Source organism: Kocuria turfanensis, assembly GCF_001580365.1.
GTDB lineage: Bacteria > Actinomycetota > Actinomycetes > Actinomycetales > Micrococcaceae > Kocuria > Kocuria turfanensis.
The window spans coordinates 399,648-624,491 of sequence record NZ_CP014480.1 but is presented as its reverse complement, the minus strand read 5'-3'; the positions used below and the strand labels follow the sequence as shown (position 1 = coordinate 624,491).

217 protein-coding genes and 2 pseudogenes (1 of these 219 cut by a window edge) are annotated in these 224,844 nt (G+C 73.2%); 131 read left to right on the top strand and 88 right to left on the bottom strand.

Annotated features, from left to right (window positions below; translation table 11 throughout):
• Positions 1-400: the 3' end of a replication-associated recombination protein A gene (locus tag AYX06_RS02855; RefSeq protein ID WP_371860063.1), read on the top strand. Its footprint begins 923 nt before the window's first position; only the last 400 of its 1,323 coding nucleotides appear in the window; its start codon lies beyond the left edge, outside the window; the stop codon is at positions 398-400.
• A gap of 18 nt (positions 401-418) precedes the next feature.
• Here AYX06_RS02855 and AYX06_RS02850 read toward each other — a convergent pair whose 3' ends face one another.
• On the bottom strand, positions 419-1,375 hold the full coding sequence (locus tag AYX06_RS02850; RefSeq protein WP_084271414.1) for a sugar-binding transcriptional regulator: 957 nt from the start codon (positions 1,373-1,375) through the stop codon (positions 419-421).
• Between the two features lie 116 nt (positions 1,376-1,491).
• Here AYX06_RS02850 and AYX06_RS02845 point away from each other — a divergent pair, with 116 nt between their 5' ends.
• From AYX06_RS02845 to AYX06_RS02700, 30 genes are all read left to right on the top strand, one after another.
• The gene (locus AYX06_RS02845; protein ID WP_062734273.1) at positions 1,492-3,240 is read left to right on the top strand and encodes a glycerol-3-phosphate dehydrogenase/oxidase; all 1,749 of its coding nucleotides are present in this window, start codon (positions 1,492-1,494) and stop codon (positions 3,238-3,240) included.
• A gap of 90 nt (positions 3,241-3,330) precedes the next feature.
• On the top strand, positions 3,331-4,125 hold the full coding sequence (locus tag AYX06_RS02840) for an MIP/aquaporin family protein (protein ID WP_062736841.1): 795 nt from the start codon (positions 3,331-3,333) through the stop codon (positions 4,123-4,125).
• A 57-nt stretch (positions 4,126-4,182) separates the two neighbouring features.
• The gene (gene glpK / locus AYX06_RS02835; RefSeq protein WP_261775409.1) at positions 4,183-5,706 is read left to right on the top strand and encodes a glycerol kinase GlpK; all 1,524 of its coding nucleotides are present in this window, start codon (positions 4,183-4,185) and stop codon (positions 5,704-5,706) included.
• Positions 5,707-6,030: 324 nt separating this feature from the next.
• Complete coding sequence (gene rpsD, locus AYX06_RS02830) at positions 6,031-6,663, top strand: 30S ribosomal protein S4 (protein ID WP_047803317.1); 633 nt, start codon at positions 6,031-6,033, stop codon at positions 6,661-6,663.
• A 194-nt stretch (positions 6,664-6,857) separates the two neighbouring features.
• Positions 6,858-7,298 (top strand): DUF948 domain-containing protein, encoded by a 441-nt coding sequence (locus tag AYX06_RS02825; RefSeq protein ID WP_062734271.1) that lies wholly within the window; start codon positions 6,858-6,860, stop codon positions 7,296-7,298.
• Positions 7,295-7,690 carry a hypothetical protein gene (locus AYX06_RS02820; RefSeq protein WP_062734268.1) on the top strand — a complete coding sequence of 132 codons (396 nt, stop codon included), beginning with the start codon at positions 7,295-7,297 and terminating at the stop codon, positions 7,688-7,690. The genes AYX06_RS02825 and AYX06_RS02820 overlap by 4 nt, the downstream gene beginning before the upstream one ends.
• The gene (alaS, locus tag AYX06_RS02815) at positions 7,690-10,386 is read left to right on the top strand and encodes an alanine--tRNA ligase (protein ID WP_062734266.1); all 2,697 of its coding nucleotides are present in this window, start codon (positions 7,690-7,692) and stop codon (positions 10,384-10,386) included. The genes AYX06_RS02820 and alaS overlap by 1 nt, the downstream gene beginning before the upstream one ends.
• Entirely contained in the window at positions 10,383-11,069 is a 687-nt protein-coding gene (gene ruvX, locus AYX06_RS02810; protein ID WP_084271413.1) for a Holliday junction resolvase RuvX, read from the top strand. Before alaS ends, ruvX begins: the two co-directional genes overlap by 4 nt.
• On the top strand, positions 11,066-12,292 hold the full coding sequence (gene mltG, locus AYX06_RS02805) for an endolytic transglycosylase MltG (protein WP_062734264.1): 1,227 nt from the start codon (positions 11,066-11,068) through the stop codon (positions 12,290-12,292). Before ruvX ends, mltG begins: the two co-directional genes overlap by 4 nt.
• The gene (locus AYX06_RS02800) at positions 12,262-13,176 is read left to right on the top strand and encodes a shikimate dehydrogenase (protein WP_232319378.1); all 915 of its coding nucleotides are present in this window, start codon (positions 12,262-12,264) and stop codon (positions 13,174-13,176) included. Before mltG ends, AYX06_RS02800 begins: the two co-directional genes overlap by 31 nt.
• Positions 13,177-13,243: 67 nt before the next feature.
• Complete coding sequence (aroC, locus tag AYX06_RS02795) at positions 13,244-14,560, top strand: chorismate synthase (protein WP_062734260.1); 1,317 nt, start codon at positions 13,244-13,246, stop codon at positions 14,558-14,560.
• Positions 14,557-15,204 (top strand): shikimate kinase, encoded by a 648-nt coding sequence (locus tag AYX06_RS02790; protein ID WP_084271412.1) that lies wholly within the window; start codon positions 14,557-14,559, stop codon positions 15,202-15,204. The genes aroC and AYX06_RS02790 overlap by 4 nt, the downstream gene beginning before the upstream one ends.
• Entirely contained in the window at positions 15,201-16,316 is a 1,116-nt protein-coding gene (gene aroB / locus AYX06_RS02785; RefSeq protein ID WP_062734258.1) for a 3-dehydroquinate synthase, read from the top strand. Before AYX06_RS02790 ends, aroB begins: the two co-directional genes overlap by 4 nt.
• A gap of 190 nt (positions 16,317-16,506) precedes the next feature.
• Positions 16,507-17,070 (top strand): elongation factor P, encoded by a 564-nt coding sequence (gene efp, locus AYX06_RS02780; RefSeq protein ID WP_062734255.1) that lies wholly within the window; start codon positions 16,507-16,509, stop codon positions 17,068-17,070.
• Complete coding sequence (gene nusB, locus AYX06_RS02775; RefSeq protein ID WP_062734253.1) at positions 17,067-17,477, top strand: transcription antitermination factor NusB; 411 nt, start codon at positions 17,067-17,069, stop codon at positions 17,475-17,477. Before efp ends, nusB begins: the two co-directional genes overlap by 4 nt.
• Positions 17,478-17,611: 134 nt before the next feature.
• Positions 17,612-18,556 (top strand): ABC transporter ATP-binding protein, encoded by a 945-nt coding sequence (locus AYX06_RS02770; RefSeq protein WP_062734250.1) that lies wholly within the window; start codon positions 17,612-17,614, stop codon positions 18,554-18,556.
• Positions 18,546-19,334 carry an ABC transporter permease gene (locus tag AYX06_RS02765; protein WP_198161414.1) on the top strand — a complete coding sequence of 263 codons (789 nt, stop codon included), beginning with the start codon at positions 18,546-18,548 and terminating at the stop codon, positions 19,332-19,334. Before AYX06_RS02770 ends, AYX06_RS02765 begins: the two co-directional genes overlap by 11 nt.
• 169 nt (positions 19,335-19,503) lie before the next feature.
• Positions 19,504-20,127, top strand: a complete 624-nt coding sequence (gene pyrR, locus AYX06_RS02760) for a bifunctional pyr operon transcriptional regulator/uracil phosphoribosyltransferase PyrR (RefSeq protein WP_062734248.1) — start codon at positions 19,504-19,506, stop codon at positions 20,125-20,127.
• Complete coding sequence (locus AYX06_RS02755) at positions 20,124-21,131, top strand: aspartate carbamoyltransferase catalytic subunit (protein WP_062734246.1); 1,008 nt, start codon at positions 20,124-20,126, stop codon at positions 21,129-21,131. The genes pyrR and AYX06_RS02755 overlap by 4 nt, the downstream gene beginning before the upstream one ends.
• On the top strand, positions 21,128-22,435 hold the full coding sequence (locus tag AYX06_RS02750; RefSeq protein WP_062734243.1) for a dihydroorotase: 1,308 nt from the start codon (positions 21,128-21,130) through the stop codon (positions 22,433-22,435). Before AYX06_RS02755 ends, AYX06_RS02750 begins: the two co-directional genes overlap by 4 nt.
• A gap of 53 nt (positions 22,436-22,488) precedes the next feature.
• Positions 22,489-22,992 (top strand): PH-like domain-containing protein, encoded by a 504-nt coding sequence (locus tag AYX06_RS02745; protein ID WP_062734240.1) that lies wholly within the window; start codon positions 22,489-22,491, stop codon positions 22,990-22,992.
• Positions 22,993-23,058: 66 nt separating this feature from the next.
• Positions 23,059-24,306, top strand: coding sequence for a glutamine-hydrolyzing carbamoyl-phosphate synthase small subunit (gene carA / locus AYX06_RS02740; protein WP_062734238.1), 1,248 nt, complete (start codon positions 23,059-23,061; stop codon positions 24,304-24,306).
• Between the two features lies 1 nt (position 24,307).
• Entirely contained in the window at positions 24,308-27,628 is a 3,321-nt protein-coding gene (gene carB / locus AYX06_RS02735; protein ID WP_062734235.1) for a carbamoyl-phosphate synthase large subunit, read from the top strand.
• Positions 27,621-28,550 carry an orotidine-5'-phosphate decarboxylase gene (gene pyrF / locus AYX06_RS02730; protein ID WP_062734233.1) on the top strand — a complete coding sequence of 310 codons (930 nt, stop codon included), beginning with the start codon at positions 27,621-27,623 and terminating at the stop codon, positions 28,548-28,550. The genes carB and pyrF overlap by 8 nt, the downstream gene beginning before the upstream one ends.
• 184 nt (positions 28,551-28,734) lie before the next feature.
• The gene (gene mihF, locus AYX06_RS02725; RefSeq protein WP_062734231.1) at positions 28,735-29,049 is read left to right on the top strand and encodes an integration host factor, actinobacterial type; all 315 of its coding nucleotides are present in this window, start codon (positions 28,735-28,737) and stop codon (positions 29,047-29,049) included.
• 94 nt (positions 29,050-29,143) lie between these two features.
• Entirely contained in the window at positions 29,144-29,737 is a 594-nt protein-coding gene (gene gmk, locus AYX06_RS02720; RefSeq protein WP_062734229.1) for a guanylate kinase, read from the top strand.
• 29 nt (positions 29,738-29,766) lie between these two features.
• Positions 29,767-30,306 (top strand): DNA-directed RNA polymerase subunit omega, encoded by a 540-nt coding sequence (rpoZ, locus tag AYX06_RS19120; protein WP_084271411.1) that lies wholly within the window; start codon positions 29,767-29,769, stop codon positions 30,304-30,306.
• A 34-nt stretch (positions 30,307-30,340) separates the two neighbouring features.
• Positions 30,341-31,567, top strand: a complete 1,227-nt coding sequence (coaBC, locus tag AYX06_RS02710; protein ID WP_062734227.1) for a bifunctional phosphopantothenoylcysteine decarboxylase/phosphopantothenate--cysteine ligase CoaBC — start codon at positions 30,341-30,343, stop codon at positions 31,565-31,567.
• Between the two features lie 91 nt (positions 31,568-31,658).
• Positions 31,659-32,864 (top strand): methionine adenosyltransferase, encoded by a 1,206-nt coding sequence (gene metK, locus AYX06_RS02705; protein ID WP_062734225.1) that lies wholly within the window; start codon positions 31,659-31,661, stop codon positions 32,862-32,864.
• 2 nt (positions 32,865-32,866) lie between these two features.
• Complete coding sequence (locus tag AYX06_RS02700) at positions 32,867-34,981, top strand: primosomal protein N' (protein WP_062734222.1); 2,115 nt, start codon at positions 32,867-32,869, stop codon at positions 34,979-34,981.
• 131 nt (positions 34,982-35,112) lie between these two features.
• Here AYX06_RS02700 and AYX06_RS02695 read toward each other — a convergent pair whose 3' ends face one another.
• Together AYX06_RS02695 and AYX06_RS02690 are read right to left on the bottom strand one after the other, a co-directional pair.
• A complete protein-coding gene (locus AYX06_RS02695) occupies positions 35,113-36,297 on the bottom strand; it encodes a thiolase family protein (protein ID WP_232319377.1) in 1,185 nt (394 codons plus the stop codon).
• Positions 36,278-37,675: a class I adenylate-forming enzyme family protein gene (locus AYX06_RS02690; RefSeq protein WP_062734220.1), complete on the bottom strand. Its 1,398-nt coding sequence runs from the start codon at positions 37,673-37,675 to the stop codon at positions 36,278-36,280. The genes AYX06_RS02695 and AYX06_RS02690 overlap by 20 nt, the downstream gene beginning before the upstream one ends.
• A 114-nt stretch (positions 37,676-37,789) precedes the next feature.
• Here AYX06_RS02690 and AYX06_RS02685 point away from each other — a divergent pair, with 114 nt between their 5' ends.
• On the top strand, positions 37,790-39,271 hold the full coding sequence (locus tag AYX06_RS02685) for a glutamate-cysteine ligase family protein (RefSeq protein ID WP_062734217.1): 1,482 nt from the start codon (positions 37,790-37,792) through the stop codon (positions 39,269-39,271).
• 40 nt (positions 39,272-39,311) lie between these two features.
• Here the strand turns inward: AYX06_RS02685 and AYX06_RS02680 are convergent, their stop codons facing one another.
• A complete protein-coding gene (locus tag AYX06_RS02680; protein WP_062734215.1) occupies positions 39,312-40,427 on the bottom strand; it encodes a glycosyltransferase in 1,116 nt (371 codons plus the stop codon).
• The gene (locus AYX06_RS02675; RefSeq protein ID WP_062734213.1) at positions 40,424-41,500 is read right to left on the bottom strand and encodes an alpha/beta fold hydrolase; all 1,077 of its coding nucleotides are present in this window, start codon (positions 41,498-41,500) and stop codon (positions 40,424-40,426) included. The genes AYX06_RS02680 and AYX06_RS02675 overlap by 4 nt, the downstream gene beginning before the upstream one ends.
• Before the next feature lie 232 nt (positions 41,501-41,732).
• On the opposite strand from AYX06_RS02675, the gene leuS reads away from it, so the two are divergent.
• From leuS to AYX06_RS02655, 4 genes are all read left to right on the top strand, one after another.
• The gene (leuS, locus tag AYX06_RS02670) at positions 41,733-44,225 is read left to right on the top strand and encodes a leucine--tRNA ligase (RefSeq protein WP_062736835.1); all 2,493 of its coding nucleotides are present in this window, start codon (positions 41,733-41,735) and stop codon (positions 44,223-44,225) included.
• 13 nt (positions 44,226-44,238) lie between these two features.
• Complete coding sequence (locus tag AYX06_RS02665) at positions 44,239-45,132, top strand: DegV family protein (RefSeq protein ID WP_062734211.1); 894 nt, start codon at positions 44,239-44,241, stop codon at positions 45,130-45,132.
• A 99-nt stretch (positions 45,133-45,231) separates the two neighbouring features.
• Positions 45,232-46,341, top strand: coding sequence for a ComEA family DNA-binding protein (locus AYX06_RS02660; protein ID WP_062734209.1), 1,110 nt, complete (start codon positions 45,232-45,234; stop codon positions 46,339-46,341).
• On the top strand, positions 46,338-48,935 hold the full coding sequence (locus tag AYX06_RS02655) for a ComEC/Rec2 family competence protein (protein WP_062734207.1): 2,598 nt from the start codon (positions 46,338-46,340) through the stop codon (positions 48,933-48,935). Before AYX06_RS02660 ends, AYX06_RS02655 begins: the two co-directional genes overlap by 4 nt.
• 88 nt (positions 48,936-49,023) lie before the next feature.
• On the opposite strand, the gene AYX06_RS02650 is transcribed toward AYX06_RS02655, so the two are convergent.
• Positions 49,024-49,818, bottom strand: coding sequence for an SDR family oxidoreductase (locus tag AYX06_RS02650; RefSeq protein WP_062734205.1), 795 nt, complete (start codon positions 49,816-49,818; stop codon positions 49,024-49,026).
• Between the two features lie 195 nt (positions 49,819-50,013).
• On the opposite strand from AYX06_RS02650, the gene holA reads away from it, so the two are divergent.
• The gene (gene holA, locus AYX06_RS02645) at positions 50,014-51,015 is read left to right on the top strand and encodes a DNA polymerase III subunit delta (RefSeq protein WP_062734203.1); all 1,002 of its coding nucleotides are present in this window, start codon (positions 50,014-50,016) and stop codon (positions 51,013-51,015) included.
• A 114-nt stretch (positions 51,016-51,129) separates the two neighbouring features.
• Here holA and rpsT read toward each other — a convergent pair whose 3' ends face one another.
• Both rpsT and AYX06_RS02635 read right to left on the bottom strand, forming a co-directional pair.
• Positions 51,130-51,390, bottom strand: coding sequence for a 30S ribosomal protein S20 (rpsT, locus tag AYX06_RS02640; RefSeq protein ID WP_062734200.1), 261 nt, complete (start codon positions 51,388-51,390; stop codon positions 51,130-51,132).
• Positions 51,391-51,594: 204 nt separating this feature from the next.
• Entirely contained in the window at positions 51,595-52,116 is a 522-nt protein-coding gene (locus AYX06_RS02635) for a type II toxin-antitoxin system PemK/MazF family toxin (protein WP_062734198.1), read from the bottom strand.
• Positions 52,117-52,311: 195 nt separating this feature from the next.
• Between AYX06_RS02635 and lepA the strand changes: the two genes are divergently transcribed.
• Positions 52,312-54,168, top strand: coding sequence for a translation elongation factor 4 (gene lepA / locus AYX06_RS02630; protein WP_062734196.1), 1,857 nt, complete (start codon positions 52,312-52,314; stop codon positions 54,166-54,168).
• Positions 54,168-55,412, top strand: a complete 1,245-nt coding sequence (hemW, locus tag AYX06_RS02625; RefSeq protein WP_062734194.1) for a radical SAM family heme chaperone HemW — start codon at positions 54,168-54,170, stop codon at positions 55,410-55,412. The genes lepA and hemW overlap by 1 nt, the downstream gene beginning before the upstream one ends.
• A gap of 39 nt (positions 55,413-55,451) precedes the next feature.
• On the opposite strand, the gene AYX06_RS02620 is transcribed toward hemW, so the two are convergent.
• Both AYX06_RS02620 and AYX06_RS02615 read right to left on the bottom strand, forming a co-directional pair.
• The gene (locus AYX06_RS02620; protein WP_062734191.1) at positions 55,452-55,916 is read right to left on the bottom strand and encodes a DUF4870 domain-containing protein; all 465 of its coding nucleotides are present in this window, start codon (positions 55,914-55,916) and stop codon (positions 55,452-55,454) included.
• 149 nt (positions 55,917-56,065) lie between these two features.
• Positions 56,066-56,929, bottom strand: coding sequence for a DUF3097 domain-containing protein (locus AYX06_RS02615; protein WP_062734190.1), 864 nt, complete (start codon positions 56,927-56,929; stop codon positions 56,066-56,068).
• Positions 56,930-57,103: 174 nt separating this feature from the next.
• Between AYX06_RS02615 and hrcA the strand changes: the two genes are divergently transcribed.
• From hrcA to AYX06_RS02600, 3 genes are all read left to right on the top strand, one after another.
• Entirely contained in the window at positions 57,104-58,111 is a 1,008-nt protein-coding gene (gene hrcA, locus AYX06_RS02610; RefSeq protein WP_062734189.1) for a heat-inducible transcriptional repressor HrcA, read from the top strand.
• 71 nt (positions 58,112-58,182) lie between these two features.
• Positions 58,183-59,331, top strand: coding sequence for a molecular chaperone DnaJ (gene dnaJ, locus AYX06_RS02605; protein ID WP_062734188.1), 1,149 nt, complete (start codon positions 58,183-58,185; stop codon positions 59,329-59,331).
• Entirely contained in the window at positions 59,328-60,107 is a 780-nt protein-coding gene (locus AYX06_RS02600; protein WP_062734185.1) for a 16S rRNA (uracil(1498)-N(3))-methyltransferase, read from the top strand. The genes dnaJ and AYX06_RS02600 overlap by 4 nt, the downstream gene beginning before the upstream one ends.
• A 39-nt stretch (positions 60,108-60,146) precedes the next feature.
• Here AYX06_RS02600 and AYX06_RS02595 read toward each other — a convergent pair whose 3' ends face one another.
• Complete coding sequence (locus AYX06_RS02595; RefSeq protein WP_062734183.1) at positions 60,147-61,109, bottom strand: GerMN domain-containing protein; 963 nt, start codon at positions 61,107-61,109, stop codon at positions 60,147-60,149.
• Between the two features lie 339 nt (positions 61,110-61,448).
• Between AYX06_RS02595 and AYX06_RS02590 the strand changes: the two genes are divergently transcribed.
• The 8 genes from AYX06_RS02590 to AYX06_RS02555 all read left to right on the top strand — a co-directional run bounded on the left by AYX06_RS02590 (position 61,449) and on the right by AYX06_RS02555 (position 70,656).
• Positions 61,449-62,534: a PhoH family protein gene (locus AYX06_RS02590; protein ID WP_062734181.1), complete on the top strand. Its 1,086-nt coding sequence runs from the start codon at positions 61,449-61,451 to the stop codon at positions 62,532-62,534.
• Positions 62,534-63,040: an rRNA maturation RNase YbeY gene (ybeY, locus tag AYX06_RS02585; protein WP_062734179.1), complete on the top strand. Its 507-nt coding sequence runs from the start codon at positions 62,534-62,536 to the stop codon at positions 63,038-63,040. Before AYX06_RS02590 ends, ybeY begins: the two co-directional genes overlap by 1 nt.
• A 6-nt stretch (positions 63,041-63,046) precedes the next feature.
• Positions 63,047-64,375 carry a hemolysin family protein gene (locus AYX06_RS02580; protein WP_062734177.1) on the top strand — a complete coding sequence of 443 codons (1,329 nt, stop codon included), beginning with the start codon at positions 63,047-63,049 and terminating at the stop codon, positions 64,373-64,375.
• Positions 64,368-65,447, top strand: a complete 1,080-nt coding sequence (locus AYX06_RS02575; RefSeq protein ID WP_062734175.1) for a GTPase Era — start codon at positions 64,368-64,370, stop codon at positions 65,445-65,447. The genes AYX06_RS02580 and AYX06_RS02575 overlap by 8 nt, the downstream gene beginning before the upstream one ends.
• A gap of 175 nt (positions 65,448-65,622) precedes the next feature.
• The gene (locus tag AYX06_RS02570) at positions 65,623-67,080 is read left to right on the top strand and encodes an LCP family protein (RefSeq protein WP_062734173.1); all 1,458 of its coding nucleotides are present in this window, start codon (positions 65,623-65,625) and stop codon (positions 67,078-67,080) included.
• A gap of 174 nt (positions 67,081-67,254) precedes the next feature.
• Positions 67,255-69,000 (top strand): 2-isopropylmalate synthase, encoded by a 1,746-nt coding sequence (leuA, locus tag AYX06_RS02565; RefSeq protein ID WP_062734171.1) that lies wholly within the window; start codon positions 67,255-67,257, stop codon positions 68,998-69,000.
• A gap of 106 nt (positions 69,001-69,106) precedes the next feature.
• Positions 69,107-69,859, top strand: a complete 753-nt coding sequence (recO, locus tag AYX06_RS02560) for a DNA repair protein RecO (RefSeq protein ID WP_062734168.1) — start codon at positions 69,107-69,109, stop codon at positions 69,857-69,859.
• A gap of 2 nt (positions 69,860-69,861) precedes the next feature.
• Positions 69,862-70,656, top strand: coding sequence for an isoprenyl transferase (locus tag AYX06_RS02555; protein ID WP_062734165.1), 795 nt, complete (start codon positions 69,862-69,864; stop codon positions 70,654-70,656).
• On the opposite strand, the gene AYX06_RS02550 is transcribed toward AYX06_RS02555, so the two are convergent.
• Entirely contained in the window at positions 70,587-71,669 is a 1,083-nt protein-coding gene (locus AYX06_RS02550) for an alpha/beta hydrolase (RefSeq protein WP_062734164.1), read from the bottom strand. The genes AYX06_RS02555 and AYX06_RS02550 overlap by 70 nt on opposite strands.
• 89 nt (positions 71,670-71,758) lie before the next feature.
• Here AYX06_RS02550 and AYX06_RS02545 point away from each other — a divergent pair, with 89 nt between their 5' ends.
• Positions 71,759-72,838: a quinone-dependent dihydroorotate dehydrogenase gene (locus tag AYX06_RS02545; RefSeq protein ID WP_062734163.1), complete on the top strand. Its 1,080-nt coding sequence runs from the start codon at positions 71,759-71,761 to the stop codon at positions 72,836-72,838.
• A gap of 103 nt (positions 72,839-72,941) precedes the next feature.
• Here AYX06_RS02545 and AYX06_RS02540 read toward each other — a convergent pair whose 3' ends face one another.
• Positions 72,942-73,499 (bottom strand): DUF3043 domain-containing protein, encoded by a 558-nt coding sequence (locus tag AYX06_RS02540; RefSeq protein ID WP_062734162.1) that lies wholly within the window; start codon positions 73,497-73,499, stop codon positions 72,942-72,944.
• Positions 73,500-73,606: 107 nt separating this feature from the next.
• Between AYX06_RS02540 and AYX06_RS02535 the strand changes: the two genes are divergently transcribed.
• The 6 genes and pseudogenes from AYX06_RS02535 to AYX06_RS02510 form a co-directional block, all read left to right on the top strand.
• Positions 73,607-75,028, top strand: coding sequence for a dipeptidase (locus AYX06_RS02535; protein WP_062734160.1), 1,422 nt, complete (start codon positions 73,607-73,609; stop codon positions 75,026-75,028).
• 84 nt (positions 75,029-75,112) lie between these two features.
• Positions 75,113-75,484, top strand: a complete 372-nt coding sequence (locus AYX06_RS02530; RefSeq protein ID WP_047802655.1) for a HesB/IscA family protein — start codon at positions 75,113-75,115, stop codon at positions 75,482-75,484.
• Positions 75,485-75,736: 252 nt separating this feature from the next.
• Entirely contained in the window at positions 75,737-76,672 is a 936-nt protein-coding gene (gene ctaC, locus AYX06_RS02525) for an aa3-type cytochrome oxidase subunit II (protein WP_232319376.1), read from the top strand.
• 9 nt (positions 76,673-76,681) lie between these two features.
• Positions 76,682-78,394, top strand: a complete 1,713-nt coding sequence (gene ctaD / locus AYX06_RS02520) for an aa3-type cytochrome oxidase subunit I (protein ID WP_062734158.1) — start codon at positions 76,682-76,684, stop codon at positions 78,392-78,394.
• Between the two features lie 2 nt (positions 78,395-78,396).
• Positions 78,397-78,801, top strand: coding sequence for a cytochrome c oxidase subunit 4 (locus AYX06_RS02515; RefSeq protein ID WP_062734157.1), 405 nt, complete (start codon positions 78,397-78,399; stop codon positions 78,799-78,801).
• A gap of 584 nt (positions 78,802-79,385) precedes the next feature.
• A pseudogene (locus AYX06_RS02510) lies at positions 79,386-79,523 on the top strand (transcription initiation protein); the annotation flags it as partial.
• 103 nt (positions 79,524-79,626) lie between these two features.
• Here the strand turns inward: AYX06_RS02510 and istB are convergent.
• The 6 genes from istB to ctaE all read right to left on the bottom strand — a co-directional run bounded on the left by istB (position 79,627) and on the right by ctaE (position 87,850).
• Complete coding sequence (istB, locus tag AYX06_RS02505) at positions 79,627-80,409, bottom strand: IS21-like element helper ATPase IstB (RefSeq protein WP_062733518.1); 783 nt, start codon at positions 80,407-80,409, stop codon at positions 79,627-79,629.
• Positions 80,406-82,004 carry an IS21 family transposase gene (gene istA / locus AYX06_RS02500; RefSeq protein ID WP_198161393.1) on the bottom strand — a complete coding sequence of 533 codons (1,599 nt, stop codon included), beginning with the start codon at positions 82,002-82,004 and terminating at the stop codon, positions 80,406-80,408. The genes istB and istA overlap by 4 nt, the downstream gene beginning before the upstream one ends.
• Positions 82,005-83,524: 1,520 nt before the next feature.
• Complete coding sequence (qcrB, locus tag AYX06_RS02495; RefSeq protein WP_062734155.1) at positions 83,525-85,186, bottom strand: cytochrome bc1 complex cytochrome b subunit; 1,662 nt, start codon at positions 85,184-85,186, stop codon at positions 83,525-83,527.
• A complete protein-coding gene (gene qcrA, locus AYX06_RS02490; protein WP_062734152.1) occupies positions 85,186-86,280 on the bottom strand; it encodes a cytochrome bc1 complex Rieske iron-sulfur subunit in 1,095 nt (364 codons plus the stop codon). Before qcrA ends, qcrB begins: the two co-directional genes overlap by 1 nt.
• 75 nt (positions 86,281-86,355) lie before the next feature.
• Positions 86,356-87,147, bottom strand: coding sequence for a cytochrome bc1 complex diheme cytochrome c subunit (gene qcrC, locus AYX06_RS02485; RefSeq protein WP_062734150.1), 792 nt, complete (start codon positions 87,145-87,147; stop codon positions 86,356-86,358).
• A gap of 64 nt (positions 87,148-87,211) precedes the next feature.
• Positions 87,212-87,850 (bottom strand): aa3-type cytochrome oxidase subunit III, encoded by a 639-nt coding sequence (ctaE, locus tag AYX06_RS02480; RefSeq protein WP_084271409.1) that lies wholly within the window; start codon positions 87,848-87,850, stop codon positions 87,212-87,214.
• A 251-nt stretch (positions 87,851-88,101) separates the two neighbouring features.
• On the opposite strand from ctaE, the gene trpD reads away from it, so the two are divergent.
• Complete coding sequence (gene trpD / locus AYX06_RS02475; RefSeq protein WP_062734148.1) at positions 88,102-89,160, top strand: anthranilate phosphoribosyltransferase; 1,059 nt, start codon at positions 88,102-88,104, stop codon at positions 89,158-89,160.
• A 157-nt stretch (positions 89,161-89,317) separates the two neighbouring features.
• Here trpD and AYX06_RS02470 read toward each other — a convergent pair whose 3' ends face one another.
• Together AYX06_RS02470 and AYX06_RS02465 are read right to left on the bottom strand one after the other, a co-directional pair.
• On the bottom strand, positions 89,318-89,596 hold the full coding sequence (locus AYX06_RS02470) for an Lrp/AsnC family transcriptional regulator (RefSeq protein ID WP_047802665.1): 279 nt from the start codon (positions 89,594-89,596) through the stop codon (positions 89,318-89,320).
• A gap of 51 nt (positions 89,597-89,647) precedes the next feature.
• Positions 89,648-90,055: a DUF3054 domain-containing protein gene (locus AYX06_RS02465; protein WP_062734145.1), complete on the bottom strand. Its 408-nt coding sequence runs from the start codon at positions 90,053-90,055 to the stop codon at positions 89,648-89,650.
• A 574-nt stretch (positions 90,056-90,629) separates the two neighbouring features.
• Here AYX06_RS02465 and AYX06_RS02460 point away from each other — a divergent pair.
• The 5 genes from AYX06_RS02460 (at position 90,630) to AYX06_RS02435 (ending at position 95,336) form a co-directional block, all read left to right on the top strand.
• Positions 90,630-91,757 carry a tyrosine-type recombinase/integrase gene (locus AYX06_RS02460; RefSeq protein ID WP_062734142.1) on the top strand — a complete coding sequence of 376 codons (1,128 nt, stop codon included), beginning with the start codon at positions 90,630-90,632 and terminating at the stop codon, positions 91,755-91,757.
• Positions 91,750-92,109: a helix-turn-helix domain-containing protein gene (locus tag AYX06_RS02455; protein WP_062734140.1), complete on the top strand. Its 360-nt coding sequence runs from the start codon at positions 91,750-91,752 to the stop codon at positions 92,107-92,109. The genes AYX06_RS02460 and AYX06_RS02455 overlap by 8 nt, the downstream gene beginning before the upstream one ends.
• Positions 92,106-93,560: a site-specific integrase gene (locus AYX06_RS02450; RefSeq protein WP_062734138.1), complete on the top strand. Its 1,455-nt coding sequence runs from the start codon at positions 92,106-92,108 to the stop codon at positions 93,558-93,560. The genes AYX06_RS02455 and AYX06_RS02450 overlap by 4 nt, the downstream gene beginning before the upstream one ends.
• Positions 93,561-93,670: 110 nt before the next feature.
• Positions 93,671-94,926 (top strand): IS3 family transposase gene (locus AYX06_RS02440; protein WP_147018050.1). Its coding sequence is split into 2 segments (ribosomal slippage): positions 93,671-93,944 and positions 93,944-94,926, totalling 1,257 coding nucleotides; the frame shifts between segments, so codons are not numbered across the junction.
• A gap of 89 nt (positions 94,927-95,015) precedes the next feature.
• Positions 95,016-95,336, top strand: coding sequence for a hypothetical protein (locus tag AYX06_RS02435; protein WP_062736833.1), 321 nt, complete (start codon positions 95,016-95,018; stop codon positions 95,334-95,336).
• Between the two features lie 947 nt (positions 95,337-96,283).
• Here the strand turns inward: AYX06_RS02435 and AYX06_RS02430 are convergent.
• Entirely contained in the window at positions 96,284-98,677 is a 2,394-nt protein-coding gene (locus AYX06_RS02430) for an ATP-binding cassette domain-containing protein (RefSeq protein ID WP_062734136.1), read from the bottom strand.
• 395 nt (positions 98,678-99,072) lie between these two features.
• On the opposite strand from AYX06_RS02430, the gene AYX06_RS02425 reads away from it, so the two are divergent.
• Positions 99,073-100,506 (top strand): alanine racemase, encoded by a 1,434-nt coding sequence (locus tag AYX06_RS02425; RefSeq protein ID WP_062734134.1) that lies wholly within the window; start codon positions 99,073-99,075, stop codon positions 100,504-100,506.
• A 9-nt stretch (positions 100,507-100,515) separates the two neighbouring features.
• On the opposite strand, the gene AYX06_RS02420 is transcribed toward AYX06_RS02425, so the two are convergent.
• Complete coding sequence (locus AYX06_RS02420) at positions 100,516-100,938, bottom strand: hypothetical protein (RefSeq protein ID WP_062734132.1); 423 nt, start codon at positions 100,936-100,938, stop codon at positions 100,516-100,518.
• Positions 100,939-101,168: 230 nt separating this feature from the next.
• On the opposite strand from AYX06_RS02420, the gene AYX06_RS02415 reads away from it, so the two are divergent.
• The 3 genes from AYX06_RS02415 to AYX06_RS02405 all read left to right on the top strand — a co-directional run bounded on the left by AYX06_RS02415 (position 101,169) and on the right by AYX06_RS02405 (position 103,411).
• Positions 101,169-101,714 (top strand): NfeD family protein, encoded by a 546-nt coding sequence (locus tag AYX06_RS02415; RefSeq protein WP_232319375.1) that lies wholly within the window; start codon positions 101,169-101,171, stop codon positions 101,712-101,714.
• Positions 101,715-101,790: 76 nt separating this feature from the next.
• Positions 101,791-102,921, top strand: coding sequence for an SPFH domain-containing protein (locus AYX06_RS02410; protein WP_062734128.1), 1,131 nt, complete (start codon positions 101,791-101,793; stop codon positions 102,919-102,921).
• Between the two features lie 154 nt (positions 102,922-103,075).
• A complete protein-coding gene (locus AYX06_RS02405; RefSeq protein WP_062734126.1) occupies positions 103,076-103,411 on the top strand; it encodes an RNA polymerase-binding protein RbpA in 336 nt (111 codons plus the stop codon).
• A gap of 66 nt (positions 103,412-103,477) precedes the next feature.
• On the opposite strand, the gene AYX06_RS02400 is transcribed toward AYX06_RS02405, so the two are convergent.
• The 16 genes and pseudogenes from AYX06_RS02400 to AYX06_RS02325 form a co-directional block, all read right to left on the bottom strand.
• Positions 103,478-104,221 carry a polyprenol monophosphomannose synthase gene (locus AYX06_RS02400; RefSeq protein WP_062734124.1) on the bottom strand — a complete coding sequence of 248 codons (744 nt, stop codon included), beginning with the start codon at positions 104,219-104,221 and terminating at the stop codon, positions 103,478-103,480.
• A gap of 207 nt (positions 104,222-104,428) precedes the next feature.
• The gene (locus tag AYX06_RS02395) at positions 104,429-106,120 is read right to left on the bottom strand and encodes an amidohydrolase (RefSeq protein WP_062734121.1); all 1,692 of its coding nucleotides are present in this window, start codon (positions 106,118-106,120) and stop codon (positions 104,429-104,431) included.
• A 55-nt stretch (positions 106,121-106,175) separates the two neighbouring features.
• Positions 106,176-108,954: pseudogene (locus AYX06_RS02390) on the bottom strand (DEAD/DEAH box helicase).
• Between the two features lie 9 nt (positions 108,955-108,963).
• Positions 108,964-109,875, bottom strand: coding sequence for a twin-arginine translocase subunit TatC (gene tatC / locus AYX06_RS02385; protein WP_232319374.1), 912 nt, complete (start codon positions 109,873-109,875; stop codon positions 108,964-108,966).
• A 130-nt stretch (positions 109,876-110,005) separates the two neighbouring features.
• Positions 110,006-110,311, bottom strand: a complete 306-nt coding sequence (tatA, locus tag AYX06_RS02380) for a Sec-independent protein translocase subunit TatA (protein ID WP_062734119.1) — start codon at positions 110,309-110,311, stop codon at positions 110,006-110,008.
• Complete coding sequence (locus tag AYX06_RS02375; RefSeq protein WP_062734117.1) at positions 110,304-110,672, bottom strand: hypothetical protein; 369 nt, start codon at positions 110,670-110,672, stop codon at positions 110,304-110,306. The genes tatA and AYX06_RS02375 overlap by 8 nt, the downstream gene beginning before the upstream one ends.
• Positions 110,673-110,695: 23 nt before the next feature.
• Entirely contained in the window at positions 110,696-112,759 is a 2,064-nt protein-coding gene (locus AYX06_RS02370) for a WYL domain-containing transcriptional regulator (protein WP_062734115.1), read from the bottom strand.
• A gap of 11 nt (positions 112,760-112,770) precedes the next feature.
• Positions 112,771-113,166, bottom strand: coding sequence for an FKBP-type peptidyl-prolyl cis-trans isomerase (locus AYX06_RS02365; protein ID WP_062734113.1), 396 nt, complete (start codon positions 113,164-113,166; stop codon positions 112,771-112,773).
• A gap of 110 nt (positions 113,167-113,276) precedes the next feature.
• Positions 113,277-114,242 carry an FKBP-type peptidyl-prolyl cis-trans isomerase gene (locus AYX06_RS02360; RefSeq protein WP_062734110.1) on the bottom strand — a complete coding sequence of 322 codons (966 nt, stop codon included), beginning with the start codon at positions 114,240-114,242 and terminating at the stop codon, positions 113,277-113,279.
• A 157-nt stretch (positions 114,243-114,399) separates the two neighbouring features.
• A complete protein-coding gene (gene pafA / locus AYX06_RS02355; protein WP_062734106.1) occupies positions 114,400-115,845 on the bottom strand; it encodes a Pup--protein ligase in 1,446 nt (481 codons plus the stop codon).
• A 5-nt stretch (positions 115,846-115,850) separates the two neighbouring features.
• Positions 115,851-116,060 (bottom strand): ubiquitin-like protein Pup, encoded by a 210-nt coding sequence (locus tag AYX06_RS02350; RefSeq protein ID WP_062734104.1) that lies wholly within the window; start codon positions 116,058-116,060, stop codon positions 115,851-115,853.
• 32 nt (positions 116,061-116,092) lie between these two features.
• Entirely contained in the window at positions 116,093-117,730 is a 1,638-nt protein-coding gene (dop, locus tag AYX06_RS02345) for a depupylase/deamidase Dop (RefSeq protein ID WP_062734101.1), read from the bottom strand.
• Positions 117,727-119,490: a proteasome ATPase gene (gene arc, locus AYX06_RS02340; protein ID WP_062734098.1), complete on the bottom strand. Its 1,764-nt coding sequence runs from the start codon at positions 119,488-119,490 to the stop codon at positions 117,727-117,729. The genes dop and arc overlap by 4 nt, the downstream gene beginning before the upstream one ends.
• Positions 119,487-120,629, bottom strand: coding sequence for a tRNA (adenine-N1)-methyltransferase (locus tag AYX06_RS02335; RefSeq protein WP_062734088.1), 1,143 nt, complete (start codon positions 120,627-120,629; stop codon positions 119,487-119,489). The genes arc and AYX06_RS02335 overlap by 4 nt, the downstream gene beginning before the upstream one ends.
• 132 nt (positions 120,630-120,761) lie before the next feature.
• Positions 120,762-121,898: a site-2 protease family protein gene (locus AYX06_RS02330; RefSeq protein WP_062734085.1), complete on the bottom strand. Its 1,137-nt coding sequence runs from the start codon at positions 121,896-121,898 to the stop codon at positions 120,762-120,764.
• Positions 121,895-122,605: an HAD family hydrolase gene (locus tag AYX06_RS02325; RefSeq protein ID WP_062736832.1), complete on the bottom strand. Its 711-nt coding sequence runs from the start codon at positions 122,603-122,605 to the stop codon at positions 121,895-121,897. Before AYX06_RS02325 ends, AYX06_RS02330 begins: the two co-directional genes overlap by 4 nt.
• Before the next feature lie 83 nt (positions 122,606-122,688).
• On the opposite strand from AYX06_RS02325, the gene AYX06_RS02320 reads away from it, so the two are divergent.
• Positions 122,689-123,585, top strand: a complete 897-nt coding sequence (locus AYX06_RS02320) for a PAC2 family protein (RefSeq protein WP_062734083.1) — start codon at positions 122,689-122,691, stop codon at positions 123,583-123,585.
• A gap of 164 nt (positions 123,586-123,749) precedes the next feature.
• Here AYX06_RS02320 and mshC read toward each other — a convergent pair whose 3' ends face one another.
• The 4 genes from mshC to AYX06_RS19660 form a co-directional block, all read right to left on the bottom strand.
• Complete coding sequence (gene mshC, locus AYX06_RS02315; protein WP_062734081.1) at positions 123,750-125,024, bottom strand: cysteine--1-D-myo-inosityl 2-amino-2-deoxy-alpha-D-glucopyranoside ligase; 1,275 nt, start codon at positions 125,022-125,024, stop codon at positions 123,750-123,752.
• A 97-nt stretch (positions 125,025-125,121) separates the two neighbouring features.
• Complete coding sequence (locus AYX06_RS02310) at positions 125,122-125,952, bottom strand: undecaprenyl-diphosphate phosphatase (RefSeq protein WP_062734078.1); 831 nt, start codon at positions 125,950-125,952, stop codon at positions 125,122-125,124.
• 131 nt (positions 125,953-126,083) lie between these two features.
• Positions 126,084-127,310 (bottom strand): IS110 family RNA-guided transposase, encoded by a 1,227-nt coding sequence (locus tag AYX06_RS02305; protein WP_062734075.1) that lies wholly within the window; start codon positions 127,308-127,310, stop codon positions 126,084-126,086.
• A 252-nt stretch (positions 127,311-127,562) separates the two neighbouring features.
• Positions 127,563-127,910, bottom strand: coding sequence for a hypothetical protein (locus AYX06_RS19660; protein WP_062734073.1), 348 nt, complete (start codon positions 127,908-127,910; stop codon positions 127,563-127,565).
• A gap of 40 nt (positions 127,911-127,950) precedes the next feature.
• Here AYX06_RS19660 and AYX06_RS02295 point away from each other — a divergent pair, with 40 nt between their 5' ends.
• Positions 127,951-128,184: a DUF5703 family protein gene (locus tag AYX06_RS02295; RefSeq protein ID WP_062734070.1), complete on the top strand. Its 234-nt coding sequence runs from the start codon at positions 127,951-127,953 to the stop codon at positions 128,182-128,184.
• A gap of 28 nt (positions 128,185-128,212) precedes the next feature.
• On the opposite strand, the gene AYX06_RS02290 is transcribed toward AYX06_RS02295, so the two are convergent.
• From AYX06_RS02290 to AYX06_RS02280, 3 genes are read right to left on the bottom strand one after another with little or no spacing between them, the layout of a single operon-like run.
• Complete coding sequence (locus AYX06_RS02290; protein ID WP_062734067.1) at positions 128,213-129,424, bottom strand: acyl-CoA dehydrogenase family protein; 1,212 nt, start codon at positions 129,422-129,424, stop codon at positions 128,213-128,215.
• Positions 129,425-129,476: 52 nt separating this feature from the next.
• Positions 129,477-130,811: a M20/M25/M40 family metallo-hydrolase gene (locus tag AYX06_RS02285; protein ID WP_062734066.1), complete on the bottom strand. Its 1,335-nt coding sequence runs from the start codon at positions 130,809-130,811 to the stop codon at positions 129,477-129,479.
• A 52-nt stretch (positions 130,812-130,863) separates the two neighbouring features.
• Entirely contained in the window at positions 130,864-131,298 is a 435-nt protein-coding gene (locus AYX06_RS02280; protein WP_062734064.1) for a hypothetical protein, read from the bottom strand.
• Positions 131,299-131,632: 334 nt separating this feature from the next.
• Between AYX06_RS02280 and AYX06_RS02275 the strand changes: the two genes are divergently transcribed.
• Positions 131,633-132,820, top strand: coding sequence for a CAP domain-containing protein (locus AYX06_RS02275; RefSeq protein ID WP_062734062.1), 1,188 nt, complete (start codon positions 131,633-131,635; stop codon positions 132,818-132,820).
• Positions 132,821-132,857: 37 nt separating this feature from the next.
• On the opposite strand, the gene AYX06_RS02270 is transcribed toward AYX06_RS02275, so the two are convergent.
• Positions 132,858-133,865 carry a zinc-dependent alcohol dehydrogenase family protein gene (locus AYX06_RS02270; RefSeq protein WP_062734060.1) on the bottom strand — a complete coding sequence of 336 codons (1,008 nt, stop codon included), beginning with the start codon at positions 133,863-133,865 and terminating at the stop codon, positions 132,858-132,860.
• 192 nt (positions 133,866-134,057) lie between these two features.
• Between AYX06_RS02270 and AYX06_RS02265 the strand changes: the two genes are divergently transcribed.
• Positions 134,058-134,939, top strand: a complete 882-nt coding sequence (locus AYX06_RS02265) for a manganese catalase family protein (protein ID WP_062734058.1) — start codon at positions 134,058-134,060, stop codon at positions 134,937-134,939.
• Positions 134,940-135,088: 149 nt separating this feature from the next.
• Here the strand turns inward: AYX06_RS02265 and AYX06_RS02260 are convergent, their stop codons facing one another.
• From AYX06_RS02260 to AYX06_RS02245, 4 genes are all read right to left on the bottom strand, one after another.
• On the bottom strand, positions 135,089-135,832 hold the full coding sequence (locus tag AYX06_RS02260; RefSeq protein WP_062734055.1) for an MBL fold metallo-hydrolase: 744 nt from the start codon (positions 135,830-135,832) through the stop codon (positions 135,089-135,091).
• A 141-nt stretch (positions 135,833-135,973) separates the two neighbouring features.
• Positions 135,974-137,182, bottom strand: coding sequence for a glycosyltransferase (locus tag AYX06_RS02255; RefSeq protein WP_186815666.1), 1,209 nt, complete (start codon positions 137,180-137,182; stop codon positions 135,974-135,976).
• 169 nt (positions 137,183-137,351) lie between these two features.
• Positions 137,352-138,050 carry a type 1 glutamine amidotransferase domain-containing protein gene (locus AYX06_RS02250; protein ID WP_062734053.1) on the bottom strand — a complete coding sequence of 233 codons (699 nt, stop codon included), beginning with the start codon at positions 138,048-138,050 and terminating at the stop codon, positions 137,352-137,354.
• 60 nt (positions 138,051-138,110) lie between these two features.
• Positions 138,111-138,971, bottom strand: a complete 861-nt coding sequence (locus AYX06_RS02245; RefSeq protein ID WP_062734051.1) for an aldo/keto reductase — start codon at positions 138,969-138,971, stop codon at positions 138,111-138,113.
• Positions 138,972-139,077: 106 nt separating this feature from the next.
• On the opposite strand from AYX06_RS02245, the gene AYX06_RS02240 reads away from it, so the two are divergent.
• Positions 139,078-139,932, top strand: a complete 855-nt coding sequence (locus AYX06_RS02240) for an SDR family NAD(P)-dependent oxidoreductase (protein WP_062734049.1) — start codon at positions 139,078-139,080, stop codon at positions 139,930-139,932.
• On the opposite strand, the gene AYX06_RS02235 is transcribed toward AYX06_RS02240, so the two are convergent.
• Complete coding sequence (locus tag AYX06_RS02235) at positions 139,907-140,518, bottom strand: deoxynucleotide monophosphate kinase family protein (protein WP_062734047.1); 612 nt, start codon at positions 140,516-140,518, stop codon at positions 139,907-139,909. The two genes, AYX06_RS02240 and AYX06_RS02235, sit on opposite strands and share 26 nt — an antisense overlap.
• Positions 140,519-140,655: 137 nt before the next feature.
• Here AYX06_RS02235 and AYX06_RS20145 point away from each other — a divergent pair, with 137 nt between their 5' ends.
• Together AYX06_RS20145 and AYX06_RS02225 are read left to right on the top strand one after the other, a co-directional pair.
• The gene (locus AYX06_RS20145) at positions 140,656-141,396 is read left to right on the top strand and encodes a TetR/AcrR family transcriptional regulator (protein WP_084271406.1); all 741 of its coding nucleotides are present in this window, start codon (positions 140,656-140,658) and stop codon (positions 141,394-141,396) included.
• The gene (locus AYX06_RS02225) at positions 141,393-143,048 is read left to right on the top strand and encodes an MDR family MFS transporter (RefSeq protein ID WP_062734040.1); all 1,656 of its coding nucleotides are present in this window, start codon (positions 141,393-141,395) and stop codon (positions 143,046-143,048) included. The genes AYX06_RS20145 and AYX06_RS02225 overlap by 4 nt, the downstream gene beginning before the upstream one ends.
• A 413-nt stretch (positions 143,049-143,461) precedes the next feature.
• Here the strand turns inward: AYX06_RS02225 and AYX06_RS02220 are convergent, their stop codons facing one another.
• Entirely contained in the window at positions 143,462-144,679 is a 1,218-nt protein-coding gene (locus AYX06_RS02220) for an MFS transporter (protein WP_062736831.1), read from the bottom strand.
• 286 nt (positions 144,680-144,965) lie between these two features.
• Here AYX06_RS02220 and AYX06_RS02215 point away from each other — a divergent pair, with 286 nt between their 5' ends.
• The 3 genes from AYX06_RS02215 (at position 144,966) to AYX06_RS02205 (ending at position 148,094) form a co-directional block, all read left to right on the top strand.
• Positions 144,966-145,457 carry a hypothetical protein gene (locus AYX06_RS02215; RefSeq protein ID WP_062734036.1) on the top strand — a complete coding sequence of 164 codons (492 nt, stop codon included), beginning with the start codon at positions 144,966-144,968 and terminating at the stop codon, positions 145,455-145,457.
• 465 nt (positions 145,458-145,922) lie between these two features.
• Positions 145,923-146,753, top strand: a complete 831-nt coding sequence (locus AYX06_RS02210; RefSeq protein WP_062734033.1) for a hypothetical protein — start codon at positions 145,923-145,925, stop codon at positions 146,751-146,753.
• 207 nt (positions 146,754-146,960) lie between these two features.
• Positions 146,961-148,094: a glycoside hydrolase family 26 protein gene (locus AYX06_RS02205; protein WP_062734030.1), complete on the top strand. Its 1,134-nt coding sequence runs from the start codon at positions 146,961-146,963 to the stop codon at positions 148,092-148,094.
• Here the strand turns inward: AYX06_RS02205 and AYX06_RS02200 are convergent.
• Positions 148,030-150,063, bottom strand: coding sequence for an ABC transporter ATP-binding protein (locus AYX06_RS02200; RefSeq protein WP_084271405.1), 2,034 nt, complete (start codon positions 150,061-150,063; stop codon positions 148,030-148,032). The genes AYX06_RS02205 and AYX06_RS02200 overlap by 65 nt on opposite strands.
• Positions 150,064-150,136: 73 nt before the next feature.
• Here AYX06_RS02200 and AYX06_RS19105 point away from each other — a divergent pair, with 73 nt between their 5' ends.
• Positions 150,137-150,880 (top strand): MarR family winged helix-turn-helix transcriptional regulator, encoded by a 744-nt coding sequence (locus AYX06_RS19105; protein ID WP_084271404.1) that lies wholly within the window; start codon positions 150,137-150,139, stop codon positions 150,878-150,880.
• Positions 150,881-150,952: 72 nt separating this feature from the next.
• Positions 150,953-151,489 (top strand): hypothetical protein, encoded by a 537-nt coding sequence (locus AYX06_RS02190; RefSeq protein WP_062734028.1) that lies wholly within the window; start codon positions 150,953-150,955, stop codon positions 151,487-151,489.
• A gap of 73 nt (positions 151,490-151,562) precedes the next feature.
• Here the strand turns inward: AYX06_RS02190 and AYX06_RS02185 are convergent, their stop codons facing one another.
• Positions 151,563-151,961 carry a phage holin family protein gene (locus AYX06_RS02185; RefSeq protein ID WP_062734025.1) on the bottom strand — a complete coding sequence of 133 codons (399 nt, stop codon included), beginning with the start codon at positions 151,959-151,961 and terminating at the stop codon, positions 151,563-151,565.
• A 158-nt stretch (positions 151,962-152,119) separates the two neighbouring features.
• Between AYX06_RS02185 and AYX06_RS02180 the strand changes: the two genes are divergently transcribed.
• A complete protein-coding gene (locus AYX06_RS02180; RefSeq protein ID WP_062734023.1) occupies positions 152,120-152,545 on the top strand; it encodes an SHOCT domain-containing protein in 426 nt (141 codons plus the stop codon).
• Between the two features lie 31 nt (positions 152,546-152,576).
• On the opposite strand, the gene AYX06_RS02175 is transcribed toward AYX06_RS02180, so the two are convergent.
• The 3 genes from AYX06_RS02175 to AYX06_RS02165 form a co-directional block, all read right to left on the bottom strand.
• Positions 152,577-153,539 (bottom strand): NAD(P)/FAD-dependent oxidoreductase, encoded by a 963-nt coding sequence (locus tag AYX06_RS02175; protein WP_062734021.1) that lies wholly within the window; start codon positions 153,537-153,539, stop codon positions 152,577-152,579.
• A gap of 138 nt (positions 153,540-153,677) precedes the next feature.
• Positions 153,678-153,956, bottom strand: a complete 279-nt coding sequence (locus AYX06_RS02170; protein ID WP_062734018.1) for a peptidase associated/transthyretin-like domain-containing protein — start codon at positions 153,954-153,956, stop codon at positions 153,678-153,680.
• 238 nt (positions 153,957-154,194) lie between these two features.
• Entirely contained in the window at positions 154,195-154,542 is a 348-nt protein-coding gene (locus AYX06_RS02165) for a hypothetical protein (RefSeq protein WP_062734016.1), read from the bottom strand.
• A gap of 779 nt (positions 154,543-155,321) precedes the next feature.
• On the opposite strand from AYX06_RS02165, the gene AYX06_RS02160 reads away from it, so the two are divergent.
• The 4 genes from AYX06_RS02160 (at position 155,322) to AYX06_RS20835 (ending at position 158,459) form a co-directional block, all read left to right on the top strand.
• The gene (locus tag AYX06_RS02160; protein WP_062734014.1) at positions 155,322-156,155 is read left to right on the top strand and encodes a hypothetical protein; all 834 of its coding nucleotides are present in this window, start codon (positions 155,322-155,324) and stop codon (positions 156,153-156,155) included.
• 116 nt (positions 156,156-156,271) lie between these two features.
• The gene (locus AYX06_RS02155) at positions 156,272-156,658 is read left to right on the top strand and encodes a hypothetical protein (protein WP_062734011.1); all 387 of its coding nucleotides are present in this window, start codon (positions 156,272-156,274) and stop codon (positions 156,656-156,658) included.
• Positions 156,659-156,856: 198 nt separating this feature from the next.
• Entirely contained in the window at positions 156,857-157,720 is an 864-nt protein-coding gene (locus tag AYX06_RS02150) for a calcium/sodium antiporter (protein ID WP_232319373.1), read from the top strand.
• The gene (locus AYX06_RS20835) at positions 157,632-158,459 is read left to right on the top strand and encodes an alkyl sulfatase C-terminal domain-containing protein (protein WP_330999247.1); all 828 of its coding nucleotides are present in this window, start codon (positions 157,632-157,634) and stop codon (positions 158,457-158,459) included. The genes AYX06_RS02150 and AYX06_RS20835 overlap by 89 nt, the downstream gene beginning before the upstream one ends.
• A 122-nt stretch (positions 158,460-158,581) precedes the next feature.
• On the opposite strand, the gene AYX06_RS02145 is transcribed toward AYX06_RS20835, so the two are convergent.
• A complete protein-coding gene (locus AYX06_RS02145; protein WP_062736830.1) occupies positions 158,582-159,250 on the bottom strand; it encodes a GAP family protein in 669 nt (222 codons plus the stop codon).
• A 221-nt stretch (positions 159,251-159,471) separates the two neighbouring features.
• On the opposite strand from AYX06_RS02145, the gene AYX06_RS02140 reads away from it, so the two are divergent.
• A complete protein-coding gene (locus AYX06_RS02140) occupies positions 159,472-159,873 on the top strand; it encodes a hypothetical protein (RefSeq protein WP_147017722.1) in 402 nt (133 codons plus the stop codon).
• 51 nt (positions 159,874-159,924) lie between these two features.
• Here the strand turns inward: AYX06_RS02140 and AYX06_RS02135 are convergent, their stop codons facing one another.
• Entirely contained in the window at positions 159,925-161,106 is a 1,182-nt protein-coding gene (locus AYX06_RS02135) for an MFS transporter (RefSeq protein ID WP_062734007.1), read from the bottom strand.
• A gap of 143 nt (positions 161,107-161,249) precedes the next feature.
• Between AYX06_RS02135 and AYX06_RS20705 the strand changes: the two genes are divergently transcribed.
• From AYX06_RS20705 to AYX06_RS02115, 4 genes are all read left to right on the top strand, one after another.
• Positions 161,250-161,774: a TetR/AcrR family transcriptional regulator gene (locus AYX06_RS20705; protein WP_269148885.1), complete on the top strand. Its 525-nt coding sequence runs from the start codon at positions 161,250-161,252 to the stop codon at positions 161,772-161,774.
• Positions 161,775-161,832: 58 nt separating this feature from the next.
• Positions 161,833-162,291, top strand: a complete 459-nt coding sequence (locus AYX06_RS02125) for an OsmC family protein (protein WP_062734003.1) — start codon at positions 161,833-161,835, stop codon at positions 162,289-162,291.
• A 155-nt stretch (positions 162,292-162,446) separates the two neighbouring features.
• Positions 162,447-163,103, top strand: coding sequence for an arsenate-mycothiol transferase ArsC (locus tag AYX06_RS02120; protein ID WP_062734001.1), 657 nt, complete (start codon positions 162,447-162,449; stop codon positions 163,101-163,103).
• A 279-nt stretch (positions 163,104-163,382) separates the two neighbouring features.
• On the top strand, positions 163,383-164,204 hold the full coding sequence (locus AYX06_RS02115; RefSeq protein WP_186815667.1) for a carbonic anhydrase: 822 nt from the start codon (positions 163,383-163,385) through the stop codon (positions 164,202-164,204).
• A 35-nt stretch (positions 164,205-164,239) separates the two neighbouring features.
• Here the strand turns inward: AYX06_RS02115 and AYX06_RS02110 are convergent, their stop codons facing one another.
• The 3 genes from AYX06_RS02110 to AYX06_RS20140 are packed head-to-tail and all read right to left on the bottom strand — an operon-like array spanning position 164,240 to position 166,497.
• Positions 164,240-165,136 (bottom strand): sucrase ferredoxin, encoded by an 897-nt coding sequence (locus AYX06_RS02110; protein ID WP_062733997.1) that lies wholly within the window; start codon positions 165,134-165,136, stop codon positions 164,240-164,242.
• Between the two features lie 10 nt (positions 165,137-165,146).
• Positions 165,147-166,352: a cupin domain-containing protein gene (locus tag AYX06_RS02105; RefSeq protein WP_062733995.1), complete on the bottom strand. Its 1,206-nt coding sequence runs from the start codon at positions 166,350-166,352 to the stop codon at positions 165,147-165,149.
• Entirely contained in the window at positions 166,333-166,497 is a 165-nt protein-coding gene (locus tag AYX06_RS20140; protein ID WP_186815668.1) for a hypothetical protein, read from the bottom strand. The genes AYX06_RS02105 and AYX06_RS20140 overlap by 20 nt, the downstream gene beginning before the upstream one ends.
• Positions 166,498-166,504: 7 nt before the next feature.
• Here AYX06_RS20140 and AYX06_RS20135 point away from each other — a divergent pair, with 7 nt between their 5' ends.
• The 6 genes from AYX06_RS20135 to AYX06_RS02075 all read left to right on the top strand — a co-directional run bounded on the left by AYX06_RS20135 (position 166,505) and on the right by AYX06_RS02075 (position 171,070).
• Positions 166,505-166,831 (top strand): hypothetical protein, encoded by a 327-nt coding sequence (locus AYX06_RS20135; protein WP_198161413.1) that lies wholly within the window; start codon positions 166,505-166,507, stop codon positions 166,829-166,831.
• A 240-nt stretch (positions 166,832-167,071) separates the two neighbouring features.
• Positions 167,072-167,305 (top strand): helix-turn-helix domain-containing protein, encoded by a 234-nt coding sequence (locus tag AYX06_RS02095; RefSeq protein WP_443093567.1) that lies wholly within the window; start codon positions 167,072-167,074, stop codon positions 167,303-167,305.
• A complete protein-coding gene (locus tag AYX06_RS02090; RefSeq protein WP_062733990.1) occupies positions 167,298-169,091 on the top strand; it encodes an ABC transporter ATP-binding protein in 1,794 nt (597 codons plus the stop codon). The genes AYX06_RS02095 and AYX06_RS02090 overlap by 8 nt, the downstream gene beginning before the upstream one ends.
• Before the next feature lie 103 nt (positions 169,092-169,194).
• Entirely contained in the window at positions 169,195-169,596 is a 402-nt protein-coding gene (locus AYX06_RS02085) for an MmcQ/YjbR family DNA-binding protein (protein WP_062733988.1), read from the top strand.
• Between the two features lie 139 nt (positions 169,597-169,735).
• Positions 169,736-170,311: a dihydrofolate reductase family protein gene (locus tag AYX06_RS02080; protein ID WP_062733986.1), complete on the top strand. Its 576-nt coding sequence runs from the start codon at positions 169,736-169,738 to the stop codon at positions 170,309-170,311.
• Between the two features lie 180 nt (positions 170,312-170,491).
• Positions 170,492-171,070 (top strand): hypothetical protein, encoded by a 579-nt coding sequence (locus tag AYX06_RS02075; RefSeq protein WP_232319371.1) that lies wholly within the window; start codon positions 170,492-170,494, stop codon positions 171,068-171,070.
• Positions 171,071-171,108: 38 nt separating this feature from the next.
• Here AYX06_RS02075 and AYX06_RS02070 read toward each other — a convergent pair whose 3' ends face one another.
• Positions 171,109-172,665, bottom strand: a complete 1,557-nt coding sequence (locus AYX06_RS02070) for an LTA synthase family protein (RefSeq protein WP_062733983.1) — start codon at positions 172,663-172,665, stop codon at positions 171,109-171,111.
• Between the two features lie 279 nt (positions 172,666-172,944).
• On the opposite strand from AYX06_RS02070, the gene AYX06_RS02065 reads away from it, so the two are divergent.
• The 5 genes from AYX06_RS02065 (at position 172,945) to AYX06_RS02045 (ending at position 178,596) form a co-directional block, all read left to right on the top strand.
• Positions 172,945-173,544: a hypothetical protein gene (locus AYX06_RS02065; RefSeq protein WP_147017728.1), complete on the top strand. Its 600-nt coding sequence runs from the start codon at positions 172,945-172,947 to the stop codon at positions 173,542-173,544.
• Positions 173,545-173,767: 223 nt separating this feature from the next.
• The gene (locus AYX06_RS02060; RefSeq protein ID WP_062733977.1) at positions 173,768-174,676 is read left to right on the top strand and encodes an SPFH domain-containing protein; all 909 of its coding nucleotides are present in this window, start codon (positions 173,768-173,770) and stop codon (positions 174,674-174,676) included.
• 59 nt (positions 174,677-174,735) lie between these two features.
• Positions 174,736-175,383, top strand: coding sequence for a dihydrofolate reductase family protein (locus AYX06_RS02055; protein WP_062733974.1), 648 nt, complete (start codon positions 174,736-174,738; stop codon positions 175,381-175,383).
• A gap of 71 nt (positions 175,384-175,454) precedes the next feature.
• Complete coding sequence (locus AYX06_RS02050) at positions 175,455-175,895, top strand: VOC family protein (RefSeq protein ID WP_062733972.1); 441 nt, start codon at positions 175,455-175,457, stop codon at positions 175,893-175,895.
• A 211-nt stretch (positions 175,896-176,106) separates the two neighbouring features.
• The gene (locus AYX06_RS02045; RefSeq protein ID WP_062733970.1) at positions 176,107-178,596 is read left to right on the top strand and encodes a PEP/pyruvate-binding domain-containing protein; all 2,490 of its coding nucleotides are present in this window, start codon (positions 176,107-176,109) and stop codon (positions 178,594-178,596) included.
• Positions 178,597-178,776: 180 nt separating this feature from the next.
• Here AYX06_RS02045 and AYX06_RS02040 read toward each other — a convergent pair whose 3' ends face one another.
• On the bottom strand, positions 178,777-179,958 hold the full coding sequence (locus AYX06_RS02040) for an alpha/beta fold hydrolase (RefSeq protein WP_147017730.1): 1,182 nt from the start codon (positions 179,956-179,958) through the stop codon (positions 178,777-178,779).
• A gap of 87 nt (positions 179,959-180,045) precedes the next feature.
• Positions 180,046-180,360: a hypothetical protein gene (locus AYX06_RS02035; protein WP_147017732.1), complete on the bottom strand. Its 315-nt coding sequence runs from the start codon at positions 180,358-180,360 to the stop codon at positions 180,046-180,048.
• A 421-nt stretch (positions 180,361-180,781) separates the two neighbouring features.
• On the opposite strand from AYX06_RS02035, the gene AYX06_RS02030 reads away from it, so the two are divergent.
• Positions 180,782-181,147 (top strand): SdpI family protein, encoded by a 366-nt coding sequence (locus AYX06_RS02030; RefSeq protein WP_062733962.1) that lies wholly within the window; start codon positions 180,782-180,784, stop codon positions 181,145-181,147.
• Positions 181,148-181,296: 149 nt separating this feature from the next.
• Here AYX06_RS02030 and AYX06_RS02025 read toward each other — a convergent pair whose 3' ends face one another.
• A complete protein-coding gene (locus AYX06_RS02025) occupies positions 181,297-181,614 on the bottom strand; it encodes a hypothetical protein (protein WP_147017733.1) in 318 nt (105 codons plus the stop codon).
• 676 nt (positions 181,615-182,290) lie between these two features.
• Between AYX06_RS02025 and AYX06_RS02020 the strand changes: the two genes are divergently transcribed.
• The 5 genes from AYX06_RS02020 to AYX06_RS02000 all read left to right on the top strand — a co-directional run bounded on the left by AYX06_RS02020 (position 182,291) and on the right by AYX06_RS02000 (position 184,592).
• Positions 182,291-182,476, top strand: coding sequence for a hypothetical protein (locus AYX06_RS02020; RefSeq protein ID WP_062733958.1), 186 nt, complete (start codon positions 182,291-182,293; stop codon positions 182,474-182,476).
• 1 nt (position 182,477) lies between these two features.
• Positions 182,478-183,032, top strand: a complete 555-nt coding sequence (locus AYX06_RS02015; RefSeq protein ID WP_062733956.1) for a hypothetical protein — start codon at positions 182,478-182,480, stop codon at positions 183,030-183,032.
• A gap of 356 nt (positions 183,033-183,388) precedes the next feature.
• A complete protein-coding gene (locus tag AYX06_RS02010) occupies positions 183,389-183,787 on the top strand; it encodes a hypothetical protein (RefSeq protein WP_062733955.1) in 399 nt (132 codons plus the stop codon).
• 57 nt (positions 183,788-183,844) lie between these two features.
• Complete coding sequence (locus AYX06_RS02005) at positions 183,845-184,252, top strand: serine O-acetyltransferase (protein ID WP_084271398.1); 408 nt, start codon at positions 183,845-183,847, stop codon at positions 184,250-184,252.
• 10 nt (positions 184,253-184,262) lie between these two features.
• Positions 184,263-184,592: an antibiotic biosynthesis monooxygenase family protein gene (locus AYX06_RS02000; RefSeq protein WP_062733952.1), complete on the top strand. Its 330-nt coding sequence runs from the start codon at positions 184,263-184,265 to the stop codon at positions 184,590-184,592.
• A gap of 617 nt (positions 184,593-185,209) precedes the next feature.
• On the opposite strand, the gene AYX06_RS01990 is transcribed toward AYX06_RS02000, so the two are convergent.
• From AYX06_RS01990 to AYX06_RS01980, 3 genes are all read right to left on the bottom strand, one after another.
• The gene (locus AYX06_RS01990) at positions 185,210-186,838 is read right to left on the bottom strand and encodes a PhnE/PtxC family ABC transporter permease (protein WP_062733947.1); all 1,629 of its coding nucleotides are present in this window, start codon (positions 186,836-186,838) and stop codon (positions 185,210-185,212) included.
• Between the two features lie 11 nt (positions 186,839-186,849).
• Positions 186,850-187,578 (bottom strand): phosphonate ABC transporter ATP-binding protein, encoded by a 729-nt coding sequence (locus AYX06_RS01985; RefSeq protein WP_232319370.1) that lies wholly within the window; start codon positions 187,576-187,578, stop codon positions 186,850-186,852.
• An 80-nt stretch (positions 187,579-187,658) separates the two neighbouring features.
• On the bottom strand, positions 187,659-188,582 hold the full coding sequence (locus AYX06_RS01980) for a putative selenate ABC transporter substrate-binding protein (RefSeq protein ID WP_186815671.1): 924 nt from the start codon (positions 188,580-188,582) through the stop codon (positions 187,659-187,661).
• A gap of 206 nt (positions 188,583-188,788) precedes the next feature.
• Here AYX06_RS01980 and AYX06_RS01975 point away from each other — a divergent pair, with 206 nt between their 5' ends.
• Positions 188,789-189,016 carry a hypothetical protein gene (locus tag AYX06_RS01975; RefSeq protein ID WP_062733945.1) on the top strand — a complete coding sequence of 76 codons (228 nt, stop codon included), beginning with the start codon at positions 188,789-188,791 and terminating at the stop codon, positions 189,014-189,016.
• Between the two features lie 179 nt (positions 189,017-189,195).
• Here the strand turns inward: AYX06_RS01975 and AYX06_RS01970 are convergent, their stop codons facing one another.
• Complete coding sequence (locus tag AYX06_RS01970) at positions 189,196-189,576, bottom strand: helix-turn-helix domain-containing protein (RefSeq protein ID WP_307725506.1); 381 nt, start codon at positions 189,574-189,576, stop codon at positions 189,196-189,198.
• A gap of 267 nt (positions 189,577-189,843) precedes the next feature.
• Between AYX06_RS01970 and AYX06_RS19650 the strand changes: the two genes are divergently transcribed.
• Positions 189,844-189,990, top strand: a complete 147-nt coding sequence (locus tag AYX06_RS19650; RefSeq protein ID WP_157093447.1) for a hypothetical protein — start codon at positions 189,844-189,846, stop codon at positions 189,988-189,990.
• 237 nt (positions 189,991-190,227) lie between these two features.
• Entirely contained in the window at positions 190,228-190,977 is a 750-nt protein-coding gene (locus AYX06_RS01965; RefSeq protein ID WP_062733941.1) for a YwaF family protein, read from the top strand.
• Positions 190,978-191,164: 187 nt separating this feature from the next.
• On the opposite strand, the gene AYX06_RS01960 is transcribed toward AYX06_RS01965, so the two are convergent.
• Complete coding sequence (locus tag AYX06_RS01960) at positions 191,165-191,881, bottom strand: hemerythrin domain-containing protein (protein WP_062733938.1); 717 nt, start codon at positions 191,879-191,881, stop codon at positions 191,165-191,167.
• Positions 191,882-192,077: 196 nt separating this feature from the next.
• On the opposite strand from AYX06_RS01960, the gene AYX06_RS01955 reads away from it, so the two are divergent.
• On the top strand, positions 192,078-193,412 hold the full coding sequence (locus AYX06_RS01955) for a DUF2254 domain-containing protein (protein ID WP_062733936.1): 1,335 nt from the start codon (positions 192,078-192,080) through the stop codon (positions 193,410-193,412).
• Between the two features lie 146 nt (positions 193,413-193,558).
• Here the strand turns inward: AYX06_RS01955 and AYX06_RS01950 are convergent, their stop codons facing one another.
• Positions 193,559-194,308 carry a YqjF family protein gene (locus AYX06_RS01950; RefSeq protein ID WP_084271394.1) on the bottom strand — a complete coding sequence of 250 codons (750 nt, stop codon included), beginning with the start codon at positions 194,306-194,308 and terminating at the stop codon, positions 193,559-193,561.
• Positions 194,309-195,043: 735 nt separating this feature from the next.
• On the opposite strand from AYX06_RS01950, the gene AYX06_RS01940 reads away from it, so the two are divergent.
• Together AYX06_RS01940 and AYX06_RS01935 are read left to right on the top strand one after the other, a co-directional pair.
• On the top strand, positions 195,044-196,126 hold the full coding sequence (locus AYX06_RS01940; RefSeq protein ID WP_062733932.1) for a glutamate--cysteine ligase: 1,083 nt from the start codon (positions 195,044-195,046) through the stop codon (positions 196,124-196,126).
• A gap of 47 nt (positions 196,127-196,173) precedes the next feature.
• A complete protein-coding gene (locus AYX06_RS01935; protein ID WP_062733930.1) occupies positions 196,174-196,557 on the top strand; it encodes a low affinity iron permease family protein in 384 nt (127 codons plus the stop codon).
• Between the two features lie 31 nt (positions 196,558-196,588).
• Here AYX06_RS01935 and AYX06_RS19645 read toward each other — a convergent pair whose 3' ends face one another.
• Positions 196,589-197,485, bottom strand: coding sequence for a DoxX family protein (locus AYX06_RS19645; RefSeq protein ID WP_147017735.1), 897 nt, complete (start codon positions 197,483-197,485; stop codon positions 196,589-196,591).
• Positions 197,486-197,575: 90 nt separating this feature from the next.
• Between AYX06_RS19645 and AYX06_RS01925 the strand changes: the two genes are divergently transcribed.
• Both AYX06_RS01925 and srmL read left to right on the top strand, forming a co-directional pair.
• Positions 197,576-198,157, top strand: coding sequence for a TetR/AcrR family transcriptional regulator (locus tag AYX06_RS01925; protein ID WP_062733928.1), 582 nt, complete (start codon positions 197,576-197,578; stop codon positions 198,155-198,157).
• 261 nt (positions 198,158-198,418) lie between these two features.
• Positions 198,419-199,558: a PheS-related mystery ligase SrmL gene (gene srmL, locus AYX06_RS01920; RefSeq protein WP_062733926.1), complete on the top strand. Its 1,140-nt coding sequence runs from the start codon at positions 198,419-198,421 to the stop codon at positions 199,556-199,558.
• Positions 199,559-199,701: 143 nt separating this feature from the next.
• Here srmL and AYX06_RS01915 read toward each other — a convergent pair whose 3' ends face one another.
• Positions 199,702-200,175: a GNAT family N-acetyltransferase gene (locus tag AYX06_RS01915; protein WP_062733924.1), complete on the bottom strand. Its 474-nt coding sequence runs from the start codon at positions 200,173-200,175 to the stop codon at positions 199,702-199,704.
• Between the two features lie 521 nt (positions 200,176-200,696).
• On the opposite strand from AYX06_RS01915, the gene AYX06_RS01910 reads away from it, so the two are divergent.
• Complete coding sequence (locus tag AYX06_RS01910) at positions 200,697-201,176, top strand: GNAT family N-acetyltransferase (protein ID WP_062733922.1); 480 nt, start codon at positions 200,697-200,699, stop codon at positions 201,174-201,176.
• Between the two features lie 208 nt (positions 201,177-201,384).
• Complete coding sequence (locus AYX06_RS01905; RefSeq protein WP_062733921.1) at positions 201,385-201,573, top strand: hypothetical protein; 189 nt, start codon at positions 201,385-201,387, stop codon at positions 201,571-201,573.
• Positions 201,574-201,936: 363 nt separating this feature from the next.
• Here AYX06_RS01905 and AYX06_RS01900 read toward each other — a convergent pair.
• Positions 201,937-203,192 (bottom strand): IS3 family transposase gene (locus tag AYX06_RS01900; protein WP_147018050.1). Its coding sequence is split into 2 segments (ribosomal slippage): positions 201,937-202,919 and positions 202,919-203,192, totalling 1,257 coding nucleotides; the frame shifts between segments, so codons are not numbered across the junction.
• Positions 203,193-203,374: 182 nt separating this feature from the next.
• Positions 203,375-203,740, bottom strand: coding sequence for a hypothetical protein (locus AYX06_RS01890; RefSeq protein WP_147017839.1), 366 nt, complete (start codon positions 203,738-203,740; stop codon positions 203,375-203,377).
• Positions 203,741-204,239: 499 nt separating this feature from the next.
• Between AYX06_RS01890 and AYX06_RS01885 the strand changes: the two genes are divergently transcribed.
• From AYX06_RS01885 to AYX06_RS01875, 3 genes are all read left to right on the top strand, one after another.
• The gene (locus AYX06_RS01885) at positions 204,240-204,977 is read left to right on the top strand and encodes a GAF and ANTAR domain-containing protein (RefSeq protein WP_062733915.1); all 738 of its coding nucleotides are present in this window, start codon (positions 204,240-204,242) and stop codon (positions 204,975-204,977) included.
• Positions 204,977-205,363: a hypothetical protein gene (locus AYX06_RS01880; RefSeq protein WP_186815686.1), complete on the top strand. Its 387-nt coding sequence runs from the start codon at positions 204,977-204,979 to the stop codon at positions 205,361-205,363. The genes AYX06_RS01885 and AYX06_RS01880 overlap by 1 nt, the downstream gene beginning before the upstream one ends.
• A 73-nt stretch (positions 205,364-205,436) precedes the next feature.
• A complete protein-coding gene (locus tag AYX06_RS01875) occupies positions 205,437-206,171 on the top strand; it encodes a GAF and ANTAR domain-containing protein (protein ID WP_062733912.1) in 735 nt (244 codons plus the stop codon).
• Between the two features lie 229 nt (positions 206,172-206,400).
• On the opposite strand, the gene AYX06_RS01870 is transcribed toward AYX06_RS01875, so the two are convergent.
• Positions 206,401-206,889, bottom strand: a complete 489-nt coding sequence (locus AYX06_RS01870) for an alpha/beta hydrolase (RefSeq protein WP_147017837.1) — start codon at positions 206,887-206,889, stop codon at positions 206,401-206,403.
• A gap of 978 nt (positions 206,890-207,867) precedes the next feature.
• Between AYX06_RS01870 and AYX06_RS01865 the strand changes: the two genes are divergently transcribed.
• The gene (locus AYX06_RS01865) at positions 207,868-208,242 is read left to right on the top strand and encodes a hypothetical protein (protein WP_157093446.1); all 375 of its coding nucleotides are present in this window, start codon (positions 207,868-207,870) and stop codon (positions 208,240-208,242) included.
• A 124-nt stretch (positions 208,243-208,366) separates the two neighbouring features.
• On the opposite strand, the gene AYX06_RS20130 is transcribed toward AYX06_RS01865, so the two are convergent.
• Positions 208,367-208,507 (bottom strand): alcohol dehydrogenase catalytic domain-containing protein, encoded by a 141-nt coding sequence (locus AYX06_RS20130; protein WP_186815685.1) that lies wholly within the window; start codon positions 208,505-208,507, stop codon positions 208,367-208,369.
• 202 nt (positions 208,508-208,709) lie between these two features.
• Entirely contained in the window at positions 208,710-208,877 is a 168-nt protein-coding gene (locus AYX06_RS20125; RefSeq protein WP_186815684.1) for a hypothetical protein, read from the bottom strand.
• A gap of 931 nt (positions 208,878-209,808) precedes the next feature.
• Between AYX06_RS20125 and AYX06_RS19640 the strand changes: the two genes are divergently transcribed.
• From AYX06_RS19640 to AYX06_RS01855, 3 genes are all read left to right on the top strand, one after another.
• A complete protein-coding gene (locus AYX06_RS19640; RefSeq protein WP_147017836.1) occupies positions 209,809-210,117 on the top strand; it encodes a hypothetical protein in 309 nt (102 codons plus the stop codon).
• A 917-nt stretch (positions 210,118-211,034) separates the two neighbouring features.
• On the top strand, positions 211,035-212,360 hold the full coding sequence (locus AYX06_RS01860; protein ID WP_147017834.1) for an ISL3 family transposase: 1,326 nt from the start codon (positions 211,035-211,037) through the stop codon (positions 212,358-212,360).
• 108 nt (positions 212,361-212,468) lie between these two features.
• The gene (locus tag AYX06_RS01855) at positions 212,469-212,771 is read left to right on the top strand and encodes a hypothetical protein (protein WP_147017833.1); all 303 of its coding nucleotides are present in this window, start codon (positions 212,469-212,471) and stop codon (positions 212,769-212,771) included.
• A gap of 440 nt (positions 212,772-213,211) precedes the next feature.
• Here the strand turns inward: AYX06_RS01855 and AYX06_RS01850 are convergent, their stop codons facing one another.
• Positions 213,212-214,285: a hypothetical protein gene (locus AYX06_RS01850; RefSeq protein ID WP_062733906.1), complete on the bottom strand. Its 1,074-nt coding sequence runs from the start codon at positions 214,283-214,285 to the stop codon at positions 213,212-213,214.
• 193 nt (positions 214,286-214,478) lie between these two features.
• Here AYX06_RS01850 and AYX06_RS01845 point away from each other — a divergent pair, with 193 nt between their 5' ends.
• A complete protein-coding gene (locus tag AYX06_RS01845; RefSeq protein WP_147017831.1) occupies positions 214,479-215,471 on the top strand; it encodes a hypothetical protein in 993 nt (330 codons plus the stop codon).
• A gap of 125 nt (positions 215,472-215,596) precedes the next feature.
• The gene (locus AYX06_RS01840) at positions 215,597-215,914 is read left to right on the top strand and encodes a hypothetical protein (RefSeq protein ID WP_062733902.1); all 318 of its coding nucleotides are present in this window, start codon (positions 215,597-215,599) and stop codon (positions 215,912-215,914) included.
• 184 nt (positions 215,915-216,098) lie between these two features.
• On the opposite strand, the gene AYX06_RS01835 is transcribed toward AYX06_RS01840, so the two are convergent.
• Both AYX06_RS01835 and AYX06_RS01830 read right to left on the bottom strand, forming a co-directional pair.
• Complete coding sequence (locus AYX06_RS01835) at positions 216,099-216,605, bottom strand: hypothetical protein (protein ID WP_157093445.1); 507 nt, start codon at positions 216,603-216,605, stop codon at positions 216,099-216,101.
• Between the two features lie 273 nt (positions 216,606-216,878).
• Positions 216,879-217,457: a hypothetical protein gene (locus AYX06_RS01830; protein ID WP_157093444.1), complete on the bottom strand. Its 579-nt coding sequence runs from the start codon at positions 217,455-217,457 to the stop codon at positions 216,879-216,881.
• A 344-nt stretch (positions 217,458-217,801) separates the two neighbouring features.
• Between AYX06_RS01830 and AYX06_RS01825 the strand changes: the two genes are divergently transcribed.
• Both AYX06_RS01825 and AYX06_RS01820 read left to right on the top strand, forming a co-directional pair.
• Positions 217,802-218,416, top strand: a complete 615-nt coding sequence (locus tag AYX06_RS01825; RefSeq protein ID WP_062733893.1) for a hypothetical protein — start codon at positions 217,802-217,804, stop codon at positions 218,414-218,416.
• 184 nt (positions 218,417-218,600) lie between these two features.
• A complete protein-coding gene (locus tag AYX06_RS01820) occupies positions 218,601-219,464 on the top strand; it encodes a hypothetical protein (protein ID WP_062733890.1) in 864 nt (287 codons plus the stop codon).
• A 410-nt stretch (positions 219,465-219,874) separates the two neighbouring features.
• On the opposite strand, the gene AYX06_RS20700 is transcribed toward AYX06_RS01820, so the two are convergent.
• Positions 219,875-220,006, bottom strand: a complete 132-nt coding sequence (locus AYX06_RS20700) for a hypothetical protein (RefSeq protein WP_261775446.1) — start codon at positions 220,004-220,006, stop codon at positions 219,875-219,877.
• A 64-nt stretch (positions 220,007-220,070) separates the two neighbouring features.
• Between AYX06_RS20700 and AYX06_RS01815 the strand changes: the two genes are divergently transcribed.
• Positions 220,071-220,664, top strand: coding sequence for a hypothetical protein (locus AYX06_RS01815; protein WP_062733888.1), 594 nt, complete (start codon positions 220,071-220,073; stop codon positions 220,662-220,664).
• Positions 220,665-220,706: 42 nt separating this feature from the next.
• On the opposite strand, the gene AYX06_RS01810 is transcribed toward AYX06_RS01815, so the two are convergent.
• Complete coding sequence (locus AYX06_RS01810; protein ID WP_062733886.1) at positions 220,707-221,417, bottom strand: hypothetical protein; 711 nt, start codon at positions 221,415-221,417, stop codon at positions 220,707-220,709.
• Between the two features lie 20 nt (positions 221,418-221,437).
• On the bottom strand, positions 221,438-222,469 hold the full coding sequence (locus tag AYX06_RS01805) for a YwqG family protein (protein WP_062733884.1): 1,032 nt from the start codon (positions 222,467-222,469) through the stop codon (positions 221,438-221,440).
• 301 nt (positions 222,470-222,770) lie between these two features.
• On the opposite strand from AYX06_RS01805, the gene AYX06_RS01800 reads away from it, so the two are divergent.
• Both AYX06_RS01800 and AYX06_RS20910 read left to right on the top strand, forming a co-directional pair.
• The gene (locus AYX06_RS01800; RefSeq protein WP_062733882.1) at positions 222,771-223,076 is read left to right on the top strand and encodes a DUF4193 domain-containing protein; all 306 of its coding nucleotides are present in this window, start codon (positions 222,771-222,773) and stop codon (positions 223,074-223,076) included.
• On the top strand, positions 222,989-223,306 hold the full coding sequence (locus AYX06_RS20910) for a DUF4193 family protein (RefSeq protein ID WP_407927992.1): 318 nt from the start codon (positions 222,989-222,991) through the stop codon (positions 223,304-223,306). The genes AYX06_RS01800 and AYX06_RS20910 overlap by 88 nt, the downstream gene beginning before the upstream one ends.
• 49 nt (positions 223,307-223,355) lie before the next feature.
• Here the strand turns inward: AYX06_RS20910 and AYX06_RS19085 are convergent, their stop codons facing one another.
• Positions 223,356-223,763, bottom strand: coding sequence for an excalibur calcium-binding domain-containing protein (locus AYX06_RS19085; protein WP_084271392.1), 408 nt, complete (start codon positions 223,761-223,763; stop codon positions 223,356-223,358).
• A gap of 305 nt (positions 223,764-224,068) precedes the next feature.
• Here AYX06_RS19085 and AYX06_RS01790 point away from each other — a divergent pair, with 305 nt between their 5' ends.
• Positions 224,069-224,470 carry a hypothetical protein gene (locus AYX06_RS01790; RefSeq protein WP_147017827.1) on the top strand — a complete coding sequence of 134 codons (402 nt, stop codon included), beginning with the start codon at positions 224,069-224,071 and terminating at the stop codon, positions 224,468-224,470.
• 34 nt (positions 224,471-224,504) lie between these two features.
• On the opposite strand, the gene AYX06_RS01785 is transcribed toward AYX06_RS01790, so the two are convergent.
• Positions 224,505-224,843 (bottom strand): hypothetical protein, encoded by a 339-nt coding sequence (locus tag AYX06_RS01785; RefSeq protein WP_198161411.1) that lies wholly within the window; start codon positions 224,841-224,843, stop codon positions 224,505-224,507.
• Position 224,844 lies beyond the last annotated feature (1 nt).

Sequence of the window (224,844 nt, the reverse complement as noted above, 5' to 3'; positions counted from 1 at the left end):
CACCGCGCTGCAGACCGCGGTGGCCGCCGCCGACGCCGTCCAGCTCATCGGGATGCCGGAGGGACGGATCCCGCTGGCCCAGGCCGTCGCCCACCTCGCCACGGCGCCGAAGTCCAACGCCGCCTACACCGCGCTCAACGAGGCGGTCGCCGACGTCCGGGCCGGCCGGGCCGGACCCGTGCCGCTGCACCTGCGCGACGCCCACTACCCGGGAGCCGGCCAGCTCGGCCACGGCCGGGACTACGTGTACTCCCACGACGAGCCCAACGGCGTGGCCGCCCAGCAGTACCCGCCCGACGAGCTCGTCGGCACCGACTACTACCGGCCCGTCGACCGGGGGCGGGAGCGCCAGATCGCCCAGCAGCTGGAGGTGCTGCGCGGCATCGTCCGGGGCCGGTGACCGCCCACCGGCCGCACCTCACCGGCCGAACAGGTGGCGCACCACCGAGGCCGCCGTGCGCTCGTCGATCACCAGGTCGGTGACCACGCCGGCCCGCAGGGCCCCCACCACGCCCGGCACCTTGTGGTCCCCGGCCACCACGCACAGCCGGCGCGGGATCCGCCGCAGCTCCATCGGCGTGGGACCGCTCGCCCGGCGGTTGAGGTCCAGGTCGGCGTAGGTCCCGTCCTCGCGCAGGAAGACCGTGCACACGTCCCCGACCACCCGCTGCGCCGCCAGCTCCCGGAAGTCCTCGTCCGAGAGATAGCCGTTGCTGTAGACCTGGGAGATCATCGGCCCGCGGAACGCCCCCACGCTGAACACCGCCAGGTCCGCGCCGTTGCGCGCGGCCAGGACCCGGCGCACCGAGGACTCCTGCCACATCAGCATGCGGGTCTGCACGTTGTCGAAGAACGCGGGAGTGGGGAAGGGCAGCAGCGCCGCCCCGAACGCCGTCGACATCCGGCCCAGCAGCGCCGAGGACTGCGCCGCCCCCGGGGAGCGGGCGCTGAACGCGCCGTTCATCTGCACCACCAGGGTGTCGCGCGTCGTCTTGGGGTGCAGGTGCCCGGCGATCGCGGAGGTCGTCGTGCCCCACGCGACCGCCAGCGTCATCCCGTCCCCGAACCACTCCCCGAGCAGCCCCGCGGCCGAGCGCGCCACCGACTCCAGCCGCTGCGGGTCCGTGGCCCCCCGCGGGGTGCCCGTCACGTGCACCGTGACCCCGAAGGCCTCCCGCAGCCGGTGGGACAGGTCGTGTCCGGCGTCCGGGGGAGCGGAGAGGCTGATCCGCACGATGCCCCGGTCCCGCGCCGCCTGCAGCATCCGCGAGACCGTGGGACGGGAGACGCCGAAGCGGTCCGCGACCGCCTCCATCGTCATGCCCTGCACGTAGTACAGCTCCGCCGCGTGGTGGAGCTCGGCATCACCGTGCACTGTTACGCCCCTTCCCTGCACGTCCGTTCATTCCATTTGAGCATAGGTGCACTACCCCGCAGAGTGTGAAGCAGACCACAGCACAGCCCCACGACCCGTCCGAAAGGCTCTCCACCATGGCCCATCCCACCCTGTCCCCCGCCGCACGGGACCACGCGCTCGCCGAGTTCGCGGACGGCCCCGAGCTGGACGTCCTGGTGGTGGGCGGCGGCATCACCGGCGCCGGCATCGCCCTCGACGCCGTCACCCGCGGCCTGCGCACCGGCATCGTCGAGGCGCAGGACTGGGCCGGCGGCACGTCCCAGTGGTCCTCCAAGCTCGTCCACGGCGGACTGCGCTATCTCCAGCAGCTCGACTTCAAGCTGGTCTCCGAGGCGCTGCGGGAGCGCGAGCTGCTGCTGGACTTCCTCGCGCCCCACCTCGTGAAGCCCGTGCCCTTCCTGTACCCGCTGACCCACCGCTTCTGGGAGCGGCCCTACGTGACCGCCGGGATCGGCCTCTACGACGCCCTGGCCCACATCGGCGCCAAGGTCGCGACCCTGCCCTACCAGCGGCACTACGGCTTCAAGGGCGTCCAGCGGGTCTTCCCCGACGTGAAGCCCGGGTCCATGGTCGGCGCCGTGAAGTACTGGGACGGCCAGGTGGACGACGCCCGCCTCGTCGTGACCATCGTGCGCACCGCCGTGCGCTACGGCGCGCTGGCCGCCAACCGGACCCGGGCGGTGGCCTTCCCGAAGGACGAGTCCGGCCGCGTGGTCGGGGCCACCGTCCAGGACCTCGAGACGGGGGAGGAGCGCACCGTCCGGGCGAGGACCGTCATCGCCGCCACGGGGGTGTGGACGGAGCAGACCCAGGACCTGGCCCACGCCGAGGGCGGGCTGAAGGTGCTCGCCTCCAAGGGCATCCACATCATCGTGCCGCGGGAGCGGATCCGCGGCGAGAGCGGGCTGATCCTGCAGACCGAGAAGTCCGTGCTGTTCATCATCCCGTGGGCGCGCTACTGGGTCATCGGCACCACCGACACGCCCTACCACCAGGACCTCGTGAACCCGGTGGCCACCGCGGAGGACATCGACTACGTCATCGACCACGCCAACGTGGTCCTGGACCGCCCGCTCACCCGCGAGGACGTCATCGGCACCTATGCCGGGCTGCGGCCGCTGCTGCAGCCGGGCACGAAGAAGGGCGGCGGGGACGCCCAGTCCACGAAGATCTCCCGCGAGCACACCGTCACGGAGGTCGCCCCCGGACTGATCACGATCGCCGGAGGCAAGCTCACCACCTACCGGGTGATGGCCGAGGACGCCGTGGACCTCGCCCTGGGCGAGGAGCGGGCCAGGGCCGTGCCCTCGGTCACGGACCGCACGCCGCTGCTCGGCGCGGAGGGGTACCTGGCGCTGAGCCGCCAGGCCGCGTCCCTGGGCGCCCGGTACGACTGGAACGAGGAACGGGTGCAGCACCTGCTCGGCCGCTACGGGTCGGCGATCACCGAGATCACCGAGCTCGTGGAGGACCGCCCCGACCTGGGCCGCCCCCTGGAGGGCGCCCCGGCCTACCTGCGGGCGGAGGTCGTCCACGCCTGCACCCACGAGGGCGCGCTGCACCTGGAGGACCTCTACGACACCCGCACCCGGCTCACCTGGGAGCGGGCGCGCCACGGGCTGGACGCGGTCGAGGAGATCGCCGACCTGGCCGCCGAGGCCCTCGGCTGGGACGCGCGCCGGCGCGCGGCGGAGGTCGAGGCCTACCGGGCCCGCTGCCAGGCGGAGGACGCGGCCGCGGCCGCCCCCGACGAGACCACGGCCGCGGCGGCCCGGGCCGCCGCACCCGACGTGCTCGACCTCGTGCGCCCGTCCGGCGGCTGAGACCGCTCCACCAGACACCACCTCTCCACCCCGGCCCGCCCGACGGGCGGGCCGGTCCGTCCCACCCACCGAGGAGTCGCAGTGCTGTCCATGTCCAACGTCCTGGCCCAGACCGTGGTGCCATCCGTTCCCATCCCGCTCTCCACCGTCTTCTGGTCCGAGGTCGCCGGCACCGCGATGCTGCTGCTGCTCGGCTGCGGTGTCGTCGCCAACGCCGTGCTGCCCAGGACCAAGGGCCTCGGCGGCGGGTTCCTGATGATCAACTTCGGCTGGGGCCTGGCCGTGTTCGCCGGCGTGTTCGTGGCCTACCAGTCCGGGGCCCACATCAACCCCGCCGTGACCGTGGGCCTGTGGGCCAGCGGCGCCGAGGAGTACGCCCCCGGCGTGGCCATCACCCCGGTCAGCACCATCGTCTACTTCGCCGGTGAGATCCTCGGGGCCATCCTGGGCGCCGTCCTGGCGTTCCTGGCCTACAAGAAGCACTTCGACGAGGACATCGAGGAGGAGGTCCTCGGGGAGACCAAGCTCGCCGTGTTCTCCACCGGGCCGGCGGTGCGCTCCTACGGCTGGAACCTGGTCACCGAGATCATCGGCACCTTCGTCCTCGTCGCGGTGATCCTGCTCTTCGGCAACACCCCGTCCGAGCTGGGCCCGCTGGCCGTGGCCCTGCTCGTGGTCGGCATCGGCGCCAGCCTCGGCGGGCCCACGGGCTACGCCATCAACCCCGCCCGTGACCTCGGCCCGCGCATCGCCCACGCCCTCCTGCCGATCCGCGGCAAGGGCGGCAGCGACTGGGGCTACGCCTGGGTCCCGGTCCTGGGACCGATCCTCGGCGCCCTGCTCGCCGGCGGCTTCTACCAGCTCTACGCGAATCCGCCGGCCTGATCCGGCCACCGCACCCGTCCGACCCGCAGCACACCACAACGAAGTGAGGTACTACCCGTGAGCACCGAACCGCAGCACGTCATGGCCATCGACCAGGGCACCACCAGCACCCGGGCGATCATCTTCGACCACCGGGGCACCATCGTCAGCACCGGCCAGCTCGAGCACGAGCAGATCTTCCCGCGGGCCGGCTGGGTGGAGCACGACCCGATGGAGATCTGGCGCAACGTCCGCAAGGTCGTCGCCGACGCCGAGGCCTCCGCCGAGATCGGCGCCCGGGACCTGGCCGCCGTGGGGATCACCAACCAGCGCGAGACCACCGTGGTCTGGGACCGCACCACCGGCGAGCCCGTCTACAACGCCATCGTCTGGCAGGACACCCGGACCCAGAAGATCGTCGAGGAGCTCGGCGGGGACGCCGGCCCCGACCGCTACAAGGACCGGGTGGGGCTGCCGCTGGCCAGCTACTTCTCGGGCCCGAAGGTCAAGTGGATCCTGGACAACGTGGACGGCGCCCGGGAGCGCGCCGAGCGCGGGGACCTGCTGATGGGCAACACCGACGCCTGGCTGGTGTGGAACATGACCGGCGGCGTGGACGGCGGGGTGCACGTCACCGACGTCACCAACGCCTCGCGCACCATGCTGATGAACCTGGAGACCCTCGACTGGAACGAGGAGATCTGCGCCGACATGGGCATCCCCCTGTCGATGCTGCCCCAGATCCGCTCCTCCTCCGAGGTCTACGGCAAGGGCCGCACCCGCGGCTTCCTCAAGGACGTGCCCATCGCCGGCATCCTGGGCGACCAGCAGGCCGCGATGTTCGGGCAGGCCTGCTTCGAGAAGGGCATGGGCAAGAACACCTACGGCACGGGCAGCTTCGTGCTGATGAACGTGGGCACCGAGGTGGTGCACTCCCAGAACGGCCTGCTCAGCACCGTGTGCTACAAGATCGGCGACCAGGACGCCGTCTACGCCCTGGAGGGCTCGATCGCGGTGACCGGGTCCCTGGTCCAGTGGCTGCGCGACAACCTGGGGATCATCTCCTCCGCCCCGCAGGTCGAGTCCCTGGCCGCCTCGGTCGAGGACAACGGCGGGGCCTACTTCGTCCCGGCCTTCAGCGGGCTGTTCGCCCCGTACTGGCGCCCGGACGCCCGCGGCGCCCTCGTGGGGCTGACCCGCTACGTGAACAAGGGCCACATCGCCCGGGCCGCCCTGGAGGCCACGGCCTACCAGTCCCGCGAGGTGGTGGAGGCGATGAACGCCGACGCCGGGGTGGACATCACCGAGCTCAAGGTGGACGGCGGGATGACCGCCAACGAGCTGCTCATGCAGTTCCAGGCGGACCAGCTCGGAGTGCCCGTGATCCGCCCGCAGGTCACCGAGACCACGGCCCTCGGCGCCGCCTACGCCGCCGGCATCGCGGTGGGCTTCTGGTCAGGGACGGAGGAGGTCACCGCGAACTGGGCCGAGGACAAGCGCTGGGAGCCGCAGGTGGACGACGCCGAGCGCGGGCGACTGTTCCGCAACTGGCAGAAGGCCGTGACCAAGACGTTCGACTGGGTGGACGAGGACGTCGACTGAGCCCCGCCGCCACGGCGGGCTCGCAGCGGGCCGCCACCCGGCACGTCCGGGTGGCGCCCCGCCGCGTTCCCGGGGCGCGCCGCGGGCCCGTGCACGCTATACTGGACCGTCGGCCGGCAAGGCCCGTGCTCCCGCACGTCCGGCGCACCGCCTCAACCACGGTGCGCGGCGCGCGGCCACGGCGCTTGTAGGACCGGAGGATTGCGGCTGATCCTCACCTCTCCGGCGGGACCGATCCCGTCCTCGGAGGCCGGACCGAACAGAACACGCTTCCCCCGCACCGCACCCCGGACGGGGGAGAGCACCGCATTGTGAAAGGTAAACGTGGCTAACAACACGCGTGCGCGCCGTCAGGTGCGCAAGTCCCGCGCCCTCGGGATCGCCCTGACCCCGAAGGCCGAGAAGTACTTCGAGCGCCGTCCCTACGGCCCCGGTGAGCACGGCCGTGCCCGCCGCAAGGCCGACTCGGACTACGCCGTCCGTCTGCGCGAGAAGCAGCGTCTCCGCGCGCAGTACAACATCCGCGAGAAGCAGATGCACATCGCCTACGTGGAGGCCAAGCGCCAGGAGGGGCAGACCGGTGAGAACCTGGTCGCCCTGCTGGAGTCCCGCCTCGACGCCCTGGTGCTGCGCTCCGGCTTCGCCCGGACCATGGCCCAGGCCCGCCAGATGGTCGTGCACCGCCACATCATGGTGGACGGCCAGCGGGTGGACCGCCCCTCCTACAGCGTGAAGGAGGGTCAGCTCATCCACGTGCACCCCAAGTCCGAGAAGATGGCGCCCTTCCAGGTCGCCGCCGCCGGCGCGCACCAGGCCGTGCTGCCCGACACCCCGGGCTACCTCGACGTGTCGATCGAGAAGCTGCAGGCCAAGCTGGTGCGCAAGCCCAAGCGCGCCGAGGTCCCCGTGACCTGCGAGGAGCAGCTCGTGGTGGAGTACTACGCCCGCATGGCCTGATCCCTGCGGGCTCCCGTCCCGGCACCGCCGGGACGGGGCCTCACCGGCGGAGAGCCCGCGGCGCCAGCGCCGCGGGCTCTCCCGTTCGGTACAGTTGATCCCCGGGCACCGCACCGGTGCCCGCGCCGCACGCCCGGGGCGGTCCCGCCGCCCCGTCCCCCCTCGGACCCGACCAGCAAGGAGCGCGCCGCCCCATGACCGGTGGAGAAATCGCAGGACTGCTCGCCGCGGGGGTGTTCGCCGTGCTGGTGCTCCTGCTGGCCGTGCCGATCCTCAAGCTCGGCAGGGTCTTCGACGAGCTGCGGCTGACGATCCGCTCGCTCAACAACGAGACCGTCCCGCTGATCGACGAGGTCACCCGCACCGTGTCGACCACGAACTCCCAGCTCGAGAAGGTCGACGGCATCACGACCAACGTCTCCGACGCCTCCGCGAACGTCTCGGCGCTGTCCTCCCTGGTGGCCTCCACCGTGGGCCAGCCCCTGATCAAGGTCGCGGCGTTCTCCCACGGGGTCCGCCGCGCGTTCACCGGCGACACCGCCCCCCAGGGCGCCCACCGGGCAGAGCGCTTCGGTCCCGCCGACGGGACCGGCCGCGCCGAGGGGACCGAGAGCCCGGGGGAGGACCGACCATGAGCTTCTGGGGCAAGATCGCCCTCGTGGCCGCCGGTGGCCTGCTCGGGGCCGCCGCCACGCGGATCCCCCGCACCCCGGGCCGGGACCTCTCGGTGCCCGGCGCGGCCGGGACGGGACGCACCCCGCGGGCCGGCGACTGGCGCTCCCGGCTCTACCGCTTCGCCGCCACCGTCAGGGCGGGGATGGACGAGCGGGAGGCCGAGCTGCGCGAGTCCTTCGGCGTGCGCGCCCCCGGGGCCGGGTCCGCCCGCCTGGCCGGCGGCACGGCGACCCGGCAGGTGCTCGACGGCACCGCGACCCCGCAGGAGGGCCGCCCCCCGGCGGAGCCCACCGACCCCTCGACACCCCCGTCGACACCCCCCTCGACCCACCGCGAAGGAAAGCACCGGTAATGCTGTCTCAGGAAATCACCAAGCGCTGGCTGGACTACTTCGAAGGCCAGGGCCACACCGTGGTGCCCTCCGCCTCGCTGATCTCCGGCCAGCCCGGTGCCATGTTCACGATCGCCGGCATGGTGCCGTTCATCCCGTACTTCCTCGGTCAGGAGACCGCCCCCTACCGACGGGCCACGTCCATCCAGAAGTGCATCCGCACCCTCGACATCGACGAGGTCGGCAAGACCGCCCGCCACGGCACGTTCTTCCAGATGGCCGGCAACTTCTCCTTCGGCGACTACTTCAAGGAGCGCGCCATCCCCATGGCGTGGGAGCTGCTCACCAGCCCGCTCGAGAAGGGCGGCTTCGGCCTGGACCCCGAGCGGCTGTGGGTGACCGTCTACGAGGGCGACGAGGAGTCCTACGCCCTGTGGAAGGACACCGTGGGCGTGCCCGCCGAGCGGATCCAGCGGATGGGCCGCGACGAGAACTACTGGGACACCGGCCAGCCCGGCCCCGCGGGCCCGGACTCCGAGATCTTCTACGACCGCGGCCCCCGCTACGGCCGGGAGGGCGGCCCGGCGGTCGACGACGACCGCTACATCGAGATCTGGAACCTCGTGTTCATGCAGTACCAGCGCGGCGAGGGCTCCGGCAAGGACTACGAGATCCTCGGCGACCTGCCGGAGCAGAACATCGACACCGGACTGGGCGTCGAGCGCCTGGCCATGCTGCTGCAGGGCGTGGAGAACTTCTACGAGACCGACCAGGTCCGGCCCGTGCTCGACAAGGCGGCCGAGCTGTCCGGGAAGCAGTACCACGGGTCCGAGAAGCCGGGGGAGGAGGGCTACGACGACGACGTGCGGATGCGCGTGGTCGCCGACCACGTCCGGTCCTCCCTGATGCTCATCGCCGACGGCGTCACCCCGTCCAACGAGGGCCGCGGCTACATCCTGCGCCGCCTGCTGCGCCGGGCGATCCGCGCGATGCGCCTGATGGGCGTCACCGAGCCCTGCCTGCCCGTGCTGCTGCCCGCCTCCCGCGACGCCATGCAGGGCGTGTACCCCTACGTGGGCGAGGACTTCGAGCGCATCTCCCGGATCGCCTACGCCGAGGAGAAGGCGTTCCTGAAGACCATCGAGTCTGGCACCACGCGGCTGAACGAGGCCGTGGCCGGGGCCAAGCGGCAGGGCCAGGCGGTCTCCGGGGCCGAGGCCTTCGCCCTGCACGACACCTACGGCTTCCCGATCGACCTGACCCTCGAGATGGCCGCCGAGGCCGGCGTCGCCGTCGACGAGACCGCCTTCCGCGGGCTCATGGAGGAGCAGCGCCGCCGCGCCCAGCAGGACGCGCGCGCCAAGAAGGGCGCCCACGCCGACCTCTCGGTGTTCCGCCGGCTGGTCGACGAGGGCGGCTCCGTCTTCACCGGCTACGACCGGCTGCGCGGCGAGACGGTCCTGCGCGCCCTCCTGCAGGACGGGGTGACCGTGCCCGCCGCCTCGGCGGGGGCCGCCGTCGAGGTCGTCCTCGACGAGACCCCGTTCTACGCGGAGGCGGGCGGCCAGGCCGCCGACCGCGGCACGATCACCGGCGACGGGTTCGTCCTCGAGGTCACCGACGTGCAGCAGCCGGTGAAGGGCCTGTCCGTGCACAAGGCCGTCGTGCGCGAGGGCGAGGTGGTCTCCGGCAGCACGGTGCTCGCGCAGGTGGACGTGGCCCGGCGGCGCGCCGCCGAGGCGGCCCACTCCGGCACCCACATCGTCCACGCCGCCCTGCACGACATCCTCGGCCCGGAGGCCGTGCAGCGCGGGTCCTTCAACAAGGAGGGCTACCTGCGCTTCGACTTCGCCTGGGGCGAGGGCCTGCAGGAGGCCCAGCGCCAGGAGATCGAGGAGGTGTCCAACGCCGCGATCCACGAGAACTACGAGGTCGTGACCCAGGAGATGGCCCTCGCCGAGGCCAAGGCCATGGGCGCCACGTCCCTGTTCGGGGAGAAGTACGGGGACCGCGTGCGGGTGGTCGAGATGAACGGGCCGTGGTCGCGCGAGCTCTGCGGCGGCACCCACGTGGGCAGCACCGCCCAGATCGGCTCGCTCACCCTGCTCACCGAGCAGTCGGTGGGCTCGGGCAACCGCCGCGTGGAGGCGCTGGTGGGCCTGGACTCCTTCCGGCACCTGGCCGCCGAGCGCACCCTGGTGCACCAGCTCACCGACATGCTGAAGGTGCAGAGCTCCGCCGAGCTGCCCGAGCGGCTCGCCGCCACCCTCGACAAGCTCAAGTCCGCGGAGAAGGAGCTCGCCGGCCTGCGCCGCGAGAAGCTCCAGGCCCAGGCCGGCGCGCTGCTGGACGACGCCCGGCGGATCGGCCCGGTCACCGCGCTCGTGCACGACGCCGGTGACGTGGCCGGCGCCGACGACGTCCGCGCCCTCGCCCTGGACCTGCGCGGCCGCCTCGGTCAGACCGCCGCGGTCGTCGCCGTGGCCGGTGTGGCCAAGGGCCGCCCGCTGGTCCTGGTCGCCACCACCGAGGGTGCCCGCGAGGCCGGGGTCAAGGCCGGCCGTCTGGTGCGCACCGCCGCGCAGGTCCTCGGCGGCGGCGGCGGCGGCAAGGACGACATCGCCCAGGGCGGCGGGCAGGACGCCTCGCAGATCGGGGCGGCGCTCGACGCGGTGCTGGCCGAGGTCACCCGCGCGACAGGCGGCGCCGCCGCGTGAGCGACGACTACGTGCGGGGCCGCAGGATCGGGGTCGACGTCGGCCTGGTCCGCGTCGGGGTCGCCCTCAGCGACCCCGACGGCATCCTCGCGACCCCGCTGACCACCCTGCAGCGGGACCCCCGGAAGGGCTTCGACGTGAAGCTGCTGGCCGGGCTGGTGCAGGAGCACGGCGCCGTGGGCGTCTACGTGGGCCTGCCGCGCAGCCTGGACGGCGGGGAGAACGCCTCGACCGCGATGGCCCGGGACTACGCCGCCGCGCTCGTGCGGCGCCTGCGGGCCAAGGGCTGGGAGGTGCCGGTGCGGCTGGTCGACGAGCGGCTGAGCACCGTGGACGCCCACCGGGCCCTGCTCGAGGCCGGGGTCTCGCGCCGGGAGCACAAGGACAAGGTCGACCAGGTGGCCGCGGCCACCATCCTGCAGAGCGCCGTGGACCGGGCCCGGTCCACCGGCGTGGAGCCCGGCGTGCCGGTGGATCCGGCCGGGCCCGGCCCGGTGCGGGCCACCGTGGCGGAAGACGTCGCGCATAATGGGGGAGACCTCGACGCGGACGGTCCCGTCGCGGAGCACCCCGGGCACGCCTCCACCCACCCCCGGGGCACCGCCGAGGACACCGCCGGACCGCCCGACCGGGCGCGGACGGAACCGTTGACGACCACCGATCCGGACGGAGAGCATTCGTGAGCGACGACCCGTACGACCAGTCGGCGCCCCGCCGCCCCGAGACCGCCCGCGAGTCCTCCGGCTCGGGCGGCCTGGGCAGCCTGTTGGACGCCCCGTCGTCGCGGGAGCCCTCCACGGGCCTGCGCGGCGTCTTCGAGCACGAGGAGCTGACCCCCGAGCAGGTCAAGCGCCGGCGCCGCCGCGGCCGGGTCTCCCTGACCACCGCCATCGCCCTGTTCCTGCTGGCCGGGCTGATCACCGTGTCCGTGCTGGCCTCCACCTTCGGCTGGTTCGAGGTGCGCGACTACCGCGGCGACGGCAAGGACCCGGTGACCTTCGCGGTCAGCGAGGGCGCCACCACGGGCCAGGTCGCCGTGGCCCTCGAGCAGCAGGGCATCGTCGCCGACGCCGAGACCTTCCTGGAGAGCTTCCAGGAGGAGCACTCCGGGAAGTTCATCCAGCCGGGCGAGTACGAGCTGCGCACCGAGATGAGCTCGGAGGCCGCCGTCGGCGCGCTCATGGAGGAGGACGAGGCCACCCACTACGCGGCCATCAACCAGACCCTGCGCATGTCCGACGTCTTCGGCGTCCTCAGCGAGTCCACCGGCATCCCGGTCGAGGAGTTCGAGGCCTACGAGGAGGACACCGAGACCTTCGGCATCCCCGCCCGCTTCCCGACCCTCGAGGGCTGGCTGCACCCGGGCGAGTACCGGTTCCCGCTCGACGCCACCGCCGAGGAGGTCCTGCGGTCCATGGTCGACCGCACCCGCACGACGCTCGACGACAACGGGATCACCGGGGACGACGAGATCTTCGAGGTGCTCACCATCGGCTCGATCATCGAGTTCGAGGTCCAGCCCGAGCACTACGACGTCGTGGCCGGGGCCATCGAGAACCGGCTGGAGAACCCCGACGGGGAGACCTCCGGGTTCATCCAGTCCGACGCCTCCGTGACCTACGGCCTCGGCCGGAAGAGCTACGACTTCTCCGAGGAGGAGCGCCGCGACGAGTCCAACCGGTACAACACCTTCGCCAACCCGGGGCTGCCGGTCGGACCGATCGGCTCCCCGGGCGACGCCGCGATCAAGGCGGCCGCCGACCCCGAGGAGACCGACTACTACTTCTGGGTGACCGTCGACCTGGAGACGGGCGAGACCAAGTTCGCCGAGACCTACGCGGAGCACCTGGAGAACGTCGAGGAGTACAACCAGTGGTGCAGCGAGAACGAGGGCCGGTGCGGGTGAGCCCCGCCCGCGCCGCCGTGGTGGGCCACCCCATCGGGCACTCGCGCTCCCCGGACCTGCACCGGGCCGCGTACGCGGTGCTCGGCGAGGCCGTCGACTACGGCGCCCACGACCTCGTCGAGGAGCAGCTGCCGGCGTTCGTCGACGCCCGCCGGGGCGACCCCGCCTGGCGCGGGCTGTCGGTGACGATGCCGCTGAAGTCGGTGGCCGCCGCGTGCGCCGACGAGCTCACCCAGCTGGGCGACGCCGTCGGCGCGGTCAACACCCTGGTCTTCCGCCCCGACGGCACGGTCCTGGGGCACAACACGGACGTCGCCGGGATCGTGGGCGCGGTCCGGTCCGCCGGGCCCGTGCCCGCGGCGCCACGGGCCGCGGTCCTCGGCGGGGGCGGGACCGCCACGGCCGCCGTGGCCGCCGCCGGACGCCTGGGCGCCCGCGCCGTCGACGTCTTCGTGCGCTCCGCCGCCCGCGCCGGGCGCGCGGTGGAGGCCGGACGCCGGCTGGGGGTCCCGGTGCGCCTGCGGGCGTGGGACGAGGCCCCCGCGGCCCTGCCCGGCTACGACGTCGTCGTCTCCACCCTGCCCCCGCACGGGGCCGACGAGCTCGCCCGGGCCACGGCCCGGCTGTCCCCGGTCACCACGGGCGTCCTCCTGGACGCCGCCTACGACCCGTGGCCGTCGACGATCGCACGGACCTGGGCGCAGGCCGGGGGAGCGGTGGCCCCGGGGATCGATATGCTGATCTTCCAGGCGGTGGACCAGATCCGCCTGTTCACCGGCCGCGGCCCGGGCGCACCCCTGCCCCGCGAGCAGGACGTGATCGCGGCGCTGTGCACGGCGGTGGGCCGGCCCGTGCGCGGCGTCCCGCCCCTGCCGGCCTCCTGACCCCTGGCGGCAGGACGCGCCCCCGGGCAGCGTCCGCCGCCGAGACCACGAACGGAAAAGAGTTGCTATGTTGCGTTGGCTCACGGCCGGCGAGTCCCACGGCGAGGCGCTCGTCGGGATCATCGAGGGCGTGCCGGCGGGGGTGCCCCTGACCAGTCAGGACATCCGCGACGCCCTGGCCCGGCGCCGGCTCGGCTACGGGCGCGGGGCCCGGATGAAGTTCGAGCAGGACGAGGTGCGCCTGCTGGGCGGGGTGCGCCACGGCGTGACCCAGGGCGGGCCGGTGGCGATCGAGATCGCCAACACCGAGTGGCCCAAGTGGCGCGAGGTCATGTCGGCCGACCCGGTGGACCCGGCGGTGCTGGACGGGCGGGCCCGCAACGCCCCCCTGACCCGGCCCCGTCCCGGCCACGCCGACCTCACCGGGATGCAGAAGTACGGCTTCGACGAGGCCCGCCCCGTCCTGGAGCGGGCCAGCGCCCGCGAGACCGCCACCCGGGTGGCCCTGGGCGCGGTGGCCGCGAAGCTGCTCGAGGCCCTCGGGGTGCGTCTGGTCTCCCACACGACCGCGGTCGGGGCGGTGAGCGCCCCGGTGGACGCCCCCCGCCCGCTGCCCGCGGACGTGGCCGCCCTCGACGCCGATCCGCTGCGCTGCCACGACCCCGCCACCGCGGAGGCGATGGTGGCGGCCGTGGACGCCGCGCACAAGCAGGGCGAGACCCTCGGCGGCGTCGTGGAGGTCCTCGCCTACGGCCTGCCGCCGGGACTGGGCTCCTACGTGCACTGGGACCGCCGGCTGGACTCGCGCCTGGCCGGGGCGCTCATGGGCATCCAGGCCATCAAGGGCGTGGAGGTCGGGGACGGCTTCCTGACCGCCGCGCGGCCCGGCTCCGCGGCCCACGACGAGATCGCCCGCGGCGACGACGGCCTCGTGCGCCGGGTGAGCAACCGGGCGGGCGGGATCGAGGGCGGCATGTCGATCGGCGACGTGCTGCGGGTGCGGGCGGCCATGAAGCCCATCGCCACCGTCCCCAAGGCCCTGCGCACCGTCGACGTCGCCACCGGCGAGGCGGCCCGCGCCCACCACCAGCGCTCCGACGTCTGCGCGGTGCCCGCCGCCGGCGTCGTGGCCGAGGCGATGGTCGCCCTCGTCCTCGCCGACGCCGTGACGGAGAAGTTCGGCGGGGACTCCGTCGCCGAGCTGGCCCGCAACAAGGACGCCTACCTCGCGGCGATCCCCGAGTCCCTCGCCTCCGCGGGCGAGCTCGGCGTCCTCGACGACGACGTGGCCGCGGCCGCCGGGGACCACATGGGCGACCCCCTGGTCGCCCCGGCCGAGACGCCCGCCGATCCCCCGGCGGGCGCCGAGGGAGGCCGCGCGTGAACGCGCAGTTCCCCGCCCCCGCCCCCGCCGACGCCGCGCCGGCGCCGCAGCGGCCCGTGGTCCTGATCGGGCCCATGGCCGCCGGCAAGTCGTTCCTGGCGCTGCACATGTCCAAGTTCTACGGCTACGACTTCGTGGACGCGGACCAGCTGATCGTCTCCCGCCACGGGGTGATCTCGACGATCTTCCGCGAGCACGGCGAGAAGTACTTCCGCGACCTCGAGGCGGACACCGTCGCGGAGGTCCTGCGCGACCCCGACCACGCCAACGCGATCTTCTCCGTGGGCGGCGGCGCCCCCATGACCCCGTCGGTGCGGCGGATGCTGCGCGACGAGCTGGTGGCCTACCTCGAGGTGGACGCCGAGACGGTGCTGCCCCGGATCAGCGGCAACCGCACCCGCCCCATGCTCCAGCCCGACCCGGAGCGGCGCTGGCAGGAGCTCTACGAGTCCCGGCGGGCCTGCTACGAGGAGCTGGCCGACATCCGGCTCGACGGGACCCGCAACCGCCCCGTCGCCGAGATCGGCGCCGACCTCGAGGAGGCCCTCGTCCGGCTGCGCGCCCCGCGCGCCGGCCGGGGCGCCCCCGCGGCCGACCGATCCGCGACCGACCGATCCGCGACCGACCAGGAGGCCCAGGCATGAGCGAGCCCGCTCCCGGCACCGTCACGACCATTCCCGTCACCGGCACCGGCCCGGCCGACCACTACGACGTCCTCGTGGGCCACGGCCTGCTCGGGGAGGTCCCCCGGGTGCTGGGGGACCGCGTCCAGCGGGTGCTCGTCATCCACCCGCGGGCCCTGCGCAGCACCGGCGACGTGGTGATGGAGGAGCTGCGCGCCCAGGGGTACCAGGCCTTCACCGCCGAGATCCCCGACGCCGAGGAGGGCAAGCACATCCAGGTGGCGTCCTTCTGCTGGCAGGTCCTGGGCCAGAACGACTTCACCCGCTCCGACGCGATCGTCTCCGTGGGCGGGGGAGCGGTCTCCGACCTCGCCGGCTTCGTGGCCGCGACCTGGCTGCGCGGCGTGCGCGTGGTGCACGTGCCCACGACCCTGCTGGGCATGGTCGACGCGGCCGTCGGGGGCAAGACCGGCATCAACACCGCCGAGGGCAAGAACCTCGTGGGCGCCTTCCACCCGCCCGCGGCCGTGCTGTGCGACCTCGACACGCTCCGCACGCTGCCGGAGAACGAGCTGCTCACGGGCATGGCCGAGGTGGTCAAGTGCGGCTTCATCGCCGACGAGCGGATCCTGGAGCTGATCGAGGCGAACCCGGAGGCGGTGCGCGACTCGCAGTCCGCGGTGGTCCGCGAGCTCGTGGAGCGCGCCATCCGGGTGAAGGCGGAGGTCGTCTCCGGGGACCTGCGGGAGGCCGGACGCCGCGAGATGCTCAACTACGGGCACACCCTCGGCCACGCCATCGAGCACAACGAGCGCTACCAGTGGCGCCACGGCGCCGCCGTGGCGGTCGGGATGGTCTTCGCCGCCGAGCTCGCCCGCACCGCCGGCACCCTCGCCGACGACGTCGTCGAGCGCCACCGCAGCGTCCTGACCGCCCTGGGCCTGCCCACCACCTACCGGTGGGACCAGTGGCCGCGGCTGCTGGAGGTCATGAAGCGGGACAAGAAGACCCGGGGCAGCCTGCTGCGGTTCGTGGTGCTGGACGCCGTGGCCCGGCCGCGGATCCTCGAGGTCCCGGACCAGGCGATCCTCTTCGCGACGTACCAGGAGATCGCCGAGGGCGCGCCCAGCTAGACTGGTCGGCGGTCCGGGGGCGACGCCCTCCGGCCCCACCGACCTGCCGACCGCGCCGACGGACCGACGCGGACCCACCGGCGCAGACCGAACCGCGCAGACCGAACGACCCAGACAGAACGACGCAGACAGAACGACGCCGACCGAACGGCGCCGACCGAACGGCGCGGACTGACCAGAGAGAGAACCTGTGGCTACCACCAACGACATCAAGAACGGCACCGTGCTCAAGCTCGAGGGCAACCTGTGGAACGTCATCGAGTTCCAGCACGTCAAGCCGGGCAAGGGCGGGGCGTTCGTGCGCACCAAGCTGCGCAACGTGACCTCCGGCAAGGTGGTCGACAAGACCTTCAACGCCGGCGCCAAGGTCGAGACGGCCACCGTGGACCGCAGCGAGTACCAGTACCTGTACCAGGACGGCGCCGACTACGTCTTCATGGACAACAAGACCTACGACCAGATCACCGTCCCCGGTGAGGTCGTGGGCGACGCCGCCAACTTCATGCTCGAGAACCTCAACGCGACGATCGCCATGTACGAGGGCGCCCCGCTGTACATCGAGCTGCCCGCGTCCGTGGTCCTGGAGATCACCTACACCGAGCCGGGCCTGCAGGGCGACCGCTCCACCGGCGGCACCAAGCCCGCCACCGTGGAGACCGGCTACCAGATCCAGGTGCCCCTGTTCCTCGAGCAGGGCACGAAGGTCAAGGTCGACACCCGCACGGGTGACTACCTGGGCCGCGTCAACGAGTGAGCGCCCGGGGCAAGGCGCGCCGCCGCGCCGTGGAGATCCTCTTCGAGGCCGAGCAGCGCGGGGAGAACGCCCGTGAGGTCATGGAGCGGCGCCGGCTGCACAGCGACGCGCTCGTCTCCCCGTACGCCGAGGAGCTGGTGCTCGGGGTGACCATGCGCCGCGGCGAGCTCGACGAGTACCTCGAGACCTACTCCCAGGGCTGGACGCTGGAGCGGATGCCCGCCGTGGACCGCAACGTCCTGCGCGTGGGGGCCTGGGAGCTGCTGTTCAACGACGACGTCCCCGACGGCGTCGCCGTGGCCGAGTCCGTGAGCCTGGCCAAGGACCTCGGCGGGGACGACTCCCCGCGCTTCGTCAACGGCCTGCTCGGCCGGCTGCAGAAGATGAAGCCGACGCTGCTCGGCTGAGGCCGGCCCCGCCGCCGGCCGGCACCCCGTCCCGCCCGGACCCCCGGGCGGGACGGGGTGTCCGTCGTCGCGGGCCCTGACCGGCCCGCCCCGGGCGCGCTACGATCCTGGCAGGACGAGCACGGGAGGCTGCCATGACGGCTCCGGCGCTCCGCCTGCGGAGCCTGTCGAAGCACTACGGTCCCGTGCCGGCCGTGCAGGGCGTCGACCTCGAGGTGCGGGCGGGGGAGATCTACGCGCTGCTGGGGCTCAACGGCGCCGGGAAGACCACGCTGATGCGGATGGTCCTGGGCATGGTCCGCCCCGGTGCCGGTTCGGTCACCGTCCTGGGCCGCGGGCCCCGCGAGCGCTCGGCCCGGGCGGGGGTGGGCTATCTGGTGGAGGCCGCCACCGCCTACCCGGAGCTGACCGTGCGCGAGAACCTGGAGGTCGCCCGGCGCCTGCACCGGGTGCGCGCCCCGCACGCGGTCGGGGACGCGGTGGAGCTCTTCGGCCTCGGCGAGCACGCCGACCGCCGCGCCCGCGAGCTCTCCCAGGGCAACCGGCAGCGACTGGCCCTGGCCCGGGCGGTGCTGCACCGGCCGTCCGTGCTGGTGCTCGACGAGCCGGTCAACGGCCTGGACCCGGCCGGCGTGGTGGAGGTCCGCACTCTCCTGACGGACCTGGCCCGCCGGCACGGGACCACGGTCCTGCTCTCCAGCCACCTGCTGGGCGAGGTCGCCCGCCTGGCCACCCGGGTCGGGGTGCTGCACCGGGGCCGGCTGCTGGAGGAGTTCCCCACCCGCTGCCTGCCCGAGCGGGTGCACCGTCACCTCGAGCTCACCACGCGCGACGACGACCGCGCCGTGGAGGTCCTGGCCGCCGCGGGCTTCCCCGCCCGCCGCCGGGCGGGAGTCGTGGTGCTCGCCGGGGACCGGGCGACGAGCCGGCCGGAGGACGTGGCGGCCGCGCTCGTGCACGCCGGGGTGGCCCTCACCGGGCTCACGGAGGTCCGGGAGGACCTCGAGAGCCACTTCCTGCGCTTGGTGCAGGCGCCCCCCGGGGCGCCCGGAGCCGGGGAGGGACCCCGTGCGCGGTGACCTGGCCGCGGCCCTGCACGCGGAGGCCCTCAAGCTGCGCCGCTCCCGGGTGCCCTGGGCCACCGCGGGGGCCACGGTCCTGGCCGGGCTGGTCGGCGCCTTCTTCATGTTCGTGCTCCAGGACCCGGACCGGGCCCGGACCCTGGGACTGCTCGGCGCCAAGGTTCAGCTCGCCGGCGGCACCGCCGACTGGCCCGGGTACTTCTCCCTGGCCGCCCAGACGGCCGCCGTGGGCGGGCTGCTGATCTTCGGCACCGCGGCCATCTGGCTCTTCGGCCGGGAGTTCTCCGACCGCACCGTCACCGACCTGCTGGCCGTGCCCACCTCCCGCACGGCCGTGGTGCTGGCCAAGCTGCTCCTGGGCCTCGTGTGGTGCGCGCTGCTCACGCTGCTCCTCGTCGCGCTCGTGCTGGGGCTGGGCGCGCTGCTCGGGCTGCCCGGCTGGTCCGCGGCGACGGCCGCCCGCGGCGCCGGGACGGTCCTGGGCGCCGGCCTGCTGACCGCCGGGCTGGCGGCCGGCTACGGTCTGGCCGCCAGCGTGGGACGCGGCTACCTGCCCGCCGTCGGCGTGCTGTTCCTGACCGTCCTGCTGGCCCAGGTGCTGGCGGCCGTCGGTCACGGCGGGTGGTTCCCGTGGGCGGTGCCGGCCCTGCTGGCCGGGGCGGCCGGGCCCGACCGGTCCGGGGTCGGCTGGGCCGGCCTCCTGGGCGTCGTGCTCGTGGCCCTCGGCTCGGCCGCCGCCACCGCGCTCTGGTGGGAGCGGGCCGACCACCGGTAGCACCGGGACGCGGGACGGGCCCCGGGGGGCGGCGCCGCCTGTGAGACTGCCCACGTCAGGGCCGGTGCGCGGAGGCCGGCGGCCCTCCGGCTCCGGCGCGCTGTGCTAGTTTGGGGCGAGCAAGCAACCTTTAAGTCCGTCCTGTGAGGCGGGGAAGGAGGCGGCACCCATGATCGACGACACCTCCGCGGACGGTCCCTCGACGGGACCCGCACCCGCGCGCGTCATCCTCTCGGCAGCCGACATCGACCGCGCGCTCACGCGCATCGCCCACGAGATCCTCGAGGCCAACAAGGGCAGCTCGGACCTCGTCCTGCTCGGCATCCCGCGCCGCGGCTATCCGCTGGCCCAGCGGATCGCCGCCAAGATCGCCGCGACCGACCCCGGCTTCGACGCCGCCGCGAGCCTCGGCCAGCTCGACGTGACGATGTTCCGCGACGACCTGCGCAAGAACCCCGCCCGCGCCCCGCAGCCCACCCGCATCCCGGTCCAGGGCATCGACGGGCGCACCGTGGTGCTCGTCGACGACGTGCTCTACTCCGGGCGCACCGTGCGCGCCGCCCTCGACGCCCTCGTCGACGTCGGCCGGCCCCGCGTGGTCCGCCTCGCCGTGCTGGTGGACCGCGGCCACCGGGAGCTGCCCATCCGCGCCGACCACGTGGGCAAGAACCTGCCCACCTCCTCCCAGGAGAAGGTCCGGGTCCGCCTCGCCGAGACCGACCCCGACCCGCGCCCGGCCGAGCACGCCGACTGCGTGGTCATCGAGACCCCCGTGCCGGCGGTCCGCGCATGAGGCACCTGCTGTCCACCCGGGACCTCTCCCACGCCGCCGCCCTGACCGTGCTCGACACCGCCGACCAGATGGCGGAGGTGGGCCACCGGTCGGTGAAGAAGCTGCCGGCGCTGCGCGGGCGCACCGTGGTCAACCTCTTCTTCGAGGACTCGACCCGCACCCGGATCTCCTTCGAGACGGCCGCCAAGCGGCTCTCCGCGGACGTCATCAACTTCTCCGCCAAGGGCTCCTCCGTCTCCAAGGGCGAGTCGCTGAAGGACACGGCCCAGACGCTGGCGGCGATGAGCGCCGACGCGGTGGTCATCCGGCACTCGGCCTCGGGCTCCCCGCAGCAGCTGGCCGCCTCGGACTGGATCGACGCCGCGGTGGTCAACGCCGGCGACGGCACGCACGAGCACCCCACCCAGGCCCTGCTCGACGCCATGACGCTGCGCCAGCACCGGGCCCGCACCGAGGGCCGGGAGAGCACCCGCGGGCTCGACCTCGAGGGCATGCACGTGGTGATCGTCGGTGACGTCCTGCACTCCCGCGTCGCCCGCTCCGACCTGTGGCTGTTCACCACCCTCGGCGCCCGGGTCACGTTCGTGGCCCCGCCCACGCTGCTGCCGGTGGGCATCACCGACTGGCCGTGCGAGGTCGTCTACTCCCTCGACCAGGCGCTGGACCCGGCCCCGGACGCGGTGATGATGCTGCGCGTGCAGCGCGAGCGGATGCACGCGGCCTTCTTCCCCACCGCCCAGGAGTACGCCCGCGAGTGGGGCCTGACCCCCGAGCGCGTCGCGGCCCTGGACGCCGCCGGGGCGCCCACGGCGATCATGCACCCGGGGCCGATGAACCGCGGCCTGGAGATCTCCTCCGCCGCGGCCGACTCCCCGCGCTCCACGGTCCTGGACCAGGTCCGCAACGGCGTCTCCGTGCGGATGTCGGTGCTCTACCTGCTGCTGGCCGGCGACGACCTCGACGCCCCCTCCACCCCCGCATCCCCAGGAGTTCTCATCCCATGACCTCGTACCTCATCCAGGGCGCCCGGCCGTACGGCGAGCAGCCGGCCGACCTCCTCGTCGAGGACGGCCTGATCCGGCGCGTGGGACCCGGCTCCGCCGCCCCGGAGGGCGTGCAGGTCGTCGACGGCACCGGGCTGGTGGCCCTGCCCGGGCTCGTGGACATCCACACCCACCTGCGCGAGCCCGGCCGCGAGGACGCCGAGACGGTGCAGACGGGCACCCGGGCCGCCGCGCTGGGGGGCTACACCGCCGTGTTCGCCATGGCCAACTCCGACCCCGTGGCCGACACCGCCGGGGTCGTCGAGCAGGTCCACGAACTGGGCCGGGCCGCCGGCTGGGTGGACGTCCGCCCGGTCGGGGCCGTGACCGTGGGCCTGCAGGGCGAGCGGCTGTCGGAGATCAAGGCGATGGCCGACTCCCGCGCCGCGGTGCGGGTCTTCTCCGACGACGGCATGTGCGTGCACGACCCGGTGCTGATGCGCCGGGCCCTGGAGTACGTCAAGGGCTTCGACGGCGTCGTGGCCCAGCACGCGCAGGAGCCGCGGCTCACGGAGGGCGCCCAGATGAACGAGGGCGCCGTCTCCGCCGAGCTGGGGCTGACCGGCTGGCCGGCGGTGGCCGAGGAGGCGATCATCGCCCGCGACGTGCTGCTCGCCGAGCACGTGGGCTCCCGGGTGCACATCTGCCACCTCTCCACCCGCGGCTCGGTGGACATCGTGCGCTGGGCCAAGCAGCGCGGCATCGACGTCACCGCCGAGGCCACTCCCCACCACCTGCTGCTCACCGACGAGCGGGTCCGCAGCTTCGACCCCGTCTTCAAGGTCAACCCGCCGCTGCGCACCGACGAGGACGTGCACGCGCTGCGGGCGGCCGTGGCCGACGGCACCATCGACGTCATCGGCACCGACCACGCCCCGCACCCGGCCGAGGACAAGGAGTGCGAGTGGTCGTGCGCGGCCAACGGGATGACCGGGCTGGAGACCGCCCTGTCCGTGGTGCAGCACACCCTCGTGGACACCGGCCTGCTGACCTGGCGCGACGTCGCCCGGATCACCTCCGCGACCCCGGCCCGGATCGGGCGCCTGTCCGGTCAGGGCCGGCCCCTCGCGGAGGGCGAGCCGGCGAACATCGTGCTGTGGGACCCGGCGGCGACCACCGTGGTCGATCCGGCCCGGCACGCCTCGAAGGGCCGCAACAGCCCCTACCGCGGGATGGAGCTGCCCGGCGCGGTGCGCGCCACCTTCTTCCGCGGCCATCCCACGGTCCTGGACGGCGCGCTGAACAGCCCCTCGCCGCGCGCCTGAGCCACCGCACCCCGCCCCGTCCACCCCTTCCACCGCCCGGAGGCCCCCGCCCCATGGACCAGCTCACCACCGTGCTCGGCACGCTGCTCCTGCTCGCCGTGCTCTTCGCCCTGATCCGCCGGGGCTGGGCCGGGCGCGTGCGACGCCAGTCCGGGATCCCGGCGCCGCCGGCCCCGCCGGCCGGCGCCGAGGAGCGCGAGCCGCGGCTGGCCGTGCCGGGCATGTACGTGGCCACCACCGAGACCGGCGCCCCGCTCGAGCGGATCGCCGCCCACGGGCTGGGCGTCCGCGCCCGGGCGCGGGCCCTCGTCCTGGACGAGGGCGTGCTCTTCGAGCGGCAGGGCGCGGCCCCGCTGTTCGTGCCGGCCGCCGACGTCGTGGCCGTGGGCACCTCCTCCGGCATGGTCGGGAAGTTCGTCGAGAAGGACGGACTGGCCGTGCTGACCTGGTCCCTGGGCGGCACCGTGGTGGACACCGGGTTCCGCACCCAGCGCGCCGAGGACAAGCGGCGCCTGCTCGCCGAGGTGGAGGCGATCGCCCCCGCAGCGCGCTCCTGACCTCCCCGCGGCTGCCCGCAGCCGCCCGCAACTTCCCGACCCGCAGACACGAACGTGAGGACGACCTTGAGCTCGATCACCACCGAACCCGCCGTGCTGGTGCTGGAGGACGGCCGCGTCTTCCGCGGCCGCGCCTACGGCGCCCTCGGCACCGCCCTCGGCGAGGCGGTCTTCTCCACCGGCATGACCGGCTACCAGGAGACCATCACCGACCCCTCCTACGCCGGCCAGCTGGTCGTGCAGACCGCCCCGCACATCGGCAACACCGGCGTCAACGCCGCCGACGCCGAGTCCCGCCGGATCTGGGTGTCCGGCTACGTGGTGCGCGACGCCGCCCGCCGCCCGTCCAACTGGCGCTCCGAGGGCTCCCTCGACGAGCAGCTGCGCGCCCAGGGCGTCGTCGGCATCCAGGACGTCGACACCCGGGCGGTCACCCGCCACCTGCGCGACCGCGGCGCGATGCGCGGCGGCATCTTCTCCGGGGACGCCGCCCTCCGGCCCGAGCCGGAGCTCGTGGCCGCGGTGGCCGCGGCCGAGCGGATGGAGGGCCGCAGGCTCGCCGAGACGGTCTCGGTGACCGAGGCCTACGTGGTGGAGCCCGCCGAGCACGGCTGGGAGGGGGAGGTCCGGCACGAGCTCGTGGCCGTGGACCTCGGCATCAAGTCCATGACCCCGCACCGGTTCGCCGAGCGCGGCGTGCGGGTGCACGTGGTGCCGGCGGACACGACCTTCGAGCAGATCCGGGCCCTGCGCCCGCGCGGAGTGTTCTTCTCCAACGGCCCCGGCGACCCGGCCACCGCCGAACGCCAGGTGGAGACCCTGCGCCAGGTGCTGCGCGCCGGGATCCCGTTCTTCGGCATCTGCTTCGGCAACCAGCTGCTGGGCCGGGCCCTGGGCTTCGGCACCTACAAGCTGGTCTTCGGCCACCGCGGGATCAACCAGCCGGTGCTCGACCGCCGGACCGGGCGCGTGGAGATCACCGCGCACAACCACGGCTTCGCCGTGGACGCCCCGCTCGAGGGCCCGGTCACGGCGCCGCTGGAGGAGTTCGGGCGCGTGGAGGTCAGCCACGTGTGCCTCAACGACGACGTGGTCGAGGGCCTCAACTGCCGCGACCTGCCGGCGTTCTCGGTGCAGTACCACCCCGAGGCCGCCGCCGGCCCGCACGACGCCTCCTACCTCTTCGGCCGGTTCATCGAGCTCATGGACAGCCACCGGGACGGCAGCGCCGACCCGACCATCGACAACGCCGTCCCCGGCGGCGCGCAGGGCGCGCGGCCGGACCGGGACGCCAGCACGGAAGGGCAGCACTGACATGCCGCGCAGGACAGATCTGAACAGCGTTCTGGTCATCGGCTCGGGGCCGATCGTCATCGGCCAGGCCGCGGAGTTCGACTACTCGGGCACGCAGGCGCTGCGGGTGCTCCGGGAGGAGGGGCTGCGGGTCATCCTCGTCAACTCCAACCCGGCGACGATCATGACCGACCCCGAGTTCGCCGACGCGACCTACGTGGAGCCCATCACCCCGGAGGTGGTCGAGAAGATCATCGCCAAGGAGCGCCCGGACGCGCTGCTGCCCACCCTGGGCGGGCAGACGGCGCTGAACACCGCGATCGCCCTCGACGCCAACGGCGTGCTCGAGAAGTACGGGGTCGAGCTGATCGGCGCCAACGTCGAGGCGATCAACCTCGGTGAGGACCGGGAGAAGTTCAAGGGCGTCGTGGAGCGCTGCGGCGCCGAGTCCGCCCGCTCGGTCATCGTGCACTCCATGGCCGAGGCCCTCGCCGCGGCCGACGAGCTCGGCTACCCCATGGTCGTGCGCCCGTCCTTCACCATGGGCGGGCTCGGCTCGGGCATGGCCTACGACGAGGAGGACCTGCACCGCATCGCCGGCGCCGGCATCCAGTACAGCCCGACCTCCGAGGTGCTCCTGGAGGAGTCCATCCTCGGCTGGAAGGAGTACGAGCTGGAGATGATGCGCGACAAGCACGACAACGTGGTGGTCGTGTGCTCCATCGAGAACTTCGACCCGGTGGGCGTGCACACCGGCGACTCCATCACCGTGGCCCCGGCCATGACGCTGACCGACCGCGAGTACCAGAACCTGCGCGACATCGCGATCGCCGTGATCCGCGAGGTCGGGGTGGACACCGGCGGGTGCAACATCCAGTTCGCGATCGAGCCGGACACCGGCCGCGTGGTGGTCATCGAGATGAACCCGCGGGTCTCCCGCTCCTCCGCCCTGGCCTCCAAGGCCACCGGTTTCCCGATCGCCAAGATCGCCACGAAGCTGTCGCTGGGCTACACCCTGGACGAGATCCCCAACGACATCACCCGCAAGACCCCGGCCTCCTTCGAGCCGACGCTGGACTACGTCGTCGTGAAGGTCCCGCGCTTCGCGTTCGAGAAGTTCCCCGCGGCGGACCCCACGCTGACGACCACCATGAAGTCGGTGGGGGAGGCCATGGCGATCGGGCGCAACTTCACCGAGGCCCTGCAGAAGGCCATGCGCTCCCTGGAGCAGAAGGGCTCCTCCTTCTCCTTCGTGCGCCCCGAGCTCGACGCCGCCGCCCTGGACCGCCTGGTCGAGGCCACCCGCACCCCGACCACGGAGCGGATCCGGCAGGTCCAGCAGGCCCTGCTGGCCGGGGCGTCCGCGGAGCGGCTCTACGAGGCCACCGGCATCGACCCGTGGTTCCTCGACCAGCTGGTGCTGCTCAACGAGGTCGCCGCCGCGGTGGTCGAGGACGGCGACCTGAGCGAGCGCACCCTGCGCCTGGCCAAGCGGCACGGCTTCTCCGACCGGCAGATCGGCGAGCTGGCCCACCTGGACGAGGCCGTGGTCCGCGGGGTGCGCCACGCCCTGGGCATCCGCCCGGTGTTCAAGACCGTGGACACCTGCGCGGCGGAGTTCGAGGCCTTCACCCCGTACCACTACTCCTCCTACGACGAGGAGTCGGAGGTCGGCCGGCACGAGCAGCCCTCCATCATGATCCTCGGCTCGGGCCCGAACCGGATCGGGCAGGGCATCGAGTTCGACTACTCCTGCGTGCACGCCTCGATGGCCCTGCGCGCCGCCGGCCACGAGACGGTGATGGTCAACTGCAACCCGGAGACCGTCTCCACCGACTACGACGTCTCCACCCGGCTGTACTTCGAGCCGCTCACCTTCGAGGACGTCATGGAGGTCGTGGAGACCGAGCGGCGCACCGGCGGACTGCTCGGGGTGTTCGTGCAGCTGGGCGGGCAGACCCCGCTCAAGCTGGCCGCCCAGCTCAAGGCCGCGGGCGTGCCGATCCTGGGCACCACCCCGGAGGCCATCGACCTGGCCGAGGACCGCGGCGAGTTCGCCCGGGTGCTCGGGGAGGCCGGGCTGCGCCAGCCCAAGAACGGCACCGCCTCGACCTTCGAGGACGCCAAGCGGATCGCCGACGAGATCGGCTACCCGGTGCTCGTGCGCCCCTCCTACGTGCTCGGCGGGCGCGGCATGGAGATCGTCTACGACGAGCCGGCCCTGGCCCGGTACCTGCAGAACGCCACGGAGGTCTCCTCCTCCCGGCCGGCGCTGATCGACAAGTTCCTCGAGGACGCGATCGAGATCGACGTGGACGCCCTCTACGACGGCGAGGAGCTCTACGTCGGCGGCGTCATGGAGCACATCGAGGAGGCCGGGATCCACTCCGGGGACTCCGCGTGCACCCTGCCCTCGATCACGCTGGGCCCGGACGTCGTCGCGCGGGTGCGCGAGGCCACCCTGGCGATCGCCCGGGGCGTGGGCGTGCGCGGGCTCATCAACATCCAGTTCGCCGTGGCCTCCGACGTCCTCTACGTCATCGAGGCCAACCCGCGCGCCTCCCGCACGGTCCCGTTCGTCTCCAAGGCCACGGGCGTGCAGCTGGCCAAGGCCGCCGCCCTGATCGGCACCGGCACGACCATCGCCGAGCTGCGCGCCCACGGGCACCTGCCGGAGCGGCTGGACGGGTCCACCCTGCCGGCCTCGGCCCCGGTGGCCGTGAAGGAGGCCGTGCTGCCCTTCGCCCGGTTCCGCACCGCCGAGGGCGCCGTGGTGGACTCCCTGCTCGGTCCGGAGATGCGCTCCACCGGCGAGGTCATGGGCCTGGACAAGTACTTCGACACGGCCTTCGCCAAGGCCCAGGCCGCGGCCAACGTGTCCCTGCCGACGTCGGGGCGGATGTTCGTCTCCGTGGCGAACAAGGACAAGCGCTCCTCGATCGCCTACGTCCGGATGTTCCGCGACCTCGGCTTCGAGATCCTGGCCACCAGCGGCACGGCGCAGGTGCTGCGGCGCAACGGCATCGAGTCCACCGTGGTCCGCAAGATCAGCGAGACGGCCCCCGGGGAGCGGACCATCGTGGACCTCATCGGCGACGGGGAGATCGACCTGATCTTCAACACCCCCGCCGGCGGCGCCGCGCGCGGGGACGGCTACGAGATCCGGGCGGCGGCCACGAGCGTGGGCGTGCCGCTGATGACGACCGTCTCCGTGCTCGGGGCCGCCCTCCAGGCGGTCACCGCGCTGCGGGCCTACACCTGGGACGTGACCAGCCTGCAGGAGCACGAGCAGCGGCTGCACGCCCTCACCGCCCCGGCCGAGCCCGAGGTCGTCGGTGCCTGAGCACCCGGGCGCGCAGCTCCCGGCACCCGGCCGCGCCCCCTTCGGGGCGCGGCTGGCCCGGGCGATGGACGCCCACGGCCCGCTGTGCGTGGGCATCGACCCGCACCCGGGGCTGCTCGAGGCGTGGGGGCTGCCCCGCACCGCGGAGGGGCTGCGCCGCTTCTCCCTGACGGTGCTCGAGGCCGCCGCCGGCCGGGCCGCGGCCGTGAAGCCGCAGGTGGCCCTCTACGAGTCCTACGGGGCCGCGGGCTTCGCCGTGCTCGAGGAGCTGCTCGGCCGGGCCCGCGCCGCGGGGCTGCTCACGGTGGCCGACGCCAAGCGCGGGGACATCGGCTCCACGATGGAGGCCTACGCCGCCGCGTGGCTGGAGGAGGGGTCCCCGCTCGCGGCGGACGCCGTGACCCTGAGCCCCTACCTCGGCTTCGAGTCGCTGCGCCCGGCCCTGGACCTGGCCGCGCGCACGGGCCGCGGCACGTTCGTGCTCGCGCTCACCTCCAACCCGGAGGGGCGCTCCGTGCAGCACGTCGGGGGCGCCGGGTCGGTGGCCCGGGCCGTGTGCTCGGCGGCCGCGGCGGAGAACGCCCGGGTGCTCGCCGGCGCGGGCGGTGCCGAGCCCCCTGCCGGCACCGCCGCCGCGCCCCGCACCGGCCTGGGCCCGTGCGGGCTGGTGGTCGGCGCCACGGTCGGCGACGCCCTGGCGCAGCTGGGCATCGACCTGGCCGGGGTCCGCGGGCCGTTGCTGGCTCCCGGCTACGGGGCCCAGGGCGCCCGCGCCGAGGACCTCCCGGCCGTGTTCGGTGCCGCTGCCGGGCAGGTGCTGGCCACCTCGAGCCGGGCGATCCTGCGCCGCGGCCCGTCCGTGCCCGCCCTGCGGGAGGCCATCGAGCGCTCCGCGGGGGAGCTGGCGGCGGCCCTGGGCTGAGCGGCAGCGGTCCCTCCGGCTCCCGGCGGACTCCCGACGGGGGCCGGAGGCGACGACACCCCTGGTCACGCCCCGGTCGTGTCGCCTTGCGGTGGATTGTTAATCATGTAGTTTCTTTAGCAAACGGGCTGGCCGTCCTGCTGCGGGACGGAGGCTGCAGTCCGTGGCGACGAGGAGGAACCACATGGCACTGCGTCCGCTGACCGACGACGAGCGAGCCGCCGCGCGGGAGAAGGCCACCCGGGCACGGACGGCGCGCGCCGACGTGAAGAAGGGGCTGCGCGAACGCCGGATGACGGTGGCCCAGATCCTCGAGCGCGCCGACCAGGAGGAGGCCGTGAGCCGGCTGAAGGTCTCCGACCTGCTCGAGTCCACCCCGGGGATCGGGAAGGTCCGCTCGGCCGCCATCATGGAGGAGATCGGCATCGCCCGCACGCGGCGGCTGCGCGGGCTCGGCGTGCACCAGCGCAAGGCCCTCATCGAGTACCTCGACCGCTGAGCCCGCCCGGCGGGCGCCGGGGGAGCGGGCGCCGGGGGACGGGCTCGATCCGGTAGATTGGGGTGTTCCCCACCCCGTTCCCAGGAGGTTGCCCGTGACTCCCGACGCGCCCCGCCCCGCGCGCCCGTCCCTGACCGTGCTCGCCGGACCCACGGCCGTGGGCAAGGGCACGGTCTCGACCTACGTCCGGGACCACTATCCGCAGGTGTGGCTGTCCGTGTCGGCGACCACCCGCGCCCCGCGCCCGGGAGAGGTCGACGGGGTGCACTACTTCTTCGTCTCCGACGAGCAGTTCGACGCCCTGGCCCGGGACGGGCAGCTGCTGGAGTGGGCGGTGGTGCACAACTCCCACCGCTACGGCACGCTGCGCTCCACCGTGGAGCAGGCGCTGGCGGGCGGGCGCTGCGTGCTGCTGGAGATCGACCTGCAGGGGGCGCGCCAGATCCGCAGCACCATGCCGGAGGCCAACTTCGTCTTCCTGGCCCCGCCCAGCTGGGACGAGATGGTCGCCCGGCTGGTCGGCCGGGGCACCGAGACGCCCGAGGAACAGCGGGTCCGGCTCGAAACCGCTAAACTGGAGCTCGCGGCAGAGCCGGAGTTCGACCACACCGTCGTCAACGACAGCGTCGAGCGGGCCGCCGCCGAACTCGTGCAGCTCATGGGGGCCGACCCCGAGCAGGCATCCTGATACCCGTCCACCGCGTTTGGAGCAACAGCTTGTCTACCCACACCGAAGGCATCATCAACCCGCCGATCGACGCCCTGCTGAAGAAGTCCGACTCCAAGTACGGACTCGTGATCTTCGGCGCCCGGCGTGCCCGGCAGATCAATGCCTACTACTCGCAGCTGCACGAGGGGCTGTTCGAGTACGTCGGTCCGCTCGTCGACACGCAGCTCAACGAGAAGCCGCTGTCCATCTCCTTCCGCGAGATCGACGCGGGCCTGATCGAGGGCCGCCCGGTCGAGCACGCCGGCTTCGCCGAGAACGGCCAGCTCACCACCGAGGCGGACCTCGCCGCCGACGTCTTCGGCGCCGACTTCTTCGCCCAGGGCACGGAGGAGGACTTCTCCACCGGCACGGCGTTCTCCGACGACGCGACCGTGGACTTCTCCGCGGGCGAGTCCAGCACCCCGCTCGAGCCGCTGGGCGACCTGCCCGGCAGCGGCGAGGACAACCCGGTCAACGGCGCCGGTGACGCCGCCGACGCCGCCCCGGAGGAGCCGGGGCGGGAGCCCGGGGACCTCCAGGACCTGTGAGCCGCCCCCGGCCCGTCCGGCGGGGCGGCACGGCGTGAAGGTCGTCCTCGGCATCGGCGGGGGCATCGCCGCCTACAAGGCCGCGCTGCTGCTGCGGCTGTTCACCGAGGGCGGCCACACGGTCGTGCCCGTGCCCACCGAGTCCGCCCTGCGCTTCGTGGGCGCCCCCACCTGGGAGGCCCTGTCCGGCCAGCGCGTCAGCACGGGGGTGTTCGAGCGGGTGGACGAGGTCAACCACGTCCACCAGGGGCAGAGCGCCGACCTCGTCGTCGTCGCCCCCGCGACCGCCGACCTGCTCGCGCGCGCGGCGCACGGTCTGGCCGACGACCTGCTGACCACCACGCTGCTGGCCACCCGCGCCCCGGTGCTCTTCGCCCCGGCCATGCACACCGAGATGTGGCTGCACCCGGCCGTCCAGGCCAACGTGGCCGCCCTGCGCGGGCACGGGCACACCGTCCTGGAGCCCGCCGTGGGCCGGCTGACCGGCCGCGACTCCGGGCCCGGCCGGCTGCCCGAGCCGGAGGACATCCACGCCGCCGCGCTGCGCCTGGCCCGGCGCGGGCAGACGCCCGAGGGGCCCCTGGCGGGCGCCCGGGTGCTGGTCAGCGCCGGCGGCACCCGGGAGCCGCTGGACCCGGTCCGCTTCCTCGGCAACCGCTCCTCCGGCAAGCAGGGCGTGGCGATCGCCGCCGCCGCCCGCGACGCCGGGGCGGAGGTCACCCTGGTGGCCGCCCACCTCGAGACCCCGGTCCCGGCCGGGGTGGAGGTCGTCCACGCCGGCACCGCCGAGCAGCTGCGCCGGGCGTGCGTGCGGGCGGCCGCGCGGGCCGACGTGGTCGTGATGGCCGCCGCGGTGGCCGACTACCGCCCGGCCCGGGTGGCCGACGCGAAGCTGAAGAAGGCCGAGGACGGCACCGACCCGGTGCTCCAGCTGGTGCGCAACCCCGACGTCCTGCGCGAGCTCGTGGACCTGCGCAACACCGCCCGGCGCCGCCAGCTGCTCGTGGGCTTCGCCGCCGAGACCGGCGACGCCGAGGCCGACCCGCTGACGTTCGGGCGGCGGAAGCTCGCACGCAAGGGCTGCGACCTGCTGGCCGTCAACCACGTGGGCGAGAACCTGGTCTTCGGCCAGGACACCACCTCCCTCACTGTGCTCAGCGCCGCCGGGGGCCCGGAGCAGGTGCTCGAGGGGCCCAAGGAGGAGGTCGCCCGCGGTCTCGTGCAGCGGATCGCGCAGGAGCTGGCCGGCGTCCGCGGCTGAACCGCCCCCGGCCCGCCCGGCCGCGCCCCGGTGCGGCCGGGCCCGGGCGGGCGCGCTGTGCCGTCCGGGGCGGACGGTAGTGTGGTCTCCCGTGAGCGAGACGACCCAGCACCTGAGACTGTTCACCTCCGAGTCCGTCACGGAGGGCCACCCCGACAAGATCTGCGACCAGATCAGCGACTCGATCCTCGACGACCTGCTGCGCCAGGACCCCGAGTCCTCCGTGGCGGTCGAGACGATGGTGACCACCGGGCTGGTCCACGTGGCCGGGGAGGTGAAGACCCGGGGCTACGTCGAGATCCCCAACGTGGTGCGCAAGACGCTGCTGGACATCGGCTACAACTCCTCGGTGCACGGCTTCGACGGGGAGTTCTGCGGGGTGTCCATCAGCGTGGGCGAGCAGTCCCCGGAGATCTACGAGGGCGTCTTCCAGTCCCTCGAGGTCCGTGAGGGCACCGCCCGCGACGCCCGGGACGCCCAGGGCGCCGGGGACCAGGGCATCATGTTCGGCTACGCCTCCGACGAGACCGAGGTGCTGATGCCGGCGCCGATCTTCATCGCCCACCGCCTCTCCGAGCAGCTCACCCGGGTCCGCAAGACCGCGGTGCTGCCGGGCCTGCGCCCCGACGGCAAGACCCAGGTCACCCTCGGCTACGACGGCCACCGCCCGGTCGCCGTGGACACCGTGGTGGTCTCCGCCCAGCACGTGGAGGGCTACGACCTCGACCAGCTGGCCTCGGACCTGCGCCAGTGCGTCATCGGGCCCGTGCTCGAGGAGACCGGCCTGGACCTGTCCGCCACCAAGCTGATCATCAACCCGGCCGGCAACTTCGTGCGCGGCGGTCCGGTGGGCGACGCCGGGCTGACCGGGCGCAAGATCATCGTGGACACCTACGGGGGCATGGCCCGCCACGGCGGCGGGGCCTTCTCCGGCAAGGACCCCTCGAAGGTCGACCGCTCCGCGGCCTACGCGATGCGCTGGGTCGCCAAGAACGTCGTGGCCGCCGGTCTCGCCGACCGCGTGGAGGTGCAGGTCGCCTACGCGATCGGGCGCGCCGCCCCGGTGGGGCTCTACGTGGAGACCTTCGGCACCGCGCACGTGGACCCGCTGCGGATCGAGCGGGCCGTGGACGAGGTCTTCGACCTGCGCCCGCTGGCGATCATCGAGGACCTCGACCTCAAGCGCCCGATCTACGCGCGCACCGCCGCGCACGGGCACTTCGGCCGGACCGAGCCCGAGTTCACCTGGGAGCGCACCGACCGCGTCGCGGACCTGCGGTCGGCCGCCGGGCTCTGAGCATGACCCGGGAGGACGCCGAGGCCGCCGCGGAGGCCCCGCGGCAGCTGTCGCTCCTCTCGGGCTTCCCGCCGCGCCCGCCGCGGCCGGACACCAAGGGCGTGGGCGCGGCGCTGCTGGCCGACCCCGACCCCGTGGCCCGGGTGCTGCTGGACACCCACGTCCCCCACCTGGACCGGCCCTTCGACTACGCCGTGCCCGCCGAACTGGCGGCCACGGCGGTGCCCGGAGCCCGGGTGAAGGTCGGCTTCGCGGGCCAGGAGCTGACCGGCTACGTGCTCGAGCGGGCCGCCGACTCGGAGGTGATGGCCCGGATCCAGCCCCTGCGCCGGGTGCTGTCCCCGCTGCCCGTGCTGACCCCCGAGATCGCCCTGCTCGCCGAGGACATCGCCGCGCGCGCGGCCGGCACCACCGCCGACGTCGTGCGGCTGGCGGTCCCGCCGCGGGTCGCCCGGGTGGAGAAGGAGGTCGAGCAGCGCCTGGCGGAGGCGCCGGGGCACTCGACCGGTCTGTCCCCGCACGCGCCCGGGCCCTCGCACGACGCCGCCCTGGCCGACTACGCGGGCGGGCCGGAGTTCCTGGCCGAGCTCGGCGCCGGGGGCGCCCCGCGCGCCGTCGTGGAGGTGCTGCCCGCCCATCCCGCCCACGACTGGACGGACGTGCTGGCGGCCGCCATCGGCGCCGCCTGGCGGGCCGGCCGCGGGGCGGTCGCGGTCGTGGCCGACCAGAAGGCGCTGGCCCGGCTGGAGCGCTCGGTGGTGGACGAGATCGGGGCCGAGCACCTGGTGCGCCTGCACGCCGAGGACGGGCCCACCCCGCGCTACCGGGCGTTCCTCGCCGCCGCCACGGGCCAGGTCCGGGTGGTCCTGGGCACCCGGTCGGCCGCCTACGCGCCCGTGGACGACCTCGGGCTCGTGGCCTGCTTCGACGACGGCGACGAGAACCTCGTGGAGCAGCGCGCCCCCTACCAGCACGTGCGCGACGTGCTGCTGCTGCGGGCCGGGCGCAGCGGCTGCGCGGCCCTGTTCGCCGGGCACGCCGTCAGCCCCGAGGCCCAGCGGCTCGTGGCCTCCGGCTGGGCCCGGCGGCTGGCCCCGGCACGGGAGGTGCTGCGGGTGCACATGCCGCGGATCGTCTCGACCGCCGACTCCTTCCACGCCGCCCGGGACCCGCTGGCCTCCCGCGCCCGGCTGCCCGAGACGGCCTACCGGGCGGCCCGGGAGGGCCTGGAGCGGGGCCCGGTCCTGGTGCAGGTGGCCCGCGCCGGCTACGCCCCGCACCTGGCCTGCGAGCGCTGCCGGGAGCCGGCCCGCTGCACCGCCTGCGACGGCCCGCTCGGGGTGGTGTCCCGGCGCGGGGTGCCCCGCTGCGGGTGGTGCGGGCGCTCGGCGCACTCCTGGGCCTGCGCCGCGTGCGGGTCCCGGCGGATGCGCCTGGTCACCGTCGGGGCGCTGCGCACGGCCGAGGAGCTGGGGCGGGCCTTCCCCCAGGTGCCCGTCGTCGCCTCCTCCGGGGAGGCGGTGCGCGCGGAGGTGCCCGGCAGCCCGGCCCTGGTGGTGGCCACCCCGGGGGCCGAGCCGGTGGCGGAGGGCGGCTACGCGGCGGCGCTGCTGCTGGACGGCAACCAGATGCTCATGCGCCCGGCCCTGCGCGCGGCCGAGCAGACGCTGCGCCGGTGGTTCAACGCCGCGGCGCTGGTGCGCCGGGCCCGGGACGGCGGGGTCGTGGTGGTCACCGCCGAGCACGAGAGCGCCGTGGGGGCGTTCGTGCGCTGGGACCCGGCCGGCCACGCCGAACGCGAGCTGGTGGAGCGCCAGTCCCTGGGGCTGCCCCCGGCGGTGCGCTCGGCGGCGCTGACCGGGCCGGCGGCGGCGGTCGCGGCGTTCCTGGCCGACCTCGAGCTGCCGGCCGCGGTGCGGGTGATCGGGCCCACCCCGCTGGAGGACCACGTGGCGGGCCCGGACGGGGAGCCGGCCCCGCACCGGGCGCTGCTGTTCTTCGGCTACGGCGTGGCCGGGGAGGTGACCCGGCGGCTGCGGGCGACCCGGGCCCAGGCCTCCGCGCTGCGCAAGCACCCGCCGGTGCACGTGCGCTGCGACGTCACCGACCTGCTCTAGCGCTGTCCTGCTCTAGCGCTGTCCTGCTCCGGCGCCGGCCTGCTTCGCGCTGACCTGTTCTCGCTCGGACCTGTTCCGGTGCCGGTCCGCTCCGGCGCGCGTCGTTCCGGCGCGGGTCCGGCCGGGTCCGGTCACAGCGCGCGCTTCTCGAACAGTGCGGCGGTGCCGATGCCGCCGGCGGAGCTGATCATCGCCAGCAGCAGGCTGCCCTCCGGCAGGTCCCGGGCCCGCGCGAGCAGGCGGACCACGGACACCGCTCCGGAGGCCCCGTAGGCGTGCCCGAGGGCCAGGGCGCCGCCGTCGGCGTTGAGCACCTCCTCGTCCACCCCGAGCAGGTCGGTGCAGGCCAGCACCTGTCCGGCGAAGGCCTCGTTGAACTCCACCGCGGCCAGCCGGTCGGCGGCCACGCCCTGGGCGCGCAGCAGCTCCTGGGCGGCCACGGCCGCGCCCAGCCCCAGCCGGGCCGGGTCCACGCCCACGGTCGCCGCGCCGCGGAAGGCGAGCCCGGTGCGCAGGCCCAGCTCCCGTGCCGCGGCCGGGAGGGCGACCAGGACGGCGGCCGCCCCGTCCGCGTCGGCGCAGGAGTTGCCGGCCGTCACGGTCCCGCCGCGGGCGAAGGCGGCGGGGAAGCGGGCCAGCAGGGCCGCGTCCAGCCGCGGCCGCGGGCCGTTGTCGGCGCCCACGGTCCCGTGCGGACCGGCCACCGCGACCAGCTCGTCGTCGAACCTACCCTCGCCCGCGGCGGCCAGCGCCCGCCGGTGGCTGCGCAGGGCGTAGGCGTCCTGCCGGTCCCGGCCGATCCCGTGCTCCCCGGCGACCGTCTCCGCGGCCGGTCCCATGTCAGGGTCGCCCAGGTGCTCGGGGGCGAAGCGGGCCCGGCGGAAGAACTCCACGCCGCCGTCCGCCCGCCGGTGTCCGCGCAGCGGCGCGGTGCTGATGCTCTCCGCACCGCCGGCCAGGAAGGCTGCTCCGGCGCCCGCCCGCGCGAGCCGGCAGGCCAGCACCACGGCGTCCAGGCCCGAGCCGCACTGCCGGTCCACGGTCAGCCCCGGCACGGACAGCGGCAGACCGGCCTCGAGGGCGGCAAGCCGGGCGAGGTTGCCGCCGGCGCCCACGGCGTTGCCGACCACCACGTCGCAGATCTGCCCGGGGTCCGCACCGGAGTCCTCCACGAGGCGGCGCAGCACCGGGGCCAGGAGCCGGTGCACGGGCACGTCGGCGAGCAGGGTCCCGGCGCGGGCCAGGGGCGTGCGCCGACCCAGCAGCAGCAGGGGAGCGGCCGCCCCGACGGCGGGCTCAGCCCAGCGGCCGGACACGGCGGTCTCCGTCCAGGACCCAGTCCCGCAGCAGCCGGCGGCTGAGCTTGCCGTGGCCGGTGAGGGGCAGCTCGCCGAGCTCGACGTATTGCCGGGGGCGCTGGGGCGGGCCCAGCCGCGCCGCCGCGGCCTCCCGCAGCCGGGCCGGGCGCACCCCGCCGGGGCCGGGGACGATGCCGGCCAGCACCCGCTGCCCGTGGGAGGCGTCCGGCACCCCGGTCACCACCGCGTCGGCCACTCCGGGCACCGCGGCCAGGACGGCCTCGACCTCCTGCGGGTAGACGTTGTGCCCGCCGGTGACGACCATGTCCGAGAGCCGCCCCAGCACGTGCAGCTGCCCGCCGCGCAGGGCGCCCTGGTCCCGCACCGTGGCCATGCCGCCGAGCTCGCCGAGGGCCCGGCCGTCGTCGCCCCACAGGTAGCCGTCGCAGACCAGCTCGGAGCGCACGCACACGGTGCCGGGCACCCCCTCCGGCACGGGGTGGCCGGCGTCGTCGAGGACGGCCAGCGCCACCCCGGGAAAGGCCGCGCCCACCCCGGTGCCGGCCGGCGCGGCGGGCTCCCCGGGGCGGCGCCGGCGGGCGGCCACGAAGCCGAGCTCGGCGGCGCCGTAGTACTCCCAGACGGTCGCCCCGGGGGCCCAGCGGCGCACCGCCTCCAGCGTGCGCGCGTCCAGGGCCTGCCCGGCGCTGAGGACCGCGCTGAGCCCGCCGGCGTCGGCGCCGGCGGTGACGCCGCGCTCCGCGAGGACCCGCAGCACGGCGGGCACGCCGACCAGGCGGGTGACGCCCCGGCCGGTGATCTCCGCGTGGGCGGCGGCGACGTCCAGGCGCGGCAGGGTGTGGAAGGCGGCCCCGGCCCAGAGGCACTCGGAGAGCGTGTAGAGGTTCAGGCTCGCCGACAGCGGCCCCGGGGCCAGCACGCGGTCCCCGGGACGCAGGCCGAAGCATCCGGTGGAGACCTCGAAGGAGCGCTGCCAGGAGCGGCGGCTGCGGCTGAAGGCCTTGGGCACGGCGGTGGTGCCCGAGGTCAGGCCGATCAGAAAGGCGGAGCCCGGGTCCCCGTCGCGCAGCCGCGCCGGGGCGGGGGCCGCGGGCAGCCGGGCCGCCAGGCGCCGACGCACCTCCTCGGCGCGCTGCTGCGGCTCGAGGGGGTCCAGCACGGCGCACACCCGCTCCTCGGCCACCCCGGCCGCCCACCGGACGGCGAAGTCCACGCCGTTGCCCTGCCGCAGGAGGCCCGTGGGTTCGCCCGAGGCGGCCAGCGCCGCGGCCCGGGCGCGCAGCCGCGCCCAGCTCAGCTGCTCGGGGCCGCACACCACGGCGGGCTCGTCCGGGCGCTGCCCGGCCCAGTGCGAGACACGGTCCAGGAACGGCATCCCCTCATCCTAGGGCCCGGCCCGTCACGGTCCCGGAGGTCTTGGCCTGCGCCCGCCGGTGTGGTGGGGTGGGACCGAGCGGCAGCGCCGCCGCCGTCGTCCGGGGAGGTCACCGTGGGAGAAGAGGTCCGGTCCCGCAGCTACACGCGCGAGGAGCGCCAGCGCTACCGGGAGAAGGTGCGGCAGGACCTCGACGTGTTCGAGCTCATGCTGCACCGCAGCTCCTTCGAGTTCGACCGGCCCATGACGGGCCTGGAGATCGAGCTGAACCTCGTCGACGAGCACTTCGAGCCGTCCTTCCACAACGCCGAGGTCCTCGCCGCCATCGCCGACCCCGGCTACCAGACCGAGCTCGCCCGCTACAACATCGAGCTCAACGTCCCCCCGCGCCCGCTGCCCGGACGGGCCGCGCTCGAGCTCGAGGAGGAGCTGCGCGCCTCGCTCAACGCCGCCGACGCCCGCGCCCGGGAGACCGGCTCGCGGATCATGGCCATCGGAATCCTCCCGACGATCCGGCCCGAGCACTACCAGCGGGAGTGGATCAGCGCCAACAACCGCTACAGCGCGCTCAACGACTCGATCTTCGTGGCCCGCGGCGAGGACATCCGCCTGGACCTCCAGGGACCGGACGGGGAGCGGGTCGACGCCTACTGCGACTCGATCGCCCCCGAGTCGGCGTGCACCAGCGTCCAGCTGCACCTGCAGGTCGCCCCCACGGGCTTCGCCGCCCACTGGAACGCCGCCCAGGCGCTGTCCGCCGTGCAGGTCGCGCTCGCCGCGAACAGCCCCTACTTCTTCGGCCGGCGCCTGCACGCGGAGACCCGGATCGCGCTGTTCCAGCAGGCCACCGACACCCGGCCGATCGAGCTGAAGAACCAGGGGGTGCGGCCGCGGGTGTTCTTCGGCGAGCGCTGGATCACCTCGATCTTCGACCTGTTCGAGGAGAACGTCCGCTACTTCCCGGCGCTGCTGGCCGACTGCTCCGACGAGGACCCGGCCGCCGAGCTGGCGGCGGGACGGGCCCCGCGCCTGGCCGAGCTGCGGCTGCACAACGGGACGATCTACCGGTGGAACCGCCCGATCTACGACGTCGTCGGCGGCGTGCCGCACCTGCGGGTGGAGAACCGGGTGCTACCGGCGGGACCGACGATCGTCGACGTGCTGGCCAACGCCGCGTTCTACTACGGCGCGGTGCGCGTCCTGGCCCGGCAGGAGCGCCCGGTGTGGACGCGGATGAGCTTCGCCGCCTGCGCGGAGAACTTCGCCCGGGCGGCGCGGGACGGGATCGACGCCCGCCTGTACTGGCCCGGCTTCGGCGAGCTGTGCGTCGACGAGCTCGTGCTGCGCCACCTGCTGCCCCTGGCGCACCAGGGCCTGGAGGAGTGGGGCGTGGCCCCGGAGGTCCGGGAGCGCTACCTCGGCATCGTCGAGGCCCGGTGCGTGGCCGGGGTCAACGGGGCGACCTGGCAGACGCAGGCGGTCCAGCGCCTCGAGGCGCAGGGCGCCGACCGGCCCACCGCGCTGCGCGCCATGCTCGCCCGCTACGCCCGGCACATGGCCGACAACGACCCCGTGCACACCTGGCCGCTGCCCTGAACCCGGCCGCCGAGGAGGACCCGGCCGGGGCGGGCCCTCCTCACCGGCGGGTCGAGCGCCGCTCGTGCACGCCCCGGGCCACGGCCAGCAGCTCCCGCGCGGAGTCCGCCCAGGACCAGGACCGGGCCCGCTGAAGCCCGGCCAGCACCTGCGCCCGGGCCCGGGCGGGGTCCTCCAGCGCCCGGACCGCCGCGGCGAAGCCGGCGTCGTCGTCGGGCGCGGCGTAGGCGGCGGCCTCCCCGGCGACCTCCCGGAAGATCGGCAGGTCGCTGCACACCACCGGCGTCCCGGCCGCCATCGCCTCGACCACGGGCAGCCCGTAGCCCTCGGCCCGCGACGCCGTCAGCAGCGCCGCCGCCTGCCCCAGCAGGGCCGCGTACTCGGCCTCGTCCACCCCGTCGTGGAACACCACGCGCGCCCCGTCCGGCACCAGGGCCTCCAGCTGCGCCCGCCGGGCGGGGGCAATGCGCGAGAGCAGGTGCAGCTCGTGCCCGGGCAGCCGCCCCGCCGCGCGCACCAGGGTCTCCACGTTCTTGTAGGGCAGGAACGACCCCATGTAGAGCAGCAGCCGGCCCCGCCGCGGCAGCCGCGCCAGGGCCTGCTCCGGGGCCAGCACCGCCCCGGGCGGGGCGGCGTTGGGCACCACGTGCACCGGACGCCGGGTGAGCTGGTGGGCGGACATGAGCTCCCGGGTGGTCCGCGAGACGGTGACCACGGCGTCGGCGCGGTCCAGCAGCACCCGCTGCGGCCACCACGCCCGGTGGTAGGCCCGCCAGCCCGCGCGCACCGCCGCGGGGAGGTCCCCCGGCGGGGTGGGGTGGTCGTAGTAGATGAGATCGTGCAGGGTCAGGATCAGCCCGTGCCGCCGTCCCGCCGAGCCCATGGTCTGCATCGGCGAGAACACCACGTCCGGCGCGTACCGGTTGAGCACCAGCGCGGTGGCGGCCTCCGCCGCCGAGACCGGGGAGGGCCCCCGCACGTGCGGGACCTCCGGCAGCATGTCCAGCTGCCGCGGATCGCTCACCAGCATCGCCAGCTGCAGGTCCGCCGTGCTCCCCGCCAGCCCGGCCATCGCCTCGATCAGCCCGGCCCCGTAGCGGCTGATCCCGTCGTGCCGCCCGATCCGCGTGTAGCGGGCGTCCATCAGCAGCCTCACCGGCGCCGCCCCCGCCGCACGATCCGCTGCAGCCCCGTGAACGGCGCGGTGAACGGCCCGGTGTCCGGGCCCGCCAGGTCGGCCGCCGGCAGCTGCTCGTGCAGCTCCACCGGCTCCGGGGCCGGGGAGGTCAGGAACTCGTGGACCAGCTCCGCCGTGCGCGCCGGCGCCTCGTAGTGGATCAGATGACCCACCCCCTCCAGCACCTCCAGCCGGTGCCGCGGCACCCACGAGGCCATCCGCCGCTGCGCCGCCACGGACCCCAGCGGGTCCTCCGCCCCCACCACCAGCAGGGTCGGCATCGCCAGCTGCATCGCCACCTCCGCCACCGTGTGCGAGACCGACGTCTCGTAGGCCTCCAGCAGCACGTCCCGGTCGGCGAACGCCGAGAAGTAGGCCCGGTGCTGGTGGCGCACGTAGCCGCGCACCCGCGGATCCCGCGACGTGGTCATCACCGCCGTCATCGCATCCGTCACCCACCAGCTCGACAGCAGCCGCCGCCCCAGCCGCCGCGGCAGCACCCGGCCCAGCCGGTAGTAGCCCACCGTCAGCCGGCTCAGCAGCGCCTGCCCGCCCTCCAGCGCCGGCTCACAGATCGGGTTGACCAGCACCAGCCGCTCCACCATCCCCGGGTGCGCCGCGGCGAAGTGGGCGGCCACCACCGACCCGAACGAGTGCCCCAGCACCACGATGCCGCGCCGGTCCCCGCCGTCGCGCACCGCCCCGCCGGTGAGCTCCTCCACGAAACGGCGCAGGAAGTCCACGTACCCGGCCACGTCGTGGCGCCGGTCCGGGAAACGCTCCGAACGTCCGAACCCCGGCAGGTCCGGCACCACCACGTGGTACCGCGAGCGCAGCCGGTCGGCCAGCAGCTGCAGCCCGTGGTGGTCCCCCCGGAACCCGTGCACCATCACCAGCAGCGGCTTGGGCGTCCGGTCGACGTCGTAGAACCAGTAGCGCACCTTGTACCCGTCCAGCACCACGCTGCGCCGCTCCGCGTACGGGTTCTCCACCGCACTGCCCGGCACCCCCTCGCCCGGCCCCGCCTCCCGCGCGCCGGTCCCTGCCGCCATGATGTCCTCCCTGAGGGCCCGCGAGCACCCGGTGCGCCCCGGCCCGCTGTCGATGCTAGCGGCTGCCCCCGGGCGCTCGCGGGCCGGGCGCGGGGGCCGCTGGGCTAGGATGGGACGGATTCCACCACCGTCGGCGCACCGCCGGGTCCCTGTGATGCCCGGGTGCACCCACGCGACCGCCCGCCGCCCGCTCCGGGGCCGGCGGCGGTCCACCACCGCGAAGGCGAGGACCGTGACCGAACAGCAGCACACGACCGAGAGCACCGGATACGACTTCCGCGCCATCGAGGCGGCGTGGCCGTCGTTCTGGGCGGAGCAGAAGGTCTACGAGCCGCTCGACGACGGCTCCCGGGAGCGGCGCTACGTGCTCGACATGTTCCCGTACCCCTCGGGGGACCTGCACATGGGCCACGCCGAGGCGTTCGCGATGGGCGACGTCGTGGCCCGGTACTGGCGCCAGCGCGGCTACGACGTGCTGCACCCGATCGGCTGGGACTCCTTCGGGCTGCCGGCCGAGAACGCCGCCATCAAGCGTGACGCGCACCCGGCGGAGTGGACCTACGCCAACATCGAGACGCAGAAGGCCTCGTTCCAGCGCTACGCCATCAGCGCGGACTGGACCCGGGAGATCCACACCTCCGACCCCGAGTACTACCGGTGGACGCAGTGGCTGTTCCTGCAGTTCCACGCCAAGGGCCTGGCCTACCGGAAGAACTCCCCGGTGAACTGGTGCCCCAAGGACCAGACGGTGCTGGCCAACGAGCAGGTCGTCAACGGCGCGTGCGAGCGCTGCGGCACCCCGGTGACGAAGAAGGCCCTGAACCAGTGGTACTTCAAGATCACCGACTACGCGGACCGTCTGCTCGACGACATGGCCGCGCTCGAGGGCCACTGGCCCGAGCGGGTGCTGGCCATGCAGCGCAACTGGATCGGCCGCTCGGAGGGCGCCCACGTGCGCTTCGCCATCGAGGGAGCCGGCGAGGACGGCGCCGACCGCCAGGTCACCGTGTTCACGACCCGCCCCGACACCCTCCACGGCGCCACGTTCTTCGTGGTCGCCGCCGACGCCGAGCTGGCCGGGGAGATCGTCGCCCCCGAGCACGCCGAGGAGCTCGCCGCCTACCGCGAGCAGGTCAAGGCGCTCTCCGACATCGAGCGCCAGGCCACCGACCGGCAGAAGACCGGGGTGTTCCTGGGCCGCCACGCGGTGAACCCGCTGACGGGGGAGAAGCTGCCCGTGTGGGCCGCCGACTACGTGCTGGCCGACTACGGCACCGGCGCGATCATGGCCGTGCCCGCCCACGACCAGCGCGACCTCGACTTCGCCCGCACCTTCGACCTGCCCGTGCGCGCGGTCCTGGACACCGGCGAGGAGGACCCGGCCGTGACCGGGATCGCCACCACGGGCGAGGGCACCCTGATCAACTCCGGCGAGCTGGACGGGCTGGAGAAGGCGCAGGCCATCGAGCGGGCCATCGGCATCGTGGAGGCCGCCGGCACCGGCAATCGGCAGGTCAACTTCCGCCTGCGCGACTGGCTGCTGTCCCGGCAGCGCTTCTGGGGCGCTCCCATCCCGATCGTGCACTGCCCGGCCTGCGGGGAGGTGCCCGTGCCCGAGGAGCAGCTGCCCGTGCGCCTGCCCGACGACCTGCGCGGGGAGCAGCTCGCACCCAAGGGCCGCTCCCCGCTGGCCACGGCCGAGGACTGGGTCAACGTCGAGTGCCCCGCCTGCGGCGGACCGGCCCTGCGCGACACCGACACCATGGACACGTTCGTGGACTCCTCCTGGTACTACCTGCGCTTCGCGTCCCCCGACGACGAGAACGCCGCGTTCGACCTCGAGCAGACCCGCAAGTGGCTGCCCGTGGACCAGTACGTGGGCGGGGTGGAGCACGCCATCCTGCACCTGCTCTACTCCCGGTTCTTCACCAAGGTCCTGTTCGACCTCGGTCTGGTGGACTTCACCGAGCCGTTCAAGGCGCTGCTGAACCAGGGGCAGGTGCTCAACGGGGGCAAGGCGATGTCCAAGTCCCTGGGCAACGGCGTGGACCTGGGCGAGCAGCTGGACGAGTTCGGCGTCGACGCCGTGCGGCTGACCATGGTCTTCGCCTCCCCGCCCGAGGACGACGTGGACTGGGCGGACGTGTCCCCGCAGGGCTCCCAGAAGTTCCTGGCCCGGGCCTGGCGCCTGGCCCAGGACGTCACGAGCGCGCCCGGGGCCGACCCGGCCTCCGGGGACCAGGGCGTGCGCCGCGCCGCCCACCGGGCCGTGGACGACGCCGGGCAGCTGCTGGACGCGGGGAAGTTCAACGTGGTCGTGGCCAAGACCATGGAGCTGGTCAACGTGGTCCGCAAGGCCATCGACTCCGGCTGCGGTCCGGCCGACCCGGCCGTGCGGGAGGCCGTCGAGGCCGTCGCGGTGGTCCTCTCGCTCGTGGCCCCGTACACCGCCGAGGACATGTGGCACACCCTGGGCCACGCGGGCTCCGTCGTGGTGGCCGGCTGGCCCGAGGTGGACCCGGCCCTGCTGGTGGACGACACCGTGACCGCCGTGGTGCAGATCAAGGGCAAGGTCCGGGACCGGCTCGAGGTCCCGGCGGACATCGCCGAGGACGCCCTGCGCGAGCTCGCCCTGGCCTCGGAGACGATCCGCCGCCAGCTGGGCGACGCCGAGATCCGCAAGGTGATCGTGCGTGCGCCCAAGCTGGTGAACATCGTCGCCTGAGCCGGCCCCGCCCGTGCGCAGCCCCGGCCGGCGGATCGCGGTGGTGACCGACGACGCCGCCGTGCGGGCGGGCGGGCTCGAGGTGGTCGGGATGCCCGTCGCGATCGACGGTCACCCCGTCCCCGGCGCGGACGGGGAGCACGACGGCGTCCCGCCGGCGCTGCTGCTGGCGCTGGCCGAAGGACGGCCCGTCACGACCTCGCGGCCCTCGCCGGGACGGTTCCAGGCCGTCTACCGGCGTCTGCAGGAGGCCGGGTACGAGGGGATCGTCTCCGTGCACCTGTCCGGGGAGCTGTCCGGGACGGTGGACTCCGCCCGGCTCGCGAGCCGGGCCGTGGACGTGCCCGTGACCGTCGTCGACTCCCGGACCGTGGCCATGGCCCAGGGCTTCGGGGTGCAGGCGGCGTGGCGCGCCGCCGGCACCGGGGCCGGGCCGGAGGAGGTCGCCGCCGCGGCCCGGGACGGCGCCCGCGACGACCCGCTGCTGCTGTGGGTGCCGTCCCTGGAGACCCTGCGCCGGGGCGGGCGGATCGCCCCTGGTCCGGCGGTGCTCGGCGCGGTGCTGAGGATCGAACCGCTGCTCACCGTCGACGGCGGACGGCTCGTGGCCGTGGAACGTCCCCGGACCCCGTCTCGGGCGAGGGCCCGGTTCTCGGCGCTCGTGGGGGAGGCGCTGGCCGCCTCCGCCCACGCGCACCCCGTGCTGGTCCTGCACCACCTCGGCGACGAGGACGGGGCGCGCGAGCTGGGCGCGGCCGTGGCCCGGGACCACCGGCCCGACGCGGTCCTGGTCGTCTCCCCGCTGCCGCCGGTGCTCGCCGCGCACGTCGGTCTCGGCGCCCGCGCGGCGGTCGTGCAGGGCCCCACGGCGCGGCCCGGTTCCCGCCCGGTCCGCGGCCGGCGCTGACCCGGCACCCGCCCTCCCCAGGCGCGGGCCTGCCGCGGGCGGTCCCCACCGGGCCCCGGACCGACCCCGCGGTCCGTCCGGCCGGGGTGGGCTGGAGCCATGACCGGCACCGTGCCCCGCGGCCGAGACCGCACACCCTCCGCCCCGCCCGACCCGACGACCTCCTCCGGGCACCCGGGCCGGCCCGGCCTGCCCGCCGAGCGGCTGGCCGCGCTCCTCGCCGAGGCCGCGTCCGGAACGCGTCCCGCTCCGGGGCCCGGTCCGGACGACGGGGCCGCGACCCGGAAGGGCCCGGACCACGGGACCGGCCCCGGGAGAGGAACCGGGGGAGGAGCCGGCGCGGCGAGCACGACCGGCGCCGGCAGCGGCGCAGGCGTCGACAGCGATGCGGGCACCCGCGGGGGAGCGGCGGGGCCCGGCCCGCGCGGGGCGGACGCGCCCGCCCGCCCGGACGCCGCCCACCGCTGGGAGACCGCCGCCCGGACCCGGGTCCCGCGGTCCCTGCTCGTGCTCGCGGCCGCCGCGGTGGCCGGGCTCGGGTGGGCCGTCCTCGGCCCCGGAGGCCCCGAGGAGGACGCCGGCGGGGAGACCGCCCTCGCCGAGGTCGGGGTCTCCGCGGCCCCCGCGCCGTCCGCGGGCAGCCCCGCCCCGGTGGCCGGCGGCGCCCCCGGAGGCGGTGCGGGGGCCGCGGCCTCCTCGGCCCCCGGGAGCGACGGACCCCTGCACGTGCACGTCGCCGGAGAGGTGGCCCGGCCCGGTGTCGTGGAGCTCGCACCCGGAGCCCGGGTGGTGGACGCGGTCGAGGCCGCGGGCGGGCTCACGGACGCCGCGGCGGACACGGTGAACCTCGCCTCGCCGTTGACCGACGGCCAGCAGGTGCTCGTCCCGGACGAGAGCGCCGCACCCCCGGCGGGCACCCCGGCGCCGGCCGTTCCGTCGGCGGGCGGGACGGACGCCGCCGCGGCCGGCGGGACGGACGCCGCCGCGGCCGGCGGCACCGGCGCCGCGGCCCCCGGCGGCACCTTGAACCTGAACACCGCCAGCGCCGCGGAGCTCGAGGCACTGCCCCGGGTCGGCCCGGTGCTGGCCGGGCGGATCGTGGAGTTCCGCGACCAGCACGGCGGCTTCGCCGCCGCGACCGATCTCGACGCCGTGCCGGGCATCGGCCCCACCCTGCTGGAGGCCCTCCTCCCGCTGGTGACCGTGTGAGGAACCCCGCCGCCCGCTGGGCGCGGGCCCTGGAGCACCAGGAGCACCGCGACGCCCGTGCTCAGGGCCGCACGTGGGACCTCCGGCTCGTCCCCGCCGCCGTGGGCGCCTGGCTCACCGGACTGCTCGGCACCCACCTCACCCCGGCAGGCACCGCGGCCGCCGCGGCCGGGTACCTCGCCGCCCTGGTCCTGGCCGCCGTCCTGCTCCGGGTCGTCCTCCTCCGGGCCGGTCTCGTCCGGGCCGGTCTCGTCCGGAGCGGGGTCCGTGCCCCGACGGCCGCCCGGCCGGACCGGGCGCCGCACGGGCCGCCCTGGTCGAGCGTCGCGCTCAGCGCCCTGGCGATGGCCGCCGTGCTGCTCAGCGCCTCCGCCGACCGGCACGGCAGCACCTCCGGCGCCCTGGGCGAGGCCCTGGCCGGCGGAGGGCGCCTGGTCGTCACCGCCGACGTGGCCGAGGGGCCCCGCCCGTGGACCGCCCCCGCCGCCGGCCCCGCCGGGAAGGACCGCGCCGGGGTGGTGCTCGAGCTCGCCCTGCACGAACTCACCCACCGCGGCCGCACCGGGCCCGCCGAGGCCACGGTCACCGTCTTCGCCGACGGCCCCGCCTGGTCCGCGCTGACCCCCGGCCGGCGGATCACCGCGGTGCTCGTGGCGACCGGCGAGCCGGTCCCCGGGCCCGTGACCCTGCGCGCCGCCGCCCCGCCCACCGTCCTCCCGGCGGCCCCGCCCACGGCGCGGGACCGGGTGCGGGGACGCTTCCTGCTCAGCACCGCGGAACTCGGCCCCGACGCCGCCGGACTGCTCCCGGGCATGACCTTCGGCGAGCGCTCCGCCCTCGGCCGGGAGCTGGAGCAGGCGATGCGGGACACCGGGCTGACCCACCTGACGGCCGTCTCGGGCGCCAACTGCGCGCTCGTCACGGCCCTGGCCGGCCACGCCGCGCTGGCCCTCGGCGCCCGCCGCCGCAGCTGCCTGCTCACCGGCCTCGGTGCCCTGGCCGCCTTCGTGCTGCTCGTGGGCCCCGACCCCTCCGTGCTGCGCGCCGCGACCATGGGCGGGCTGGCCGCGCTCGGCCTGCTGACCGGGCGCACCGCCGTGTCCCTCGCCACGCTCTCCGGCGCCGTGCTCGTGCTCGTCGTGCTCCACCCGGCCCTCGCCGCCGAGTACGGCTTCGTCCTGTCGGTGCTGGCCACCGCCGGGATCGTCGTCACCGCCCGGCCCCTGACCCGGTGGCTCGGCCGGTGGATGCCGGACGCGCTGGCGCTCACGGTCGCGGTCCCGGCCACGGCCCAGCTGTGGTGCGCGCCGGTGCTCGTGCTGCTGCAGCCCGCCGTGCCCGTCTACGCCCTGGCCGCCAACGTCGTGGCCGCGCCGGTCGTGCCGGCGGTGACCGTGTGCGGGCTCGCGGGGCTGCTCGTGCTGCACCTGCCGGCCGGGGACACCGCGGCCCTCGTGCCGCTCACCGTGGGCGGCTGGGGCACCCAGCTGATCGCCGGGACCGCCCGCACCCTGGCCGCGGCCCCCGGCGCCCTGGTCCCGTGGCCGGCCGGCGCCCCCGGAGCCGTGCTGATGGCGGCGGCGAGCGCAGCGGCGGTGGGGGCCGTGCACCTGCTGGACGTGCGTCGGCGCCGCCCCCGGCCGGTGGCCGGTGCCCTGCGCGGGGGACCGGCCCCTCCGGCGTTGCCGGAGCAGCACTGGCGGGAGCGCGACCGCCGGCGGCGACGGCGGCGCACGGCGACGGGGGCGCTGCTGCTGGTCGTGCTGGCCGGGCTGGTCCTGCGCGCCGTCACGGAGGCCCGCCGACCGGCGCCCCCGTGGGAGGCGGTGCTGTGCGACGTGGGGCAGGGTGACGCCGTGCTGCTGCGCACCGCCCCCGGGCGGGCCGTGCTCGTGGACACGGGCCCGGACCCGCGGGCGCTGCAGCGGTGCCTGGAGGACAGCGGGGTGGACCACCTCGACCTGGTGGTCCTCACCCACGCCCACGCCGACCACATCGGGGGGCTGGCCGCCGTGGCGCGGCTCGGGGGCGCGGGGGAGATCTGGTACGCCACCGCCGACCCGGACCCGCCGCGGGAGCTGGGCGAGGACCTGCCCGGCGCGGCGGCCCACCGCCCGCCGCCCGCGCAGACCCGCACCGTGGGCGGTCTGCGCCTGACCGTCCTCGCCCCGGCGCCGGCCGCCCCGCGCCGGTGGGGCGGCGCGTCCTCCGCCGAGGAGAACAACGCCTCCCTGGTGCTGCGCGCCGAGCTCACCGGGTCGGACGGGAGCACGACGTCCTGGCTGCTCGCCGGCGACCTCGAGGAGCAGGGCGCCCGGGCCCTGCTGCGCTCCGCCGGGGCGCAGCTGGACGTGGACGTGCTCAAGGTCTCCCACCACGGCGCCCGCAACGGCGGGACCGCGATCATCGACGCGGCCACCCCGGCGCTGGCGGTGGTCTCGGTGGGCCGGGACAACGACTACGGGCACCCGCACCCGCAGATCCTGGGCCACCTCCGGGAGGCCGGGGTGCCGCTCGTGCGCACCGACCAGCACGGCAGCGTGCGCCTGCTGCGGGAGGGCGCCCGGCTGCGCGCGCTGCCCGTCGACGGCTAGCGCGGTGGGACGCGCGGTCCCCTCCCGGGCCCTCCCCGCCCGGGCCCTCCCCGCCCGGGCCCTTCCCGCTCCGGGGCGCCGGGCGGCGTCAGCCGGCGCGGATCACCTTGTGCGGTGCGGCCTGGGCCACGGGCTTGATGGTGACGGTGTCCAGGTCCACGTGGTGGGGCAGCTCCACGGCGAAGGCGCACACCTGGGCCACGTCCGCCGCGGTCAGCGGCTTCTCGACGCCCGCGTACACCGCATCCGCGGCCTCCTGGTCCCCGCCCAGCCGGTTGAGGGAGAACTCCTCCGTGTGCACCAGCCCGGGGGCGATCTCCACCACGCGCACGTTGTGCTCGGCCTCCTCCAGGCGCAGCGCCTCCGTCATCGCCCGCTCGGCGAACTTCGCCGCGTTGTAGCCGGCCCCGCCCTCGTAGGCCCGGTGGGCGGCCAGGGAGGTGAGGTTCAGCACCGTGCCCTGTCCGTTGCCCCGCAGCGCCGGCAGGAAGGCCCGGGTGATCCGCATCGTGCCGAGCACGTTGACCTCGTACATCCAGGCCCAGTCCTCCGTGCTCGCGTCGGCCACCCGGTCGGTGCCGCGGGCCCCGCCGGAGATGTTCAGCAGCGCGTCGACCCGGCCCTGCTCGGTGAGCACCTGCTCCCGCAGGGCCTCCACCTCGTCGTCGACGGTGATGTCGCACGGGGCCGGCACGGCCCCGGTCTCCCGGGCCAGGGCCTCCAGCCGCTCGGCGCGGCGGGCCACCGCGTAGACGGTCCAGCCGGCGGCGCGGAGCCGACGGGCGGTGGCCTCCCCGATCCCGGTCGAGGCCCCGGTGACGACCGCGACCTTCCCGGTGTGCGTGCCGGTGCTCTGCTCTTCGGTGCTCGTGTTCTGCGTCATGGACCCCACGCTAGCGAGCCGCGGGGCCGATCGGGGACCGCGCCGCGATGTCGGCCACCGTCGGGTCGCCGCCGGGCAGCTGCCGGGTCGCCGGGTCGCCGGGGCGCCGTCGGGCCACCGGTGTCCCGCCCCCGTGAGAAACTGGGGGCGACCCCACCCGCGGCCGCCCGGCCGTCAGCACAGGAGGACGCGGCCATGACCCCAGCACGGCGCCCCGCACCCGCCGCCGGCCCCACCTGGCGCGACGTCGAACCGGCCCCGCTCGTCCTGCTCACCGGGCCGGAGGACTACCTCGCCGCCCGCGCCCGCGACCGGGTCCGCGCGCTCCTCAAGGACCGCCGCGGGCCCGTGGAGCTCTCCACGGTCGACGCCGCCGCCTACGCCCCCGGTCAGCTCACCGCCCTGGCCAGCCCGTCCCTGTTCGACGACGCCAAGCTGATCCACGTCACCAACCTCGCGGCCATGAACGACGACTGCCTGGCCGACGGCCTCGCCTACGTCCAGGCCCCGGACCCGGACGTCGTCGTGCTCTGGGAGCACAGCGGCGGCAACCGCGGCAAGAAGCTGCTCGACGCGCTCAAGGCCGCCGGCGCCGCCGTGGTGGAGTGCAAGCCCCTGAAGAACGACCGCGACAAGTCCGAGTTCATCGTCACGGAGTTCCGCACCCACCGCCGCCGGATCGAACCGGACGCCGCCCGGGCCCTGGCGGCGGCGGTCGGCAGCAGCACGGCGGAGCTCGCCGCCGCGTGCGCGCAGCTGCTCTCGGACGGGCCGGAGAGCATCACCTTCGACGACGTCGAGAAGTACTACGGCGGCCGGGTCGAGGCCACCGCGTTCAAGGTCGCCGACGCCGCCCTGGCCGGCCGCGCCGAGAACGCGCTCAAGCTCTGGCGCCAGGCCCTGGACACCGGCGTGGACCCCGTGCCCATGGTCGGGGCGCTGGCCGCCAAGCTGCGCACCATCGCGCAGGTGCACGGCACCCGCGGCGGCGCCGGCCAGCTCGCGCAGCGGATCGGCGCCGCCCCGTGGCAGGTCGAGCGGGCGCAGGAGGAGTCGCGCCGCTTCTCCGAGGAGGACCTGGTGCGCGCCCTGCGGGCGCTGGCCGAGGCCGACGCCCAGGTGAAGGGGGAGGGGCGGGACCCGGCCTACGCCGTGGAGCGGGCGATCACCACGATCGCGCTGTCCGGGCGCCGCTGAGCCGCCGGCGGCAGCCGCGCCCGGTGAAGGTGCCCGGGTGGCCGCCCGGGCACGACGGAGGCCCCGTCCCTGCGCGGGACGGGGCCTCCGGTGCGGCGATCGCGGGAACGCGGATCAGATCTTGGCGACCAGCTTGGCCAGACCGGACTTCTTGTTCGCCGCGTTGTTCTTGTGCAGCACGCCCTTGCTGACGGCCTTGTCGAGCTTGCGGGAGACGACGCGCAGCGCGTCCTGGGCGGTCTGCTTGTCCGAGGCGCTGACGGCCTCGTCGACGCGGCGGACGAGCGTCTTCAGCTCGGACTTGTAGGCGTTGTTGCGCAGGCGCGCCTTCTCGTTCGTGAGGTTGCGCTTCTTCTGGGACTTGATGTTGGCCACGTGTGACTCCTTGGCAATGGGTGCGGAATACGGTCAGTGAGGGCAAACAGGCCGGCCATGTGACTGAGTGGGAGTGGGGACGCCCGTGTGGCGACCGCCCTGCAGTGCCCGACGACCAGCGCGGACACACAGCAGAAGAGTCTAGCAGACCGCACCCGGTCGTCGGGCGGCGGCGACACGCGCCCGGCCGGGAGCCCGGGGAGTTCAGCCGCGCCGGCGGACGAGCCGCGCGGCCACCCGGTCGAACAGGTCCTCGGGCAGGACCGCGCCCTCCCGGCGCACGTCCGCAGGCAGCACCCGGACCACGCGGTCGAGCTTGACCTCGGAGGGCCGGCCCCGGGGGTCCCACGGTCCCGCACCGACGTCCACGTAGTCGGGGTCCTGCCCGAGCCCGTCGGTGCGGTCCCGGGAGGTGAGCATCAGGCACAGCAGGTGGTCCCCGGCGCGGTCCACGACCAGCACGGGCCGGTCCTTGCCGCGGCGGTGGTCCTCCTCGAAGGGCACCCACGTCCAGACGATCTCGCCGGGGTCGGCCTGGCCGTCCGACAGGGGGCGGTAGACGGGGCGGACCGGTCCGGTCCAGTCGCCCGGGTAGGGGCGGGAGAGCCCCGCGGGGCGGCCCTCGCCGGCCCGCGGCGGCGCGGCGGGCCGGGGCCGGGCGGCACGGTGGTAGACGTCCACGGCGCGGGCGGCGAGCCGCCGCAGGGCGCCCAGGTTCAGCCTCATGCGCCCCACTCTAGCCACCGGTCCAGCCACCGGGCGGAGGTCGTCGCCGTCAGGGGCGGGGGCGCGGCGCGGAACGAAATGGCCCCCCACCGGCAAACGTGGGAAACTGGACAGCTGAATCCCCCCGGCGCGATCCACCCGCCGGTAGCCCCAGGACCTGCCGGAAGCGACGACCTCCCGGAGAAAGGACCGCCCGTGTCACCGCTGGCCGTCAACCCCCCGGTTCCCGCCTCGACCGACCCGTCGATCCTGCGCAACTTCTGCATCATCGCCCACATCGACCACGGCAAGTCCACGCTGGCGGACCGCATGCTGCAGGCCACGGGCGTGGTGACGCCGCGGGAGATGAAGGCGCAGTACCTGGACCGGATGGACATCGAGCGCGAGCGCGGGATCACGATCAAGTCCCAGGCCGTGCGGATGCCCTGGAACGTGGACGGCCAGGACTTCGCCCTGAACATGATCGACACCCCCGGCCACGTCGACTTCACCTACGAGGTCTCCCGGTCCCTGGCCGCCTGCGAGGGCGCGCTGCTGCTGGTGGACGCCGCCCAGGGCATCGAGGCCCAGACCCTGGCCAACCTGTACCTGGCCATGGAGAACGACCTCACGATCATCCCGGTGCTGAACAAGATCGACCTGCCCGCGGCCCAGCCCGAGAAGTACGCCCAGGAGCTGGGCAACCTCATCGGCGTGGAGCCCGACGACGTGCTGCGGGTCTCCGGCAAGACCGGGGAGGGCGTGGAGGCGCTCCTGGACCGGATCGTCCAGGAGGTCCCGCACCCCGTGGGCCGGGCCGACGCCCCGTCGCGGGCGATGATCTTCGACTCCGTCTACGACACCTACCGCGGCGTGGTCACCTACGTCCGTGTGGTCGACGGGAAGCTCACCCCGCGGGAGCGGATCCGGATGATGTCCACCGGCGCCCAGCACGAGCTGCTGGAGATCGGCGTCATCTCCCCCGAGCCGAAGCCCACCGAGGGCCTGGGCGTGGGGGAGGTGGGCTACCTGATCACCGGCGTCAAGGACGTGCGCCAGTCCCGCGTGGGCGACACCGTGACCAACCACCAGCGCCCGGCGACCGAGAACCTGGGCGGCTACGAGGACCCCAAGCCGATGGTCTTCTCGGGCCTGTTCCCGATCGACGGCTCCGACTACCCGGTCCTGCGCGACGCCCTGGACAAGCTCCAGCTCAACGACGCCGCGCTGGTCTACGAGCCGGAGAACTCCGCGGCCCTGGGCTTCGGCTTCCGCTGCGGGTTCCTGGGCCTGCTCCACCTGGAGATCGTCCGGGAGCGCCTGGAGCGGGAGTTCAACCTCGACCTGATCTCCACCGCCCCGTCCGTGAGCTACAACGTCACCCTGGAGGACCGCTCCGAGCGGGTCGTCACGAACCCCTCCGAGTTCCCCGAGGGGAAGATCGCCGAGATCCGCGAGCCCATGGTCGCCGCCACGGTGCTGGCGCCCTCGGAGTTCATCGGCGCCATCATGGAGCTGTGCCAGTCCAAGCGCGGGCAGCTCAAGGGCATGGACTACCTCTCCGAGGACCGGGTCGAGCTGCGCTACCGGCTGCCGCTGGCCGAGATCGTCTTCGACTTCTTCGACCAGCTGAAGTCCCGCACCAAGGGCTACGCGTCCCTGGACTGGAAGGCCGAGGGCGAGGAGGCCGCCGACCTCGTCAAGGTGGACATCCTGCTGCAGGGCGAGCCGGTCGACGCGTTCAGCGCGATCACCCACCGGGACAAGGCCTACTCCTACGGGGTGATGATGACCGGCAAGCTGCGCGAGCTCATTCCGCGCCAGCAGTTCGAGGTCCCCATCCAGGCCGCCATCGGCTCCCGGGTGATCGCGCGCGAGAACATCCGGGCCATCCGCAAGGACGTGCTCTCCAAGTGCTACGGCGGCGACATCTCCCGCAAGCGCAAGCTGCTGGAGAAGCAGAAGGAGGGCAAGAAGCGGATGAAGATGGTGGGCCGCGTGGAGGTCCCCCAGGAGGCGTTCGTGGCGGCGCTGTCCTCCGACGAGGCCGGGGCGAAGGACAAGAAGAAGTAGTGGCCCCCGCCCAGCCCGAGGGCCTGCCCGCACCGCTGGACGGGCGGCTGCCGGCCTCCGCCGCCGAGGGCTCCGCCGAGCGCACGCTCAGTCTCTACGTGCACGTGCCGTTCTGCGCGGTCCGCTGCGGGTACTGCGACTTCAACACCTACACGGCCGTGGAACTGGGCGACGGGGTGTCCCAGGACGCCTACGCCGCCGACGCCGCCGCGGAGGTGCGCTGGGCCCGCCGGGTGCTGCAGGACTCCGGCGTGGACGCCCGGCCCCTGCACAGCGTGTTCTTCGGCGGCGGCACCCCCACGCTGCTGCCCGCCGAGGATCTGGCCGCCGTCCTGGCGCAGGCCCGGGAGAGCTTCGGCCTCGCCGAGGGCGCCGAGGTCACCACCGAGGCCAACCCGGACTCGGTGACCCCGCGGTCCCTGCGGGTCCTCGCGGAGGCCGGAGTGACCCGGGTGTCCTTCGGCATGCAGTCCGCGGCCCCGCACGTGCTCGCCGTCCTGGACCGCACCCACGACCCCGACAACGTGCCGCGGGCGGTCGCCTGGGCGCGCGAGGCGGGACTGGGCGTGAGCGTGGACCTGATCTACGGCACCCCCGGGGAGACCCTGGCCGACTGGGAGCACTCGCTGCGCACGGCCGTGGCCTACGAGCCCGACCACGTCTCGGCCTACTCGCTGATCATCGAGGACGGCACCCGGCTGGCCGCCCGGATGCGGCGCGGGGAGGTCCCGCCCGTGGACGAGGACGACCAGGCCGACAAGTACGAGCTGGCCGACCGGATCCTGGGGGAGGCCGGCTTCGAGTGGTACGAGGTGAGCAACTGGTCCCGGCCCGCCCGCGGCGCCGACGCCCGGGCCCACCGCAGCCGGCACAACCTCGCGTACTGGCACAACCAGGACTGGTGGGGGATCGGCCCCGGCGCCCACTCGCACGTGGGCGGGACGCGCTGGTGGAACCTCAAGCACCCGGTGCCCTACACGAACCGGGTGCGGGCCGGGGAGTCCCCCGCGGCCGGGCGGGAGATCCTCGACGCGGACACCCGCCACCTCGAGCGCGTGATGCTCGAGGCGCGGATCCGGGACGGCCTGCCCGTGGCGGCCCTGGACGGCGACGGGCGCACCGCGGTGGCGGGTCTGATCGCCGACGGCCTCGTCGAGCCCGGGCCGGCGCTGCGCGGGACGCTGGTGCTGACCCTGCGGGGCCGGCTCCTGGGCGACGCCGTGGTGCGGCGCCTGCTGAGCTGACCGGCCAGGACGACCCCGCCGGGCCCGGCGGCGGGTGCCTCAGCGGCGGGCGGCGCGCTCCCGCGACCGCTCGCGCAGCTTCTCGGCGAGCCGGTCGTACAGCCGGGTGTTGAACCGGTAGAGGTACGGCTCCCCGTGGTTGACCCGGATCCCGCCGGCCAGGGAGCCGACGGCCAGCAGCAGCCACGCGGCGGCGGCCGCGAGCGCGAAGAACCAGCCGACGAACGGGACGGGCGCGAGCAGCACGCCGGCGACCACCACGAGCGTGGGCAGCAGGGTGAAGTTCATCGCCTCCCGCGACTCCTGCTCGGTGAACCTGCCCCGGCCGCGGAAGACGCGGTGGATGAGGAACGAGGGCACGAAGCCGACCACCCCGGCGAAGTGCGCCAGGGTCGCCCACTGGTGGTCCTCGGCGACGGTGAGCGGCTGCGCCACGGGGGAGAGGCCCTCGAACGGGGCCTCGGCGTTCTCGTGGCTCGATCGGGGGTCGGTCTGCACGGGCACGGAAGTCCTTCGGGGGTGGGACCGCGGCACGGCTGCGGTCGACGGATGGCGTGGCTCGATTCTACCGGCCGGTTCGGAAGTTGCACGGGGCCCGCCCGCCCACGTGTGCCTGTGTGACGTGACGTCGGTCGCGCCCGCCCAGGACGGGCTCAGGCCCCCGGGGCGGTGAGGAAGTCGATGAGCTCCTCGACCCGCCCCAGGAGCGCCGGCTCGAGGTCGGCGTAGCTGTCCACCCGTGAGAGGATGTGCTGCCACGCCCGGCCGAGGTCCCCGGGGGTGCGGTGCGGCCAGCCGAGGGCCGCGGCGGTGCCGGTCTTCCAGTCGGTGCCCCGCGGGACCACGGGCCAGGCCTCGACGCCGAGGACCCGGGGCCGGACCGCCTGCCAGATGTCCACGTACGGGTGGCCCAGCACCAGCACGTTGCCGGGCGCCCCGGGCAGGCGCATCGTCCGCTCGGCGATCCGGGACTCCTTGGAGCCGGGCACGAGGTGGTCCACGAGGATGCCCAGCCGCCGGCCCGGGCCCGGCCCGAACTCCTGCACCGCCGCCGGCAGGTCGTCGACGCCGTGCAGCGGCTCCACGACGATGCCCTCGACGGCCAGGTCGTGCCCCCAGACCTTGGCCACGAGCTCGGCGTCGTGGTACCCCTCGACCCAGACGCGGGAGGCCCTGGCGGTGCTGGCCCGCAGCCCCTCCACGGCCACGGAGCCGGAGCGGGTGCGCCCGGGACGCTTCGCCGCCGGGGCCCGGCGGGGCTCCACGACGACGACGGGCTCGCCCTCCAGCAGGAAGCCCGGTCCGAGCGGGAACGCCTTGACCCGGCCGCGGCGGTCCTCCAGGCCCATGACCCGCATCCCGCCGATCGTCTCCAGGGACACGACCGCCCCGACCCAGCCGGTGGTGACGTCCTCCAGGAGCAGCCCGGGGGCGACCGGCACCTCCGCGGAGGCCGGCTTCCGCCGGGAGAGGCCCGCGTCGTCGAGGCTGCGCGGCCCCCAGCCGTAGTCGCTCATGCTCGTCCTCCCGGTCGCGGTCCCGCCCGTCCGGCGCGGATCAGCCGGAAGCGTACCAAACCGGGCGGGCAGGACCGGGGGTCGGACACGGGGGCTACACTGGATCGCGCTGGCACTGTGGCCGCCCGAGTGCCAGGCGGCCCGGGTGCCGAGGAGACGACGGGGAGGAGCGACGTGAACCATCCGAGACGACTGCAGATCCTGCAGGCCATCGTGGAGGACTACGTGCACTTCCAGGAGCCCGTGGGCTCCAAGGCCCTCGTGGAGCGGCACCGGCTCGGTGTCTCCTCGGCCACCGTGCGCAACGACATGGCCGCGCTCGAGGAGGAGGGCCTGATCACGGCCCCCCACACGAGCTCGGGCCGGATCCCGACCGACAAGGGCTACCGGACCTTCGTGGACCAGATCGCGGCCGTCAAGCCGCTCTCCGGCCCGGAGCGCCGGGCCATCCAGAGCCTGCTCGACGACGCCGCGGACATCGACGACGTCATGGAGCGCACCGTGCGCCTGCTCGCCCAGCTCACCCACCAGGTGGCCGTCGTGCAGTACCCGCACGCGTCCGGGGTGACGGTGCGCCACGTGGAGGTCGTCGACCTCGGCGCGGGCCGGGTGCTCGTGGTGCTCATCCCCACCAACGGACGGGTCGCCCAGCGCGTGGCCGTGCTGCCCGCCCCCCTGGAGGAGGCGCAGCTGCTCGAGCTGCGCGCCCGGGTGCTGGCCGCGGCCGTCGGCCGCTCCCTGGCCGCGGTGCCCGCGGCGCTCGTGGCGATGACCGCCGACATGGCGCCCCCGCTGCGCCCGGCCGCGGAGACGGTGGCCGAGGTCGTCGGGGCCCTGGCCACGGGCGGGGCCGAGCACCGCATGGTCATGGCCGGCACCGCCAACCTGGCCCGCGCCACCGGGGACTTCCACCTGAGCATCGGTCCCGTCCTGGAGGCGCTCGAGGAGCAGGTCGTCATGCTCCGGCTGCTCTCCGAGATGGAGCAGGACGCCCGCGGCGTGGCCGTGCGCATCGGCGCGGAGAACGCCGCGGGGCCCCTGTCCGAGGCGGCGGTCGTCGCCACCGGCTACGGGCCCCAGTCCAAGGTCGGGGTCGTGGGCCCCATGCGCATGGACTACCCGTCCACGATGGCGGCCGTGCGCGCCGTCGCCCGCTACCTCTCCCGTATCCTCGGGGGCTGAGCCCCCGCGGGCCCCGGCGCCGGGGCCCGGCACCAGAACTCCCACCAGACCTCTCGACAGAACGGACCACGGTGAGCAATCACTACGAGACCCTGGGTGTGTCCCGCGACGCCAGCCAGGAAGAGATCAAGAAGGCCTATCGGAAGAAGGCCCGCAAGCTGCACCCGGACGTCAACCCCAGCCCCGAGGCCGCGGAGGAGTTCAAGCGCGTCTCCCACGCCAACGACGTCCTCGCCGACCCCGAGAAGCGGCGCGTGTACGACGCCACCGGCAACGAGAACGGCACCGACACCGGCTTCGGCGGCGGGTTCCCGGGCACCGGCTTCGGCTTCCAGGACATCTTCGACACCTTCTTCCAGGGCGCCGGCGGCTCCGGGGCGGGCCGGCGCGGGCCCGCCTCCCGCACCCGCCAGGGCCAGGACGCGCTGATCAACGTGCGCGTGTCCCTCAAGGACGCGGTCTTCGGCACCGAGAAGAAGATCACCGTGGACACCGCGGTGGTCTGCCCCACCTGCAACGGCAGCTGCTGCCAGGAGGGCACCCGCCCGGAGACCTGCGAGGTCTGCCACGGCGCCGGCCAGGTCCAGCGCCAGGTGCAGTCCATCCTCGGGACCGTGGTGACCGCGGCTCCCTGCGCCACCTGCGACGGCTTCGGCACGGTCATCAAGCACCCCTGCCACGAGTGCTACGGCGAGGGCCGGGTGCGCGACCGGCGCCCGCTGACCGTCAAGATCCCGGCCGGGGTGTCCTCCGGCAACCGGATCCGCCTCTCCGGCCAGGGCGAGGCGGGCACGGCCGGCGGCCCCAACGGGGACCTCTACGTCGAGCTCAAGGTCGACCCGGACCCGACCTTCGAGCGGCAGGGCGACGACCTGCACGCCAGGGTGCGCGTGCCCATGACCTCCGCGGCGCTGGGCACCACCGTGACCCTCGAGACCTTCGACGGGGAGCGCGACGTGCCGGTGGCCCCGGGCACCCAGACGGGCCACACGGTCACCCTGCACGACCTCGGCGCCACGCGGCTGCGCGGCGGCGGCCGCGGTGAGCTCTACGTCCACCTGGAGGTCGAGACGCCCACGGGGCTCGACGACGAGCAGCGCGAGCTGCTGGAGCAGCTCTCCCGGCTGCGCGGGGAGGAGCAGGCCACCGGCACCACGCTGAACAGCCCCGCCGGCTCCGGCGGGTTCTTCTCGCGGCTCAAGGACCGCTTCGACCTGTGAGCCTGCCCGTCTTCAAGGTGGAGCCCGGCCGGCTCGACGGGCTCGGCCCGGGCGCGGTGCTCTCCGTCACCGGGCCGGAGGCCCGCCACGCCGTCACCGTGCGCCGCCTCGGTCCCGGGGAGCGCCTCGAGCTGGTCGACGGCGCGGGCGCGCGGGCGACCGGGGAGCTGGTCGCCGCCGGGAGGGACAGCATGGACGTGCGCCTGGCCGCGGTGAGCGCGGACCCGCTCCGCCGGCCCCGGCTGGTGCTCGCCCAGGCGCTGGCCAAGGGAGAGCGCGACCTCCTCGCCGTCGAGACGGCCACCGAGCTGGGCGTCGACGCGGTGGTGCCGTGGCAGGCGGAGCGCTCCATCGTGCGGTGGAAGAAGGAGCGTGCCGCCAAGAGCCACGACAAGTGGGTGCACACCGTGGCGGCCGCCGCCAAGCAGTCCCGCCGGGCGCACTGGCCCGAGGTCCTGCCGCTGAGCACCACCCGTGAGCTGGCCGCTCTGCTGGGGCGGCCGGGCACGGCCGGGGTCGTGCTGCACGAGCAGGCCCGGGACTCCCTCGCGGGACTGCTCGGCGGTCCGCACCGGCCCTGGGAGGCGGCGGAGCGGATCGTGCTCGTCGTCGGCCCGGAGGGCGGCATCGCCCCGGGCGAGCTCGAGGCCCTGGCCGGCGCCGGGGCGCGGACGCTGCGTCTCGGGCCCGAGGTGCTGCGCAGCTCCACCGCCGGCCCGGTCGCCCTGGCCGTGCTCAGCGCCGCGCTGGGCCGCTGGGACGGCGCCCCCGGCTGAGCCGGGTCGCCCCGCACACGTCCCGGCGGGCCCGGCCGCTCAGCGCGGGACGACCTCCACGGCGCCGTCGTCGCGCACGGTCCCGCCCTCGGCGTCCCGGCCCGTGACCGTCACCTCGTACCGGCCGGGGGCCAGCTCGACCTCCGTGCGGAACCCGACCGTCCCGTCGTCGCGTGCGGTGGTGCGCACCGCGCCGCCGGCGACCGTCGCCCCGTCCTCGTCGAGGACCGCCCACCGGCAGTCGGCCACGCCCTCCAGGGCCCGGCCGGAGATCTCGACGGCGCCCTCGGGGTGCGGGCCCTCCCGGGGGTCCAGCAGCCACAGGGGCGCCTCCAGGCTCCCGTCGGGGCGCAGGGGCTCGTCGAGCCGGACGGAGCCGAAGACCTCCTCCCGGGCCCTCCCGTCCACGAGCACCACCACCTCGGGCTCGGCGTTCTGCGGCAGCAGCCCCGTGCTGCTCGCCGTGGCCGTCACGGTGTGGGCGAGCTGCTGGAGCGCCAGGCGCGCGTCCTGCTCGTCCAGGCCGGCGCGGAAGGCCTCGGCGGGCAGGTCGACGGTGATCGTGCCGTCCGGGGACGTGGAGCTGCCCACCTGGTCCACCGGGGACCAGAGGGTGCGGTAGCCGGGGTCCTGGGGCGCGGCGGTGGTCAGCAGCCCGGCCGCTGCCGCGATGGGGTCCACGGCCGTCGGGCCCTCGGCGGCGTCCCGGAACTCGCGGAACAGCCGCTGCTCCCCGTCGGCCGCCCCCACCCAGTAGACCGGGACCTTCGTGGTGGCGACCGCGCTGCTGCTGCCGCCGGCGGCGCCGGAGCCGCTGCTCGCCGGGCCGGGCGCGGCGGCAGCCGCGGAGACGGGCGCCGTGCCGGAGGCGGGAACGGCGTCGTGGGGCGCCGGCCCGGCCCCCGGGGCGCACCCGGCGAGGACGAGGAGGCAGGCCGTGGACAGCGCGACCGCGCGGCGGCGGGCGCCCCCGGTGGGGGGCCGGAACAGGTCAGGGGCCATGGGGGGACGCGCACCTCGTCTCTGCGGGGTCGGTGGGGGATGCCGGTGCGGCCGGCCGGGGGCCGCACCCGTCCCCCTGCCGGAGGACCCGACCATTCCAGCACAGCGTCCCGGGGCCCCACGCCCGGAACGGCCGCGCCACCGTGACCGATACCAAATCGGAATCTCCGCACCGGCGGGCCCGGGCGCCGGGGCCGCGCGGTACCCTGGTAGCAGGGCCGGCCCCCGCGGGGCGCCCGCCGCCGCACCACGGTGCCCGCACCGGCACCCGCACCGGCACCCGCACCGAAGCACAGCACCCATCGAGAGAGCGAGAGCACGGCCCCACGGGCCGCACCCATGACTGAGACGCTGCCCGGCACCACGCGCCCACTGACGGCCCGCACCGTCATCACCTTTCCCGACCGCGAGACCATGGTCCGCTGCCTCGGCTCCGGGGACGACACCCTGCGCCAGGTCGAGACGGCCTTCCCCGGCCTCTCGACCCGCCCGCGGGAGCTGGAGCTCGGCATCGAGGGCCCGAGCGGCCCCGTGCAGATCGCCGCGACGCTCTTCGACGAGCTCAAGGTCCTCGCCGGGCGCGAGACCGCGATCACCCCCCAGGTGATCACGCAGCTGCTCGAGCTCATCGGCCGCGACCTCTCCGCCCGGCCCAGCGGAGCGCTGACCCAGAACATCCTCTCCAGCCGGGGCCGCAAGATCCGGCCCAAGACCCTGCACCAGAAGTCCTACGTCGACGCCATCGACGAGCACACCGTGGTGTTCGGCATCGGCCCGGCCGGCACGGGCAAGACCTACCTGGCCATGGCCAAGGCCGTCCAGGCGCTGCAGGCCAAGGAGGTCTCCCGGATCATCCTCACGCGCCCGGCCGTGGAGGCGGGGGAGCGTCTCGGGTTCCTGCCGGGGACGCTGAGCGAGAAGATCGACCCGTACCTGCGCCCGCTCTACGACGCGCTGCACGACATGATGGACCCGGAGTCCATCCCGCGGCTCATGGAGGCGGGCACGATCGAGGTGGCCCCCCTCGCGTACATGCGCGGGCGGACCCTCAACGACGCGTTCATCATCCTCGACGAGGCGCAGAACACCACGCCCGAGCAGATGAAGATGTTCCTCACCCGCCTGGGCTTCGGCTCGAAGATGGTGATCACCGGCGACGTCACCCAGGTGGACCTGCCCGGGAGCGCCTCCTCCGGGCTGCGCCAGGTCCAGCACGTGCTCGGCGGCGTCCAGGACGTCGCGTTCACCGAGATGACCGCGGAGGACGTCGTGCGCCACGAGCTGGTGAGCCGCATCGTCAGCGCCTACGACGCCTTCGACACCACCAACCGGCGGCGCAACGAGCGCCGGGAGCGCAAGGAGAGCACGCGGGCGGCACGGGCCGCCGAGAGCGGTGCGGCCCCCGAGGACGGGGAGCGCGCCTGATGGCCGTCGAGTTCGACCTCCAGGCCGACCCCGAGGACGTGCCGGCCGCGGACCGCGCGGCGTGGGCCGCCGTCGACGTCGAGCTGCTGGGCCGGCTCGCCGAGCACGTCCTGCGGCGGCTGCACGTGCACCCCGACGCGGAGCTGTCGATCGCGGTCGTCGGCGAGGAAGAGATGGCGCGCCTGCACGTCGAGTGGATGGACCTGCCCGGCGCCACGGACGTGCTGTCCTTCCCCATGGACGAGCTGCGCCCCGGCACCCCGGAGGAGCCCGCGGAGGGGACCCTCGGCGACATCGTGCTGTGCCCGCCGGTGGCCCGCCGCCAGGCCGAGGCCGCCGGGCACTCGGTCGCGGACGAGCTGTGCCTGCTCACCACCCACGGGATCCTGCACCTGCTGGGCCACGACCACGCCGAGCCCGACGAGCGGCGCGTCATGTTCGCCCTGCAGCGGGACCTGCTCACCGACTTCCTCGGCCGGCCCGCCCCGGTCGAGACCATGGAGTAGCGCCCCGTGACCACCGCCGTCCTGGTCCTCGCGGCCGTCGTGTTCCTGTGCACGGCGTTCGTGCTCACCGCCGCGGAGACCGGCCTGACCTACCTGCCGCGCGCCGACGCCGAGACCATCGTCCGGGAGGACCCCGGCTCGGCCGCCGCGAAGCTGCTGGCCACGCCCACCGCCCACCTGCACGCCCTGCGCTTCTGGACGGTGTGGTTCGAGACCGCCTCGGCCGTGGCCGTGGCCCTCGCGATGTTCCACGGGCTCGGGGACGTCTGGCTCGCCGGCCTGCTCGCCACCGTGGTGATGGCCGCGGTGGGCTTCGTCCTCACCGGGGTGTCGCCCCGCCAGGTGGGCCGCAGCAACCCGGCCGGCACCGTCCGGTTCACCTCGGGCCTCGTGCGCGTGCTGCGCGCGCTGCTGGGGCCCGTGCCGGGCCTGCTCGTGCGCCTGGGCTCCTCCGTCGCCCGGGCGCCCGGGCACGCCGCCCCCGGCTTCCTCACCGAGGAGGAGCTGCTCGAGTTCGTCGACCGGTCCACCGACCAGGACGTCATCGAGGACAACGAGGCCGAGCTGCTGCACTCGGTCTTCGACCTCGACGACACGAACGTCCGGGCCGTCATGGTGCCGCGCACCGACATGGTGACCATCGACGACGACGAGACCGTGGACAACGCCCTGAACCTCTTCTTCCGCTCGGGCTACTCCCGGATCCCCGTCATCGGGGAGAGCGCCGACGACGTGCTCGGGATCCTCTACCAGAAGGACCTCGCCGAGCGCGTGCACCGGCAGGGCGCCGACCTGCGGATCGGCGGGCTGTCCGAGCTGGCCCGCGAGGTCCGCTACGTGCCGGAGTCCAAGAAGGTCAACGAGCTGCTGCGCGAGATGCAGCTCGAGTCCATCCACGTGGCCGTCGTCGTCGACGAGTACGGCGGCACCGCCGGGCTGGTGACCCTGGAGGACCTCATCGAGGAGCTGCTCGGGGAGATCGTCGACGAGTACGACCGCGAGAAGCCCGAGGTCGCCGAGCTCGGCGACGGCCGCTACCGCGTCTCGGCCGCCCTCGGGGTCGAGGACCTGGGCGACCTGTTCGGCGTCGACCTCGAGGACGACGAGGTGGACACGGCCGGCGGGCTGCTGGCCAAGAGCATCGGCCGGGTGCCCATCGTGGGCTCCCGCGCCACCGTCGAGGGCATCGTCCTCGAAGCCGTCACCCTGGAGGGCCGGCGCAACCGGGTGGGCCAGCTGGAGGTCCACCGGGACCCGGAGTGGGTTCCCCCGGGGTCCACGGCCGTGGACCCCGCCGCACTGGAGTCCGAGGAGGAGTCCCACCACCATGTCTGAGCCCACCCCCGACGAGCCCACACCCGCCGAGCCGACCGAGCCCACCGAGCCCGCCGGGCCGTTCCGCGCCGGGTTCGCGGTGCTCGTCGGCCGCCCCAACGCCGGCAAGTCCACGCTGACCAACGCCCTGGTCGGGCAGAAGGTCGCGATCACCTCCAACCGCCCGCAGACCACGCGCCACACCATCCGCGGCATCGTGCACCGCCCCGAGGGGCAGCTCGTCCTGGTGGACACCCCCGGGCTGCACCGGCCGCGGACCCTGCTGGGCGAGCGGCTCAACGACCTCGTGGCCGACACCCTCGCGGAGGTCGACGTCATCGGCTTCTGCGTCCCCGCCGACCAGAAGATCGGCCCGGGGGACCGCTACATCGCCCAGCAGCTGGCCGCCTCCGGCAACAAGCCCGTCGTCGCGATCGTGACGAAGACCGACACCGTCTCCCGCGCCGAGCTCACGGAGCAGCTGCTGGCCGTCACCGAGCTCGGCCGCTCCGTCATGGCGGCCGAGCACCAGGCCCGCGCCGAGCGGGCCGAGCGCGCCGCCCGGAAGCCGCGGCACCGCGGACCGGCCGCGCCCGCGCCGGCCGCGCCCGCCCCGGAGCCCGGGTGGGCCGACGTCATCCCCGTCTCCGCCGTGGACGGCTTCCAGGTGGAGGCCCTCGCGCAGCTGCTCGTCGCCCGGATGCCCGAGTCGCCGGCGCTGTACCCCGACGGGGAGCTGACCGACGAGCCCGAGCTGACCATGGTCGCGGAGCTCGTCCGCGAGGCGGCCCTCGAGGGAGTGCGCGACGAGCTGCCGCACTCCCTGGCGGTCGTGGTCGAGGAGATGGTCCCGCGCGAGGGCCGCCCGGCCGACCGGCCCCTGCTGGACGTGCGGGTCAACGTCTACGTGGAGCGGTCGTCGCAGAAGGCCATCATCATCGGCAAGGGCGGCTCCCGGCTGCGCGAGATCGGCACCCGCTCCCGCACCGCCATCGAGGCCCTGCTGGGCACCAAGGTCTACCTCGACCTGCACGTGAAGGTCGCCAAGGAGTGGCAGCGCGACCCCAAGCAGCTCTCCCGCCTGGGCTTCTAGGCCGGGCGACCCGGCCCCGGCGCGCGGCCCCCGCCGTGCGCCTCCACCGGGCGCCCCCACCGCGTGGCCCGTCACGGGCCGCGCCGCGCACGACTAGCATGGCTCCCGGCGCCCCGGCCGGGCGCCGTCCCCCCGACCCCGGCCCCCGCCGCGGCCGTTCCAGGAGAAGATCACCGTGTCCTCAACGCCCCCCGACGCCCCCGGGCGCCCGCGCGCCCGCCGATGGTCCCGGAAACGCTGGGCGGCCCTCGCGGTGGTGCTGGTGCTGCTCGTGGTCCTCGGCGCCGGCCTGGCGGCGACCTGGCGGCTGCAGTCCAACCTGGACACGTCCCCGCTGGACCTCGGCGACGGCTCCGGCACGGTCGAGGAGGGGCCGCTGGACGTCCTGGTGATGGGCACCGACACCCGTGAGGGCGAGGGCAACGACCAGTACGGCGACGACGACGACAGCTCCGGGTCCGGCCTGACGGACGTCATGATGCTCGTGCACGTGGCCGAGGACCGCAGCGGCGTCACGGTCGTCTCGCTCCCGCGCGACCTGGTGGCCGACATCCCGCAGTGCACCGACCCCGAGTCGGGGGAGGTGCACCCGGCCGAGGAGGACGCGATGCTGAACTCGGCGATCGCCAACGGCGGCCCCGGGTGCACGGTCGCCACGGTCAACCGGATGACGGGCCTGAAGATCGACCACTTCATGCTCGCCGACTTCAACGCCGTCAAGGAGCTCTCCTCCACGGTGGGCGGGGTCGAGGTGTGCGTCAACGAGGCCGTCGACGACCCGAAGTCCGGCCTGGAGCTGCCCGCCGGCGTGTCCTCGGTCGAGGGCGAGCAGGCCCTGGCGTTCCTGCGCAGCCGGGCCGCGTTCGGGGACGGCGGGGACACCAGCCGGATCCGCTCCCAGCAGTCCTTCCTGGCCTCGCTGGCGCGCATGATCAAGGAGGAGGGCACCCTCATGGACCTGCCCAAGCTCTACGAGATCGCCGACGTGGCGACCCGCAACCTGCACGTGGACGACGACCTCGGGTCCGTGCCCACCATGGTCGGCCTCGGCACGGCCGTGCGCGGGGTGGACCTGGCGGACATGGTGTTCGTGACCGTGCCCACGGAGCCCTACGCCCTGGACCCCAACCGCCTCCAGCTCGAGGAGGACGCGGCGGAGGACCTCTTCGAGGCGCTGCGCGAGGACCGGTCGCTCACGACCCCCACGGAGACCCCGACGGCCTCGGCGGGCCCCTCGCCCGAGGCGTCGACGGCCCCGCCGTTCGACCCGGCCTCGGTGCCGCTGTCGGTGTCCAACGCCTCCGGCGTCGAGGGCCGCGACGGCGACATCGCCGAGGTGCTCGAGGACGAGGGGTACACCCCGGTGGAGAGCGGGGCGCAGCCGGCGGAGCTGCCCGGCACGCAGGTCTTCTTCGGCGCCGGCTGGTCCGAGGCCGCCGCCGCCGTGGCGGAGCACCTGGGCGTGCCGTCGTCGCAGATCGTGCCGACCACCGACGTCGCCGGGGTGCTCGTCTCGGTGGGCCAGGACTTCCCGGAGGGGGACCGCCTGGAGGTGAGCTCGGCGCTGCCGGGGGAGCTCAACGGCCAGACCGCGGAGCAGTACACCTGCCAGCAGGCGGCGGGGGACTGGTGAGCCCGGGAGCCGGTCCGCTGCGCGCCGCGTGATAGGTTGGACACATGCGGACAGGGACCCTCCTCCTTACGTGCCGCAACGGGGCCTGACCCGTCGTCGAATGGCCGGCCTCCCGTTGCGGAGTTCCTGATGCCCGGCCACCCGCAGACTTCTCGAGCAGAACAGGCCCACCCCATGCGCAACCGCCAGCAGCCCTCCGGCATGCCGATCCACAAGTACGTGCCGTACCAGCAGCAGTTCCCCTTCGACATGTCCGACCGCACCTGGCCGGACCGGGCGATCACGGAGGCGCCGCGCTGGTGCGCCGTGGACCTGCGCGACGGCAACCAGGCGCTCATCGACCCCATGAACTCCGACCGCAAGCTCAGGATGTTCGAGCTGCTGGTGCGGATGGGGTACAAGGAGATCGAGGTGGGCTTCCCGTCCGCCTCCCAGACCGACTTCGACTTCGTGCGCCGGCTCATCGAGGAGGACCGGATCCCGGACGACGTCTCCATCCAGGTCCTCACCCAGTCCCGCGAGCACCTGATCGAGCGCACCTACGAGGCGATCGACGGCGCCGACCAGGCCATCGTCCACCTCTACAACGCGACCTCCACGCTGCAGCGGCGCGTGGTGTTCGAGCAGGACATGGACGGGATCGTCGACATCGCCCTCACGGGGGCGCGGCTGTGCATGAAGTACGAGGAGCAGCTGAAGAACACCGCCGTGACGTACGAGTACTCCCCGGAGTCCTACACCGGCACGGAGCTGGAGTTCGCCGCGCGCATCTCCAACGCGGTGGCGGAGACGTTCGAGATCGGCGGGGAGCGGGAGATGATCCTCAACCTGCCCGCGACCGTCGAGATGGCCACCCCCAACGTCTACGCGGACTCCATCGAGTGGATGTGCCGCAACCTCTACAACCGGGACGCCACCGTGGTCTCCCTGCACCCGCACAACGACCGCGGCACCGGGGTGGCCGCCGCCGAGCTCGGCTACCTGGCCGGCGCCGACCGGATCGAGGGCTGCCTGTTCGGCAACGGCGAGCGCACGGGCAACGTCGACCTCGTGACCCTGGGCCTGAACCTGCTGACCCAGGGCGTGGACCCGCAGATCGACTTCTCCGACATCGACGACATCCGGCGCACCGTGGAGTACTGCAACCAGCTGCCCGTCCACGAGCGCTCCCCGTACGGCGGGGACCTGGTCTTCACGGCCTTCTCCGGCTCCCACCAGGACGCCATCAAGAAGGGCTTCGACCGGATGGCCCGGGACGCCCAGGAGCAGGACCGCTCCGTGGACGAGCTCGTGTGGGCGGTGCCCTACCTGCCGATCGACCCGAAGGACCTCGGCCGGTCCTACGAGGCCGTGATCCGGGTGAACTCGCAGTCCGGCAAGGGCGGCGTGGCCTACCTGCTCAAGAACGAGCACGGCCTGGACCTGCCCCGCCGGGCGCAGATCGAGTTCTCCCGGGTGGTTCAGGAGCACACGGACACCAGCGGCGGGGAGGTCTCCGGGGCCCAGCTGTGGAAGGCGTTCGAGGACGAGTACCTGCCCACCGCCCACGAGTCCGGCGACGGCCGCTGGGGCCGCTACCGGATCACGAACATCACCACGACCTCCGAGGAGGACGGGGAGACCACCCTCGAGATCGGCCTGGACGTCGAGGGGGCCCAGCACCACTGCACCGGGCAGGGCAACGGCCCCATCGAGGCCCTGCTCGCCGTCTTCGCCGCGGAGGGCGTGGACGTGCGCGTGCTCGACTACAGCGAGCACGCCATGTCGGCCGGCGGCGACGCGCAGGCCGCCAGCTACGTCGAGGCGGCCGTGGGCGACCGGGTCCTGTGGGGCGTGGGGATCGACGCGAACACCACCCGGGCCTCCCTCAAGGCGGTCGTCTCCGCGGTGAACCGCGCGATCCGGGACGCCCAGGGCTGAGCCCCGCTCCCGCGCCGGCACGGCGGGCCGTCCCTGCGGGGGAGGCCCGCCGTCGCCGTGCGGGCCGCCCGGCTGTGCTGTCCGCCGGGCGTGGGAGAATGACCGGGTGGCCAGGACGACCTTCGCATCGCGCACCTACCGGGACGACGCCGTGGTGCTGCGCACCTACAAGCTGGGCGAGGCGGACCGGATCGTGGTGCTGCTGACCCGTGACCACGGCCAGGTGCGGGCGGTGGCCAAGGGCGTGCGCCGCACGACCTCCCGCTTCGGCTCCCGGTTGGAGCCGTTCAACGTGGCCGAGCTGCAGCTGGTCACCGGCCGGAACCTGGAGATCGTCTCCCAGGCCCTGGGCAAGCGCGGCTACGGGTCGGTCATCGCCGCCGACTACGCCAAGTACACCGCGGCCGCCGCCATGGCCGAGGCCGCGGAGAGGTTCACCGAGAACGACGACGAGTCCGCGGCCCAGCAGTACCGGCTGCTGGTCGGCGCGCTGTCCGCCCTGGCCCGCGGGCTGCACGAGCCGGGCGCGGTCCTGGACTCCTACCTCCTGCGGGCCGTGTCCACCGCCGGGTGGGCGCCGAGCTTCACGGACTGCGCCCGCTGCGGGGCTCCCGGCCCGCACGAGGCGTTCTCGGCGCCGCTCGGCGGCGCGGTCTGCCCGGCGTGCCGCCCGCCCGGGGCCGCCGCCCCGGACCCCGCCACGGTCGCCCACCTGTCCGCGCTGCTCACGGGCGACTGGGAGCGCATCGCGGCCGCGGACCCGCGCACGGCCCGGGCCGCGGCGGGAATCGTGGCGTCCTACGTACAGTGGCACCTGGAGAGGGCCGTCCGGTCCCTGCACCTCGTGGAACGGAGCTGACCATGCCCGGCTTTGCCGCCCCGCCCCCGCACCCCAGCGGCGCGACCGCCCCGCCCATCCCGTCCCCGTTCGTGCCCCGGCACGTGGCCGTGGTGATGGACGGCAACGGCCGCTGGGCGAACCAGCGCGGTCTGCCGCGCAACGAGGGCCACAAGGCGGGGGAGGCCGCGCTCATCGAGGTGATGGCCGGGGCCATCGAGCTGGGCATTCCCTACGTGAGCGCCTACGCCTTCTCCACCGAGAACTGGAAGCGGTCCCTCGACGAGGTCACGTTCCTGATGAACTACACCGCCGACGTCATGGAGCGCCAGCTGCCCACCTTCCAGGAGTGGGGCGTCCGGATCCGCTGGGCCGGCCGCAAGCCCCGCCTGTGGCGGGCCGTGATCAACCGTCTCGAGGAGGCGGAACGGGCCACGCGCGACAACGACGTGGTGACCCTGACCATGTGCGTCAACTACGGTGGGCGCGCCGAGATCGCCGACGCCGCGGCGGCCATCGCCGCCGACGCGAAGGCGGGCCTGCTCAACCCGCGCAGCATCGACGAGGCCACGGTGCAGCGCTACCTCGACGAGCCCGACCTCCCGGACGTGGACCTGTTCCTGCGCTCCTCCGGGGAGCAGCGGATCTCCAACTTCCTGCTGTGGCAGTCCGCCTACGCCGAACTCGTCTTCCAGGACGTCCTGTGGCCGGACGTCGACCGCCGCACCCTGTGGGAGGCGGTGGAGGTCTACGCCCGCCGTGACCGCCGGTACGGCGGCGCCGTGGACCGGGTGGCGGGTCCCGGCGCCTCCGCCTGAGCCTGCCCGGGCCGGCCGAGGGCGCGCAACCACGCCACGAGGTCCTGCTGGGCCGCCCGCCGCACGGGCTCACGGGAGAGGTGGACATCGTGCACCGCGCCGTCGTAGGAGCGCACGGTCACGTCCGGGCCCAGGTCCGGGGCGTGCCGGCGGATCTGCCGGACGTCCAGCACCGTGTCGGCCGAGCGCATCCGCTCCGACCACCACGGCCGGATGTGCGACCGCGCCGAGACCTGGACCAGCACCGGAACCTGAAGGTCCAGTCCGCGCGAGACCTCACGTTGAGCTCGAAGGACAGCGTTGAGCCACCCCGGGGTGATGTCGAAGCTGGTCTCGGGCCGCCACCGCGGATCGATCGGCCACTCGCCCTCGGCCTGCTCGCTGATCACCCGGTAGTAGTGGCTGCGCAGACGGGCCCGCACAGCCCGGTCCGGGCGCCGCCGGGCGAGCCGGCCCAGGGCCGGGCGGAGGGCGGCGCCCACCGCGTCGGAGCCGTGGCTGCCCAGCCACGGGGCGTTGAGGGCCAGGCCCGCCAGCCGGCCCGGGTGGCGGGCCGCCCACAGGGCCGCGGTCAGGCCGCCGGTGGAGTGACCCATCAGCACGAGCCGGCCGCCCGGCGCGGGCAGCCCGTCCTCGGCCATCAGGGCCAGGGCGGCGGCGATGTCGTCGTCGTAGTCGGCGAGGTCGGTGGCGTGCCCGGGGCTGGCGGCGCCCTCGGCCAGCACCGTGTCGGTGAGGTTGCGGCCGTAGCCGTGCAGGTCCAGGGCGTAGAAGCCGTACCCGGCCGCGGCGCACGTCCGGGCGAGCTCGGCGTTGAAGAAGTAGTCGGACCACCCGTGCAGGTACAGCACGGCGTCGCGCGGGGCCCGGCCGGCGGCCGGGCGGTCGTCGGGGCGGTGGCACACCACCGTGGCGGTGGAGTGCGGCGCCGAGCCCGGCCCCAGCTCCACGGTGCGGGCACGGAAGCCCGGCCCCAGCACGTCGGGGACCCACGGGTCGGGGGGAGCGCTCAACCGGTCACCTCCCGCGGGTGGTCGTCGGCCCGCCCGTGGTGCTCGCGGGACCGCCCGGGCGGTGGGGGCCCCTGTGGAAGACTGGGCCCATGCGCTTCTACCCTATGTTCTTCCAGGCCGTGTTCTCCCGGATGGACGCCGAGAAGGCCCACCGAGTGGGCTTCGCCGGTGTCCGGGCGGCCCGCGCCGTGCGGCTGAGCACGGCCCTGCGGGTGTACACCCGCGCCGATCCCGCCCTCGAGGTCGAGGCGCTCGGCCTGCGCTTCCCCTCGCCCTTCGGCCTCGCGGCCGGTTTCGACAAGGGGGCCGAGGGGATCGGCGCCCTGACCGACCTCGGCTTCGGCCACGTCGAGATCGGCACCGTGACCGCCCAGGCGCAGCCCGGCAACCCCCGCCCCCGGCTCTTCCGCCTCGTGCGGGACCGCGCCGTGGTGAACCGGATGGGCTTCAACAACGACGGCGCCGAGGCGGTGGCCCCGCGGCTGGCCCGGGCCCGGCGCGAGCTCGAGACCGACCACCGCGGCCGCGCCCGGCCCGTGCTGGGCGTGAACATCGGCAAGACGAAGGTGGTCCCGTTCGAGGACGCGGTGGACGACTACCTGCAGAGCACCCGCACGCTCGCGCCCCTGGCCGACTACCTGGTGGTCAACGTGTCCTCGCCCAACACCCCGGGGCTGCGCCAGCTCCAGGAGATCGAGAGCCTGCGTCCGCTGCTCTCCGCCGTGGGGGCCGCCGCCGACGAGGCCGCCGACCGGCACGTGCCGCTGCTGGTCAAGATCGCCCCGGACCTCTCCGACGAGGACGTCCGGGCCGTGGCCGACCTGGCACTGGACCTCGGGCTCGACGGCATCGTGGCCACCAACACCACGATCTCCCGCGAGGGACTCGTCTCCGACCCCGCGGAGGTCGAGGCCTGCGGGGCCGGCGGGCTCTCCGGGGCCCCGCTGCGGCGACGCTCCCTCAAGGTGCTGCGCCTGCTGCGCGAACGCGTGGGGGACCGGCTCGTGCTCGTCTCCTTGGGCGGGGTGACCACCGCCGAGGACGTCCAGGAACGCCTGGCCGCCGGCGCCACCCTCGTCCAGGGCTACACCGGGTTCCTCTACGAGGGGCCGTTCTGGGCCCGGAGCATCAACCAGGGGCTCGCGCGCCTGGCACGTCGCCGCGGCTGAGCCCGGGAACGGCTCCGCCCCCGGGCCGTGGGCCCGGGAACGGCTCCGCCCCCGGGCCGTGGGCCCGGGGGCGGAGCGGAAGGCGTGCGGCCCGGCGGCCGGGTCAGGAAGGACGCTGGCCGCGGGCGACCTGCGGCTTGGGCAGGCGCAGCCGGCGCATGGTGAACCCGCGCATCGCGGCGTACCAGCGCACGCCCGGCTCCACGGTCCCGAACTTGGCCTGCATGGCCTTCTTCATCCGGCCCGTGGACAGGACGGCGTCGGCGATGCCGAAGATCATGAGCGCCCAGATGACGTAGACCCCGTAGGTCGCCACGTCCTGGATCGGGAAGAACAGCACGACCAGGGCCACCAGGGCGACGACCATCAGGTACTCGCCCACGTTGATCCGGGAGTCCACCCAGTCCCGGGCGAAGCGCCGCTGCGGGCCCTTGTCCCGCGGGCCGAGGTAGCGCTCGTCCCCGGCCGCCATCCCCGCCTGGGCCCGCATCCGCTGCTCGCGGGCGCTCTCCCGGGACTGGGCCTTGGCGGCCTTGCGGTCCTCGGGCACCAGGGGGCGGCGGCGGGCGGCCTCCTGCTCCCGCCGGCTCGGCGTCGGCCGGCCCTTGCCCGGGGTCTGCCGCGGGGCGGCCGGCTGGGCCCGGGGCGGTTCAGCGGTCACCGAGGTGGAACCCGCACGGTCTGCGTCCTTCTTGCGTCCAAACACCCGTCAAGGATAGCCGACGCACCTGCGTCCGACCGCCGGGACCCGCACGTAGGCTGGCCACCATGAACGCGCCGTACACGCCCACCGTCCCCGTTCCCCTCGACGCCGTGCGCGCGGCCGTGCACGCGGACATGCCGAGAACCGTGGCCCAGCTGACCGAGCTGGTGGCGGTTCCCGGCATCGCCTGGGAGTCCTTCGACGCCACCCAGCTCGAGCGCAGCGCCGAGGCCGTCGCCGCCGTGCTGGCCGGCACCGGGCTCGACGAGGTGGAGATCCTCCGCGTGCCCCTCGGGGACGGTCCGGGCCACCCGGCCGTCATGGCCCGCCGCCGGCCCGCCCCCGGATACCCGACGGTGCTGCTCTACGCCCACCACGACGTGCAGCCGCCGGGCCGGCGGGAGCTGTGGGAGTCCGAGCCCTTCGTCGCCGAGGAGCGCGACGGCCGGCTGTACGGCCGGGGCGCCGCCGACGACAAGGCCGGGATCATGGCCCACGTGGCGGCTCTGCGCGCCGCGACGGACCAGCGCGGCGAGGACCTCGGGCTCGGGGTGACGGTCTTCGTGGAGGGCGAGGAGGAGGCGGGGTCCCCGTCCTTCCGGGACTTCCTGGAGGCCTACCGGGACCGGCTGGCCGCCGACGTCATCGTGATCGCCGACTCCGCCAACTGGGAGGTCGGCGTGCCGGCGCTGACCACGAGCCTGCGCGGCATGGTCGGGGCGATCGTGGAGGTCTCCGTGCTGGAGCACGCCGTGCACTCCGGGATGTACGGCGGGCCGGTCCTGGACGCCCCCACGCTGCTGTCCCGGCTGATCGCCACCTTCCACGACGACGACGGCGCCGTGGCCGTGGCCGGACTGCACGCGGAGGACAGCACCGACCTCGTCTACGACGAGCAGCGCTTCCGCGCCGACGCCGCGGTCCGCGACGGCGTCCGGCTCGCCGGGCGCGGCTCCATCGCCTCGCGGCTGTGGACGCAGCCCGCGCTGTCGGTCACGGGGATGGACGTGACGCCCGTCGACGTCGCCTCCAACACGATCGCGCCCTCCGCCCGCGCCAAGATCAGCCTCCGGACCGCGCCCGGGCAGGACCCCGTCGAGGCGGCCGAGGCGCTGCGGCGGCACGTCGAGTCCCACGCGCCCTTCGGCGCGCACGTGCGCTTCGAGCTGGAGGAGACGGGGCAGTCCTTCCGGACCGACATGGGCTCCGAGGCGGCCCGGGTCGCGCAGTGGGCGCTGGGGGAGGCGTGGGGCCGTCCCGCCGTGGAGACGGGGATCGGCGGGTCCATCCCCTTCACCGCGGACCTGCTGGAGGTCTATCCTGGGGCGGACATCCTCATCACGGGCGTCGAGGACCCGGACTCGCGGGCGCACAGCGCCAACGAGTCCCTGCACCTGGCGGACTTCGAGCGCGCGGTGGTCGCGGAGACCCTCATGCTGCTGGGCCTCGACGACGCCGCCCGTTCCGGGCAGCAGTCCCGGGAATGAACCCGGGCGCCCGTCCGTTGTGCCCGTGACAGACCCGCCGCCGGCCCGAACCCGTGCGGCGATCCTCCACAGAAAGTGAGCATCATGAGCGTCACGACCGAGAACGGCGCCGCAGTGGACGGCCTGCCCACCCACGGCGTCGTGCTGACCGAGGTCGCGTCCCAGAAGGTCCGCGCCCTGCTCGAGCAGGAGGGCCGCACGGACCTGCGGCTGCGCGTGGCGGTGCAGCCCGGCGGCTGCTCGGGCCTCATCTACCAGCTGTACTTCGACGAGCGCATCCTGGACGGGGACTCCGTGCGGGACTTCGGCGGCGTCGAGGTCGTCGTGGACAAGATGAGCGTGCCCTACCTCGAGGGCTCGACCGTCGACTTCGAGGACACGATCTCCAAGCAGGGGTTCTCGATCGACAACCCGAACGCGGGGGGTTCCTGCGCCTGCGGCGACTCCTTCCACTGAGCCGCCCCGCACCCTCTCGTGAGGCCCGCCGTCCGCCCGGACGGCGGGCCTCCGTGCGTTGCGGGACCGCCCCCGGAAACGGGTCCGCGCCGCGCCCCGGAGCGCCGCGCGGACGCTGACACTGTGTCACCAGATGTCAGCGACTAGGGGTAAGCTCGGAGGGAAACATTCCACATGACTGTGTCCAGGCTCTGGGAACCGGGGCCTTCGGCGCGCAGACGACGAGCACGAGAAGAAGAGGAAGGGCCGTCTGTGAGTTCGCACACACGAACCGGCAGCCGCCGGCGCCGCGCGGCAAGGACGTCCGCGGTCGCCGTCCTGGCAGCAACCGCGCTGACCGGTTGCTCCGAGGAGGCGAAGCTCGGCTGGATGCCCACCGAGCGGGGCGTCACCGACAACGCCGACATGATCCTGGACCTGTGGATCGGGTCGTGGATCGCGGCCCTGGCCGTGGGCCTGGTGACCTGGGGCCTCATGCTCTGGTGCATGATCGCCTACCGCCGCCGCAAGAACGAGACCGGCTACCCGCGGCAGGTGGCCTACCACGCGCCGCTCGAGGTCTTCTACACGATCGTGCCGATCGCGCTGATCATGTCCCTCTTCTTCTTCACGGTGCGCACGCAGTCCGCGATCACCACCCCGCACGACAACCCGGACGTCACCGTCCAGGTGTACGGCAAGCAGTGGGCCTGGGACTTCAACTACCTCACCGACGACGTCTGGGACACCGGCATCCAGGGTCACCTGGACGGCGAGGAGGGCGTGCCCGAGCGGGTGCCCACCCTCTACCTGCCCGTGGACAGCGACATCGAGCTGCAGGTCACCTCCCGCGACGTCATCCACTCCTTCTGGGTCCCCGCGTTCCTCGAGAAGGCGGACATGTTCCCCGGTCGCACCAACACCATCAGCATCACCACGGGCCAGGAGGGCTCCTACTACGGCAAGTGCGCCGAGTTCTGCGGGGAGTACCACTCCGAGATGCTGTTCAACGTCAACGTGGTCAGCCAGGCCGAGTACGACGCACACATCCAGTCCCTGCGCGAGAAGGGACAGACCGGTGCGCTGGGCGAGGAGTACAACCGTGACTCCTACCCGGACCCGGGTGAGGAGTTCGTGAACGAGCCCGGCTCCGCCGGTGAGTTCCCGGACGTCGACCAGCCCGCCGCCGACCTGTCTACGAACAACTAAGGAGTACCGGTGTCCACTCTCGAGTATTCACGGGACGAGGCAGCCACAGTCGCTCCGCGCGTGGTGCCCCGGTCCAAGGGCCGGATGGTCGTCAACTGGATCACGTCCACCGACCACAAGACGATCGGGTACATGTACCTGATCTCCTCCTTCGCCTTCTTCTGCATCGCCGGCGTGATGGCGCTCCTGATCCGCGCCGAGCTGTTCCAGCCGGGCATGCAGATCCTGGAGACCAAGGAGCAGTACAACCAGCTGTTCACCATGCACGGCACGCTCATGCTGCTGATGTTCGGCACGCCGCTGTTCGCCGGCTTCGCCAACGTCATCGTGCCGCTGCAGATCGGCGCCCCGGACGTGGCCTTCCCGCGGCTGAATGCGATCGCGTTCTGGTTCTTCCTGTTCGGCTCGCTGATCGCCACCGCCGGGTTCATCACCCCGCAGGGCGCGGCCTCCTTCGGCTGGTTCGCCTACACCCCGCTGTCCAACTCCTCGTTCTCGCCCGGCCTGGGCGGTGACCTGTGGGTCTTCGGCCTGGCGCTGTCAGGCTTCGGCACCATCATGGGCGCGGTCAACTTCATCACCACGATCATCGCGATGCGCGCCCCCGGCATGACCGTGTGGCGGATGGGCCTGTTCACCTGGAACGCGCTGATCACGTCGCTGCTGATCATCATGGTCTTCCCGCCGCTGGCGGCCGCCCTCTTCGCCCTGGGCATGGACCGCACCCTGGGCGGGCACATCTTCGACCCGGCCAACGGGGGAGCGGTGCTGTGGCAGCACCTGTTCTGGTTCTTCGGCCACCCCGAGGTCTACGTGCTGGCGCTGCCGTTCTTCGGCATCATCTCCGAGATCATCCCCGTGTTCTCCCGCAAGCCGCTCTTCGGCTACAAGGGCCTGGTCTTCGCGACCATCGCCATCGCGTCCCTGTCCGTGACGGTGTGGGCCCACCACATGTACGTCACCGGCGCGGTCATGCTGTCCTTCTTCGCCTTCATGACGATGATGATCGCGGTGCCCACCGGCGTGAAGTTCTTCAACTGGATCGGCACCATGTGGCAGGGCTCGATCACCTTCGAGACCCCGATGCTGTGGGTGCTGGGCTTTATGTTCACCTTCCTCTTCGGCGGCCTGACCGGCGTGATCCTGGCGACCCCGCCGCTGGACTTCCACGTCTCCGACTCCTACTTCGTGGTGGCGCACTTCCACTACGTGATCTTCGGGACCGTGGTGTTCGGCATGTTCGCCGGCTTCTACTTCTGGTGGCCGAAGTTCACCGGGTACATGCTCAACGAGCGGATCGGCAAGATCCACTTCTGGACCCTGTTCCTGGGCTTCCACATGACCTTCCTGATCCAGCACTGGCTGGGTGTGGACGGCATGCCGCGCCGCTACGCGGACTACCTGCCCGAGGACAACTTCACCTGGATGAACCAGATCTCCACCGCCGGTGCCATGCTGCTGGGCGTGTCGATGATCCCGTTCTTCTGGAACGTGTACACCACCCACCGCCACGGCAAGAAGGTCGAGGTGGACGACCCGTGGGGCTTCGGCGGTTCGCTGGAGTGGGCGACGTCCTGCCCGCCCCCGCGGCACAACTTCACCTCGCTGCCGCGGATCCGCTCCGAGCGCCCGGCGCTGGACCTGCACCACCCGGAGCTGGCCGCGGAGTCCCCGCAGCAGTCCCCGGTCGACGACGCCGCCATGGCCACGCGGAAGGGCTGAGCATGAAACTCTCCATCAAACTGTTCATCCTCCTCGGAGTGTTCAGCCTCGCGGCCGCGGTCGTGTACGGCTTCCTGACCCAGTTCGACGAGCTCGTCGGCTTCCCGGGCCTGCTGGCCGTCGGCGTCATGTCCTTCATGCTGGCCGTCTACCTCTGGCTCGTGGACCGCAACACCGGCGGTGTCCTGCCCGAGGACAAGCTCGACGGCGAGATCGTCGAGTCCGCCGGCGAGTACGGGCACTTCTCCCCGTGGAGCTGGTGGCCCCTGCTGCTGGGCATCGGCAGCGCCCTGGCGTTCCTGAGCCTGGCCATCGACTGGTGGATGCTGATGCTGGCAGCGCCCGTGGTGGTCGTCGCCCTGCTCGGGCTGATCTTCGAGTACTCCCGCGGCGATCACGCCCACTGATCGGGTCCGCTGAGACGGATACGGCGGAGGCCCCGGACACCTGTGGTGTCCGGGGCCTCCGCCGTCCTCACGTCCTGCCCTGCGGCTCCCCGTGCTGCTCGGTCCTGCGGTGCCCGCCCTGGCCCTGTCCGCTCCTGCCCCTGACCGTTCCTGCCGTGCCCGTCCCTGACCGTCCTCGGTCCCGGCGCCCCCTTAGACGGCTCCTCCGTTCCGGTCACAACCGGAGTGCGCCCGGTCGCCGACGAGCACGGGGTCGCCGGGTCCGCGAGAACCCACCCACAGCCCCCAGTGCCGTTCTCAGAGCCTGGGCGGCGGCACATGGGGAACGAGCGCGGCCCCGACATGCCGAGGCCGTCCAGAGCACTCGAGCGCGTCCTCCGCGTGCGCCGGCGGTGGCTTCCCGAGACCGGCCGTGTCCCGGGAAGCCCGGGGCGTACGTCCCGATCCGGAGTCAGCGTCGACCGGGCAGCGACGCGTCTCGTCGTACCCCGGGGGTCCGCAACACCGGGTCGTACCCGTGCACGGGGCTCCTGGATCGGCGAGGATGGCAGTGTGCCCGGCAGCGCGCAGAAGGAGCCGACGCGATGACGAAGTATCTGATCTCGTTCCCGAGCGGTGCCATGGTGGTTCCCGACGACGAGCTGCAGGCGGTGGCGGAGGCGGCCCACGCTGTGGTTCAGGAGGCCAAGGACGCCGGGGTGTGGGTGTTCGGCGGCGGCATCTGTCAACGGTCAGCGGGACTTCCCTGTGGGCGGTCAGGTGATCTCCCCGTCTGCGGACAGCTGATCTCCCTGTCCGCGGTCAGTTAATCTCCCTCCGGCGGTATCAGGTCAAGGGGACCACCCCGCGTCCGGCGGTGGCCTCGGTGAGCCGCAGCGAGGTGCCCTCGGTGATGATCACGTGGGCGTGGTGCAGAAGCCGGTCCACGGCTGCGGTGGCCAGGGTCTTGGGCATGATCGTGTCGAACCCTGCCGGATGGATGTTGCTGGTCACCGCGAGGCTGCGGCGTTCATAGGTCGCATCGACGAGACGGTAGAAGGCCTCGGCGGCGGCCTGGCCCGAGGGCAGCATCCCGATGTCGTCCACGACGATGAGCTCGGCCCGGGTGATCCGGGCGATGGTCTTGCCGATCGAACCGTCCACCCCGGCCCGGCCGATCGCGGCGGTCAGCGACTCGAGGGTGAACCAGGAGACCCGCATCCCGGCGTCGATGACCTGATGGGCCAGGGCCTCGAGGAAGTGGGTCTTGCCCGTGCCCGAAGGCCCCGAGATCGCGAGGTTCTCCGCCCGGCCCACCCATTCCAGGGTGGCCAGGGCGGACTGTGTCGGGGCCGGGATCGAAGAATCGCCTGACCGCCAGGACTCGAAGGTCTTCCCGGCCGGCAGGCCCGCGGCCTTGCGTCGGGCCGCGCGGGTGGCCTCGTCGCGCCCGCGCACCTCTTCGGCCAGCAGCGCACGGAGGACCTCGGTGGGGTCCCAGCGCTGGGCGCGGGCGGTGGCCAGCACCTCGGGGGCGGCCGCGCGCAGGTAGGGCATCCGCATCCGCTTGAGCACTGCGGCGAGATCGTCGGGCAACGGCGGCGCTGCCGGGGCGGTGGCCGTGTTCATTGAGCGGTCTCCTTGGTTGTGGGGGTTGTGCTGGTTGTTGTGCTGGTGCCGAAGTCGGCCCAGGAGGCGGTGCCGGGTTGGGCGGAGTGGGTCTCGTCGGCGGCCACGAGTCCGGCGGCGGTGGCCCCGGTGGCCTGGTGATCGCAGATCGCGGTCAGATCACCCTCGCCGAAGCGCCCGGCGGCCGCGGCTACCCCGAGGGCTGCGTCCACGGGCCCGTCCCCGATGAGGGCGGCGAGCTCAACGGCGGCGGCCATCTTCGCCCGGATCCGTACCGTTCCGGCGGCGGAGGCCTCGATCAGCCAGGCCTGCGCGCCGGCGCCCAGGGCCAGGAAGTCCTTCTCCGCCGCGCTGCGGGGCCGTGGCCGGGGCGGGCGTGGCGCACCGGTGGGGTCCTGCGGGTGGTCAGGGTAGTGGCCCAGGTCGATCCGTGGATTGCCCGGGGTCGAGAGGCGGTGGCGGGCGACCTCGGTGAGCCCAGCCCGCCCGGCCGCCCACCCCGGGGCCACCGGAAGGGTGTCGAGGTCGGCGACGACCACCAGCTCCTCGGCTGCGACCCGCACCCACACCTCGGCCCCGACCAGCCCGGGCGGGGTGGAGTAGCGCACCGAGCCGAACCGGATGGTCTGATCCGTGCCCACCGTGCGGGTCACCCCCAGGGCGGTGGTGTGCGGGGCGGTCGGGGCCACGTGCAGGCGTTGCTGCTCCTCGACCAGCGCCTCGGCGGGAACCCGGGCGGTCTCCCGGTGGGTGCGCCCGTTGACCTTGGCGCAGAACGCCGTGCAGGCGGCCTCGAGTGCGGCGAAGGAGGCGTAGTGCTCACGCAGGTTGGCGTCAGTGGGCACCAGATCGGCCTTGGCGATGCGCACCGTGGACTCCGACCCGCCCTTGGACTCCGGGTCATACGGCACGCAGGTGTGCACCTGGGTGCCGTAGTGCCGGCCGGCTTGAACGATCTGCGGGTGGCGCACCGGCGCCCCGGCCACGTGATCGACGGTGACGGTCCTGGGGTTGTCGGTGAGCACGTAGGTGGGCACCCCGCCGATCCGGGCCAGAGTCGCATCCAGGCACCCGATCAGCGTCGGGAGGGTCTGGTCCCAGACCGGGATCACCACCCGGAACCGCGACCACGCCAGCCAGGCGCAGAACAACCAGGTGCGCCGCGGCGTCCCGTCCACCCCGGGCACCTTCGGGCCCTCGCCCCAGTCGAACTGCAACCACAGCCCCGGCTCGGTGATCCAGGGCCGGTAGGTGCGCCGGTGCCCGGCCCGCCAAGCAGCCTTCACCTGCGCCACCGCCCGGCGGGTGGTCCGCTCGGTCCCCGGGAACCCCACACCGACCAGGCGGGCGTGGACGACGTCGGCGCGGACCGTGCCCTGGCTGCGCTCGACCCACTCCTCGATCTTCGGCAGGTAAGCGTCGATCATCCGGGGCCGGCGGCCCGGGCCGGTCACCGGCCGGCCCGCATCCCGGGCGGCGGCGTAACGGCGCACCGTCTTCGGATCCACCCCGGCCAGAGCCGCGGCCGAGTGCGCGGAACCGGTGGCGTCATAGGCTTCGAGAATTTCCATGATCTCCCTGTCAGACTTCTTCATGCGTCCCTCCGGCGGGTGATGGCTCAAGGTGGTCAGAGACCTCGAGCGAACCCCCGGAGGGACGTCTGCGGAGGGACCGACACGAGCCCCATCCCATGGCACAGGACAGGGAGATCAGCTGTCCGTCAGCAGGGAGATACGTGTCCGCCTACAGGGAGATTGGCATGTCCGCTAGCAGGCATCGACGAGAGCGTTCCGCCGGTCCTGGTGGACGGTGGCGGAACCGTGACCGCGGGCACCTATCCGCAGACGCGCCAGCTCGACGGCGGCTATGCCGTCCTGTAGGTTCCCTCCCGGGACGCGGCACTGGAGTGGGCGGCGAAGCTAGCGGTCGCGTGCCGGTGCGCGCAGGAGGTCCGCGCGTTCGGGGACGATCCCGCCAGTTGACGGACCTTGGCCGCAGGGGGAACACCTGCACGGTTTACCTCCGGGAGGTCCACGTGGTCCAGGACGATCCCGAGAGCTGATCGACCCTGCCCGCAGGAGACGACGGCTGCGCGGTTCACCTCGGGCAGACCCCTGGCTGTCCGCGGTGCCCGCCCCAATGGTCGGCCGTCGCCCCGATGGACGTGACCCGTGCCGTCGGACCAGCCCGCGCCATCGGCCCGGCGCGTGCCATGGACCCGTCGGGCGGTCCCCGGCGGACCGGGGGACGTGGACCGTGCCGTCGGACCGGCGCGTGTCATGGGCCCGTCGGGTGGTGCCCAGGCGGCCCGGGGCATGCCCTTGCGCGCACCGTCCGTCGGTCGTGATGCGGCCAGCTACCAGGGGCCCGTGCCGGCCCAGGACGGACTCGTGCCCGTCGCAGTCCGGATGCTGGGGGACCATGTCGATCTCGACCCGGCCACGCGTCGTCCACGGCACGGCGTCGGACGGCCAGGAGCCGTCCCCGCGGAAGCGCGCGGACCGTGCGGCCGTCGGGCGCCGGGCCCGTCGCTCCACACGGCGTCGGGTGGAGCGCACCGGCCCAGGACGTCGTCCTCCCGCGCCGACGACACCGTGAGCACGTCCAGCACCGACCCCGTCCCGGGGTGCTTCGGAGGCCTCGCGCGGCCGCCGGCCACGGCGGTGCCGCCGGTGAGTTCGGCCAGGTTCACGGTCTGCGCGCCGGCGCCGCAACGGGGATCTACGGTGCCCGTCGCATGGGCAGCGGTCCGCGCAGGACCCGGGCGGCCGGGCACCGCCCGGCGGTCCGGCTCCTGGCGTGCCCAGGAGCCGCAGAGGGCCAGGAATCGGGCCGTCCGCGGCTCGATCCGTCGCGGAACGGTCCGGCGGCACCGTACGGGCCACTGTGGGATGCGCCCGCAGAGCCCGACGAGCGGGCAGGGAACCGGTGGACGGCGGGGAGCGGTCGGGGGCGGGGTCGGGTCGGCGGCCGGGACGGGTCGGCGGCGCGGAAGCGGAACAGCTGCGCGGTCGGCGTGACCCCGGGCCGGCGTGGCGGGGCAGCACCACGGTGCGAAGACGACGGGGCCCCGGGAGGACCATCCTCCCGGGGCCCCGTCAGGCGGTCGAACGGCTCAGCGGACGAGCTCCCGGTCCTGGGGACCGGCCGTCACGGCCTCCGCCTCGTGGTGGTGGTGCGCAGCCTCGAGCTCGGCCGGGGTGACGGGGGCGACGCGGTCCTCGAAGAAGAACCGGCTGACCCGCTCGCGCACCTTCTCGGCGCCCGTGATCTTGCCCTTGCCGTTCGGCTGGGCCGGCAGCACCTTGTAGTCCGGCATGGAGACCAGACGGTAGCGCTTGTACTCGTCGAGCGGCTCGTGCACCTCGATGAACTCACCGTGGGGCAGCTGCTGGACGCGGCCGGTCTCGCGGCCGTGGAGCACGATCTCGCGGTCCTTGCGCTGCAGCGCCAGGCAGATGCGACGGGTGATGATGAAGCCCAGGATCGGTGCGATGAAGTACGCGGCCCGCAGCCAGTAGATGACGTCGTTGAGCGACACGTTGAAGTGCGTGGCGATGAGGTCACCACTGGCCGCGACGAGCATCACGGTGTAGAAGGCCACGCCGGCGACGCCCATGGCGGTGCGGAAGGGAGCGTTGCGCGGGCGGTCCAGGATGTGGTGCTCGCGGTCGTCCTTCGTCACCCACCGCTCGATCCACGGCCAGGCGGCCATGAGGGCGAACAGGATCATGATCGGGACCATGGGCAGCAGGACGTTCATCGGGATCGACATGCCCCAGAAGGTCCACTCCCAGTTGAAGGGCCAGGTGCCGGGCATGAGGCGCACGGCGCCGTCGGTGAAGCCCATGTACCAGTCGGGCTGCGAACCGGCCTGCACCGGGGAGGGGTCGTACGGCCCGTAGTTCCAGATCGCGTTGATGGTGGTGGTGGCCGCCATCAGCGCCATGATGCCGAAGACGATGAAGAAGAAGCCGCCCGCCTTGGCCGCGTAGACCGGGCCCACGGGGAAGCCGACCACGTTGTTCTCGGTGCGGCCGGGGCCGGGGAACTGGGTGTGCTTGTGCACGACGACCATGAACAGGTGGACCACGATCAGACCGAGGATCGCCGCGGGGATCAGCAGCACGTGGATGATGTAGAGACGCGCGATGATGTCGTGGCCGGGGAACTCGCCGCCGAAGAGGAACATCGACAGGTAGGCACCGACCAGCGGGATGGCCTTGAGGATCGCGTCGGCGATCCGCAGACCGTTGCCGGAGAGGACGTCGTCCGGCAGGGAGTAGCCGGAGAAGCCCGCCACGATGGTCAGCAGGAACAGCCCGACGCCGACGAGCCAGTTCAGCTCACGGGGCCGGCGGAACGCACCGGTGAAGAACACGCGGAGCATGTGCACGGCCACGGCCGCGGCGAACACCAGCGCGGACCAGTGGTGGATCTGGCGCAGGAACAGCCCGCCGCGGATGTCGAAGGAGATGTCGAGGGTGGAGGCGTAGGCCGCCGACATCTCGACGCCCTGCATGGGCACGTAGGAGCCCTCGTACTCCAGCGCCGCCATGGACGGCTCGAACCAGAGCGCCAGGAACGTCCCCGAGAGCAGGAGGATGACGAAGGTGTACAGCGCCACCTCGCCGAACATGAAGGACCAGTGGTCCGGGAAGATCTTCCGGCCGAACTCCTTGACGATCGGCGACATGCCGACCCGGGTGTCGACGAAGTTCGCGATCCGGCCGGTGCCGGTCTGCGGCTTGTACTCGTAATCAGTGGACGTGGACATCAGTTCGCCTCACCCTGCATCTCTTCGACATGGGTACCCCGCTGGGAGTAGGTCGGTCCGACCGGTTCCTGGAAATCGCTGCGGGCCACGAGGTAGCCCTCGTCGTCCACGGTGATCGGCAGCTGGGGGAGGGGCCGGGCAGCCGGCCCGAAGATGACCTCGCACTCGTTGGTGAGGTCGAAAGTGGACTGGTGGCACGGGCACAGCAGGTGGTGGGTCTGCTGCTCGTACAGTGCCACCGGGCAGCCGACGTGGGTGCAGACCTTCGAGTAGGCGAAGATGCCGTCGACGTTCCAGTCGGCCCGCTCGGGAGACACGTTGACGGACTCCGGGTCCAGGCGCATGAGCAGGACCACGGCCTTGGCCTTCTCGTCCAGGTAGCCCTCGTTGTGCCCGATCGTGCTCAGGTTCTCCGGCACGACGTGGAACGTGGAGCCCAGGGTGACGTCCGAGGCCTTGATCGGCGTCCCGGAGGGGTCGCGGACCAGGCGGATGCCCTCGTCCCACAGGGTCTCCTTGAGGACGTCCAGGTTGGTGGGGCCCAGGTCCTTGAGCAGCCCGACGAAGGGCAGGGGAGCGAGGACGGCCGCGCCGATGAGGGTGTTGCGCAGCAGCGGACGGCGCTTGATGCCCGACTCGTCGTAGATCGTGGTGAGGATGCTCTGCGCGTCGGCGCGCTGCTCCTCGGTGCGGACCGCGTGCCGGCTCTCGACCAGCTCGTGGTCCGGCATGAGCGTGCGCGCCCAGTGCACGACCCCCAGGCCGATCCCGAACATGCCGAGCGCGATGCCCAGGCCCAGCAGGAGGTTCTGCAGCTGCAGCGCCTGGGTGGGGGCCGTGTTCGTGACGTCGTAAATCGGGCCGTCCACCCGGACGCCGAAGTAGCCGACGAAGAACAGGACGGATCCGATGATCGAGATCAGGAACAGCAGGACGACCTGCCGTTCGGCGCGCTTGGCCGCCCGGTCGTCGACGTCCGTCAGGCGCGGGCGGTGCGGGGGCAGTCCGGGGTCAGGGAAACGCTCCATCGCCGTGGTGCCCGTGGTGGCAACTGTTCCCGACTCGTGGGGAGTGCCGTCACTGTGGCTTCCCATGTGTGGTCCCTCATTCTTCTCTTGGTGCAGTTGATCGTAGCTAGTGGGTCCGACATGTGCTGCCGGGGCGGCAGCTCAGGCGGAGCGCGAGGTGAGCCAGATGGTGAACCCGATGATGACCGCGAGTCCGATGGTCCACACGAACAGGCCCTCGGAGACCGGGCCGAGCGCGCCGAGACCGAAGCCCCCCGGGTTGGGGCTCTCCTCGAGGGTCTTCAGGTACGTGATGACGTCCCGCTTCTCCTCGGGGGTGATGTTCGCGTCGTTGAACACCGGCATGTTCTGCGGACCCGTCTGCATGGCCTCGTAGATGTGCACCTCTTCGACGCCCATCAGGGACGGGGCGTACTTGCCGCGGGTCAGGGCGCCACCGGCGCCGGCGGCGTTGTGGCACATGGCGCAGTTGGCGAGGAACACCTTCGCACCGTTGGCGGCGTTGCCCTGGGTGACGTCCAGGTACTCCTCCTCGGGCACGGCCGGGCCGGGGCCCAGGGTCGCGACGTAGCCGGCCATCTGAGCGGTTTCCTCGGGGCTGAACTGCGGGGCCTTCTGCGGGGCCTGCGGGCCGTTGGCCTGCATGGGCATGCGCCCGGTGCCCACCTGGAAGTCGACCGCGGCGGCGCCGACACCGACCAGGGACGGCCCCGAGGGGGTGCCCGCGCCGTCGAGACCGTGACAGGTCGAGCAGTTCGCGATGAACAGCTTCTCGCCCTCCTCGAGGTCCTGGGCCGAGTAGGACTCGGTCTGCGCCTTGGCCTCGTTGGTGGTGGTGGCGACTGCATAGAGCCCACCGCTGAGGAGCAGGGCCAGGACCATCAGTACGAGGACTGCGAGAGGGTGGCGCCGCTGTTGCGAAAGTGCCTTCACGTCAAACGTTCCTTTAACTCGGTGCTGCGTTGGTTTGCTGGGGTCGTCCCCGGGAGGGCGCGGGCTACTTCAGGAAGTAGACCACGAGGAAGAGGACGATCCAGACGACGTCCACGAAGTGCCAGTAGTAGGACACGACGATCGCCGAGGTGGCCTCGAAGTGCCCGAAACGCTTGGCCACGAAGGCACGGCCCATGATGAACAGGAAGGCGATGAGCCCGCCCGTCACGTGCAGGGCGTGGAAGCCCGTGGTGATGTAGAAGGCGGAGCCGTAGGCGTGGGCCGGGATGCTGATGCCGTGGGCCACGAGCTCGGCGTACTCGAACGCCTGCACCGCCACGAAGATCGCCCCCATGATGAAGGTCAGGGCGAACCACTCGACCATGCCCCACCGGCGCAGGTCGAGGACACCGCCGGCACGGCGGGGCTGGAGGCGCTCGGCCGCGAAGACGCCGAACTGGCAGGTCACCGAGCTCGACACCAGGATGATGGTGTTCGCGGTGGCCAGCCACACGTTCAGCTTGGCCGACTCGTCGGCCCACAGCTCCGGGGAGGTGGAGCGCAGCGTGAAGTACATGGCGAAGAGGCCGGCGAAGAACATGACCTCGGAGGCGAGCCACACGATGGTGCCCACGGAGGTCAGGTTGGGTCGGTTGATCGACCCGCCTACCGGCTTGGCTGGGGTCTGGGTTGCAGTCGTCACAGAGACATTATGTCGCCAAAACTCCCGGTGGACCAACCAGGATCGAGTCGGGCGATTTGCGTGTCCGGCACCTCGCCGCCCCGCGCGACCAGGCTCGGGGCCGTGTGCGGCGCGCGGGCGCCGCGGATCCCGGGCCGGAGGGGGCCTGCCGCAGGCGTCCGTGATCCGTGTCACCACCGATCGGGGGCCGCCCGGCGCTCCGTTCCGGGCGGGTTCCGGCCGCCCACAGGGCGGGCGATACGATCGGGGGCGTGAACACGACGACTCCGGCGACCGCACCGCACTTCGAGTGGCCCGACCTCATCACCGCGCTGATCTCGGGGACCGACCTGACCCGGGAGCAGGCGTACTGGGCCATGGACACCATCATGTCGGGGGAGGTGTCGGACGTCGTCATCGCGGGCTTCCTCGTGGCCCTGCGGGCCAAGGGGGAGACGGTCGAGGAGCTCACCGGCCTGGCGGACGCGATGGTCGCCCGGGCCCGGCCGGCGGACATCCCCGGGCCCGCCCTGGACATCGTCGGCACCGGTGGCGACCGGCTGTCCAGTGTGAACATCTCCACGATGGCCGCCCTGGTCTGCGCGGGCGCGGGCGCGAAGGTGGTCAAGCACGGCAACCGCGCGTCGTCGTCGAAGTCCGGCTCGGCCGACGTGCTCGAGGCCCTCGGGGTCCGCCTGGACCTGCCGGTCGACCTGGTCGAGTCCGCCGCGGAGCACGTGGGCATCACGTTCCTGTTCGCCCAGACGTTCCACCCGTCGATGCGTTTCGTGGCCGCGGCGCGGGCGCAGCTGCGGGTGGCCACGACCTTCAACGTCCTCGGGCCCATGACGAACCCGGCCCGGGTCGAGGCCTCGGCGATCGGCGTGGCCGACCGCGCCCTGGCTCCGCTCATCGCCGGGGTCTTCGCCGCCCGGGGGCACCGCGCCCTCGTCTTCCGCGGCGGCGACGGACTCGACGAGCTCACCGTGACGGCCCCCTCGGAGGTCTGGGAGGTGCGCGGCGGCACCGTCGAGCACCACGAGCTCGAGCCCCTCGACCTCGGCATGCCGCGGGCCACGATCGAGGACCTGCGCGGCCGGGACGCCCTGTACAACGCCCGGGTCGTCGAGCAGGTGCTGGCGGGGGAGCAGGGGCCCGTGCGCAACGCCGTCCTGCTCAACGCGGCGGCGGGGCTGGTCGCCTTCGACCAGGAGGCGGAGGGGTCGTTCCACGACCGTCTGGCGGCCGGAGTCCGGCGCGCCGAGCAGGCCGTGGACAGCGGCGCCGCGCGGGCGGTCCTGGACCGCTGGATCGTCCACACCGCCCGCTGAGGGCGCCGGAGGGTCCGACGACGAAGGCCGGTGAGCACCCGCTCACCGGCCTTCTGCCGTCGCGGGGCGCACCACGTGAGCACCCGCTCACCGGCCTTCTGCCGTCGCGGGGCGCACCACCGGGCGCGGTGCCGGCGTCTCAGTCGATGCCGGTGCTTCAGTCGATGCCGAGGGAGAAGGCGGCGTCGAGGTCGTGCTTGCTGTAGGTGCGGAAGGCAATGTTCGTGTTCGTGCCCACCACGCCGTCGACCTTGGAGAGGCGGTCGGCGATGACGTCCGCGAGGTCCTCGTGCCGGTGCACGCGCACCATGGCGATCAGGTCCCAGTCGCCGGTCACGGAGTACACCTCGCTGATCCCGGGGATCTCGGAGATCTGCTCCGCGACCTCGGGGATGCGGTCGGCGGAGGTCTTGATGAGGACGATGGCGGTGAGCATGGGACGCCTTTCTCGGGACGGGGCCGGCCGGTGCCGGCGGAACGGGGCGGATCAGGGCGTGCGGCGGGCCCGTGCCGCGCGCACCGTCAGGGCGAGCGCGCGGTGGCCGAGCAGGAGAACGGCGAGGACGCCCAGGGTCACCAGCACGAAGCTCGGTGCGGTGCCCTCGCCGACGAGGACCCGCAGGCCCATGCCCACGGTGACGGTCGTCAGCCACAGGGCGACGCCGCGGGGCCACAGACCGACGGGGTGGCGGGGCAGCTGCCAGGCGGCCCAGCCCAGCAGCAGGCCTGTGAGGAACGGCCAGGCGGTCTCCAGCACGCCCACCGGGTCGAGGGCGTGGGTGCTGCGCCCGACGGCGGCGAAGAGGAGGACCAGGAGCACGTCGACGACGAGCACCGCCGGCCAGGAGCTCCTGTGCCCGGTGGGCCGCGTGGTGGTGGGGGCCGTGGTGTGCATGCTCGCAGTCTAGTGCGGGCCCCGCAGCGACCCGCCGCGCGCCGCTCGGGTTGAACGGGAAGATGAAGGTTGAGAGATGGAGGTGGACTAACTTTCAACCTTCGACCATGAGTCCAGGGATGTCATAGGTCGGTCCGGAACGGTGACGGGCGGATTGCCGGAACGGGGTCAGGAGTGGCGGCGCGGACGGCGGTCGTTCTCGGCGGCCACCCGTGCGCCGGGGACTTCGACGGTGCGCGGAGGGCGGATGAGCCCCCAGATGGGGTCGGCCGCGCGCGGTGCGGCAGCGTGCGCAGTGGGTGCGTCGCACGTGTCATGCGGAGAGGCGGAACGGTCGGACGGGGAGGCCCTCTCAGCTCGACTTTACATAATGTCGATTATCGGCGCTATGACCCACGGGAGTTCTCACATCTGGTGCAACTCCCGTTCGGCCGATTTCTGCCCGGTTCCGCGGCGTACGGCGGACAGTGGGACTGCGCCGAAGGTCGGATATCTCACCGGGGTGTTGTCGCGAGGCTGGTGAGCGTAGATTTCCTGCATCAGATGCACGATTCCACGGTGAGGTGGGATTCGGATGGACGCTGTACCGGGCCACGTACCTGCCGTCCTGACCGACGGCGACGTGGGGTTGTTCCGCGCCGATGAGCGGGTGTTCGAGGCGATGCTGGTCGGGTGGCGGGCGCAGATGCTGGCCCGCGGGCTGACCTCGCAGACGATCAAGGCCCGGTGCGGTGTCGTGGCCCGGTTTCAGCGCTTCACCGGCACCTTCCCCTGGCACTGGGTTCCGGGTGATCTGGAGGACTTCCAGGCGCAGCGGCGCTCTGGACCCAGGCCGATCAGTCTCACGACGCTGCGCGCGGATTCCAGCGCGGTGGCGGCGTTCTGCACCTATCTCACGACCCCGGTCTACGGGTGGGCGGCCTTCTGTCAGCAGGTGTTCGGGGACGTGCCCGCTCAGGTGGTCTTCGAGTGGAACACGCCCCGGCACACGGCTGATGACGCCGTCACCCCGGGGCGCCGGGCGTTTACCCGGGCTGAGCTGCAGCGGCTGTTCGACCATCTCGACGACCATATCGACCGTGAGCACGCCGCCGGGAGCAAGCGCTGGTTGCCGGCCTTGCGGGACTCGATCGCCTTTAAGGTCTGCTACGCCTACGGGCTGCGGCGCCGGGAGCTGACGATGCTCGAGGTGGGCGACTTCGGGCCGAACCCGCACGTGCCCGCCTACGGGCGCTTCGGCGCCGTGCAGGTGCGCTGGGCCAAGGGCACCACCGGGTCGGGTCCGCGCCGGCGCACTGTGCTCACCGTCCCGGAGTTCGACTGGGTCGTGGGCCTGCTGCAGTTCTGGACCGGCCCCGGCGGGCGGGCCCGCTTCCCGACCGCCGTGTCCTCGGACGCATTGTGGCCCAGTGAACGCGCAGGCCGGCTGCGCCTGGGCAGCCTCGGGGACGCCTTCGCGGGACTGCGCGAGGAGGTCGGGCTGCCCCCGGAGCTGGGCCTGCACTGCCTGCGTCATTCCTACGTCACGCATTTGATCGAGGCCGGCTACGACCCGGCGTTCGTGCAGACCCAGGTCGGCCACGCCCATGCCTCGACCACGGGGCTGTACACCTCGGTCTCTTCGGACTTCAAGCAGAGGACTATCCAGCAGATGATCGCCGCCCGGCTGGGTGCCGGCCTCGAGGAGGTTCCTGATGCCTGAGCAGCGCCGCATCGGCTACCGCTGGCACCTGCGCACCGTGATGGCTCAGCGCAACCTGTGGAAGAGCACCGAGCTGCTGCCGCTGTTGCGCGCCCGCGGGATCACCCTGTCGGAGAGCCAGGTCTACCGGCTGGTGACCGGCACCCCCGAACGCATCCCCGCCCGCACCCTCGCCGCGTTGTGCGACATCCTGGACTGCTCCCCCAACGACCTCTTCGAGCCCTACCTCGAACTGCGCGCCGCGGCCACCGCCAACGCCCCGACCCGCCCCCAGGACATCGGGGTCGATCCGCACCAGCCGATCGCCCGCCGCATTCATCTGGTGCCCGAGGAGAACGACGAGTCCTCGTGAGCAGACCCCGCCCACCCAGCGACCCGGAGACCTGGCCGATCCCGTGCACTCGGTGCCGGGGCCACCACGAGATCGCCGCCCACTGGCCCGACGGGCCCGTGTGCCGCTACTGCTACCAGGCCGCCAAGCGGACCACCGGCACCTGTGCCTGCGGCCACACCGGTGTGCTGCCCGGCCGCCACGACGGGCGACCGGCCTGCCGGGCCTGCGCCGGGATCGCCCTGAATCTGGACTGCCGCACCTGTGGCGCCGAGGCCGAGTTGCACTCCGGTGGGCAGTGCTGGGCCTGCGTGCTGGCCGCCACCGTCGACCGGCTGCTCAACAATCCGCACAACCAGCAGATGCACCCGTCCCTGGCCCCGGTGGCCACCGCGCTGAAGGCGATGACCCGGCCCAACAGCGGGCTGACCTGGCTGAACCAGCCCCACGTCACCGCCTTCCTCACCGATCTGGCCACCACGGCGACCATCACCCACGAGACCCTCGACGCGCTGCCGGCCACCCGCACCCGCGACTACGTACGGGCCCTGCTGGTGGCCCACGGCGCCCTTCCGCCCCGGGACAAGAATCTGGCCCGGTTCACCGCCTGGAGCCAGGACGCCATCCAGTGCTTACCCGCCGGCGAGCATCGCGAGGCCCTACGACGCTTCGTCCGCTGGCACCAGGCCCGGCGGATGACCACCACCGACGGCGAGACCACCCAGGGCACCTTCCTCACCGCCAAACAGACCACCACCGTGGCCATCGACTTCCTGACCTGGCTCACCCACCGGGACACCTCCCTGAGCCGGCTCACCCAGGCCGACCTCGATGCCTGGCAATCCGGCGGGCCCACCACCCGAGAACGGGCCGACCGCTTCCTGCGGTGGGCGACCACCACGCAGCTCGTGGACCCACGCCTGCGCCTGCACCCCCACCGGCGCGGCACCGCGACCCGCCTGCCCCACACCGACCAGACCCGCGCCCTGGCACGGGCCGTGGACCACGAGGAGCTCGGCCCCAGAGACCGCCTCGCCGCCATCCTCGTCCTCGTCCTGGCCCAACAGGTCGACGACGTCGTCGGCCTGACCTGGGACCAGGTCACCATCGACGACGAGCGGGTCACCATCACCGTCGGGGCCCACCCCGTGGAACTCCCGCCCCCGCTGGATCAACCGCTGCGGCACCTGGTCACCGATCCCGGTCACGACCGGACCGCCGCGCACCCGAACAGCCCGTGGATCTTCAGGGGCAACTCCCCCGGCCAGCACCTCGACGCAAGCCACCTGCGGCGACGGCTGAAGACCGTGTGCGCGCCCCGGGCCGCCCGCCTGGGCACCCTCGAGGAGCTCACCAAGCTCAGCCCCATCCCGGTCCTGGCCGAGATCCTCGGCTACCACCCCAGCACCATCGAACGCCACGCCACCAACGCGGCCAGCACCTACGCCCGCTACATCGCCGCACGCCAGTAGCACCAGCAACCCCACAGCGATGAAGCCGGCGAGACCGGTGACTCCCGGATTCAACAGGCACTGAACCGTCACGGGTTTGATGCCGCTTCCTTTCGATGAAGGATGAGGACATGCCCAAGAAGTACGACGCCGAGTTCAAGGCCCGAGCGGTGCGCATGGTGCGCGAGCACCAGCAGGACTATCCGTCGCTGACGGTGGCCTGTCAGCAGATCGGTCAGCAGCTGGATCTGGGGCGGGAGACGCTGCGCAACTGGGTCCGTCAGGCCGAGATCGACTCCGGGGACCGGGATGGAGTCACCACGGCCGAGGCCGAAGAGATCAAGCGGCTCAAGGCCGAGAACAAACGGTTGCGCGAGGCCAACGAGATCCTGCGCAAGGCCTCGATTTTCTTCGCGGGGGAGCTCGACCCCCGCAATCGTTGATCGCCGGGTTCATCGACCAGATGAGGTCCGAAGGCTACGCGGTCGAGTCGATCTGCGCGGCCCTGCGCGAGCAGGGCGTGCCGATCGCCGCGAGAACCTACCGCTCCTGGAAGCAACCCGGTCGGCAGCCTGCCGCGCGCACGGTCAGCGACGCGATCGTCATGGATGTGCTGCTGGCCACCGTGGGCACCCCGGAGGGCCTCTACGGCCGGCGGAAGATGACCGCCTACCTGCGCCGGTGTGGGCTGGCGGTGGCCCACTGCACGGTGGATCGACTGATGCGCTCCCTCGGGCTGGCCGGGGTGGTCCGAGGCCGGCGGGTGCGCACCACGATCCCGGCCAAGGATGGGACGCGGGCGTCGGATCTGCTCAACCGCAACTTCACCGCCGCGGCCCCGAACACCGTGTGGGTCGCCGACTTCACCTACGTGCGCACCTGGGCCGGATTCGTCTACGTCGCCTTCATCGTCGATGTCTTCGCCCAGCGCATCGTGTCCTGGAACGCCGCCACCACCCGCACGACGGATCTGGTGCTCACCTGCCTGCGAATGGGCCGGTGGGACCGCACCCGTCAGGGCCTGGTGCTGCCGGAGGGGCTGATCCATCACCACGACGCCGGGTCCCAGTACACGGCGCTGCGCTTCACCGAGCATCTGGCCCTGGAGGGGATGGCCCCGTCGATCGGTTCGGTCGGGGACGCCTACGACAACTGCCTCATGGAGTCGATCATCGGCCTCTACAAGACCGAGTGCATCCGCCCGGGCCCGTTCGTGAAGGCACCACTGAAAACTGTCAGCGACGTCGAGTACTCCACGCTGGCCTGGGTGGACTGGTACAACACCCGCAGGCTGCACTCCAGCCTCGGCAACGTCCCGCCTGCCGAGTTCGAGGCCGCCCACTACGATCAGATCACTGCGCCCCAGCCGGCGGCGCAGCCCGTATAAAGACGGCAGAGAAGCCGTGACGGTTCACACCGCCAGCGTCGCTGACGAACCCTTGTTTCACATTTTCCGCGGATCCTATGCTGACGAGCATGCGCGTCATCGAAACGGTTCATGCCGAGCCGCAAGAACTCGTCGACTCCCCCGTCTATCGCGTGAACTTCTGGCAATCGACAGCGGGAGGAGCCTGGAGTCTCGACGCTTTCGCCCTGGCGGACGCCGAGAACATCAATGAGGTGCTGCGGTGGGTGGATGAGCACGCTGGCGGCCGACGGTTCGAGGTATTCGCGGAGATGCACCAAGAGCCCGAGGGGTCATTCCAGACACCGAGAAAGAGTGGGTTGGTCCGCCTGCTCGGAGCCGACCCCAATACAGGTGAAGCCGTCGCGTTTGGCGTCATGATCAAGGACTGAGCGACTTCCACGCCCCAGCACCGGAATACGGGACACCAGACTGATTGCCGACCATCCCTGCGCCCCGTTTCGACACCGCGCTGACTCTCGAGGTGCGAACCGGAACCCCGTCAGGGCACAACTCCCGCCTCATCAACATCCGTGCCTACCGGTTGAGCAGTGCGGGTCAGGAGCCCGGGAAGCACCGTGCTGGGCCGCTCGTCTTGTGAACACTCAGCCTGCATGTGCGTCCCTGTCGGCGGTGTGCGGCGCATCTGCACGGGCGATCAGGTTCCGCCCGGCCCGGGCCGGTCCGTTCCGCGGCGGCGTCCAGGCACCTTCTCGGGATCGGCGATCCGCTGTGGCGTTCGACGGGAACGGCCCGGCGTGCCGAGGCGTCGCACGTCGTCCGACTGCGGGACGTGCCGACGAACCGCACCGCCAGGCTGCGCCGACGCTCTGCCACGGCCTGCCGTCGGCACCTGCGTCCGGTCCATCCACGGAATCGGCGTGCTCATGTCGCCACGGCCCCCGCCGCGCCGGTCCGCTGTCAGCCGTCCGTTCTCGGTGTTCCCGCGCTGCCGTCTCCATGACCTGCCCGAGGTACCCGCAGTGCCTGCATGCGGCGACCCTCGACTCCTGATGTCCACGAGCTCACGGGTCCCGGCATCATCTGTGACGCGGATCACCGGGACACCCGCAGTCCGTGGCTGATCCAGCGGTCCGATCCAGCGGTCCGATCCAGCGGTCCGATCCAGCGGTCCGATCCAGCGGTGCGTCCATGCGGTGCGTCCATGCGGTGGCGCTGCACCCGAGCACGGTTCCGTATCGCCCGAGGCCGGTTCCGCCGCGACGGGCGCGGGCCGCACCGCCGCCGGCCCCGGTACTCCCCCGGCTCGCGCGGTCGCTGTTCGCTCACCACGGGCCGCTGGATCGCGGCTCGAGACGCGTGGCACCACGCCCGACGGTCACGCCCCGACGTAGGCCGCGAGGTGGCGGCCGGTGAGGGTCGAGCGGGATTCCACGAGATCCGCGGGCGTGCCCTCGAAGACCACACAGCCCCCCTCGTGGCCGGCCCCGGGGCCGAGGTCGACGATCCAGTCGGCGTGGGCCATGACCGCCTGGTGGTGCTCGATCACGACGACCGACTTCCCGGAGTCGACGAGCCGGTCGAGCAGTCCCAGCAGCTGCTCCACGTCGGCAAGGTGCAGGCCGGTGGTCGGCTCGTCGAGGACGTAGACCTCGCCCTGCGCGGCGAGCTGGGCGGCCAGCTTCAGCCGTTGCCGCTCACCGCCGGACAGCGTGGTGAGCGGCTGGCCGAGCACCAGGTAGCCCAGTCCCACGTCGGCGAGCCGGCGCAGAACCCGATGGGCGGCCGGCGTGCGCGCCTCTCCGGCCCCGAAGAAGTCCAGGGCCTCGGTCACCGGCATCGACAGGACCTCGGCGATGTCCCGGCCGCCCAGCGTGTGCTCCAGCACGGCACTCTGAAAACGCTTTCCACCGCATTCCTCACAGGTGGACTCGACGGTCGCCATGACGCCCAGGTCCGTGTAGACGATCCCGGCGCCCTTGCAGGCCGGGCAGGCGCCCTCGGAGTTGGAGCTGAACAGCGCCGGCTTCACCCCGTTGGCCTTCGCGAAGGCCTTGCGGATCGGGTCGAGCAGGCCGGTGTACGTGGCCGGGTTGCTCCGGCGCGACCCGCGGATCGCGCCCTGGTCGATCAGCACCACGCCCTCGCGGCCGGCGACCGAGCCGTGGATCAGCGAGCTCTTGCCCGAGCCGGCGACACCGGTGAGCACGCACAGCGTCCCGAGCGGGATGTCGACGTCGACGTCCTGGAGGTTGTTGGCGTCGGCGCCGCGGATCTCCAGGGTGCCGGTGGGCCTCCGCACCGTCTCCTTGAGCGACGCGCGGTCGTCGAGGTGCCTGCCGGTGAGCGTGCCGCTGGTGCGCAGCCCCTGCACGGTGCCCTCGAACACGACGGTCCCGCCGTGGCTGCCGGCGCCGGGGCCGAGGTCGACGACGTGGTCCGCGATCGCGATGGTCTCCGGCTTGTGCTCCACGACGAGCACGGTGTTGCCCTTGTCCCGCAGCTGCAGGAGCAGCCGGTTCATCCGTTCGATGTCGTGGGGGTGCAGGCCGATCGTCGGCTCGTCGAAGACGTAGCTCACGTCGGTGAGGGAGGACCCGAGGTGGCGGATCATCCTCGTGCGCTGGGCCTCTCCCCCGGACAGGGTGCCGGTCGGGCGGTCGAGGGAGAGGTAGCCGAGCCCGATCTGCGTGAAGGCGTCGAGAAGGTGCTGCAGCCCGGCGAGCAGCGGGGCCACCGACGGCTGGTGCAGCTCCCGCAGCCAGCCGGCGAGGTCGCTGATCTGCATCGCGCAGACGTCGGCGATGTTCTTCCCCTCGATCCTCGAGGACCGGGCCGGCGCGCTCAGCCGGGTGCCGCCGCACTCGGGGCAGGACGCGAACGTCGCGGCGCGCTCGACGAAGGCCCGCACGTGCGGCTGCAGCCCCTCGATGTCCTTGGACAGCATGGACTTCCGGATCCTGGGGATCAGGCCCTCGTACGTCAGGATGATGCCGTCGACCGTGACCTTCGTGGGCTCCTTGTGCAGCAGGTCGTGCAGTTCCCGCTCGGAGTACCGGCGGATCGGCTTGTCCGGGTCGAAGAAGCCGCAGCCGCGGAAGATGCGTCCGTACCAGCCGTCCATGCTGTAGCCGGGGATGGTGAGCGCGCCCTCGTTGAGCGACAGGGCGTCGTCGTAGAGCGCGGACAGGGCGACGTCGCTGACCGAGCCCATGCCCTCGCAGCGCGGGCACATGCCGCCGAGGACGGTGAACGTCGCCTTCTCCGGCCTCGTCCTGCCGGGGCCGCGCTCGACGGTGATCGCGCCGCTGGACCGCACCGAGGGCACGTTGAACGAGTACGCGTTGGGCGAGCCGATGTGCGGCGTCCCGAGCCTGCTGAAGAGGATCCGCAGCATCGCGTTCGCGTCGGTGGCGGTGCCGACCGTCGAGCGGGGATTGGCGCCCATCGGCTCCTGGTCGACGACGATCGCCGTCGTCAGTCCCTCCAGCTGATCGACCTCGGGTCGGCCCAGCGTCGGCATGAAGCCCTGCACGAAGGCGCTGTAGGTCTCGTTGATCAGCCGCTGCGACTCCGCGGCGATGGTGCCGAACACCAGCGAGCTCTTGCCCGAGCCGGAGACACCGGTGAACACGGTCAGCCGGCGCTTCGGGATCTCGACGCTGACGTCCCGCAGGTTGTTCTCCCGGGCCCCCTGGACGCGGATGAGGTCGTGGCGGTCGGCGACGTGGGGCGCGGCCGTCCGCGGTTCCGTGCTCGGCGGCGTGCTCATGGTGACGTCCTCTCCTGGGCGGTCCCGCCGGTGTCGTCCGCTCCGACGACGTACGATCCGACGACGTCCGCTGCGGTCCGGCTCGCTCCGAGACTATGCCCGGCGGCCCCGGCCGGACAGGCGCACGCCGCGTCGGCGACTCGCCGCCGGTGCGCCGGACCTGCCGGCCGGTGGGCACCCGCGTGCCGCGGGGCGGGTGCGGTGCCGCGACTCCCCCGTCGATGACGGACGTGTGACGGGGCATCTGTCCGCTCATCTGTGTACCATTGCCGCGGAGGGGCGGATCCCACGTCCCGGGCCGTTGCCTTCCGGATACGCTCCCTGTGACTGCACGGTGTGTGCATTGGCGAAGGCCGGTGCCGAGGGGGAGGAACGATGTGGGACGACGGGGCGACATGAGCACGACGGACATCCGCGGACAACGGCTGGTGACGTCCCTCGTGGGACTGTCCGTGCTCGTCCTGGCGGGCTGCGGCCAGGACGGCGGCTCCTCGCCGGACGCGCCCCCCGCGAGCGCCTCCGGGTCGGTCGCCCTCTCCCCCACGCACGGCGAGCTCACCGGCGGCAACCTGGTCCTGGCCGACACCGGCGAGGACACCGACGGGCCGATCACCGCCCGGTTCGGCGAGACCGAGGTCGAGTGCCCGTTCGACGAGCGGTCCGCCCGCCACGCCTGCACGGCTCCGTCGTCCGGCACGCCCGGCACGGTGGAGGTCTCCTTCGCCGCCGGCGGGAACGGGATCGGGGAGAAGACCGCCTACACCTACACGACGCAGGGCACCCAGGACATCCCCGTGCTGACGGTCGACACGGAGACCGTGCGGCGCAACGCCGAGGAGATCCGGGCCGACTTCCCGCAGGACGTCCAGCTGGGGGCGGTGCTCAAGAACGGCGAGCCCGTGGACGTGTTCGGGAAGGTCATCGAGGACGCGGCCGACGTCGAGTACCTCTTCGTGCCGAAGCTCGACGACGCCATCGCCCTGCGAGAGGCCGGTGTGCAGGCGAGGATCGCCGTGCTCTACGCCGCCCAGGTCGAGGACATCCCGCTGCTGGTGCACTACGACGTGGAGGTGCCCGCCACCGATCCCGCGTGGGTCGACGCGGCGGAGCAGGTGCTGGCCACCACGGGCGGGACGTTGAAGGTGCACCTGTGGGTGGACACCGGCATGGGGCGCGAGGGCGTGGTGCCCGAGGAGGCGGTCCCCCTGGCGCGGGCCGTCGAGGACGCCTCGCACCTGGAGCTCGCGGGGATCGCCACGCACTTCTCCACGATCACCGCCGAGGACGCCCAGGCCATCGAGCGCAACGACACCACCAACACGACCGTGGCCCAGAAGAACCGCTTCGACGGCGCCGTGGCCGCGATCCGTGACGCCGGCCTTGGCCAGGACGCGCTGATCCACGCGGGGGCCAGCGACGTCCTCGACAACGGCATCGAGGCCCTGTACTACGACCTGCTGCGGGTCGGCGGGATGTTCTTCAGCAGCAGCCCGCCGGAGAGCAGCGTGTACTCCTGGACGACGGAGCTGAGCCAGGTCAAGACGCTCCCGGAGGGCTGGTGCATCGACTACGGGTGCACCGATCCGACCACGTCGCCGAAGAAGGTGGGGCTGATCCACCACATCCCGTCCCGGGAGAACGAGCTGGCCTACACCGTGGGCGGCAAGCAGGTCCCGGTGCTGCTCGACCACGGCACGGTCGTGACCCTGGACCTCTCGGAGGTCCCGGGCGCCGCGGCGGGCGACGAGGTGGTCATCGACTTCAGTGCCGAGGCCTTCCACCTGCTCGACGCGACCGCGCCGCTGCCGGTGACCACCACCGGCGGGTGAGCGGCGGCGTCAGCGCCCCGCGGGCCCGCCCTGCGCGTCGAGGCGCAGGGCGTGTCCCGGGCCGGGCTCGGGGTCGCCGTCCAGGTCGTGGTCCAGCACGTGGTCGGCGTGGAAGCTGCGGACCAGCTCGCGGTTGCGGGCGGCCCGGCGCGCGGAGGTGCCCGGCCGCACGGTGACGTCGACGTACACCACGGGCCGGCCGGAGGCGGCCTCGAGCCGGGCGCGCAGTCTCTCGGCCCGGTCGTCCCCGGGCTCGCACTGCCCGGTGCCGAGCAGGACCAGCGCCCGCTCGAAGTCGGGCTCGGCGGCGAGCCAGCGGGTCATCATGGCCGGCAGCCGGGACTGGAGGGCGGAGAGGCCGACCACGGCGGTCGCCGTGCCGGCCAGCCACGCGCCCGCGGCCGAGATCGCCACCGAGGTGATGAGCTTCATGATTCTCCTCCTTCCGCCTGACACGCTTCTGCCTGACACGGTCCGGGTGGGCCCGCCGGGGCGCGTGGACGCCGGCGGACCGTCGAGGGTGGTGCCACGGAAACCTCTCGGGCCCGCGGCACCACCGTTGTCGGGTGAACAGCGGGGAAAGCGCAGGTATTCCGCGCGGCACCGCCCGCGGACGCCGGGCGGCACGCCGCTCCGGGACGGCGTCGGAGGGCTGGGGCACAATGGAGACCAGGGCGCACGCCCTGGCGAAGGCGCAGGAGAGGTCGGGACCGATCATGTGGGAATGGCTCGTCGAGAACGCGTGGCTGTTCTGGTTGCTGGCGATGATCGTGCTGGCCGCGATCGAGATGCTGACCCTGGACTTCGTGTTCCTCATGATGTCCGCGGCGTCCCTGCTGGCCTTCGGCCTGAGCTGGGTGACGGACAACTTCGTGGTCCAGGTGGTGGCCTTCGCCCTCGCCGCGGTCCTGCTCATCTTCCTCGTCCGGCCCATCGCCCTGCGCCGGATCAACCGGTCCACCCCCGGGACCGTGTCCAACGCGGCCCGGCTCATCGGCCTGCCCTGCCAGGTCCTCGACCCCGTCACCGCCCGCAGCGGGCTGGTGCGCCTGGAGGGCGACACCTGGAGCGCCCGCTCGGTCACCGGCGAGCAGCTGCCGGTGGGCACCGACGTCTACGTCCACGAGATCGAGGGCGCGACCGTCCTGGTGGCCCCCCACCCCGCCCCGACCGCCGACGGCCGGCCCGAGCCGCGCCCGTCCTTCTGAACCCCCGCTCCGGAGGCGCCGCGCCGCCGGACCCGGCGTCGCCGACGTCGCGCAGCACCCACCGAGAGAGGCACCCGTGGACCTAGCCGTCATCATCCTGCTCGCCGTCCTGATCGTCCTGGTCGTCATCATCCTGTTCCGCTCCGTGCGGATCGTCCCGCAGGCACGGGCCGGCATCGTGGAGCGCCTCGGCAAGTACCGCACGACCCTGACACCGGGGCTGCACTTCCTCATCCCGTTCATCGACCGGCTGCTCCCGCTGATCGACCTGCGCGAGCAGGTGCAGTCCTTTCCCGCGCAGTCCGTGATCACCGAGGACAACCTGGTCGTCGGCATCGACACCGTCGTCTACTTCCAGGTCACGGACCCCCGCGCGGCGACCTACGAGATCGTCGACTACATCCAGGCCGCGGACCAGCTGACCTCCGCCACGCTGCGCAACGTCGTGGGCGGGCTCAACCTGGAGGAGGCGCTCACCTCCCGGGACAAGATCAACGCGGAGCTGCGCGGCGTCCTGGACTCCACGACCGGTCGCTGGGGCATCCGGGTCTCCCGGGTGGACATCAAGGAGATCACTCCCCCGCCCTCCATCCAGGACTCGATGGAGAAGCAGATGCGCGCCGAACGGGAGCGCCGGGCCGTGATCCTGACGGCCGAGGGCGACAAGCAGTCCCGGATCCTCATGGCCGAGGGCCAGCGGCAGTCCGCGATCCTCTCCGCCGAGGGCGAGGCGAAGGCCGCGATCCTGCGCGCCGACGGCGAGGCGCAGGCCATCCGCAAGGTCTTCGACTCGATCCACCGGGCCCGGCCCACGCAGAAGCTGCTGGCCTACCAGTACATCCAGACGCTGCCGAAGGTCGCCGAGGGCAGCGCGAACAAGGTCTGGATGATCCCCGCGGAGCTGGGCGACGCGCTGCGGGGCGTCGGGGAGTTCCTCTCCCGCCCCGACGAGGACGGCGACGGCCCCGGTCCCGGCGGGGCCGAGGACGAGGACATGGTGCCCGCGGAGGCCACCGGACCGGAGTCGGAGCCGCTGGTCACCCCGGAGGAGGTCCGGGTCACCGACGAGGACCTCTCCCCCAACCTGGAGCGCACCACGGTGAACCCGGACGAGTTCACGATCCCCCGCCCCTCGAGCATCGACCCGGACGCGCCCGTGCGCCTCGAGGACCCGATGCCGCCGCAGGACGGCCCGGCCGGCCGCTGAGGCGCAGGCCGCCCCGGAATCCGGGCCCGGTCCGGGGAACATCCCGGGTACCGTCGATGTTGCACCCAGAGGATCCCGGGTCCCTGGAGACCCGTCGTCAGCCCGAGCGTGCGCCACGGCCGTGGCCACCGTCAGTTATGGAGGAACCACCACTATGAGCGACCGCAGCCTCAGGGGAATGCGTCTGGGCTCCCAGTCGATGGAGACGGAGGCCGGCGTCGAGCCCGCCCCGCGCCAGCGCGTCGAGTACCGCACCGCGGACGGCGAGTCGGTGACGGTCACCTTCGCCGCGGAGGCCGAGATCCCGCCGGTGTGGGTGTCGAAGACCGGCAAGGAAGCGATCATCGTCAACGGCGAGAAGCCGGAGAACCCCAACGAGAAGCACCAGCGCACGCACTGGGACATGCTCCTGGAGCGGCGCAGCGTGGACGAGCTGGAGGAGATCCTCGCCCAGCGGATCGAGTACTACCGGGCCAAGCACGCGATCTGAGCCCGCGCGTCCTGGGCGGTGTGCTCCGGTGCAGGGATGCGGTGCGGCGCGGCGTCCTGGCCCCGCTCAGCGGCCGGTGCGCCTCAGCTTGCCCGCCAGGGTCCTCGCGCGGGCGGTCAGCCCCCACTGGGCCACCCGCACGACCGCCTCGCGCGTGACGTCCGGGCTCATCTTCGACTGGCCCTCGGCCCGCTCCACGAAGGTGATCGGGACCTCCACGACGTGCAGGCCGGCGCGCTCCGTCCGCCAGCCGAGGTCGATCTGGAAGCAGTAGCCCTTCGAGTCGACCGTGTCCAGGCCGATCCGCTCGAGGGTCCCGCGGCGGAAGGCGCGGTAGCCGGCGGTGATGTCGTGGATCCGGGAGCCCAGCAGCGTGCGGGCGTAGAGGTTGCCGCCGCGGGAGAGCAGCTGGCGCTGCACCGGCCAGTTCACGGTGCGGCCGCCGGGGACGTAGCGGGAGCCGATGGCGAGGTCGGCGCCGCGCTCGACGGCGTCCAGCAGCAGCGGGAGCTGCTCGGGCTGGTGGGAGCAGTCGGCGTCCATCTCGACCAGGACGTCGTAGTCCCGGGCCAGTCCCCAGCGGAACCCGGCGATGTAGGCGGCCCCGAGGCCCTCCTTGCTCGTGCGGTGCAGGACGTGGATGCTGCCGTCGGCGGCGGCCATCTCGTCGGCGAGCCGGCCGGTGCCGTCGGGGCTGTTGTCGTCCACCACCAGCACGTCCCCGTCCGGGACGGCCTGGCGCAGCCGGTCCATGACGGTGGGCAACGACTCGCGCTCGTTGTAGGTGGGGATGACGGTCAGTACGCGCACCGGGTCGGTCCTTTCGAGGTCTCACCTGTTAAACCACAGGGCAGGCTCCCTCGCCTTCGGACCAGGCCAGCCCTGAGGGGATGCCGGCCTGTTTTCTAAGGACGAGTGAGCCCACCCGGCAGCAGTTGCCCAGCCTATCCTGCGCCGTGCGCTCGGCCAAGATCGCCCGACACGGGGCCGGGCCGCGGCCCGGCCCCGGCCCGGGGCTCAGAATCCGTCGGAGCGGAACAGCTCCACGCCGTCGAGCACGGTCTGCCGGCACACGGGCAGGGCCGCGCCGTCCAGGGCGGGCAGCAGCGGGGTGCGGGCGCGCGGGTCGGTGCTCCAGGAGGAGCCGGTGCCCTCGGCCTGCTGCACCATCAGCGCCTCCACGTCCCAGACGGCGAAGGTCGCCGGGGTGCCGGGGGCCAGCTGGCCCTGCATCGGGTCCGGGTGCCGGGCGGCCCGCCAGGCGCCGCGGGTGGAGGCGAGGAAGGCGGCGCGTGCGGAGATCCGCTGCTCCGGGTCGTGGTGCTCCAGGCAGGCGCGGACCGTGTCCCACGGCGAGAGGGGCACCACGGGCGCGTCGCTGCCCAGGGCCACGGGCACCCCGGCGCGGTAGAAGGAGGCCAGCGGGTTCATCGCCGCGGCCCGATCGGCGCCGAGGCGCTGCTCGTACAGCCCGCCCGGCCCGCCCCAGGCGGCGTCGAAGCCCGGCTGCACGGAGACGGTCACGGCGTGGCGGGCCAGCCGCTCGATGCCCTCCGGGTCGATCATCTCGGCGTGCTCCAGGCGGTGGCCGGCGCCCTGCAGGGCCCGCTCCCCCACGAGCTGCGCGGCGCGGTCGAGCCCGTCCAGGACCGTGTCCATCCCGGCGTCCCCGATCACGTGGAAGCCGCCCTGCAGACCGGCCTCGGTGGTCGCGGCCAGGTGGGCCGCGACGGCGTCCGGGTCCAGGTAGAGGTCCCCCGTGCTGGCCGGCTCGTCGGCGTAGGGCGCGCGCAGGGCGGCCGTGCGGGAGCCCAGGGCGCCGTCGACGCAGAGGTCCCCGGCCAGGCCGACCAGCGACTCGCCCCGCTGCGGCGGGCGCCCGAGCAGCTCCGCCAGGGCGGCGTCGAAGCGCTCGACGACCGCGCGCGCCTGCGCGGCGGTGCGCACGAGCTCCCCCCGGTAGGGCAGCACGCGCGGGGCCGGCCCGTCGGCGCGGACCCCGTGGTTGGCCAGGGCGACCAGGTGCACGAGGTCCTCGAACGGGGCCACCTGCTCGGCGTTGGCCTCGGCGAGGGCCACGTAGCCCTGGGCCGCGGCGTGGCGCAGGCCCAGCCGGTGCAGCTCGGCCCGGCGCCCGGCGCCGAAGTCGAGGGCGGCGGCGCGCACCCGGTCGTGCGCGAGGTGCTCGACACGGCCGTCGCCCAGCCAGCCGGCCACGGAGGCGAGGCCGAGCCGCCGGGCGAGGGACGCGGAGACGACCCCCGAGTGGACGTCGATCCGGGTGAGGTAGACCTCGCGCCCGCCGGCGGCGCGGTCCAGCTCCTCGGCGGTGGGCGCGCGCCGCTCCGGCCACACGGACTCGTCCCAGCCGGAGCCGAGGACCACGCCGCTGCCGGTGCGCGCCGCCCCGGCCACGGCGTCGAGCACCTCCTGCAGGGACCCGGCCGCGGTGAGGTCGAGGGTGGACAGGGCCAGCGCCGTCTCGGTCAGGTGCACGTGCGAGTCCACGAACCCGGGCGCCAGCAGCCTCCCGTCGAGGTCCACCACGTCCATGGAGGAGTCCTGCAGGGAACGGGCGGCCTCCTCCGAGCCCACCCAGGCCACGCGCGGCCCGTCCACCAGGACGGCGGTGGCGAAGGGGTCGGCGGGGCTGTAGACGGAGCCGTTGCGGTAGAGGACCGGACGGCGTGCGGGGGCGGTGGAACTCACGGGTCTCCTGTTCGGGACGGGCGTGGGCGGGGGCACGGGGGCGGACGGGACGGGTTCAGTCCTCGAAGGCCGAGTGGGCGACGACGCCCCGGCGCACCAGCGCGATCGCGCGCTGGCACTGGCTGCGCAGCTCGGGGCTCAGCAGGTCGATGGAGGCGAGCTGGTCGAGCATGTCGATCACCTGCTTGGCCCAGCGGACGAAGTCCCCGGCGGCGAGTTCGGTGCCGGTCAGGGCGGTGCTCAGCGTCGCGCCCCGCGCCCACAGGTACATGGGCTCCACCAGGCCGAACTCCGGCTCCGCCGTGGGCGGGAGGTGGTGCTCCTGCTCCCGGTCCGTGAGCACCGACCAGTTGCGCACCACCGTCTGCGCCGCCCGGTCCATGGCCGCCGAGGGCAGCACGGGCTGGAAGCGCTGGTCCTCGCGCTTGGCCTGGTACACGAGCAGGGTCACCAGGCCGGCCGTGGCGGCGGGGTCGAGGCCGTCGAGGAAGCCGTCCCGCAGGCTCAGCGCCAGGAGCAGGTCCCGGTCCCCGTAGATCCGGCGCAGCTGCTCCCCGGCGTGCGTGGGGCGCACCTCGCCGTCGGGCAGGGTCTCGAGGTAGCCGAAGGAGTCCAGCACCTGGGAGACCCGGTCGAAGGTCTTGGCGATCGTGTTGGTGCGGCCCTCGATCTGGCGCAGCAGTCCGTCGGTGTCCCGGCGCAGCGTCCACCACCGTTCGGCCCAGCGGGCGTGGTTCTCGCGGTCGGAGCACCCGTGGCAGGGGTGGGCGCGCAGGGCCTTGCGCACGTCGGCGATGCGCTGCTCGGCGGCGCTGGTGCCCCGGTCGAACCGGACGGTGTGCCCCCGGCCCCCGCCGCGCGGGGGCCGGTGCTCGTGCAGGGCGCTGCGCACGGAGGAGGCCAGGTCCCGGCGCTCCTTGGGGGACTTGCCGGTGAAGTGCTTGGGGATCCGGATCCGGGAGACCGGTTCCAGCGGCCCGTCCAGGTCCTGCGCCCCGACCCGGCGCAGCTGGTGGTCCAGGGTCAGGATGGAGGGGCGCGGGTCGTCCCGGTTCGGGTCGGTGCTCAGCACCACGGCGTAGCCGGCGTTGCGCCCGCGGGGGATCTCCACCACGTCACCGGGCAGCAGGTCGTGCAGCGAGGCCACCGCGTCCGAGCGGCGCCGGCGAGAGTCGGAGCGCTCCGCGGCCCGCTCGAGGTCCTTGAGCTCCCGGCGCAGGGCCGCGTACTCGGTGAAGTCCCCCAGGTGGCAGGTCATCGCCTCCTCGTAGCCCCGCAGCGACTCCTCCTGGGAGCGGACCCGGCGGGCCAGGCCCACCACGGAGCGGTCGGCCTGGAACTGGGCGAAGGAGGACTCGAGGATCTTGCGGGACCGGTGGGCGCCGAACTGCGCCACGAGGTTCACGGACATGTTGTAGGTGGGCCGGAAGCTGGAGTTCAGCGGATAGGTCCGCTTCGAGGCGAGCCCGGCGACGGTGCGCGGGTCCATGCCGGGCTGCCACAGCACCACGGCGTGGCCCTCGACGTCGATCCCCCGCCGTCCCGCGCGGCCGGTCAGCTGGGTGTACTCCCCCGGCGTGATGTCCACCCTCGACTCGCCGTTGAACTTGTCGAGCTTCTCCAGCACCACGGAGCGGGCGGGCATGTTGATGCCCAGGGCGAGGGTCTCGGTGGCGAAGACGGCCTTGACGAGGCCGTCGGCGAAGAGCTGCTCCACGAGCTCCTTGAACGCCGGCAGCATCCCGGCGTGGTGGGCGGCCACACCGCGCAGCAGCCCGTCGCGCCACTCGTAGAAGCCCAGGACGTTGAGGTCGGCCGCCTCGAGGGAGGCGGCGGTCTCGGCGACGCGCGCCCGGATCGTCTGCTGCTCCTTGTCGGTGGTCAGCCGGATGTCCGCGGCCACGCACTGCTGGACGGCGCCGTCGCAGCCGGCCCGGGAGAAGATGAAGGTGATGACCGGCAGCAGGCCCTCGGCGTCGAGCCGGCGGATCAGCTGCGGGCGGGAGACCCGCCGGGTCTCGGGTGGGGCCCCGCCCGCCGCGGCGGCCGCCGCGGGGGTGCTCGGCGCGGGCGAGCTGGAGCAGCTCGGGGTTGACCTCGGGCTCGTCGCGGCCGGGCCCGCCGATCCGCTCGGCCGCCTCCTCCACGGTGGTGTCGTCCACGAACAGGTCCAGCAGGCGCCCGCCCACCTGCACGTGCTGCCACAGCGGCACGGGTCGGTGCTCGGAGACGACGACGTCGGTGTGCCCGCGCACCGTGTCCAGCCACGCGCCGAACTCCTCCGCGTTGGAGACGGTCGCGGACAGGGAGACGAGCTGCACGCTCTCCGGCAGGTGGATGATGACCTCCTCCCAGACGGCGCCGCGGAAGCGGTCGGCGAGGTAGTGCACCTCGTCCATGATCACGAAGCCGAGGTTGAGCAGCGTCGGGGAGTCGGCGTAGAGCATGTTCCGCAGGACCTCGGTGGTCATCACCACGACGTCGGCCTCGGAGTTCACGGACGTGTCGCCGGTGAGCAGACCGACCCGCTCGGCGCCGAAGGCGCGGGAGAACTCGTGGAACTTCTGGTTGCTCAGGGCCTTGATCGGCGTGGTGTAGAACGCCTTCTGGCCGCGGGAGAGGGCGAGGTGGACGGCGAACTCCCCCACCACGGTCTTGCCGGCGCCGGTGGGCGCGGCCACGAGCGCCCCGCGGCCCTCCTCGAGCGACCGGCACGCGGTCACCTGGAACTCGTCCATCGCGAACTCCAGCCGCTGCTGGAACACCGACAGCTCGGTCCTGGCGTGGGCGGCCCGCTGCTTGGCGGCCAGGTATCGGTCGGCGTAGGAGGACATGTGCCCACCCTACTGCGCATCCCCGACGCGGACGGGCCCGGGCGGGCCCGTTCGCGACGGGCCGATCCGGCTCAGGCGCCGGTGTCCTCCTCGCGGTCCCGGCCGAGCCGCTCGAGCTCCCCGCCGCTCCTCCCGGCGGGCGCGCCGCCGGTCCAGGAGCAGGCACAGCCCGACCGCCACGAAGAACAGGGTCAGCAGCGGCACCGCGAGGTAGAACATGGTCATGGGGTCCGGGCCGGGGGCCGCCATCGCGGAGACGACCATCACGAGCACCACCACGATCCGCCAGCTCTTGAGCACCGTCCGGCCCGAGAGCACCCCCAGCATGTTCAGTCCCACCAGGAACACCGGCAGCACGAACGCGATCCCGAAGGTGAGGATGAGCTGGAGGAAGAACCGCAGGTACACGTCGGCGGAGATGAAGTTCGTGCCCCCGGCGGGCGTGAACGCGGTCAGCGCGTAGACGGCCGTGGGCAGGGTGAGCACGGCCACGGCGATGCCGCCGAGGAACAGCGGGACCGCCGCGGCCAGGAAGCCGACCGCGTAGCGCCGCTCCGTGCGGTGCAGGGCGGGGGTCACGAAGGCCCAGAGCTGGTACAGCCACACGGGGCTGGCCAGCACCAGGCCCAGGACCAGGGAGACCTCCACCATGATGTTGAAGGAGGAGCCCACCGCGGAGTAGTTGATGGACGCCTGGTTGCCCTCGGCCTCGGCCAGCCGCGCGAGGGGCTCGGTGATGTAGCCCATGAAGGGCTGGTAGAGGAAGAAGCCTCCCACCATGCCGAGGACCGTGGCCACGGCGGCCTTGATCAGCCGGTTGCGCAGCTCCCGCAGGTGCTCGGCCAGGGCCATCTGCGCCTGCGGGTTGGCCTTGCGCGCGGACCGGCGCTGCTTCGGGCCGCGGGATGACTGCGCGGACATGGGAGACCTCCGGGACGTCGGGGCCGGACGGGGGAACGGGACAGGGGCACGGGACGGGGAACCGGGCGAGCGGCCCCCCGCTCCCGCTCGGGGCGGGGCGGCGGACCGCTCGGGCGCGGGGTGCGGGCCGTCAGGCCGTGGGGCTGCCGGGACGCTGGTCCGGGCGCGGCGGGGTCTCCGTGCCGGAGGCGCCGGTCGTGCCGGGGCGCGGCTCCGGGGCGGCGTCCCGGCCGTCCTGCACGGGCCGGCCGTCGATCACGACGTCCGAGCCGTCCGGCTGGTCGTCCTTCTTCATCTCCTTGACCTCGGACTTGAAGATGCGCAGCGACTGGCCGAGGCTGCGGGCCATGCCCGGGAGCTTGGGCGCGCCGAAGAGCAGCAGGATCACCAGCAGGATGATCAGGATCATGAAGGGGCTGTCGAAGAGCCTACCCATTGAACATTCCTTTCCGTTCAGCCCGGCGGATGTCGCTGATCCGCTGCGGCTGGCCCATGCGGTCCTTGCGCTCCATGCGGCGTCTCAGACGGGCGGTTTCTCGTTGGTCACGGCCGACCCGGTAGTCGGCCACGGCTTGCCCCACCGGGGTGAACAGGGCCGGGTCCGGGGTGGCCCGGACGGGACGCTGCACCCCGGCTGCGGCGTCGTCCCAGTGCTGGGCGAACTCCCCGGCCACCGTCTCGGTGTCCCGGAGCAGGGCGAGGAACGTCCTCACCAGCCGCCACAGCATCAGCCCGAGGAACGCGGCGCCGAGCAGGACGAGGACCGTCCACAGCAGGACCCAGGACCACCAGAGCATGTCCTCCAGTATAGGCGCGCCGGTCAGGGCTGTTCCGACGTCCGGTACGCGCTCAGCGCCGAGTTCACCCAGAGTTCCACCTGAGCCGCCACGTCGTCGGGGCCGGCCACGGCCAGCTGCCCGCCGTAGCGGGTGACCAGCGCGCACACCGCCTCGACCGTCTGGAAGCCGATGAGCGCGGCCTCGTGGTCGGCGGCGGCACCGGTGCGGGGCCCGCCGGGCAGCCGCACCACCGCGGTGCGGGTCGCGTGGTACTGGTCCGCGATCCACCGGCTGCGGCGGTCGGTGACGAGCACGACCTCCACGGTGTCCGGGGTGCCGGGGGCCGGCGGGGACGCCGCGGCGGCCTCCTGGGCGGCCGGGCGCTCCCCGGCCGGTCCGGCGTCCTCGACGGAGGAGATCCGGTCGAGCCGGAAGTTGCGCATCCCCTCGGAGGTCAGGCACCACGCGCGCACGTACCAGTGCGTGTTGGAGGAGAAGACCTGCACGGGGTCGACCACCCGCTCGGTGAGCTCGTCCCGGGACGGGACCACGTAGCGGATCCGGATCCGGCGCCGCTCCTCCACGGCCCGGCGCACGGTGGCCATGACGTCCGCCAGCGCCGGGGCGGGGGTGTCCGTGATGGGGCGGGCGCCCACCGCGTTGGCCAGGACCCCGGCGTCCCCCGCGGCGCCGGCGACCTTGGCGATCGCCGAGGCCACGGCCTCGGAGTCCCCGCCGGGCACCGTGCGCAGGGTCTGCAGGCCCACCAGCAGCGCAGAGGCCTCCGGCTGGGTGAGCCGCACGGGGTCGGAGAGCTCGTCCGCGTTGGAGAGGTAGACGTGCCCGTCGTCCCAGGACGCGTCGATCAGCTGGTCGGGCATGTGCCCGGGCTTGCCGCACACGAACAGCGTGTTCAGGTCGGCGATCAGCTCCTGGTCGGTGATCCCGAAGCGGCGGGCGGTCTCCTCGAGCTCGGCGCCCTGGTGGGCGTAGACCCACCGGACGATCTCCAGCAGCCGGGAGAGGTGGTCGGCCGTGGAGAGCTTGTTGCGGGTGCCCTTGCGGGACTTCACGGTCCAGTCGACCGGCACGCCGCGGAACGCGGCCACGGCCGCGGCGGCGCTGCCGAGCCGGCGCACCACGGCGGCCCGGACCTCGGCCTGCATGGTGGGCGCCGTGCCGTCCCCGTCCTCCGGCACCACGACGCCGGGCCCGGCCGCGGCGATCTCCTCGGCGAGGATCTCGGTCTCCGCGAAGGGAATGTGTAGCCGGTCCCACTCCCCGGCGGCCGCGGCCGGCTGCTGCCGGGAGGCCATCCGGCGCAGCATCAGGGCGTGGCCGGGGCGGGCGAGGACGGCCACGGTGCGCGCCGGGGCGTGGGAGACCATGTGGGACAGCGCCTCGTTCATGGAGAAGCCCTCGGGCGGGTCGAACTCCTTGCGGGTCACCGTGACGTCGGACATGATCCGGGAGAGCCGGAACGTGCGGGAGTCCTTGCGGTCCAGGTCCCAGCCGACCACGTACCAGTTGCCGTAGCGGGAGCCGATCCCCCACGGCCGCAGCCGGCGGGTGGTGAGCTGGTCGGTGCTGCGGGCCAGGTAGTCGAAGCGGACCTCGCGGTGGCGCACGACCGCCGAGAGCAGCGGCTCGAAGGACGGCTCGTGGGCGGTGAGGGTGGGCTGGAGCAGCGGCGGGGCGTCGTCGTCGGGCAGTCCCCCGATGGCCGGCTCGAGCTTGCGCAGGGCCCGGCGGGCCAGCTCGCCGAGGGAGGCGTCCGTCCACGCGTTCGCCGCCAGGGCGAGCACCGCCGACTCCTCCGCGGTGAACTGCAGCGGCGGCAGGGTGAAGGACCCGCGCGGGATCCGGTACCGGTGCCCGTGCGTGTCGTCCGGGAAGAGGGGGTCCTCGGAGACCTCCTCGATGGGGTAGCCGAGATCGCGCAGCTCCGCCTTGTCGCGCTCGAACATCCGCTCGAAGGCCTCGTCCGAGGCGGACTCCGCGTACGACGGAACGGCCTCCCGCAGCTCGGCGCGGGTGTAGCCGCGCTCGCGGGAGACCAGGGCGATGAGCAGGTTGAGAAGCCGCTCCGTCGATCGGGCTGCCATCCGCTGGGTCCTCAGCGCACGTCCAGGAGGTCCACCACGAAGATGAGGGCCTCGTCGGGGCCGATCACTCCGCCCGCGCCGCGGGAGCCGTAGGCCATGGCGGAGGGGATCTCCAGGCGGCGGCGGCCGCCGACCTTCATGCCCAGCAGGCCCTGGTCCCAGCCCTGGATGACCTGGCCGATGCCCACGGTGAAGTCCAGGGGCTGGCCGCGGTTCCAGGAGGCGTCGAACTCCTCGCCGGCGGAGAACGTCACGCCGACGTAGTGGCAGGAGATCTGCTTGCCGGCGGTGGCCTCGGCGCCTGTGCCCTCGACGAGGTCGGTGACGACGAGCTCGGTCGGGGCCTCCCCCTCGGGGAAGTCGATCTCGGGCTTGGTGCGGTCGAGCTTGCGCTCTCCGAAGGACATGGGGTGCTCCTGGTTCGTCGGATCGTCGGCGGGGGTGGCCGCCGGGGACGGTGGGGCCGCGGGCCCCGGTGGGGGCCGCGCCCCCACCGGGCCACCATAGCCGACCGGGACTACTCCTCGGTCGCCGAGGGCGACGCGCTGGGCGCGGCGGAGGGCTCCGCCTCGGCCGGGGCCTCGGGGGTGTCGACGGCCGCCAGGATGTCGACGACGAAGAGCAGGTCCCCGGCGGGGTACTCGGAGTCCTCGCCGAGGTCCTTCTCCGTGCCGTAGGCCTGCTCGACCGGCACGGACAGGATCACGCGGGAGCCGGCCTTCTTGCCCGCCAGGCCCTCCTGCCAGCCCTCGATGACGTTGTCCAGGGGGAAGGAGGCGGGGGCGCCCTTCTCGTAGGAGGAGTCGAAGGTCTCGCCGTCGGACCACTTCACCCCCACGTAGTTCGCGATCACGGTGTCGCCCTCGGCGACCTCCTCGCCGTCGCCCTCGACGAGGTACTCGGAGACGAGCTTCTCCGGGGCGTCGCCCTCCGGCTCGGCCACGGTGGGCACGCCCTCGTCGTTCTCGGTGACCTCGGGCAGCCCCTTCGGGCTGTCCTGCGGCTCGCCCTCGATCTCGGTGGGGATCTTGCGCACGACCTCGTAGACCTCCACGGAGGTCGAGTCGTCGCCGGCGGCGCCGGAGGTCTCCGGGGAGGAGTAGGCGATGATCGCGCCCTCCTTGGCGCCCACCAGGGCGTCGTACATCTCCGGGATGGACTCCTGCAGCCCCTGCTCCAGGGTGAGCACCTGGCCGGCGCCCTGGGAGTAGGTCTCGCCGATCGAGGTGCCGTCCGAGCCCTTGAACAGCGCCGCCTGCAGCAGGATGGTGTCGCCCTCGGCGATCTCCGCGCCCTCCCCCTCGCGCAGCTCCTTCGCCCCGGCCTCCTCGGCGTTGAGCGGGGTCTCGAACGTCACCGAAGGGGCGGTGCCCGAGGCCGGGTCGTTGCTGAGCTCGACGGAGTCGACACCGGGCCCCGAGCAGCCCGCGAGGGCGAGCATCAGGGACAGGGCGGCAACGGAGGTGGTCAGGGTCTTTCGCACAGGTGTCTTCCTCGGGGGTCGGGCCGGGTGGGGTCGGCGGAGTCGGGCGGCAGGGCCGGGACCGCGCCCAGCCTAGTGCAGGGCGCTGGATGTTGACTGGACAGCGCGCTCCGGCGGCCGGGCGCGGCCCGGTGCCGGGCCGCCGGTCGCGGCCCGTTCAGACGACGGGGGCGTCCCCGTGGGCGGGTCCGTCCCCGCCGGTGGCCGCCGCGCGCAGGCCGGCCACCAGGGCGTCGGCCTCGGGGTGCTCGGTGGCGAAGGGGTCCTTGCACAGCACGGTGCGCTGGGTGCGGTCGTTGACCTTCAGGTGCACCCAGTCGACCGTGTACTGGTGCCCGGAGGCGACCACCGCGTCGATGAACCGGCCGCGGACGGCGGCCCGGGTGGCGGGCGGGGTGCGCGCCGCCTCCTCGACCCGTTCGCCGGGGACGAAGGTCGCCGCCTGTCCGCGCCGCTGCAGCAGGTTGAACAGCCCGCGCTCCGGGGCGGTGTCGTGGTAGGCGAGGTCCAGCTGGGCCAGGCGCGGGGCGGAGAGGTCGAGGCCGTCGCGGGCGGCGTAGCCGTCGAGCAGCTTCTTCTTGATGGCCCAGTCGATCTCGGTGTCGATGGCCGAGGTGTCCTGCCGGGCCACGGCGTCCAGGGTGCGCTCCCACAGCTCCAGCACCCACGGCACCCGGTCGTGGTGGGCGCCCTCCCGGTCGACGAACGCCCGCACGGCCTCCAGGTGCTCCCGCTGCAGGTCCAGGGCGGAGCGCCGGGCGCCGTCGGCGAGCAGGACCGGGTGGGTGCCGGTGAGGTCGTGGGAGACCTCCCGCAGGGACCGCACCGGGTCGGCCATGGTCCGGTCCGGCAGGATCTGCCCGGCCTCGATCATCCGCAGCATCAGGTCGGTGGTCCCCGCCCGCAGGGCCGTGGTGGTCTGGGACATGGTGGAGTCCCCCACGATCACGTGCAGCCGGCGGTAGTGCTCGGCGTCGGCGTGCGGCTCGTCCCGGGTGTTGATCAGCGGCCGGGAGCGGGTGGTGGCCGAGGAGGAGCCCTCCCAGATGTGGTCCGCGCGCTGGGAGAAGGAGTAGCTGGGGGTCCCGGAGCCCACCGGCACGGCCCCGAAGTCCTCCGGGCCGGCGGGGTGCACCTTGCCGGCGCCCACGAGCAGCTGGCGGGTGACGAGGAACGGGATGAGGATCTGCACCAGGCGGGCGAACTCGGTGCGCCGGGCGATGAGGTAGTTCTCGTGGGAGCCGAAGGAGTTGCCGCGGGAGTCGACGTTGTTCTTGAACAGGTAGATCTGCCCGGGCACCCCGTCCGCCGCCAGGGCGTCCTGGGCCTGCCGCCGCAGGTCGTCGACGAGCAGCTCACCGGCCTTGTCCTGGGCCACGAGGTCCTCCAGGCTCGCGCACTCGGCGGTCGCGTACTCGGGGTGGGAGCCGACGTCCAGGTAGAGCCGGCCCCCGTTGGGCAGGAACACGTTCGAGGACCGGCCCCAGGCCACCACGGGGCGGAAGAGCGTGCGGGCGGCCTCCTCGGGGCTGAGCTGCCGCGCCCCGGGGGCGCTGTGGGCGATGCCGAACTCGGTCTCGATGCCGTAGATCCTGCGGTCCATGGGGGCTACTGGCCGCCCTTCTGGACGAAGCCCTTCACGAACTCCTCGGCGTTGGACTCGAGCACGCCGTCGATCTCGGCCAGCAGGTCGTCGGCGCTGCCGGTGCTGGTCCGTGCCTGTGCCTGGGCGGCGGAGGGGGCGGGGGCGCCGGGCTCGGGGAGCTCGGTCTCCTCGCGGCGCTGGGCGCCGGTGCCGAAGATGCGTTCCTGGGCCATGAGGGGTCCTCCTGTGCGGTGGGTGGGTGTGCTCAGCCGAGGGAGCCGGTGTGCACGAGGGCGGGGCGGGCGCCGGCGAGGGCGCGCACGAGGTGTTCGGCGTCGGGGGCGGACCCGACGAGGGGGCCGACGTCGTCGCGGGTGAGGTCCAGCGGCTCGGGCATCGCGATCCGCGCGCCGCGGCGGACTCCCGGCAGCGCGACGGAGACCGAGTCCCAGTTGGCGGTGAGCACGTCGTCGGGGAACCGGGAGACCAGGTGGCCCCGGAACCAGGCGCGGGTGTCGGCGGGCGGCGTCCCGGCCGCCCGCTCGATCTCCTCGGCGTCGAAGAGCGTGCGCATCCGCCCGCCCGCGACCAGCCGGTGGTAGAGCCCCTTCTCGGGGCGCACGTCGGCGTACTGCAGGTCGACGAGCGTCAGGCGGGGGTCGTCCCAGGCGAGCCCGTCGCGCTCGCGGTAGCCCCGCAGCAGCGCGTACTTGGCGACCCAGTCCAGCCGGTCGGCCAGGGACAGCGGGTCGGTCTCGAGGGCGTCGAGGACCTCCCCCCACAGCTCGAGGACCTCCCGGGTCTGCGGGTCAGGGCCGCCACCGGCCTCCTCGTGGGCGCGGGCGGCCTCGAGGTAGAGCCGCTGCAGCTGGATTCCGGTGAGCTCCCGGCCGTCCCGGAGCGGGACGGTGGTGCGCAGCGACGGGTCGTGGCTGATCGCCTGCAGGGCGGCCACGGGGTCGGCAAGACCGAGGTCCGGGGCGGCGCCGGCCTCGACCAGGCCCAGGACCAGGGAGGTGGTGCCGAACTTGAGCAGCCCGGCGGTGTGGGACAGGTTGGCGTCGCCGATGATGACGTGCAGGCGGCGGTGCCGGCCGCGCTCGGCGTGGGGCTCGTCCCGGGTGTTGACGATGGGCCGGTGGACGGTGGTCTCCAGCCCGATCTCGCGCTCGAAGAAGTCGGCGCGCTGGCTGAGCTGGAAGCCCGGGCGCTGTCCGCGCGGGCCCAGGCCCACGCGGCCGGCGCCGCACATCACCTGGCGGGAGGCGAAGAAGGGCAGCAGGGCCGTGGCGAGCCGGTCGAAGGGCACGGTGCGGGGCACCAGGTAGTTCTCGTGGGCGCCGTAGGAGACGGACTTGTTGTCGGTGTTGTTCTTGTACAGGTTCACGACGTCGAGGCCGGTGCTCGCGGCGCTGGCGGCCACGGCCCGGACGGCGTCGAGGGCCACGCGGTCCCCGGCCGCGTCCCACAGGACGGCGTCCCGGGGAGTGGTGACCTCCGGGGAGGAGTACTCGGGGTGGGAGTGGTCCACGTAGAGGCGGGCGCCGTTGGGCAGGACGGTGTTCATCACGACCTGGGCCCAGTCCATGGACTCCGCCCACAGCCCGGACTCGCGCAGGGCCTCGGCGGCGACCTCCTCCGCGGTGAGCACGGGGGCGACGTCGGTGAGCTGGGTGGGGTCGGCCTGCTCGCGCGGGACGGTGAAGCCGCGGGCGTCCTCCAGGGGCGTCTCGCCGTGGTAGTCCCAGTCGGCGGCGCTGCGGGACGCGCCGAGGCGACGGCGCACCAGGGCGGCGTAGGTGGTGACCACCTGGGTCGAGAGCACGGTGGCGTTGGCGTGCGGGTTGCCGGTGGCGAGCACGCCGTACTCGGTCTCCGCGCCCATGACGCGGCGGACGGTCATGCGCCGGCCTCCCCCGGTGCTTCCCCCGGTCGCGCCGGCGGCGTGGCCGGGCCGGCGGGGTGGGGGTCGCGGTGCAGGACCACGCGCAGGTCGGTGATGGTGTCCCCGCGGCGCCCGGAGATCCGGGCCCAGTCCTCCGGGTTGGAGGTGTTGGGCAGGTCCTGCTGCTCGTGGAACTCCTCGTCCACCGCGCGGACCAGGTGTGCGCGGCCCAGGCCCCGCACCCCGGTGGTGAGCAGGTCCTTGATGGCCTGCTTCTTCGCCCGGTCCACCACGTTGCGGATCACGGCCCCGGAGGTGAAGTCGCTGAAGTAGAGGGTCTCCTCGGTGCCGTCGCGGTAGCTCAGGTGCAGGAACTGCGTGCCGGGGCTCTTCTCGTACATCCGGGCCACAGCGGCGTCCACGAGGGCCTCGACGGCGCCCGCGCGGGAGCCGGCGGCGTCGACCTCGGCCCGGCGCAGGGGCAGGTCCTCGGTGACGTAGAGCCGCAGGATCTCGGCGGCGCCCCGGGCGTCCGGGCGGTCGATGCGGATCTTGACGTCGAGCCGGCCGGGGCGGAGCACGGCGGGGTCGATCATGTCCTCGCGGTTGGTGGCGCCGATGACGATGACGTTGTCGAGCCGCTCCACGCCGTCGATCTCGGTCAGCAGCTGCGGGACGATGGTGGTCTCCACGTCCGAGGACAGCCCGGAGCCGCGGGTGCGGAACAGGGAGTCCATCTCGTCGAAGAACACGACCACGGGCACCCCGCGGGCGGCCTGCTCACGGGCGCGCAGGAAGATGGAGCGGATCTGGCGCTCGGTCTCCCCCACGTACTTGTCCAGCAGCTCCGGGCCCTTGATGTTCAGGAAGTAGCCCAGGGCCTTCTCACGGCCGGCGCGGTCGGCGGCGCGCTCGGCGAGGGAGCGGGCGACGGCCTTGGCGATGAGGGTCTTGCCGTTGCCGGGCGGCCCGTAGAGCAGGATGCCCTTGGGCGGGGTGAGGCCGTGCTCGCGGTAGAGCTCGGGGTGGACGAAGGGCAGCTCCACGGCGTCGCGGATCTGCTCGATCTGGGGGCCGAGGCCGCCGATGTCGTCGTAGGAGACGGCGGGGACCTCCTCGAGGACGAGCTGCTCGACGTCGGTGCGCTCGATGGGCTCGAGGGCGAAGCCGGTCCGGTGGTCGATGGACACCGCGTCGCCGATCTCCGGGCGCCGGCGGCGCAGCAGCCCGGAGAGCAGCAGGACCCGCTCCTCGTCGGAGCGGCCCACGGTGAGCACGCGGTCGTGGTCGACGATCTCCTTGACCGTGGCGACCTCCCCGGTCTGCTCGTAGTCCAGGACGGCGCCGACGGTGTAGTTCTGGTCGAGCAGCACCTGGCGCCCGGGCTCGCACGCGGCGAAGCTCACCAGGGGGCTCAGGGCCACCCGCATCCGCCGGCCGGCGACGAGGACGTCCAGGGTGCGCTCGGTGACCGCGGGCCCGCTGCCGGTCTGCTCGCCCACGGGGGCGTGCCCGGGGTTGACCTGCACCACGGTGCCCTGGCTCAGGGGCGGGACGAGGTCGTTCTCCAGGGCGCGCTTGAGCTGGGTGATCTCGGTGCGGGTGGCGTCGAGCAGGCGCACCAGCTTCTGGTTCTGCGTCCCGGCGGCGGCGAGCTGCTTGTCGAGGGCGCGCTTCTGGTCCCGGAGGATGTTGACCTGCCGCTCGGCGTTGGTCAGGGCGCGGCGGGTCTGCTCCGCGTCGACCGGGGCGGCCTGCTGCTGAGGGGGCTCGTTCACGGGCGGTCCTCCTGCTCCTCCCCGGGGACGGGGGCGGCCGCAGCCGCGCCGCCGGGTCCCGCGCTCGCCGGGTCCTGGGCGCCGGGGTCCGAGACGCCGGCACCCGCGGGTCCCGTGGCCCGGGCGGCGCGCTCGGCCAGGCCGAGGGCCTCCCGGCCGGCCCGGCGCAGCTTCTTGTCGGAGACGTCGCGCTCGCCCAGCGCCACGGGGGTCCAGGCGTCGAGGTCCTCCTGGCTGTACTCGGACTTCGAGGCCCGGCGCTTGGGCGCCAGCCGCTCCGAGCCGTCCGCGAGGCGGCGGGCGGAGAGCAGGAACCCGGTGTGGGCGACCATCCGGTGGTCCGGGCGCACGGCCAGGCCCTCGACGTGCCAGCCGCGCACCATGGTCTCGGAGGCGTCCGGCTCGGTGAAGCGCCCGTCCGCGCGCATCGCCTCGGCGGTCCGGGAGAGCTGGGTGACGGTGGCGACGTAGCACATGACCACGCCGCCGGGGGCCAGAGCCGTGGCCACGGCGTCGAGGCACTCCCAGGGGGCGAGCATGTCCAGGACCACGCGGTCCACGGACCCGGGCTGCTCGTACTGGCCGAGCTCCTGGGCCAGGTCGCCGATGGTGATCCGCCAGGCGGGGTGGGGCCCGCCGAACATGGTCTCGACGTTGCCGCGGGCGATGTCGGCGAACTCCGCGCGGCGCTCGAAGGAGTGCAGGTGCCCCTGGTCGCCCACCGCGCGCAGCAGCGAGATGGACAGCGCGCCGGAACCGACACCGGCCTCGACCACCCGGGCCCCGGGGAAGATGTCGGCCATGGTGACGATCTGCCCGGCGTCCTTGGGATAGACCACCGCCGCCCCGCGCGGCATGGACAGCACGAAGTCCTTCAGCAGCGGGCGCAGGGCCTGGTAGCGGAACCCGGCGGAGTTCTCCACCACGGTGCCCTCCGGCCGGCCGATGAGCTCGCCGTGGCTGAGCACGCCGCGGTGGGAGTGGAACTCGCCGTCGGCCGCGAGGGTGACCGTGTTCATCCGCCCGCGCTCGTCGGTGAGCTGCACGCGCTCCCCGGCCCGGAAGGGACCGCGCCGGTTGAGGGCGCCCCGCGGGGTGGCGGGCGTGGGGGCGGCGGTCTGGTCAGCGGTTCCGGTCATCGGCTCACTTTCACGGGATGGCGTTGCGGTGCGGGGTCCTGCGGCGGATGCGGCAGGACCGTGGTCCTCCCCCATTGTGTCACCGTGCCGTGCCGCCGTGGCGCGGGGCCGCCGCCGCGGGCGCCGGCGGGCTCAGCCGGCCAGCAGGCGCTCGAGCGCCGCGCTGCGCAGCACCCCCGCGGGTGTGCCGCCGGGGCCGGTGACCACGTAGCGGGGGTGGTCGGTGCGGGCCACCGCGCGCAGCAGCGCCTCCCCCTGCAGCTCCCCCGGCAGCACGGCCCCCTCGGGCAGCCGCTCCAGCACGGCGGCCAGGGGCGTGCCTGCGCGTCGGTCGTCGGGCACGGCGTCGGCGGCGGCGGGCACGAGCAGGCCCACGGGCCGCCCGCCCGTGTCCACGGCCACCACGTGCGGCACGGCGCCGTCCGGGGCGGGGTGCCGGGCGGCGAGGTGGGTGACGACCAGCTGGTCGGTGCGGGCCAGGGACGCGTCGTGGGGCACCGTGAGGGCGGGTTCGGCGAGGGCGGTGGCGCTGACCCCGTGCAGGCGGGAGAGGATCCGGGCGGAGCGCAGCGAGGCGCCGGCGCCCTGCCACATGAAGCCGGCGATCAGGACCACGAGCACGAGGGCGGGGGTCTGCCGCCACAGGCCCGTGGCCGCGGTGCCGGCCAGCAGGAGGACGGAGAGGGCGCGGCCGGCCCAGGCGGCCACCACGGTGCCGCGGTGCTCCCGGCCGGTGAGCGCCCAGACCACGGACTCGACCACGCGGCCGCCGTCGAGGGGCAGACCGGGCAGCACGTTGAACAGGCCCACGATGAGGTTGGCCCAGGTGGTGAGGTCGAGCAGCACCCAGCCGAGGGACGGGGCGGGGTCCGCGGTGCGCAGCAGCGCCCAGCCGGCCAGGCCGAGGGCGAGGTTGACGGCGGGCCCGGCCAGGGAGACGACCGCGGAGGCCAGCGGGGTGGTGCGCACGTCGCCGAAGTGGGTGTGCCCGCCGAGGAGGCTGAGCACGATCCGCCCGGTGGGCCAGCCGAAGGCCCGGCCCGTCCAGGCGTGGGCCAGTTCGTGCAGCAGCACGGACACGGCGAGGGTGAGGGCGAAGCCGAGGGAGGCGGCGTAGTTGAGCGCGCCCAGCTCGGGATAGGCCCGCAGCAGCACGGGGGTGTAGAGGAGCACCGTGACGGCGGCGATCACGAACCAGGACCAGGACAGGGTGACGGGCACGCCGCCGATCCGGCCCAGGGGCACACCGGCGGCGCGTTCGCCGCTCACGCGCGGACCCCGGCGACGAGCCGTCCGAGGTCCTCGGGCGTGACGCCGGCGAGCGTGGGCAGCACCGTGTCCGCCCCGGAGTCGTGGAGGGGGACCAGGTTGGGCACGCCCACGGTGTGGATCCCCGCAGCGGTCGCGGAGCGCACGCCCGTGCGGGAGTCCTCGACGGCGACCATTCCGCGGGGGTCCAGGGGCCGCCCGACGCGCTCGGCCAGGCGGGCGGCGCCGAGCAGGTAGGGGTCGGGGGCGGGTTTGGCGGGGTGGCCCTGGTCCCCGGTGACGACGACGTCGAAGACGCCGGGGCCGCCGTAGGCGTCGACGACGACCTCGGCGAGGGGCGCCTCGCTGCTGGTGACCAGGGCCAGCGGCACGCCGCGCTCGCGCAGGGCCGCGACGAGCTCCGGCGCCCCGTCCCGGTGGACGGTCCGCTGCCGGGTGCGGGCGACGACGCGCCCCAGCAGGTGCTCGACGATCTCCCGGACCGTGAGGGCCACCCCGGCGCGCTGGAAGACCGCCGCGGCGTCCTCCAGGCCGGTGCCGACCATGGCCAGGGCGTCCGCCTCGGTCCAGGTCCCGCCGTGGGCGCGGACCAGCGCGATCTCGGCCTCGATCCAGTACGGCTCGGTGTCCACCAGGGTGCCGTCCATGTCGAAGAGCACCGCGGTGGGCAGGGGCGCGTCGGGGCGCGGAGGAGGCGGGGTCGGCATGGCCTCCATCGTAGTTCCCGCAACACGGGGCCCGGGCCCGGCGGTCCTCTTGCCGTGGATGCGCCTGCGCGTAGGGTGGGAGCGTGAGCAATTTCGAGGAGACGTTCCCCCGACCCCAGGCCGGTCCGTTCGGCGTGGTCCGTGAGAGCGGCGACCAGGAGCGGGTGACCGTGCTGGTGGCCGCGTTCGAGGGGTGGAACGACGCCGGGGACGCGGCCACGGACGCCGTGCAGTTCCTGGCCGAGCACTACGGGGCGAAGGACGTCTTCGAGGTCACCTCGGACGACTTCTACGACTACCAGTTCTCCCGGCCGATCGTGCGCCGCGCGGCGACCGGCGAGGTGAAGATCGTGTGGCCGACGACCAAGCTGGCCACGGCCACGGTGCCCGGCACGAACCTGGACCTCGTCCTGCTGCACGGGTGGGAGCCGTCCTACCGGTGGCGCTCGTTCACCGCGGAGCTGCTCGAGCAGGCGACGCTGCTCGACGTCGACTTCGTCGTGATGGTCGGGGCGCTGCTGGCGGACGTGCCGCACACCCGGCCGATCCCGGTGACCAAGACCTCGGACACCGCGGAGCTGCAGGAGGAGCTGGGCGTGGACCCCTCCCAGTACGAGGGCCCCACCGGGATCGTGGGGGTCCTGTCCCACATGGCCTCCCTCGGCGGGTTCCCCACGGTGAGCCTGTGGGCGGCCGTGCCGCACTACGTCGCGCAGTCCCCGTCCCCGAAGGCGGAGCTGGCGCTGCTGCGGGAGATCGAGGAGCTGCTCAACATCACCCTGCCCCTGGACGTCATCGCCGAGGACGCCGAGGCGTGGGAGCGCGGGGTGAACGAGCTGGCCTCGGACGACCCCGAGATCGCCGCCTACGTCCAGCAGCTGGAGGAGGCGAAGGACACCACGGACCTGCCCGAGGCCACCGGGGACGCGATCGCCAAGGAGTTCGAGCGCTACCTGCGCCGACGCCGCGACGAGAAGTGAGTCCGGTCGGGGCGCAACCCGCCCCGACCGGACGCAGGACCCCCGTCACCCGGTCCCGGCCGCAGGGCGCCGGCCACCCGGTGCCGGCCCCCCGGCGCCGATGCCCCGGGCCCCCGCGATCAGGAGCCGGCCGACCCGCCCCGTGACCGGGGCCGCGGGAGGGCTCAGAGCACCACGCCCAGGCGGGCCTCCACGAGGTCCCGGACCAGGCCCGCGTCCGCGGCGGAGGGCTGCGCGGGGCCGGTGAGGGCGCGGGCGGCCCAGTCGTCCAGGGCCGCCAGGGCCGCGGGCGTGTCCAGGTCGTCGGCCAGGGCGGTGCGCACGGCCTCCAGCAGCGGGGCCGCGCTGCCCTCGGGCGCCGCGCCCAGGGCCCGGCGCCAGGTGTCCACCCGGGCTACCGCGCCGGCGAGCACGAGGTCGGTCCAGAACCAGTCCTCGGAGTAGCGGTGGGCGAGGATCGCGGTGCGGATCACCGCCGGGTCCACCCCCTGGGCCCGCAGCCGGGAGACGAGCACCAGGTTGCCGCGGGACTTCGACATCTTCTCCCCGTCGAGGCCGACCATGCCGGTGTGCAGGAAGTGCTCGGCCATCGGCCGGCCGGTCAGGGCCCAGCTGTGCCCGGCGCCCATCTCGTGGTGCGGGAAGACGAGGTCGGAGCCGCCGCCCTGGACGGTGAAGGGAGCGGGCAGGTGCTGGAGGGCGATGAGGGAGCACTCGATGTGCCAGCCCGGCCGGCCCGCCCCCAGGGACGCCCCGTCCCAGGCGGGCTCGCCCGGACGGTGCACGCGCCACAGCATGGGATCCAGCCGGTGGCGCTTGCCCGGGCGGTCCGGGTCCCCGCCGCGCTCGGCGAACAGCGCCAGCATCCGCTCCGGCGCCAGGTGGGAGACGTCGCCCAGGGCCCACCCGTCCTCGGCCGCCGGCGCGCCGGCGGCCTCCACGTCGAAGTAGACGTCGCCGTCGGGCTCCCCGCCGGTGCCGGGCACCCGGTAGGCCAGCCCGCGGGCGATCAGGTCCTCGACGGCGGGCACGATCCGGTCGACGACCTCCGTGGCGCCCACGTAGTGCTGGGGCGGGAGGACGTTCAGGGCGCTCATGTCGGTGCGGAACAGCTCGGTCTGCTCCGCGGCCAGCTCCCGCCAGTCCACGCCCGTGGCCTCGGCCCGCTCGAGCAGGGGGTCGTCCACGTCCGTGACGTTCTGGACGTAGTCCACCGGGGTGCCCGCGTCCAGCCACGCCCGGTGCAGCACGTCGAAGGCCACGTAGGTGGCGGCGTGACCCATGTGCGTGGCGTCGTACGGGGTGATCCCGCAGACGTAGAGGCTCGCCCGTTCCTGCCGGGGCAGCTCCGCCCGTCGCCGCAGCCGGGTGTCCTGCACCGCCGGCAGGGGGGCCTCACCGGGGAGGTCGGGGACGGGTCGGGCGGACCAGGCTTTCATGCTCACCTCGGAGGGATCGGGGTCGGGGTGGGGGCGGTCGCCGCGGCGCGGGACCCCTCCCAACCTACCGGACCCGCGGGGGCCGTCCCGTCCGCGCTCAGGCGCTGAGCACGCCCAGGCCCAGCAGGACGAAGATCGTCAGGCCCAGCGCGATCCGGTACCACACGAAGACGGTGTAGCTGCGGTTGGAGATGTAGTGCATGAACCAGCCGATGATCACGTAGGCGACGGCGAACGCGATGCCCGTGGCCAGGAGGGTCTCGGCCATGCCGTAGGGCCCGGACTGCGGCTCCCCCAGCGTCTGCGCCAGCTTGTACAGCCCCGATGCGAAGACCGCCGGGATGGCCAGCAGGAAGGCGTAGCGGGCGGCGGCCTCGCGCGTGTAGCCCATCAGCAGGCCGGCGGTGATCGTGCCGCCGGAGCGGGAGACGCCGGGGATCAGGGCGAGGGCCTGGGCGAACCCGAAGAGCACGCCGTGCTTGACGGTGAGGTCGTCGAGGTGCCGGGCCTGGCGGCCCACCCGGTCCGCCACGGCCAGGATCACGCCGAAGACCACCAGCATCGTGGCGGTGATCCACAGGGAGCGGAACTCCGTGTCGATGTAGTCCTCCAGCAGCAGCCCGAGCACGCCGATCGGCAGGGAACCCAGGATGATCAGCCAGCCCATCCGGGCGTCCGGGTCGGAGCGCTCCACCCGGCCCACCAGGGACAGGGCCCACTGCCTGAGGATCCGGGCGATGTCGCGCCAGAAGTAGATGATCACGGCGGTCTCGGTGCCCAGCTGCGTGATCGCCGTGAACGCCGCCCCCGGGTCCGCGCTGTTGGGCAGGAACTCCCCCACGATCCGCAGGTGCGCCGAGGAGGAGACCGGCAGGAACTCCGTCAGGCCCTGCACCAGGCCCAGAATGATGCTTTCGATCCAATTCACCCGGCCACCCTACGGCACCGGTGCCGTGGGCGGCGGCGGGACAGGCCCGGACGCCCAGAGGCACGGCCCCTCGGGCGGGGCCGTGCCTCTGGGCGGCGTGGAGCGGCGGGGGGGTGCCTCTATCGTTTTCGTCAAGCGGCCAGGGCCACCGGTGACGGGCTCTGAGGCTCGGTGGGGTCTTGGTAGAGGGTCCCGTCGCGCAGCATCGCGTACAGGACGTCGATCCGTCGGCGGGCCAGGGCGATGATCGCCTGGTTATGGCGTTTGCCCTGGGCGCGCTTGCGGTCGTAGTACGCCCGGGAGGGCGGGTGGTTGAGTGAGGCGAAGGCGGAGAGGAACAGCGCCCGTTTGAGTCTCTTGTTCCCGCCCTTGGCGGCGTGCTCGCCGCGGATCGAGGTTCCCGACCTTCGGGTAACCGGGGCGATTCCGGCGTAGGAGGCCAAGTGCCCGGCGTCTCGGAAGTCCTTGCCGACGACTTCGGTGAGGATCCTCGCGGCGGTCCTGACGCCGATGCCGGGCATCGAGGTCAGGACCGCGGAAAGAGGGTGGGCCTCCACGAGGGCCTCGACCTGGGTAGCCACCGTGGCGCGCTGATGGATCAGGCCGGCCAGCTGCCCGGCCAGGATCGGGATGACGGTGGCGGCGGCCTCGGTACCGGCCACGACCACGCTCTGCTGGCCCAGGGCGTCGAAGACCTCCTCGGTCAACGGCTCGGCCAGCCGCGGGGCGTGCTTCTTCAGCCTCGCCCTCACATGACCCCGTCCGGCCGTCTGCAGCTTCGCCGGGGTCGGGTAGCGGGTGAGCAGGTCGGCCACCGCCGGGTGGGTCACCCGCGGCCCGAGGACCCGTTCCAGGGCGGGGTGGATCTGGGTGAGCATCCCCCGCAGACGGTTCGAGGTGGCGGTGATCTGGGCGGCGAGGTCGTCGTCGAAGCCGGCCAGCACACCCAGCTCGGCGATCTGAGCCTCGTCCACCCGGATGTTCCGCAGGGTGTGCGGCATGGTCCGGGCGGCCTCGGCGATGATCAACGCGTCGCGGGCGTCCGTCTTCGCCGCACCCGGGTGCAGGTCCGCGATCCGGCGCATGGCCAGTCCCGGCAGGTATGCCACGGTGACAGACTCCATCGCCTGGGCCACCGCCACCGGCAGCGCCCCGATGGTGGCCGGCTGATCAACGACCATCAGCACCGGCCCGTGCTCGACGATCAGGGCCTCAAGAATCGCCCGCAGCCGAGCCTCGTCGTTGGGCAGAGCTTTGTCATAGACCGCCCTCCCCGTGCTCGTGACGGCCACGGCGTGATGGTCGGACTTGCCGACGTCGAGGCCGACGAACACCGCCGGGGATGGTTGCTCTGACATGGCCGGGTCCCTTCTCCTGCGATGGCATCTGCACGTGCTGGCCGGCCGGGAGGTGGTCACGCTCGGCATCCACGTTACAAAGGTCCTCCACAGGAGATCCCGCCTCTATCAGCGATCCGTGACCACCGGACCGGCCCTCGGTGACAACACCCCCCGGATCATGGATGACTGGGGGCAAACGATCATGCCGAGGACCGGCCGGCCAACACTCCTCATCATCACGGACCGAGGAGCTGGGAAGAAGGTAACGGGTCAGCGGGAGGAGCGCGCCCCGTCCGCGTCGTCGAGGTCCTCGTAGTCCTCCTCGTCGACGAGGTCCTCGTCGAGCATCTCGTTGTCCTCGAGGAGCTCCTCGTCCTCGTCGTCGTCCTCGTCCTCGTCGGAGTCGTCGTCCTCCTCCTCGGCGAAGACGGTCAGCGGGGTGACCTCGTCGTAGGCGTCGTAGAGCGCCTCCTCGTAGGCGTCGAAGGCGTCGGCGATCGCGATGTAGGCTCCGTCGACCGCGGGGTCGTCGTCGCTGCGGCGGTTGGAGGCGGCGGCGAGGTGTTCTTCGAAGGCACTCACGAGGGCCTGCAGCGCGGCACGAGGATCATGACTCATGGAGTAGACGTTAGCGCTTATCCGTGCAGAATGGGGACCGATGAGAGAACAAGTCCGCACCAGCTCGGCGACCCTGCGGCACGACGCCGACCAGCGCTACGAGTACCTCCTGCTCACCGTCGCACCGCACGAACGGCTCAGCGAGGCGCGGGCCCGGCTGCGCGAGCACGCCGAGTACGGCAAGTGGGAGCTGACCCGCACCGTGCTCCTCTACGGCGGCACCCGCAAGTACTGGCTGCGCCGCCGCGTGATGCGCGTGGAACGCACCATCTGAGCCCCGCCCGGGACTCCGCCGGGACGGCTCAGGCCTCCAGCGGGCCCAGCAGGGCCTTGGCCACGGCCGCGTGCACCGACTCGCTGTCCGAGGGGTGGTAGATCCCGGCGAGGACGTCGCGGTAGAGCCGTTCCAGCTCCCCGCCCCGGGAGTATTGGGCGCCGCCGGAGGTGCGCATCGCGAGGTCGACCACCTGCCGAGCCGTCTCCGTGGCCCGGTGCTTGACCCCCGAGAACAGCAGGAACCAGCGGGGCCCGTGGTCCGGGGCCCCGGCCGAACCCAGGGCGTCGACGTCGGCCGTCAGCCGGTCCAGCTGCAGCTCCACCCCGTCGCGCAGCAGCGCGGCCTCGGCGATCTGCCACCGGATGTCCGGGTCCTGCGCGTAGGACGTCCCCCTGGCCCGCGACCGGCGCGCCCCGGCGAGCTCCGCGGCCAGCTGCACCGCCCGGTCGGCGATCCCGGTGTAGACCGCCGCCAGCAGCAGCTCGAAGCAGCCGAAGATGCCCCACACCACCGGGTCCGGGTTGGGGCCCGCCGGGGTGCGGGTGAGCACCTGGTCGGCCGGCAGCCGCACCGCGTGCAGGATCGTGCTGCGCGACTGCGAGGCGCGCATCCCCAGGGTGTCCCAGTCGTCGAGGATCTCGACGCCCTCGTCGTCGCGGGCCACGAAGCCGAAGACCAGCGGGGCCCGCGGGTCCGCGTCGTCCCGGGCGTGGACGATCAGCCGGGTCCAGACCGGGGAGAGCGAGGTGAAGATCTTGGTGCCGGTGACCCGGTACCCGTCCGCGGTGGCCTCCGCGGTGGTCGCCGCGTCGAAGAGCACGGCGTCGTTGCCGGCCTCGGAGATGCCGAAGGCGAAGATCTCCCCGGCCGCGGCCTGCTCGAAGATGCCCCGGGCGCGCTCGTCCCCGCGCAGCCGCAGCGTGTGCCCCACGCCCACGAGCACGTGGTGCATGTTGATGCCCAGCGCCGTGGCCGGTGCCGCCGCCGCCAGCCGGCGCTGCGCCGCGGCGGCCTGGCGCAGCGTGAAGCCCAGACCGCCGAACTCGCGCGGGACGAGCATGAGCGGGTAGCCGATGCGCACCAGGTCCGCGAAGTCCTCGTCGAAGAACCGGTTCTCCCGGTCGTAGCCGCCCGCCCGCGCGCGGAAGGTCTCCAGCAGCTCGTCGGGCAGCAGGGTCTCCGGCGTCAGGCTCTCGCGCACCCGGGTCTCGGCCGGTGCGGTGTCCGCGCGGTCCATCTCGCTCCTTCGTCGGTCGGGCCCCCGGTGCGGTGCCGGGCGGCCGGGGTAGTCAGTAGCTGCTGAGCAGCCGGTGCAGGACGCGGGAGCCGAACTCCAGGGAGTCCACCGGCACGCGCTCGTCCACGCCGTGGAACATGGCGGGGAAGTCCAGCTCGTCCGGCAGCCGCAGCGGCACGAACCCGTAGCCGGTGATCCCCAGCGGGTCCAGGGACTTGTTGTCCGTCCCGCCGGAGAGCATGTACGGCAGGACCACCGCCTCCGGGTCCTCGACGTGCAGGGCGGAGACCATGGCGTCGACCACGTTGCCGGAGAAGGGCACCTCCAGGGCGATGTCGTCGGACTCGAACTCGAAGCCCACGCCGTCCCCGGCCAGCTCCGCGAGCTTCTCCAGCACCACCTCGCGCTGGCCCGGCAGGTAGCGCACGTCCAGCCCGGCCTGCGCCGAGCCCGGCACGACGTTGACCTTGTACCCGGCCTCCAGCATGGTCGGATTGGCCGTGGTCTGCAGGGTGGCTCCGACGAACCGGGCCACGGAGCCCAGCTCGGCGAGCAGCCGCTGCGGGTTCTGCGGGTCGAACTCCACCCCCGTCAGCTCCGTGACGGAGTCCAGGAACGCCCGGGTGGTCTTGGTCAGCTCCACCGGCCACCGGTACTGCCCGATGTTGGCCAGGGCGCTGGAGAGGCGGGTGACGGGGTTGTCGTCGTTGATCTGGGACCCGTGCCCGGCGGTGCCCTGGGCGTTGAGCCGCAGCCACATCAGGCCCTTCTCGGCCGTCTGCAGCAGATAGGCGCGCCGGCCGCCGATGGTGGCCGAGTAGCCGCCGACCTCGCTGATCGCGTCCGTGACCCCGTCGAAGAGCCCGCGGTGGTGCTCGGCGATCCAGTGCGAGCCGTAGACCATGCCCGCCTCCTCGTCGGCGAAGAACCCGAACACGATGTCACGGCGCGGCCGGGTCCCCGTGCGCACCATGTGGCGCAGCACGGAGATCATCATGGCGTCCATGTCCTTCATGTCCACGGCCCCGCGGCCCCAGATCATCCCGTCCCGCAGCTCCCCCGCGAACGGGTCCACGGACCAGTCGGCGGCGATCGCCGGGACCACGTCCAGGTGCCCGTGCACCAGCAGGGCGTCCGCGGACGGATCGGTGCCCTCCAGCCGGGCGAAGACGTTGGCGCGCCCGGGGGCGGACTCCAGCAGCGTCGTGGTCAGCCCCACCTCCTCGATCAGGCCCGCGACGTACTCCGCGGCCCGCCGCTCGCCCTTGGCGTCCCCGCTGCCGTAGTTGGAGGTGTCGATCCGGATGAGGTTGCGGCAGATCTCGACGGTCTCCCCCTCCGGCGACGACGCCGCCGGGGCGGCGGGAACGGTCTGCGGATCGGTCATGACGGTCCTTCCTGTGGGCGCGTGCGCGCGGGATGCGGTCAGCGGATCGCGGTCAGCGGGCGGCCGTGTCGCGGCCGGGGTAGCGCAGCAGCACGAGACGCCCCGACTCCTCGACCACGACGACCTCCTCGGTCCGGTCGGGCGCGTCCTCGGGGGCGACCTCGAGCCGGTAGCCCTCCTCGGTGGCGGAGGCCTCGCCCTGGACCACGAGGGTGCGGTAGAGGCCGGTGTCCTGGTGCCAGCGCTCCAGGTAGGTGGGGCAGTACTGCGAGTTGCCGTCCATGGACCGGTGCACGAGGTCGTGGGAGAGCAGCTCGCAGGCGCCCGCCCAGTCACGCTCGGCCATGGCGTCCACGAAGGCCCGGGTGGTGCCCTCGGGCGTGTCGAGGTCGGGGCCGCACCCGGCGAGGGCCAGGGCGGTCGCGACGACCGGGGCCAGCCGGAGCGCGCGCCGGGCACCGGCGGGGCGTGTGGCGTGGTCGGTCATCGAGCTCCTTCCCGGATGTGCCCTGCCAGCCTATCGTTCCGCGGCCCGCGGGCGGCGGCGGGCACGGCGCCGGAAGCGCCGGGGTGAAGTCGGGCAGTATATCCAGGCCGGGCTGTGACCCGCGGCACATCCGCCGTCGGGCGCGCGTGTCCTCGGCCCGGAAAGCAACAATTTCGCATCTTTTCCATTTCTCATGGGAATTCCCTAGCATTTCCCTGGGCGCCTTCCCCAGCCCAATCTGTCTCGCTGTCCGGCCGGACCGCGATAGCCCCCCGCCGTGCGGAACCCCCACCTCTTTCCGCACGTGCAGACAGACCAGGAAGCAGAAGCACCCATGGCGAAACACCGCTGCGCCCCCGCGCGCCGTCACGGCCGCATGGCCGCCCTGGCCCTCTCCGCCGGGATCGGCGCCACCACCCTCGCCGGCACCTCCCTGCTCACCGCCCCGGCGGCGCAGGCGGCCGCGCAGGACCTCGTGCAGGTCGACGCGCTCACGCGCCAGAACGACGCCCAGATCATCCTCGACGAGATCAACCGGTACCGGGAGTCCCTCGGGCTGCGGTCGCTGAAGTACTCGGCCACGCTCTCCCAGGTGGTGCAGAAGGAGTCCGACCGGCAGGTGGTCGAGGAGCGGTTCTCCCACAGCACCAGCTTCCTCACCGACCCCCGGGTCGGGCCGTACACCAACGCGAACGAGGTGATCGCCCTCGAGTACCACCGTGACGTGCGGGCGCTGGTGGCGTGGTGGAAGTCCTCGGCGGCCCACGACAAGGCGCTCAAGGACCCCCGCCACGAGGTGATCGGCATCGGCCTCAGCTACGCGGACGGCAGGCTGGAGAACACCGGCCAGCCCTGGCAGGTGCTGTCCACGGTCAACCTCTACGGCTACGCCAACGGGGGCGCTCCCGCGGACGCCACCACCCGGGTGGGCGGCACCCCCGCCTACAGCAACGAGACCGCCCAGCCGACCACGCCGCTCCCGAGCCCGTCCGGCTACGGCGTGGCCGGCGCCATCGGCGCGAAGTACCACGCCCTGGGCGGGGCCTCCGTGCTGGGGACGCCCATCACCCCCGAGATCGGCGGTCTGCGCTCCGGCGGCGCCTACCAGGAGTTCTCCCTCAACGGCCGCAAGAGCACCCTGTACTGGAGCCCGGCCACCGGAGCGCACCGGCTCGAGAACGCCACGACCATCGGCCAGAAGTTCGTGGCCGCCGGGCGGGAGAACGGCTACGGCTATCCCAGCACGGAGGAGCGCCGGCTTCCCGACGGCTCCTCCTACCAGGTGTACTCCCGGGACGGCGCGCTGACCAAGGTGCTGTGGACCCGCGCCTACGGGGCCCGGGCGGTCAAGGAGACGGGCGCGATCGGCCGGGCCTGGAAGGCCGCGGGCTTCGAGCGCGGCTACGGCTACCCCGTCACCGACGAGATCCGCTCCGGCACCACCGTCTACCAGCGCTTCTCCAACCGGTACAAGGTCATCTGGTCCTCGACGACCGGTCAGATCACCGTCACCGGGTGGTGAGCCCCGTGCCGGGGGCCCCGGCCCCCGGCACGGGCGCTCAGTGCTCGAGCACGATCTTGCCGAAGTGGCGGGCCGCCTCCATCTCCCGGAAGGCCTCCGCCGCCTCGGCCAGACCGTGCCTGCGGTCGATCACCGGACGGATCCCGGTGCTCTCCAGCGCGCGCACGAAGTCGGCCTGGTCGCGGCGGCTGCCGACGATCAGGCCCTGCAGGCGGGCCTGCTTGGCCATCAGCAGCGCCGTGGGCACCTCACCGCCGGGCCCGGTGAGCACGCCGATCAGGGAGATGTGCCCGCCGATGCGCACGGCCCGCAGGGACTGCGGCAGGGTGCCCGGACCGCCGACCTCCACGACGTGGTCGGCCCCGCGCCCGCCGGTGAGCTCCAGGACGGTGCGCCCCCACCGGGGGTCCTCCCGGTAGTTGAGGACGTGGTCCGCCCCGAGCTCGCGGACGCGCTCGAGCTTCTCCGCGGAGGACGAGGTCGCCACCACGGAGGCGCCCATGGCCTTGGCCAGCTGCACCGCGTAGACGGAGACCCCTCCGGTGCCCAGGGCCAGCACGACGTCGCCGGCGCGCAGCCCACCGTTCACCACGAGCGCCCGCCACGCGGTCACCCCGGCCGTGGTGATGGTCGCAGCCTCCGCCGTCGACCAGCCGGCCGGGGCGCGCGTGAACCACGTCGCCGGGCGCACCACGACCTCCCGGCCGTAGCCGTCGAGCCCGTCCCCGGGCACGCGGGAGAAGTCCGCGTCCACCGGCGGACCGTCCTGCCACAGGGGGAAGAAGCAGGAGACCACGGTGTCCCCGGCCGCGAACTCCTCGACCCCCTCCCCCACGGACTCCACGACGCCGGCCCCGTCGGCCATGGGGATCCGGCCGTCCGCCGTGCGCGTGCCGCCGGAGACGACGAGGTAGTCGTGGTAGTTCAGGGAGCTGGCCTGCACCCGCACGCGGATCTCGCCCGGACCGGGGGCGCCGGGATCCGTGGCGTCCACGAGGCGGAGCCGGTCGAGGCCTCCGGGTGCGTCGATGCTGAGCTGCTTCACGGGCTGTCCTCCAGATCGTCGGAAGGGGTGGTGGGAAGGGGCGGACCGGGTGGTCCGTGCGGACGCGCCCACTTTATCAGCACGCTTCACATCTCGGAGGAGGCGGATTAGGGTGGCCTCACCGGGGTGCGGCGGAGCGGACCAGCGCTCCCCCACCACCGGGCCACTGCAATCTCCGACGGAGGCCACATCGTGTTCTTTCATCAGCAGAAACTCCAGTACAACGCCACTCCCGAGGCGCCGGACGCGGTCTATGCGCGCAAGCTGCAGGAGGTGATCGGCGGCCAGTACGGCGAGATCACCGTGGCCATGCAGTACAGCTTCCAGGCCTGGAACGCCCACATCCCGGGCAAGTACCGGGACCTGCTCTTCGGCACGGCCGCCGAGGAGTTCGGCCACATCGAGATGCTCGCCACCATGGTCGCCCAGCTGCTGGAGAAGGCCCCGCTGGGCATCACCGAGGAGGCGGTCCAGGGCGACCCGGCGGTCGCGGCGGTGATCGGCGGCACCGATCTGCAGCACGCCATCGTCGCCGGGGCCGGAGCGCGGCCGGTGGACTCGATGGGAAATCCCTGGTCCGGGTCCTACGTCACCGCCTCCGGGAACCTGCTGGCGGACATGTCCTCCAACGTCAACGCCGAGATGCAGGGCCGGCTCCAGGTGGCCCGGCTCTACCACATGACCGACGACAAGGGCATCCGCGACATGCTCTCCTTCCTGCTGGCCCGCGACACCATGCACCAGAACCAGTGGATGGCCGCGGTCAAGGAGCTGCAGGCCGACGGGCTGGAGCAGATGCCGGTGCCCTCGAACTTCCCGCAGGCCAAGGAGGCCACCGAGTTCTCCTACGACTACTACAACTTCTCCGACGGGGCGACCGCCGCGCAGGGCTCCTGGGCCTCCGGGCCCACCCCGGACGGCAACGGCGAGTTCGGGTACAAGGACCAGCCCATGGCCGGGGTGCCGATGCCGCCCCCCACCCACCCCGACGCCCGGTTCTACGGCACCACCGAGGTGCCCAACCGGGTGGAGAAGGCCGCCGGCGCCCTCCAGGACAAGCTCAACAGGGAGTAGGTCCCGGCCCCGGAGGTCTGCGGGGCCGGCGCGGAGCGCACGCGGACACGGCCGGGGGCCCGGGACGGCTCCTCCGTCCCGGGCCCCCGGCCGTGTCCGCGTGCGCTCCGCGCCGGCCCCGCAGACCTCCGGGGCCGGGCCGGACCCGGTCAGTGGGCGCCGGCGGCACGGGCGTGCCGGGCCGCGGCCTCCGCGCCCTGCGTCCAGCGGTCCCCGTGGCCGGGCAGCACCGTGCCGGCCCCGGTGGCGGCCACGGCGTCGAGGGAGTCCAGGGCCACGGTCGTGTCCGCGGTGGCGGCCGCCGCGACGATCTGCGGGCCCCGCCGGCCGGTGTAGGGGTCCAGGGTCACGAGCGCGTCCCCGCTGAGCACGGCGCCGCGGTCGGGCAGGTCGAGGATGCAGTGCCCGTCCGTGTGGCCGGGGGTGTGCACCACGACGGGCCGGCCCGGCACCGGCAGCGCCGTCCCGGTCTCCAGGGGGCTGAGGTCCCGCACGCCCTTGACGGCCAGCGCCCCGGCCGCGGCCATGCGGCCCAGCAGCGGCAGCGACCGCGGGTGGCCGAAGGGATAGAGGAACCGGTTGCGCTCCGGGCGGTACCGGTACGGGTGGGCCGCCAGCCGCGCGTCGGCGGGGTGGCCGAGCACCGGCACCCCCCACTCCTCCTGCGCGCGGCGGGCGAAGCCGACGTGGTCGAAGTGCGCGTGCGTCAGCACCAGCGCGCGCACCTGGTCGGGACGCCGCCCCCGGTCCTCCAGGGCGGCCAGGAGCATGGGCCACATGCTGGGCAGTCCGGCGTCCACGAGGGTGACGCCGTCGTCGTCCTCGACGAGATAGCAGTTGACATGGGCATGGGTGATGCGGTGGATGCCGTCGGCCACGTGCGGGGTGAACATGGGTCTCCTCACTCGATCAGTGTGCTGAGCATACCGCCCCGCTCGCGGCGGCCGGGAGGGTGCCCGGGCAGGCCTGCGCGGTAGAATGAGCACGGCAAGGCCCCGGCCCGAGGATCCCCCCGGCCCGGCCGGGAGCGTCCGTCACTCCCCCCGAGAGGACCTGCTGTGCTCCGTCAGCGTTCCGACGTCCTGCCCACCGTGGAGATCGTCGCCGTCCCGTTCCACCGCTTCCGCCGGCAGAAGTGGTCCCTGACCTTCGTCCCGGCGGGCGGGGGCCGTCCCCTCCGGCGGACGTTCCCGGCCTTCCGCGACGCCGTGCTGGCCGCCCGGGACCTGGCGCTCGCCGAGCGCGCCCGCGCCTGAGGCCGACCGGTCCCGCAGCCGCCGGCGCAGGGTCGCCCGGGAGTGCCCCGCGGTGCGCAGCCGCGAGCCGGCGTAGGGCACGCCGCCGCGGCACCGGGCGCCCAGGGCCGCCCACACGCACACCGAGCGCTCGAGCACCCACGCCGGGGCCCACAGCACGGTGCTCGCCGGATAGACCCGCCGGCCCCCGGCGCGCCGCCGGCCGACCTCGGCCACCGCGCAGACCAGCGCGCCCAGCCCGGCCAGGCGCCGCGGGCGGCGGGCGGACCAGAGCAGCACGGGCAGCCACGACAGCTCGAGGACGAGCCGTCCCGGCTGCGCGAAGTCGTCGTAGGCCTGCCGCACCCGTTGACCGGCGAAGTGCGCGGCACGGGGCGGCACCCGGCCCACGAGCACGTCCAGCGCCCGGACCTCCCGCCCGCCCGCGGCCGTGACGGTGCGGATGAGCTCCAGGTTCTCGAACAGGACGTCGCCGTCGTAGCCCCCGGCGCCGAGCAGGGCGGAGCGCCGCACGCCCAGCGTTCCGGGGTAGTCGCCGCCCAGGGCCCGGTTGAGCAGGGTGCGTCCGGTGTCCCAGCGGGCGTGCCACGGGAGGTCGAGGAAGTAGTTCTGCGGCCGGACGAGCTCCGCGTCCGCCAGCAGCCCGACCACGGCGGCCAGCGCGCCGCGGGTGTAGCGCACGTCGTCGTCGGCCAGGACGAGGCGCTCCTCGGCCGCGTGCCGCACACCGGTCATCACGCCGGCGACCTTGCCGTTGGCCCCCGGCCACGGTTCCGGGCGCAGGAGGCGCACGGCGCCGGGCAGGGCGCGCCGGTGGGCCTCGAAGACCTCTCCCGCGGACCCGTCGACGACGGTGACGGGCAGCCACCGGACGACCTCGGCGAGGTAGGCGGCGAGATCGGGCAGGTCCTCGTCGTCGGTCCACTTCAGCGGCAGGACGTAGTGGGCGTCCGCCAACGGTGCGTCGGGGCGGGGCGGGGAGACCATGGGCACGTCCTCCGGGGGGCGCGGAGATGTCGATGGGCTCGCTGCTGAACCGGTTCGGATTGTTCCGCCCCTGCCGCCTGCGGGACAAACGACCGTGCGGAAATCGGACAGGCCGCCGGTGGGGCGGTCCCGGCGCACCGGGCACCGTTCCACCGGCGACCCCGGGGTCTCACTCCCCGAGCGCCTCCAGCACCACCTCGGCCACGGCGCGGCTGGACTGCGGATTCTGTCCCGTGACCAGGTTGGCGTCGCGGATCACGTGGCTGGACCAGGCGGGTCCGGTCTCCACGACGGCGCCCTTCTCGCGCAGCACGGTCTCCAGGAACCAGGGCGTGTTCTCACCCGTGCCCCCGCCCAGCTCCTCCTCGTTGGTGAACGCCGTGAGGCGCCGGCCGGCGAACAGGAAGGTGCCGTCGTCCTGGGCGCTGAGCAGACCGGCGGGACCGTGGCAGAACGGGGCGATGAGCCGTCCGGCCCGGTCCGCGGAGGTCAGGATCCGGCCGAGGGAGGGATCGTGCACGAGGTCGGCCATGGGCCCGTGCCCGCCGGGCAGCACGAACGCGTCGTAGTCCGCCGGGTCGACCTCGGACAGGACGAGCGGCGCCGACAGCTCCTCGTCGATCTCCTCCAGGTAGGCGCGGAACGCGTCGGCCTGCTCCTGACCCCCGGCCATCTCGGGGGCGAAGCTGGCCTGGTCGACGGTGGGCCGGCGCCCGCCGGGGGTGGCGATCTCGACGGTGTGCCCGGCCTCGCGCAGCACCCGGTGCGAGACGACGAGCTCCTCGGCCCAGAAGCCGGTGGGGTGCGTGGTGCCGTCGCGCATGGTGAGGGCGTCGGCGGCCGAGACGATCATCAGAACACGAGCCATGGTGGGTTGCTCCTCCGGTGCGGTTGCGGTGCGGTTGCGGTGTCGGTGTGCCGTGGCGGGTCAGCCGGCGGCGGTGAGCTCCTCGTAGGTCGCGTCGTCGAGGTGGACCCCGGCGGCGCCCATGTTCTCCTCGAGGTGCTCGAGGGAGGCGGTGCCCGGGATGGGCATCATCACCGGGGAGCGGCGCAGCAGCCAGGCGAGCGCGATCTGGGAGGTGGTGGCGCCGAGCCGCTCGGCGGCCGCGGCGACCGGCCCGCCCGGGCGGGCCGGCTCCCCGGCCGAGATCGGCGCCCAGGGGATGAAGCCGATGCCGTGCCCGGCGGCGTGGTCCAGGACGTCCTGGGAGGAGCGGTCGGCGAGGTTGTAGCGGTTCTGCACCGTGGCGACGGTGAAGTGGTCCTGGGCGGCCACGAGCTGCTCGACCGTCACCTGGGACAGCCCCAGCGCCCGCACCTTGCCCTCCTGCTGGAGCTCGCGCAGGGTGCCGAACTGCTCCTCGGCCGGGACCTGCGGATCGATCCGGTGCAGCTGGAGCAGGTCGAGGGCGTCGACGCGCAGCTTGCGCAGGCTCAGCTCGGTCTGCTGGCGCAGGTACTCCGGGCGGCCCAGCGGGATCCACCGCCCGGGCCCGGTGCGGGCGAAGCCGACCTTGGTGGCGATCCGCAGGCCCGCGGGGTACGGGTGGAGGGCCTCGGCGATGAGCCGTTCGCTGACGTCGGGGCCGTAGGCGTCGGCGGTGTCGATGAAGTCGACGCCCAGCTCCACGGCCCGGCGCAGGACGCGCCCGGCGTTCTCGCGGTCGGCGGGCTCGCCCCACACGCCCTCGCCGACGATGCGCATGGCGCCGAAGCCGAGACGGTGCACCGTCCCGAGGTCCTGGAGGTCGATGGTGGCGGGCACGGTGGTGGTGTTTTCCGTCATGCGTGCCGCAACGGCCCCGCCCGGCCGCTTATTCCGCCGGCGCAGCGGGTCCGTCCCGGCCGCGCCGCTATCCTGGGCCCCACGCCGTTTCTTCCGAGGAGGACCCGTGGAGCAGCAGGACCACCCGCGCACGATCGTGATCACCGGTGCCAGCGACGGCATCGGCGCCGCCGCCGCGCGCCGGCTCTCCGCGGACGGGCACGAGGTGGTGGTCGTCGGCCGCTCGGCCGAGAAGACCGCCGCGGTGGCCCGTCCGCTCGGGGCCCGGCACGTCAGCGCCGACTTCGCGCGGCTGGCCGACGTGCGCCGCCTGGCCCAGGAGCTGCAGGAGGCGGTGCCGCGGATCGACGTGCTGGTCAACAACGCGGGCGGGATCTTCGACCGCCGGGAGCTCACCGAGGACGGGCACGAGATGACGTGGCAGGTCAACCACCTGGCGCCGTTCCTGCTCACCCAGCTCCTGATGGACCGGCTGCTGGAGCGCGGGGCGGCGGTGGTGAACACCTCCAGCGTGGCCGCCCGGCTGGGCCGCTTCCGCCCGGAGGACCTCGGCGACGACCGGCGGTGGTCCCCGCAGCGGGCCTACGGGGACACGAAGCTCGCCAACATCCTCTTCGCCCGTGGTCTCGCCCGCCGCCACGGCGCCCAGGGGCTGGCCGCGGCGGCGTTCCACCCCGGCGGCGTGGCGACCAACTTCGCCTCGTCGACCAGCACTCCCCTGCGCTTCCTCTACGGCACCCGCCTGGGCCGCCGGCTGATGATCAGTCCGGAGCGCGGCGCGGAGACCCTGGTGTGGCTGGCCGAGGGCACTCCCGGGCGGGACTGGCGCTCCGGGGGCTACTACGAGAAGAAGAGGCCGGCCCGCACGAACCCGCGAGCGCACGACGACGCGCTCGCCGACGCCCTCTGGGAGCGCAGCGCCGAGCTGGTCGGTCTCAGCCCGGGTCCCTCGGCCCGCTGAGCACCAGGGCGTCGACCTTCGCCCACAGCTGCGGGAGCGTCCCGTCGTTGACGATGGTGGCGCTGATCCAGCGCGGGTCGATGCCGGCCTCGGAGGGGTGCGGGTCCTCCGGCCCGGCGGTGCCCGGGCGCACCACGTGCACCACGCGGCCGCCGGCGCGGGTGATCGCGGCGGCCTCGACGTCGAAGCGCACGTCGGTGAACACGACCCTCCCGCCCAGCCGCCGGGCGGTCTCCAGGCCGCGGTCGGCCCAGACCGTCTCCCCGAAGACGGCCTTCCCGGCCTCGTTGCCGATCTTCTGCAGCAGGGTGCGGATCTCCCGGTGGACGGGGTCGTGCGCCTCGTCCTTGAGCCGGTCCCAGTTCCCGCCGGCCTCGGCGAGGACCGTGGAGAGCCGCAGCGGCAGGCCGGCGCGCACCCCCACGAGCGGGTCGAGGCGGACCAGGAACAGCCGCAGCGGATCGGCGAAGGCCACCCGGGAGTAGCCGTGGGCGGTCACCAGGCGGTCCCCGCAGCTGTCCTTGCCCGCCTGCTTGCGCCCGTGCAGACCGATCAGCTCCGGCCCGGCGTCGTGGTGCGCGGCCATGGCGGGCCTCCTCCGGTGCGGGTGCGAACTCCTCCCAGCCTACGGAGCCGGGGTTGCGCCGCACCAGGAGACCACCCCTCCGTGAATTGCACTATGATAGTGAGAGTGCAATCTTCGACGGATCCGGGGCGAGTCCCATGAGCGACGGCGCACGGGAGCGGCGGATGCGCCGCACCCGGCGGGCACTGATCACCGGCGCCCGCCGGCTCACGGCCGCCCACGGCCTGGGCGGCTTCACCGTGGAGCAGCTGTGCGCAGAGGTCGGGATCTCCCGCCGGACGTTCTTCAACTACTTCGCCTCCAAGGACGACGCCGTGCTGGGCACCCCGGCCCGGGACCCGCTCGAGGCCTTCGGCGAGCAGTTCGTGGCCGGCGGCCGCGATCCGCGGGGACCGGGCCTGCTGGAGGCGCTCCAGGAGCTCGTCGTCCGGTCCTTCGCGCTGCTGGAGGGCCCGCACGACCGGGCCCTGATGCTGGAGGTCCTGCGGCGGGAGCCCGTGCTGCTGCAGCGGCTCACGGAGTCGATGGACCGCCACGTCGCCCAGCTCGCGGCGCTGATCGCCCGCCGGCAGGGCTGCGCGGCCGGCGACCCGTTCCCCGGCGTGGCCGCGGCCGCCGTCTCGCACCTGGCCGGGCACACCGTGCACGAGCTCCTCGAGGAGCGTCCCGCCGGCCCGGACCCGGAGGAGTCCCCTCCCCTGGCGGAGTTCGCCGACCGGCTGGCGCGCAACGTCCGCCTGGCCGGGGTCCTGTTCTGCCCTCGCGCCGCCGTCCCGGCGGCGGCGCCGGAGGACTCCGCGGCCCTCCCCCCGACCACCTCCTCCCCCGGGACCGCACCCGCCGCAGATCCGTCCTCGGCCACCGAAGGAAGCCCATGACCTCCACCCCGCCCGCGGTCGCGCAGGACGCCCCGCTGCTGGTGCTGACCCAGCGACGCATCTGGATCATCTTCTCCGCCCTCATCGCCGGGATGATGCTCGCCAGCCTCGACCAGACGATCGTCTCCACCGCCATGCCGACCATCGTCGGCGATCTGGGCGGCGTGGAGCACCAGGCCTGGATCACCACGGCCTACCTGCTGGCCACCACCATCGTGATGCCCGTCTACGGCAAGTTCGGCGACGTCCTGGGCCGGCGGAACCTGTTCCTGGTCGCCATCGCCCTGTTCACCCTCGCCTCCGTCGGCTGCGCCCTGGCCACCGGGTTCTGGCAGTTCGTCACCTTCCGCGCGCTCCAGGGACTGGGCGGCGGCGGGCTCATGATCCTCTCCCAGGCGATCATCGCGGACATCGTGCCGGCCTCCGAGCGCGGCAAGTACATGGGCCCGCTCGGGGGCATCTTCGGGCTCTCCGCCGTGGCGGGGCCGCTGCTCGGCGGCTACTTCGTGGACCACCTGACCTGGCAGTGGGCCTTCTACATCAACATCCCGATCGGGATCGCGGCCTTCGCGATCGCCTGGTTCACCCTCACCCTGCCGCACAAGCGCGCGACCCGCAGGATCGACGTCACCGGCGTCCTGCTGCTGTCCGCGGCCACGACCTGCCTGATCTTCTTCACCGAGTTCGGCGGGGACGCCGAGCACGGCTGGAGCGCGCGCGGCACCTGGGCCTGGGCCGGCGGCCTGCTCGTGGCCGCGGGACTGTTCGTGTGGAACGAGACCCGGGCCGAGGACCCGATCATCCCCCTGGGCCTGTTCCGCAACCCGGTGTTCGTCAACGCCACCGCCATCGGCCTCACCCTGGGCCTGGGCATGTTCGCCGCCATCGCCTTCGTCCCGACGTTCCTGCAGATGTCCTCCAGCACCTCGGCCGCGGAGTCGGGGCTGCTCATGGTCCCCATGATGGTCGGGTTGATGGGCACCTCGATCTGGTCCGGGCTGAGGATCTCCCGCACGGGCCGGTACAAGGCCTACCCGCCGGCGGGCACGCTCGTCACCGCGTCCGCCATGCTGGCCATGACCACGCTGACGGCCGCCACACCCGTCTGGCTGATCTGCGTGTACCTGTTCGTGCTCGGCGCCGGCCTGGGCCTGATCATGCAGGTCGTCGTGCTGGTCGTGCAGAACGCCGTGGACCCGTCGCTGGTCGGCACCGCCACGAGCACCAACAACTACTTCCGCGAGGTCGGCGCGGCCCTCGGCGTGGCGATCTTCGGGGCAATCTTCACCACCAACCTCTCCGAGAAGCTCACAGCGGTCTTCACCGGGGCCGGCGCCTCCGCCGAACAGGCCGGGCGGGCCACCTCGACCCTGGACCCGCAGACGCTGGCGCAGCTGCCCGAGCCCGTCCGCGAGGGCGTCGTCGCCGCGTACGCGGAGTCCCTGGCCCCGGTGTTCTGGTACCTCATCCCGTTCATGCTGGTGGCCTTCCTCCTGGCGGTGTTCCTCAAGCAGATCCCCCTGTCGGACACCGCGGGCATGGTGGCCCGCGGGGAGGCCATCGGCGGGGAGGAGGCGAGGGCTCACGAGCAGGCGCTGCGCGCCGCCGCGGCCCCGTCCCCGACCGGCCACGGGGCACGGTCCGAGAACTGACCAAAAGGCCATTCGCATCCGCGAACGGCTCCGCTAGGTTGGGCGCGGGCGGTCCGCTCCCGCGGCCGCCCGGACCGTTGCAGACCCCCCGGAAGGACCTGTCATGCTCACCATCGACGGCTCGTTCGACGCCTTCTTCAACCCCAACTTCACTGCGATCCTGGGAATGTTCCTCGACTTCTTCCGCGCGGTGCTGGGCGTGGGCTGAGCCCCGACGCGCACGGCACCGTCTCGGCGCCGCCGGATCCGTCCGGCGGCGCCGAGCGCGTGTCCGGGTGCTGCCCTCCCTCGCCGCGGGGCCGGGGCCGCCGGGACCGCGTCTGCTGTGCACGGCACCGACCGGCACCGCTCTTCGGGCGGGACCGCACCGCCAGCGCCTGCACCCGGTGGGGCCGTGCCTGCCCGGGCCGTGCCTACCGGGGCCGCCGGGCGACGCTGCGCACGGCCAGGGTGGTGCACACCAGGTACGTGAGGGTGGCCGCCAGCACGACCAGCAGGGAGGCGGAGCAGGTCTGGGTGCGCTCGTGCACGAACCCGAGGACGGCCGGGGCCAGGGCGCCGAAGCCGTAGCCGACGCCCTGCACCACCGCCGAGATGCGCCCGGCCGAGGGCCCGTCGTGGGCCAGGCGCATGATGGCGACGAAGATCACCGTGATCCCGCCGCCCTGGGCCACGCCGCCGACGGCCGTCCAGGCCCACCACTGCTCCGGGGCCAGCAGCAGGCCCAGCGGCAGGAAGAGCCAGGCAACCCCCACGGCGCCGGCCACGGCCGCGGTGCCGGCGCGGCGGGCCGCCAGCGGGACCCCGAGCGCTCCGGCGATCGCGAAGACGTGGAAGAAGGAGGACGCCGCCCCGGCCTCGACCGGGGACATCCCCACGTCCTCCACGAGCAGCGTCGGCAGCCAGGCCGTGACGCCGTAGAAGGCGAACGCCTGGCCGGAGAACCCCGCCGCGAGGCCGGCGGTGGCCCAGCGCCCGCTCGCGCGCCCGGCCGGCCGCGGCGCCGCGGGGGGCTGCGGCTCCGGCACCAGGGCCCGCCGCCGCCCCACGGCCGGCAGCCAGACGAGCAGGGCCAGGACCACGGCAAGGGCCGACGACCCCAGACCGATCCGCCATCCGGTCGCCGCGGCGACCGGGGCGGTGAGCAGCGCCGCGAGCGTCGAGCCGATGTTCAGGGCCGCCGTGTAGATCCCGGTGGCCGCCGCCTGCCGGTGCACCGGGAAGTCCCGGCGGATGATCAGGGGCACGGCGATGTTGCCCACCGTGATCGCCACGCCGATCAGCACCGTGCCCACCATCGTCGCCGTGGTGTCCCCGGCCGAGCGCACCACCGTGCCGACCAGCACGCCCAGCAGCGTGAGGGTGATGGCGAACTCCACCCCGACGCGGCGGATCGTCAGCGAGGCCAGCGGGGAGGCCACCGCGAAGCAGAGCACGGGGATGCTGGTGAGCAGACCGGCTTGGGCCGCGGACAACCCCAGCTCCTCGCGCAGCTCCCCGAGCACCGGTCCCAGGGCCACGATGGGGCTGCGCAGGGTCAGGGCCAGCAGGCCGATGCAGACCATCAGCAGCCAGGCCCGCGGCGCGCCTGCCCGGTGGCCTCGGTCGGCGGGCGGCTCGGCACGGTGCATGGTCACGACTTTCGGCAGGGGGAGGTCGGCGGGAGCGGGCGCACCCCGCTCGCGAGGTCGGGCCGCCCCCGGTCCATCATCGCCCACCCGTGCCCGGACCGCGCACCGGGCCCGGTCCTGGGCGGCTTCTCGCCGTCGGCGGGGACTGCTACCGTCGGCCCATCACCCGCCGGCCCCGGGACCGACCCCACGCCGGACGGAACGCCGACACCGCTCCCGGCCACCCGTCCCACCCGTCGTTCCCGGACTGTCGTTCCCCTGTCGTTCTCACCCTGAGGAGGAGCTCGTGCCCGATCAGCACGCCATCGGCGGCGCGGGCGGCGTCGGCGCCCGCGCGGTGGTGATCCGCGGCGGGCCCGGGCTGCGCACCGAGCGGCGCACCGTCGTCGACGAGTCCGAGCGCACCATCACGGTCGACGACGGCACCCGCTTCTCCAAGGCCACCGGCCTCGCGTGGAGCCCCGCGACCCTGGACACCGCCGAGCTGGAGGCCGCCCCCGCCCGCGTGGTGACCGAGGGCCAGCCGGAGTTCGAGCAGCTGTGGGCCGACGCCGGGCTGAGCGCGTTCACCGACACCGACCACGCGGCCTACGTCGAGGGCCTCATCGCGGCCAACCGGCTCGCCCGCCGCGGGGACGTGCACGGCCACTACGACGTCGCCGCCATCATCGACGAGCTGGCCGCCATCCACCCGGACCTCGAGGCGGTGCCCGAGGACCTGTTCTGGGCCGTCGTCGACAAGCACACCCGGGACGAGGGCCGGGACCTCACGCCCTGACCTCACCGGATGGTCTCACCCCCTGACCTCACCGGATGACCTCACCGGGTGACGGCTCCGCCCCCGGACGGCCGCGGCGCGCTCGGCGTCCGGGGCACCGGGGACACCGTCGCCGGGCGCCGCCGCGTCCGGCCCTCCGGCGCCGGACGCGGCGGCGACTCCCCGCGCCGCCGCGCCCGGACCGGCGCGCCCCGCCCGGCATCGCGCCCCCTGGACCGGTCATCCAGTCGTTCACAGTGGTGAAGCACCTGGTCAGGCCCTACCGTGTGTCCACAGCACCCCGCCGGCTCTCCGCGGCCCCGACGACACGGCTCGTCGCCCCGCGCGGCCGGTGGGCGAGCAGCATGACGTGCCGAGCTGCCGACGGCCCACGAGGCCCCGGCGGCGCGCGGGCGCCGACCTGCTGCCGGCTGCCGGGCCCGGGGAGCACCCCGGGCCCGAGACACCAACGAGGAGATGCACGCCATGCCTGCTCAGACACGAAGGGCGGCGGCCGGCTCGGCGGCCGCCGCGCTCACGGGAGTCCTCCTGCTCGCCGGCCCCGCCGTCGCCGCCCCCGGGAGCGCCGCCTGCGAGGTCGCCACGGCCCGGCTCGACGCCGCACTGGCCGAGACCGGGACGGGCCCCGCCGCGGTGACCCAGCTGGAGGAGACGACCGCCGCCGTGGCCGCCTCGCAGGCCACCTACGACGCGCTCACCCGGGCCGCCGCGGGACCGGTGCTGGCCGAGCTGGAGGCCGTCGAGGCCCAGCGCGAGGCGGCGGCGCGCGCCGGGGACGCACAGGCCGCCCGGGAGGCCGGCTTGCGCATCGACGAGCTCCTGGCCGTCCTGTACCCCCTCCTGGACACCCCGGAGATCCATGCCGCCCGCCACTCCCTCGAGGCGGGGCAGGTGGCCTTCGCCACCCTGGTGAAGGCCCTCGCCCTCGACGAGGCCACCGCCGAGCGGCTGGTGGCCCTGGCGCAGGAGCGGCGTGCCGCCTGCGGCGCCGACCCGGTGACCGGTGGCCCGGTGGTCGCTCCACCGGCGCCGGCGGATCCCGGGGACCCCGCTCTTCCGGGCGCCCCCACCACGCCCGCCGGTCCCGTGGGACCCGCGACACCGGCGCCTCCGGCGGCCGGGCCGGAGAGCCCCGGGGCGATGAACCCCGGCCTGAACATGCAGACCGCCGCCGAGGAGCAGGCCGGCCTCGCCGCGGTGCCGCTCGCGGGCCCGCAGGCCGGGCTGCTCCTCCTCGGCGCCGCGGTGCCCGTGGCCGCGGCCCTGCGGAGGTGCGCCCGACGGCACCGCGCCTGAGCCCGGCCGCTGCCCGGCCTCGCACCGGGGCGAGACCCCCCGGAGACGGTGCCGGGCAGCCGCCGGCGGGATCCCGGGACGCCACGGGAGCGGAGCCGGCCGTCTTCATGTGCTTTTGTGAAGCGGTCGCCGCCGTTCCGGTCTATGCTTCTGCAAACCCCGTTGCCGGCGCGCCCCGCCCGCGTGCCGCGAACCCAGGAGTCCCCCATGCCCCGTCGTGTCCTGCTCTCCGCCGCCGCCGTGGCGTCCGTCGTCTCGCTGGTCCTCGCCCCGGCCGCCGAGGCGGCCAAGGACCGGTCGACCACCGTCGCCGGCCAGTCGAAGAAGGCCGACCAGCAGACCGGGCCGGTCTCCGAACCGGTCCCCGAGGCGTCCGCGGAGTCCCCCGTGTCGCCCTCGGCGGACCTGGCCGCCACCACGACCGTGGCGTCGTCGGAGACGACCGCCGCGCCGGCCCCGGCCGCCGAACCGCAGGTCCGGACCTGCCCGCTGCGCTTCGGCGTGGGCACCCCCGGCGGCCCGGCCGCCGCGGCCGAGCTGGCCGAGGTCGCCTCGCTCACCGGGGAGAAGCCCTCGATCGTGCTGGGCTACAAGGACTTCCGGCAGCCCGTCCCCTACTGGGAGCTCGAGCAGGCCCGTTCCGCCGGGGCCACGACGCTGCTGACCTGGGAGCCGTGGGTCTGGGGCGGGGGGCTCGACCAGCCCGCCTACGCCCTGGACCGGATCGCCGCCGGCGACCACGACGCCTACATCACCGACTGGGCCACGCGGCTGGCGGACTGGGGCGGGCCGGTGATGCTGCGCTTCGGCCACGAGATGAACGGCAACTGGTACCCGTGGGCGGAGGGCGTCAACGGCAACGGGGCCGGGGACTACGTGGCGGCCTACCGCCACGTCCACGACATCTTCACGGCCGCCGGCGCCGACAACGTGGAGTGGGTGTGGAACCCGAACGTCCCCTACTGGGGCTCCACCCCGCTGGACGGGCTCTACCCCGGCTCCGGCTACGTCGACACCGTCGCCCTGGACGGCTACAACTGGGGCACCTCGCAGAGCTGGTCGAGCTGGCAGCAGCCCTGGGAGCTCTTCGGCTGGGGCCTGTCGGAGATGCGCCGGCTGGCGCCGGGCAAGGAGATCATCGTCGCCGAGACCGCCTCCGCGGAGGCCGGGGGCTCCAAGGCGGAGTGGAACGCGCACCTGGTGTACTACCTGGCCGACCAGCCGGACGTGACCGGCCTGGTGTGGTTCCACTACGACAAGGAGGTCGACTGGCGGATCAGCTCCTCGGCCTCCTCCGCCGCCGCCCTGTCGCACCAGCTCGCCGAGCGCCCCTGCCCGTGACCGGCCAATCCGCCACGGCCGGGCCCACGGGCCGGGCCGCGGCGCGGAGGCCCTCGGTCCGGTCGGCCCGTGCCGCGAGGCGGGCGTACGGCCCGCCCGCGGCCCGCAGCTGCGCGGGGGTGCCGCGCTCGACGACGCGGCCGGCGTCGAGCACGACCACCTGGTCGGCGTTCTCCACGGTGGAGAGCCGGTGGGCGATGGTCAGGGTGGTCCGGCCGGCCGCCAGACGGTCCAGGGCGGCCTGGACCTGCGCCTCCGTGGTGTTGTCCAGCGCGCTGGTGGCCTCGTCGAGGACGAGCACCGGTGGATCGCGCAGCACGGTGCGGGCGATCGCCAGGCGCTGCTGCTCGCCGCCGGAGAAGCGGTGGCCCCGGGCGCCGACCAGCGTGTCCAGCCCGTCCGGCAGCCCGGCCACGGTGTCGGCGATGCGTGCGGCGCCGAGGGCCCGCCACAGGTCGGCGTCGGAGGCGTCCGGCTCGGCCAGCAGCAGGTTCTCGCGGACCGTGGCGTGGAGCAGATAGGTCTCCTGGGACACGACCCCGACGACGCGCGCGAGCTCCGCCGGGTCGACGTCCCGCACGTCGGTGCCGTCGATGCTCACGCGCCCGTGCGTGACGTCGTTGAGCCGCGGCAGCAGGGAGCCCAGCGTGCTCTTGCCCGAACCGGTGGCTCCGACCACGGCGGTGGTGGTGCCTGCGGCCAGCACCAGGTCGACGTCGTGCAGCACCTCGACCCCGTCGTCGTAGGCGAAGCGGACGCCCTCGAGCCGCACCTCGCCGCGCACCGTGCTCGGGTCCAGCCGGACGGGCGCGCCGGGCGCCGAGATCTGCGGCACGAGGTCGAGGTACTCGAAGATCCGGCTGAAGAAGGCCAGCGCGGCCACCCACTGCACACCGATGTTCAGCAGGCCCATCAGGGGCCGGAAGACCGCCCCCTGCAGGGCGGTGAAGGCCACCAGGGTGCCGATGCTCATCCCGGCACCGGTGGCCGGGAACCCGGCGGCGAGGTAGACGACGGCCGGGATCGCCGCGAAGACGATCTGCATGGTGGCCATCCGCCAGCGGCCGGCCAGCTGGCTGCGCAGCTCCAGGTGCACGAGCCGGTCGGAGCGGGCGGCGAAGCGGGTCGCGTCCCGCGCGGTGGTGCCCAGGGTCTTGGCCAGCCGGACCCCGGAGACGGACAGGCCCTCCTCGACCTGGGTGTGCAGCAGGGCGAGCTCGTGCTGGCGTTCGTCGGTGACCTCGCGGCGGATCAGCGCCACGCGCCGGGCCAGCCAGACGGCCGGCGGCAGGACCACCAGTGAGATCAGGCTCATCGCCGGGGACAGCGCGATCATCGCCGCGGCCGTGGCCACGGTGGTCGTGAGGTTCGACGCCACCCCGGTGGCCGAGGTGGTGACCACTGACTGCATGCCGGAGATGTCGTGCGTGAGCCGCGACTGCACCTCCCCGCCCCGGGTCCGGGTGAAGAAGCTGAGCGACTGCGCCTGGAGGTGGGTGAAGAGGTCCACGCGCAGGGCGTGCATCACCTGCTGGCCCATGGCGGTGGCCAGCCAGGTCTGGACCACGCCCAGCACGGCGGTCAGGGCGGCCACTCCGACCATCGCGGCGGTCAGCAGGAGGAGCAGGCGCGTGTCCCCGCGGGGCAGGGCCTCGTCGATGACGCCGCGGACCAGGAACGGCTGGGCGAGGTTGATCACCGAGGCCGCGGTGATGAGGACGACGACCACGCCGATCGTCCCGCGGTGCGGGGCGAACAGGGCCGCGATGCGCCGCCGGCTCACGGGACGGCGGGCCAGCTGCGCCTGGTCGGCGGGATCGGCCCGGGCGGCCCGGCCCGCGCCGCCGCCGAGGGGCACCGCGCCGGGCGGCCCGGCGCCCCCGGAGCCGCCCCCGGAGCCGTGGCCATCGGTGTGGCCGGAGCCGTGACCGGTGGCGCGCCCGCGCGCGGGACCGTGGGTGATGGTCATGGGATCCTCCTCCGCCAATATTGTGGAGGTTACCTCTCTATGAGGTTACCGGCAAGGCCGGTAGGATGAGGCCATGCCCCACTCCGACCCGGACTCCCTCGACGAGCTCCTGCTCGGCGCCTTCCGCCGGCTCCGCCGCCGGTGGGCGTCCCAGCTGGCGCCGTTCGGCCTCACCCCGCACCAGTTCCGGGCGCTCGACGCGCTCGCCGGGCCCGCGGGCTCCCGCGGCTCCGCGAGCACCGGGACGTGCGGCGGCGGGGCCACGGGACGGCGTGTGAAGGACCTGGCCGAGGCGCTGCGCATCGCCCCGCGCTCGGCCACCGAGGTCGTGGACCTGCTGCAGGAGAAGGGGCTCGTGGAGCGGGTCGCGGACCGCACCGACCGGCGCGCCACCCTCGTCTCCCTGACGCCGCGCGGCACGGCCCTGCGCGGACGGGTCCGCGAGGCCCGGCGCCGGGAGTCCGACGAGTACTTCTCCCGGCTCGCCCCGGAGGACAGGGCCGAGCTGGAGCGGCTGCTCCGTCTGCTGGCAGCGGACGACCCCGGGTGCACGCCCCGGAACCGGGAGGGGACGCCTAGGATCGGGAGCACCACCGTCGAGGACAGGAGCGTCACCATGACCGCCCAGCAGCCCGAGGACCGCGGCGAGGCCTTCGCCGAGCAGCAGCAGGAGGACCTGCACGTCGTGGACGACGACGCGCTGACCGACGCGACCACCGCCGACAACCGGCGCCTGGACGCCGATCCGGCCGAGGGCGGACCCGTCCCGACCGAGGACGTCCAGGCACGGACCGGGTCCCCGGCCGACAACCAGTGACCGCGGCGCCTGCGGCCGCAGGAGCACCACCGTCGCGGTGAGCGCCCATGAGGGCAGTCCCAGGAGGCATCCGTGTCGCAGTCATCCTCCGCCCGAGGCCGGGACGAGCCCGGAGGACGAGACCTGGACGATGAGATCCGGGCTCTGATCGCCGGCTACCAGGAGCTGCACAAGGACGACGAGCGGGTGCGCCGCATCGGCCGGCGCACCTACACCGGCCGTCCCGCCGCCGACGGCGCGGCCGAGGACCGGATCCTCGAGGTCCGGGAGGAGGACATCGCTCCGGCGCTGCAGCACCAGGACCTGCGCAGGGTCTCCGCCGGGATGCTGCGCACCGAGGCGGACATGGCCGCCTACGCCGCCCGCTTCGCCCAGCGCAGCACGCCGCGCGACCCGGCGGGGAAGGACCTCGAGCGGCAGGCCCACGCGGTCGACGCCGCGGGCACGCACTGGCTGCTGATGGTCGGGCAGAACCGGGACCACGGCCTGGTGGCCTGCCGGTTCGTGCGCGAGAAAGGCATCCCGCACGCCCGGATCGTGTCCTTCACCGCCGCACGGCTGCCGCTGCCCGTCCTGGTCGTGGAGCTGGACCCGCAGGCCCGGTCCTGACCGCCCGGACCGGCGGCCGGTCCGCGGCGCTCATCCGCCCGGGTCGCCTCGCGGCGGCGCGGTGGCGCCGGGTTCACGTCGTCGCGCGGGCATCCTGCCCGGAACGGTTCCCCCGCGACGCCATGAGCCGGTCCACGACCAGGGCGAGGACGGCGGCGAACACGGAGATCAGCACCACGGCCCCCGCCGCGGCGAGCAGCCCGGAGACCGCCAGCCACGGGGTCACGGCGGCCACCACCCACACCAGCACGGCGTTGACCGCCAGGGTGAGCAGGCCCAGGAGCAGCACCGAGCCCGGCTGCGGCATCCGCGCGGTGAGCAGGGGCACCAGCGCGTTGACCAGTCCGATCAGCAGGGCCACCAGCAGGTGCGCGAACACGCCGCCGGTCAGGGTCACCCCGGGGAGGATCCAGGCCGCCAGCTCCACGGCCCCGGCCAGGACGACCCAGCGGATGAGAACGGACGTGATCATGGCGCACTCCTCGGTCGGTCCGGTCGCGACACCTCCAGTGTGCGGCGGCGAGGGCGGGGGCGGATCACCCGCGCGGGGTGATGCGCGCCCGGCCCCGTCCGCGGAACCTGGAACGGACCCGCGGTGGCCGTGGGCCGCCGAACGACGTGGAGGGTTCGATGAGCTTCTGGGACTTCCTGTGGCTGCTGCTGATCTGGACACCGCTGGCGGTGCTCTGGGGCGTGGCCCTGGCGGACATCTTCCGGCGCGACGACATCTCCGGCGGGCCCAAGGTGCTGTGGACGATCCTCGTTCTGCTGCTGCCCCTGCTGGGCACGCTGATCTACCTGATGACGCGCTCGGCCGGCAGCGCGGAAGAGGCGCGCGCCGCGACCGACCGGGCCCGCGTCGAGCCGGCGCCGCCCACCAGCGCCCAGCAGCTGACGATGCTCGCGGACCTGCGCGACCGCGGCGTCCTCACCCCGGAGGAGTTCGCCGCCGAGAAGTCGCAGCTGCTGGGCCCCCGTGCGGCGCCCGGGGACGACCGGGCCGCAGCGCGGGTCCCGGAGGACTCCGCAGCCCGCCCCGCGGCGCCCGCGGCCTGAGCCCCGCCGGACGCCGCCGGGGTCCGGGCGGTCACCCGGAGCGGAACCGGCGCGTCGGCGGGGCCGGGCTCGCCCCGTGCGTGGGATGTCCCCGCAGGGAGGTCGCGCAGGCGACGCCCGCGGCGGTTCCCTTGCCGAGTGCGATGGGCACCAGCTGCAGTCCCGCGGTGATGTCCCCCGCGGCGTAGACCCCCTCGACGCTGGTGAGCTGGAAGCCGTTGACGACGATCCCGCCCTCGTGGTCGAGCTCGCAGCCCAGCTCGAGGGCGAGCTCGTGGGTGGGGTGGTGGGCGTAGGAGAAGAAGACCTTGTCCCCCTCCACCAGCTCGCCACCGGCCAGCTGCACCCCCACCAGGGCCCCGGGCTCCCCGACCAGCGCCTCGGCCACCCCGTCCACGACCTCGGCCCCGTGGTCGGCCAGCGCCGCCCGCTGGTCCTCCCCGAAGCACGGGTCGGCGGTGTCGGTGACGATCCGGACCGTGTCGGCCCAGTCGAGCAGCTCCGCGGCGTAGGCGGGGACCTGGTCGCCGGAGCCGAGCACGATCACCACCTGGTCCTGCGCCGTGGGCCCGTCGCAGGCCGGGCAGTGGTGCACGTCCGTGCCGTAGTGGTCCTGGATGCCGTCGAGTTCCGGGAGCCGGTCACGGACCCCCGTGGCCAGCACGACCCGCAGCGCGGAGACCTCCACGCCGTCCACGACGGCGCAGAACCGTCCCGCCTCGTCCTTGCGGACGGAGCTGACCGTTCCGTGGTGGAGGACCACCTCGGGGTACTGCTCCAGGCCGGCCCGCGCCTCGGCCAGCAGCTCGTGCGGGGTGGTCGGGTCCCGGCCCAGCAGACCGTGGGCGCGGTCCGCGGGCAGGTTGCGCTGCTGACCGGCGTCGACGACCAGGGTCGAACGGCGGTAGCGGCCCAACCAGGTGGCCGCCGACAGACCGGCAGGCCCGCCGCCGACCACCAGCACGTCGACGGCAGGAGGCAGCTCTGGGGTCATGGTTCCTCTTTCCCGGCTCGGGACGGGCACGGCATCGCCCGTCCGGGTCCACCCTACGGAACCGCCCCGGGTCGCCGGCATGCCCGTGCGGTATCGGGACAGCCCCGGGCCGGGAGGGGCCGGTTCCCGGGCACCGGCTCAGCCGGCCGGCGGAGCCGGCGGCGCACCCGCCGGGGCTCCGGCCGTGCCCCCACCGGTGGGGGTCGTGGTGGTGTCCACCCCCGCGGTCAGGGTGACCGCGTAGCCGCTGGAGGCGCTGCCGGTGACCGCCCCCAGCTGGCCGGCCCCGCCGTCGGCGAGGTTGGCGAGGTCGGCGACGGTCAGCTCCAGCGTCATGGGCACTCCCTGCGCGGTCCCGCCGGCGTTCCCGAAGCTGGAGCGGAGGTCGCTGCGCACGATCCCGCTCTGCTCCAGCACGTCCGTGCCGTTGGACCCGTTTCCCGGATAAGGGCCGGCTGAGCGACGTCTCGTGCTGGGGGTGCGTGTCCATGGGTCCTCCATCGGTGTGGCCGGGTACGGGCCACCACGCTCGGAAACGCTGCTGTGCCCGCACTGGGCCGGATGCCGCTCTCCGCTGTGCGGAGCCATGGACGCCACGGGACCGGATCCCCTCGGGCCGGCGGGGTCCGGGGAGCCGCCGGGACTCCCGCGCCGGTCAGGCGCGGTGGCCGGGGCGGTGCCACTCGCTGGGGGCCACGAGCTCGAGGGCGGGTTCGAGGACCTCCACCTCACCGGCTGAGATCAGGGCGCCGGGGCTGTGCCCGTCGGCCTCGCAGCGCACCAGCACCACCATGCCCAGCTCGGCCGGCGCGTAGGGGGCGCACAGCACGATCTCCCCTGCGCGCAGCCCCAGTCCCGGCCGGTCGGCGAGCACCCGGCACCGCGACAGACTGGACACGTCGACCGCCGGCGTGGGCTCGACGGACACTCCGACCCCGATGCCCGGAGAGATCCGCACGGGCTCGGTGCCGGAGGGCATGAACTCCGGATCGGCAACACTCATCAGGTGGACCTCCAGATCGTCGAACGCACCGGGGCCATCAGGTCCCGGCGCCGGGCGGGGTGCTCGACGACGCTGTCCCTCCCAGGATAGGAGCCCGCGCAGCGAACAGGAAGCAGGCTGTGGAACCTTTCACCCGGTGTTCACCGGACCACGCCGGTGACCCTGCCCGGCGCACACCGGTCCACCGGGTGCGTGCGGCTGTGCCCAGAAGTGGGGCTGCCACGGCGTCGGGCGCCCGCGTAGTCTCGGCGGTGTCGGCGAGCCGCTCGCACACCGTGGACGGAGTCCACGCGGAGCGGCCCGACGAGGCAGGCCACGTCGGGGGGCGTGGGCCTGCCGCAACGCAGCGCCCTTCCAGCGGCGCGCGTCGCCCGTGGCGGCCCCGCCCTGCGGCCGGGCCGCCACGGAGCCGCCCGGTCCGGCGAGCGCCGGGACACGCGGGGCTCATGCGTCCTCGGCGCTGCGGGCTCAGGAGCCCGCGGAGGCGATCGCGGGGTCCTCGGTCAGCTCCCGGGCGATCCGCCGGGCGATCTGCGTCGTCGATCCGTGCGCGCCGGCGTGTCCCACGGGGATCCGCAGGGCTGCTCCCCTCTCCGGTGTGCGTCCAGGGCAGGCCGGTGGGCCGCCGGCCGTCCCGGGGCCGGCCCCAGCAGGACGCTCACCGCGGGTGCAACCGCGTCCGTCCCCGCCGGCACCGAGGCGGCCTCCGGGAGTGGCTGCCCTCCAGGAGATCGCATGGACCGGTCCCCGCGGGTGCGCGGACGCGTACAGTTCCGTCCATGGCGACGTCACTCTACGAGTGGATGACCGTGGAGGAGGCGGCCGACGCCCTCCACCGGTACCTCGCCGAGCGGGCCCCCGCGCTGGATCGCCTGCGCGAGGCCCTGGCCCGCCACGGCCGGGACCCGAAAAGGGTCCTGAACGGTTCCCCGGAGTCCGTGGCACCGCTGTGGCAGTGGCTCAACACCCGCTTCGACCAGCTCGGCGTCGCCGAGCAGACCTTGGAGGAGGACCCGACGCGGGGCACCTGGCCCAGCTGGGCCCGTCACGGGAAGCTCGTCGACCCGCATCCGCCGGCCGAGACCATCGCGCTGGTCGACGGGTTCGTCACCTACCTCGGGGAACTGCTCACGGCCGCGGTGCCCGGCGCGCGGTGGCAGGCCGGTGAGCACCGCATCGCCCACCACCCTCTGCTGAACTATCCCGTGCTCGCGGCCGGGCGCCACCAGGTCTTCCTGCCGGCCATGCCGCTCTACAGCGCCTACCAGTCCGCCCACGGCCGCGACCCGATGAGCGGGGCCGAGATGCTCGGGCACGTGCACCGGACGATCGCCGCACTGCGCGGTGAGAGCCCGGCGGCCGCCACGGCCGGGGAGCCGCTGGTGAACGTGGTGGCCGAGGTCGGCTGCTTCGACGTCGGACTGCGCGCCGATCTCGTCGAGCAGCACCCCGAGGTGGTGGAGCGGCTGGTCGCCGAGCTGGCCGACCGGGACGGCGTCGTCTCGGTCCACCGGTACGGACCCCACGCCCTGGTCGTCGACGTCCCGGACTGGGACGAGCTGCGGCTGCAGCTGTGGCTGACCGTGTGGCTGGAGCGCGCCCTGTCCCGGTGAGCACGGACGGTCGGGATGCCGGTGAACACTCAGCCGCGCCCGAGGCACCGGCCAGGCTGGGGTGCCACGATCGGCGTGCGCCGCAGATCGTGACGCACAGCACCCCCCGGAGGACCATGAGCGCCCCCGCACCGACCCCCGTTCCCGCCCGCCGCACCGGCTCCCGCCGGGCCGCCGGGCCCGAGCACCGCGGCACGGCCCGGCCTGCGCTGCCCGGCATCGGCGTCGGCACGGACCCGCAGATCCGGCCCACCGCCCCGGCCACACCCCTCTCGCGCTACCGGGTGCGCACCGACCGGCCCGGACTGAACCTGCGCGCCGGCGAGATCGTGCTGTGCGCCGTCTACGAACCGGCGTCCCTGGGCATGGTGGTGCTGGTGCGGTGCGAGTCCGACGGCCACGCCCCCGGCGCCCTGCTGCCGGTGCGCGAGCTCGAGCTCATCGAGCACACCGGGACGGTCGCGGGGCTGGTCGCCTGGTCCGCCCCGGGAGTCCGCGGCTGAGCGCTGCGCCGGGGAAAGGTCAGGGGCGCCCGGGCAGGTGCCCGGCCCGGGCCGGGGAAGCACGTGCCGTCACCGCCCTGACGGTCGTCGACCTCGCCGCGTCAGGTGTCAGCCGCCGGTTCGGCGCAGCCAGCAACCCGCCGTCACCGTCCGGTGACGGCCGGGACCGTCGCCTGCCCCGGGTCTGGACTGGCGTCCATGACGGTCCTGGACGTGGGTCGCATCGTGGTGGCAATGGCGCTGCTGGTCTCGGGCGGGGAACTGCTGGTGCGCGGGGCCTCCGCGCTGGCCGCCCGCGTGGGCCTCTCGGCCCTGGTCATCGGGCTGACCGTGGTCTCCTTCGCCACCTCGGCCCCCGAGCTGACCGTGACCGTCAGCTCGGTCCTGGGCGGGGAACCGGGACTGGCGCCGGGCAACGTGGTGGGCAGCAGCATCGCCAACGTGCTGCTCGTGCTGGGGATGAGCGCCCTGCTGGCACCGCTGGCGGTCACCCTTCAGCTCCTGCGCTTCGACCTGCCCCTGCTGGTGCTGGTGTCCGCGGCCCTGCTGCTCGTCGCCCTGGACGGCCGGGTCGACGGCGTGGACGGTGCACTCCTGTTCGCGGCGGTGGTCGTCCACGGTGTGCTGACCGTGCTGCTCGGTCGCCGGGACGCCGCATCGCCCGCAGCCCCGCACGGCCCGCCGACGGACCGGCCGCCCGCCGACCCGGCAGCCGGGCCGGCGCCGGGGGCCTCGGTCGTCCTCTCGCTGACCCTGGTCGCGGTGGGGGTCGGTCTGCTGGTGGTCGGGGCCACGGTCCTCGTCGACGGAGCGGTCAGCATCGCCGCGGCCCTGGGGGTCAGCGGCCTCGTCATCGGACTCACGGTGGTCGCGGTGGGGACGTCCCTGCCCGAGCTGGCAACCTCGGTCATCGCGGTGCGCCGCGGGCAACGGGACCTCGCCGTGGGCAACGTGGTGGGCAGCTGCCTGCTGAATCTCGGGCTGGTGCTCGGGTGCCGGCGATGCTGTTCGCCGGCGGACTGCCCGTGCCGGCGGCGGCGGTGGCCCTGGACATCCCGGTGATGCTCGCGGCCGCGGTGGCGCTGCTGCCCATCGCGTTCACCGGATTCGCCGTGGCCCGGTAGGAGGGCGGCCTGTTCCTGCTCCTGTACCTGGTCTACTCCGGGTACGTGGTGCTGGAGGCCGCCGAGCACGATGCCCTGGAGGGTTTCACCGCCGTGCCGGTGTCGTTCGTGCTGCCCCTGCTCGTGCTGACCCTGGTGGCGGTGTCCGCCCACGAGCTGGGCCGGCGCCGCGGGCGCCGGCCGCTCGACCGGCTCGCCGACACCTACGAGCAGCTCGGCTACGGCGCGGAGAACGGCACCTGGCGCTGCGCCATCTCTCCGGCGCGCACGAGCTGCGCCACGGCACCGGCGGCACCCCGGCAAGCACCGTCGGGGCCGACGTGCTGGCCCAGCTCACCCCCGACCAGCTCTTCGACGCGCTCGCCGTGCGCGTCGACGGCCCACGCTGCTGGCACGAGCACCTCGTCCTGGAGCTCGACCTCACCGACACCGGCGCCCGGTACCGGCTGGAGCTGCGCAACGGCGTGCTCACCCACACGGTCGCCGCGCCGGGGGCCCGCGCCGACGCGGTCCTGCACCTGCCCGCCGCGGCCCTGCCGCGCATCGCCGGCACCGTCGCGGACCCGGCCGCACTCACCGCCGCGGGCGTCGTGGTCGACGGCGACGTCGGCGCCGTCGGGCGGCTGCTGGCCGCGCTCGAGGCCCCCGATCCGGGGTTCGCCATCGTCACCCCGTGAGGACCGGCCCCGGCTCCCCGGGCGGAGGGGATCAGGGACGCGGTCGCCCCGGGCCGGGGAGGGCACGCCGCCGGCGCCGTCCCGGCCCGTGCGGAGGCACCGACGCTTCGCGGGCGACTCCCTCAGCCGGAACGCAGCCCGCTGAGGCCGTTGCCGAGCAGGATCGCGCCGATCACCACCAGCACGACGGTCATCACCAGGGCGCTGTTGGCGGTCATCCACGCCTTCGCGGCCGCCAGGACCGGGTCGGCCCGCTCCCCCAGCGCCACACGGAGCAGCACCGGTGCGGCCACCCCGAGACTGGCCACCACCGTGAACAGCGCCAGTGCGGCCACCTGGCGCGCCACCGAGGCCGTGGCGGTCCCGATCGCGGCCGCCCCCGAGACGACCAGCACGGCGTTCTTCGGGTTGACCGCGACCAGCAGGAAGGCCACGAGCACGGCGCGTGAGGCGGTCATGGTGTCGACGGCCGTCATGAACCGGCCCGGCTCCGCGTCCGCCCGGGACCGGCTCCGCCACTGCTTGACGCCCAGCAGGAGCAGGGTCACGCCGAGCACGATGCGCACGACCCCGGCCCAGGGCGCGGGATCGTCACGGGGCAGGCTCGTGTCGATGACCGCGAGGGTGAGAGCGCCGACCGCCCCGATCCCGGCGACCCACCCGAACAGGAACCCGGCGACCGCGCCCCGCCGCCCGCCGGTGACGAGCATCAGCACGAGCACGGCGACGGGCATGGACGCGGCGAGCAGGCCCACCGCGATCGGCAGGCTTGCCCCTGTTGCTGCCAGCACGGCCACCTCCTGACCCCCGGGGGTGTCCTCGGGGGCGCATCCCACTCCATCATGCTCCGGTCCCCCGGCCCCCAGGTGATCACCCGCCCAGGGTGACGCCTCGATGACGCACGGCCACCGTGACCGCATCGGCCGCCGTCACCGGCGGTCGCCGCCGCCGCGCCGTCGTCGTCGCCGTGGACCACCAGGCCTTGTCAGAGCCCGGCGATAGCCTCGGATGCATGAGGAACGCCCCCACCTCTCCCCCGGACCTGCAGGGCCCGACCACCTCGACCCCGCGGTTCGAGACCGCCCGGCGCAACTTCCAGCTCGCCCGCTTCGAGCTCACTGCTGCGGCCCTGCAGGAGCTGACCGTCCGGGTCCGGACCCGGTATCCGCAGGCACGGGAGCTGCTGCTGCTCTGCGACGACGTCGAGGACGGCCTCTACCTGGCGGGAATCACCGACGGCAGCGGAAAGGCCCTCCCCACGAGCGGCCCGCTGCTCGACGACCGCAGCACCACCCAGATGATCGGCAATCTGCGCGGGTCCTACCTCGCGCTCCTGCCCGACGTCGTCCACGACCCGGTCGAGCAGTCCTTCCGCGTGCACCTGGTCCAGCGCTCCACCGGCACCCCCAACTGAGGTCCTGCGCGTCGTCGTGATCCGCGCAGGGGATGCCGCACCTCCTCCTGTTCAGTCGCGCGTCTCCCCGATGCCCGTTCGGCTCGGCGCCCCCGTGCGGCCGGATGACGTGTTTCGCGGCCGGTGGCGCACGGCCGGGACGACGGCGAGGACGCCGATGAGGCCGGCGACCGCGAAGGTGAGGGCGGGCGTGGTGGAGCCCATGAGGACCCCCAGCAGGACCGAGCCGACCGCCTGGCCGACGGCCAGGGCGATGAACAGCGCGGCGGTGCCCGCGGAGGCACGCTCCGGGACCACACGGGTGGCCCAGAGGATGAGGACGCCGCACAGTGCGGTGTAGCCGGCCCCGAACACGGCCACGGAGACGTACGCGGCCAGGGGCGACCCCGGCGCCACCCCCAGGACGACCGTCGAGACGGCCATGGCCACCACGGTCACGTTCCACGCCGTCCGCAGACTCCAGACCTGCACGATCCTCCCGGCGGCGGCGCCCAGCACCCCGAAGGCCCCCAGGACCATCCACCCGGCGATGGAGTACGCCTCCTCGCCCGTGCGGGAGATAGCCATGACCGTGCGCCCGAAGGTCCAGATCGCGGCACTCGAGGCGCCGGCCAGCGCGGCCGCGGCAACGGGCCGGGCCAGGGACGCCAGGTCCCGGGCGCGCACCCGTGGCGCCGGTTCCGGAGCCTGGGCCCGGTGGGCGGACTCGTCGGCCCTCAGGGTGGCGACGGTGGCGAGGACCACCATGGTGGCCATGGCCGCCCAGCCCAGGCGCCACTGCTCGGTCGTGAGCAGCATGAGGATGCCCGCGGCGACGATGCCCGCCCCGGTGCCGGCGTTGACGACCGTCTGGGCGCTCTCCTGGCGTGCTGGGGCGAGGTTGCGCTCGATGAGCGTGACCAGGCCCGGGGTGGCGAAGCCGGCGCCGGTGCCGGCCAGCACCACGCTCGCGGCGAGGACGACCACGGTGGGGGCGACGGCGACCCCCGCCGAGCCCAGCGCGGCCGTCGTCCCGGCGCACACCACGACCAGCCGCGGGCGGGCGGCCAGACGTGAGGCCAGGACCGCGGCGAGGCAGAAGGAGAGGAAGCTGCCGGCCTGGACGAGCCCGGAGACGGCCGACCCCATCTGGAAGGCCTCGGTGAACCGGGGAAGGAAGAGCCCGTAGCCGAAGCGGGCCAGCCCGTAGGTCGCCGCGATCAGCGCCATTCCGCTGAGCAGCAGAGCTCGCATCGCTCCTCCTGGGAATCGCATTATCAGAACGCTCGTTACGGTACACCACAACGATCGTTCTGGAACATGGTCCCTACACTGGAAGGGTGACCACCGCTTAGAAACTTCCTGCGCGCGACCGGCTGCTCCGGGCGGCCGACCGCGTGCTGTTCGACCGTGGCATCCGGGCCACGCCCGTCGACGAACTGCTGCGCGAGGCGGAGGTCTCCGCGGCCACCCTCTATGCGCACTTCGGCAGCAAGGACGCACTGGTCGCCGAGGCCCTGCGGAACCGGCTGGCGGACTGGCGGGCGGTCTGGGACCAGCACATCGTCACGGCCGGCGACGACATGGCGCGGCTGCTGGCGGTGTTCGACGCGCTGGCCGACTACCGGGGTGGCCGGCACCGGCCGGCACGCTGGTGCGCCTTCCTGGCCGCGGCCACCGAGCTGCCGGACGCGCCCGACGAGATCACCGAGGTCCTGGTCGCCGACACCGCCCTGCTCGCCGAGCGGCTCCTGCAGCTGTCCCGCCCCCTCGCCGGGGCGCGTGCCCAGGACCTGGCCGACGAGGTGCTGGTGGCCTACGGCGGAGCTCTGGCCGCACTGTTGCGCGGCCGCCCCGCGTCCCCGATCGAGGTCGGCCGCCGCCTGGCCCGCTCCGCGGCCGAGGCCTATTCGCGGGGCTGATCCGCGCGCGCGGCCTCCGGTGCCGGACGGGACCGTCCGGGGTCGGCATCATGGGTCCATGAGCGCATCCCAGGACCCCACCCCACGCACCGTCGAGCTGGCCCGGACCTCCACCGGCCGCTACACCGCCCGCAACGCCGCGGGGGCCCAGGTCGACTTCGGCCAGGGCGAGGATCTGCTGTCCCCGGTGGAACTGCTCCTGGCCGCCCTCGCCGGGTGCTCCGCCGTTGCGGTGGACACCGCCACCGCGCGCAGCGCGGAGCCCTCGCAGTTCCGGGTCGAGGCCTCGGGGCGGCAGATCGTGGACGAGCAGGGCGGGAACCGCCTGGAGGACCTGCACCTGTCCTTCCGCGTCGCCTTCCCCGACGACGCCGCCGGGCGCAAGGCCGCCGGCATGGTCGAGCGCCTCGTGAGCCTCTCCCACGACAAGTACTGCACGGTCTCGCGGACGGTCGAGCACGGAGCCGCCGTCGGCCACGACGTCAGCGTCGACTGCCGGGCGGACGACGCCCGGTAGGCGACCACCAGGGCGAGTTCCCGGCGGGTGGCCGGGCGGATCCGGAGAAGCGAAGTACTCCCCCGCTGTTCACCGGACGGTCATCTGCCCGTCGCCGGAGATCGCCAGCATAGGTGTGTCAGCGCGATGTACCTGTCGGGCCGGGGGGAACTGGCATGAGCGATACCGTGAACACTCCGGAGGGTGACCGGGCCGATGCGGTCCAGCCCCTGGACACCCGCGTGCTGGAACGCACGGCGGAGCGGCTGGCGGCCCGGTACGCCGGGGTGCTCTCCCCGGAGGTGGTGGAGCGGGTGGTCTTCGAGTCCTACACCGCCCTGTCCCGCACCGCCCGGGTGCGCACCCACCTGGCGGCGCTGGCCGGGCACTTCGCCGCGGACCGGCTGGCCGCCCTCGCCCACTCCCGGGGCCGCCCGGGGCCCCCGCAGGTGCTCTTCGTCGGTCGTCATGACACCGGCCGGGCACAGATCGCCGCGGCCCTGCTGGCCCACTACGCCGGGGACGCCGCGGTGGTGCGCTCGGCCGGCACCGCCCCGGGCGCGGCCGTGGACCCGCAGGCCCTGCGGGCCCTGGCCGCGCGCGGGCTCGAACTCGGCCAGGTCTATCCGAAACCGCTGACCGACGACGTCGTGCGAGCGGCCGGCCACGTCATCACCTTCGGCACCGCCGACGCGGTGCCCGTCTACCCGGGCACGGAGTACCAGGACTGGGGCGTGGACCGCACCGTCTCCGGCAACCCGGAGGACCTGGAGGCGCTGGTGGCCGAGGTCGACGAGAAGGTCCGGTCCCTGTGGCGGTCCATCCGCGACTGACACGGCCGCGGTGACACCGCCGGCCCCGAACCGCCAGGAATCCGGGCGGCGCGCACCGGCGGGCGCCCCGAGGGACGACAGCCGAGGGATCACGGCCGAGGACGACGGCGGGCGCGTCCCGCCCGCACGGTAGTGTGGACGGGATTCAACATGCTTTTGCATGCGACAGCGCCGGACCGTCCCGCCCCCACGGCGACCGGCCACCGCGAGCACGAGCATCGCCGAACCGTCCTCCGGGCTGAGCAGACGCTCCGCCCGCCACCGAACCGAAAGGCTGGGATGCGCAGCACCTCATGGCCCACCAGGACGTCCGTCGTCGGCTCGAGCGCCGTGCTGCTGACGACCCTCACCGGTTGCGCGGACACTGCCGCTCCCGATGCTCCGCCCGCGGCCTCGGCTGCGCCGAGCGCACCGGAGCAGGCCCCCGCGCAGTGGTCCTACGAGGGGGACACCGGCCCGCAGCACTGGGGGGAGCTCGCCGACGAGTTCACGACCTGCAGCACCGGAACGGCTCAGTCCCCGATCGACGTCCCCGGCGACCCGGTCCTGTCCTCCTCGCCGATCGAAATCGACTACACGCCCGCCGACTTCCAGGCCCGCGACACCGGGCACACGGTCGAGCTCCACGCCCTCTCGCCGCAGAGCATCACGGTCGACGGGACCGAGTACACCTTCCAGCAGATGCACTACCACGCACCTTCCGAGCACACGGTCGACGGCGTCAACTACGCCGCGGAGTTCCACTTCGTGCACCGGTCCGAGGACGGCGACCTCGCCGTCGTCGGCGTGCTGGCCGCCGAGGGGCAGCACAACGCCGCGTGGTCGTCCGTCGCCGACGCGGTCCCCGCCTCGGCGGAGCAGGACTCGCCGGCCGTGGAAGGGCTGACGCTCACCTCCTTGCTCCCCGAGTCCCTGGACCACTACGTGTACGGCGGAAGCCTCACCACTCCCCCGTGCAGCGAGGACGTGCGCTGGCTGCTGCTGCAGAACCCCGTCGAGCTGGGTGCCGCCCAGATCGGCGCGCTGCGCTCCGCGCACGCCGAGAACAACCGTCCGGTGCAGCCCCTGAACGACCGGGAGGTCAGCGAGGTCGACCAGTGATCCGCAGCGGATGACGACTCCGGCGCCCTCCTCGCTCACGCGCCGCGGATCGCGGTGAGCTCGTAGACGACGGCCGAGCTCGTCGCCGGTCCGCGACAGGTCAGCCGGCACGGCGGGGCGTGATGGGCCTGCAGCTCGACATCGACCCGGCCTGGGTGCGGCGGGCGGCCGACGAGGCGGATCCGCCAGCGGTCGCCGTGGCGGGACGTCTCGGCCACCGTGTAGTCCGTGCGGCCCGCCGGACCGAAGTGCCCGAGGGCGGCCGCGACAGCGGCCTGCTGGGGCGGCGTGAGATCCGTGTAGCCGCGCAGGTGCTCCGCGTGCACCCGCCCGGCCAGGTGCTCACCGATCACGTCGACGGAGGACTCGGCGTCGAGACCGCCGTAGTAGACGCCGTCGGGGGCGATCACGACGTTGCCGGCGAACCTGTCCCCGCCGACGTGCGCGCACTCCCACACCAGCTCCGGCCAGTGCTCGCTCAGGGCCCGCGCCACGGGCCGCCCGTGCACGGCGCAGCAGGGGTCGTGCTGGCCGTGGGCGCAGACCAGCACGACCGGCGGGTGGCCGAGCTGCCCGGGGGTGCTGAGGGCTGTGGCGATTTCCGCCAGATCCTCGTCCCGGTCCCACGTGCCCCACTGCTGACGACCGGCGCCGTCGGGCCCGTGGCGCAGCACGGCCCACCGGCGGGTCTCCTCCTCGCTGCGGCGGCCGTGCCGCCTGACCAGCAGCACCCGGGCCCGCACCGCCTGCGCGGCAGCGAACACGAGCGCCTTGGTCCCCGGCTCCAGGTCGAGTCCGTCGAAGCCGTTGACCGGCCACCCGCCCCGGTGCTCGATGAGGACCCACACGAAGCCGCGCGGCGCCGTGCCCGCCATCGGGTCCCCGCGGCCCCGGGCGGCCTCGGCGCAGGAGAAGCGCTCCGCGGCGGTCACTGCGGCGACGTCACCGGTCGGCGGGAACGAGGACGCCCGCGCGCAGCAGTCGCGCGACGAGCTCGACGCCGAGGTCCTCCGCGGTGTGCACCTCCCCGTCGAGCAGGCGCACGACGGCGGGCACATCGGACTCCGGGAAGTCGAGCCAGCCCACGCGCGTGGTCAGGCGGGAGCCCTCCAGCCGGGCGGCCAGCGCCTCCCGGAGCCGCACCGGGGAGTCGGTGCGCAGGCCCTCGACGGCCGTCAGCTGGGCCAGCGGGCCCAGCGGGGCGGGACGCCCCTGCCCCCTCCGGGCGCGGTGGAACAGCGCCGTGGTGTCCGCCGCGGCGACGGCCGCGGCCAGCCGCTCGCGGACGGCGTCGACCTCCCCGCCGGGACCGTCGACGCCCAGCGGCAGCGTCGTGCGCATCTCGGGCTCGTCGGCCAGCAGTGCCAGGGCCGCCTGGGCCAGCTGCTCGGCCAGGGCGTGGCGGGTCCAGCTGTGGATCCCGAGCGTGAGGTGGATGGAGACCTCCTGCTGCGCCTGGGCGGCGTGCAGCCAGCCCCGCGGCAGATAGAGGGCGTCGCCGGGCTCGAGCACGGTGTCGATCCGGGCCGTGCCCCGCGCGGCCTCGGCGACGGCGGCGCGGTGGACGGTCCAGGGCTGGTCACGCAGCGGGTCCGGGTGGACGGGTTCGTGGATGATCCAGCGCTTGGTGCCGGCGATCTGCAGCACGAAGACGTCGTGGACGTCGTAGTGATCGTCGAACCCCCGGTTCTGCGGCGGGGTGACGTAGGCGTTGGCCTGCACCGGATGCCCCAGCTCGGTGCTCAGCCGGGTGGTGAACTCGGAGACCGGCTCCCACGTGCGGTGCAGGGCCTGCAGGACGAGCGTGGCCCCGTCGGCGAAGCTGCGCCAGAGCGCGGTGTCGTCGAGCTGGTCGGGAACGGTTGCGCCGACACCGGCGGACGAGGTGAACGACGAGTCGGGGAACGTGGAGCCGTCCTTGGCGACGCGCAGGAAGGGCGTGCGCAGTCCGCGCCGTGCAATGAGTTCGTCGACGGCTGCGGCGGAGAACAGATCCGAGAAGTCCCCGACGCTGCGGGTGAGCAGCGCTGTGCGTCCCCAGACCTCGCGGGCGAACTCCTCCCGTCCGATGTCGATCAGGCGCGTCTCCAGGACCCCGGCGCCGTCCGTGGCGCCGGGGTCCTGCGCATCAGTGCGGGTGCCGCTCATGCTCAGACGCCTCGTGCGTCGGCTCCACCGTCAGCTCCACCGTCAGCGCCGCCGTCAGCTCCACCGTCGGCTCCACCATCGGCACCGCCGTCAGCTCCGCCGTCAGCTCCGCCGTCAGCGCCCCCGTCAGCGCCACCGTCGGCACCGCCGTCGTGGACGCCCGGGACACCGGCCGCACCGCCGTCGGCCGGGCCGTCCGCGCCTCCGTCAGCGCCTCCGTCAGCGCCTCCGTCAGCGCCTCCGTCAGCGCCCCCGTCAGCGCCCCCGTCAGCGCCCCCGTCAGCGCCCCCGTCAGCGCCCCCGTCAGCGCCCCCGTCAGCGCCCCCGTCGGCACCGCCGTCGTGGACGCCCGGCACGCCGGCCGCGCCGCCGTCGGCGGGACCCTCGGCACCGCCGTCGGCGCCGCCGTCGTGAATGCCCGGGGCGCCGGCCGCTCCGCCGTCGGCCGGGCCTTCCTGCTGGTTCGGATCCTGCTGTGAATCAGACATGCTTCCTCCCAGATTCGAATGAACAGGATCGGGCTCCGGTACCGGCGCCCGATCGCCACGCGGGGCGATCCCTCAGCATCGACCCGCGCTCACCCTATCGAGACAGCTTCCGGGTGGGAACAGCCCGGCCCCACCGGCGCACCACTCCTCGAGCCGGCACCGGTGCGCCGTGTCAATGAACATTGACACCTGTCCTGTGTCATCGTACGTTGACGCGCAGGAGGTGCGGCGATGATGGACGAGGTGCCGATGAGCGCGCTGGTGGTCCAGGCGGAGGACGACGACCCGCTGCAGGCGCTGAGGGCCACGGCCGAACTGCACCGGCAGCTCTCCCAGAAGGAGGCGGTGGCGGTGCGCCGGGCCCGTGCACGGGGAGCGTCGTGGGCGCAGATCGCCGCGGCTCTGGGCGTGAGCCGGCAGGCGGTGCACCGCAAGTACGGCGGCTCGAGGTTCGAGCGTGGCTGACCCGACCGCCGCCGACGCAGCGGGCCCCCGCGGCCGCCTGCGGGACCTGGTCGGCTACCTCACGGAGCACCGCGGCGTCCTGGGTGTGGTGCTCGTGCTGTCCGTCCTGGGGGCGGGTCTGAGCCTCGCGCAACCGGTGGTCGTCAACCAGGTCATCAGATCCATCAGCACCGACCGGTCGGCGGCGCCGGTGGTGCTGGTGCTGGTCCTGCTGGTGCTCGGCGCCGGTCTGGTGGGTGCGGCACAGCAGTACCTGCTCGAACGCACCGCCGAGGGCGTGGTGCTCACCGCCCGGCGGCGCCTGGTGGGCCAGCTCCTGCGCCTGCCGGTGCGCGAGCACGACGCCCGCCGGACCGGCGACCTGGTCTCCCGCGTCGGCTCGGACACCACCATGGTGCGGGCCGCGCTGACCGGTGGACTCGTGGACGCCCTGGGCGGGTCGCTGGTGTTCGCCGGTGCGCTGATCGGGATGGCACTGCTGGATCCGCTGCTGCTCGGCATCACCCTCGGCGTCGTCCTGGTCGCCGTGCTGGCCGTCGTGATCGCCTCGGCACGGATCCAGGTCCTCACCCGCGCGGCCCAGGAAGCCGTGGGCCGCCTGGCCGCCGGCGTGGAGCGTGCCGTGTCGGCGGTGCGCACCATCCGCGCCAGCGGGGCCACCGACCGGGAGGTGGCCCGGCTCGAGACCGAGGCGGTCTCGGCCTACGACTACGGGGTGCGCGTCGCCGGGGTCGGCGCGGTGCTCTGGCCGATCAGCGGGCTCGCCGTCCAGGGCTCCTTCCTCGCCGTGCTGGGCGTGGGCGGCTACCGTGTGGCCTCCGGCGCGCTCGCCGTCGCCGATCTGGTGACCTTCATCCTCTTCCTGTTCATGATGGTCATGCCGCTGGGGCAGTTCTTCTCCGCCATCACCACCGTCCGCGCCGCCCTGGGCGCCCTGGGCCGCATCCAGGAGATCCTGGAGCTGCCGCGCGAGGACGCGGAGGACAGCGCTCCCGGGCGGGCGGACGACACGCCCGAGGCCGCGGCTGCCACGGCGGGCCCGGGACGGCGAGGGCGCCCGGTGGAGGTCTCCTTCGACCGGGTCACCTTCTCCTACCGCCCGGGCCGGCCGGTGCTCGACCAGCTCAGCTTCACGGTCCCCGCCGGATCGACCACCGCGATCGTCGGGCCGTCGGGGGGCGGCAAGTCCACGCTGCTGGCCCTCATCGAGCGCTTCCACGATCCCGACCACGGGTCGATCCGCCTCGACGGCACCGATCTGCGCGCCATGCCCCGGGCCGAACTGCGGTCCCGGATCGGCTACGTCGAGCAGGACGCTCCCGTGCTGGCCGGCACCGTCCGGGAGAACCTGCTGCTCGCCGCCCCCGAGGCCGACGAGGCCTCCTGCCGGGAGGTGCTGGACGCGGTCAATCTGCTGGCGCGCCTCCAGGAGCATCCCGAGGGCCTGGACGCACCCGTCGGCGACGACGGCGCCGGCCTCTCCGGCGGTGAGCGTCAGCGCCTGGCCATCGCCCGCTCCCTGCTGGCGGACACGCCGCTGCTGCTGCTCGACGAGCCCACCGCCAGCCTGGACTCCCGCAACGAGCAGGCCCTCCACGCCGCCATCCGCTCCGCCGCGGCCGGGCGCACGGTGCTCATCGTGGCCCACCGTCTGTCGACCGTCGTGGGGGCCGATCAGATCGTCGTGCTCGACCGCGGCCGGGTGACCGCCACCGGCACCCACGAGGAACTGCTGAGCGCCTCGGGGCTCTACCGCGAGCTCGCCCGTCATCAGCTGCTGGTCTGACGAGACGCCGGCGCGTCCTCGCGACGGCGCCGGGGATACTGGTCACGAGATCCGGTGGAGCAGGCGGTCACCGGGAGGCGGTGGCCCCGGAAGGAGACGGACCGTGGACGGAACGCAGCTTCAAGAGGTCGCCATGCAGGTCGCCGCCGGGTTGCCGGCGGTGTCCCGCACCTGTCCCTTCGGCCCCGAGCACGACGTCTTCAAGGTCGCGGGCAAGGTCTTCCTGATGACCACCGAAGCACCCGGCGAGCCGATCGTGACGCTCAAGTGCGAGCCCCCGCACGCGGCGGCGCTGCGCCAGGAGTTCCCCACGATCACGCCCGGCTACCACATGAACAAGCAGCACTGGATCTCCCTCGCCGCCGGCCCCGGGATCACCCGCGACCTCGTGGCGGAACTGGTGCTCAACGCCTACGAGCTCGTCGTCGACGGCCTCCCCCGGGCCGAGCGCCCCGTCCTGCGGCACACCGGCACCGGACCGCGGCCGACGACGGGGACCGGCTGACTCCCGACCGCACGGATCCTCCGACGCTCCTGGCGCCCCGTTCCGGGCGGGCCCCGGGCGCAGGGGTCGCCGCCCGACGAGGATGGTGGGCGCACACCGCCTCTTGCGCCGGAGCGCCCCGGTCGAGTTGAGTGCAGCCATGGGGAAAGTGATCTACTCCGTGGCCTCCTCGCTGGACGGCTACAATTCCGACGCCCAGGGCGACTTCTCCTGGGCGGTGCCCGACGAAGCCGTCGTCGCGGCCCTGACCGCCGACCTGGCCCCGGTGAGCACCTACCTCTACGGGCGCCGCATGTACGAGACCATGGCCGTGTGGGAGACCGACCCCACGGCCCCGACGTGGTCCCCGCAGTCGGCCCACTTCGCGGACACGTGGAAGCGGGCCGACAAGGTGGTCTTCTCCTCCTCCCTCGACCGGACCTGGACCGAGCGCACCCGGCTCGAGCGCGAGTTCACCGCCGAGGCGGTCGAGCGCGCGAGGTCCGCGGCGCCCGGGGACCTCACGGTCGAGGGCCCCACCCTGGCCGGGACCGCCCTGCTGCTGGGCGTGGTCGACGTGGTCGAACTCCTGCTGTGCCCGGTCACTGTCGGAGGCGGCACCCCGGTCTTCCCGGACGGGCTGTCGCTGGACCTGCGTCTCGTGCGGCAGCGACGCTTCGACAACGGCATGGTGCAGCTCACCTATGACGTCGACCGCCCCCGGCACACCGGATAGCGGCACGGGCGCGCGACGGGACCCCGGCCGCACCTTCGCCTCCGGCGCGGGAGCCGGTCGCCGACCCCGCACCGCAAGCAGCCGGGCCGGGACCGGCGCCGCCGCGGTTCCCGCGCCCCATCGCGTGCTGCGCGGCGCCCAGGCCGCTGCGGCACCGCGCCCCTCGGGACCGCTGGGTTGATGCCGATGCCCGAGGGCGAGAAGCACCCCGACCCCAGCACGGCCGCGCGGGCCACCGGCGTGGTCACCGTGGGCATGTGCGTGGCCGTGTGGTGGCCCGCCTTCACCCTCGGTGCGTGGGGATGGTTCTTCTTCGAGCAGAAGCTGACGGTCTGGGCCGCCGCCACAGCGGCCCTGCTGATCGTGCTGTTCCGGCGCCACGGAGAGCAGAACCGCAAACGCCGAGCGGCCGCCCTGATGCTCCCCTCGGTGTGGCTGGTCCTCGCCCTCACCGTCGAGGACGACGGGGGCGTCCTCGACGCGCTGACCGGCGCCCTGGGCGACACCGTGGCCGTGCTGGGACTTCCGGCGACGATGTGGGTGCTGGCGCGGATCATGTGGCCCGACTTCGGGGAGGGCCTCCTCTCCCCGGCCCGACGCGTCCTGGTGATCGCCCTGGTGCTGTCCATCGCCGTGGCCTCCTACCTGCTGGGGGTCCACCACGCCGCGTTCCTCACCTGTGCGGACTTCACCGTCAGCGGCAACTCGGAGCCTCCGGGCTGCACCCCGTCGGCCCCCGGAGCGGTGTCCGGCCGGTGAAGGACGCGCCGGCCGCGGCGCGCAGCACACGGACAGGGCTACCGGGCGGCGTCCCCGCCGGACCAGGCCTCCGCGTAGAACTGCGAGGACCGCGATGCCAGCAGCTCGGTGTACAGCTCCGGCTCCATGGCCTGCGCCGAGCCCTCCGGGACGTCCGTGGTGAAGGCGGACACGCCCAGCCCGGCCGCGTTGTCCCTCAGCCCCAGGCCGGCGGCCTCCAGGATCGTGGGGTACATGCTCAGCTGGTCCACGCGGGGGCGCAGCTCGCCGTTCCGGTTCCCCCCGGGCACCCAGACCCGGTTGAAGATGGTGCGGTTGTCGTGGTGGTCCAGCTGCTCGTGGAAGGCGTCGCCGGCGCTCATGTGCTTGAGGTGGTCGCCCATGATCACCACGGCGGTGTCCTCGAGGTAGCCCCTCTCCTCCAGGTGCGCCACGAAGCCGGCCACCTGGGTCATGGAGCAGAAGAACGCGGAGGTGACCACGTTCTCCGTGTCCACGGTGCAGTAGTCGAAGATGTGCACCGGCTCGTGCGTGTCCAGCGTCAGGACCGAGAGGTTGAACGGCCGCCCGGTCCGCTCCGCCTCGGCGTGCAGCGCGTCGACCTCGTCCTTGGCGTGCGCCATGAGGCGTCCGTCGCTCAGGCCCCAGTCGCCGCGGAAGTTCTCCTCCGGTTCCCCGGCGGCGCGCCAGTCGGAGAGGTCCTTCACCTCGGAGTAGCCGTGGGTGCCCAGGAAGGCGTCCTTGGCGGCGAAGGAGGCGTTGGCACCGCCCAGGAAGACGCTGGTGTAGCCGTGCTCGCCGAGGATGTCGCCCAGGCAGGTGGTCCCGCCCAGATAGGTGCCGACGTCGCCGCCGAGCTCGTTGAGGGCGCCGCTGTCCGCGGCGGAGCCGAGGCCCTTCAGCGGCACGCCGCACTGCGTGGCCGTGAGACCGGCCATCGTCCAGCCTCCGCCCTCGTACTGCTGGAGATCCTTCACGCTCTGCCATCCGTCCGAGGCCCGGGTGACCTCCTGCAGCGGAGCGAACGCGTCCTTCTCGAAGAGCTGGTCGTCCGCGAGGGTGGCCTCCCCGGACTCGAGGTAGATCAGCACCAGGTTGCGCTTGTGCTCGCTGCTGGTGACCGCCGGCTCCACGTAGTAGTCGCGGAGGTCGTAGGCGGAGTTCCCCGCCCTGAGGTAGTCCCCCACGCCCACCGTGGTGGCGAAGGCCGTGCTGCCGCCGACGACCACTCCTGCCACCAGGACGGTGGGGACGACGCGCACGATCCACCGGGGGCGCCGAGGCCGCATGTCCCCGCCCTGGTGCCGGCGTCTGCGGCGCCGGACGTGCTGCCACAGGGCGATCCCGGCGGTGAGGAGCAGGGGTACGACGCCGACCCCCAGGATGCCCATCCAGACGATGGGGCCGCCTCCGCCGTCGAGCTCCACGGAGACGAGGTTCAGGAGCATCTGGCCCACGGTGATCTCGCCCCAGTAGAACCGGATCCCGGCGGCGGCGATGAGCAGCGCGAGCCCCGCCCAGATCAGCACGTAGACCAGAAGGCGTCCCGCGACGACGCTGCCCCCTCGGATCACGGGGGGAATCCGGGCTGTCATCGCAACACCTCGCGTTCCAGATGCGCGTGTTTCCACCGAACATCCTTGACGTCGAACCCGTTCTCGGGCCCATCACAACGTAGTACCGATACGTTACCCGTTCAACAGCCGTTCATGCTCCGGATGTGCCCCGGACACGTTTCCGCCCACAGGTGCGCACCGCCGAGCCCCGCTCTACTCTGGCCTCAGCCGGGGACGTCGGCCCCCGAGCGGTCGGAGACGGAGTGGCCGGAGAGACGCCGGAAGGACGAGGCCCTCGAACGAGAGGTGCGGTGGGTCGTGGATCCCTCACGCAGCGTGGTGACCGGAGGCGCGTTCCGCCGGTCCACCGCGCGCGTCGCCGCGGTGACGCTGTCCCTGTCCCTGTCCCTGTCCCTGTCCCTGTCCGTGGGCGTGCTGGCCGGATGCGGTCCGGCGGAGGCTCCGGACCCGGGAGGCGCACCCTCCGGGGGCCGCTCCCCCGCGGGGCAGGCCGGCGCCTCCCGGACGGCCGCGCCCTCCGCCCCGGCACCCGCGGTGCTGCCCGGCCTCGCGTACGCCGGCGCCTACGACGAGGCCTTCCGCGCCGATCTGAGCACCTGCACCGGGCAGCGGGTCACGCTCAGCGGCGTGGTCGGTGACCTGACCGACTCCCGCTCGGCCTACGAACTCGCCGACCCCTCGGATCCCGACCTGGACCCGCTGCTGGTCAGCGGCCAGGACCCGGTGCCCGACCTCGAGATCGGCGACCTCGTCGAGGTCACCGGCACCGCGCGTGGCGCGTTCCAGCCACCAGCCGGGGCGGAGGGCGAGGAGCTGGCCGGCCTCTCCGGCCGGCACCTCGGAGACCCGTATCTGCACCCGACCCGGACCAAGATCACCGGCTCCCCCGGTCGGTGACCCCGCGCGATCGCAGCGCCCGGATGGTCCAGAGGTTGTCGACGACGCCCGTGCGGACCGAGTGCCTCGACCGCCTCGAGTGTCGGTGGTCCCCTGAAGTGTGGCGCCGCGTCCCCCGGTGATCGGCTGCCCGCGGCCCCACGATGTGGGAACGTTTACGGAAGTGAACCACCGCGCTCGCCGGCGGGACAGCAGGACTCTGGGGAATCGGGGACAGGAAAACATGCTCTACATCGTCACGGCCGCCGTTCTGGCCCTCGTCCTCGTGCTCTCGGTCGTCGCCTGGACGACGGTGCCGAGGACAACGGTGCAGAAGGACGCCACCGGTGAGCACGTCCGCCCCAGCGCCACGCGCAAGGCGGTCGGCGTCACGGCCGTCAGCGCCCTGGTGCTCCTGCTGCTCGTCACCGCGGGGACCGCGCTGGCCCGGGTCGGGGCCCGGGAGGTGGGGATCGAGACCAGCCTGGGCCGGTACTCCCGCACTCTGCAGGCCGGGTGGCAGGTCAAGGCGCCCTGGGCGGAGGTCGAGACCTTCTCCACCCAGCTGCAGCGCTCGGAGATGGACGCCCCGATCGCCTTCGCCGGCGGTGGCTCCGGGACCCAGCACATGACCGTGCAGTGGACCATCACCGGTGAGCAGGCCCAGGAGCTGTGGTCCCGGTACCGGCAGTTCGAGAACGTGGACGGGATGCTCGTCCAGCCGGCGGCCCGGGAAGCGGTCGCCACCGTCCTGGCCTCCTACACCCCCGCGGAGGCCCGCGCGGAGGGAAAGGTCGAGGAGGTGCGCGAGGCCGTGGAGGCGGCCCTGACCGAGCGGTTGTCCCCGTACGGGGTGCAGCTGGACTCCGTGGCGCTGCCGCCGGCGGCGCTGGACCAGACCGCCCAGGACGCGCTGAACCGTGTGGTGGAGGCCGAGGCGAACGTGGACCGCGCCCAGTCCCGCCTCGAGCAGGCCAGGATCGACGCCGAGGCCGACCGGGAACGCAACAAGAACGTCACCGCGGAGAATCTCGTGCTCGAGTGCCTGACCATCACCAACAATTGGAACGTCGACGAGAACGGGCCCCTGCCGGCCACCTGGACCTGCTTCGGGGCGGACGCGGCGGACGTCCTGGTGAACACCAACCGGTAGTCCACCGGCCTGAGCGCACCCACCGCCGAGCAGACGGCGCGAGCAGACGGAGCGAGCAGATGACACGGACCCGCATCCACAACTTCTCCCTCTCCCTGGATGGGTTCGCGACCGGCGCGGACCAGGCACCGGAGGCACCCATGGGCCACGCCGGCCAGCGGCTGCACGAGTGGCTGGTCGCCACCCGCTTCGGCGCCCCGATCCTGGGACGCCGGGGCGGCACCGCCGGCGTCGACGACGCGTTCGCCCAGCAGCACGAGCCGGACATCGGCGCCGAGATCATGGGCGCGGGCAAGTTCGGCCCACCGGGCTGGCAGGACGACGCCGACTGGACGGGGTGGTGGGGGCCGAACCCGCCGTTCCACACGCCGGCCTTCGTGCTGACCCACCGCCCGCGGCCTTCGATCGAGATGGAGGGCGGCACCACCTTCCACTTCCTCGACGCCGCACCGGCCGAGGCCCTCCAGGCCGCCCGTGCGGCGGCCGGCGGACGCGACGTGCGCATCGGAGGGGGCCCCACCGTCGTGCGCGACTTCCTCGCCGCGGGACTGGTCGACCACATGCACCTGGTCCTGGTGCCGATCGTGCTCGGCCGTGGCGTGCGGGTGTGGGACGGGCTGGAAGCCCTGGAGGAGCACTACCGGATCGAGGTCGTCTCGGCGCCCAGCGGGGTCACCCACCTGACCTTCGACCGGAAGGCCCCCTGACCGGGGCCGCCCCCGGGCACCGGCACCCATGACGGGCCGCACCATCACGACGGAACCGGAGGAGGACCAGCATGACGATCCAGCGGATGGACCACGTGAGCGTCGTCGTCGACGACCTCGAGGCCGCCATCGCGTTCTTCACCGGCCTCGGCATGGAGCTGGAGGGGCAGGCGCCGATCGAGGGCCAGTGGGTGGACCGTGTCGCGGGGCTCGACGGGGTGCGCGTCGACATCGCGATGCTGCGGGACCCGGACGGCCGCGGCCGGCTCGAGCTGACGACCTTCCACACCCCACCGGCGATCCGCGCCGAGCCGGAGCACGCCCCCGCGAACACCCTGGGTCTGCGCAGCATCATGTTCGTCGTCGACGACATCGACGCCACGGTGGCGCAGCTGCGCGCCCGCGGCGGGGAACTCGTCGGTGAGGTGGTGCGGTACCAGGACAGCTACCGGCTCTGCTACGTTCGCGGACCCGCGGGGATCATCGTCGCACTGGCCGAGCAGCTCGGCTGACCACCTCCTCCCGACCGACGCGAGGGCCGAGAACGGCGGCGGGACCCGGTCCCGTCCGCCACCGCCACCGCCGGGCGGAGCCGCACATGACTGCGGGCACGGGGCGGTCGACCTGCCGGCGGCCGGGCCGGATCACCGGCCGCGACCGGGGCATCGGACACCCCTGGCCCTGCCGCTGCCCGTGAGCACCCGAACACCAGAGAGGCAACCCATGAACGTGATCGACCTCGCCGACATCGTCCCGGGGACGACCGGGCTCGTCGGGGGCAAGGCCGCCGGGCTCGGGGCCCTCATCGCCGCGGGCGAGCGCGTGCCGGACGGGTTCTGCCTGACCACCGAGGCCTACCGCTCGGGCGTCGTCCCCGAGCGGGCGGTCCTGGCGGCCTACGAGCGCCTCGGCGGTGGAGCCGTCGCCGTCCGCTCCAGCGCCACGGCCGAGGACCTGCCGGGGGCGAGCTTCGCCGGTCAGCAGGACACCGTGCTGGACGTCCAGGGCGGGAACGCACTGCTCGCGGCCATCCGGCAGTGCTGGGCCTCCGTGGACAGCGAGCGCGCCGTCGCCTACCGGGCCGGGCAGGGGCTGGAGACCGCCGACGTGGCGATGGCCGTCGTCGTGCAGCGCATGATCGTCCCGACGGCCGCCGGTGTCATGTTCACCGCCAACCCGCTGACCGGTACCCGCACGGAGACCGTCATCGACGCCGTCCCGGGACCGGGCACCGGTGTCGTGGACGGCACGATGAACACCGACCACTACGTCCTGCCCGGGCACGGCCCGCTCCCCGGGCCCCAGGATCGCGGGTGCCTCTCCCCCGTCCGGCTGCGCGAACTCCGGCGGACCGGGCAGCGGGTGCAGCGCGCCCTCGGCAGCCCGCAGGACATCGAGTTCGCCTACGACGCGGAGGGCATGCTGTGGTTGCTGCAGTCCCGCGCCATCACGACCCTCTTCCCGCTGCCGCCGGGGACCGACCCGGTGCGGGGCGACCCGCGGGTCTACCTGGAGGTCGGCCACATGCAGGGCCTGCGGCGCCCGGTCACCCCCATGGGCATGTCCGTGCTGCGGGCCACGACCCGCCGCTGGCTGCAGGTCGTCGGCCTCGACGAGGCCGTGGTCGACATGTTCCTCGTCGACATCGGCGGCCGGCTCTTCATGGACCTCACCGGCCTGGTCCGCAGTCCGCGCCTGCACGCCCGCGTCCCCGCGATGGTGCAGGTCTACGGTCCGGCCGTGGCGCGGGGTGTGCGGCGCGTCCTGGAGGACCCCCGCTACGCGCCCCGTCCTCCTCGTCGCGGTCAGCGCCTGTTCTCCCCGGGGGCGACGGCGAGGCTGCTGCTGGCCGTCGTGCCTGCCTCGCTCCTCGGCGCCCTGCGGGCGCTGGCGCGGCCCGCCGCCGCCCGCGAGCGCGCGTTCCGCGAACTCGAGCGGGTCCGCCGGCAGCGCTGGGCCGCACCGGCGGACACGGTCAGCCGGATCCGGTCCGCAGCCGGCCTGCAGGATGCGACGATGACCGGGCCGATGATGCGCTCCCTGCCGCCGCTGTGGGCCGCGCTCCTGGCCCAGGGAGCGGCCGGCCGGCTGCTGCGCGGCCTCCTGCGGCCGGGCGAGCTGAACGCGACCCTGCGCGGCATGCCCCCCAACGTCACCACCCGGATGGACCTGGTGCTCTGGTCCGTGGCCGAGTCGGCCCGTCCGCACGGCGATCTGCTGCTGAGCACCGCTCCGGAGGAGCTCGCCGCGCGCTTCCTGCGCGGGGAGCTGCCCGAGTTCGGCCTGACGGCGTTCCTGGAGGAGTACGGGGTGCGCGGCAGCGCCGAGATCGACGTCGGCTCCTCCCGGTGGGCCGACGACCCCACCCCCGTGTTCGCCGCCCTGGCCGGCTACCTGCAGGTGACCGATCCCGGCCAGGCCCCGCCGGCCCGGTTCGCCCGCGCCGCTGACGAGGCGGAGGCCGCCCTGGCGGACCTCGTCGACCGCGCGCAGCGGACCCGGCCGCTGCGGGCCCGGCTCGCCGGCGCCTTGCTGCGCCGCAGCCGAGAGCTGGCCGGACTGCGCGAGCTGCCCAAGTTCCTGTGGCTGACCCCGCTGGCCCAGGTGCGCGGGCAGCTGCTCACCGCGGGGGCCGAGCTCACCGCGCGCGGCCTGCTGGCGCAGGCGGAGGACATCATGTTCCTGACCCTGGACGAGGCCCTCGACGCCGCGCACGGCGCGGACCTGCGCGCGGTGGTGACCCGCCGGCGTCGGGAGCACGCCCGTGAGGTCCGGCGGCGGCAGGTCCCCGGCCTGCTGCTGTCCGACGGCACGAACCCCCAGGCCCTGCCCGACGACGCCGCCGCCGCCGAGCACGGGTCCGACGTGCTGGTCGGCGCGCCGGCGGCCACCGGGGTCGCGACGGGCCCGGTGCGGATCGTCCAGCACCCGTCCGAGGCGAGGCTGCGGCCCGGGGACATCCTCGTCGCCCCGACCACCGACCCGGGCTGGACCCCGCTGTTCCTGACCCTCGGCGGGCTCATCACGGAGACCGGCTCCACGATCGCCCACGGCCCGACCGTGGCCCGCGAGTACGGCATCCCGGCCGTCATCTGCGTGCCCGACGCCACCACCCGGCTGACCGAGGGCCAGACCGTCACCATCGACGGCGCCACGGGGCTGATCCGGCTGCACGCCGCGGAACCCAGGACGGGACACGGTGCCGGGAGGTGAGGTCGACGCACGGCCGGCGGAACACGAAGCTGCCGGCCGACACGCACGGCCCGAACGGGACGCCGGGGCCGTGCCTCGTCCCTGCGGCATGGAACCGCCAACGCCGGCAGGTGCCTCCTGGAGGGCATCGCCTGACGGAGACCACGGCCCACCGGATGCTTCCGGTGGGGTGCCGGTCCCCTACGACGACGGGTCGGACCGTGGCGCGGATCCTCCGGCGTTCGTCGCGACGCTGCGCAACCAGGTGGTGAGCACCCGGCAGGCGAGGTCGAGGTTGCCCATCTGGCAGTGCTGATCGGTCTGCTCCGCCCGGGTGAACAGGCGCGTGGTGACGCTGTGGGCATTCGTGAGCGCCTGAGCCTGTGCTCGCGTCAGCGCCGGGGGCTGGAAGGCGTCGTGCTCCCCGCACATCAGCAGGACGTCCTGACGCACCCGCTCGCTGCCCAGATGGGCGGCGTTCATGCCCAGGAACCACTCGGGAACGTCGGCCGGGTCACGGCTGTCGAGCACGTACAGGACCTGGTCGACCACCACCCGCAGGGTCGGCGACAGCCGGGCCCGGGTCCGCACGCTCCACCGCATGAAGTCCCGGTGCCGCACCATGGCGCGGACCGGGGCCCGCAGTGCCGGATGGATCCGGTGCAGCCAGTCGTAGACCGGCGGCCAGGCCACCACCTGGTGGATGCGGGGCGCGCGCCCCGCGGCACGCAGCGCCCAGTACCCGCCCATCGAGATGCCGACCAGCGCGGCCCGGTCGAGCCGGAAGTGGTCCAGCACGGCCGCGACCGGTTTCTCCCAGTCGTGGTCGGAGGTGAGCCCGTGCACCGTCCGCGCGCCGCCCTGTCCCGGGCCCTCGAAGGCGATCACGTCGAAGCCGGCGGCAGCGATCCGCTGGACGACGGGAAAGAACTCCTCGATCACGGAGTCGAATCCGCCGTGCAGCAGCACCGTGCCACCTGCGCTCGGACCGGCCGCCGGCAGCGCATAGGCCGGCAGCGCCGCGCCGGCGTAGGGCACCTCGTGACGGACGAGGGCAGCCTCGGCGAACGCGGTGTCGAAGAGCTCCAGATACCGGCGGTAGCGCTGCCTCTTGTACGGCGAGCGCGGCGGCGTGAAGAACTCCGCCAACCGCGCATATCCCGCCGCAGACCGGAACCGGCCCTCGACGGCAGCCCGGGACGACAACGCCTCGAACACCGGGCCGCCGTCCTCCATCGACCGGATGCGCGCCGCGGCGTCGAACAGCTCCCGGCGCTCGGCGAAGCCCAGGGCATGGGCCCGGTTGAGCTGGTAGTTGATGAAGTCCAGGCGGTGGAATTCCTCGAATCCCACCGGCAGGGCCACGAGCTCGGGATTTCCCACGCCGCCAGACTACGCCCGGCCCGGCGGCGGGCCCCAGGTGACGCGGAAAGTAACCGAAGCGCGATCAGGTGCCCCCTGGGCGCACCTTCATGTCGAGGATCGCCCGCCGGTCAGTCGGACGATCTCAGCAGGCCGGCTCGTCCCGATCCCGTGGGCTGCGCTACGGCCGGTCTCGACCCGGGCAGAACCGATCACCGGTGGATCGCTCACCCCCTGCGGACAAGCGTCCACGACCTGCGCACTCAGGTGCACGGTGAGGACACCGACGACACCCACCGTGACGACCAGCAGGGCCATCGACCCGCCGAGCGTCCACCAGCGGGCAGGACGGGACAGCTCCGGGTTGCGGTCGAACACGAAGGCAGCAGCCCCTGTCACCGCGGTGAGGAGCACTCCGTGCATGCATGCCCGCCCAAGGGGATGTCCGGCGGAGGGGGCCGAAGGGCCGGCGGCCATCGGCGGGCCTCCGGCCGGCGCTCGACGTTGTTCCTGCCGGGGAGGATGGCGGCAGGAACGGCCATGAACACCCGCACGAAGGTGCGGAGCCCGCGGGTCATGGGGCCTTCCGGGGTTGGGGAGCTTCTCATCCTCCATGGTGGGCCCTGTGGCCTCACCGAAGCCGGAGCACGAGCAGCCGCGTCGCCCAGCGCGCTGCTGAGCGTGCCAAGGGACCTGCTCGGCTCGACGCCCGACAGGATCGCCGCGGACGCTCATCGGGGCCCCGGAGCGTCTCCCGAGCTCGTCGTGGTCCACGACCCATACTGGCCGTGACGGCTCCCGGTGCCCCCGCCGGTGCCGGGCCCCCTGGAGACGAGGTGCGCAGATGACCGCTGCAGTCGTGCAGGCCGTGATGATGTCCCTGGTGCCGGTAACGGTCTACTTCATGACCTCGGCGGCCGCCTCCGGCAGGCTGCCCAGGAACAAGTGGGTCGGGCTGCGCACCGAGGCCAGCCTGTCCTCCGAGATGGCGTGGAGGGCCGGGCACGCGGTGGCGCTGCCCAGGCTGAGGTGGTCCGTGGTCGCCGGGGTGGCCGGCACCGCGTTCATCGTCGGGACCCTGCTGCTCACGGACAGCGACAGTGCGGGCCTCCTGCCTTTGGGACTGACCCTCGTGATGCTGGTGACGATCTTCCAGGCCGCCGCCCGAGGAGTTCAGGCGGCCGCGCTGGTCGCGGCCGCCTCCGTGTGAGCCGAGGGCCTGGTGGGCAGCGACGTCGTGGGCGCCCGAGTGTTCCCGCATCGACCCGCCCGGGCCGGGCCTCGACACCGGCCGGCCGCCAGGACCGTTCGGACCCCGGGGCCGGCCGACTCCGCGCTGAGCACCCGGGTGATGGCCGCTCAGGGGCGCACGCCCGGCCGTCCCCAGGCACAGGGCCCCAGGATCTCCTCGGTCGGCCCCAGGTACTCCACCTCGGCCACTGACAGCAGGACACCGGGATTGTGCCCGTCCGTCTCGCAGCGCACCAGCACGAGCATGTGGGACTCCGTCGGCGCGTACGGGGCGCACAGCACCGTCTCCCCGGCTCGCAGACGCAGCCCGGGGCGGTCGGCGCGCATCCTGTAGCGGGACAGGCGGATCAGATCCGGGTGATCGTCGGAGCTGCCGGGACCGGGCATGTCGCCACGGACAGCGGGGATGCGGAAAGGAACGGTCATGATCAGGTGCCTCCTGGCGGTCGAGCGCACCGCGATACCGGATGGACCGCGGTGCCGGAAAGGGGGGCTCGACATCGTTGTCCACCCCCCCCAGCGTAGGGAGCCGCGCCGGCACCACGCGGTGCTGTACCGCTGCTGCGCACAGAATCACCCATCTGTTCATCGGCCCGTCCGCCCCCGTTCCCCTTCCCGCCGCGGACGCCCTCCGCGCGGCCCCCCGGTCCACCAAGAGCCCGGGAAGGCACGGACGCCGACCTCGACGATCCAGATCGCCGACCGACTCGGCCCCCACCCGGAGCGCCGGCCCGCGGGGCCGCCACAACGCCGTCAGCGTCGAGGCGACGATGCCGGTCGCCTGCGGCCCCACGGCGTGTCGACGACGGGTACCCCGGCGCCACACGGTGCCAACCCCTGCCGGTCATCCCCCGGTCACCGGGAGGTCACCGAAGGGCCCCATACTGGATCCGTGCCGGCCCGTTCCCGGCGACAGGCGCACCGGGCACAGGATGTCTGCGGCCTTCGTGGTTCCGGTGCCCCTGGCACAGGGGCCCGGATGGGGGCAGGTCGCCGTGCGGTGCCGGCACCTCGGGCTCATGTCGCCTCGGTGGATCTGGGGTATGGCCGGTGGCGTGGGCCGGAACGCGAAGCTGTCGGGTGGCCGGGGCAGGGGGATGCCATGACCGAGCAGGACATCGATGCGCAGCGCCCCCGGGTGCGGGACGAGGGGGCCGAGCGCCTCATCGACCGCTGCGCCGGGGTGCTCCTTCCCGAACCGGTCGACCGTTGCGGGGATCAGGCCCTGTGGGTGGCGGTCAGCGCCTTCACAGCATCCGCCCCGCCCCGTCGTGGTTCAGGGTCCTGAGGTGAGGCCAGCGCTGCGGACCGGGGTCCGCCTGTTCGTGTGCACCACCCCGGCCGCCGTGGCGGTCCTGGCGGTGGCCACCGACACGCCGGCGGTCATGGTGCTCATCGCGGTTCCCGGGGCGGTGGTGGCCGGCGTCCTCCTGGGGGAGCGCCGACGCCCCGCTGCCCCCGTCGGCGCTGCCGGCGCGGTTCCGGCACCACCCGCTCGACCCGACACCTACCCCGCGCTGCTCCCGGACCCGGAGGCTCCCATCTTCGATGACGTCACCCTCAACCGGATCCAGGCCCGTTCGCTGCGACGGACCCTGGCGGGCACCGGCCTCACACCACACCGGCTGTGGCTGCGCTATCTCGACCACGGCGGGATCGTCGGGGACCTGGAGCTGGAGGCGTACCTGCACGAGATCCTCCACCTGCCGGCCGTGGAGCGCGACCGGTTGATGCTCACCGCCACCACGCTGCTGGACGCCCGCTGTCCCCCCTTCCTGCCCCGAACGAACGACCTCCTGGGGATCGACCGGGCTCAGGACCACCCCGCAGACCGCCAGAACTGATCCCTGCACGTCCCTCCTCACTGGGCGCTGAGCAACTCGGTCCCAGCAGGGGCAACGGCCGGCGCCACCGTCGACAACGGTTCCGTCCCCCGCCCCTTCGCGGTCCCCCCGGCCGATGAGGAACACCTGCAGGCGGGGACGGCCGGGACTTCGGTCGGCGCCCGCGCACCTGGGCGACCCGCTGAACACGCGACGACGCACCCGCCGCGGTCGCTTCTGCGGATCGGCACGCGCACAGGAGCCGCGGTGAGCTCCACCGGCCAGGCGTCTTCTGGTCACGCGGCGCACACCCCGGTCTGCCAGGCCGGGCCCATCAGCACCGGTCAGGTGCACGGCCGCACACGAGAGGTCACTCGATGAACGCTCCCACCGTCCTGGCCGCCGCGGAAACGAAGCTCCTCCGGGCCAAGCGCGCCTACGCCAGGAAACTCCTCGGGCTCCTCGCCGATCACCTGCGCTGCCACCACCCCCACGCCGTGCGGCTGACCGTCTACGCCGACCAGCGCACCGGCGAGTACTTCATCGGCGAGCTGCTGGATTCCCGCGGCGAGACCATGGCCTTCGATCCGCGCAGCGTCGTCGTGCCCCGCACGGAAGCCGACGGACCCTCCGGGGAATCCATCACCGTGGGCCCGCACACCGTGACCGATCTGCTGCATCGGGCCCTCACCACGCACGGCGTGCCGCTGACGAAACTGCTGCGGACCGAACAGCACACCGGCGAGCACTACCTGGACCTGGCCCGAGGCCGCTGAACCGCCGCCGGGCAGGGCACCGCGGCCACGCTGCTGAGCCATCCGGGGCTGCACGCGGTGGCCGCCCCCCGGTTCGCCCACCGCCTGTGGTCCACCCGGTGGGGCAGACCGGCCGCCCGGGCGATCGCCACCGCCGCGGCGAAGGCCATCGGCATCACCATCCACCCCGGTGCGGTGATCGGGCACCGGCTGTTCATCGACCACGGGAGCGAGGTCGTCATCGGGCAGACCAGCGTGATCGGCGACGACGTGACCATCTATCAGGGCGCCAGCTTCGTCGGCGACGGCTTCCCCGGCCGGCGCCACGCCGTCGTCGGGAACGGGGTGCTCATCGGCTCCGGGGCGAAGGTCGGCGCCGGCGCCGTGGTGACTTCGACGTCACCACCGGAGCCCGTCGGGGCTGCCGGCGGTGCGCGGCGGTGCGTGCACGGTGGACGCTTCACCATCAATGGCCGGTGGCCCTGATACTGGCAGCATGACCTCTGAGCGGCCCCCTTACACCGCGGTGATCTTCTCCAGCCAGCGATCGGCGTCCACCCCCGAGGACGGGTACGACGAGGCGGCTCGGCACATGGAGGAGCTGGCCCGCCGGCAACCCGGCTTCCTGTCGATGGAGAGCGCCCGCAACGCCGATGGGTTCGGCATCACGGTGTCCTACTGGGAGACCGCTCAGCACGCCCGGGCCTGGAAGCAGGTCACCGAGCACCTGGAGGCCCAGCGCCGCGGAGCCCGCGACTGGTATGTGGACTACACCGTTCGCGTGGCCACGGTCGAACGGCACTACGGCAACGCAGCCGGCCACTGAGCTGAACCGCTATTCCGCGTGGGAACGGGGAGCACGATGCCCTGAAGCCGTTCATGAGGGACGGGGGTCAGCCGCACCCGGCCGGCGCAGAGGATGACGGCCAGGCCCCCGATGGGCGTGGTGAGAGGGAGGTGCACGCCGAGCAGTGACCCGGCCCAGGGGCGCTCAGCACGGGTTCTGGGGGCGAGCCAGGTCGAGCCGATCTCCAGGCGCGGGTGGTCAGGACGGATGTTGAGGAAGGTGTCATCCCCACCGCCCGACCGTCCGAAACCGCTGCCGCCACGGACGGGATTGCGGCCCGAAAACTCCGCCTCGGAGCCTCTCCGCAGCGGAGCGTTCCGCTCCAGCCTGGTGATATAACGCAACAGCCGGACCAGGACCCGGTGGAGAGCTCCGAGCGGCAGCGGGTCAACGCCCCGGAACTCACCTGCGCGGTGCGCGTGCTGGTGCGTGCCGCCCAGGAGGTGGATCAGGAGCTGGCCCGCCGGCTGGAGCTGCGGGCCCGGGACTGCTCGGCCCCGGGGCTGCCCGTGGGGGCGATGCAGGGCCTTGGCGCTGGGGCTCGAGGGCACGTCCGCTCCGGTGAGCCCGCCCGCCGTGGCAGCGTGGTCACCTCGTCATCGGCGCACGGTGCCGCGGACGGTGGCGCTGATCATGTCGACGAGGGCGCAGAGCGCGATGAGGGCCAGGACGGTGCCGGCCATGGCGCTGAGGTCGAAGGCGACGCGCTGGTCCTCCAACAGTCGCCCGAGTCCTCCGGCTCCGATGATCCCGACGACGACGGTCTCGCGCACGGCGACCTCCCAGCGGTACAGACCGTAGGCGAGGAAGCGTCCACCGGCCTGGGGGACGATGCCGTACGCGAACGCGCTCACCGGCGGCGCCCCGGTGGCCACGAGGTGGTCGTGGGATCGGCGGTCGATGTTCTCCACGACCTCGGCACAGAGCCGGCCCAGGACGCCGAAGTTGTACACGCCCAGCGCCAGCGCTCCCGGCAGCGGGCCGGGCAGGAGCACGAACAGGAACAGCAGCGCCCAGATCGGGGGTGGCAGTGACCGGGTCATCAGCAGCAGCCAGCGCGCCAGCATCCCGGCGGATCGGCGCGCTGGGGTGGTCCCGCCGCGGGCGGCCACGAAGGCCACGGCCACCGCGGCCACCGCGGCCACCGTGCCGGCCACCAGGGACATCTGCAGCGTCACCAGTGCTTCCTCCAGCAGACGGGCCCATCCACCCTCGGGCAGGCTCGGCGGGAACATCTCCGCCACGAGGCCGGCGAACAGCTCAGCGGTCCGGGAGGAGAGCACCCGGGACAGGTTCGGGCCCAGGTGCACCAGGGCGGCCAGCACCAGCCCGAGGACCGCCACCGCGGAGACCCTCGAGGGCTGGGCCCCGCCGGCGCGGCGGAGACCGGCGCCCCACCGCTCGACCACAGCCCCGATCACGACGATGGTGTAGATCAGCGTCCACACTTCGGCATGCCGGGAACCGGAGAAGCTCAGGACCAGCTCGAAGCCCAGGCCCCCGGCACCGACCATGCCGAGGATGACCGCGGAGCGCACCGCGCACTCGAACCGGTAGAAGGCGTAGGACACCAGGTCCGGCCACGCGACCGGCAGCACCGCGTACAGCAGCGCCGGTCCGCGCCGAGCCCCGGCCGCCCGCAACGCCACGTAGGGCCCACCGGCCGACTCGTCGATGATCTCCGCGTAGACCTTCGCCGTGATGGCCCCGAACGGGATGGCGATCGCCAGCACGCCCACCAGCGGATCCCGGCCCAGCACGCTGAGCAGCAGCAACGCCCAGACGGCCTCGTGGACGCCCCGCGGCACTGCCAACCCGAGCCGGGTGAGCAGCCACCCGACGCGGCGCACCCCCCGGCCGGTCCTGGCCCCCGTTCCGGTGGCCCACCAGGTCTCGGAGACCAGCACCCCGACGACGAGGCCGACGACCACCGCGAGGAGGGTGCCCAGCACCGCGTACGAGAGCGTGCTCAGTGCCGCAGCCCCGGTTCTGGCGAGGAACTCCGCCGACAGCTGTGGAGACAGCGCGGCGGCGAAGAAGTCCGCGAACCGTGACCAGCCCGAGGTGTTGACGACCGGGGCTCCGGCGGTCAGCCAGCCGCCCAGCGACCACGCCACCGCCAGCGCCCACACGACGGCCCATCCCCGTCCGCCGCCGGGCGTCCGCCGCCGGGCGGGCCGGCCCGCGGCGCCGCCGGCCGCCTCCAGCCGGGTCGGGGCGCTCACGCCACTGGGTCTCACGTGTCCGGGACCAGGTCGTAGACCCGCGCGCGGGTGGCCTCGTCCACCTCCTCGACAGGAACGTCGAGGACCACCCGGCCCTGGCGCAGGGCCACCACCCGATCGCAGTGGCGCACGGCCAGGTCGAAGTCGTGCAGGCTCACCACCAGGGTGCGCCGGTGGCCGGTGGGCTGCTCCAGCAGCCCGCAGAGCAGGCGCATCACGTCCTCGGCCCGGGCCGGGTCCAGGCTGGCGACCGGTTCGTCGGCCAGCACCAGCTCCGGGTCCTGCACCAGGAGCCGGGCCAGGGCCACCCGTTGCTGCTCCCCTCCGGAGAGCCGGTCGGTGCGCATCTGCAGATCCGGGCCGATGCCCACCCGCTCGAGCGCGGTGCGCGCCTCGTCCAGCTGAAGCGGTCGGAGCAAAGAGCGCAGGGCGCGCAACCGGCCCCATGCGCCCAGCCGCCCGGCGTTGACGTTGTGCACCACCGGCAGCGGCCCGACGAGGTGCAGCTGCTGATGCACCGAGCCGATCCTGGCCCGCAGCTTCCGCAGCGCGCCGGGTGAGACCGCCCGCGGCTCGACGCCGAGGACGTCCACACGTCCCCGTGTGGGCACCACGGTGCCGTTGCCCAGCCCGAGCAGGGTGGACTTGCCCGCCCCGCTGGGCCCTACCAGCGCCACCCGCTCACCCCGGCGCACGGACAGGTCCACCCCGTCCAGGGCCATGCGGTTCCCGTAGGCCACGCGCACACCCTGCAACCGCAGCACGATCCCCGCATCACCCCGCCCGGTCTCCCGGGGTGGGGTCACCACCCGCTCACGGCTCATCGGATCAGACCGAGGGTGCGAGCGATCTGCTCGATCCGGTCGTAGTCCCCCGGCTCGGCAGGGACGATCGCCTCCGCCCCGTACTGCTCCAGCAGCGCCGTCTCCTCGGCATCCGACCCGTCCACCTCCAGCAACGCCTGCCGCAGCCTGTCGGTGAAGCCTCCCCCGAAGCGCTCCTCCAGCCCGGGGGCGCCGACCCAGTGGTAGTCGGCGTACGCCGGCGTCGTGAAGATCTCCCGCACCGTGTCGGTGTCCACCGTTCCGGCCTCGGTGCGCGCCTGCCAGACCTGCAGGTTCACCACCCCGGCCTGATAGCTGCCGGACTCCACCAGGTCGATCGTCAGGTCGTGCGAGCCCGAGAAACCCGGCGCCCCGGCGAAGTCGGCCTCCGGGTCGATCCCGGCCTGATCGAGGAAGTACGCCGGCATCAGCCGGCCCGAGGTGGAGGACTCGCTGCCGAAGGTGAACCGGGAGCCGGCCAGCGCCGCGAGGCCGGCGACGTCGTCCACCGGCTCCAGTCCCGCATCACGATGGGCGATGACGACGCTGCGGAAGTGTGCGTCGATGTCGCGCTGCGCGAGCACACTCGCCCCCTCGGTGCGCAGCCGGGCCTGCACCCCGGTCAGGCCCCCGTAGAACACGAGGTCCAGGTCTCCGGTGCCGAACAGGCTCACCGACGCCGCGTAGTCGCTGACCGGGACATACTCCACCGCGACGTCGAGTTCCTCAGCCAGGTACGCCGCCATCGCCTCCTCCCGCTCGGCCAGATCCGAAGGATCCACGTCCGGGATCGCACTGATCCGCAACGGGCCGGGCCCCTCCTCCACGCCGGCGGACGCGCCGCAACCGACCGCGCCCCAGACGACGGCCAGACCGAGCGCCCCGGCGGACAGGGCACGACCACGTTTCAGCATCGACATGACCGCATCCTACGGCTCTCCTTCGGTCTGCCGGACCGAGGCTCCGCTGGACCCGTCCCGAGAACGGGGTGGGACGCCGGGCCCTCACCCCCGGTCACAAGTGCACGCCCAGCCTCCGTGCCGCACGAAGCGGCGGATGCTGTGGAAGTTCCGTACGACGTGCGGGCACACTGGCACTCCGACGTCGATTCCTTCCGGAGGTTCCCGTGCAGGTCCGTATTGCAGAGAGCATTGCTCTGGTCACCATCGGCGATGGTGTCGTTGCCGCGCTCTTCCCGGCCCGCCATGCCGCCCGGTGGATGATCGGACCCGATCCGGTGCGCCGGGTGGTGGCGATGTTCGTGGAGCACCCCGGCCTGATGCGGGCCGTCGGGGTGCTGCAGGTCGTTGCCGGGATCGCCTGGGTGGCGGCCCTGCCGCCGAAGCCACGGTGACCGGCCCCCGACCGCGAAGACTCCCCGCCGGCGGGGGGCATCCGCGCCGTGAGGCGTCGGCGCGGTGTGCCGTGGCCGGCCGCTCCGGGGCAGGGCACCGGGTCAGCGAAGCGGCGTCTGGAGCGCGTCTGTGCCCGGCAGACCCGCCCTCTCCCGTGTCCCTGCTGGGGAGGCGTTCATCAGGGGTGGGCAGGATCGGCGAAGATCGCCAGCAGTTCCCCCACTTCGTGGGCGGCGGTGGCTGGATGGCGGAAGTGCTGGTGGGTGTCCACGGTGTAGTGGCTGCGCCGGCCGACCCGGCGCCGGGTGAGGTAGGCCGCGTCCTCGAGGTCCTTGAGGATGGCCAGGGTCGCCCGAGTGGTGATGCCCACCTGGGCGGCGATCTCGGCGACCCGGGCGTCCTGGGACTGGGCCACGGCCAGCAGGACGTGCCCGTGGTTGGTCAGCAACGTCCAGGCGGGGCGTTCGGTCACCCTCGGTTCCGGTGCGAGCGGACCGGGAGTCGCGGGAGTGGGAGGTGACGGGGTGCCGGCGTCGGAGGCGTCGGTGGTGGAGGTCATGCCGCGATTCTGCCTTCTCGGGACGGTGGGTCGCACCAGCCCGATCGGCCCCGCGGACCGGTCCGGCCGCACCGGGGTGTCCTGCGGTTCACGGAGGCCCGGCCGTGACCTTGACCCAACAGGTGAACTCTGCTTCACTTGTCTGTACAGGGAGGGGAGTATCCCCACGACGCCCCGTCGTCATCCCGACCCCCAGCAGGGGTCCGGCGGGCGGGCCCCGCTGCGGGTCGGGACAGACCTCCGGTCACGTCGATCGGAGGAGTTGTCATGAGCGCCCCTACATCCCGGACCCGACGCTCCGGCCAGGGACGTCCGTGGGCCCTGGTCACCGTGGTGGCCGGGTTCGTCGTGGCCGCGGGGTGCGTGATCGCCGTCGGCATCGTGTCCCTGGGGCTCAATCCGCTGCTGCAGTAGTTCTGTCCCGGGCACGCTCGGCACACCGGATGCCGCGTCCCACCCGATGCACCGAGCGTGGAACGGGGGGCCCAGGCGGCCGCCGGCTCCGGGTGTCTGGCTTCGACCGATCCCGCCGGAGGCCACATCCTGCATCGGGGACTCCCCCAGGATCCGCCACCACGTGCCCACGGGAACTGCTGGCCTCGCGGCGGTCGGCCTTCTCTTCGCAGGTCGGAAGGAAGGGGTGAGTCCACGGTGCCGAGCGAGGACGTCTTCGTGCCCTACGGCCCGACGCACTGGGCCGCCCTGGGCGTCTGCGCCCTCGGCGCCGTGGTCGTCGTGGGCCTCGGCCGCCGCCTGCGGGGTGCACGAGCCGAGGTGCTCTTCTCCCGGGTGTTCGCCGCGGTCCTGGCCGGATATGCGGTGGCGATGCTCGTCTACCGGTGGCTGCCGGAGAACTTCGACGTCCACATCTCCCTGCCCGTCCATCTCTCGGATCTGGCATGGATGGTAGCCGTCGTCGCCCTGTGGACCCGCGCCCACTGGGCGTTCGCCCTGACCTACTACTGGGGGCTGACCCTCAACCCGCAGGCCATGCTCACCCCGGCCCTCGACTCGCCGGACTTCCCGCACATCGACTTCATCGACCTCTGGGTCCAGCACATCCTCGTGCTCTGGGCGGCCCTGTACCTGACGTGGGGCCGCGGGGACCGCGTGCACTGGCACAGCTATCGCCTGGCTCTGGCCGTCACTGTGGCATGGGCGGTGGTGATGTTCGGGCTCAACAGCCGGCTGGGAACCAATTACGGCTTCCTCAACGGAAAGCCGGACAACCCCTCGATCCTCGACGTGTTCGGGCCCTGGCCGTGGTACCTGCTGGTGGAGTTCCTGATCGTGACCGCGGCGTGGGCGCTCATCACCTGGCCGTGGACAGCTCGGCGACCGGGCAGGGCCAGGACCCGGGTCGGCGCAGCAGGCCGGGACGGCGCGGGCGCGGGGCACTGAGGCAGGGCGGTCGGAGCCTGCCGACGTCGACTGCGTGATCCACCGTGTGAGGACCGTGGCCGGACACCGGCGGCCAGGGGAACACCTGTTGTGCCCCCCTGCGGATCCAGCCGCCGCATCGGCAGACGCGGTGCGCCCGGGCCGGCTGCTCGGCCGGCCCGGAGCGGGCCCTGCGTGAGGGCGGTGGTCAGAGCTCGGCTCGACCGGTGGAGGGGTCCTCGCCCCGGCGCATCACGGGCAGGCCCTCGATCCGGTGGGCCAGAGCGGCCAGGCCGGTGCTGACCGAGCGCAGGGCCGGTGCGCCGCGTCCGGGCCCCCGGAGCACCGCTGCGTCCACGAGGTCCCGCAACCGGTCGAGCACCGACAGCGGCAGGGCCGCGATCACGTTGCCGGGCGGGCGCCGGGCCACGACGGGGTGGGCGCGGGTGGGGGCGGTGCGGCGGACCACTTCCCAGGCCAGGCCCAGCCCGCGCAGCTGCCCGGGGCGCAACAGCTGCTGCAGCCGGGGCAGCAGCTCGTCCTCCTCGTCGCGCACGTCCTCGCGCAGCACCTCGACCAGCCGGCCCAGCACCGTCTCCCGCTGCGGGTCGTCGGCGTCCAGAGCCTCGAGGGCGGTGACGAGCTCGTTGACCTCCTGGTGCTCCTGCTCCACCTGCAGCGTCAGCTCGTGCCCGTCGGGCAGGACCCGGCGCATCACCGGCCACAGCACGGACTCCTCGGCGAAGGCGTGCGGGAACACCAGGCGGTAGATCCGCAGCAGCACCTGCCCCTGGTCGGTGGCCTCGGCCCCGTCCAGCCGCCGCAGCAGCCGGTCGAGCTCGATGTGGTCCTTCTGCTGTCGGGTCAGCACGCTCAGCCGCCCGCCCAGCTCGGCGACGGTCTGGTCGGCGATGGATTGCGTCATGACAACCTTTCAGGAGGTGCCCGGTGCGGGACCCCCGGGTCGAGGGCGCCGGTGCCGGGAACGGTGCGGACACGGCCGGGGCCGTTCCCGCCGTGGTGGGCCCCACGGACGACCCCTGCATGACATAGTAAGCCTGCTGAGTCAGATATCACCCTCCGGCGACGGTCCGGACGGGAACCCGACGGCGAGGAGTCCGATGAGCACCAGCAGCAGGTCCGAGACGCTGCGGGCCAGACTGTGGTTCTGGCCGGCCGTGGCCGGCGCGGCGTCGGCGCTGCTCACCCTGCTGCTCACGACCGTGCGCCCGGCACCGGGCACGGCGTGGGCGACGGCCGTGTGGCCGGGCGGGCAGGACGCGGCGAGCACGGTGCTGCAGGTCGTGGCCACCTCGATCATGACCGCCACCACGCTGACCTTCTCCCTGACCGTGGTGGCCCTGCAGCTGGCGTCCCAGCAGTTCTCCCCCCGGCTGCTGCGCGAGTTCGCCCGCGACGCCAAGATCCAGGCGGTGCTGGCGGTCCTGGTCTCCACCTTCGTGATCGCCCTGACCGGGCTGGCCGGGATGGGCTCCGAGGCGCCGCTGCCGGTGCTGGTGCCGGCCCTGACCCTGGTGATGGGTCTGGTCTCGGCGGGTGCCCTCGTGATGTTCCTGGGCCACATCGTCCGGTCCCTGCGGGTGGACTCGATGATGGTCGCCGTCCACGAGCAGGCGGCCGCGACCGTGGCCGAGGCCTACCTGGACTACGAGGACCGCTCCAAGGAACCGGCTCCCGGGCTGCCCGGGCCCGAGGGCGGGACCCTGCTGCGCGCGAAGCGCAGCGGGTTCGTCCAGGCCATCCGCCCGGGCCCGCTCGTGGAGGCCTGCGCCGAGCACGGGCTGTTCCTCCTGCTCGGCGTCCGTCCGGGCGACCACGTCACCGAGGGCACACCCCTGGGCAGCGTCTGGACGGACGACGGCGCCCCTGCTGCCGCCGGGGACGTGCTGGACGAGGCCGTGGCGCAGGCGGTGGAGGTCGGGTTCGAGCGCACCCTCGAGCACGACGCGGCCCTGGGACTGCGCCAGCTGACCGACATCGCGGTCAAGGCGATCTCCCCCTCGGTCAACGACCCGATCACCGCCCACGCCATCGGCTACTGCACCGACCTCCTCGCCCGGCTGCAGCACCGCAAGCTCGGACCTCAGCAGCACGTGGACGCCGCCGGCACCGTGCGGCTGGTCACCCCGGACCGGGACCACCGCTACTACCTGGACCTGGTGTGCGCCCCGATCCGCCGCTTCGGCGCCGGCGAACCCCTGGTGCTCACCGCCCTGCTGCGCATGCTCCGGGCGTGCGCGGCCACCGCCCGCGACGACACCCAGCACGCGCAGATCGCCCACCAGACCGAGCTGCTGCTGCAGAGCATGGACCCCGGGCTCATCGACTCCGACGCCGAGGAGGTCCGCGAGTTCGCCGGCCGGGTCCACCTCGCCCTGTCCGGGGACCTCGACGACGCCTTCCGCGACCGGGCCGGCGAAACCCGCTCCGTCTGACCCGCCCTCCCCCGGCACCGGGACTCGCCCGGGCACCGCTCGGTGGCGTGCGCCGCGGGGCGGCCCGCTGCTGCGGGTCCGAGGCGTTCCTGATCCGGCGGGGACCCGGCTCCCCCGCCGTCCGGTGCGGCGCGACGCGGTGCCGTTCAGGGTGCCGGCACGCTCCAGGGCCGTCCGACCACGACCCGCACCCCCGGGGAGAACAGCACCGACTCCGGCGGGCCCGCCACCGCCAGGCCGGCCGCGCCCATCAGCCCGTCCTCGATGTGGACCAGTTCGGCCGGGTGCAGCGGCCACGGACGGTGGGAGACGGGCAGGAAGTACGTCCTCCCGGCGAAGCCGATGTGCGCCCCGTACCGGGCGGTGAGGTGCAGCGACAGCGGGTCGTCGGCCTGGGCGGTGAGCTCGGGGCGGACGGCGAAGCAGGTGCCCGGCTGCCGGCCGCGGCGGGCGACCTCGTACCCGTACACCGGTGCCGGCCGGCCCGCGCTGGTCGGCCGGCACCGTGACCACACGTAGGGGATGCCGGCCGCGCGGGCGGCCAGCACCACGGGCAGCCGGGGCGCGTCCAGGGACAGGAACACGATCCCCCGGGAGCCGTCGGCCGCGCGGGAGTACAGGCGGAGGTTCACCTCCGTGAAGGAGCCCAGGTAGGGCAGCGGCAGGACCGTGCCCAGGCGCGTCCCGCTCATCCGGAACCCGATCAGTCCTACCCAGCTGGACCCGTCGAACACCTCCGGAACCGTCCCCGGAGGCATGTGCTCGGCAGCGACCCGTACGGGGAGGCGCCAGTGCAGGATCACGGCCTCGGACCACGACTGCTCCATCAGCCACGGCCGCGGCACCATGGGCCCGGCCGGCCAGGGGTCGGTCCGCGCTGACGGGTGCTTCCGCATGGGGCCAAGCCAATCACGGTTCAGAGCCTGCCTCCAGGCCCGTCGTGGAGCGCCGCGACCGTTGCCCGGTCCCCGGCGGCCGGCCCCGCCGGATCCGCCACCGGTTCGGCACCAGGCGGAGACCGGCCACCGGTCCTCGGCCCGGACGTCCGGAACCCGCACAACCTCCTTCCGAGGCGGCATCCAAGCCGGGACCCGCACCGCAGCTCGCTGGTGGCCCTGCCAGGACCCGCCCCACGAGGGACACGTGGCACGTCCGGACGGTCTGCAGGTGCTGCTCCGGGAAACCATCAGCCGACTGGCTGGTGATGTGGGGATCGAGTATGGTCCAACAGTGGTCCAGCAGCCGGCCGCGACCTCCTTTGCGCAGAAAGCGGCTGTTGTGCTCTCCGAACCTCCCGTGCCCGTCCAGGTCGATCTGGCCGAAGCGACCGTGCGCGTCCCCGCCCCCTTGCCCCAGCACAGGCGCCGCGCCACGGCCACATACCGGCCCCCGGTGCTGCAGCGCCGCGAACGGCTCGACCCCCGGGCTGCGGCCGCGTGAGCCCGCCGACACCCGGCGCCCACCGCCCCGGATCCGGTACCGACCTGCGACCGGGTCGGGCGCCCACAGGCGTGGCCGGGCCGGACGATACTCCGTCGGCGCCGTCGCGGACTCCGTCATCCGGCGCCGCGGCGAGCCCGCACACAGAGGGACCCAGAAGCAGGACGACGAGGAAAGGACAAGGTGTTCGGGTGCGCACGTTCGGTGTGGAGGAGGAGCTGCTGCTGGTCGACGGTGAGACCTTGGAGCCGCTGCCGGCCGGGGAGTGGGCCGCGACCCTGCACGAGCAGATCGAGGTCGTCTCCCCGCCGCAGACCACGCTGGCCGGGCAGCTGGCGGCCATCCGCGCCGGCCGCGCTCTGGCCGACGCGGCCGCCGCCCGTGTCGGTGGGCGCGTGGTCGCTCTGCCCACGGCCCCGCAGGAGACCACCCCGCACCTGGTGCCCGCCCCGCGCTACCGCAGGATCCGGGAGCAGTTCGGGCTCACCGCCGCCGAGCAGCTCACCTGCGGTTTCCACGTCCACGTCGATGTGGACTCCCGGCAGGAGGGCGTGGCGGTGCTCGACCGCATCCGGCCCTGGCTGCCGACCCTGCTGGCACTGAGCACGAACTCCCCGTTCTGGGGCGGGGTCGACACCGGGTACGCCTCCTACCGCTACCAGGCCTGGTCCCGGTGGCCCACCGCCGGCCCCACCGACGCCTTCGGCTCGCCGGGCGGCTACGACCGCCACCGGGCCGCGCTGCTGGGCACCGGCGTGCCGGTGGACGCCGCGATGCTCTACTTCGACGCCCGCCTGTCGGAGCACCACCCGACCGTGGAGGTGCGGGTGGCCGACGTGTGCCTGTACCCGGAGCGTGCCGCGGTGATCGCCGCCCTGATCCGTGCCCTGGTCGAGACCGCCTCCCGCGCCTGGGTCGCCGGGTCCCCCGCCCCGGAGGTGCCGGCCTCGCTGCTGCGCGTGTGGAGCTGGCAGGCCAGCCGCACCGGGGTCGAGGGCCAGCTCATCGACCCGACCACCGGCACCCCGGCGCCGGCCGGGGACGTCATCGCCGGCCTGCTGGAGACCCTCCGCCCAGTGCTGGCCGCATCCGAGGAGGAGGACACGGTCGAAGCCGTGCTCACCGACATCCTGCGCCGCGGCACCGGCGCCCGGCACCAGCGCGAGGCCTACGCGGCCCGCCACGACCTGCGCGACGTCGTGGCCGCCGCCGTCGACGCCACCCACCGCGCCCCCACCCCCGCGCCGGAGGACCCGGAGCCGCTCCTGGCCTGAGCCCGGCGACACACCCGATGACCACGAGCACCGATCGGAGGAACACCATGCCCACCCCCTCCCGCACCGGCAGCACCGCCGGCCCGTTCGCCCGCTTCACCACCACCGCCGCCAACGCCCTGGGCCGGCCGGGGATGTTCCTGCTGGCCGCGGCCCTCATCGTCGCCTGGGCGGTGAGCGGACCGTTCTTGGACTTCTCCGACACCTGGCAGCTGATCATCAACACCCTCACCACGCTCATCACGTTCCTGATGGTGTTCATCATCCAGAACACGCAGAACCGCGACAGCGCCGCCGTGCACCTGAAGCTCGACGTCATCATGCGCCGGCTCGACGTCCAGGATCCGGACCTCTACGACGCCGAGCACCGCAGCGAGGAGGAACTGGAGGCCCAGGACGAGCTCATCACCCCCAGGTCCCCGCGGCAGTAGGGTCCGATTCCGGGCCGGCTGCCGCGGCAGCCTAACGCTCGGAGGCCCGGTGTGTCCTGGTCTCGAGCATTCCTCGGATTTCGGGCCACGTGGTGGGTGCCTGCGCGGCCGGGAGGGATCGGAAGCCCGACTCCCGGAGATGGGGCCCGTAGGTGCGCATGACGTGGGCGTGGAGCGCGGAGCGGGTGTAGCGGCGCATCGCCTCCTCGTCCGTCCACCCGGACCAGGTCCAGAAGGTGGCGGTCAGCGGCTGAGCGGCCAGATCGAGCCAGAGGGCCCCCGGCGCGTGCCGCAGCGCTCGCCGGAGTCGCAGCGAAGCGAGCAGGAAACCCGGCACCTGCCTGACCGAGCGCAGCCGGAGCCGGGAGACGAGCACGATGCCGGCACCGGGAACCTCGCGCATCGTTGCGGCGGGTCCGTACGCCCGGGGCAGGACGGTGATGAGCTGCCCGAGCCGATCGCCGAGGACGGCCTGCCGTCGATGAGTCACCACTACGGCGACGGCGGCTGCGATGTAGAGCAGCTGCATGGCCGCGCGCGGCAGCAGGGCGGTGGCCGGTTCCCCGGCCAGCGTCAGACCGGCCGTGGCCGCGTAGACGTTCGCGGGGAACATCGCCACCATCAGCAGGCCCAGCCCACCGGCGGCCCAGGCGGCCGTCCGCGGCAGCAGCAACCCGATGGCGCCGGCGAGCTCGAGCACACCGGTGACCGTCACGAGCAGCTCGGGGTGGGGCAGGGCGGGTGGCACCATCGCCACGAGGTCGTCTCGGAGACCCGCGAAGTGCGACACCCCCGTGACCAGGAACATCACGGCGAGACCCCCGCGGAGAGCCAGGGGCACCGCCTCCCGCGGGGGACGACGCCGAAGCACCGTGCTGACGCCCAGCGTGGCCAGGGTCGCGGTGAGAAAGACGAACAGGACCGACATGATGCCCCCTCGACGTGCAGTCTTGTCACTGACAAGACTGAACCCGCCGCCACAACTAGTCAATGCCTAAATAGCGGGTAGGGTGGAGGAATGACGCCTCGCGCTTACCATCACGGCGACCTGCACCGCGCGGTGCTGGACGCGGCGGTGCAGGCCGTGCTCGAGGTGGGGCCCTCACAGCTGAGCCTCCGGGACCTGGCGCGCCGGGCGGGGGTCTCTCATGCGGCACCGGCTTATCACTTCGGCAACAAGGCCGGGCTCCTGACCACGCTGGCGGCCGAAGGGTTCCGGATGCTCGCGGAGCACCTCACCGAGGTCCTCGAACGCACCGGCAGCTTCCTCGAGGTCGGTGTCGCCTACGTGCACTTCGCGGTGGAGCATCGGGCGCACACCCAGGTGATGTTCCGCCCGGACCTCTACGAAGCCTCCCGCGCCGACGTCGTCGAGGCACGCGCGGCCGCCACCGAGGCGCTCACCAGAGGCATTGGCACCTTGCCCCCCGAAGTGGTGGGGCCCGACCCGAAGGTCGCCGCTCTCGCCGCCTGGTCCTTCGTGCACGGTTTCGCAGACCTCTGGCTCGGCGGAGCCCTCACGGAGGCGGAGAGCGGCGACCTCACCGAGTCAGCCCAGGCAGTGGCCCGGTACCTCTTCGACACGGGCACGGCGCAGTGAGTGCGGGAAGCACCTGCGTGACACCCGTGCTGCCGGGGCGCCCTCGTCGATGCGCCCGCGCGGCCGATGCAGGACAGATGCAGGTGCTCGTGATCGGCGCTAACCTTGAACGCATGGAGCGTGTTCAGCGATTTCCGCGCCCCCGGTCGTTCAGCGGCCGCGGGACGGTGAGCGCGCACCTTTGAGCCGCCGCGTCTCCGCAGGCACGGCCGGGGGAAATTCCCTTTTCCAGCACCGGCCCTGCCACCCCAGGAGACTCCTATGTCGGCACCCACCTACATCACCCCCGAGCAGCTCGCCCGCGCGCTGACCCTGCGTGATCTCAGCGACCCGGCACGAGGCGCGCACTCGATGCAGCTGCTGCTGCAGGATCTCGTCACCGCGCTGCAGCGCCGATGGGGAAGCTCCGTCCGACAGATGCGGAACCCGCCCCTCGTCGCGGTCCATGACAACTACGACCGTCTGGGCTACGACCCGGGCGATGTCACCCGAGCGCAGCGGTACACCCGCTACGTCTCGCCAACCGTGCTGCTGCGCACCCACACCAGCGCGGAGCTGCCCACTGCCCTGGAGGACTACCGCAACCGGTCCGGCGTCGACGAGCTCCTCGTCGTCCCGGGCCTCGTCTACCGGCGCGACGTGGTCGACCGCACGCACGTGGGCGAACCGCACCAGGCCGACCTGTGGCGGATCCGATCCGCACCGCAGAGCACCGATCAGGACCTGCTCGAGATGATCACCACGGTCGTCGGCACAGTTCTGCCGGGAGCGCGGTGGCGGGTCACCGACGTCGGGCACCCGTACACCCTCGGCGGACGACAGGTGGACGTGCACAGGGACGGCGAATGGCTCGAGCTCGCCGAGTGCGGCCGCATCCACCCGGATGTGCTGCGCCGCTCGGGCCTGGACCCGCAGGTGTGGTCGGGACTGGCCCTGGGCCTGGGGCTGGAGCGAGCCCTGATGCTGCGCAAGTCGATCCCCGACATCCGCTGTCTGCGCTCCTCGGAGCCGCGCATCGCGGCCCAGATGCTGGACCTGGAACCATGGCAGCACGTCTCGTCGCTCCCCGGTACGCGACGGGACATCTCCGTGGTGCTCGACGACGGCGAGGACGACGAGACCATCGGCGACCGGATCCGCACGGCCCTCGGGCCGGACGCGGAGCTCCTGGAATCCGTCGAGGTCCTGTCGTGGACCCGGTGCGAGGAGCTGCCCGCCACAGCCCGTGACCGTCTCGGCATCGCCCCGGGCCAGATCAACGCGCTGATCCGGATCCAGATCCGCCCGCTCCTGCGGACCCTCACTTCCGTGGAGGCGAACCAGTTGCGCAACAGGATCTACCTCGCCGTCCATCAGGGCCCCCACGCCGAACTGGTCCAGGAGCAAGGAGATCGTCGGTGACCGAGCGCCGGCAAGAGCCTGTCATCGGGAGCCGTGGCCGGCAGCCGGCCATGCACGGAGGGTGTGGTGGTGCGCGGCACGTGACGGCCACGCGCAAGACCGCCGCTCGCCGGGGAGAAGAGCTGGTGCACTGCCGTCGTCCGCTACCCCGACGTCGAGTCGGCGCACCAGCGGTAGAGGGCGTCGGGCTCTCCTTCCTCGTTGTCGGACCCGTCTCCGGTGCTCACCACCGAGAACCCGTGGAGCTCGTAGAACGCCCGCGCCCGGGTGTTGCGCACGAAGGTGTAGAGCTCGAGTCCGTCCGGGCGTCGCGCCTGCGCCAAGCGGACCAGCCGCGAGCCGATGCCTCGACCGACGTGGGCCGGATCCACGTAGAGCTGTTCGAGCATGTCCTCGCTCAGCGCCAGAAAAGCAACGATCCGGGTGTCCAGGCGTGCCACCCACACCTCCTGGGTTCCCAGGACGACGTCGGCGATCCACTGGCGCGTCTCGTCCTCGCTGTGCACGACTGGCAGGTAGGGCAGCGCCTTCCGGCGGGAGTCGAGGTGGATCGCGGCGATCTCCTCCGCATCGGCGTGGGAGGCTCGTTCGATGACCACGGGGGCTTCGTGCAGCATGCTGTCTCCTGAACGGGGTCGGTGTCGGGTGGACGGGGAATCTGTGGTCCGGTCACCGTGCTGCTGATCGTCACCCGTTCGACGCGATGCCGTCAGGAGTGAGCGGTCCACCGCTGTCGCACGCCACCCCGACGTGACCGGGCGGCGCTCGTGCCGTGACCCCTGGCGGGGCGTCGCGGCGCTGGTAGGAAGGTCCGGGGTTGCGCCCCCGCAACGAGCCCGTCGAGGGCCGTCCCGGGTGATGGCCGCTCGGTGATGTTGCGGTCCGCTGCGCTGGACTGATCGGACATGACAGTTCCTTTCGGGCAGTGCCGCCGCTCCTGCGGTGACTGCCTCAGGTTCGACCCCGACCGTGTGACCCAGCGTGTGATGCCGCGGCCGCCTCCACAGACCTCGATCGACACGCTCGAGGCGGGACGTCGGCGCCTCGGCTCACCGCCGCACCATCAGGCCGGGCAGCCCCCCGGGCAGAGTCGGCCGTCCTGTAGCGGCAGACGGGCTCGCCCTCGTAGCCTCGGCACATGGAGCTGCGACCGTATCGGCCATCGGATGCTCAGGCGACCCTCAAGGTCTTCCTGCGGGCCATCAGGCTGACCGCCAGCCGCGACTACACCCCGGAGCAGATCGCCGCCTGGGCGGACGAGGACATCGACGTCGGCCAGTGGCATGCCGCCCGAGACGCCGCCACGACACAGGTGGCCTGCGACGGGGAGCACGTCCTGGGATTCACCGACGTCGACGCGCGCGGCTACATCGACATGATGTTCACCGACCCGGCCTACGCACGCCGCGGGGTGGCCACGGCCCTGCTGGAGTGGGCGGCTCGTACCGCCGCATCGCACGGGGCACCCGAGCTCACCGCGCACGCGAGCCTGACCGCACGGCCGTTCTTCGAAGCCCACGGATTCACGGTCCTGGCCGAGCAGCACCCGGTCAGGCTGGGCGTCGAGCTGCGCAACTTCGTGATGCATCGCCCCCTCCGACCACCCCGTGCGGAATGAGCCACGGCCGGTTGGGCGCCTTCGACCGTCCTCCGGCCAGGGAGCGGACGACGAACCCCTGCGGTCGGACGGCGCCCGAGTGAGCTGAGGGATGCCTGGGGGACGCTGGGCAACGCACCTCTGCCGGAACCCCAACGGGGCGGAGAACTCCCGGACATGCCCCCCGCCGTTCCGGCCCCGGAGGACACAGCCACGAGCCTGGGCACCTGTGCCCAACATATCCCGCAAGCTGCGCACCGATGCCGAGACCCCCAGTGCCCTGGCCGTGGAACGGCTGGGACCGCTGCGGCTGGTCACCCTGCCCGGTGGATGCGGGTACGTCACCCACCCGCACCTCGACGGCGCCGACGCGCCGACCCTGGCCCCCTGGCGGGGCACGGCTTTTGCCGGGCGCTGACCACCGCCCGACCCCGCTCCGGACTGCGCACGGACAAGCACCTCGACCACAGCCACGTCAACGAGAACTGCCGACCCGTGCTGGAACGCGCCGGCCTGGTCAAGGTCTCCACCGCCTACCACTGGCACCCGCGAGCGCCACCGACACCCTCCGATCACCGCGTCCGGCGGTGAGGAGGTTGTTGGGGCCGGTCGGCCGGTGCCGGTGCTTCCAAGGTGGGAGGCCGGCACTGCTGGGCGAGGACGAGCCGGCGGTGTCCCAGCCCGGTTTCGCGCACCCACGCCACCGCCAGGTGCCCGATGTGTTCCTCCACCCGGGCGCGGTAGGAGAACACTCTGAACCGTCACGGCTTCTCTGCCGTCTTTATACGGGCTGCGCCGCCGGCTGGGGCGCAGTGATCTGATCGTAGTGGGCGGCCTCGAACTCGGCAGGCGGGACGTTGCCGAGGCTGGAGTGCAGCCTGCGGGTGTTGTACCAGTCCACCCAGGCCAGCGTGGAGTACTCGACGTCGCTGACAGTTTTCAGTGGTGCCTTCACGAACGGGCCCGGGCGGATGCACTCGGTCTTGTAGAGGCCGATGATCGACTCCATGAGGCAGTTGTCGTAGGCGTCCCCGACCGAACCGATCGACGGGGCCATCCCCTCCAGGGCCAGATGCTCGGTGAAGCGCAGCGCCGTGTACTGGGACCCGGCGTCGTGGTGATGGATCAGCCCCTCCGGCAGCACCAGGCCCTGACGGGTGCGGTCCCACCGGCCCATTCGCAGGCAGGTGAGCACCAGATCCGTCGTGCGGGTGGTGGCGGCGTTCCAGGACACGATGCGCTGGGCGAAGACATCGACGATGAAGGCGACGTAGACGAATCCGGCCCAGGTGCGCACGTAGGTGAAGTCGGCGACCCACACGGTGTTCGGGGCCGCGGCGGTGAAGTTGCGGTTGAGCAGATCCGACGCCCGCGTCCCATCCTTGGCCGGGATCGTGGTGCGCACCCGCCGGCCTCGGACCACCCCGGCCAGCCCGAGGGAGCGCATCAGTCGATCCACCGTGCAGTGGGCCACCGCCAGCCCACACCGGCGCAGGTAGGCGGTCATCTTCCGCCGGCCGTAGAGGCCCTCCGGGGTGCCCACGGTGGCCAGCAGCACATCCATGACGATCGCGTCGCTGACCGTGCGCGCGGCAGGCTGCCGACCGGGTTGCTTCCAGGAGCGGTAGGTTCTCGCGGCGATCGGCACGCCCTGCTCGCGCAGGGCCGCGCAGATCGACTCGACCGCGTAGCCTTCGGACCTCATCTGGTCGATGAACCCGGCGATCAACGATTGCGGGGGTCGAGCTCCCCCGCGAAGAAAATCGAGGCCTTGCGCAGGATCTCGTTGGCCTCGCGCAACCGTTTGTTCTCGGCCTTGAGCCGCTTGATCTCTTCGGCCTCGGCCGTGGTGACTCCATCCCGGTCCCCGGAGTCGATCTCGGCCTGACGGACCCAGTTGCGCAGCGTCTCCCGCCCCAGATCCAGCTGCTGACCGATCTGCTGACAGGCCACCGTCAGCGACGGATAGTCCTGCTGGTGCTCGCGCACCATGCGCACCGCTCGGGCCTTGAACTCGGCGTCGTACTTCTTGGGCATGTCCTCATCCTTCATCGAAAGGAAGCGGCATCAAACCCGTGACGGTTCACTCCGTCGGCCCACACCTCCACCATGCGGCCGGGGGTCAGCGCGTCGCCCGATAGCGCCTCCGCCGGGGAGCGCGTCTCATCCATGAGCCGGCACCGCCGGGGCAACACCGTGCCGCCCGGCAACCACCGCGCTCATGCCGTGACCTCAGCCCTGCGTGCCTCGTGCGCCACGGGAAGGCCAACCGGCCTCGTGGTTCCGGGGATTGTGGTCGCCGGTGCGGCGCCGCGGTCGGCCAGCAGGAACTCGACCTTCTGCGCCCCCGCGGCCGCGTTCTCGTGCTCGGCCGACCAGCGCAGCAGATCCACCGCGGCCGGCTCCACGGACTCGGCCGGGCGCAGATCCACGACCACCCGGATGCCCGGCACCAGCCGGCGGGCTCGGCCGATCACCGGGCACAGACCCTGCTGATTGATCTCGGTCACCGCACCGGTGACCACGATGCGCACCTGCCGTCCGTCCAGGTCGACCTGCACGACAACAGCGATTTTCGGTCCCATGGCAGCACCTGCTTCCGAACAGAAGACGTCCGGCCACTTCTCAACCGTCCCCCTACCATAAGCACACTTACCCTGTGCTGACCAGCGACTCACCCTCCCTCAGGGAGCCCGCCGTGCGGCCTCGGCCTGGTGCAGGAGGCTGACAACAGGCCGAAGGCGACGCGGTGGAGGCACCCTGACGGCCCCACCCGGTTTCGGCGACGGCCGTGCCGTCCACCCGAGGGCCTGGTCGATGTCCGGCTCGTCGGCAACCGGCCCTGCGCCGAGTGCACGGCTGGACCGTCGATGTCTCGTGGGCGCCGGGCCCCGGAACGGCCCGGACACGGACCCCCGGGTCATGCGGGACCGCGTTCTCCGGACTTCGCACCACCGGCACCGCGACAGGAACAGTAGACTGATCATAAAGAGGGGGTCAGTGAGACTGAGGCGCTTTCTACGCTGACGGAGTCGGCAGCGGCCATCGCGCCAGCCCGGCCACTCTTTCCGAACGGCTTCTCCCATGCCCCCTGATCCTTCTCCCGGTGAGCTGGCCACCGTCTTCGCCCAGCTGCACGGCATGCTCCTGAGCCAGGACGACGCCACCGCCGCGGTGTCCCGGCTGGCCCGCGCGGCCCAGCAGATGATCCCGGCCGCGGCCGGGGCCGGGGTGTCCCTGCTGGATACGGCCGGAACCCGGGTCTCCACCGCGGCCACCGACCCGGTGGTGGAGGCCGCCGACGCCGCCCAGTACGAGCTGGGAACGGGCCCGTGCCTGACTGCCTGGGCCACGCAGGAGCCCCAGCGCATCGAGGACACCACCACCGAGACCCGGTGGGCGGGGTGGGAGGCCGCCGCGGCCGCCTCCGGGATCCGCTCGGTGCTGAGCACTCCCCTGGTCCACCGGGGCCGGGCCCTGGGTGCCTTGAAGGTCTACGCCACCACCCCTGGAGCTTTCGGGCCGGACGAGGAACGCCTGCTGGGGCTGTTCGCCGAGGCGGCGGCCACCCTGCTCGGGGCCGCCCAACCGGTGGAGACGCCCACGCGGCTGAACGAGGCGCTGAAGACGGCCCTGGCCACCCGGGAGACCGTCGGTCTGGCCACCGGTGTGCTCATGGCCCAGGAGCACCTGGCCCCCGAGGCGGCCCGGACCGCGCTGCTGGAGACCGCACGCGCCCAGGGCCGGCGGGTGGCCGAGGTCGCCGCCGAGCTGATCGAAACCGCCACGGACCGCGAGGACTATCAGGAGGAGGAGCACTGATGGCCACGCCGAGGGGTGCCGACGACGAGGCACTCGTCCACGAGCAGGCCCGCCGCCTGCGGGTCACGATGCTCGCCGCCGGTATCGACCGGCCCGAGCTGTGGCTGTACTACTTCAGCATCGGCGGGGACGTGTCCGAGTTCGAGCTCGACGCCTACCTGCACCACTCCCTGGCCCTGCCTCGGCTGCAGCGGGACATGCTCGCCCAGGCCGCCAACGAGATCCTCATCGACCTGGCTCCGCCCAAGGCGCCCTACGCCGCGGATTTGACCGGCGGCCCCACCGTCTCCACCGGGAGATCCGCCGCCGAGGACGGGAACGCTCCCCTCCAGGACCGCAACGCGAAGGACCGCAACGCGAAGCACCGCAATGACCCCCGGATCTAGGCGCTGGGCGGTGTCCACCGGGCACGGACCGGGCAGACACGGCGTCGCACCGACCCCGGAAGAAAGGCAGACCATGACCGATCACCCGACGGGCAGCGCGCCCCTGGCACCCCTGCAGGAGCTGCTGCTCGAGAGCGAGGACATCACCGGCTTCCTCGACGCCTTGACCGCCGGCATCGCCGAGGCCCTGTCCACCGGCGGGGAGCAGGTGTGGTGCGCGGTGACCCTGCTGCGCCCGAAGCGATCCACCACCGTGTCCTCGTCCAGTCCGCAGGCCGAGGCGCTGGACGAGATCCAGTACCACTACGGTGACGGACCGTGCCTGACCGCCGCCCGGGAGCACCGGTTGGTCCACGTGGCCGACACCCGCACCGACCCGCGGTGGCCCGCCTACGGAGCCGCCGCCGCCGAAGCCGGGATCCTCTCGGCCCTGGGCGTGCCCTTCGAGCTGGCCGGGGAGGCCGCCGCGGGTCTGGACGTCTACGCCGATCACCCGGAGGCCTTCGACGAGGCCATCCTCGAGGTGATCCAGGGACAGGTGGCCGCGGCCTCCACCACCCTGCGCCTGGCCGTGCGCATGGCCCGCCACCGGGACACCGAGACGGACCTGAAAACGGCCATGGCGTCCCGGACCACCATCGACCTGGCCGTGGGCATCATCATGGGCCAGAACCGCTGCTCCCAGGACAAAGCCGTCGACATCCTGCGGGCCGCCTCCAACCACCGCAACGTCAAACTGCGCGACCTGGCCGCCCATCTGGTCGCCACCGTGGGGAAGGGCCCGGCCAGCACTCACTTCGATGCCTGACCGGAGCGAGGAGCGCACGCGGTGACGGCGCTCCGGTGCCCAGGCATGGTGGATGAAGGACAGGCCCCCGGCCCCGGGCGACCTGGGTGACCGCCTCCCCGATCTCGATCAGCCGCAGCGCGTTGCCGATCCGGGAATCCCTGGAGGTCCGCCGGCCCCCTGCCCCTACCGCAGCCGGCAACCGTCCGTCCTGAAGCGACCTCGCCAGGTGGACGGTCCGGCCCGTCCCCTACCCGGTGGGTGGGTCGTTCCAGCCGAGCCATTCCGCGGCCCTGAGTGCGATGTCCAGCGGAACGGTGTGGGCGCCGTCGAATTCGAGGTAGGTGACGTCGTAACCGGTGTGCTGCAGAGTCGGCACGATGCGTCTGCTGGTGCGGTCGATGGGCAGGACTGGATCTGTCACCCCGTGGGAGACCAGGATGCGAGGGCGTCCCCGGCGGGGAGCAGGAGGTATGAAGCCCGGAGAGAAAGCGATGAGGTGGCCGAACAGGTCACCATTGGCCAAGCCCAGGCCCAGTGCGTAGGAAGCGCCGTCCGAGAACCCCACGACACCGATCCGCTCGGGATCCACTGCCACGGTGTCGAACGCGCGGTGCAGTGAATGATCGATGACATCGACGTCGGGACCGTAGTCGTTGCGGATCCCGTCCCAGGTCGAACTCCGCGAGACGGGGACGAGGACGGCGGTCCCGTACTGGTCGGCGATCGTCTGCAGCACGGCCAGGCTGCCCTTCGGGAGTCCACCGGCTCCGTGCAGCGCCACCAGCAGAGGCACCGGCCGCGCCGTCTCCGGCCGGTGCGGCACACACAGCATGGTGTCCCCCCGGGACTCCACTGCGAGGGGATGCGTCCCGGGTGTCGACGGGGCGGCTGCACGTCCACCATCAGGGTGCGCCGACAGCGCAGCACGACTTCCACGATGCTCCATGGGTTTCCTCCACATCTGCGCGGCAGGACACGGCTCCGACCCACTCCGCCTCTGATGCCGGTCAGGAGGCCACCACGGCGCCGCGATGTCCACGACTCTAGCGGGCGCGCCGGGTGCCGCGTATGGGACCGGGTCCAGTCTTTCCAGGACCGTCACTCGGTGTGCCGGACAGCAACCCCCACCGCACGTCGCAACTCCGACAGCCGAAGGACACCCGACGACGACGGGCTTGTCCCACGGGTGGTGTCGACGCCATGGGGTGTTCCGAGGGCTCTCAGGCCCATGACGCTGGAACCCGCAGGACCGCCCCTGGCCACCACACCGTCACGGCGAACTCCCCGCCACCTTCTGTGCCATGTCGTCATCCCGGCCTCATCTGCCGAGAACTCTGATCAGCCAGCCCAGCAGAGGAACGACACTGACCACGTCCAGCACACGATCCAGAAGGTGTCCCATCCTCCACCACCAACTCGGATTCTGCGGCGGCTCCTGTCTGGTCTCGATCATGGGGTACGACCCTTCTGCGCTACGACGGACGCGACCGGCAACTCCTACCCCACCCTGCCCGAAGAACCCGCCGGATCTGAGCAGGACTGTCGCAATGTCCAGAGCCTTCCCGAACACTGGCGAACCGGGTGGTCCGGGTGCGACCACCGGAAGATCCTCCTGGCCCTGGCCCTGGCCCTGGCCATCGCTTTCCTCTTCGCGTGCCCATGTCGTGCTGCGCACCGGGAGCTCGCCACGTCTGATTCCTTGATGGAGATGCTGGTGTCCTCAACAGGTCCACCGAGGAGCGCCGTCCGCACCACCGAGTGGGGCGCCGGCCTCCTGGTGGCCGGACTCAACGCGTCACAGCCGTCGTTGTCGACGGGGGGCCCGTCCCTGCTCGGGATCAGCTTCCTTCTGCAGCTCTTCGTGCCGGAGGGCAGCGAGAAGGAAGAGGCCGTCCCGTTCAGCCAGGCCCAGCGACGGACCTGGTGGCGCGGCATCGCCTGCCTTTCGACCGTCGGCGTCGTCGCCATCGGCTCCGCCATCGCCCTGGGCCTGGCCGGCAACGCCCTCGCAGCGTCCTTCCTGGTCCTGTTCGGGGCGCTCGTCGTGATGATGCGCCGACGGCTCGCCCAGCGTCAGGGCGATTCCTGAGCGCGCCACTCCGGCGAGGAACCGAGTGTGCATCACGGCACGAGTGCCGCCCTTCCCGCGCAGGGGGTTCACCGGGCCTCCGGGGACGACCGGGTTTCCCTGCCGTCCGTTCCCCCACCAGGGATCACTCGTTCCCCACGGCCACCACCGCCCCGACCGCGGCGACGATTCCGAAGGCCTCGTGGCCCAGCAGGATCGGGAAGGCGTGCCGGACGCCGTCCACCACCCGGCGGCGGCCGGTCTGGCACGCCCCGCAGACGAGCACGTTCAGCAGCGCCTCCCCGGCCCCGGGCCGGGCACCAGGATGGTTTCGACGATGACGGCGGCGTTCTTCGCCCTGACGGCGACCGCTTCGACCCCGTGCACACGGTGGCTGCCGTTCCGGACGGACGTCGGGTCCACCCGGGGACGCACCCCGGTGTGGTTGGGCTACGGAAGGGCGACGCGGCGAGGACGTCGCGGAACTGTCAGTCGGTGACGTCCAGCTGGAGACCCTCCCAGGGGCCGGCGGTGAGTCGCCCCGAGGCGCCGTAAGGCTGAGGGGTGACGGTGACAGCACTGTCGTGGGCCGAAGCAGGCCTCGAGATGGACCAGTCGTTGAGGATGCCCGTCAGAAGGCGGCGTACACGAGTCATAGTGGATCTCCTGGCGTTGTGATCTTTGTGTCGTTCTGGCAGGGACCGACGTCGCCCCCCGCGCTGCGGAAAGCGGGAAAACCCGCGACCGAGCGGTACGTGGGGAACGGTCGGCCATCGGACGTGGCGTGACATCGGCTGGGGATACGAAACCGGAACAGAACATCTGCAAATAGTGCAACGCTGTGCGTATCGTGCAACACAACGGCATGGGAAAAGTGTCCGCGGGAGCTTGACCCCCTGTCAAGGGATTTCCGAATTCAAGACTCCGAGTCAGGTCATGTCCTGTCAGAAAGAACGTGCACCCGACGGCACCGGACCGCCGTCGTCGACAGGACGACGGGCATGATCGCCCGACAATCTCCTTCGTCGTGGCCGCCCCTCGTTCCTGAGGACCAGGAAGTCAGGGATGGGGGTGACACCCACCGGCGTCCGGTCCGTCGATCGGGCCGACCACGAGTGCGCGCGTACCGGAACCCCTCAGGCAATACCGCGAACCTTGCCGATCATCGGGACTGCAGCAGTCCTGGCGAGGCTCCTCGTACGGCGCGGCTTCCTCGACCAGTGACGCGGAGACGGCTGATCGTCGGTTCGCGCCTGAGCGTGCAGGACCTTCAGGTAGGTCAGGCTTCGGCGGAGCCGAGATGCTGGCACCAGGGCCATGCCTGTCGGGGCGCCGAGAAAGCTCGACCACGGAGAGTCCGGCCGGACGAACATGCCCAGGACGACTCCCCGGATGAAGGAGGCTGGTCGCCGTCGGGTTCTGCGCCATGGTCTCTCGTCACACCCACGACGCTGCGGGCCAGTCCGGCGGGGCACCACGACGCACCGGAGAGGAACCCCTGCTGCCATGCCACGTCACAACTGTCGACGGGAGTCCAGCGCTTTCCGGCAGTGCACGCATTGCCCTGCTCATGTGTTGCATCGCCGGATGCCGAGGTCGACGCTGAACCCGCGCCTTCACATCGCCCATCATGACCGCACCGACGTTGATCACCGCTGCCACGCGCTCGCCGGAGGCCCGGCGGCCGAACCCCCAGAAAATGACCACGGACCAGAAGAAGGCGACGACCTGATGATCGTCGACCTCGAGAGCGGCATGACCCGCAAGCACTGCCGGACGATGTTCGACGTCGTTCCGCTGAGCACTGCTCTCCAGCCGGGATGGCCGGCCGGGACCACCCTGGTCACGGCCGGCGCTCTGCCGTGCGCCCTGGTAGGACTGCCGCCCGGCGGATGATTCAGCGCATTCGTGACCACAGCCACGCCAGGCTCACCGCAACCGGCACCACTGCGACGACGAACGCCAGCACCAAGTTGCCGGACCCCCTCCAGATGATCCATGTGAGCAGCCCCACCAGTACGGTTCCGAAGAGCACCAGCCCTACAGCGAGACCTGCTCCCCCCGTGGTCTCTGCATCCTCGCGTTCCCCCCTCATTGTTCTGAGACTACGACTGTTTCCCGGTACTGGCGGATAAGTCGTCACAATGCTTGCACCATTGGGAACGACGCATCAGCAGGCCCTCTTGGAGAAATCACGACTGCTTGCGTCCGCTAATTCTGTGCCAGTCCCGCGCCCTGCTGGCGGATGTTCTCCTGGCCCGGCGATGAAGCGCCCTGACGTAACCTTCTGGGACTGTCCAATAGACGGTCGGTGTGGTCCGGCGTTTTTCATTTGTGAGCGGTTTCCTGGCACCGTCCGGCGAAGGCAGGAGCAAACGCGGTCCGCGCACACATTGTCCTGGTCGCCGCCATATCCGCCCCGGTCATGTACTGGCAGACCCCGTTATCTTTCCTGCTCCGATGACTCACCGCCGGTTCCGAGACGACGAGCAGAAACCGAACCCGTCGATGTCACGAGGTCCGCCGCCAACCGTCCATATGCGAAGCATGTTTCCGTCGTATCCGGCCCTTTGCATGTGACGTATGGCCGAAAAAGCCCTCTTGCCCTCCATGAACGGGATGAGAGAAAGCCGTGGCAGCTCCCTGATCAGTTCGACGTACGGTTGCCCGATGATTATTTGGTCGAGAACGACCGGTAAACCGGCCCTTCACAAATGAGCATGGGTAGAGGGGTGCGTGGGGACGTTCCGGAGCGCGTGTTGTGAGGCCTGGGTAGAGGTCGAGGCCTCCAGGATGGGTAGCGACCAAGCAACCTGATCCATGAAGGCCTCGACGTGTCTCATGCTATCTGCGCACCCGCGTGCGCGCTCTTCGACCTGACCGACGTCCACGTCCTGACGGTGGAACGCGGGCCACGCTCGTTCACCGTGGTGGCGGAAACCGCCTCATCGCTGGCGGGCTGCCCAGGATGCGGGGTGCTCGCCACCGGTCACGGCCGGCGGGAGGTCCTGCTCCACGATCTGCCGTGTGCCGGAGTGCCCGTGCGGGTGCTGTGGCGCAAGCGGATCCTCCGGTGCCGGGAGGATGCCTGCGAGATCTCGACGTTCAGCGAGGTCCACGAACTCGCCGCGCCACGGGCCAAGCTCACCACCCGCGCGATCGCCTGGGCGGTGACGCAGCTGCGCTCCCACGACATCGCAGTCTCGGCCCTGGCCGAGATGCTCGGGGTCGCCTGGAACACCGTCTGGCACGCGATCGTCCCCGTCATCGAGACCCAGCTGACAGCCGAGGACCGGCTGTCCGGGGTCAACGCCTTGGGCGTCGACGAGCACGTCTGGCGCCATGTGGGTCCGCCCGGCACCGGGCTGGTCACCGGCATCGTGGATCACTCCCGCGGTGAGGACGGCCGGCCCCGGGCGAGGTTGCTGGATCTGGTGCCCGGGCGCACGGGGGCGGCCTACGGCGACTGGCTTGCTACCCAGGGGCCGGGGTTCACGAGCGGGATCCGCACGGCGACGCTGGACCCGTTCCACGGCTACGCCAACGCGATCCGCGACGAGCTCCCGGAGGCGATCACCGTCCTGGACGCCTTCCACGTGGTGAAGCTCGGTGGGCAGGTCGTGGACGAGGTGCGTCGCCGCGTGCAGCAGGACACCCTGGGCCACCGAGGCCGGGCCGGGGACCCGCTCTACGGGATCCGCCGTACCTTGCAGATCGGCGCCGAGCACCTCACCGCCAAGCAGATCACCCGGCTCAACGCGAAGCTGGTGGCTGGGGACCCGCACCATGAGGTGACCCTGGCCTGGCACTGCTACCAGAAGCTGCGCGCCGTCTACCACGCCCGCCCCGAGCACGGGCGCCGGCTCGTCGCCGAGGTCCTCGATGCGTTCCCCACCTGCCCGATTCCGGAGGTCGCCCGGCTCGGCCGCACTCTGCGGCGGTGGAAGGCTGCGATCCTGGCCTACTTCGACACCTCCGGGGCCTCGAACGGGCCCACCGAGGCCGTGAACGGGGTGATCGAGACGATGCGCAGGGTCGCCCGCGGGTTCCGTAACTTCGAGAACTACCGTCTACGCGCCCTGCTCGCCGCCGGCGGACACCGGCCGTGGAGAAAGACACCTACCCATGCTCATTTGTGAAGGGCCCCTAATCGTCGCAACCCGCACCGCCCCCGACTGCACCCGGCCGGGTCGGCCGGAATCCGGAAACGGGCCTGCGGGCTCTTCCAAGGACAGCGGTTGGTCGCCGTGGCCGACCCGGCACTGCGCTGGCCCAGCGGAGCGCACGCCTCCATCGGCGTGCTCCAGGTCAGGGCCGCCGACCATGGACACGGCTGCGCCCGGGACCTCCACGAACACCTGCACGCCACCATCGCGGCGGCGCGAGCGATCACCACGCTGCGGCTGAGCATCGTGGAGACGAATCTCGACGTCGCTGCCCCCTCCCGGGAAGCGCTCGGGTACCGCGCCACCGGAGAGACCAAGCTGGGGGCCATCGCCCAAGGCCGGAGGCTCACCGCTCACCTCTCCGAACGCCCCGTGCGCCCATAGGACGCCACTCCCCTGCCCGCGGTCCTGCTGCCGATCCCGTCCGCCGCGCTGCCAGGGTCTGCTCGGTCCCGGGCTGCCCTGCCGCCCGGGGCGCCGCCGGGGGCTGCTGCTCGAGCAGGGACGGTCTTCTGCACACCATCCCGGTGGGTGGGGTGTCGGTGGTGCGGTGGCCTGAGCGGGCGGCCTCCACGGTGGCGACCAGGGCGTGCGTGCCGGCCTCTCTGATCGGGGTGTCCCGCGAGTAGGGTCGAGGCCACCGAACAGGAACGCCAAGTGCAACCGCCTCGTCCGCCTGTACAACGCTGGCGGGCTCGCTGCCCAGATGATGCTGAAGTCATCACGGGGCTCACGACTCCGGACAGGCTGGGCCTCCGAAAGTCCGACCGGCAGTTGAGCGAGAAGCAGATCAGTGAGTGTGCTGAAGGTGGAGCTGCCGATCGTCACCAGGTGTCGTCCGCGGTGTGCAACAGCTGCAGGTAGATCCAGCCGCGGCGGGCCCGGATCACCTGGAGCGTCCAGATCAGCACGATGAGGGCTCCGACGATCGCCCACCAGGGGCTCGAGCGGATGATCGCCGTAATGATCAGGCCGGCCACGCCCGCCAGCATCAGGGCCGCCGCCTCCAGCTGCTGGCACGCGAAAGCGCCGGCGGTGATCCGGGCGCGCGGATTCTCCGGGAGCCGGCGGGAGACGGCGGCGAACAGCAGCCACCGCTGCATCGCGCCCCGATCGACGTCCACCCCGAGCCGCGGCCTGGGGGCACGCACGAGGGCGTGCAGGACACTCGCCACCGTGATCAGCAAGATCAGCGGGAGATGACTCCAGTTCCCGAGCGCATCGCCGTGCCCCTCCAGAGTCCACTGCACCACCAGCGGAACACCGGCCGCCAGCAGGAGCACGGCCGGCACCGAGTGCGCGAGGACCCGGCCCACGGTAGGCACCGGGACGGCGTCGACCTGTCGGACGCCACCATCTACAGCGAGGGCATGGGCGTGGGGATGCAGGGCCTGGTAATTGGCCCAGTGACGACGCAGCTGCACGGCGGCGGCCGCCGCGAGTCCCACCGCTCCGCCACTGGCCGCGAACCAGGAGTACCCGGGCCGGACCCCGGCGCCGAGGGCCATGCCGAGAAGGACTGCACCCCAGAACACGAGAGCTGCGATGTTGTTGCAGGCGGAGACGACCACAGCGCGGCGCACCAGCGGATCGTCCGGGACAGGGCCCTTCCGGGGGATCGCGGACAGCGCCCGTTCCATGTGCTTGCGCTCGGTACGGGTCCTGCCCTCAGGCGGCGTGGCCCTGGCGTAGTGGCCGAGCAGAGCGATCAGGCCGACCAGCGCGATGACCGGCACCGGCCACCAGCGGACCCGCGCGTCACCGGCGTCGTCCATCAGCCACCAGGCCAGCAGCGGAATGCCGAGCACCGCCACCACAGCCCCGGGCAGCGCGCCTGCAACGACCCGGCCGGCGGAGGGTACGGGCACATCAGCGGTCTGCTGGGCGGGCTGGTCCATGGCGCTGACGCTACCGGCCGGTACCGCTCGAGCGCGCGGGCCACAAGTGGGGAACACCAATGCCGATCTCGGCCTGCCACGATGCGAGCGTCAGCGGGTCCGGGCACGGCGCCCATGACGGTCACAACGCCCGGGTGCGTCCTATGGTGAGCAGGTGCCACCCCTGTTCGACGCTTCCGCGCGCCACCGTGCTGTGAGGCACACCGTTCTCACCCTGGTGGGGATGTGCCTCGTTCTTGCCGTGGGCGCGGCCACGTTCCTGTCCGCGCAGATGAGCGTGCGCACCCCCTTCGATGCCTGGTGGCAGCATCTTCAGATCGTGGAGCGGCAACTGGGGCGGCTCGACGGGGTCGACCGGGCGGTGCTGACGGTGGAGACACCGTACTGGATCAACCGGTCCCTGCACGGGGCCTGGCCGCCTCGCTCCGGGACCCTGGACCTGCGCCTGGACGACAGCACGGATCAGGACCGGCTGATGCAGCTGCTGCCGAAGGCGCACCGCCTCATCGCCGAGCACGACTGGCCGATTCATGAGGGCCACCGCGTGGGTCCCGAGGAAGGCCCCGACGAGGTGACGTTCCCGGTCGACCCGGCCACGTGGGAGGTCGTGGTCTTCTCCGGGCCCGACCGCCTCGAGACGACCGGAGGTCCCCTGTCGGTCCTGCCGCTGGCCCGCCAGTGGACGGACGCGACCCGGGACGCCACGGACCGCCTGGAGACGTCCTCCCCCGTGGGCAACAGCAGCGCCACCCTGATCGGCTACAGGGACGTGGATCTGGCCTCGGAAGCCTCGGTCCAGGACTTCCTCGACGCCCGCCGAGCGATGCACGATGAGGTGCAGCTCATCGGCCGGCAGGGCAACACCACCGTGCTGGCCGAGGCCCCGACGGGCAAGGGCAGGGTCACGGCCGCCGACATCGTCGCCGGCGCACGGTTGGGCAGGGCCGAAGGAATCCGCACCCTGGACATCGGCTACGGAGGCGAGGACGGCCGCTTGAGCTTCTGGGCGGAGACCCGAGACGAGTTCGGCAAGCTCTCCAACGGCCCTCTGCCCGAGTCCACCCTGACGACCGCGGCCGAGCTGCACGACCTGCTCGCCGGACACCACGTTCGGCACACCATCATCGTCGCCGTCCCCGGCCATGCACACACCTGGCCCGCCCGGATCGAGGAGGTCAGCGAGTAACCCCTGCTGTCACGAGCCGCGCGACGTAGGCACCTCCTATCGTCTTCTCGACGGTCAGCACCGCCCCGTGTGTGGTTCGCCGAAGCACAAGTGTGTCTGTCGGATCAGCCCTGCACCAGGAAGGCATGAACGAGGTGTCAATCCCCTCCTCGACGTCGTACCTGCCACAGGACAGGTGGGAAGGCAGCAGGCACATGGAGATGTTCTGGCCACCGGTCATCATCGGCCCCGTGGCCATCATCATCGGCGTCCTCATCGTGACGTTCCGCAAGTCGCTGGCTTCGGGCACTGCCGAGGCGCAGCGGGCGATGTTCGGGCGGTTCGGCGAGCTCGTCGCGAATCAGTCGAGGCCCTCAGGCGCGCTGATCGCCGGCATCGGCTTCATCCTCATCGGTATCGCGGCGATCCGGATGGGTCTGCTCATCCCACCCGGGCAGTGGTGAGACGGCGATCCTGCTGGGCATCGTCACGCCATGACCCGAACCCGACTGCGCCGATGCATGCGCGGCAACCGGCCAAGGCTTCAGGGGTGCTCGGCCTCCACGAAGCCGCCGCTCCTCGGAGCCCTGTCGGCAGCCACGAGGCCTCGTCACTCCGATCCGGCGCCTGAGGGCAGACGGCTGCGCCTCACCGGTGAGCTGTTCTCCTGACCCGGCGCAACCGGAACAGTTGCACCGCGATGAGCGCGCCGAACAGCAACGCCATGACACCGACCAAGGTCACCACGACCGCCGCACCGAAGGCTTCGGCACCCAACGCCCACACCGCGGACCCCGCGCACACCACGGTCACGACGACCAGGACACCGAGGATCCGCCGCCACCGCCGCTGCTGGACCGGGGTGACCTTCGTGGCCCACTGGGGATCGCTGTCGGGGGCGAAGAGCATGAAGAAGGCATTGCCCACGAACAAGGCCGACAGACCGATCATCAGCCGAGGGTCGGAGAGCAGCGTGGCGATCCACAGGGTTCCCGCAGCCAGGAGGAGCGCCACCGGCGTGTACCCGTATCGCCACCGTGCCCGCGTCAGACTCATGCGCCGGCCGTTGGACCAGCCGACCAGCAACAGCACCCCGTGCAGCAGCGCCGCCAGGGCCGCGAAGGCTCCCACCCACCCCGCGGTCCGGTCCTCCACAGGATCAGCCGGTGGCAGGAGCCAGATGGCCAGAAGGGCAGCCACCCCGGCTGCCGTCGTCACCGCCCCGCCGGCCAGCCGAAGTCCCCTGCCGCGGTCCCGGTCGGGTCTGTCCATCCCGTTCCCCTGCCTTGGACGGTTCTGCGCCCATTCCCCCGGAGCCGATGACGACCCCGAGTGTGCACATGCTAAACCGTGCGGTTGGCGGTCAAGGAGTGTGCGCTTGTGGGGACACGAGCTCGCACGGTCGAGAAACCACGTCGGCGGCGGACCTCAGGAGCCCGTCCCCCTGGAACTGGCCCCGGGTGGAGAGAACTGTCGACGGTCGGCTCGCGCCCCCATCATGTAGCTGAGGCTCATCAGGAAGAAGGCCACAAACGCCCCCAGCGACTGCCAGTTCTGCTCGACCGCGGAAAGCACACCGAGGGCACCGAAGAGCACGGAGCCGACCACACCGACACCGATCATGGCCTGGATTCGGTGAGGACGTGTGGCGATGAGCTCGACGTACCGCTGATGTTGCCGCGGTTGCTCGAACATCGCGGCCACGGGGAACGCCACCAGGAAGGGGAACAGCGGGACACCGGCCATGGTGGGCTCATTCCAGCTGCTGAGCAGCATCAGCACCCCGGCGACCGGCCACCACACCAGCATGATCCGGGTGGACCGTCGTCGGCTCAGATGCCGGGGCGCCCGGCGGAGAACACCGCCGATGAGCAGGACGCCGAGAATGACCGCCATGACCCCCGTCAGCATGCCGAGCCAGGGTGCAAAAGACTCCGAGGTGGCCGACGAGGTCAGGTGCCCGAGGCTCCACCACACGGGCACCGCCCCTGCGGCGATCAGGAACAACCCGCTCAGCACCGTCAGCTGCGCCCACCGTCGCTGGTGCACCCACCACCCCCAGGTCTGGTCGGTCCTTCGTCTTGCCGCCCCGCATCAACATCCATCGTATGTGCAAGAGTTAACGATCGTCGTGATTGCGGAGGGGCATGTGCTGACAGCGACCGCGCGCGTCCGGAACCTCTACCCCGACACCACAGTCGGGCCGGAACCAACGGTCTTGTGATCGCGGGCCGAATCAGCGCCTTGTCCGGCACGCGCATTCGCAGTGACGACCTTCAGGCCCGCCCGCCGATCGTGTCCGCGCGCACGTGTCTGAGCAGCGTGGAAGCCTACCCGATAGAGGCGGGACGATGACCGAACCGGCGAACTCCAGACCAGCCATCCCCTGGAAGGCGCTGCTGCTGGAGATACCAGGCGCTTTCATCCTGGTCGCCGTGAGCATCTGGGCCGGCTGCCCCTGGGCGGTCGTGGCGATGCTGGCGGCCATCCCCGTGGCGATCCTGCTCCTGGCGGTGCTCCTCGCGCGCAGAACAACACGGGCCCGGGATGGCGCCTACGGGCTCACTACCCGGGGCGCACACAGCGAAGCCTCCCTGACCCTGGACCTGCCGATGGAACGGGTCGTGCGGGTGGTCGATGACGCTTCCCACACGATCCGGCGGCCGCGGCGAACGAGACTGTCCCCGACCGGCGCTGAGTTCGACAGCCCGGGCAACGTCAAGACCTGGGGCATGCGCATCTTGCTGGAGTACCGCTCGATCACACCGGACCGGACCCCGATCGTCGCATCAGGACCGCACCACACCGGCGTCACTCACCGCATGAGACGACGACCGCAGCCGAAACGGCGGGCGGACAGCACGGCTCAGACTCACCTCTCTGCATGTTCCGGCAACTCCGGCTCCCGACACGGGACACGCCAAGTATTAACGATTGCCAACGACTACTACTGGGCCGTACGGTGAGCTCGCAGCAGCTCTTCGCTCGCGGTACCGGCTCCCCCGAGCTTGTGCTCGCCTGCACGACGGAGGGCCAGCGACTTCGCCTGCTCCCCCGCTTCGCTGCGACCCGGCCCAGGTGCGGGTTCGCGCGCTGGTGCACCCCGGGGACCGTCCCCGGGCCACCTTGGAAGAGCAGGAGAGACAGGGCATGGCCACGATGAACACGACCGTCAAGAGATGGATGGCCACAGGGTCCTCCGCCACGCTGCTGGTAGGGGGACTGGTGCTGGGCGCCCCGGCTGCCGTGGCCGCACCCGACGACGCCGCCTGCCTGCGGGCTTCGGGACAGTTCACGTCGGCCCTGGCCGGGGCCGGGATCACCGCTGTCTCGGTCTCCCAGCTCGAACAGGCAGCCGAGGCCGTGGTCGTGGCCGAGGAGCAGTTCTTCGCCCTGACGGATGCCGCCGCCGGGGAGCTGGAGGTGCAGCTGGAGGCCGCCTGGGTCGAGCTGGAAGCAGCCGAGACCGCCGAGGACCCGGAGGCCATCGCGGCCGCCGAGGCTCGTATCGCCGACCTGGAGACCGCGATCGAGGCGGCCCTGGACACCCCGGAGATCCTCGCCGCCGAACAGGCTCTCTTCGACGCCACCGATGCCCTGGACGTGCAGCTGAGCATGCTGACCCTGGACGAGGCGACGGCCGAGCGGATCCTGGCGCTGTTCCAGCAGTTCCTCGCCGCCTGCGACGCAGCCGGGACCGGCACCCCGATCACCACCCCCGTGGCGGTTCCGGCTCCTGTCGCTCCGGCTGCTCCTGTCCCCGTTGTCACCGCGCCCACCCCGGCGCCGGTCGCAGCACCGGTCCCGGCCGCAGTGCCGGTTGCCCCCGTGGTGACCGCACCGGAGCAGGCCGCGCCGATGGGCATGAATCCGGGCCTGAACATGCAAACCGCCGCAACGGCCCACCATGAGCACCCCGGTGCCGCCCTGGTCGCGGGTCTGCTGGCGGCCGGGATCGCGGTGCCGGCCGCGGTGGCCGTACGGATGCTCCGGCTCCAGCGCCACCGCCCCTGATCTGTGCCTCGTCCTGGGGACCGCCGACCGGCGGTCCCCAGGAGGACATCGGTGCCGCGAGAAGGCCCCCACGACACATCTCCCGGCGCCTGGTACAGAGAGCCGCTCCTGCGCCGTTCCACGCGCGGAAAGCAGCCGATGGACAACGAGATGCCCAGCGGAATCTCGCGGGGCCCGGCCAGCACGCCGAGGGGTCAAAGACGGGTGGCCAGAACGGCGCGTCCACGGGCGGGAATGCCGCCGATCAGCTGCTGCTCCGCGGCGGTGAAGAACGGCCGGTAGTGCTCCCCCACCGGAGTGATGGAGGGGAGGGTGTTGCCGTAGAACAGCTTGTCGTAGCACCGCTGGGCCTTCTCGCCGTCATCCTCGAGCGTGGCCCCGAGGCTGCGGGCGATGTCGCCGTAGAGATTTCACGCGTGCAAGATCCGGGTGCAGATCTCCTCGGAGGCCGGCAGCTCCAGCAGCTGCTCCAGCCCGTCCAGGTTCCACCGGTCGGCCTCGGTGCCCTCCAGGACCAGACCATGCTCGATCGCCAGCTCCACCAGCGCCTCAGTAGTGGACGCCGTGTCGAGCCCGGGTACTGGAGGGGTGGTGTCACAATGTGCCGTGGCCCAGAAGAAGCAGTCCCGGAAGAAGCTGCTCGCGACCCTGCGCGAGTCCCTGGAGACCAGCACCCCGGTGCAGCTGCGGCGTGCGGTCGAACCCGAGGAAGTCCTGCAGGGCGTTGCACTCGAGCTCTCCGAGGACTGGGTGCTGCTGGCAGGCCTGCGCGAGGGGGCCTACCTCAACGGCTACCAGATCCTTCGGGTGAAAGACCTCGTGGACGTGGTGCCGGAAACCCGGTTCCTGCCCTTCCTGCAGCGCCGCCGGCCCTGGCCCCCGGCGCGGCCCGCCGTCGATCTCGAGCTGTCCGATCTGCGCTCGATCATCACTGCCGGGGCGGCCGCAGCCGAGGTCGTGTCCATCTCCCGGGAGACCAAGCGCCCCGGGACGGTGCTCATCGGCGCACCGATCGAATGGACCAGGAAGTCCCTGTGGCTGCTGCCCATCACGCCCCAGTGCCGCTGGGAGCAGCACCTGGTCCAGGTCAAGCTCAAGGACCTCACCCAGGTCGGCTTCGGCGGCGACTACGAAGCGGCCGTGCTGGACGTTGCTGGCCCAGTGCCACCGCGCACCGATCCGGCACCCGCCCTGACCTGAGCCGACGACGCAGGCCCAAACCAGGAGCCAACCCCCGCTGGATCACAGCGGTGGGTCGAGAGACTCGTCGACGGCGTGGATCTCGTTGGTGAGGCTGGCGCCCTCGGTGCCGTCCAGCGGGGTGAGGTCCACGACGATGCCGGTGCCCACGTCCAGGTGCACCCGGTACACCGTGGCCAGGTCACCGGTCAGGGTCGGGTCCTCAGGCCCGTATTCGTAAGTGCGGGCCGCCGGGCTGTCCAGCAACGGGCAGCACCCGCACCGCGGGACGTAGCCGCCCGACCAGTCCTCGCCCCGCCCGGCCAGCGGCCGGCAGGTCGCCGCCCAGGTCGCCCGACCCCTCAGCACGGTCGCGGTGACGTCGTCGATATCTACGCCCTGGCACAGCTCCACCGGGTCGAGCATCGCCGTCCACCGGTAGTCCCGCCACATCGGGTCGCCGTGGTCGAGGTGCCGGTCCTCCGGCCGCTGGGCGGCCACCCCGTCCGGGCGCAGCATCGTCCCGGCCGGGGGCGGGAACAGCTCAGCGTCCGTCCTGCTCCCGGCCCCGCCGTCGGGCGCACCCTCGGCAACGTCGACCCCCTCAGCGGTGCGCACGACCACCCGGTGCCGGGCCCGGTCGAGCCAGGCCTCCACCGGCCCGCCCTCGGCGGTGGCCCCACCGTGGCCCTGCCGCCGGTGGGTGAAGTGCACCGTGGTGAACCGCCAGGGCGAGCTGGCAGCCAGGGCACGGAAGTCGGACGCCTCAGGCATATCAGGAAGCGCCGTTCTGCTCATGCCCCCGAGTAGAGCACACCCCGAGACCGGCCCCGGGGAAGCCCACCCGCGCCCCGGAAACGCAGCGGCGCTTCAGCGATCCCATGTGATCTCCAGGGTGCTGGTTCAGGCGTTGCGACGCGGGAACGCGTACCGCCGCGGCGTCGACGGGCTCCTCCCCACCGGAGTCGCTCACCCCGCGAGACGACGACCGAACCCGCAGCGCCTGGTGGACCAACCCCTGCTGCAATGCCGAGCCGGGTGCACCGACGGACGTACAGCCCGCCGGTCGGGGATGCGGCCCACTCGGTGCGGACGAGGCACCACGCGCGGTCGGAACGTCGGGAGGGGAGATCGGAGCCGCGCATCCAGACCTCCAGGCTGCCGGCGTCACCGAACCACCCGGCCAGGGTGGTCCAGCTCTCCAGGTCCAGGACGAGGCCGTGCTCATCCCCGGGTCTGGTCAGTGGCAGTACCTTCTCCAGCAGTGCCCGGGCATGGATTTCCCCGTGCTGGCCGTGCCCGTAGACGTGACTGAGCGGGATCGGATGGCCCTCGACGGAGCCGGTGCGCTGGGCCAGCCACGCGCGCTGGAGGGATTCCTCGAGGGCCTGGGCGGTCTCGAAGCGCTCCTCCGGTCCCCCCACGACGTCGGCGGCCGGAGGCAACGTGAACCCGGGCAGGCCCAGCACGATCCGGCACACCGTCGACGGGGTGCCCACCTCCCCCGTTGGCTGCACCAGTTCGGTGCCCACCTCTCCCGTTGGCTGCACCAGTTCGGTGCGCGCCGACTCCGCCACCCAGCGCACCGACCAGTCACCAGTGTCCCGGTCGGCGCCGTCATAGCCGAACGTGCGCAGATCGTGGAACGCCTCCAGTATTCCGCCCGTGGGCAGCCCTTCGCTTAGCCCCGGCCAACCGGCTCTGCCCTGATCATCGACCACCGCGGACAGGTCGGCCCCCGGCGGGCCGGTCCGCAACCACGCCTGGATCCGGCCCCAGGGCCCGTGCAAGGGGGCGTCGACGGTGACGGGTTCCTCGGTCGTCATGTCCTCTCCTGCAACGGCCGTGATGCCCGAGCTCCTTGGAGATGCGCACCCAACCGCGTGCACCCCACGATCCGCCTCGGACGTGCATGCGGGTCAGCTGTCCTCACAGGAGGAGCTTCTACCGCAGCACGGCTCGCCGCCGATCGCTCTGGTGCGAAGTACTGCGTCCTGAGCCTGTCCGCCGCGTCCCCTTTCCGCACCGGCTCGGGGGCCAACTGGTGCGGAATACCGGGGGTGTTCAAGGAGTTCTGGTCGGTGTCCACTCCCCGCTGATTCCTTGTGAAGGAGCATGCTTCCACGCATGGCCACCGATTACGACACCCCGCGCACCCGACCCGAGGACGAGCCGGCCAACGAGTCCCTGGAGGCGATCCGGGCTCGCACCAGTACGGCCACCCAGGCGCCGTCCATCGACCTGGAGGACGCCGACACCGCCGAGGGCATCGACCTGCCCGGTGCTGACCTCTCGCACGAGGAGCTCACCGTGGCCGTGGTGCCGCAGCAGGCCGACGAGTTCACCTGCGCCTCCTGCTTCCTGGTCCACCACCGCTCCCAGCTCGCCCGCCGGCACAGCGGCCTGCTCTACTGCACGGACTGCGAGGGCTGAGGGAGGCGATCCGGGCTCGCACCAGTACGGCCACCCAGGCGCCGTCCATCGACCTGGAGGACGCCGACACCGCCGAGGGCATCGACCTGCCCGGTGCTGACCTCTCGCACGAGGAGCTCACCGTGGCCGTGGTTGTTCTCCTGCCTCCCACTCAGCGGACCGGCGGATCTGCCCGTCACGCGCTGCAGGGAGACGGCCCCACAAAGGCCCGGACTGCTCAGGACAGTTGAACGGCCCCCGCACCGACCAGGATGCGGAGGCCGTTCAGCTCAGGGCGCGTCAGGCGCGCACGTTCCGGCGGCGGGCGAGAAGCACGCCACCGGCGGCGCCGAGTCCGGCCAGGCCGAGGGCGGCGATACCGGCATTGGGCTTCTCCGGGGCCATGGCCACCCCGGTGTCCGCGCCGCCGACCGGCATCTGCTCGATCTGCGGGTCGGTGGGGACATCGCCGACCGGGGGCAGCGGGACGTAGGCGTAGTCGGGGTTCTCGCAGGCGACCCCGTCCGCGTCCGAGTCCAGCTCCGGGGTGTAGCGGGGGTCCCCGACGGGGATGTTGTAGACGCCTGCGCCTGCGGCGGCGTCACAGTTCTCGAACAGCGGGAACGACAGGGCGGAGGCCGGGGCTGCGGTCAGCGCAGAGCATCCGACCGCAGCGACCAGAGCGGCGCCGGCAACACTTTTTCTCATGGGTCTCTCAACTTTCGTGAGCAGTGATGACCCTCGAACCGTACCCATGATTTGGCTCACAATCGCGAATGCAAGAACATGAACATGATTGTGACAATGCGGTTTGTGGCGGGAGTGCCCGCAGTGGCACCGCATCTTCCTCGGTGCACAGTTTCTGCTGGCTGCGCCGCGCCTCTTGGCGCCGGTGTGGCGGCTACCCGCGACGGATTCCCGGGTGAGCCCGCTCGGGACAGGTCCGCCTCCCTCCCCGACCGCTCCATGGACGTCATCGCTGAGCACCCACGCGGGGCTGTTAGAACTGGACCATGAGATGGCTGGGCAAGTGGTTCGATGAAGCGAACTGGCCGAAGGACCCTCAGATGGACCTGTTCCGGGATGCAGTGTGGGAACTGTCGCTGAACGGCAAGACCAAGGGGTGGGCGACGACCGGGGTCACGCCCATGCGATCGTTCCCCTTCCTCTGGTGCCAGCAGGAGCAGATGTGGACGCAGGTGCACTGGCTCGACGGAAGGCACGGATACCTGGAGGAGGACTACGGTCCCGAATGGCCTGCCGCAGAAGAGCTGCGGGGCGGGCACTTCGTCAGCGCCCATCCGCAAACCGGCCTCGAGACCCGTTTCGACGCAACAGTGGTCACCGGACCCGAGCATGACCGCCTGTGGGCCGAGTGGCAGCACGGCGTGGGACCATGCCACCGACACCGGTAGCTTTCCCCTGCATTCCGTCTCAGCGCAGCGACCCCTACTGCAATGCCCGTGCTGAGTTCCGCTGGTGCAACCGGACGCCGATGACCGCGCACACGGTGAGCACGGCCAAGGACACCCAGAACGCCACCGTCCCGGCGGCAAAGACATCGACTCCCACGGTGATGCTGGAGTCCTGAAGTGCGGGGTAGGTGCACACCGCGCGGGGCGGCAGGAGCGAGGACTCCAGGGAACCGACCGGCGCTAGAGGTTGCCCTGCCGACGCCGGCGGATTCGTGCACAGCCAGCCCGTGCGCAACTCCACCATGAGCAGCACCTCGGTCATGACGAGCGTCAGCAATGCGCACGCCGCGGCAAGGATCGTCCAGAGGACCAAG

Bases quoted from the DNA above. Each gene is read 5' to 3' on its own strand.
- AYX06_RS02055 (WP_062733974.1), top strand. From the start codon at position 174,736: ATGACACGGACCCGCATCCACAACTTCTCCCTCTCCCTGGATGGGTTC.
- AYX06_RS01960 (WP_062733938.1), bottom strand. From the start codon at position 191,881: ATGACGCAATCCATCGCCGACCAGACCGTCGCCGAGCTGGGCGGGCGG.
- AYX06_RS02075 (WP_232319371.1), top strand. From the start codon at position 170,492: ATGCCGATGCCCGAGGGCGAGAAGCACCCCGACCCCAGCACGGCCGCG.
- AYX06_RS01800 (WP_062733882.1), top strand. From the start codon at position 222,771: ATGGCCACCGATTACGACACCCCGCGCACCCGACCCGAGGACGAGCCG.
- AYX06_RS02155 (WP_062734011.1), top strand. From the start codon at position 156,272: ATGAGCGCCCCCGCACCGACCCCCGTTCCCGCCCGCCGCACCGGCTCC.
- AYX06_RS02250 (WP_062734053.1), bottom strand. From the start codon at position 138,050: ATGGCTCGTGTTCTGATGATCGTCTCGGCCGCCGACGCCCTCACCATG.
- AYX06_RS19105 (WP_084271404.1), top strand. From the start codon at position 150,137: ATGCCCCACTCCGACCCGGACTCCCTCGACGAGCTCCTGCTCGGCGCC.
- AYX06_RS02545 (WP_062734163.1), top strand. From the start codon at position 71,759: ATGCGCTTCTACCCTATGTTCTTCCAGGCCGTGTTCTCCCGGATGGAC.
- AYX06_RS19085 (WP_084271392.1), bottom strand. From the start codon at position 223,763: ATGAGAAAAAGTGTTGCCGGCGCCGCTCTGGTCGCTGCGGTCGGATGC.
- AYX06_RS20145 (WP_084271406.1), top strand. From the start codon at position 140,656: ATGAGCGACGGCGCACGGGAGCGGCGGATGCGCCGCACCCGGCGGGCA.
- AYX06_RS02530 (WP_047802655.1), top strand. From the start codon at position 75,113: ATGAGCGTCACGACCGAGAACGGCGCCGCAGTGGACGGCCTGCCCACC.
- AYX06_RS01925 (WP_062733928.1), top strand. From the start codon at position 197,576: ATGACGCCTCGCGCTTACCATCACGGCGACCTGCACCGCGCGGTGCTG.
- AYX06_RS02105 (WP_062733995.1), bottom strand. From the start codon at position 166,352: ATGAGCGGCACCCGCACTGATGCGCAGGACCCCGGCGCCACGGACGGC.
- AYX06_RS02700 (WP_062734222.1), top strand. From the start codon at position 32,867: ATGACCCGGGAGGACGCCGAGGCCGCCGCGGAGGCCCCGCGGCAGCTG.
- AYX06_RS02140 (WP_147017722.1), top strand. From the start codon at position 159,472: ATGAGGAACGCCCCCACCTCTCCCCCGGACCTGCAGGGCCCGACCACC.
- mshC (WP_062734081.1), bottom strand. From the start codon at position 125,024: ATGAAAGCCTGGTCCGCCCGACCCGTCCCCGACCTCCCCGGTGAGGCC.
- AYX06_RS02535 (WP_062734160.1), top strand. From the start codon at position 73,607: ATGAACGCGCCGTACACGCCCACCGTCCCCGTTCCCCTCGACGCCGTG.
- AYX06_RS02325 (WP_062736832.1), bottom strand. From the start codon at position 122,605: ATGCCGACCCCGCCTCCTCCGCGCCCCGACGCGCCCCTGCCCACCGCG.
- AYX06_RS02180 (WP_062734023.1), top strand. From the start codon at position 152,120: ATGAGCTTCTGGGACTTCCTGTGGCTGCTGCTGATCTGGACACCGCTG.
- AYX06_RS19645 (WP_147017735.1), bottom strand. From the start codon at position 197,485: ATGTCGGTCCTGTTCGTCTTTCTCACCGCGACCCTGGCCACGCTGGGC.
- AYX06_RS01890 (WP_147017839.1), bottom strand. From the start codon at position 203,740: ATGGGACCGAAAATCGCTGTTGTCGTGCAGGTCGACCTGGACGGACGG.
- AYX06_RS19650 (WP_157093447.1), top strand. From the start codon at position 189,844: ATGAGCGCCCCTACATCCCGGACCCGACGCTCCGGCCAGGGACGTCCG.
- AYX06_RS01980 (WP_186815671.1), bottom strand. From the start codon at position 188,582: ATGTCGATGCTGAAACGTGGTCGTGCCCTGTCCGCCGGGGCGCTCGGT.
- AYX06_RS02010 (WP_062733955.1), top strand. From the start codon at position 183,389: ATGAACGCTCCCACCGTCCTGGCCGCCGCGGAAACGAAGCTCCTCCGG.
- AYX06_RS02150 (WP_232319373.1), top strand. From the start codon at position 156,857: ATGACGGTCCTGGACGTGGGTCGCATCGTGGTGGCAATGGCGCTGCTG.
- qcrA (WP_062734152.1), bottom strand. From the start codon at position 86,280: ATGGGAAGCCACAGTGACGGCACTCCCCACGAGTCGGGAACAGTTGCC.
- AYX06_RS02210 (WP_062734033.1), top strand. From the start codon at position 145,923: ATGCCTGCTCAGACACGAAGGGCGGCGGCCGGCTCGGCGGCCGCCGCG.
- AYX06_RS02260 (WP_062734055.1), bottom strand. From the start codon at position 135,832: ATGTTCACCCCGCACGTGGCCGACGGCATCCACCGCATCACCCATGCC.
- tatA (WP_062734119.1), bottom strand. From the start codon at position 110,311: ATGGGTAGGCTCTTCGACAGCCCCTTCATGATCCTGATCATCCTGCTG.
- AYX06_RS02080 (WP_062733986.1), top strand. From the start codon at position 169,736: ATGGGGAAAGTGATCTACTCCGTGGCCTCCTCGCTGGACGGCTACAAT.
- AYX06_RS02435 (WP_062736833.1), top strand. From the start codon at position 95,016: ATGCGCGTCATCGAAACGGTTCATGCCGAGCCGCAAGAACTCGTCGAC.
- AYX06_RS02465 (WP_062734145.1), bottom strand. From the start codon at position 90,055: ATGCACACCACGGCCCCCACCACCACGCGGCCCACCGGGCACAGGAGC.
- AYX06_RS02225 (WP_062734040.1), top strand. From the start codon at position 141,393: ATGACCTCCACCCCGCCCGCGGTCGCGCAGGACGCCCCGCTGCTGGTG.
- AYX06_RS01955 (WP_062733936.1), top strand. From the start codon at position 192,078: ATGAGCACCAGCAGCAGGTCCGAGACGCTGCGGGCCAGACTGTGGTTC.
- aroB (WP_062734258.1), top strand. From the start codon at position 15,201: ATGAGCGAGCCCGCTCCCGGCACCGTCACGACCATTCCCGTCACCGGC.
- AYX06_RS02245 (WP_062734051.1), bottom strand. From the start codon at position 138,971: ATGACGGAAAACACCACCACCGTGCCCGCCACCATCGACCTCCAGGAC.
- AYX06_RS01875 (WP_062733912.1), top strand. From the start codon at position 205,437: ATGACCGATCACCCGACGGGCAGCGCGCCCCTGGCACCCCTGCAGGAG.
- AYX06_RS02365 (WP_062734113.1), bottom strand. From the start codon at position 113,166: ATGTCCTTCGGAGAGCGCAAGCTCGACCGCACCAAGCCCGAGATCGAC.
- AYX06_RS02135 (WP_062734007.1), bottom strand. From the start codon at position 161,106: ATGCGAGCTCTGCTGCTCAGCGGAATGGCGCTGATCGCGGCGACCTAC.
- AYX06_RS02255 (WP_186815666.1), bottom strand. From the start codon at position 137,182: ATGGTCTCCCCGCCCCGCCCCGACGCACCGTTGGCGGACGCCCACTAC.
- AYX06_RS02020 (WP_062733958.1), top strand. From the start codon at position 182,291: ATGACCGAGCAGGACATCGATGCGCAGCGCCCCCGGGTGCGGGACGAG.
- AYX06_RS02125 (WP_062734003.1), top strand. From the start codon at position 161,833: ATGAGCGCATCCCAGGACCCCACCCCACGCACCGTCGAGCTGGCCCGG.
- AYX06_RS02030 (WP_062733962.1), top strand. From the start codon at position 180,782: ATGACCGCTGCAGTCGTGCAGGCCGTGATGATGTCCCTGGTGCCGGTA.
- AYX06_RS01850 (WP_062733906.1), bottom strand. From the start codon at position 214,285: ATGGACCAGCCCGCCCAGCAGACCGCTGATGTGCCCGTACCCTCCGCC.
- AYX06_RS02420 (WP_062734132.1), bottom strand. From the start codon at position 100,938: ATGAAGCTCATCACCTCGGTGGCGATCTCGGCCGCGGGCGCGTGGCTG.
- AYX06_RS02220 (WP_062736831.1), bottom strand. From the start codon at position 144,679: ATGCACCGTGCCGAGCCGCCCGCCGACCGAGGCCACCGGGCAGGCGCG.
- aroC (WP_062734260.1), top strand. From the start codon at position 13,244: ATGTTGCGTTGGCTCACGGCCGGCGAGTCCCACGGCGAGGCGCTCGTC.
- AYX06_RS01935 (WP_062733930.1), top strand. From the start codon at position 196,174: ATGCCCACCCCCTCCCGCACCGGCAGCACCGCCGGCCCGTTCGCCCGC.
- AYX06_RS02635 (WP_062734198.1), bottom strand. From the start codon at position 52,116: ATGAGGCTGAACCTGGGCGCCCTGCGGCGGCTCGCCGCCCGCGCCGTG.
- AYX06_RS02515 (WP_062734157.1), top strand. From the start codon at position 78,397: ATGAAACTCTCCATCAAACTGTTCATCCTCCTCGGAGTGTTCAGCCTC.
- AYX06_RS02840 (WP_062736841.1), top strand. From the start codon at position 3,331: ATGTCCAACGTCCTGGCCCAGACCGTGGTGCCATCCGTTCCCATCCCG.
- AYX06_RS02205 (WP_062734030.1), top strand. From the start codon at position 146,961: ATGCCCCGTCGTGTCCTGCTCTCCGCCGCCGCCGTGGCGTCCGTCGTC.
- AYX06_RS02415 (WP_232319375.1), top strand. From the start codon at position 101,169: ATGGAGACCAGGGCGCACGCCCTGGCGAAGGCGCAGGAGAGGTCGGGA.
- AYX06_RS01950 (WP_084271394.1), bottom strand. From the start codon at position 194,308: ATGCGGAAGCACCCGTCAGCGCGGACCGACCCCTGGCCGGCCGGGCCC.
- AYX06_RS02825 (WP_062734271.1), top strand. From the start codon at position 6,858: ATGACCGGTGGAGAAATCGCAGGACTGCTCGCCGCGGGGGTGTTCGCC.
- AYX06_RS19640 (WP_147017836.1), top strand. From the start codon at position 209,809: ATGCCGAGGTCGACGCTGAACCCGCGCCTTCACATCGCCCATCATGAC.
- AYX06_RS02175 (WP_062734021.1), bottom strand. From the start codon at position 153,539: ATGACCCCAGAGCTGCCTCCTGCCGTCGACGTGCTGGTGGTCGGCGGC.
- AYX06_RS01810 (WP_062733886.1), bottom strand. From the start codon at position 221,417: ATGCCTGAGGCGTCCGACTTCCGTGCCCTGGCTGCCAGCTCGCCCTGG.
- AYX06_RS02025 (WP_147017733.1), bottom strand. From the start codon at position 181,614: ATGACCGTTCCTTTCCGCATCCCCGCTGTCCGTGGCGACATGCCCGGT.
- qcrB (WP_062734155.1), bottom strand. From the start codon at position 85,186: ATGTCCACGTCCACTGATTACGAGTACAAGCCGCAGACCGGCACCGGC.
- AYX06_RS02675 (WP_062734213.1), bottom strand. From the start codon at position 41,500: ATGGCGGCAGGGACCGGCGCGCGGGAGGCGGGGCCGGGCGAGGGGGTG.
- AYX06_RS02060 (WP_062733977.1), top strand. From the start codon at position 173,768: ATGCTCTACATCGTCACGGCCGCCGTTCTGGCCCTCGTCCTCGTGCTC.
- AYX06_RS01885 (WP_062733915.1), top strand. From the start codon at position 204,240: ATGCCCCCTGATCCTTCTCCCGGTGAGCTGGCCACCGTCTTCGCCCAG.
- srmL (WP_062733926.1), top strand. From the start codon at position 198,419: ATGTCGGCACCCACCTACATCACCCCCGAGCAGCTCGCCCGCGCGCTG.
- AYX06_RS01840 (WP_062733902.1), top strand. From the start codon at position 215,597: ATGAACGAGGTGTCAATCCCCTCCTCGACGTCGTACCTGCCACAGGAC.
- AYX06_RS02115 (WP_186815667.1), top strand. From the start codon at position 163,383: ATGCGCAGCACCTCATGGCCCACCAGGACGTCCGTCGTCGGCTCGAGC.
- AYX06_RS02770 (WP_062734250.1), top strand. From the start codon at position 17,612: ATGACGGCTCCGGCGCTCCGCCTGCGGAGCCTGTCGAAGCACTACGGT.
- AYX06_RS02555 (WP_062734165.1), top strand. From the start codon at position 69,862: ATGCCCGGCTTTGCCGCCCCGCCCCCGCACCCCAGCGGCGCGACCGCC.
- carB (WP_062734235.1), top strand. From the start codon at position 24,308: ATGCCGCGCAGGACAGATCTGAACAGCGTTCTGGTCATCGGCTCGGGG.
- AYX06_RS02820 (WP_062734268.1), top strand. From the start codon at position 7,295: ATGAGCTTCTGGGGCAAGATCGCCCTCGTGGCCGCCGGTGGCCTGCTC.
- AYX06_RS02430 (WP_062734136.1), bottom strand. From the start codon at position 98,677: ATGAGCACGCCGCCGAGCACGGAACCGCGGACGGCCGCGCCCCACGTC.
- AYX06_RS02275 (WP_062734062.1), top strand. From the start codon at position 131,633: ATGGCGAAACACCGCTGCGCCCCCGCGCGCCGTCACGGCCGCATGGCC.
- AYX06_RS02235 (WP_062734047.1), bottom strand. From the start codon at position 140,518: ATGGCCGCGCACCACGACGCCGGGCCGGAGCTGATCGGTCTGCACGGG.
- AYX06_RS02405 (WP_062734126.1), top strand. From the start codon at position 103,076: ATGAGCGACCGCAGCCTCAGGGGAATGCGTCTGGGCTCCCAGTCGATG.
- AYX06_RS02455 (WP_062734140.1), top strand. From the start codon at position 91,750: ATGCCTGAGCAGCGCCGCATCGGCTACCGCTGGCACCTGCGCACCGTG.
- AYX06_RS01825 (WP_062733893.1), top strand. From the start codon at position 217,802: ATGACCGAACCGGCGAACTCCAGACCAGCCATCCCCTGGAAGGCGCTG.
- AYX06_RS02200 (WP_084271405.1), bottom strand. From the start codon at position 150,063: ATGACCATCACCCACGGTCCCGCGCGCGGGCGCGCCACCGGTCACGGC.
- AYX06_RS02045 (WP_062733970.1), top strand. From the start codon at position 176,107: ATGAACGTGATCGACCTCGCCGACATCGTCCCGGGGACGACCGGGCTC.
- AYX06_RS02285 (WP_062734066.1), bottom strand. From the start codon at position 130,811: ATGACCGATCCGCAGACCGTTCCCGCCGCCCCGGCGGCGTCGTCGCCG.
- leuA (WP_062734171.1), top strand. From the start codon at position 67,255: ATGCGCAACCGCCAGCAGCCCTCCGGCATGCCGATCCACAAGTACGTG.
- AYX06_RS02425 (WP_062734134.1), top strand. From the start codon at position 99,073: ATGAGCACGACGGACATCCGCGGACAACGGCTGGTGACGTCCCTCGTG.
- AYX06_RS02335 (WP_062734088.1), bottom strand. From the start codon at position 120,629: ATGACCGGAACCGCTGACCAGACCGCCGCCCCCACGCCCGCCACCCCG.
- AYX06_RS01915 (WP_062733924.1), bottom strand. From the start codon at position 200,175: ATGCTGCACGAAGCCCCCGTGGTCATCGAACGAGCCTCCCACGCCGAT.
- ybeY (WP_062734179.1), top strand. From the start codon at position 62,534: ATGGCCGTCGAGTTCGACCTCCAGGCCGACCCCGAGGACGTGCCGGCC.
- AYX06_RS02375 (WP_062734117.1), bottom strand. From the start codon at position 110,672: ATGCTCTGGTGGTCCTGGGTCCTGCTGTGGACGGTCCTCGTCCTGCTC.
- AYX06_RS02185 (WP_062734025.1), bottom strand. From the start codon at position 151,961: ATGATCACGTCCGTTCTCATCCGCTGGGTCGTCCTGGCCGGGGCCGTG.
- AYX06_RS01790 (WP_147017827.1), top strand. From the start codon at position 224,069: ATGAGATGGCTGGGCAAGTGGTTCGATGAAGCGAACTGGCCGAAGGAC.
- mihF (WP_062734231.1), top strand. From the start codon at position 28,735: ATGGCACTGCGTCCGCTGACCGACGACGAGCGAGCCGCCGCGCGGGAG.
- pyrR (WP_062734248.1), top strand. From the start codon at position 19,504: ATGATCGACGACACCTCCGCGGACGGTCCCTCGACGGGACCCGCACCC.
- AYX06_RS02290 (WP_062734067.1), bottom strand. From the start codon at position 129,424: ATGGACCGCGCGGACACCGCACCGGCCGAGACCCGGGTGCGCGAGAGC.
- tatC (WP_232319374.1), bottom strand. From the start codon at position 109,875: ATGTCCGCGCAGTCATCCCGCGGCCCGAAGCAGCGCCGGTCCGCGCGC.
- AYX06_RS02750 (WP_062734243.1), top strand. From the start codon at position 21,128: ATGACCTCGTACCTCATCCAGGGCGCCCGGCCGTACGGCGAGCAGCCG.
- AYX06_RS02460 (WP_062734142.1), top strand. From the start codon at position 90,630: ATGGACGCTGTACCGGGCCACGTACCTGCCGTCCTGACCGACGGCGAC.
- AYX06_RS02350 (WP_062734104.1), bottom strand. From the start codon at position 116,060: ATGGCCCAGGAACGCATCTTCGGCACCGGCGCCCAGCGCCGCGAGGAG.
- AYX06_RS02595 (WP_062734183.1), bottom strand. From the start codon at position 61,109: ATGGCCCCTGACCTGTTCCGGCCCCCCACCGGGGGCGCCCGCCGCCGC.
- AYX06_RS02295 (WP_062734070.1), top strand. From the start codon at position 127,951: ATGAGAGAACAAGTCCGCACCAGCTCGGCGACCCTGCGGCACGACGCC.
- AYX06_RS02305 (WP_062734075.1), bottom strand. From the start codon at position 127,310: ATGTCAGAGCAACCATCCCCGGCGGTGTTCGTCGGCCTCGACGTCGGC.
- AYX06_RS02070 (WP_062733983.1), bottom strand. From the start codon at position 172,665: ATGACAGCCCGGATTCCCCCCGTGATCCGAGGGGGCAGCGTCGTCGCG.
- AYX06_RS01820 (WP_062733890.1), top strand. From the start codon at position 218,601: ATGGCCACGATGAACACGACCGTCAAGAGATGGATGGCCACAGGGTCC.
- AYX06_RS02370 (WP_062734115.1), bottom strand. From the start codon at position 112,759: ATGGCAGCCCGATCGACGGAGCGGCTTCTCAACCTGCTCATCGCCCTG.
- istA (WP_198161393.1), bottom strand. From the start codon at position 82,004: ATGAAGAAGTCTGACAGGGAGATCATGGAAATTCTCGAAGCCTATGAC.
- istB (WP_062733518.1), bottom strand. From the start codon at position 80,409: ATGAACACGGCCACCGCCCCGGCAGCGCCGCCGTTGCCCGACGATCTC.
- holA (WP_062734203.1), top strand. From the start codon at position 50,014: ATGACCCCAGCACGGCGCCCCGCACCCGCCGCCGGCCCCACCTGGCGC.
- AYX06_RS02000 (WP_062733952.1), top strand. From the start codon at position 184,263: ATGACCTCTGAGCGGCCCCCTTACACCGCGGTGATCTTCTCCAGCCAG.
- AYX06_RS01970 (WP_307725506.1), bottom strand. From the start codon at position 189,576: ATGACCTCCACCACCGACGCCTCCGACGCCGGCACCCCGTCACCTCCC.
- AYX06_RS02160 (WP_062734014.1), top strand. From the start codon at position 155,322: ATGGCGACGTCACTCTACGAGTGGATGACCGTGGAGGAGGCGGCCGAC.
- pafA (WP_062734106.1), bottom strand. From the start codon at position 115,845: ATGGACCGCAGGATCTACGGCATCGAGACCGAGTTCGGCATCGCCCAC.
- AYX06_RS02745 (WP_062734240.1), top strand. From the start codon at position 22,489: ATGGACCAGCTCACCACCGTGCTCGGCACGCTGCTCCTGCTCGCCGTG.
- AYX06_RS01910 (WP_062733922.1), top strand. From the start codon at position 200,697: ATGGAGCTGCGACCGTATCGGCCATCGGATGCTCAGGCGACCCTCAAG.
- AYX06_RS02575 (WP_062734175.1), top strand. From the start codon at position 64,368: ATGTCTGAGCCCACCCCCGACGAGCCCACACCCGCCGAGCCGACCGAG.
- AYX06_RS02615 (WP_062734190.1), bottom strand. From the start codon at position 56,929: ATGAGCGACTACGGCTGGGGGCCGCGCAGCCTCGACGACGCGGGCCTC.
- AYX06_RS01880 (WP_186815686.1), top strand. From the start codon at position 204,977: ATGGCCACGCCGAGGGGTGCCGACGACGAGGCACTCGTCCACGAGCAG.
- dop (WP_062734101.1), bottom strand. From the start codon at position 117,730: ATGACCGTCCGCCGCGTCATGGGCGCGGAGACCGAGTACGGCGTGCTC.
- AYX06_RS02650 (WP_062734205.1), bottom strand. From the start codon at position 49,818: ATGACGCAGAACACGAGCACCGAAGAGCAGAGCACCGGCACGCACACC.
- AYX06_RS02690 (WP_062734220.1), bottom strand. From the start codon at position 37,675: ATGCCGTTCCTGGACCGTGTCTCGCACTGGGCCGGGCAGCGCCCGGAC.
- AYX06_RS02165 (WP_062734016.1), bottom strand. From the start codon at position 154,542: ATGAGTGTTGCCGATCCGGAGTTCATGCCCTCCGGCACCGAGCCCGTG.
- AYX06_RS19660 (WP_062734073.1), bottom strand. From the start codon at position 127,910: ATGAGTCATGATCCTCGTGCCGCGCTGCAGGCCCTCGTGAGTGCCTTC.
- AYX06_RS02120 (WP_062734001.1), top strand. From the start codon at position 162,447: ATGAGCGATACCGTGAACACTCCGGAGGGTGACCGGGCCGATGCGGTC.
- AYX06_RS02660 (WP_062734209.1), top strand. From the start codon at position 45,232: ATGACCGGCACCGTGCCCCGCGGCCGAGACCGCACACCCTCCGCCCCG.
- AYX06_RS02470 (WP_047802665.1), bottom strand. From the start codon at position 89,596: ATGCTCACCGCCATCGTCCTCATCAAGACCTCCGCCGACCGCATCCCC.
- alaS (WP_062734266.1), top strand. From the start codon at position 7,690: ATGCTGTCTCAGGAAATCACCAAGCGCTGGCTGGACTACTTCGAAGGC.
- AYX06_RS02095 (WP_443093567.1), top strand. From the start codon at position 167,072: ATGATGGACGAGGTGCCGATGAGCGCGCTGGTGGTCCAGGCGGAGGAC.
- AYX06_RS02280 (WP_062734064.1), bottom strand. From the start codon at position 131,298: ATGACCGACCACGCCACACGCCCCGCCGGTGCCCGGCGCGCGCTCCGG.
- AYX06_RS01805 (WP_062733884.1), bottom strand. From the start codon at position 222,469: ATGACGACCGAGGAACCCGTCACCGTCGACGCCCCCTTGCACGGGCCC.
- AYX06_RS02590 (WP_062734181.1), top strand. From the start codon at position 61,449: ATGACTGAGACGCTGCCCGGCACCACGCGCCCACTGACGGCCCGCACC.
- AYX06_RS02035 (WP_147017732.1), bottom strand. From the start codon at position 180,360: ATGCACGGAGTGCTCCTCACCGCGGTGACAGGGGCTGCTGCCTTCGTG.
- AYX06_RS02050 (WP_062733972.1), top strand. From the start codon at position 175,455: ATGACGATCCAGCGGATGGACCACGTGAGCGTCGTCGTCGACGACCTC.
- AYX06_RS02755 (WP_062734246.1), top strand. From the start codon at position 20,124: ATGAGGCACCTGCTGTCCACCCGGGACCTCTCCCACGCCGCCGCCCTG.
- AYX06_RS02845 (WP_062734273.1), top strand. From the start codon at position 1,492: ATGGCCCATCCCACCCTGTCCCCCGCCGCACGGGACCACGCGCTCGCC.
- AYX06_RS20125 (WP_186815684.1), bottom strand. From the start codon at position 208,877: ATGACTCGTGTACGCCGCCTTCTGACGGGCATCCTCAACGACTGGTCC.